This is a genomic window from Pseudonocardia cypriaca (genome assembly GCF_006717045.1).
Lineage (GTDB): Bacteria > Actinomycetota > Actinomycetes > Mycobacteriales > Pseudonocardiaceae > Pseudonocardia > Pseudonocardia cypriaca.
Genome location: NZ_VFPH01000001.1, coordinates 338560 through 569245, shown reverse-complemented (window position 1 = coordinate 569245; position 230686 = coordinate 338560). Strand labels below are relative to the sequence as shown.

Below are 230686 nucleotides of genomic sequence, written 5' to 3'. Positions count from 1 at the left end.
GCCCGCGGCGAGTCGGTGCTGCAGCCGTCGGTGGCCGCCAAGGTCGTGGCCCGGTTCGCGCAGCTGCCCGACACCGCACAGCCGGAGCGCCCGCAACCGCTGGTGGTACCCCTGTCGGACCGCGAGCTGAGCGTGCTCCGCCTGCTGGCCGACGGCCGCAGCAACCGGGAGATCGCCGCGGAGCTGTTCCTCGCCGAGGGCACGGTGAAGAACCACGTGACGAACGTGCTGGCGAAGCTCGGCGCCCGCGACCGCACCCAGGCGGCGCTGCGCGCCCGCGCCCTCGGGCTGCTCTGACGGTCCTGCCGCCGGGTCATGGTCAGGGTCATGACCCGGGTCATGACCTCCGGCACATGGCTCGGACGCCTTCCGGCGGGAGCCTTTCGGTCATGACAACCACGCACCCCCGCTCCAACACCCGCAAGCTGATCCGCTTCGCCGCCCACTACGTCGAGATGGTCGTCGCCATGATCGTCGGGATGGTGGCGCTCGCCCCGCTCTGGCCCGCCGAGTGGGTCGCGCGGCCGGACGTGCACGCGATGACGATGGCCCTCGACATGACGATCGCGATGGCGCTGTGGATGCGCATCCGGCGCCACTCGTGGCCGCGGACCGCCGAGATGAGCGCGACGATGTTCCTGCCGTTCGCCGTGCTGCTGGTGCCGTACTGGCTGGGCGCGATCTCCGCGATGACCGTGATGGTCGCCGCCCACGTGATCATGTTCCCGCTGATGCTGGCCCTCATGCTGTGGCGCCGCACCGACTACTGGCACTGATCATGAACATCGTCCTTCGCCGCGCTGCCCGTGCCCTCGTCGTCCTGGTCGCGGCCCTGCTCCTGCCCGCGGGGTTCGCGGCGGTCTCCGCGACCGCGGCCTTCGGCGCCCACTACGCGCCCGGACCGGAGTGGGTCCTCCCCGCGGCCGCCCCGGTCCGGCACGATCCCGCCAAGCCGACCGCCGTGGTGGTCGTCGGCTCGCTGGGCGCCGAGGTGTCCGACACCCTGGCCCCGTACGAGATCCTCTCCTCGACCGGCCGCTTCAACGTCTACACGGTCGCGCCGCAGCGCACGCCCGTCCCGCTGACCGGTGGGCTCGACCTGGTCCCCGACCTCACCTTCGACCAGCTGGCCGACCTGGCCGCTCCGTCCCTCGTGGTCGTGCCGGCCCTGCCCCGTCTCGACGCCCCCACCACCGACACCGTCACCGGCTGGCTGCGGGCGCAGGCCGACCGCGGTGCGCAGCTGATGTCGATCTGCAACGGCGCCGGGGTGCTCGCGTCCGCGGGCCTGCTCGACGACCGACCCGCGGCCGCGCACTGGATGCGGCTGCGCGGGCTCGCGGCGGACCACCCGCAGGTGCGGTGGGTGCCCGGGCAGCGCTTCGTCGACGACGGGAACGTCGTCACCACCGCCGGGATCCTGTCCGGCGTCGACGGCACGCTGCACGTCGTCGAGCGGCTGCTGGGTCCCGCGGCCGCCCGCGACGCCGCCGCGGCCATCGGCTGGCGGCACCACGGAGCGGGTACCCCGGCGGTCACGGGCATCCCGGTGCCCGACCCCGCCGCGATCCTGAACGCCGGCTTCCACCCCGACCCGCCGACCGTCGGTGTGGCGCTCATCGACGGTGTCGGCGAGATCGAGCTCGCCTCGGTGTTCGACACGCAGGCGTGGTCGCTGGCCACGCGCCTGCACGCCGTGTCCCTGGACGGGGGTCCGGTGCGCTCCCGGCACGGGCTGACGTTCCTGCCCCGCGCCGACCTGGCGAGCGCCGCGCCGGAGCTCGACCGCCTGCTCGTGCCCGGCGACGGTGCCGTGGGAGCGGTGGAAGGCGGCCCGGAGCCCGAGTACGTGCACGACGGGTCCGAGTTCGCGTTCGACGCCACCGTCACCGACCTGGCCCGCAGCACCGACACCGCCACCGCGCGCTGGGTGGCGACGGTGCTCGAGCTGCCCACCGACGAGCTCGCCCTCGACGGGCCCGCGTGGCCATGGCTCCCAACGCTCGTCCTCGTCGGCCTCACCCTGCCGGGCGCCGGGCTGGCGGTGGCGTTCCTGCGGCGCCGGGCCACCCCGGTCCCGGCCGACGCGCGATGATCGTGGTTTCCGTTGCATCAAATCATCACCAAGATCCTCGACGGGCGGCGTGGCAGCCGTCACACTCACTCGCCATGGTGGACTCAGCCCCGGCGCAGGCCCAGCCCGAACTCAAACGAGCCATCGGACCCCGCCTCCTGCTCTTCTTCGTGGTCGGCGACATCCTCGGCACCGGCATCTACGCCCTGACCGGTTCCGTGGCCGCCGAGATCGGCGGCGCCCTCTGGGTGCCGTTCCTGGGTGCGTTCGTGGTCGCGTTCCTGACCGCGTTCAGCTACCTGGAGCTCGTCGGTAAGTACCCGGGCGCGGGTGGCGCGGCGCTCTACACGCACCGCGCGTTCAAGGTCCACATCCTGACGTTCATGGTGACGTTCACGGTGATGTGTTCGGGCGTCACGTCCGCCGCGTCGGCGGCCAAGGCGTTCGGCGACACCTACCTCAAAGAGTTCGCGGTACTGCCGCTCTGGATCGTCGCGCTGGCCTTCATCGCGGGCCTCGCGGTCATCAACTACCGGGGCGTCGGCGAGTCGGTCAAGGCGAACGTGCTGCTCACCTGCATCGAGGTGACCGGGCTCGCGATCATCATCATCGCCGGCCTGTGGGCGATCGGCGCCGGGCAGGGCGACGCCGGCCGGCTCGTCGAGATCAACACCGGTGGCGAGACCGGACTGTGGGCACCGTGGTTCGCGATCACCACCGCCGTCTCGCTCGCGTTCTTCGCCATGGTCGGGTTCGAGGACTCGGTGAACATGGCCGAGGAGACGAAGGACCCGGTGAAGATCTTCCCCAAGGCGATGCTGCTCGGCATGGCCGTGGCGGGCACGATCTACGTGATCGTCGCGATCGTGTCCTCGATGCTCGTCCCGGCGGAGGAGCTCGCCGCGGCCAAGAGCGGAGCCCTCCTGAAGGTGCTGCAGGTCAGCGCACCCGGCTTCCCGCTGCAGCTGTTCGCGGCGATCGGCCTGCTCGCGGTGATCAACTCGGCGCTGATCAACATGCTGATGGCGAGCCGGCTGCTCTACGGCATGGCCAACGAGCGAGTGCTGCCCACCGTGTTCGCCACCGTGCACCCCACCCGCCGCACGCCGTGGGTGTCGATCCTGTTCAGCAGCGCGATCGCCTACATCCTGGTGATGAGCGTCGACATCAGCGTGCTGGGTGGCACCACCGCGCTCCTGCTGCTCGTCGTGTTCACCATCGTCAACATCGCCGTGCTGGTGCTGCGCAAGCACAAGGTCGAGCACGAACATTTCCGCGCCCCCACCTGGGCGCCGTTCCTCGGCATCGTCCTGTGCTTCTTCCTGGCCACCCCGCTGTCCGGCCGCCCGTTGATCCAGTTCGCCATCGCCGGCGTGCTGCTGGTGATCGGCCTGGTGCTCTGGCTGATCAACCACCTGGTGGTGGGGAGGGTGGAGTTCGACCCGAGCCACCTCGACGACAGCCGGGAGCACCCGCACCCGCGCGACCCGCAGAGGTAGCACTCCACAAACCCCGTACGGACTTCACACAAGGCGGGCCTTGTGTGAAGTCCGTACTCGTTCTGTGAAGTTGCCTCAGACCCCCGGGGCGGTCGTGCCCCGCCGGCCACGGCGGCGCAGGGGGGCCGGCCGGACCGTCTGGATCGACGCGTTGAGGTAGGCGCCGAGGATCACCGCCAGCGCGATGAAGTACATGCCGAGCAGGAAGGCGATCGGCGCCGCGAGCGCGCCGTACGTGTAGCCGGTGCCGGTGATCCAGTCGAGGTACAGCCGCAGGCCGGTGGCGCCCACCAGGAAGACGACGGCTGCCAGCACCGCCCCGGGCAGGCCGCGGCTCCACGGCGGCTTGAACGGCAGCGCGATCTTGTACAGCGTGGTGAGCGCCAGCACCAGCACCACGACGACCACGGGGAGGTAGAGGACGTTCACCACGTCCCGCGCCGCCGGCTCGACGGCGTCGGGCACCAGCGGTAGCAGCCGGTCGGGCCCCAGTGCCGCGACCGGCAGCAGCACGATGCCGACGGCGAGGCCCGCCAGGTAGAGCAGGATCCCGAGGGTGCGCTGCCAGACCCAGCTGCGCACCGGGTACTGGTCGTGGGCGCGGGTGATCGCGTCGACGAACGTGGCCATCGCCGAGGAGCCCGACCAGAAGCTCAGCACGAACCCGATCGAGACGACCTCACCCCGCGCGGTCGTGAGGATCTCGGCCACGGTGGGGATGATGATCTGGTCCATCGCGTTGCGGCTGAACACCCCGCCGCTGATCCGGATGATCCACTCCTGCACGGCCACGACCGTGTCCGGACCGAACCAGCGCTCCGCGTACCCGAGCAACCCGAACAGCCCGAGCAGGAGCGGGGGCAGCGACAGCGTCTGCCAGAACGCCGCCGAGGCGGACTGGCCGAGCACGTCGTCGTCCCACGCCCGTCTCAGCAGTCGGGTGATCACACGCCGGGCGGGTCTCGGCTCCCGCGCGGCGCCGGGCACGGCCAGGGCTGCTCTAGTCGCCGGCCGGCGCAGGCCGCGGCTGCCCGCCGTTGGTGTGCGGGATGCCGTCGGGAACGGCGGCATCGGCGACCGCTTCGGCCGCGGCTTCCTCGGCCTTCGCCGCGTCCTCTGCCGCCCTGGCTGCCAGGTCGTCGCTCGGGCGCTGGTCCAGGGTGGCCGGCGAGCGCGGGACGGCCTCGGTGAAGGCGCGCGACACCCCCTGCAACGCGGAGGTGACCTCGCTGGGGATCACCCAGAACGTGTTGCCCTCCCCCTGCGCGAGCTGCGGCAGGACCTGCAGGTACTGGTAGGCGAGCAGCTTCGGGTCGGGGTCGTTGCGGTGCACCGCCTGGAACACCTCGTCGATCGCCCTCGACTGGCCCTCCGCCTTGAGGATCGCGGCGGTGCGGTCGCCCTCCGCGCGCAGGATCGCCCCCTGCTTGTCACCCTGCGCGGTCAGGATCTGCGACTGGCGCTGGCCCTCGGCGGACAGGATGGCTGCGCGCTTGTCCCGCTCGGCGCGCATCTGCTTCTCCATCGCGTCCTTGATCGTCTTCGGCGGGTCGATGGCCTTGATCTCCACCCGGTTGACCCGCAGCCCCCACTTGCCGGTGGCCTCGTCGAGCACGCCGCGGAGCTGGCTGTTGATCCGGTCCCGCGAGGTGAGCGTGCACTCCAGGTCCATCGACCCGACCACGTTGCGCAGCGTGGTGACCGTGAGCTGCTCGACGGCCTGCAGGTAGCTGGCGATCTCGTACGCGGCGGCGCGCGGGTCGGTGACCTGGAAGTAGAGGACGGTGTCGATCTCGACGACCAGGTTGTCCTCGGTGATCACCGGCTGCGGGCGGAACGACACGACCTGCTCGCGCAGGTCGATCATCGGGTAGACGCGGTCGATGTAGGGGATCACGAAGTTCAGCCCTGGCTGCAGCGTGCGCTGGTACCTGCCGAGCCGCTCGACGTTGCGGGCCCGGGCCTGCGGCACGATCCGGACGGTCCGCATCACGGTGACCACCGCGATCAGGGCGATGAGCAGACCCGTGATGATCAGGGCCAGGTCCATGGTCACTCCCTGGGGTAGACGACGGCGGTGGCCCCGTCGATGTGCAGGACGCCGACCGTGGCGCCGGCCGGGATGACGACGGAGTCGTCCATCGCCCGCGCGGTCCACTCCTCGCCGCCGATCCGGATGCGCCCGTCCCGGCCGGTGACCTCCTGCACGACGTACCCGGGCTTGCCGACCAGCGCCTCCACCCCGAACGGGGCGCCACCGCGCGGACCCGTCAGGTGGCGCCGCGCGACCGGGCCGAGCAGCCCGACGCCCGCCACGGCCGCGCCGGAGAACACGATGAGCTGCATCGGCACCGGCAGCCCCGCGGCCGCGCCGAGCGCCGTGATCAGGGCTGCGCCGCCGAGGATGCCCAGAGCCGCGGTGAGCGTGAAGATCTCCAGCACGACGAGACCCACCGCAGCGATCAACCAGATGACCCACATGTCCATGGCCATCGGACCCTCCCGCCCACGACAAACGGGGGCTGACCACCTCAGTATGCGCCGCCGGACCTGGGAGAAGAAGGCCGATCGCCCGGCGGCAACGCGCCCGGAGGTGGACCCTCAGCTCCCGCTCCGGTAGCGCAACCACACGATCCCGTCCGCGAGCGGCTCGGCCGAGATCAAACCGAACCCGCCGGTGCCCGACGCGTGGCCGTGCCAGAGGCGATGGCCGGGGCCGGCCAGGCGGGGGTGGACGAGCAGGCTGATCTCGTCGACGAGGCCGCGGTCGAGCAACGCGCCGGTGAGCCCGCCACCGCTGTCGACCCGGACGACCCGGGCGGCATGCCGCTCGCCGAGCACGGCCAGCGCCGCCGCGAGGTCGACCCGCTCGGCGCCCACGACCAGCTCGGGGACCCCACCGGGCGGCCGCGGCGGGGTGGTCTCGGCGTGGAGCGCGAGCACCCCGGACCAGTGGCCCACCGCCCCCAGCGCCGCCCACTCCCGCACGCGCCCCCTGCCGTCCACGACCGCGAGCAACGGGGCACCGGCGGGCGCGGGCACGCGCGGAGCCTCCCGCAGGGCTGGCTCCTGCGCGAGGATCGTGTCGGCGCCGGCGAGCGTGACGTCCTCCGCCCAGGTGCCGGCCAGCTCGTAGAAGAGCCCGATCGCCGGGGTGAAGCCGGTGGTCGCCCCGTCGAGCGTGACCGCGACGTGGACGACCACGTGCGGTCGTGCCATCGCTCCAGCGTAGGTCGTGCACCCGACGAAACGGCCGTGGCAGGCTCTGCCGGTGCGGGTGCTGGTGGTCGAGGACGACGACGGGGTGGCCGGCGCGGTGGTGGAGGCGCTCGCGACGCACGGTCACCGCGTCGAGCGGGTGGGGCGGGCGGCGGACGTGTGGCCGCACCTGCGCGACGCCGACCTCGTGCTGCTGGACCTCGGCCTGCCCGACGGCGACGGCATGGACGTGCTGCGCAGGATCCGCCGCATCACCCCCACTCCGGTGCTGGTGCTAACGGCCCGGGACGCCGAGCGGGACGTCGTGCGCGGCCTGCGCCTCGGCGCCGACGACTACCTCGTGAAGCCGGTGCGGCTGCGGGAGCTGCTGGCGCGCGTGGAGGCGGTCGTACGCCGCACGCGGGCCGCGAACGTCATCGCCGACGACGTGGTGGAGATCGAGGATCTGCGGGTCGACCTGGCCGCCCGCCGCGCCACGGTCGCTGGCCAGGAGGTCGCGCTCACCGCCAAGGAGTTCGACATACTCGCCGCGCTCGCGCGTCGACCGGGCGCGGCGGTGAGCCGCCAGCAGCTGCTCGACGAGGTGTGGGGCGACGCGTACCTCGCCGTGTCCCGCTCGCTGGACGTGCACCTCGCGACGCTGCGGGGCAAGCTCGGCCGGCCGGGCCTGCTGGCCACCATCCGCGGGTTCGGCTACCGGCTGGGTGGCTGATGCGCCGGCGGCTGTTGGTCGTGCTGTCGGCGTTCGCGCTGGCGGCCGTCGCGGGGTTCGCGGTCCCCCTGCTGCAGAGCACCGCGGCCGGGCGCACCCAGGAGTTCGTGCTCACGCGGGCGGGCGATCTCGACCGGTTCGCCGCGCTCGCCCAGCAGGCCACCGGCCCGGCCGGGGCGGCAGCGCTGGACCGGGAGGTGCAGGCCCACCACGCCGTCTACGGCGAGGGCGTCGCGGTCGTCGACCGCGCGGGCCGCGCGATCGTCGAGGCCGGGCTGCGCGCCGACGACCCGGCCGTCGCCGCGGCCGTGAACGCGGCGCTGCGCAACCAGCCCGCTGTCCGCCCGGTCGCGCTGCGGCCGTGGTCGACCGACCCGATCCTGCTCGCCCGCCCGATCGGCACCGGCACCCAGGTGGGAGGTGCGGTCGTGCTCAGGGCGGAGCCCGCCGCAGCGGCCGCCGACATCACCGTCGCGTGGGTCGCCGTGCTGCTCGGGGCGCTGCTGGCCGCCCTCGCGTGCGCGGCGCTCGCACTGCTGCTCGCCCGCTGGGTGCTGCGCCCGATCCGCGAGCTCGCGGCGGGCGTCGGGGAGGTCGCGGCGGGCCACCCGGGCGCCCACGTGTCCCCGCGGGCGGGCCCCGCCGAGCTGCGCGATCTCGCCACAGCCTTCAACCGCATGTCGGACGCCGTCGCCACGAGCGCCGAGGAGCAGCGCCGGCTCGTCGCCGACACCTCGCACCAGCTGCGCAACCCGCTGGCCGCGCTGCGGCTGCGCGTCGACACCCTCGACCCGCACGTCGCCCCGGCCGGCCGCAGGACCTACCGCTCCACAGTGGTGGAGCTCGACCGGCTCGAGGCGCTGCTCGACGGGCTGCTCGACCTCGCGTCGGCCGAGAGCCGGGCCACCGCCCTCGCCGCAGCGGCCCGGCCCGGCGACCGCGTCGAGCTCACGACCGTCGTCGCGGAGCGCCTCGACGCCTGGCGGCCGGTCGCGCGCGAGGCCGACGTCCGGTTGGTCACCGGGTCGGCTCCGGGGCCCGTAGAGGCGGCCTGCACGGCCTCTGAGGTGGAACAGCTGCTCGACGTGCTGCTGGACAACGCCGTCAAGTACGCCGGTCGCGGCGCCACCGTCGAGGTCGCCCTCAGCCGCGATGACGGGCGCGCGCTGCTCGAGGTGCGCGACGACGGGCCCGGCCTGCCGGCCGAACAGCTGCAACAGGCCACTCAGCGGTACTGGCGCGCACCCGGCAGCGCGGCCCGCGGCTCCGGCCTCGGCCTGCCGATCGCGGAACGCCTGGTCACCGCGCGCGGCGGCACTCTGCGCGTGTCGTCGCCGCCGGCTGCTGGGCTCGTCGTGACGATCGAGCTGCCGGCATGAGCAAGGTCTCGCGCCGGGCGCTGCTGCGCGGGTTGCTCGCCGCGCCGCTCGTTGGCGGCTGCACGAGCGGGACGGCGCACCCCCTCGCGCTCGCCGCGGGCGAGCCGGGCGGGTTCTACGTCGAGTTCGGCGAGCTGCTCGCCGCGGCGCTCGGGGCGGCCGGCCTGCCCGCCACGGTCGAGAACACCGGGGGCAGCGTGGAGAACATCGAGCAGCTCCGCGACGGTGCGGCCGCGCTCGGGCTCGCGCTCACCGACATCGCGCTCGCCGCCAGGAGCGGGGAGGAGCCGTTCGGCGCGCCGGTGCCGCTGCAGGCGATCGGCCGCGTCTACGAGAACTACATGCAGCTGATGGTGCGGGCCGAGGACCCGGCAGCGGGCACCGCCGACCTGGCAGGCCGCCCGGTGTCGCTCGGCGCCGTCGGCTCCGGGGCGGCCGTGTTCGGGGACCGGCTGCTCGCAGCGGCCGGCATCGCCGCGGACGTGACCCGGCGGCCGCTGCGCGACGCCGTCAGCGCCCTCGAGGCGGGGACCACCGACGCGCTGCTGTGGTCGGGCGGCGTGCCGACGCCCGCACTCGCCGAGCTCGCGGCCCGGCGCCCCGTCCGGCTGCTGCCGCTCGCCGAGCACCTGCCGCAGCTGCGGTCCCGCCACGGCGACGTATACGGGCCCGTCACCGTGCCGGCCGACGCGTACGGACCAGCAGCGCCGGTGCCGACCGTCGGCGTCGCGAACCTGCTGGTCTGCACCCCGGCGCTGCCGCCGGAGACGGCGGGGGCGGTGGCGCGCACGCTCGTGGCCGCGGCCCCCGACCTGGTGCCGGAGTCGGCGCTGGGCACCCAGTACCTCGACCAGCGCTCGCTGATCGGCACCGGTGAGATCCCGCTGCACCCGGGCGCGGCGGCTGCGTACCGGGAGCTGCACGGATAGCCGAGCAGGACCCCGCGTCGGCGCCTCGGAGGTTCAGGAAAGCCACGTTCCTGAACCTGCAGGACAGGAACGTGGCGTTCCTGAACCTTGCGCGGCGTCGCCTAAGAGCCCGTAAAGATCGTGCGCGGTCGCCGTCCGGCCGATCTACGGTCGGCGGGCGACAGTCCCCCGGCATCGACGAGGAGCGGGAGCGATGACTACTTCGGACGCCAGGACGGCGAGCCCACCCATCGGGTTCGGGGCGAAGGTCAAGCAGGTCGGGCCGGGGTTGCTCGCCGCGGCCGCGGGCGTCGGCGCCGGCGACCTGGTCGCCACGATGGTGGCAGGCGCCCGGTTCGGCACCGTGCTGCTGTGGGCGGCGGTCCTTGGCGCGGTCCTCAAGCTGGCGCTCGCCGAGGGGGTCGGCCGCTGGCACCTCGCGTCGGGTTCGACGCTCCTGGACGGCTGGCGGCGGCTGGGTCGCTGGGCCACCGTCTTCTTCGGCGTCTACATCGTGATCTGGGGCTTCGTGTACGGCGCCACCGCGATGTCGGCGGTGGGGCTCCCGCTGAACGCCCTGTTCGGCGGCCTCGACGTCCGGTACTGGGCCATGATCGCCGGGGTCGTGGGGCTCGTGCTGGTGTGGCTGCAGCGCTACGAGATCTTCGAGAAGTTCATCACCGTCCTGGTGCTGATCAAGTTCGTGTCGGTGGTCTCCGTGGCCTTCCTCGTGGCGCCCGACCTCCTGGACCTGGCCGGTGGCCTCGTCCCCCGGCTGCCGGACGGCTCGGTGGTCTACGTGCTCGGCCTCATCGGCGGCGTCGGCGGCACGATCACGATGGCCGCGTACGGCTACTGGATGATCGCGAAGGGCTGGAAGGGCACCGGCTGGCTGTCGATGATGCGGCTCGACAACGCCGTCGGCTACACCATGACCGCGATCTTCGTGATCGCGATGCTCATCGTCGGCGCCAACCTGCTGCTCGGCCAGGACCTCACCGAGAACGACCGGGGCCTGCTCGTCCTCGGCGCCGAGCTCGGAACCCGCTACGGCGACTGGGCGCGGATCCTGTTCCTCGTCGGGTTCCTCGCGGTGACCACCACGTCGCTGCTGGGCGTGTGGAACGGTGTCAGCCTGCTGTTCGCGGACTGGACGCGCACGATCCGCCTGCCACACGGCGCGGCGGCCGAGGTGGGGGCCGAGTCGCTGCGGACCGAGCACTCCACCGCGACCGAGACGGGCTACGAGGCGAGGGCGGCCGAACGCAGCCTGCCGTTCCGCGCCTACCTGGTCTGGCTGACGGTCCCGCCGATGGGGCTGCTGTTCTTCGACCGCCCGTTCGCGCTCACCCTGGTCTACGGCGTGCTCGGGGCCGCCTTCATGCCGTTCCTCGGGATCACGCTCATGATGCTGCTGAACTCCAAGCGGATCGCGGCCGACGGCCGGTCGAGCTGGCTGTCGAACGTGCTGCTCGGGGCGGCGTCGGCGCTGTTCGTCGTGCTGCTGGTGGCGGACCTCTGGAACCGGTTCGGCTAGTGCTGCAGCCGTGGATCGTGTCGAGCTTGGACCAGCCAGCGCATGACTATGACCTCTTGCGCCGCAAGAAACCTGTAGCTACCATTGCAGATATCCGAGCGACACCCAGCGCTCGGGAAGCATCGCGCGATCATGAAAGGAGCGACCTGCGATGCTGATGCGCACCGACCCGTTCCGCGAACTCGACCGGCTCACCCAGCAGGTCTTCGGCAACACTCCCGGCACGTGGTCCCGGCCGAGCGCCATGCCGATGGACGCCTTCCGCGAGGGTGACCACTTCGTCGTCTGCTTCGACCTGCCCGGGGTGCCCGCCGAGGCGATCGAGCTGGACGTCGAGCGCAACGTGCTCACCGTGAAGGCGGAGCGGCGCCCGTTCTCCGGCGAGAACGTGGAGATGCAGGTGGCCGAGCGGCCCCTCGGGGTGTTCTCGCGCCAGCTGTTCCTCGGCGACACCCTCGACACCGACCACATCGACGCCTCGTACGACGCGGGCGTGCTCACGCTGCGCATCCCGATCGCGGAGCGGGCCAAGCCGCGCCGCATCTCCATCGGCGCCAGCGGCAGCGAGCCCAAGCAGATCGACGCCTGACAGCGCACGCAGTTCGCAGTTCGAGTTGGCGGCCCCGACCGGTCAGCGGTCGGGGCCGTCGCCGTTCCGCGCCCCGAGCCGGGACTCCAGCTCCGCGATCCGGGCGCGAGCCGCACTCAGGTCGTCCTGCAGCGCCACGATCCGGGCCGCCGCGTCGAGGTTCAACCCTTCGTCGAACAGGGCGCGCATCCGGGTGGCGAGCACCAGTTGCCGCCGGGAGTAGCGCCGGTGACCGCCACCGGAGCGCATGGGAGTGAGGACGCCCGCGGCGTCCAGGCTGCGCAGGAACGCCGGCTGCACGTCGAGCAGCTCCGCGGCCTGCCCCATGGTCACCGCGGGGTAGTCCTCGTCGTCGAGCCGGTCGACTCCCACCGAGGAACCCTCCCCCACACATGACCGGGCCCGGTCGTCACGACCGGGCCCTTGGATCAACATGACAACGGTATAGATGATCTTGATGCTCGACTGCCGTCCAGGCGACCACCTCCCGAGTCACTCGTGCTTCCGCGGAAGCTCGTGCAACGTGCCAGAAACTGTAGTCCCGACTGGAGATCGGGTCAAGCACCCGACGGAAGAAGACTGACGGATCAACGCAAGCTGCGGAGATCGACCTCGACGGGGAACGGCTCGGTGGCCGTGAACGTCCCGGTCACCACGCCGTCGTCGGCGTAGCCGAACTCGCCGGCCTGGTGGCAGGCCAGCAGCGACACCGGCTCGGCGGGGTCCACCATCCAGTAGTGCGGGATGCCGGCGTCGGCGTACTCGCTGCGCTTGAGGACGTGGTCGGTACGAGCCGATCCGGGCGAGACGATCTCGACAACGAGGATGACCTCGGACGCCCGGAGCACGCCCCCCTCGTGACGCACCCGCAGGCGAGCCTCCTCGGTGGCGACGAGCAGGTCCGGCCTGCGCACGGTGCCGGGCCCGTCCGGCGGCACCAACTGCAGGTCGACATCGAGATCCGTGACGACCCGCAGACCCTCGGGCAGCCGGGCCCGGAGGGCCACAGCCAGCTCCAGGGCGGCGTTGTTGTGGTCGAACGCTGGGCTCGGCGACATCAGCAACCGCCCTTCCACCAGCTCGCTGTAGCCGAGCTCGATCTCTCCGATCTCGAGGTACTCGGCCACTGTCAGCAGGTGTCGCGGGGCGACCGGCTGGATCGTCACGGGCCCTCCTCCCTGGAAGCTCCGATTCTTGCAGAGCGAGGGAGGCGTTCCCGTCATTTCGAGGCAAGCGTCGGACCGCGAGGGCGGCGTCAGTCCTCCGCGCTCTCCCGGTCCTCCAGACCCACTGCCTTGCGCAGCTCCACGCAGTCGTCGCGCAGCTCCGGGTGGTCACCGGCGAGCTCGTCCATCAGGTCCGACAGCCCGTCGGCGATTGCGTTCAGCTTCTTCTGCACGGCGTCGTCGGCGCGCTTCTGGGTGTTCTGCAACAGTGCCACCAGCAGGAACGTCACGATCGTCGTGGCCGTGTTGATGATCAGCTGCCAGGTGTCGATGCTCGGCAGCACCACGAACGACGGTGCCCAGAGCACGACGAGCAGCACGCAGAACACGAAGAACCAGGGCCGGGACACGAACTCGTTCACCGCCGACGCGAACCGGTCGAAGATCGACAGCTTCCCGGTCACGCTCGACGGCATCTCACCGTCGTGCTTGCGCACCTCAGTGGCCGTCATCGCCGCCTCCGATCTGCCGCGCCGATGATCGGGACTACCCGGAGCGGTTGACAAGTAACTCTTTTACGTCAAAACTTTCCTCATCATGAAGGAGTTGTTGTTGGTCGACCGGTTCGACCAGGCGGAGGCGCTGTTCAAGCCCCAGCGGGTCGAGGTGCTGCGTCAGCTGGCCGAACCGCGGTCGTGCACGGAGGTCGGCGCTGCGCTCGGGCAGTCGGCGCAGCGCGTCTACTACCACGTCCAACGGCTGCGTGACGCCGGCCTGATCGACCGGGTGGACGAGCGCCGCGTCCACGGCATCTCCGAGGGCATCTACCAGGCGGTCGCGCGCTCGTACTGGCTCTCCCCGCGCCTCGTCGGCCCGATCGGCGGACGTGGCGCGCAGGACCAGCTCAGCCTCGGCTACCTGCTGAACCTCGTCGAGGACGTGCAGACGGACCTCGTGCGGCTGGAGGGCAGGCCCGTCGGCGATCTCTCCACGCTCGGCGTCTCCGGCGAGATCCGCCTGCCTCCGGGCAGCCGGAAGGCGTTCCTCGACGACCTGCGCTCGACGCTCCAGGACCTGTTCGCTCGCCACGGCGGGAGCGAAGGCGAGGTGTTCCGGCTCGCCGTGGCCTGTTATCTCAAGGAGAGCCCCGATGAGTGACACCACCACCACCGCGGAAGGCCACGCACTCGGCCTCCAGGCCCGGCTCCCGGCGCCCCCGGCCACCGTGTTCCACGCGCTCACCACCCCGCCGTCCCTGCGGGCGTGGCTCGCGGACGACGCAGATGTCGATCTCGATGCGGGGTGCTTCGCGTTCTGGGGCCGCGGCGTGCCCCAGGGCGAGCGGGGGCGGCACCGCCTCGTCACGGCGGAACCGGACCGGCTGCTCGCGTTCACGTGGACGCTCGACGGGATCGAGACCGAGGTCCGGATCGAGCTGGCGATGTCCGGTGGCCACACCGAGCTGACGCTGCACCAGGACCGGATGCCGACGCTCGACGAGCTGATGGCCCCGCAGGGCCGCCGGGACGGCCGCCACTCCATGCACACGTTCTGGGGCCTCGCCCTCGTCGAGCTCGCCGAGCACCTCGCCGGGCGCGCGTCCACCCTGCGGGCCGACTTCGGCCCCGACCGCTCGCGCGAGATCCGCGCGGAGCTCGACATCGCCGCCCCGCCGGACCGCGTCTTCGCGTCGCTGGTCGACCCGGAGCAGGTCGAGCGCTGGTTCGGCTGGGCACCCGAGATCGACCCGCGGGTCGGCGGGCGGATCTCGTTCGGGCTCGACGGCGAGATCAGCGAGTTCGAACCGGGCGAGGTGCTCGTCTACGCCGACGGGGCGGGCGCCGTCGTGCGGTGGGAGCTCACCGGCTCGGCGGGCGGAACGCACCTGACGTTCGTGCAGAGCGGGTTCGGCGACGACGAGCTGGACAGCGCGGCCCAGCACGAGGCGGGCTGGCTCGCGGGGCTCGCCGAGCTGCGCCGCATGCACGAGCTCGGCGCCGGCTGGGCTCCGGTGAGCACCGACCTACCCGCCGACGAGGAGTGATCAGCGGCGGCGGGCCGGTGCCGCCGCTGCGAGCCCGGTGACCGTGCCTCGGAGGACCCGCGTCAGGGCGAGCCGGTAGATCCAGCCCGTTCCGGGACGCTCCGGGACGAACGTCGAGCTCCACCGGATGCGGGTTCCCGCGCCGGATGGCGTGAGCTCCACGACGGCCCGGTAGTCGCGCAGCGGCAGCCCGGAGAGCAGCGCGTAGCTCAGCCGGTGGAGGGGTTCCCGCTCCACGATCTCCTCCCGCACCCGGTGGCGGCCGGTCACGAACTCGGCGATGCCGCCGACCCCGTCCGGGTCGCCGTCCGCGCCCGGCGAGACGCCGGCGTGCGACCCGAGCGGCGACCAGCTCGGCCACGTGGACCGGTCGGACAGCAAGTGCCAGACCTCCTCGGGAGTTGCCTCCGTGGTCGCCTCGGCGGCGATCCGCTGGGTCCTCATGTCAGCCTCCTGATGAACAGCTCGACGGCATCGTCCGCGCCCGCGCGGTCGCCGGTGGCCAGCAGGTCGAGCAGCAGCCCGCGTACGGTCGCGAGGCCGAGGCGCGCGGTGGCCCGGGCCTGGTCGACGGGCATCCCGCGGTCGGTGAGCAACGCGGTGAGCTGGTCGAGCCACGCCGGTACGACCCACGTCAGCATCGGCGCCGCGCCCGGGTCACCCTGCAGCGCGCGGCCGTACAGCTCGAAGAACAGCCGCTCGTGCGGGTGCAACCGGGCGTCGGCGACGCGCTCCCACATTCGCCGGGACAGGTCGGGCGCCGACGCGCCCGGGTCGGCGGCGAGCTCGGCCATCGCGGCTCGCTGCTGCTCCTCGACGGCGCGCACGATCGCGAGCAGCAGCCCGTCCCGGGAACCGAAGTGGTAGATCAGCATCCGGTGGCTGGTGCCGATCGCGGAGGCGATGCTGCGGAGCGTGGCGCCACCGAGGCCGTGCTCGGCGAGGTGGGCGATCGCGGACGCCAGCAGCGCCGCCTTCGCGTCCCCTTCCACGCGCGAGACTGTACCACTTGGTACAGGGCCTAGCGTGGACGTCGTGCTGACCGAGATCTTCACCTGGCGCGGCAACGAGGTCCGCTGGTCGCGCCGCGGTTCCGGCCCGGCCGTCGTCTTCTGCCACGGCACGCCGTGGTCGTCGGCGCTGTGGGAGCCGATCGCCGACGCGCTGTCCGCGGAGTTCACCGTGCACCTGTGGGACATGCCCGGGTACGGGACGTCGACGATGGCCGACGGCCAGGACGTGTCGCTGGGGACGCAGGGGGAGCTCCTCGCAGCGCTGCTGGCGGAGTGGGACCTCGAGGCACCGCACGTCGTCGCCCACGACTACGGCGGCGTGGTCGCGCTGCGCGCCCACCTGCTGCACGGCGCGAGGTACCGGTCGCTCGCGCTCGTCGACGCCGTGGCGCTCGCGCCGTGGGGCACGGAGTTCCTCCGGCTGGTCCGCGACAACGTCGACGTGTTCACGCGGATCCCGGCGGCCATCCACGAAGGGCTGGTCCGGCAGTACGTGCGCGGCGCCGGTGCCCGCCCCCTCGCCCCCGCGGAGGAGGAGATGCTGGTCCGCCCCTGGCTGAGCGATGCGGGGCAGGCGGCCCTCTACCGCCAGATGGCGCAGGCCGACGAACGGTTCACCGACGAGGTGGAGCCGCGGTACCCGGAGATCGACCTGCCGGTCACGGTCGTGTGGGGTGGTGCCGACCCCTGGCTCCCCGTGGAGCAGGGCCGCCGCCTCGCCGCGCTCATCCCCGGCGCGCAGCTGCACGTCGTCGAGGGTGTCGGGCACCTGATCCAGCTCGAGGCGCCCGCCACCCTCACGGCGATCCTGCAGCGGTGGCTGCTCGCCGGCCGCTGATCCGCTACGGGGCGGGTACGCGCACCGCCGCGAGCAGGTCGGTCACCCGGACCGGGCCGCCCGTTCGGGCCGACTCGTACACCGCCCGCACGGTGGCCAGCGCGAGCAGCGCGTCGTCGAGCGTGACGCCGGGACGGCGGCCGGTGCGGATCGCGTCGACGATGTCGCGGTACTGCCGGGCGTGCCCGGTGAACATCGGGCCGTGGGCCGGGTCGTGCTCCTCGTCGGCCGGGAGGACGAGCGCGGTCTGGTCGGAGCGGTCGCCCTGGTTGTCGCTCACCCCGGCGTCGCCCGCTGCCTCGGCGGCCGCGAGCTCCTTGCTGTGGAAATAGCGGAGCCGGTCGTCGTCGATCACGGCCGAGCCGGCGTCGCCGAGCACCTGCAGCCGGACGGAGAGGCCGGGGTAGGCGGCCGTGGTGGCGTGCAGGGTGGCGAGCGCGCCGGACTCGAACCGCACGACGGCGGCGACCGTGTCCTCCACCTCGACCCGCTCGTGCGCGAGCAGCCCGGTGTGCGCCGTCACCTCGACGGGCGTGCCGAGGAACCAGAGCAGCAGGTCGACGGTGTGCACGCCCTGGTTCATCAGAGCGCCGCCACCGTCGAGCTCCCACGTGCCGCGCCACGCCCCGGAGTCGTAGTAGCTCTGGCTGCGCCACCACGACACCGTCGCGACGGCGGACGTGACCCGGCCGAACCGGCCCGCGGTGATCGCGTCGCGCACCACGACGCTGGCCGGGTCGAAGCGGTGCTGGCTGATCACCGTGGCCACGGTGCCCGCCGGCGCAGCCGCCGCGGCCGCCACGATCGGCGCGGCCGCCTCGATCGTGACGTCGACCGGCTTCTCCACCACCACGTGCCGGCCCGCTTCCAGGGCCGCCACCGCGATCTGCGCGTGGGCCCCGCTGGGCACGCAGATCGCCACCGCGTCGACGTCGTCGCGAGCCAGTGCCGCGTCGAGGGAAGTCGTGATCGGCGTCGCGCCGCCGAGCCGGACCGCCACCGACTCGGCCGCTGCCGGATCGGTGTCGACCAGCACGCTGACGGCGGTGTCCTCGCCCGCGGCGAGCACCTCGGCGTGCAGCGCGCCGATCACCCCGCAGCCGACCACCGCGAACCGGACGGTCACCGGTACTCCACCCCCACCTTGTCCAGGATCTGCGTGAACGCGGTGGTCGCCCGGCGGAAGTGGTCCTCGCCGGAGAACCCGCCGAGCGAACCGGCGAGAGCGAGGTGCGGCTCCATCGAGCAGAACCCGTCGTAGCCGTCGGCGACGAGCGCGCGCACCGTGGCCTCGACCTCGCCGTCGCCCTCCCCCGCCGGCACGACGGTGCCGTCGGCCAGCAGCGCGTCCTTCACCTGGAGGTACTCCAGGTACGGGCGCAGGTTCGCGTAGCCGTCGGTGAACGGCGTGACGCCGACCTGCACGAAGTTGGCCGGGTCCCAGGCCAGCCGCAGCTTCGGCGAACCGACCGACTCCAGGAGGTCGAGGCAGCGCTGCGGGGTGTCGCCGTAGATCTCCTTCTCGTTCTCGTGCAGCAGCACGACGTCGTGGCCCTCGGCCTCGGCGGCGAGCGCGCTCATCCGGCGCAGCACCTCGTCACGGTGCGTGTGCGGGTCGTCGCCCTTGGGGATGAAGAAGGAGAAGAGCCGGATGTAGGGCGCCTGCAGCACCCGGGCCACGTGGAGGGCGCGGCGCATGCGCACCAGGTGGGCGTCGAAGTCGTCGAGCACCCCGATCTTGCCGATCGGGGAGCCGACCGAGGAGGTGCCGATGCCGGCGCGCTCGAGCGTCGCCCGCACCGTCTCCAGCTGGTCGTCGTCGAGGTCGAGGACGTTCCTGTCCCATGCGCTGCGGAACTCGATGTGGCGGATCCCGAGGTCGGCGAGGACCCGGCACTGCTCATCGAGGTCGGGGGAGATCTCGTCGGCGAAGCCGGAGAGGGTCCACATGCTGCTGCACTCCCGTCTGACGCCGTCCGATCAGGGCGCCAGCGACAGAGGGTAGTCGGCGCTGGAGGCGGTGCTTGCCGGTCGGGCGCCGCGGGTAGGCGATGGCCATGGCGTCGACGAATCCGGGACCGGCACAGCCGGGCTCCCGTCCACGGGTCGTGATCGTCGGAGGCGGGTTCGCCGGGCACAGCGCCGCGCGCTCGCTCGCGAAGCGGGTCGGCGACACGGCCGAGATCGTGCTGATCAACCCGACCGACTACTTCCTCTACCTGCCCCTGCTGCCGGAGGTCGCGGCCGGGGTGATCGAGCCGCGCCGCATCACGGTGCCGCTCGCGGCCACCCTGCCCGGGGTGCGGGTGGTGCTCGGGGAGGTCGACGCCGTCGACCTGGCCGAGCGGCGGGTCGGCTGGAGCGACCCGGAAGGCGGCCGCCACGAGCTGGGTTACGACCGGCTCGTGCTGGCCGCGGGCAGCGTCAACAAGCTGCTCCCCATCCCCGGGGTCGCCGAGCACGCGCACGGCTTCCGCGGCATCCGGGAGGCGCTCTACCTGCGCGACCACATCACCCGCCAGATCGAGCTGGCCGCCACCGCCGATGATCCGCGGGAGCGGGAGGCGCGCTGCACGTTCGTCGTGGTCGGCGCGGGTTACACCGGCACCGAGGTCGCGGCGCAGGGCCCGCTCCTCACCGACGCGCTGGTGCGCCAGCACGCCGCACTGCGCGACCAGCCGGTGCGCTGGCTGCTGGTCGACCTTGCCGAGCGCGTGCTGCCCGAGCTCGACCACCGCCTGTCCCGCACCGCCGACCGGGTGCTGCGCGAGCGCGGGGTCGAGGTGCGCACGGGTCAGTCGGTGCAGGAGGCCACCCACGAGCACGTGTGCCTCACGACCGGCGAGGAGGTGCCCACCCGCACGCTGGTGTGGTGCGTCGGGGTGCGGCCCGACCCGCTCGTCGACGGCATCGGCCTCCGGACGCAGAAGGGGCGGCTCGTCGTCGACCCGCAGCTCACCGTCCCCGACCACCCCGACGTGTTCGCATGCGGCGACGCGGCCGCCGTGCCCGACCTGACCCGTCCGGGCGAGGTCACGGCGATGACCGCGCAGCACGCGACGCGGCAGGGCAAGCTCGCCGCACGCAACGTCGCCGCGTCCCTCGGGCACGGGACGCCGCGCCGCTACCGCCACCACGACCTCGGGTTCGTCGTCGAGCTGGGCGGGCGCGAGGCGGCGGCCAACCCGCTGCACGTGCCGCTGGCGGGGCTGCCGGCGAAGGCCGTGACCCGCGGCTACCACCTGCTGTCGATGCCGACCAACCGCGCCCGTACCGCCGCCGACTGGCTCCTCGACGCGGTGCTGCCCCGCCAGACCGTGCAGCTGGGGCTGGTGCGGGGCCCGAACGTCCCCCTCGAGACGGCGACGCCCGAGCTGGAGCGGGCCCCTCGGTGATCCGGGAGTAGCTTCCGGCCCATGGAGCGGGAGAAGATCGCGCTGACCGGGGCGCCGGAGACGATGCTCGCCACGCTCTACGGCCGCGCCCTCGACAGCCGAGCACCGCGCTCGGTCCTGCACGACGAGGCGGCCGCCCGGGCCGTCGAGCGGATCGAGTACGACTTCCGCCGCACCGGCATCACCGCGACCACCGCGGCCGGTGTCGCGTTGCGCGGCCGGCAGCTCGACACCTGGACGCGTGAGTTCCTCGCCGCCCACCCCGAGGCGACCGTGCTGCACCTGGCGTGCGGGCTCGACACCCGCGCCCAGCGGCTGGGCGTCCCGCCCGGCGTCCGGTGGGTCGACCTCGACCACCCCGACGTCGTGGCGCTGCGCGAGCGGCTGCTGCCGCCCCCGGCCGGCGACTACCGCCTGGTCAGGGGTTCGGTCACCGACGAGGACTGGCTGGAGTCGGTGCCGGCCGACCGCCCGACCGTCGCCGTGTTCGAGGGCCTGTCGATGTACCTGCGGAAGGAGGACGGCCGACGGCTGATCGAGCGCATCACCCGCCGGTTCCCGAGCGGGCAGCTGCTGTTCGACTGCTACGGCACCATCGGCATCCGGTTGCAGAAGCTCGTGCCGGCCGTCCGCAACGCGGGCGCCACGCTGCACTGGGGCATCGACGACCCGCACGAGCTCGAGGCGTGGCACGACGGGCTGGTGCTCCTCGACGCGCTGCGCAGCGTCGACATGCCGGGTCTCGACCTGCTCCCCCTGGCCGGGCGCATCCAGCTGCGGGTGGTCGCGCTGCTGCCGAAGCTCCGCGACGTCGGACGGATCCTGCGCTACCGGTTCTGACGCCCGCGCACACCGGCCGGATGTCGAGAACGGCCTCGCGGCTCCGTCTCAGGTCGGATGCGGCCACCGGGGCCGCGCAACACCAGGGAGATCGACATGGCGATCCAGCGGATGGACAACGTCCTCATCGTGGTCGAAGACCTCGACGCCACCATCTCGTTCTTCGTCGAACTCGGCATGGAGCTGGAGGGCAAGGGGCCGGTCGAGGGACGTTGGGTGGAGCGCATCATCGGGATCGACGACGTCCGGGAGGAGGTCGCGATGCTGCGGACCCCGGACGGCCACGGCCGCATCGAGCTGGCGATGTTCCACACGCCGAAGGCGATCCGCTCCGAGTCGGCTGACGCCCCCGTGAACACGCTGGGCATCCGTCGCATCATGTTCGCCGTCGACGACATCGAGGACGTCGTCGCCCGCCTGCGCACCCACGGCGCCGAGCTCGTCGGTGAGGTGACGCAGTACGAGGACAGCTATCGGCTCTGCTACGTCCGCGGGCCCGAGGGCATCATCGTCGGGCTGGCCGAACAGCTCGGCTGAGCGACCCGGTCAGGCCGAGATCGCACCGGCAGCCGGCTCGGACACGGCTCGCACCGCGTCGTCGCTCTGCGCGCCGTGGAGGATCGCGCCGAGCAGGCCGGGGTAGCGCGCGTCGAGGTCCTCGCGGCGCAGGGACAGCAGGTTCTCCCGGCCGGACGGGCGTTGCCAGATCACCCCGCTGTCCCGCAGCACCCGCCAGTGGTGGGTCATCGTCGACTTCGCCGTCACGCCCAGCACAGCCAGCACGCTCGTGCAGTTGTGCTCCCCGCCGCCGTCGAGCACTCGAACGGCCGCGAGCCGGACCGGGCTGCCCAGTGCCGCGAGGACGTCCTCGATCCGGATCTGATCACGTTCCGGGTGACGGTAGGCCATATCTGAACTGTACCGCGACATTCGAACCATTCGGTCTTCGATCTTGACCGACAGTACGAAAGTACGTAAGTATTCGTACCATCGTGCTGTGCGGCACGGACCCACCAACTCCGTTCGAGATCGAGAAGGGGCGCCGCATGTCCGCTACACCCGCGCCGACGGGAGAGACCACCGGCAGTGCCACCCAGCGGCTGGGCTGGACACTGGCAGTACTGGCCCTCGCGCAGCTGATCTTCGCGCTCGACCTCAACATCGTGTTCGTCGCGCTCCCCGAGATCGGCTCCGACCTCGGGTTCCCCGGCCAGACCCAGCAGCTGGTCGTCAGCGCGTACGTCGTGTTCGCCGGAGGGTTCCTGCTGTTCGGTGGGCGTGCCGCCGACCTGATGGGCCGTCGCCGGATCTTCGTGCTCGCCCTCGCGCTCTACGCCGTCTCCTCACTGGCCGGCGGGCTGGCGAGCAGCCCCGCCGTCATCATCGCCGCCCGCGCCGTCCAGGGCATCGGCGGCGCCCTGCTGCTCCCGTCCACGCTCTCGCTGATCAACACCCTGTTCCCGGAGGGCCCCAGGCGGGACCGCGCGCTCGCGGTGTGGGGCGGTGCCGGGGCCAGTGGCCTGACGATCGGCGCGCTGCTCGGCGGCCTGCTCACCGAGAACCTGGGCTGGCCGGCCGTGTTCTTCGTGAACGTTCCCATCGCAGGGCTCGTCGCGCTGGCGGCTCTGTTCGTCATCCCGCGCGACCCGGCCAGGACCGGGCGTCGCCGGTTCGACCTCCCGGGCGCGCTCAGCGTCACCGCAGGCGCGACGCTGCTGGTCTTCGGGCTGGTGGAAGGTCCCGAGCTGGGCTGGGGCGACCCGCTCGTCATCGGTGCACTCGTGACGGCCGGGGCGCTGCTGGTGGTCTTCGCGGTCGTCGAGACCCGCAGCGCGGACCCGCTCCTGCCGTTCCGGCTGTTCGGGAACCGCTCCCTCACCGTCGGCATGACGGTCACGTTCGTCTACATGGCGACGTTCGGTGTGCTGCCGTACTTCCTCACCGTCCTGATGCAGAGCGTCCACGGGTACACCGCCCTGCAGACCGGGCTCGCCTTCCTGGTGCCATCGCTCGCGATCGCCACCGGGACCCAGCTGGGCGAGCGACTCACCACCCGCATCGGCACCCGAAGGACGCTGCTGATCGGTTTCGTCATCGGCACCGTCGGCACCGTCACGCTCGCGTTCGGCTTCGACGCCGACGCCGGATACGGGACCCTGCTCCCCGGACTCGTGGTCTCCGGCGTCGGGCAGGGCATCGTCTGGACCGCGATGTGGATCGCCGCCGCCACCGGCACCGCGCCCCACGAGCAGGGCGTCGCCAACGGGATCGCCTCCACCAGCCTCAACCTCGGCAACGCGATCGGCCTGGCGGTGTTCACGGCCGTCGCCGAGGTCGGCACCGAGCACACGGCCGGGGTCGCGCTGCACGCCGCCATCGCCGACAGCCAGTTCGTCGTGGTGCTGCTGACCGCCGCTGGGATGATCATCGGCCTGCTCGTCGCACTCGGCCTGCCCCGCCGAACCGCCGGCACGAAGCCCGGTCCGAGCGACGACCGAGCCCTCGCCCGAGACGCCGGTTGAGTCCCGCGCTACCGGTTCTGACCCGCGCGCTCGCGCGCCGGGGTGGGACCGACGCCGGGGACCGCGCGCCACCACCACTGCGCACCGACGGCGACCAGGGACGCGGCGCCAACGGCGAGGGACGCCGTACCGAACGCCGCCGCCGATCCGGCGCGGTCGACGACCACTCCGGCGATGGCCATGCCGGCGGCCGCACCGGAGGTCAACGCGGTGTGCAGCCAGCCCTGTGCCTCGCTCAGCCGGTCCGGGTCGGCGTTCGCATCCACCAGCGCCTGCTGCGGGATGAGGCTCGGTGAGATGAACAGGCCCGTGACGGCGAGCGCGGCGACGATCAACGCGAGTGGCGGTGCGCCCGTCCCGCCCGCCACCACCGCGACCGCGGCGAGGCCGGCGGCGAAGCCGGCGAGCGTGACCGGGAGGTGCCGCCGCTCCGGGCCCCGCCACGACCGGCTTCCGTACCAGAGCCCGCCGATCGTGCTGCCGATCGCGGCGGAGGCGAAGAACAGCCCGAGCACGCCGCCGCTCGAGTAGGCGTGTTCCGCCGTGGCGGTCATCGCGACGTCCATCTGACCGAACCCGACGGACATGCCGAGACCGACGAGCAGTGTCAGCAGCACACCCCGCGACCCGAGCGGTGAGCGGCCTCGGACGCCGCCCGCGCCCGCCGCGGGACGCCACGAACGGGCGGCCGGGCTGCAGCTGTAGCCGACTCCCCCGGCCGCCATCAGGAGCGCGGTGACCGCGAGGGGCACCGCGGCCGGCGCCGACAGCAGGACCGTGAGCAGCAGCGGTCCGGTGACGAAGATGGTCTCCACCGCGACGGCGTCCATGGCGTAGGCCGTCCGGCGCTCGTCCGGATCGGGCACGACCGTCGACCACGCCACCCGGATGGCCGGCGAGATGGGCGGGAAGGTCAGGCCCGCCGCGGCCGCCACGGCGATCAGGACGGGATCTGCTGCGCCGTTCACGGCGAGCACGGCCATCCCGGCCAGGAAGGCGGCGGAGACGCAGGACGTGGCCGCCACCACGCGCGGCTGCCCCACCCTGTCCATCACGCCGCCCCACAGGGGCAGGCTGATCGCGGTGCACCAGGCGAAGGCGGCGGTCACGATGCCCGCGGTGGCGTACGACCCGCGCAGCTCCTCGACGAGCACGATCATGCCCAGCGGCGCCATCGCGAGGGGAAGCCGGCCCACGACGGCGGATCCGAACGGCCAGAGCACGTCCGGCCGTCGGAGCAGGCTCAGGTAGCCGTTCATCACCGCACCAGGCGGAAGAACGCGCGCAGCTCGGCCGCGAACAGCTCCGGCTGCTCGAACGCCGCGAAGTGGCCGCCGCGGTCGGGCTCGTTCCAGTAGCGGATGTCGGTGAAGCGCCGGGCCGCCCACCGGCGGGACGGGCGGGGGTTCTCGTGGGGGAACACCGAGCAGCCGGCGGGCACGTGCACCTCGTCGGTGGTCTCCCCCGCGAACGTGCGCTGGACCTCGCGGAAGCTCTCCCAGTACAGCCGGGCCGCAGACGCACCGGTGCCGGGCAGCCAGTAGAGCATCAGGTTGTCCAGCAGCTGGTCACGGGTGAGCGGGCTCGCCGGGTCGGTCCACGCGTGGAACTTCTCGACGATCCACGCGGCGAGCAGGGCGGGCGAGTCGACGAGGCCGTAGCCGATCGTCTGCGGGCGGGTGAACTGCTGCATCGAGTAGCCGTCCCCGTCGGCCTGGCCGCCGGCGAGGGCGTCGAGGGCCGCGCGCTCGCCGGGTGTGAGGTCGTCGAACGTGCCCGGGTCCGGCGCGGCCAGCGGCGGGACGAGGTGGATGCCGGCGACGTGCTCCGGGTCGAGCTTGCCGATCCACGTGCTGACCGACGTGCCCCAGTCGCTGCCGGCGGCGCCGTAGCGGTCGTAGCCGAGCCGGGCCATCAGCTGCGCCCACGCGGCCGCGATGCGCTGCACGGTCCAGCCGTGGCGGGCGGGCCTGTCGCTGAACCCGTACCCCGGCAGCGAAGGGCACACGACGTGGAACGGGTCCGGTGGCTCGGTGAGCAACGTGATCACGTCGAGGAACTCGACGACGGAGCCGGGCCAGCCGTGCGTGAGCACCAGCGGCACGGCGTCCGGGTGCGGCGAGCGGACGTGCAGGAAGTGCACCCCGAGGCCGTCGATCTCGGTGCGGAACTGCGGCACGCCGTTCAGGCGGGCCTCGGTGGCTCGCCAGTCGTAGCCGTCGGCCCAGTAGGCGCACAGCTCCTGCAGGTACTCCAGGGGCACGCCCTGCGCCCAGCCGTCGACGGTCGCTGCCTCGGGCCAGCGGGTGCGCCGCAGCCGGTCACGCAGGTCCGCGAGATCGGCGTCGGGCACGTCGATGCGGAACGGGGTCACGGACACGATGGCTCCCTCCGTGCGGCCGTCGCGAGGGCGGCGGCCAGCGGCAGCACGGCGAGCAGGTACGCCGCGCGCAGGTCGAGCGCCGTGCCGAGAGCGGCGAGGACCACCGGCGCGACGAGGATGGCGGTGCCGGACGCGAGCGCCCCGAAGGCCGGGCCGCGCACGTCCGACATGCCCGGCACCTGGACGAGCCGGGCGAGGGTGACGGGGTAGAACGCCGCGGTGCCGAGCCCGGCGACGGCGAGCCCGACGACGACCGGAACCGGCGCGTTCGGCACGGCGACGGCGAGCGTGCCCGCGACGACCACCGCGCAGCCCACGGGTACGACCGGGAACCCGCGGCCCATCAGCCACGGCGCCCCGTACCGCCCGGCCGCCATCCCGAGCAGGAAGGCGACAGCAGCGGCTCCGGCGGGGCCCGCCGCGAGCCCGGCGTCCTGGAGCCGGGCGGCGGCCCAGATCGTGAAGCAGAACTCGATCGACACGCTCAGCACGACGGCGGTCCAGGCGGTGGCGACGCGCCGGGAGAGCGGTCCGGACACCGCCGGGGCGACCGGGGCGGGCGCGGGCCCGGCGGCCCTCCTCGCCCAGATCGCCAGCGCCAGGAGCGGCGGCACCGCGAGCAGCAGCGCGAGCCGGCCGTGGCCCAGCTGGACGTCCAGCGTGCCGACGGCGAGCGGGCCGAGGATGCCGCACACGCTCGAGATCGCGTTGACCTTCGACAGCCGGGCTCCGACCGCCGGACCGCGCAGCAGGGCGGGCGTGATCATGACCAGCCCGGCGGCCCCGGTCCCGAGCAGCAGCGCGCCCGCCGCGGCGAGGATGGCCGTCGGCGCGGTGCCGAGCAGCGTCGCCCCGGCCGCGGCGACGAGCGCGGAGCCGCGCAGCACCGGCCGCGGGCCGCGCCGCAGGAGCACCGGCCCCGCCGCCCCGATGAGCAGCAGCCCGACGCCGAACGACGACGAGAGCCACACCAGCTCGGCGGGCGGGCGGTCCAGGTCGCGGGCGAGCAGCACCAGGCAGGCGCCGAGGCTGTTGATCGTGAACCCCACGGCGGCCGGTCCCGGGGCCACCCGCAGGACGACGTTGTCGCTCACGGGTGCACCAGCAGGAGGGCCTGCTGCGGACGCAGGCGGACGGAGCCGGTCCGCGGGTGCTCCGGCGAGACGGCCGGGTCGTCGGTGTCGAACACGGCGGGCGCAGGCAGCGCGACCTCCGGCGCCGGCTCGTCGCCGAGTGTGACCAGCACCTCGAGCCCGTCGCGGCGGTACGCCGTGATCCCGGCGCCGCGCTCGGCCCGCGTGACCCGCTGGTCGGCGAGCCGGTGCGCGAGGGCGCGCCGGATCCGCAGCAGCCGGCTGAGGGTGGCGAGCGGCGATGCGGGGTCGACGGCCTGGCGGGCCACCGTGTCGGCCTCGGTGCGGTCGCCGTCGGGCAGCCACGGCCGTCCCGCGGTGAAGCCCAGCCCCGGCCCGGGCCGCCACGGCATCGGGGTGCGCGCCCCGTCGCGGCTCTGCCCCGGCTCCGCGCTACCGAGGGGGTCGGCGCCGGACCCGGCGGGCACGTGCCCGTTGTCCAGGCCGAGCTCCTCGCCCTGGTAGAGCCACATCGTGCCGGGCAGGAGCGACGTCACGACGTGCAGCGCCATGGCCCGCCGCCTGCCGAGCGCGCCGCCGCCGTAGCGGGTGACCGCCCGGACGCGGTCGTGGTTGCTCTGCACCCAGGCCAGCTCGGGGGATGCCGCCGCGGCGGCGTCGAGCATCGTCGTGATCCGCTCCGGGTCCCACCCGGACTCCACGAGCCCGAACCAGAACGACGAGTGCAGCCGCTCCGCGCCCACGTAGCGGGCCAGTGCCACCGGGTCGAGCTCGTAGACCTCGCCGACGAGCAGCGCGTCGTGCCGGTCGGCCACCCGGCGCCAGCGCTCGTGGATCGCGTGCACGTCCGGCTGGTGGATGTCGTAGCGGTGCTCCTGGCGCCGCCACTCCTCGGTCACCCCCGCGACGGCGAGCGGCCGCTCCGCCTCCGGGTTGTCCGGCAGGTCCGGGTGTTTGACGAGGTAGGCGGCGGTGTCGATCCGGAACCCGTCGAGGCCGCGGGCGAACCAGTGCTCCAGCACCGCGTCCACCTCGGCGGCGACGGCCGGGTTGCGCCAGTTGAGGTCGGGCTGCTCGGGGCGGAACAGGTGCAGGTAGTACTGCGCCGTCGGGTCTTGGCCGGTGGCCGGGCTGAGCGTCCAGGCGGGGCCGCCGAAGTGCGACAGCCAGTTGTTCGGCGGGCCGCCGTCCGGGGCCGGGTCGCGCCAGATGTAGAAGTCGCGGTGCGGGTCGTCGCGCGAGGACGCGGCCGCGACGAACCAGGGGTGCGCGTCGCTGGTGTGGTTGACGACCAGGTCGCCGAGCACCCGCAGCCCGCGCCGGTGCGCCTGGTCGAGCAGCTCGTCGAGGGCCTCCTCTCCCCCGAAGCGGGGGTCGACGGCACGCAGGTCGGCGATGTCGTAGCCGTGGTCGCGCATCGGCGAGACGAAGAACGGGGTCAGCCAGACGACGTCGACGCCGAGGCGGACGAGGTGGTCGAGGTGCGCGGTGACGCCGCCGAGGTCGCCCCAGCCGTTGCCGGTGCTGTCGCCGAAGGAGGGCAGGTAGACCTGGTAGCCGACGGCGTCGCGCCACCAGGGCTGCACGCGGGCCCGCTCCAGCAGGCGGGCGAGCTGCGCGAGGTCGACGAGCCGCAGGTCGCCGTCCAGCCCGCGGAGCGCGGCGGTGCGCATGCCGGCTGCGCGGCCGGAGGCGAGGCCCGGCTCGCTGTCCTCCACCACCAGGCACGCCGCGGGGTCGACGCCGAGGCGGGCGGCCGCGATCCGGAACCCCTCGGGGTCGGGTTTGCCGCGCCGCACGTCCTCGACCGTCACGAGCAGCGGCGGCTCGATCCCGCCGGCGCCCAGCCTGGCCTTGGCCAGCCGGACGTCCGCGCTGGTCACGACGGCCCAGGGCAGCCCGATGCGGTCGAGTGCGGCGAGCAGCTCCGGCGCGCCCGGTGCGGCGACGACGTCCGCGATGTCTTCGTACTGCAGGTCCATCTGGCGCTGCGCGGAGGCTGCGACGGCCGCGTCGTCCAGCGCGGGGAGCATCCGGCGCACGGTGGGTCCGGGCGGGCTGCCGTGGGCGATCGCCAGCACGGAAGCCGGGTCGAGGCCGTGCTCGGCCGACCAGGTGGTCCACGCCCGCTCGACGGACGCGTCGGAGTCGACCAAGGTGCCGTCCATGTCCAGCAGGACTGCACGCACCGATGTCATGTCCACGGCAACCTCCGATTAAACTCGGAGTCCGAGCATAATCATGGGAGGCGAGATGGCAACCCCGCGCTGGCACGGGGCGCTCGGCGTTCTCGCCGAGATGCGCCGCACGCCCGGTGTCACCAGGGCAGCGGTGGCGCAGCGGCTCGGGCTCTCCAGCGGTTCGGCCACCGACATCACCGCCAGGCTGCGCGAGCTCGCGCTGCTCACCGAGACCCCGGCGGCCGCGACCGGCCGGGGCCGGCCCACCACCGTGCTCGGGCCGCACCCCGACGGCCCGGTCGTCGTCGCCGTCGACCTGCGCTACGAGGACTGGCGCTGCGCGCTCGCAGGCCTCGACGGCCGCCCCGCCGTGCTGGAGGCCGCCCCGCACACCAGCCGCGAGCCCGAGCAGGCCGTTGCCACCATCGCGGCGGCGGTCCGCCGCGCGCACGCGCGGCTGGGCGATCGGGTGCGCGCGGTCGCCGTCGCGGTCGCGGCCACCGTGCAGGACGGGCGGGTGGTGCAGGCCTCCACCCTTGGCTGGGGCCGCGTCGACCTCACGCCACTCGGCCTGCCCGGCGTGCCGCTGCGCATCGACAACGACGCCACCCTCGCAGGCGTCGCCGAGGCGCGCTACGGCGCGGGTGCGGGCGCGGGCACCGCGCTGCACGTCACGGTGGAGGTCGGGGTCGGCGGAACGCTGGTGGTCGGCGGGCAGCCGGTGCGCGGGGCCACCGGCGCAGGCGGCGAGTTCGGTCACCTGCCCTTCGGCGACCACGCGCTGCGCTGCCCGTGCGGCGCAAAGGGCTGCTGGGACCTCACCGTCGACGGCCGCGCGCTCGCCCGCCACCTCGGCGAGCCGCCGCCGTCCGATCCCCGGACGTACGCCCTCGCCGTCCTTGGTCGGACCGGGCACGCCGCCCGCGCCGCCGTCGACCGCGCCGCGGGAAGCCTCGGCACGGGGATCGCCGGCCTCGTCAACGCCCTCGACCCCGAGGTCGTGACGCTCGGCGGCCTCGCGGCACCGCTGCGGACGGCTGCGAACGAGGCGTTCACCGAGGCGTTCACCGACGGGCTGATGACCTTCCGCCGTGCGGCCCCTCCCCCGCTGCGCACCGCCGCGCTGGGTGACGACGCCGCACTGCACGGGGCGGCCGCCACGGCACTGGACGCGGTGCTGACGGAGGAGTCGCTGACGGCGTGGGCCCGTCTGCGGGGCGCCTAGGGCCTAGCCGCGCACCGCGTCCAGGTACCCGGAGATCGCGTCGCGGTTGCGGACGAGGCACTCGATGCGCGCGGACATGCTGGCGCGCTCGCGTTCCAGGATCGCGATGGTCTCGGGCGTCGCGTCGGCGACGTGGATCGCCCCCGTGGTGAGGCACGGCAGGATCTGCTTGATCACGCGGGTGGGCAGCCCGGAGTCGAGGAGTCCACGGATCTGCAGGACCCGGTCCACGCAGGCCTCGTCGTACTCGCGGTACCCGTTGGCGCTGCGGCCGGACGTGATCAGCTCCTGCTCCTCGTAGTAGCGCAGCAGCCGGCGGGAGGTGCCGGTGCGCTCCGCCAGCTGCCCGATCCGCATGTGCTCCACCTCATATCGACCTTCACACACGTGTGATGGTTTCACCGTAGATGCATGCGAGCTCTCCAGCAGACGGCCCTGACCGGTCCGCAGGCCATGCGCCTGATCACCGACGTCCCCGTCCCGGCCCCGGGCACGGGCGAGGTCCTGATCCGGGTCGGCGCAGCGGGCGTCAACTTCGCCGACGTCATGCAGACCCGGGGCACCTACGTCGGCGGGCCGCGGGCGCCCTACATCGCCGGTTTCGAGGCGGCCGGCGAGGTGATCGCGATCGGGCCGGGTGTGACCGGCTTCGAGCGGGGCGACCACGTCATCGGGACGGGCCCCGGCGCCTTCGCCGAGTACGTGGTGCTGCCGGCCGCCGGGCTCGCCCCGGTTCCCGCAGGCTGGACCGACGAGCAGAGCCTCGGTCTCGTCCTGAACTGGGCCACCGCGCTCGCCGCGCTCCGGCTCGGCCGGGTCGCGGAAGGCGAGACCGTGCTCGTCCAGGCGGCGGCCGGCGGCGTCGGGCAGGCGGCGGTGCGCATGGCGAGGCACCACGGCGCAACCGTGATCGGGACGGCGTCGGCGGGCAAGCACGAGGTGGTGCGGGCGCTGGGCGCCGACCACGTCGTCGACCAGCGCACCGGGGACATGGCGGCCGAGGTGCTGCGGCGCACCGCAGGTCGCGGGGCCGACCTCGTGCTGGAGTCCGTCGGCGGGGACACGTTCGGGGCCGCGCTGGCGGCCACCAGGCGGATCACCGGGCGGATGGTCGTGTACGGCGTGGCCGGTGGCGAGGCCACGATCAGCAACCGGGACCTGAACTTCACGCACCCCGTCCACCTGATCGGCCTGCACATCGGCATCCTGAGCCAGGCGGCGCCCGACCTCTTCGCCGAGCTCATGGCCGAGCTGGCCGCGCTCGTCGCCACCAGCGTCTACCCGCCGGGGCAGCCCACCGTCCACGACCTGGCCGACGGGCCGAAGGTCCTCGCCGAGCTCGAGGCACGGGCCACCGTCGGCAAGCTGGCCCTCCGCCCGTGACCTCAGCCCCGGTACGCGGGCGCGCGGCTGGGCCCGCTGCGCGGCCGGGCCGCCAGCAGCGGCAGTACGCGGGGCGCCACCACGACCGACAGCACCACCACGCTCGTCGAGCGGGCGATGGTGGGGCTGCGGCCGAGCGCGAGCAGGGTGTCCTGCAGGTCCTGGTGCGACGACGCGCCGAGGCGGCAGAGCACGTCGGACGAGCCGGTGGTGGCGTACGCCTCCAGCACGGCGGGCAGGGCGGCGAGCTCAGCGGCGACGTCCGCCAGCTGGCCCTGCGCGATCTCCAGCGTGGCGAAGGCCTGCACCGGGTAGCCGGCAGCGGCCAGGTCGACGTCGGGCCCGTAGCCGGTGATGACGCCCTCGCGCTCCAGCCGGTCCAGCCGCGCCTGCGCGGTGCCGCGCGCCACGCCCAGCGTGCGCGAGAGCTCCAGCACCCCGGCTCGCGGGCTCGCGCGCAACGCCCTGATCAGGTCGACGTCCAGCGCGTCCAGCTCCATGTGGGCGGACTGTACAGCTGACTCGGCCGATCAAGGCACAATCCGTTCAGGACTGCCAGCTGTGGAACGGACAGTTGCGCAGCACTTCTCGGATGAGCTGTCCTTCACGCATGGCCATCGAGCAGACCCTCACCAGTCAGGAACGCCTGGCCGAGCTCGACCTCGACCAGCTGCGCCAGCTCGTCGGGCTCGTCGAGTACGACGCGGACGGCGACCCGTTCCCGGTCACCGGCTGGGACGCCGTCGTGTGGGCCGTCGGCAACGCCACCCAGGCGGCCGCGTTCTACCAGCTCGCGTTCGGCATGGAGCTGGTGGCGTACTCGGGCCCGGAGACCGGTAACCGCGACCACCACGCCTACGTGCTGCGCTCCGGCGCGGTGCGGTTCGTGCTGAAGGGCGGGGTCGACCCGGCCAGCCCGATCATCGACCACCACCGCCGCCACGGCGACGGGATCGTCGACATCGCGCTCGAGGTGCCCGACGTCGACCGCTGCATCCGTCATGCCAAGGCCCAGGGCGCGACGGTGCTCGAGGAGCCGCACGACGTCTCCGACGAGCACGGCACCGTCCGGCTCGCCGCGATCGCCACGTACGGCGAGACCCGGCACACGCTCGTGGACCGCTCCCGCTACACCGGCCCCTACCTGCCCGGCTACGTGGCCCGCACCTCCACCCGCCGCAAGCCCGACGGCGCACCCAAGCGGCTCTTCCAGGCGCTCGACCACGTCGTCGGGAACGTGGAGCTGGGTCACATGGACGAGTGGGTGGGCTTCTACCACCGGGTCATGGGCTTCACGAACATGGCGGAGTTCATCGGCGACGACATCGCCACCGAGTACTCGGCCCTGATGAGCAAGGTGGTGGCCAGCGGCAACCACCGCGTCAAGTTCCCGCTGAACGAGCCCGCGATCAGCAAGAAGCGCTCGCAGATCGACGAGTACCTGGAGTTCTACGGCGGCCCCGGCGCGCAGCACCTCGCACTGGCCACGAACGACATCGTCCGCACCGTCGACGCGCTGCGCGACGCGGGCGTCGAGTTCCTGGACACGCCCGACTCGTACTACACCGACCCCGCCCTGCGCGCGCGGATCGGGGAGGTCCGGGTGCCGATCGAGGAGCTGCAGAAGCGCGGGATCCTCGTCGACCGCGACGAGGACGGCTACCTGCTGCAGATCTTCACCAAGCCGATCGGCGACCGCCCCACGGTGTTCTTCGAGCTGATCGAGCGGCACGGCTCGCTCGGCTTCGGCAAGGGCAACTTCCAGGCCCTGTTCGAGGCGATCGAGCGGGAGCAGGCGAAGCGGGGCAACTTCTAGGAGGAGTGCCGGCAGGGTGGCGCTACTGCCGCGCTGCGCCGGTGAAGCCACCTTGCTGGACTTCGCGACCGGTCCACGGGTCGGTCGGCAGCTTGGGCAGGGGGGCCGTCTTCGGCGCCGTCGCCTTCTCCGAGCCCGCACCGGTCAGTGCGCGGACCTCCATCTCCGCCTGCCGCGCGTCGGCTCCCTCGTCCTTGCGCCCGAAGAGGGTGCCGATCGCCCCGAGCAGGAACGACGCCGGGATGGACACCAGGCCCGGGTTGGCCAGCGGGAAGACGGCGAAGTCGAGGTTCGGCACCATCGACGTGGGTCGTCCGGACACCGCGGGCGACAGCAGGATCAGCGCCACGCTGATGCCCAGGCCGCCGTAGATGCTGAACAGCGCGCCCATGGTGTTGAACCGCTTCCAGAACAGCGAGTAGAGCAGCGTCGGCAGGTTCGCCGACGCCGCCACCGCGAACGCGAGCGCCACCAGGAACGCCACGTTCTGGTTGCGGGCGAGGATCCCCGCGCCGACCGCCACCACGCCGACGAGCACTGCGGTGCGACGCGCGACCCGGACCTCGGCATCCGGGGCCGCGGTGCCCCGCTTGATGACGTTGGCGTACACGTCGTGGGCGAAGGACGCCGAGGCGGTGATCGTCAGCCCGGCCACCACCGCGAGGATCGTGGCGAACGCGATCGCCGAGATGATCCCGAGCATGAACTCCCCGCCGAGCTGGTACGCCAGCAGCGGCGCCGCGGAGTTGGTGCCGCCGGGAGCGTTCGCGATCCGCTCCGCCCCGCCGGGCACGAGCGCGGCCGCGCCGTAGCCCAGCACCAGCGAGAACAGGTAGAAGACGCCGATCAGCCAGATCGCCCACACCACCGAGCGCCGCGCCTCCTTGGCGTTCGGCACCGTGTAGAAGCGCATCAGGATGTGCGGCAGGCCCGCGGTGCCGAGCACCAGCGCGAGGCCGAGCGACAGGAAGTCGATCTTGGCGAGGTCGGACGCGCCGTACTGCAGGCCCGGGATGAGCAGCCGGTCCCCCAGCTCCTTCACCGCGCCCGTGGGCGTCTGCATCGAGGGGTTCTTCTCCACCGCCTCACCGAGCAGCGCGGAGAGGTCGAACGCGTGCCGGCCGAGCACCCAGGTCACCAGCGTCGCGGCGCCCACGAGCAGCAGACCCGCCTTGATGATCTGCACCCACGTGGTGCCCTTCATGCCGCCCACCAGCACGTAGACGATCATCAGGAGGCCGACGACCGCGATCACGATGCCCTGCCCGAGCGTGTTGCTGTTCGGGATCTGCAGCAGCAGCGCGATCAGCGCGCCCGCGCCCGCCATCTGCGCCAGCAGGTAGAACAGCGACACGACGAGGGTGGAGGTGGCCGCGGCCGCCCGCACCGGACGCTGCCGCATCCGGAAGCTCAGCACGTCACCCATCGTGAACTTGCCGGTGTTGCGCAGCAGCTCGGCCACCAGCAGCAACGCCACCAGCCACGCGACGAGGAAGCCGATCGAGTACAGGAACCCGTCGTAGCCGTTCACCGCGATCGCGCCGGCGATGCCGAGGAACGACGCCGCGGACAGGTAGTCACCGGCGATCGCCACGCCGTTCTGGGGGCCGGTGAACGACCGCCCGGCCGCGTAGTAGTCGGAGGCGGTCTTGTTGCTCCGGCTCACCCGGAAGACCACGACGAGCGTCACGAGCACGAACGCCGCGAAGACGGAGATGTTGATGACCGGACTGCCGAGCTTCTCGGACATCAGTTGCCCTCCATGCGGATGCGGATGGACTCCGCGACGGGATCGAGCCGGGTGTCGGCGTAGCGCACGTAGAGCCCGGTGATCACGAACGTCGAGACGAACTGCAGCAGGCCGACGATGATGCCCACGTTGATGTAGCCGAACAGCCGGATGCCCATGACCTCCGGCGCGTAGGAGGCCATCAGGACGTAGCCCAGGTACCAGAGCATGAACGCCGCGCTCATCGGGAACACGAACCGCCGCAGCCGGGACCGCAGCTCGGCGAACTCGGGGCTGGCCTGCACCCGCTCGTGGAGCGTCTGCACTTCTCTCACCCGGCACCGTCCCAAATCATTCGAGGTGTCTGCAGCCGGGTGCAACGACCGCACCATCGACCGGTTCCGCGATCGATGACGTGCAAGATCGATTTCGGGCACGATGGGGAGCGCCATTCCGACCAGGGCAGACCCGACCGGGTGAAGGTACGTGGGACACCAACGGGTGTCACCATGCAGTACCCCGAAAACGGCCACCAGGAGTAATCGGGATGGGCGGACGCGCACGATCTTGGTACTTTCGGGCCGACTTTCGCCACGCGCCCGAGCGACCGCCGGTGCCGGGCCGTGACGGACCCCGCCGCTACGCTCCCCGCGATGGGGGGACGAACCACCGAACTGGTCCGGGCCGCGGCGCGCCCGGTCGCGGTCACCGCGGCCACAGCGGCCTGGGTGCTCGGCGCGGTCGCCAACGACCTCTCCGGCTGGTCGTTCACGCTCACGGCAGCCGCGGGCGCCGTGCTCACCGCGCTCGCGGTCGGCATCCCGCTGCGCGCCGAGCACAACGCGCGCGTGCGGGCCGGCAGCGCGGAGCAGATCGCCGAGGAGGAGGCCGCGCGCATCCAGCTCGTGCTCAACGACGCGCTCGAACCGCTCACCTACCTCATCGGCCGGATCACCGACCAGCGCCGCTGGGCCCGCGGGCGCGAGGCGGGCGAGCTGCAGGGCCAGGCCAAGGCCGTCGTGTTGTCGGCCGCCGCGGAGGTGCTCGGGGCCGACCGACTGCGCTCCTGCTACTTCGCGCTCGGCGAGGAGCGGCCGCGCCGGCTGGTGCCGGCCGGCTTCCACGGGCGCGCCGAGGAGCCGCGTACCACGTTCGTGGCCGGCACCGACCTGGGCGACTTCGCACTCGGCCTGCTCGCCCGCCGCGAGGACCTGTTCTGCGCCGACACACGGGCCGAGTCCCCGCCCGGCTGGGAGCCCGGCGGGCATGCCTACCGCACGTTCATCGCGGTTCCGGTGGCCACCGAGGCCCGGCAGTTCGGCATCCTCACCGTCGACGGCCTCGAGGTCGGCGACCTCACCGAGGCGGACGTCGCCGCCGTGCGGGTACTCGCCCGCCTGCTGGCCGTCGCCCTCGGGGCCTGAGCGCGGCTATCCTTGCCGGGTGGCGAAATCCCGCAAGAACGGTGACGACGTGCAGCGCGCCCGCCTCGCACGCCTCCTGAGCGACCCCGCCACCTACTTCGCCGACGCCCGTCGCCAGGCGCACGAACAGGCCAAGCGCCTGCTCGCCGCTCGCCTCGACGAGCAGGGCGAACCCTCACCCGGCCGCCCGTAGGAGCGCGGGGGGCGCACCGGTCGGGCCGACAGCCGGTCTCCACAGGATCTCCACATCGCGCCCCGATCGCCTCCACGCCATGGGCTTAGGTTCGGCGCCATGAGCAGCGGGGGCCGGCGGGTGCTGGTGGTCGACGACGAGCCGACGATCGCCGGGTCGATCGCGGCCCGCCTGCGGGCCGAGGGCTACACGGTCGACGTGGCGCACGACGGCCCGTCCGCGATCGCGCGGTTCGAGGCGGACGAGCCCGACCTCGTCGTGCTGGACGTCATGCTGCCCGGCTTCGACGGTCTCGAGGTGTGCCGGCGCATCCAGGCGCGCCGCCCCATCCCGGTGCTCATGCTGACCGCCCGCGACACCGAGACCGACCTGCTGGTCGGCCTCGCCGTCGGCGCCGACGACTACCTCACCAAGCCGTTCTCGATCCGCGAGCTGGCCGCGCGGGTCGGGGTGCTGTTCCGGCGCGTGGACCGCGCGGCCGAGCAGCACGCGGCGGTCGCCCGGATCGTGCTCGGCGACCTGGAGATCGACCCCGCCGAACGGCGCGTGCTGCGCGGCGGCGAACCGGCTCACCTGACGCCGATCGAGTTCGACCTGCTCGTGCACATGGCCCGGCAGCCGCGCACCGTGCACCCGCGCGAGGCGCTGCTCGCGAACGTGTGGGGCTGGGCCGACGCCACCGCCACCCGGGCCGTCGACAGCCACGTGAAGGCGCTGCGCCGCAAGCTGGGCGCCGACCTCATTCGCACCGTGCACGGTGTGGGCTACGCGCTGGACGTGCCCCGATGAGACAGGTGATCGACCTGCTCCCCCGGCCGCTCGACCCGGTGCGGTCGATCAAGCTGAAGATCAGCATCCTGCTGCTGGGGTCCGGCGCCGCGGGCATCGTCTACCTGTGGCAGCAGTACCGGTGGCTGCCGCCGGTCACCACCACGCTCGTGGCGATCGCGATCGTGCTGCTCACCGCGCAGGTGCTCGCGCACGGCATGACCCGGCCGCTGCGCGAGATGACCGCCGCGGCGATCGCGATGGCGCAGGGCGACTACACCCGCCGGGTCCGTGCCACCTCCCAGGACGAGGTCGGCCGGCTCGCCACCGCCTTCAACCGGATGGCCGCCGACCTCGCCGCAGCCGACCAGCAGCGCCGGGAGCTCATCGCCAACGTCTCGCACGAGCTGCGGACGCCGATCGCCGCGCTGCAGGCCGTGCTGGAGAACGTCGCCGACGGCGTGGCCGAGCCCGATCCGGCCACTCTGCGCACCGCGCTCGCCCAGACCGAACGGCTCGGCACGCTCGTGAGCGAGCTGCTGGACCTGTCCCGCATCGACGCGGGCGCGCTCACGCTGCAGCCGCAGCTCGTGCAGCTCGCGCCGATGCTGGACCGGGCGGTGGCCGAGGCGCGGGTGGCGGCCGAGGTGGCCGGGCGCGACGTCGGCTTCCGGCTCGACGTCGCGCCGCCGGAGCTCTCGGTGCGCGCCGACCCCAACCGGCTGCACCAAGTGGTGATCAACCTGCTCGACAACGCGGCGCGGCACGCGCCGCCGGGAACGGACGTCCAGCTCGTGGGGCGTCGAGAGGGAGGGGATCTCGTGCTCGAGGTACGGGACGATGGGCCGGGGATCGCCCCCGAGGAGCGGGACCGGGTGTTCCACCGCTTCACGCGCGGGGAACGGGCCGTGGGCGGGGGCACCGGGCTCGGTCTCGCGATCGCGCGGTGGGCGGTGGACCTGCACGGCGGGCGCATCGCCGTCGTCGACGCACCCGGGGCGAACGGGAACCCGGGCTGCCGCATCCGCGTGACCCTGCCGGGGCGGTCATGAGCGCGCCGACGGACGAGCCCGAGCGGGCACCGGAAGAGCCGAGCGCAGCTCCGGAGGAGGGTGGGACGGCCGTTGCGGTCGCCGTCGCGCCTGCCGGGGCGGGCACCGCACCGACCGTGGGCGGACCGCTGTTCTTCCCGAACTGGCGCGGCCCGTCCGCACCGCCCACCCGGCTGCTGCTCGGGGCGGCCGCTGCGACGGGGCTGACCACGGCGCTCGTGCTGCCCCTGGAACGGCCGGGGATCGGCTGGTTCGTCGCGGCCGTGGTGACCGCGGTCATGGTGGCAGCAGTGGCGCGGCAGGCGCACCGCCTCGACGCCTCGCCGCCCGCACGGCGCGCGTACGCCGTCGACGCGGCCTGGGCGCTCGCCGCCGTCGGGCTGGTCGGGGTCGCCGCCGTGCGCGACGCGGAATGGCTGATCTCGCTCTGCCTGCTCGCCGCTCCCTGCGCTGCGTCGATCGCGGTGGCCGGCCGGCACTTCCGCAGCCTCGTCTTCAGCGCGCTCGCCGTGCCGTTGGCCGCGGTGCGCGCGCTGCCGTGGGCTTCGCGGGCGCTGTGGGCCGCGCGGCAGGGCGCTGGCGGGCAGGCCGCGCGCACCGTGGTGGCGGCCGTGGTCGGGCTCTGCCTGTTGGCCGTGTTCGCACCGCTGCTGGCCTCGGCCGACCGGGCGTTCGCCCGGCTGCTCGACGACCTGATGCCCACCGTCGACGACACCGGCGTCGCGCGGGCCGTGCTGTTCACGCTCGGCGCGGGCGCCGCGCTCGGCTGCGGGTTCGTGCTGCTGGCACCACCGCCACCACCCGGGCCCATCGCGAGCGAGCCGGCCCGGCTGCGCCGCGTCGAGTGGACTCTGCCGATCGGGCTGCTGGTTGCACTCTTCGGGCTGTTCGTCGGCGTGCAGTTCGCCACCCTCTTCGGCTCCGACGACTACGTGCAGCGCACGACCGGCGTCACCTACGCCGAGTACGCCAGAGGCGGGTTCTGGCAGCTGCTCGCGGTCACCGTGCTGGCGCTGGGCGTCGTGCTGCTCGCGTCCCGGTACGCACCGGCTCCCACCAGCGCCGACCGCGCCTGGAAGCGCACCCTGCTCGCCGCGCTCGCGGCGCTCACCCTGGTGATCGTCGCCTCGGCGCTGAGCCGCATGTGGCTCTACCAGGAGGCGTACGGCTTCACGACGCTGCGGCTCGTGGTGCTGACCTGCGAGCTGTGGCTCGGTGCGTGCTTCCTGCTCGTGCTCGGGGCGGTGCTGCGCCTGCGGGCGCGTCCGGTGGTGCGCGAGATGGCGGCCGCCGGGGTGGTGGCCCTGCTCGCGCTCGCGGCCCTCGACCCCGACGGGTTCGTCGCGGCCTCCAACGTCGACCGGTACGCGAGCACCGGGCAGCTCGACACCTGGTACCTGGGCTCGCTCTCGGCCGACGCCGTGCCGGCCCTCGCGCGGCTGCCGGAGGAGCAGCGCTGCGAGGTGCTGCCGCGCATCGCGGAGCGGATGGGCCCGCCGGAGGAGAGCTGGACGGCGTGGAACGCCTCCCGCACGGCGGCGCGCGAGGTGCTCGCCAGGACGCACTGCTGACTGCGGTCCGGGCCCCGGCGCGACTCACCGGAACAGGCCCTTCGGGTCCAGCTCCGCCTCCAGGTCCGCGCGGCCCGGCACCTCGATCGGCCACGCGGTCGCCGCCTGCTTCCCGAACCGGAAGTTCGGGGTGCGGCCCGCCGTCCACGGCGCCACCGCGTCCATCAGCTCCCCGTGCAGGCGGCCCGGCACGTCCGTGCCGTCGACCAGGGAGAGCACCTGCAGCAGGTAGGGCGCGTCGCGGTGGGCCACGGCATCCGGGACGGCGGGCGGGCGCGCCAGTGCGCCGCCGAGGTGCCGCAGCCCGAGCACGCACATGACCGGCGCGTCGGGACCGGTGATGTCGAGCATGGCCTCCGCCACGGCGGGGTCGAGCTCGCGCAGCATCGCGTTCGTGCCGGTGTAGGGGTGCGGGTCCGCCGGCTCGTTGAAGATCGTCGTGGCCTGCGCGTACGGCAGCTCGCCCAGCGTGCCGGTCGTCGGCACCGCCGCGCGCAGCGGCGCGACCAGCCGATCGGTCTCCTCCGCTGAGCCGCTGGAGGCGATCCGGACCTGCGCGACGTACCGGCCGCGCAGGTGCTCGGGCACCATCGGCAGGTCGGGGTAGGGCAGCGCACCGATCGACGAGGTGAGGCCGTCGGGCAGGCCGGCCGTCCACTCCCGGTAGGCGTCGAGCAGGGCCCGCACGTGCTCGCCCGCGACGGCGAGCGAGCCGCCGTGGATGCGCCCGCCCGGCACGAGCTCGATCTCCATCGCCGTCACGACACCGAGGCCGTGCCCGGCTCCGCGCAGCACCCGGAACAGCTCCGGTTCCGACTCGGCGGTGACGTGCCGCAGCCGGCCGTCGGCGGTGACGAGGTCGACGCTGCGGACCCGGTCGCTCGCCCATCCCAGCTCCCTGGCCAGCACGCCGATGCCGCCGCCGAGCGTGTAGCCGACCACGCCCGACTCCGGTGAGGTGCCGCTCGGCGGCACGAGCCCGTGCTCCGCGGCCGCCGCGACCACCTGTTCCCAGCGCGTGCCGGCCTCGACCCGCGCGAGGTGGGTGGCCGGGTCGATGCGAACAGCGTCCATCCGCCGCGTGCTGATCAGCACGCCGCCCGAGAGCGGCGCCGCCCGCCCGTGGCCGCTGGTCTCCACCGCCACCGGGAGCCCGTGGTCTGCGGCGTGGCGCACCGCGGCCCGGACGTCGTCCGAGCTCTCCGCCCCGACGACGAGGTCCGGGCGGTGCGGGTGCGCGGCCTGGTATCCGGCGAGTTGCTCGTCGAACCCGGCGTCCCCGGGCCGGAACACCGGCCCTGTCACGTTCTCGATCCCGTTCATGCCCGCGACGCTAGGGATCCTTCCGGACAGGATCGGTCCTGATGGCGGGCAGGAAACCTGTCACCCGCGCGTACGGGTGAGCTCGCCTTCGCTCACGAGCATCCGCTCGCACACCTGGAGGAGGACGTCCGCCGTCCTCCGCAGATCGACTCCGGAGAGCGGGTTCGCCGCGCGGCGCTGCCAGCCGGCCAGCTGCTCCGCGGCCGCCGCCACGATCTCCGCCCGTCCGGCGTCGCGATCCAGCCCGAGCCGGGTGCGGGGATCGGAGCCTGCTGCGCCCAGCAACCGCTCGGCGGCGTGCCGCTCGCCGTCGGGGAGATCGGCCTTCCCTTCCCGCAGCGCGTCCACGACGTCGAACTCCACCAGCGCGTGCGCCTCGGCCCTGATCCGGTCCAGCTGGTAGCGCAGCGAGTGGCCGCCCTCCGGCGGCGGCGCGACTCGGACGAGGTCTTCGAGGGCCAGCAGCACCGAACGCGCCTTCAGAGCGTCCGCCCGCCGGACCAGCCGCTCGCTCACCAGCTCGCGCAACAGGGGCAGGCCGCTCCCCTGCACCAGCGCGGCGGCGAGCGCCTCCCGCGTCGGCGCCCGCCCGGACCGGATCGCCGCCACGGCGAACGCCACGGCCGCGGGCCCGAAGGGCAGTGGCCTCGCCTGCACGGGCACGCGCGCCGGGGCGCGCAGGGCGGACGGCGCACCGGTGGTGGCGCCCGCCGCCACGGCGACGCCCTCGACCGCGTGTCCCGGCTGCGCGGTTGCCCGGGCCTGCAGCGCGCAGTGCTGCTCGTCGGAGAGCTCGGCAGCGGCCCGCGCGAGGGCCGGGGCAACGGGCACCACCACGTGGCACAGCCGGCGGACGTCGGGCCGGGCCGCGCACTCGGCCGCCGCGCCGCGCGCCGACGCGTCGATCGGTCCCTCGACGGCGAGGGCGCCGACGGCGTGGGCGGGACGGTGCAGCGGGGACCCACCGGGCAGGTCGGGCAGCTGCACGTCACCGTCGGCGCCGCGCCGGAGCAGCAGTACGAGCGCGTCGGCCGGTGGCGCGGCATCGACCAGCGCCGCGCCGGCGAGCATCGGGGCGCCGTCCGGCGGATCGAGCGCGGCGAGCGCCTCCAGGAGGGCGGGCGGCCCGCCGTCGGCACCCGGCACCGAGATCCGCAGCGGTGCGTCGAGCCGCTCGGCGAACGCCCGGACGACGTCGACGTGCTCGGTGTCCCGGTAGCGCTCCAGCGCCTCCCGCACCGCCTCGCGCACCTGGTCGAGGAGGGGCAGCGCCGACGCGGGGTGGGAGCGCGCCGGGACGGGGCGCTCCGCCGGGAGCGGAACCTGCGGCGCGACGGGTTCGGGCAGGGGCACGAAGCCCTCCACCGTGGTGCCCTCTCCGGAAGCGGACCGCACCTCGATCCGCCCGCCCACCGCGCTGATCCGGGTGGCGACGTTGCGCAGGCCGCGCCCGGGCGACTCCGTCACGCGGCTCTGGTCCCAGCCCGGGCCGTCGTCCTGCACGCGGAAGCGCAGCCGGCTGCCCTCGGTGGACAGGCGCACCGCGATCGTGGCGCCCTCCGCGTGCTTGCGCGCGTTGTTCACCGCCTCCAGGCAGCAGAAGTACACCGCCGACTCGACGTCGTGGGGGAACCGGCCGTTGCCGTTCACGGCGTTCGCGTTCACCTCGACCGGTGGCTGCCCGCCCGCCAGCTCCTTCTCCAGCGCCCTGAGGAGCCCCACCTCGGCGAGCAGCGGCGACGACACCCCCGTGGCGGTCTCCGCGAGGACCGACTCGGCCATGTCGATCTGGTCGGCGACCTGCTCGAGCCGCTCCCGTGCCTTGTCGAACTGCGCCGTGGCCAACTGGTGCTCGACCAGGCCGAGGGTGAGCCGCAGCGACACCAGGTGGTGCTGCGCGCCGTCGTGCAGGTCCCGCTCGATCCGTCGCCGCTCCCCGTCCATCTCGGCGACGACGGCGCGGCGCGAAGCGGCGATCTCACTCGCGTGCGCGAGGGCGGCCCGCAGCTGGCGCTCCAGCTCGATGCCGTACCGGCTCGCCTGCAGCACGGCGCCGAGGCTGTCGGCGACGTCCTCCAGCAGGTGTCGCCGCTGCTCCTGCAGGCCGGCGACGGCCGCGTAGTCCACCGCGAGCGTGCCGATGACTTCCGTCCCGTGGCGGACCGCCACCTCGACGAGCTCGCCCGGACCGTGCTCCTTCCCCTCGGACCAGGTGTAGCTGCGGTCGCGCAGCCCGGGCCGGGTGACCGTCAGCCGGCAGGTGGCGGCCCCGAGCCCGCGCCCGACGGCCTCCGCCACCCGCGCCAGGTCGGGAGCGTCGGTCGCGGTGACGCGGGAGAGCGCCGTGACGCCGGCGAGCACGCTGTACGGGGTGGGCCGGGTGCCGAAGAGGAGCTGGTCGGTCCACCGTTCGGCCCGCACGTAGGCGGGCCGCAGCGTCACCGCCGCCAGAACGGTCGCGAGCACGACCGGGGCGAGCGCACCGTCCTCGACCAGCAGACTCGTCGTGCTGCGCACGACGCAGTAGCCGCCACCGACCAGTGCTGTCGTGAGCCCAACCGCGAGCCCGCGGCTGAACAGGCGCTCCACGTTCCACAGACCGCCCGGCCGGGTCGCGACGAACACCGCACCGGCGATCGAGACGGCGGCGAGCCGGGAGAACCAGAACAGCAGGGCGGTCGGCTCGCCGCCGTCGGACCCACCCACGCCTGTGGCCGGGGCGGCCAGGTGGAGCAGGCTGCCCAACCCGGTCGCCCACATCAGCAATGTGATCACCGCGAGCACGATCGCGATGGCGGAGACGACCGCGACCACGCTGAACAGCAACCGCGCCTGGGTGCGCGCCGTCGCCGTCGGTGCACCCCTGATGTGACCCGGCAGGGCCATGACGCCGACGACCGGCCCGATGAACCCGAGGAACAGCACGCAGCTCACGATGGGCGGCAGCAGCGCTGTGCCGAGTCCGGTCAGCAGTAGCACGCCGGCCCCGACGGCCACCGGTGTGGTGAGGGCCCGCCCGGCGGCGCGCGGCTCTCGCTCCGGCGGGAAGACCAGCAGCGCGAGGATGTACGCCGCGATCGCCACGCCCGGCAGCAACTCCTGGTGGAGCAGGCCGATCTGCAGGCCCGTCGCCAGGTCGGCCACCATGACCGTGGCGATCGCCTGCACGTTGAAGGCCCCCGCCGAGGCGACCATCGCCAGCAGCAGCAGCCGGGTCGACCAGTTCTTGTCCCTCCCGGCGACCAACGCGCCCGCGACCACGATCGAGAGCGTGCTGAGGCCGTAGTCGAGGACGCCCTGCACCCCGAGCCAGTCGATCAACGGGTCCTGGCTCGCCAGCCATCCGATCGCACCGGCGGCGAGCGACAGCAGCGACAGCACGGCGCAGCCGGCCAGTAGCACCCAGTAAGCCGCGAGGGCGAGCATGCGTCTCGGAGCGCTCGCGGCCACGGTGGTCACGGGACCCTCAGCTCAGCACCGACGCTGCTCTCGACGACCGGCTCCAGCCGGTCGGGAAGCCGGACGCGCAGTTCGACCGCGCCGGGAGCGGTGGACGTGATCGTGAGATCACCGCCGAGCGCGACGAGCCGCTCGCTCTCGTCGGCGAGCTCCGCGCGGAGGTCCTCGGGGCCCTTGGCGGCGGCCGGGTCCTCGATGCGCACCGTCACATGGGCGTCGGCGTGGTCGAGGTGCACGAGCAGCTCGCCCGCGTCCGGACCGGACGCCAGTGCGCCGAGCGCCGCCGCGACCACGTAGTAGACGCCCGACTCGATCTCGTAGTCCAGGCGGCCGCCGAGCCCGCCGGTCAGCCGCACCGGCCTGGGCAGGTCCGCTGCCACCTCGTCGAGGGCAGCGGTGGGTCCCTGGTCGCGCAGCACGGCGGGATAGACACCGCGAGCGATGAGACGGAACCGGTCGAGCAGCTCGTCGAGCGCGATCCGGGCCCGCGCGAGCGCCTGCTGCGCCGACGCGCTGTCGAACTCGGCAGGGTCCCCGGGCACGCGGCCGAGGTCCCCGCCGGCGGCCCTGACGTCGTCCCGCAGGGCGGCCAGCCGGACGCTCGTCGCGTTGCCCAGCTCCATGACGAGCCGCCTGCGCTCCACCTCCCGCGCACGGGCGAGGCGCTGTCGGGACGCGCGCAGCTCGCGGGCGAGGTCGTCGGCGCGGCGCACCCGCTCCGCGAGCTCGGCGTTGAGCGCCACGCCACGCAGCAGCAGCGCGGCGCCGTTGGCGACGTCCCGGACGAGCTCCTGGTCGCCGGGGGTGATGGCCGCTCCGGGCTTGGTGATCGAGAGCGCCGCCCGCAGGACGGTGCCCTCCAGCACCGGGACGACGTGGTCGACATCCGGCCGGGCGAGCAGCACCCCCAGGTTCTCCGCGGTGGCGGCGCCGGTGTCGGGTGGCTGCGGTGGGTGCTCCGCCGCACCCACCAGCCGGTCGCCGACGGCGAGCCACACGACCGCGTGGACGGCGCCGGTGCCGTCGGCGAGTACCTGCGCGAGGCCCGGCAGCGCCTGCTCCAGCGCTCCCGCCCGGATGCGCGCCGCGGCCGCCGCCAGCGACGAGTACGGCGTGACCTCGCGGTGGTGGGTGAGCCGCTCGACGAGCCGGTCGATCCGCGGCTGGGCGGCTCCGAGCCCGACCGCGGCGAGCCCCGCGGCCACGAAGGGCACGAGGATCTCGAGCGGGCCGTGCCCCACCACGCGGCCCGACCAGTCGACCACGACGACGAGCACCGCGGCGGCACCGCAGGCGACGAGCGACGCCCGCAGCAGCCGTGCCGCGATCATCCGATTCATCGCGCTTCCGATCGACGCCCGATCGGGCCATGGCCCGGTCCGGTCACGCTATGCGCCGCGGCGATCGGCGCCAATCGGGCGGACGAGCGAGATGGGGACATCGATGCAGGTCACTCGCCGTCGCGCTGCGAGCGCAGGTAAGTGAGCACGGCCAGCACCCTCCGGTGGTGTTCCGTGGTGTCGGGGTGCAGGTTCAGCTTGCCGAAGATGCTGGCGATGTGCTTCTCGACCGCCTTCGCCGTGACGAACAGCTGGCCCGCGATGCCGTTGTTGGACCGGCCTTCCGCCATGAGGCGCAGCACGTCGAGCTCCCGCTCGGACAGCGTGGAGACGGTCCCCTTCCGCTCCCCGCGCGGTCGCTCCACCAGCCGCCTGGCGAGCACCGGCTCGATGACGATCTCACCGCTGCTGATCCGCGTGAGCGTGTCGCTGAGGACATCGACACTGCCCACCTTCTCCTTGAGGCGGTAGCCGACGGCCTCCGTACCGATCTGCAGGATGCGCATCAGGTAGTGCGACTCGGCGTAGTGGGACAGGAACAGCAGCCCCATGTCCGGGTGCGCGGCGCGCAGGCGTTCCGCCGTGACCAGGCCGCCGTCGGGTTCGGGCGGCATCCGGATGTCGAGGATGGCGATGTCCGCAGGTTCCTCGGCCAGCAGCTTGACGAGGGAGTCGCCGTCGGCGGTGCTGCCCACGACCTCGTGCCCCGCCGCCTCCAGCAGCATGAGCAGGCCCTCGCGGAAGAGGGCACCGTCCTCGGCAAGTGCTACTCGCATGGGATCCTCACAGTGATCGTGCCGACGAGCGGTCCACCCGCCACGTCGATCACGCCGTCCAGGTGCCGGACGGCGCCCAGCATCGCGTCGGCGTGGCGCAGCTCGACCCCGGCGACGTCCACGGCGAGGGTGTCGTCCTCCCGCCGTACGACGACGTCGAGGCCGGCCGTGCCGGACGGCCCATCTCCGGCCACGGCCTCCAGGCACCCGACCACGGCGAAGTAGGCGGCGCCCTCAGCCGCGGGCCCGAAGCGGTCGTCGGAGGCGCTCACCCGCACGGATGAGTCCACCTGGTCGGCCACCTCGCGCAGCGCCGGTCCGAGGCCGGCCTCGTCGAGCAGCGGCGGGTAGATCTTGCCCGCGACGTCGCGCAGCTCCTGCAGCACCGCGTGCAGCTCGTCCTGGACGCCGTCGATGGCGGTGTCCAGGTCGCCGTCGGCCGGGCGGTGTCGCAAGAGGCCGAGCTGCAGCGTGAGCGCGGAGATCCGCAGTGCGGCGCCGTCGTGCAGCTGGCGTTCGACGCCGCGGCGAAGCCGCCACTGTTCGCGTTCGGCGTGCAGGCGCGCCTCCGGCGTGGGGGCCGGGAGCCGGGTGCCGGGAAGCGTCGGTCCGGAAGGCGCGTGCTGCTCGGAGTCGCTACGGGGAGCGTCGCCGGCGCGCTGCGCTGGCTCGAGCATCATGCGCCCATCGTCCGACCCCCACACCCGCCCGTGAATGGGGTGCGCCCCACCCCAGGTAGGGCTGTCCCCCTTGTTTCCCACGAATCCGGCAAGAACGGTAATGACATCCCATCGAGCGCCGACGAGGAACTCGAGACCCGGCCCTGGGAGGGGACAGTGGGCTATCACCTCGGTGTGGACCTCGGAACGACTTTCGTCGCAGCCGCGCTTGCCACCAACACCCGTGTCGAGATGTTCACCCTCGGCGACCGCTCGGTGGTGACACCGGCCGTCGTGTACCTGCACGAGGACGGTGCCCTCGTCTCCGGCGACGCGGCCACCAGGAGAGCGGTCAGCAGCCCTGACCGGATCGGACGTGAGTTCAAGCGCCGCCTCGGCGACCCGACGCCGGTGATGCTCGGGGGCACGCCCTACGCGGTCACCGCCCTGCTCGGCGCCCTGTTGCACGACGTACTGGCCAAGGTCACCGAGACCGAGGGCGCGAAGCCGGAGAGCGTGGTGCTCACCCATCCGGCCAACTGGGGGCCGTTCCGCAGGGAGCTGTTCGACGAGGTCCCGCACGTCGCGGGGCTCACGGCACCGCGGATGGTCACGGAGCCCGAGGCCGCGGCGGCGCACTACGCCGCATCCCGCCACCTGTCCGACGGCGAGACCATCGCCGTGTACGACCTGGGCGGCGGCACGTTCGACGCCACCGTGCTGCGCAAGCACCCGAACGGCATCGAGATCCTCGGCATCCCGGAGGGGATCGAGCGCCTCGGCGGAGTCGACTTCGACGAGTCGATCCTCTCCCACGTCAACTACGTGGCGGGCGGCGCGCTCACCGAACTCGACATGAGCGACCCGCAGACCAGCATCGCGCTCGCCCGGCTGAACCAGGACTGCGTGCTGGCCAAGGAGGCGCTCTCGGTCGACACCGAGACGACGATCCCCGTGTTCCTGCCCAACCGGCACTTCGACGTGCGGCTGACGCGGGCCGAGTTCGAGGACATGATCCGGGCGCCGATCGAGTCCACGATCGGCACCCTCGTGCGCACGTTGCGCTCGGCGAACGTCGACCCGAGCCAACTCTCCGCCGTGCTGCTGGTCGGTGGGTCGTCGCGGATCCCGCTGGTGTCGCGGATGATCTCCGAGGAGCTGGGCCGTCCGACCGTCGTCGACGCGCACCCGAAGTACGCGGTGGCGCTGGGGGCGGCCGCACTGGCGCGCGCCGGTGGGGCCGACGTGCGCAGCGGCGCGGCAGGCGCCGCCCCGCCCGTCGGCGGGTTCCCGACGGCCGTTCCGACCGATGCCCGGCCCGACGGGGGACGTCCGGGAGAGGTCCCCACCGCGCCCGCCGGGCCCGAGTTCCCGCAGCCGCGTGACGCGGGCGAGGGGTCGACACCCCCGTTCGTGACACCGATCCCCGTAACCGAACCACCCCCCGCGTACCCGAGCTACGGACATCCACCGCCCCCTCCCGGACAGGTGCATGGTCGACCGGGGACCCGACCCCCCTTCGGACCACCGCCGCCTCCCGCCACCGGCGGCGGCCGGGGCCGCGAGCGGCGCGTGCTGCTCGTCGTGGCCGCGGTGGTCGCGGTGCTCGCCGTGCTCGGCGGGCTCGCCTACGTCGCCGTCGACCGGTTCTGGCCCGGCCAGCAGTCGCCCACCGCGCAGCCGGCGCCCTCGGAACCGGCGCCCGCTCCCGCGCCGGAGCCGGAACCGGCCACACCCGGGGCGCCGCCCCCCGCGTCGAGCGTTGCGGTGCCCTCGATCGGCGCGACGATCCCGGCCGGACCCACCTCCGGATTCGTCGTCATCTCACCGAACGGGCGCCAGGCCTACGTCGCGAACCGGACCGAAGGCGTCGTCACCGTCATCGACACCGCCGTTGACCGCGTGACCGCCACGATCCCGGTGGAGGCGGGCCCGCCGCAGTTCCTCGCGTTCTCCCCGGACGGCCGGACGATCTACGTCAGCATCTGGAACGAGGCGCGCACGATCGTCGCCGTCGGGGTGCTCGACACCACCAGCAACTCGATCGTCGCGACGATCCCCGTGCGCACCAGGCCGTACCTCGCCGCCGTTACCCGCGACGGGAAGCTGCTGTACGTGCCCAACCACGACTCCGGCACGATCTCCGTGATCGACACCGCGACCAACGAGGTGACGACCGAGATCAAGGTGGCGCCGAACCCGCACTGGATCGAGTTCTCGAACGACGGCACCCGCGCCTACGTCGCGAACCACGAGTCCAACGTGGTGTCCGTGCTCGACATGTCGAACAACGCCGTGCTCGCCGAGGTACCCGTCGACAAGAGCCCGCACAGCGTTGCGGTGCACCCGACACGGCCGCTGGTGGCCAACGTCAACTACGACTCCGGCACCGTCACGATGATCGACACGAACACCGAGCAGGTCGTCGCGCGGATCCCGGTCGGGGGCAACCCGCAGGACATCACGTGGCATCCGGACGGCCGGTTCGCCTACACCGCCAACGTCGCGGACCACACGGTTTCGGTGATCAACGCCGACACGATGACGGTGACGGCCACCCTCCCGACCGGCAACTCGCCCACGTCCGTCGCGGTGCACCCGGACGGGACCACGGGCTACGTCAGCAACCTCCGCGACGGCACGATCACGCTGCTGAACCTCGCGGGCTGACCGGGTGGGGTCCACCCCACCTTCCAAAGGCGGGTCCTCCCCTGGGTCCGTAGGGCCAGCGCCATGTATCGCCTGAGCGGCCAGGAGCATCCTTCAACGGTCACCGGAAATGCCGGACCGGAAGGAGAACGACGATGAGCACCATGACCGCCGCCGCCCTTACGAATCGAGACCGTGCTGTTCTCCGGGCTGTCGCCGCCGGCCGGTGCAATATCTCCGCATCGGACAATGCGCTCGTTGTCGACGGCAAGTTCTTCGCCGACCAGTTCGCCGGATCCCGCCTCGCATCGGCCGGCCTGATCGCCGCCGCCACGGAGTCGGGACGGGCCCTGCTCACCGCGTCCGGCCGGGCGCTGCTCGGGACGGGAGTGCCGGCGTGAGCGCCACAGCCAGCACCGTGCACGCCGCGCCGACCCGGCACGACCGCTGCGACCGCTGCAACGCCGCGGCGCGGGTCAGGGCGCTGCTGCCGACCGGAGGCGAGCTCCTGTTCTGCGCCCACCACGCCCGCGCACACGCAGCGCGGCTGCGCGACATCGGTGCCGCCCTCGATCCCGGCCCCTGAACCCCGCCATCCCCCCGAGCCCGGTCGCCTCCCACGCGGCCGGGCTCGCTGCGTATTCGACAGTAACGGGACGAATGCACCCGCGTCATGGAGCCATAGTGCTCTTTTGAGGGCCTTCAGACAGCAGTATGGCTCCATAATTCTCAGCTGGGGATTGCTGCTCGCACCGTCTGGAGCATCTTTGGGGCGTTGCGCAGGAGGGGGGCGGTTACGAATACCACTCTCCAGTTCAGTGACTGGACGCGGTTCAGTCTGTCGCGGTCGCGGTTCAGCGCCGACGACTCGCCGTCGCGCCAGTCGCCGTCGTACTCGATCGCGAGCTTGTGCTCCGGGAGTGTGAGATCGACTCGGGCGATGCGACCGGCCCGGTCTTCGAGCCAGTACTGGGGCACCGGGTCGAGGCCGTCCAGCACGAGGTGCACCCGCAGCTTCGACTCCGGCAGCGACTCGGCGCGCGGATCGGTGAGCTCGACGGCGCGCCGCGCGACGACGATCCCGTTGTCGGATCGCTCCGCCAGCATCCGCGCGACCGTGTCGCGGTCGACCTTCCCGGCGCGCAGTACGGCATCCAGGTCCGCGACCGCATCGGGCAGAGGGCGAGCGAGCAGCAGGTCGAGGGCCATGCGCAACGGAGTGGCAATCCGGCCACCCGACCATGGCTCCCACTCGTCCGGCGCGACGTCGGTCCGCCGAACGTCCAACCCGCTACGGCGACCGAGCCGCGCCTCCAACGGGGCGAGGACCTGCACATCGTCCTCTGGCCAGCACAGTCGTACTCCGCGCACCGTGGCCGCCGACCGCCCGGTGATCACCGTGCCCTGCGGGAGCGCCATCGCGAGGGCACGGCAGCGCAGTTCGTGGGTGACCTGCGTACTCGACAACGTGTAGATGTCGCGGCAAAGCCTGTGTACCGCGGTCCCGCGCAGCTGGGCCCGCGTGAGCACCCCGCACGCCACGGCCTCGGACCCACGAAACAGGAGGGGCAGAGGAGGAAGAGCCATACGATCAAGCTGCAGGAGACGGCCGACGATGTCGAACCCGCATCCACAAGCTATCCACAAGGGGCGTTATGGAGCCATACTGCTGCCTGAAGCCCAGAAAAAATCACCATGGCTCCATGATGCTCAGCCGTCGCGGCCCAGCTTCTCGAAGCGTCTTCTCTGGCGGCGGGAGAGCATTACCACCAGCGTTGTCAGGGCGGCCGCTGTGGCCAGCAGCCCGGCCGCGGCCGTGGCGATGCCGGCCGGGCCGGCCGCCCCGGCCGGCAGGGCCGTCGCCGAAACCCCGTGGTGATGGCTGGGCGCGCCCGCCGGCTCGGGTGGGCGGGGCGCCGCGCCCAGCGGCAGCTTCAGCGCATCGTGCGCCGGCTTCGGGCCACCCTCGGCCCAGCTGTCCGCCCATTCGACCGTGTTCCCGGCCGCGTCCGTGCCGGCCGCCCGGAAGCGGACCGGGCCTGCGCCCTCCGGCATCAGGTCGACGTGCAGGGTGAAGTCCACCGGCGCGGCGGTCCGCGGCTCGGTGGCCGTCCACGAGACGGCCGAAACGACCTCGCTCACCGGGCCGTCCGTGCTCGGGGCGGGCGTCGGGAGCACGGTCGTGGTGAGGTCCGCCGTCCACCCGGGCGGGGCCGACGCGGTGACCCCGACGAGCGGCCGTCCGGTGGGCAGGAACAGCTGGAAGCCGGTGGTGGGCGCCGCCGGGTCGCTGTCGGTGGTGCGGAAGACCAGCGTGACGTCCCGGGCGCCGGGCTCGACGTGGTCGGGCTCGATCACGATCCCGGCGGCGTCGGCGGCCCCGGCGCTCCCGGCTCCCAGCAGCAGCGACAGCAGGCCCACCGCGACGAGGCGGCGCCCCGCTGTCAGCTGGGCGCTCATCCGTGGCGGCTCAGCTCGTGGAAGAAGCCGTCGATGACGTGCAGCTCGCCCGAGCGGGCCATCTCGTCGTAGACGTACTTGCCCACCGCCAGGTCCAGGACGCCGAGGCCGAACGGGGAGAACACCACCGGCCGGTCCGGTGGCACGCTCACCCGGCCGGCCATCACGTCGTCCAGCGTGCCGAGCAGGAAGTCCCGGTTGCCGGTTCGCTGCTCGACCAGGTGTGGCGAGGTGTCGGCCTTGAGGCAGTGCTCGACATCGTCGACGACGTTGGTGGAGGCGAGCAGGATCTCCGGCGCGAGGTCGCGCAGGGACACGTGCAGCACCACCGGGTTGTGCGCGAACCACGAGACGTCGTGGACGTGCGGCGCGCCTGCCACGGTGGCGAACACGACCAGGTCGGACGAGCGGATCAGCTGCTCGGCGCTGTCGTGCACCGTGATGCGCCCCGCCACCCCGGACCGCTCCAGGTGACCGCGGAAGCCTGCCGCGCTGTCGGCGGACAGGTCGTGCACGCCGATCTCGTCGAACGACCAGCCGGTGCCGGCCAGGAACGTGTGGATGTACCGGGCGATCAGCCCGGTCCCGACGAACCCGACACGGGCCGGTCGGGCCCTCCCCCGGGTGAGCCGGTCCGCCCCCAGTGCCGCCGACGCCGCCGTCCGGCAGGCGCTGATGATGGAGCTCTCCATGCAGGCGAACGGGTAGCCGGTGTCGTGGTCGTTGAGGATCAGCACGGCCGACGCCCGCGGGATGCCGGCGGCCACGTTCTCCGGGAAGCTGGAGATCCACTTCAGGCCGTCGACCCGGATCGACCCGCCGATCGAGGCGGGCAGCGCGATGATCCGGGCGGTCGGGCGGTCCGGGAACCGCAGGAAGTAGGACGGCGGGTTCACCGAGTCGCCCGCGCCGTGCAGCCGGTAGACGGCGTCGACCAGCTCGACGATCTGCTTCTCCCGCCCCTGCAGCGCGCGCTGGACCTGCGCACCGGAGATCACCACGAACGGCGGCACGCCACTCACCGGGCACCTCCGGGCACGGGCATCCGCAGTGGCTCGGACATGCCGACCAGCACATCGCGCTCGCCCTGGTACGGCTCCCGGCTGTGCGCCATCCGCACGTTGTCGACGAGCATCAGGTCGCCCGCCTGCCACGGCTCCCGGAGGGTGTTGGCCTCGTAGACCCGGTTGAGCAGCTCGACGATGTCCTCTCCGACCGGCTCGCCCCCGCCGAAGCAGGTCGTGAACGGCAGGCCGTCGGCGCCGTACGCCTCCACGAGGTACTCGTGCACGTCGGGGTCCATCGTCCACTCGTTGAGGAAGGCGATCTGGTTGAACCAGCACGCCTGCCCGGTGACCGGGTGCCCGACCAGCGCGTGGCGCCGCTGACGCGTGCGCAGGCCGCCGTCGGGCCGCCACTCGAACTCGATTGCGTTCGCCCGGCAGTAGGCCTCGACGGCGCCGCGGTCGGCCGTGCCGAACGCGTCGGCGTAGGACGCCCCGATCTCGTCGTTGTAGTTGCGAACGAGCATCCAGCCCTCGCGTGCGAACCGCTGCACCAGATCCGGGGGCAGCCCGTTCATCACGGCCGTCGAGTCCGCCACCCCGGTGACGCCACCCGACACCGGTGGGGTCAGGCACGCGAACAGCATCAGGGAGGGGGTCTCGAGGCTGTAGCTCAGCTCGTGGTGCATGCACATCGGCTGGTTCGCGGGCCACTTCGTCGAGGAGTAGACGCCCTCGTAGTACGTCTGCCGCGGAGCGAACGCCTCCCGCTCGGCCATCAGGCCGGTGCCGAGCCGCTGGAACACGGCCGCGACCTGCGCCGCGTCACGCAGCCCGAGGCCGCGGACGAGGACGGCGCCGTGCCGCGCCACGCCTGCCCGCAGCCCGTCCCGGTGCTGGGCCGCCCAGCCCAGGGCATCGGCGGTGGGTTCGACCTGCAGGAGCGGGGTCCGGCCGGGACGCAGCTCGACGTCGAGCGGTGGCGCCAGGTGGGGGGACGACATCGGTATCTCCTCTTGTCGGGTTCGTTCGAGTGATGGACTCGGTTCGGATCTCTCAGGCGTGTCGGCAGGTGAGGGCGAAGGCCCCTTCGCCGTCCGCGGGCTCCTCGATCGACGCCTGCCTGCTGTCGAGCAGCTCGGCGAGCTCGGCGAGCACCGGGTGGCGGATGACGTCCTTGAGCGACACGACGCGGTCGAGGGCGACGGCGAGCTTGACCGCGGACAGCGACGAGCCGCCCAGGTCGAAGAAGTGGCCCTGCCGGCCGATCTGGTCAGCCGAGACGCCGAGGACCTTCTCCCACACGGAAGCGAGCCGCACCTCGGTGGGCGTGATCGGCGTGGCGTACTCGTCCTCGTCGGTGACGGCGAGCTCGGCGGCCATGGTGGTGAGCGCCTTGGTGTCGATCTTGCCGTTGGCCGTGAGCGGCAGGCTCTCCCGCCAGTGGAACGCCACCGGGACCATGTAGTGCGGCAGCGAGGCGCCCAGCCGCTCCCGCAGCGGCTCGACGCCGAGGCGCTCGCCGGCGTAGAAGGCGACCAGGTGCTTGCCCCGGTCGGGCCGCTCGGCCACGACCACGGCGCCGTCGCGGACGCCGGGCACCCGCAGCAGGGTGTTGTCGATCTCGCCGATCTCGATGCGGAAGCCGGAGATCTTCACCTGGCTGTCGCGGCGGCCGAGGAACTCCAGCTTGCCGTCGGGCCGCCAGCGCCCGAAGTCGCCGCCCTTGTAGAGCCGCTGGCCGGGGCGGTGCGGGTCGGTCAGGTAGGTGGTCCGGGTGCGCTCGGGGTCGTTGACGTACCCGCGGCCCACGCACACCCCCGAGAACGCGATCAGGCCGGGGGCGCCCAGCGGCACCGGGTTCAGGTTCTCGTCGACGACGTAGACGTTGACGTTCTGCACCGCGGGGCCCAGCGGCATCCGGTCCCCCTCCGGAGCGGCGCGCATGACCTCGTGGTTGGTGTCGTCCGAGGTCTCGGTCAGCCCGTAGGCGTTGACCAGGGTGGACCCGGGGCGGGCGGCGAAGAAGCGCTGGGCGAGCTCGGTCTTGAGCGCCTCCCCGGTGGCCGAGACGCAGCGCAGGTCCGGCAGCTCACGGGGGTGCTGCTCCAGGTAGGCCAGTACGACCTCGAGGTACGAGGGCACCACCTGCACGACCCCGACCCGCCCGCGTTCGATCGTGTCGACGAACCGCGCGACGTCCAGGATCACGTCCTGCTCGACCAGGACGGTCCGGCCGCCGACGAGCAACGCGGACACCAGCTGCCACAGCGAGATGTCGAAGCACTGCGGCGCGACCTGGGCGACCACCTCACGCTCGCGGATGCCGAGGTCGGCGATCTTCGCGTGGAGGTGGTTGAGCATGCCGGCGTGCTCGCACATCGCGCCCTTCGGCTCGCCGGTGGAGCCCGAGGTGAAGTAGATGTACGCGAGCTGGTCGGCCGTCACGGCGACCCCGAGGTCGTCCGCGGCGTGCCCTTCGGCGTAGGCGGTGTCGACGAACACCTGCTGCACGGCCGGGAGCGTGTCGAGGGCCTTGTCCAGCGTGGTCGTGCTGCCCGGTTCGGTGAGCACCAGCGTGCAGCCCGCCCGGGACAGGGTCCTCGCGATGCGGTCCGCCGGGAAGTGCGGCTCGATGGGCAGGTACACCCCGCCTGCCTTGAAGATCGCGATGACCGAGGCCATCCAGTCCAGGTTCCGCTCGGTCACCACCGCGACCACACCCTCGCGGCGCACCCCGCGCGCCTGCAGCGCCCGACCCAGCCGATTGGCCTTCGCGTTGAGCTCGCGGTAGGTCCACTCCCGGTTGCCGTGCACGGCGGCGACGGCGTCCGGGTGCATCCGCACCCGCTCCTCGAACAGCTCGTGGAACCGGCGGTCCGGCAGCTCCCGGCGCGGCCCGGCCAGCCCGTCGAGCTGGAAGTGCAGCTCGTCGTCCGCCAGCAGGCTCGCGCGCCCGTGTTCGGCGTCCGGATCGGCGACCATCAGCGCGATGGCGGTGAGGTGGTAGCCGGCGATCCGCTCGGCGGCGGCCGCGTCGAGCGCGTCGGTGCGGTACGTGAGCCGCAGCGCGCGGCCGCCGTTCACCAGCCCCACCCGCAGCACGACGTCCTCGGCGGGATCGCGCCCGGTGTCGTGCGTGCCGATCGGGTCGAACTCGGTCTCGTACGCCGGCCCGGCGACGCCCAGCTCGCGCTGCAGCGCGTCCACGTCGATGCCGCGGTGCAGCACGAGGTTCATCTCGACCCGAGCGGTGTCGCTCAGCAAGGACCGCCACGAGCGGGCCCCGGTCGGGAGCGGGCACGGAAGCGCCCGGCCACCGGGGCCCGCCGCGTACCCGGTCACCACGTCCTGCTCGCCGGACAGCGCGGCCAGCACCTTCGCGTGCGCGGCCAGCGCCACCGAGTGCAGCGGCAGCTCCATCGAGTCGGCGAGCCCGCGCATCGCCGCCGCGAGGTCGTCGTCCAGGGTCGCGACGTGCACGGCGACACCGGCGGCCGGGTCGAGCGTCCACCGGCCGATTGCGGTGGCGCCGCCCGCGAGCAGGGCACCCCGCCAGAACTCCCGGCCGGTCTCGATCAGCGTGTTCATCGGATCGTCCCTTCGTCTTTGTGTGCGGGGTGTCAGACGCGGACGAGCTCGGCCGCGTAGTTGTCGTCGATGTTCATCTTTCGGACCTGCAGATCACCCGAGTGCCCGCGCATCTTCTTGGCGGGGTTTCCACCCCACTGCGCGCCCGGGGGCATTTCCTCGCCCTTCATGAGGAAGGAGTCGGCGGCGAGCACCGCCCCGTCGCCCATCGTCACGCCGTAGTGGACGAATGCGCCGACACCGAGCGTGCAGCCGGCACCGATAACCGTGCGGTCGGACTTGAACCCGCCGTCCTCCTGCGAATGGCACTGGATGACGCTGCCCGCGTTGAGCGTGGCCCCGTCCCCGATCGTGCTGAACGTCCGCTCGGTCAGGAAGCAGCCGTCGTCGAAGACCCGCCGGCCGATCCGCACACCCAGCAGGCGCCAGATCACGCTCTTGAGGGGAGTGCCGTTGAAAACATTGAGGTAGGTGTCGGCGGAGATCTTCCAGAACCGCTCGTGCCGCCAGAAGGCACGGTCGTAGATCGAGCAGCCCTGCGGCCGCAATGCCTGCAGCGACCGGAACATGCGGTCGACCAGCACCCAGTAGGTCGCGGTGAAGAAGAAGACGCCGACCCCTGCCAGCACGACCGCGGGCACGCCCAGCACGGTCCGCACGTCGAGGGCCACCTGGTAGAGCACGGTGACGGCGAAGAAGAAGATCCAGCGCACCAGCAGGAACAGCGCCATCGTGATCGTGTTGTGGACGTTCTTGGCCCACAGGCCGCGGCGCAGCTCGTCCGCGCTGCCCACGTCGAGCTGCCTGTCCCGCTCGACCGTCCGGGGGATCTCGAAGCTCGGCGCGCCCAGCAGGCCCACGCCTTCCCGCGCCTGCCCGTCCACGGGAACCATGAGCTTCGTCGCGAGGAGGCAGTTGTCCCCCGTCCTGCCCTGCGCGGGGTAGGCGATCCTGTTGCCGAGGAAGTTGTGGGCCCCGATCGACACGCGGGACAGGCGGAACGACGTGTTCGAGAAATCGGCGTTGATGATGGACAGCCCGTCCGCGACGACCGTTCCGCTGCCGACCGCGCTGAGGAACGGGGTGTCGTGCTTGACGTCCTCACCGAAGTTCGAGCCGGTCTGCTGCACTCCGCGGAGGTCGTAACCCAGCCAACGCAGGTAATGGACGATGTAGGAGCTGTCCCCGAAGAGGCGGGTGTAGAACTTCCGGTTGGTCGTGCGCGCTATCGCTCGCTGGACCCAGTAGTGGAACCCGTACAGCGGGTAGACCTTGCCCGGCTTGATGGCGCGGTTCAGCAGCCGGGGGACGGTGCCCATGAACACGAGGCCGCCGAGAACGGCTCCGAAGAAGAGCACCCCGGACATGACCAGTGCGTCGCGGTAGAAGGTCCAGCTCGTGAACTGCGCCGGACCCGGAGCCAAGAGGGCCGCGAGCTGCGGGACCGCGGTGAGGGCCAGGACCATGCCGCCGAACGCCACCGGCGAACCCACCAGGAGCAGGTTCACCAGCTGCACGGTCGCGAAGCCGACCCGGCGCGCGGTGCTGATGTGCCCCGCGGGGATCCGCTGGTAGTCCACGTCGGTCCGCTGTGCGGGAGAGCCGTGCCAGCGCTCACCATCGGGCACGGACTGTCCGGCGTGCAGGGAGGAGGAGTGCCCCAGCTGGGCGCCGTCACCGAGTGACGTCCAGATGTCGAGCACCGTGACCTCGCCGACCAGCGCGTTCTTGCCGATGCTCACCGCGCCCGTCTGGATGACGCCGTCGTGGGCCCGGTAGCCGGTGAGGAACGAGTCCTTCCGGATCACCGCGCCGTCGCCGATGGTGAGCAGGTCGGTGCACACGGGCACGTTCTTGGAGAAGATCGCGGCGCCGCGCCCGATCCTCGCGCCCAGCGCCCTCAGGTAGAGCGCGTAGAGGGGCGAGCCGGCGAACAGCGCCATCGGGTTGCGCTGGATCAGCGTCTTGACCACCCAGAAGCGGAAGTACGCCATGCTCCAGACGCTGATCTCCTGGGGCTTCCACCGGCCGACGAGCACCCACTTGAGCAGGATCGGAAGGGTGCTCAGGCCGACGAACATCGCGCCGCCGAACGCGACCGACCGGAGGTAGACGTCGATCAGGCCGGTGCCTGCGAGGACCCACTCGAAGCCCTGCACGCCGACTGCAGCGGTGAGAGCGGGGTAGCCGAGCATGAACAGCAGCTGCAGCGCCCCGCAGAGGAGGTAGCGCGGCTTGCTGGTCGGCATCGCCCGGTGCCGGGCGGCGCGGACCGTGCGGACGGCCTTGACCGCCCGCATGATCGACGTGTTCAGCATCGGCGGCTCGGGCGGCTCGGCCGGACCGACCGAGGTGGTCGCGGGCGCGAAGGCGGCGGCGAGGGCGTTGACGGTGGAGTGGCGGTAGATGTCCTTCATCGCAACGGCGGGCAGGTCGTCGCGCTTGCGCAACCTGGCGCAGAAGCGGGCCATGACCATCGAGTCCGCGCCGAGATCCTCGAAGAAGTGGGCGTCGACCGGCACCTGCGGGGCGCCGAGGACCTCGGCCAACACCGCGGCGAGCGCGGTCGCGAGGCCCGCGTCGGGGGTGCTGGGCGCGGGCGCGAACGCGGTCGCCAGTGCCGTGATGGTCGAGTGCCGGTAGATGTCCTTCATCGCGACGGCGGGCAGATCGTCGCGCTTGCGCAACCTGGCGCAGAAGCGGGCCATGACCATCGAGTCGGCGCCGAGATCCTCGAAGAAGTGGGCGTCGACCGGCACCTGCGAGGTGCCGAGGACCTCGGCCAACACCGCCGCGAGGGCCTGCTCGACGCCGGCGGCCGGCTCGGCGGTGGGCACGGGAGCCTGCGGCTCCACCAGGCCCACGGCCGGGACGGGCTCGACGGCGGGCGTACCGGAGGGCGCGACGGCCTGCGGCACGGGGAGGGGGACAGCCTGGGGCACCGGCACGGCCTGCGGCACCGGGAGCTGGACCGCCTGCGGAACCGGCACGGCCTGCGGCACCGGGAGCCCGATCGGTTGCGGCACGGGAAGCTCGACCGCCTGGGGCACGGGCAGCGGGACCGCCGACAACGCGGGCAGCGGGACCGCCGACAACGCGGGCACGGCCTGCGGCACCGGAAGGTCGACAGCAGGAACCACCGGCAGCTCGACGGTCAGCGGCTCCGTGACCCGGGTAGCCGGCAGTACGGGCTCGATCTCGTCGGCCGGCTCCGTAGAGTGGCCGCGCATCGCGTCCCGCCCGTTCACCCGGCCCAGGTACTCGATCTCGCCATCCGGGTTGACCCGGCCCAGGTCGCCGGTGCGGAAGATCCGGCCGGACGGGTTCGCGGGGATGCCGAGGAAGTCGGGGATGAACGCCTTCTCGGTGAGGTCGTCGCGGTTCAGATAGCCGCAGCTCAGCCCGATGCCGACGATGCCGATCTCCCCGATCTGCCCGTGCGGCAGCGCGTGGAACGGGTCCTCGACGTCGAGGACGACCGTGCTGTAGGTGGGCAGGGGGATCCCGATGGTCACCGGCTTGTCCGGGTGCAGCTCGGTCCAGGTGGCCGAGACCGTCGCCTCGGCCGGCCCGTAGACGCCCAGGAACCGCCGGGCGGGCTTGTGCCAGCGCCGGACCAGGTCCCGCGGGCAGTTCGGCCCGGCAACCAGCAGGAACCGCAGGTCGGGCAGCTCCTGCTCGAGGGTGGCGAGCAGGCCCGGGGCGCAGCTCATCGCCGTGACCCGCCGCGCGCTCAGGAAGGCGTGCAGGTCCTTGCCCAGCAGGCCGCGGCCGGTCGGGCGGGGCACCAGGGTGGCGCCAACGGCCCACGGCACCCAGATCTCCTCGACCGACGAGTCGGAAGCGACGGACGTGCCCTGGTACACGCGGTCCCACGGCCGGATGCCGTACACCTCGGCGGCGACCTTCACGAAGTTGCAGATGCTGCGGTGGTCGACGGCCACTCCGGTGGGCCGGCCGTCGGTGCCGGGGCGGTAGGTGATGTAGGCGAGCGAGCCGTCGCGGATCCCCCGCTCGGCGTCCAGGAGCCGATGCGGGCTCTGCTCGCCGATCAAGGGTGCCGCGAGGTCGAGCGGAACGATCTCGGCGCCGATCTGCGTCATCCGGTCGGCGATGCCCGACGTCGAGAGCACGGTGCGCACCCGGGCGTCCGCGACGATGGCGGCCGTGCGCGGGGCCGGGCTGTGGACGTCCATCGGGACGTACGCGGCCCCGATCTTCAGGACCGCGAGGATCGCGACGTAGGCATCGGTCGGACGGTCGAACAGCAGGCCGATCCGGTCGCCGGGGTTCGCGCCGCGCAGGCGGAGGTACCGGGCGAGCTGGTTGGACCGCCCGTCGAGTTCGTCGTAGGTGAGCGACAGCTCGGCGGAGTCGACCGCCGGCTGGCCGGGCCGGCCGTAGGCGCGGACCCAGTCGCAGCGCGCCTCGAACAGGCGGTCGAGGCGCTCGTCCGTACGGACCCGCCACCCCTGAGCCTCGTACCGGTCGACCAGCACCAGCTCGGACATCGGGATCGACCGGCGGATGTCCTCGCGCTCGGCGAGCGAGACGGGCTGCAGCTGCGCCGGCGGGTCGGGCATCAGGGTGCTCATGGCGTGCCCCTTCAGGCTGCGCGGGCAGCAGTGGACCGGGTGTCGAGCACGTCGTCGCCGAGCACGTCGTCGCCGTACAGGTCCTGCACCCAGTTGCTCTGGTAGATCGTGTCGAGGTAGCGCTCGCCGAGATCCGGGGCGATGGCCACCGCGGTGAGGTCGCGTGCGTCGTGGCGGGCCAGCCAGCGCATCGCGCCGCTGACGACCGTGCCGGTCGAGCCGCCGAACAGGAACCCGCGCCGGGCCAGCCGGTGGCAGGTGCGGATCGCGTCGGCCTCCTGGACGTGGAGCACCTCGTCCACGTAGCCCTCGTCGAGCAGTGGCGGGCGGACGTTCATCCCGAGGCCGGGGAGCATCCGGCGGGCCGCGGGCGTGCCGAAGCTGACCGATCCGACGGGGTCGATGGCGACGATCCGCACCGACGGGTGCCGCTCCTTGAAGTAGCGGGCGCAGCCCATCAGCGTGCCGGTCGTGCCGGCGCCGACGAAAAGCACGTCCAGCTCGGGGAATCGGCGTGCGATGGCGGGACCGGTCGTGCGGTAGTGCGCCTTCCACGCGTTGTCGTTGGTGTACTGGTTGAGCCACACGTAGCGCTTGTCGGAGGCACACAGGCTGCGGACGTAGTTCAGCCGCGCGCCGAGGTATCCGGTCTCCGGGTCGGGCTCGGTGACGACGTGCACCTCACTTCCCAATGCCTCCATCAGCAGCCTGGTCGCCAGGTTGCAGCGTGAATCGGTGACGCACCGGAACCCGTAGCCCTTGCTCGCCGCGATGATGCTCAGCGCCACGCCCAGGTTCCCGGACGAGGACTCGACCAGCACGGATCCCGGGCGAAGCACGCCACTGCGCTCCGCGGCTTCCACCATCTCGTTCGCGGCCTTCAACTTGACGGAGCCGGCGAAATTGAATCCTTCACACTTCAGGAACAACTGGCGACCGAAGATCGACTGCAGGTCGACGTAGAGATCGTCCTGGTTGAACTCCTGGGGAACGGAGATGATCGACATGATGGCCCCTCATTCGCTGGAATGCTGCGGCGACTTCCCGGTTCCGGTCGGTCGGTGCGCGACTGGCACAAGAATGCGTCCGCAGGCGGCGCGGAACGATGGGGGTGACACGTCGTCCGGCGAGGGAGACCCCCGGATCTCGGTGGGGTTGTCCCGACCAACCCGGCGGGGCCACGCACGTCGTACCGTTCCCAGAACCTGGTGGCCGCGCTCGGCCTCCGGGCGATCAGCGGTACGTGAGCCGGCGCAGGAGCACTTCCGCGGGCCCGCGGGCGCCGCGACGCCGCAGCAGCTCGGCCATCCAGACGGTGGCGAGCCAGGTCCCGACCGCGAGCACGGCCGTGCCCGCCACGCCGAGGTCGTCGCTCAGGTCGAGCGCGTAGGGCGCGAACACGAGCGTCCAGACCACGGACTGGGAGAGGTAGCAGGTCAGCGAGCGCTGACCCACCGCCGTGACGGCGCGGGTCACCGGACCCCGCCGCTGCCCGATCCGCCCCGCCAGCAGGGCGAGCGCCGCGGCGTAGCCGGGCCCGCCCAGGTAGCCGGTGGCGTCGTGCAGGGTGACGAGCAGGCCGAGGTCCGGGCCGGCCGGGAGCACCCCGGCCACCGTGAGGCCGAGCGGCAGCCCGCCCGCGACGGCAGCGCCGATCCCGACCGCCGCCGCGACGGTCAACAGCACGTGGTGGCGAGCCGGCTCCTCCAGCAACCGCCTGCGCGCCGCAACGATGCCGAGCAGGAACGGCGCGAGGAGCCCAATGGCCTCCATCGGCACGAGCAGCGGCCACACAGCCGCCCGCTCGACGAACGCGGTAACCGGGTCCGGCGACAGCAGCGCGGGGTCCGGCCCCGCCACCAGCGCCGCATCGTCGGCGCTCGGCAGCGACAGCACCACGAGCATCAGCCCGGCGAGCGTCAGCAGCACCCACTCCTTCCAGCGCACGGCGCCGACCAGGAGGAGCGCGAGGAACCCGTACGCCGCGACGATGTCGCCGACGTAGAGCAGCACGCAGTGCAGGAACCCGATCAGCATCATCCACAGGCTCCGGCGCCGGACCAGCCTGCTGACCGCCTTCCACGGCGTGCCCGCCTCCTGCTGGCGGCGCGCCAGCTGCACCACGCCGTACCCGAAGAGCACGCTGAACAGCGGGAACGCGCGCCCGTCCACGAGCGTCGCGATCGCGGTCGCGACGGCGGCGTCCAGCGCCGAACCGCCGAGCGGGAAGCCGACGAGGTACCGCGGGCCCTGCAGGAAGTAGTGCGAGTTGGCGAGGGCGATGAACAGCAGCATCACGCCGCGGGCGAGGTCGGGCGCGAGAACGCGCTCGGCCAGTCCGGTCGGGCGTATGCGGATCTCGGGCACGCGTCCAGGAAACCCGGGATGATCGCCTCCGGTCACCAGCCGGAGGTCTCGAACCGGCCGACCTTCGTACTCATTCGTCGCTCAGCTCGTCCTCCAACGGTCGCAGTTCGGCGACGAACTGGTCCAGGAACCCGGGCCACGCCGGGACGGGCACGGCCGGGCGCACCACGAACTTGGTGAGGCCCGCGTCGACGTACCGCCGGACGAGCTTCCGCGCCTCGCCCCAGCCGCACGGGACGAGGGCGGCCGGGTCGACGTCCGGGCGGCGGCCGGCGACCCGCTGCCGCGCCGCGACGACGTCGGACTCGGAAGCGCCGGGCGTGACCACGGCGATGTTGGTCCCGTAGTGGTCGTCCTCGATCTCCCGCCCCGCCTCCGCGGCGGCGCGTTCGATCTGCGCGCGGGCGCCCACGGCCTCGTCCGGGGTGACGAGGCTGCCCAGCCAGCCGTCGGCGAGCCGGCCGACCCGCCGCAGCCCGGCCGGCGCGCGGCCGCCCAGCCAGATGTCCGGCGGCCGGGGCGGCAACGGCGCCACCGACACGTCGTCGAGGTGAAAGAACCGACCGTGGTGCGTGACCCGCGGCTCGGCGAGCAGCCGGCGCACCACCGTGAGCGACTCGTCGAACAGCGCGGCACGGTCCCCGTCCGGGGCGGGGAAGAGCGGCCGTTCCGCCGCGATCGCCGGCCGCACACCGAACGCGGGCAGGATCCGTTTCGGCGCGAGCGCGACCAGCGACGCGAGCTGAGCCGCCACCAGCGCCGGGTTCCGCCCGGGCAGCACGACGACGCCGCTGCCGACCTTCAGGTCCCGGGTGCGGGACACCGCGTACCCCATCCCGACGAGCGGGTCGATCAGCGGCGCGGACGCCTGGTCGGCGAGCCACAGCGAGTCGATCCGCCTCGCCTCCAGCTCGTCGACGAGGTCCGCCAGCTCGGGGCCGGGACCCGGCCCTGCGGCGAGTGGAACCGACCCGATCCCCATGCGGACCTTCACGGTCGTCACGCTACTGGGTACGGGCGGCTACCGTGAGTGGACGAGGACCACAGTAGGTTCGGCGGACGTGCATCCCTTCTCCGTGCGCTCCGAACACCGCCAGCTCGACTACGGGGTCCGCCTCGAATGGGGCCGGGAGGGCGCCACGCTGCTGGCGGCCGAGTGCGCCGTCGTGATCGTGGTCGACGTGCTGTCGTTCTCCACCGCCGTCGACGTCGCCGTGGGCCGCGGGGTGGCGGTACTCCCGCTGCGTTCCGCGGAACGCGACGGGCCCGTACCGCCGGACGTCGTCCGCGCCGGTCCTCGGGGCGGGCCGGGGCCGTCGCTCTCCCCCGCCTCGCTCACCGGGCTGCCCGCCGGCACCCGCCTCGCGCTGCCCTCCCCCAACGGCGCCACCCTCTGCGCCGCCGTCGCCGCCACCGGGGCCGTGCTGCTCGCTGGCTGCATTCGCAACGCATCCGCCGTGGCGGCATCGGCCAGTGCCGTCGGCGGGTCGGTGGGAATCGTCCCGGCCGGGGAGCGGTGGCCGGACGGCACCATGCGCGTCGCCGTCGAGGACGCGCTCGGGGCGGGCGCGATCGCGGCCGCGCTGCCCGGCCGCTCCCCGGAGGCCGAGCTGGCGGCCGCGCAGTTCGCCGCCGCCCGCGACCGGGGGCTCGTGGACGTGCTCGCGGCCACCTCGTCCGGACGCGAGCTGCGCGCCGACGGCTTCCCCGACGACGTGGAGCTCGCCGCCGCCCTCGACGCGAGCACGGCCGTGCCGGGCCTGCGCGACGGCTTCCTGCGCGCCGCGTGATGGACGGGCGCTGGCTGGAGGTCGGGGACGGCGTCCTCGCGCGCCGGTACGCCGAGCTGGACCTCACCGTCGGGCTGGTGCTCGGCGCCGAGCGCGCCCTGGTCGTCGACACCCGCGGCGACGCGCGGCAGGGCGCGGAGCTCGCCGCCGCGGTCCGGGCCGTCACCACGCTCCCGCTGACCGTTGCGATCACGCACGCCCACTTCGACCACTGCTTCGGTACCGCGGCCTTCGCGCCTGCCCCCGTGCACGCGCTGCCGCGGTGCCGCGAGGTGCTCGCCGCCACCGCGGCGGCCCAGCGGAGGCAGTGGGCGGCCTACTACCGCGACCGCGGCGACGCAGGCACCGCCGACGCTCTCGCGGCCACCGAACCCGCACTGCCCGGCACCGACGCGCCCGCCACGCTCGACCTCGGCGGCCGCTCGGCCGACCTGCTGCACCTCGGCCGCGGCCACACCGACCACGACCTGGTCGTCGCGGTGCCCGACGCGGGCGTCGTGTTCGCAGGTGACCTGGTCGAACAGGGCGCACCACCCGACATGGGGGACGCCATCGTCCCGGAGTGGCCCGCCACCCTCGACGCGCTCCTCGCCCTGGACCCACACACGGTCGTACCCGGCCACGGCGACCCGGTCGACCCCGGGTTCGTGGCGGCGCAGCGGGCGGAGCTGGCCGAGGTGGCGGCGCTGCACGCCGCGGTTGCGAACGGCTCGCTGTCCGCCACCGAGGCCGCTGGCCGCTCCCCCTACCCCGGCGTGCCGTGGCCCGAGCACCCGTGATCATCACCAGTGCCGACGGCGCCGCCCGGCAGGCCTCCTCATCTAGGGTTGCCCGGGTGACGTTCTCAGCCCAGCTCCGGGAGCTGACCGCATCCACGTGGGACGCCGCCGTCGGGCACCGGTTCGTCGACGAGGTCTGGCGCGGGCGGGTCGACCCCGACGTGCTGACGACCTACCTCGTGCAGGACCACCAGTTCGTCGACGCGTTCCTGGCGTTGATGGGTGCTGCCGTGGCGTCGGCCGACCGGGCGGACGCGCGCGTGGTGCACGCCCGGCAGCTCGGGATCGTCGCCGGCCCGGAGAACGACTTCTTCGCCCGCGCGCTGGACACCCTCGACGTCCCGCTGACCGAGCGCACCGAGCCCCAGCTGCTGGAGCCGACCCGCGGCTTCATCGAGCTGATGGACGACGCCCGCCGCAGCGCCGACTACCCGTCGTGCCTCGCCGTGCTGCTGGTCGCCGAGTGGCTGTACCTGGAGTGGGCCATGCGTCCCGAGGAACCGCTCCCGGAGGAACCGCTGGAAGCGGAGTGGATCGCGCTGCACAGCGGGCGGGCGTTCGCGACGTGGGTGGAGTTCCTGCGCGCGGAGTTCGACCGCGTGTGCGCGGGCCTCCCGCCGGCCCATCGCGACCGGGTGCAGGAGCAGTTCGTCCGCGCCGTCGACCTCGAGCTGGCCTTCTTCGACGCGGCCTACACCTGAACCTGCGTAGCACCCCCGTCATATCGATGTGGGAGCGTCACCGCATGAGTGACGTGCCGCTGCTCGGCGCCGAGGAGGAGTTCCACGTCGTCGACCTGGAGACCCGCCGGGCCGCGCCGGAGGTCGACGCGCTGCTCACGCAGCTCGACGGCACGGAGTTCGCGCCCGAGCTTCAGCGGTCGCTCGTGGAGACGAACACGCCGGTCTGCAGCACGCTCGACGAGCTGCGCGGCCACATCAGACGGCTGCGCAGCCGCCTCGAGGCCGTCGCCGAACCGCTCGGGCTGGGAGTCGTCGCCGCCGGCACCGTGCCGCTCGCCGAGATGGACGGCGACGCCATCTCGGCCGGTGCCCGCTACGAGAAGATGCAGCACGAGTACCAGATGCTCGTGCGCGAGCAGCACATCTGCGGCGCGCAGGTGCACGTGGACGTGCCCGATCGGGACCTCGCGGTGCAGGTCGTGCGCCGGGTGGCGCCGTACCTGCCGATCCTGCTGGCAATCTCGGCCAGCTCGCCGTACTGGAACGGCCGCGACTCGGGCTACGCGAGCTTCCGGTCGATGGTGTGGTCGCGCTGGCCCACCGCGGGCCCGCCCGCCCACGTCGAGACGGCGGCCGACTACGACGCGCTGGTCTCCGACCTCATCGCGTCCGGCACGATCAGCGACCCCGGGATGGTCTACTTCGACATCCGGCCGAGCGCCCACCTGCCCACGGTCGAGCTGCGGGTGTGCGACGCCTGCCCGGACGTCGAGGACGTCGTCCTGATCGCCGGGCTCTTCCGCGCGCTGGTCGGCAAGGCGCGCGCGGATGCGGAGGAGGGCCTGCCGCTACCGGAGGTGCGCCACGAGCTGCTGCGCGCGGCGTCGTGGCGCGCGGCCCGATCCGGGCTGGAGGGCGACCTCGTCGACCTCGTCGGGCCGGCCCTCGTCGCGCCGCCGCTGGTCGTCGGCCAGCTCGTCGACCAACTGCGCCCGCAGCTGGAGGAGCTCGGCGACTGGGAACAGGTGCTCGAGCTCTCGCAGGCCACGCTCTCCCGCGGCAGCGCGGCGGCCCGCCAGCGCCGGGTGTTCGGTCGCCGCGGCGAGCTCACCGACGTCGTGGACGTGCTGATCGCCAACACCCAGGGTCGCACGCTGCGCACCGAGCCGCCCGCCACCGTGCCGAGCACGCCCCAGCTGCTTCTCGGCTACCACAAGACCGACGACGAGCGCGCCGCGTACGACGAGGCCGTGAGCGCGGGGGGCACCGTGCTGCCGCACTACGGCTGGATGTTCCGCACGCTCGACCGGCTGGGTCCGCGCGGCATGCGGGCGGCCCAGGCGGCGCTGCGCACCGAGCAGCATGCGCGCGGCGTCACGTTCCGGGTGGGCGACAGCGACACCGACCGGCTCTTCCCCCTCGACCTGGTCCCGCGGATCGTCACCTCAGAGGACTGGGAGATCCTCACGGCCGGGCTCGCGCAACGCGTGCGGGCGCTCGAGGCGTTCCTGCGCGACCTGTACGGCGAGCGGCGGATCGTCGCCGACGGCATCGTGCCGGCCCAGGTCGTGGACGACGCGCCGGGCTGGAGCCGCCTCGGCAAGCTCGTGCCGGCCGACGCCGTGCGCATCGCCGTGGCCGGTATCGACCTCGTCCGCGACCGGGCCGACCACTGGTTCGTGCTGGAGGACAACCTGCGCGTGCCATCCGGCGTCGGTTACGCGCTGATCAGCAGGCGGCTGATCCGCAGCGCGATGCCCGACCTGGAGCCGCCTGCGGGCGTCGTCGGGCTGGAGGCGGTGCCCGGCATGCTGCGCTCGGCCCTGCTCTCGGCCACCGAACCGGACGCGCCGGGCCACGACGAGGTCGCCCTGCTGTCCGCGGGACCGTCCGACTCCGCCTATTTCGAGCACAATCTCCTCGCCGACCGAATGGGCGTGCCGCTGGTGACCCCGCGCGACCTGCAGGTCACCGAGGACGGCGTGTACCTCGTGAGCACCGGCGCCCGGCGCAGACTGTCGGCGCTCTACCGTCGGATCGACGAGAAGGAGCTGCTCACGGCGACCGGCGCCGACATGCGCCCGATCGGCCGGGCCCTGTCGAACGCGGTGGCCCGGGGCAACGTCGCGCTGCTCAACGCGCTGGGCAACGGCGTGGCCGACGACAAGCTGGTCTACGCCTACGTGCCGGAGATGATCCGGTACTACCTGGGCGAGGACGTGCTGCTCGACAACGTCCCGACCTACCCGTGCGTCGACCCCGACCGGCGCGAGGAGGTGCTCGACCGGCTCGCCGAGCTCGTGATCAAGCCCGTGGACGGCTACGGCGGGCAGGGCATCGTGATCGGCCCGCTCGCCGACCGCGCCGAGCTGGCCGAGGTGGCGGAGAAGGTTCGCGCCGACCCGGCGAGCTGGGTGGCGCAGGACCTCGTGCACCTGTCCACCCATCCCACGTTCGCCGGCGACCACCTCGAACCGCGGGCCGTGGACCTGCGCGCCTTCGTGCTCCAGTCGCAGGTGGGCGACCGCACCGCCGTGGACGTCGCCCCGGCCGCCCTGAGCCGGGTGGCGCCGGCCGGGAGCATGATCGTCAACTCGTCGCGCGGGGGCGGGGCGAAGGACACCTGGGTGCTGCGCTGAGAGAGAGGGACACCGCTCACCCGCCGACCGCACAACAGCGACGTGATGCCGAGACCCTCTGGCGCTACCACCAGCTCGACCACCCGATACGTGCATGCGACGCCGCCATCGCGCTCGGCAGCCATGACCTGGGGGTTGCGACGTGCGCCGCCCAGCTCTACCTCCGCGAGCTGTTCCCCGTCATCGTCTTCACCGGCGGCAGCTCCGCCACCACCCGGGACCGGTTCCCGCGGGGGGAGGCGGTGCACTACCGAGAGCACGCTCTCGCGTTCGGCGTGCCGGAATCGGCTGTGCTGGTCGAGCCGACGGCCACGAACACGGGCGCGAACATCACGAAGTCCCGGGCGGTGCTCGAAGCGGCTGGTCACCACCCGGCGAGCATTCTGCTGATCTGCAAGCCGTACGCGCAGCGCCGCAGCTACGCGACCGTGCGCAAGCTGTGGCCCGAGGTGAACGTCGTGTGTGCCTCGGCGACGGCCAGCTACCGGAACTACGTGGCGAGCATCGGCGACGAGCACCTCGTCATCAGCATGATGGTGGGGGACGTGCAGCGGATCGTCGAGTATCCGGCGCGTGGGTCATCGTTCCGCAAGTGGTACCGCGACCGGTCGAGGACGCCTACCGCCGGCTACGCGACGCCGGATTCGACAGCCGTCGAATCCCCGACAGGTAGTGTCAGCCGATGCCACGAGAACCTCGGCTCGCGGAGGACGCCGCCGACATCCAGGCGGCGGAGGAGGCCAGGGCCGAGATGCGGGAGACCGGCGCGACGCCGATCCCATGGGAGCAGATCAAGGCCGACCTGCTCCCATGAATGCCCCTCCCAGGGCCGCTACCCCCGCTTCGCGCACGCCGCGATCAGCGGCAGCGGGTCGGGTGCCTCGCCGGTGGGTTGGAACACCACCGTGCTCGCGCCGATCTCGGCGAACGTGCTGATCGCCTCGTCGATCCGGTCCACCAGGTCGGAGGCTCCCGCGTCGACCTCGACGAACACGATGTTGTCGAACGGTTCGTCGGTGCGACCCGCCGTACGCCTGCCTGCGGCCGCGTGCCCCATCCCTTCCCGGACCTGGTCGGGGGTGAGCACCGAGTCGAGGATGACGCCGTCGCCCAGCTCACCGGCCAGGCCGACGGTCTTGGGTCCGCGCCCGCCGACGATCACCGGCGGCGGGGAGGCGGGCGGCCAGTCGAGCGTGACGTCACGCAGGCGCACGTAGCGGCCCTCGACGTCGACGGTGCGACCGTGCAGGAGCTCCCGCACGGCGGTGGTGTACTCCCGCAGCAGCGTCATCGGCGACTCCGCGCGCACCCCGATCTGGTCCATCCACTCGAGCACGCCGTGCCCGAGCGCGGGCCGGAACCGGTCCGGGAACATCCGGGCGACAGTGGCGATCTCCATCGCGGCCAGCGCCGGGTTGCGCAGCGGCACCGGCATCAGCCCGACCCCGACCTGGATCCGCTCGGTCCACGCGAGCGCCGCGGTGGCCGAGGTGAGCCCGCCCTCGCAGAAGCAGTCCTCCCACAGCCACAGCTGGGCGATGTCCGCGGCCTCGGCCGCGAGGACCACGTCGCGCAGCACCTCGGGCGGGGACTGCGGGCGGAAGATCACACCGATCGTCGGGTCCGTCATGACGTGATGAGATCACAGGGGTCCGACACCTGTTGGAAACACGTCGCGGGGTTGCGCGGGTGCCCCGCGGCGTCGTCCACTCGACCGACGACGAGCGGAGGACAGCAATGTGCGGAATCGCCGGCGAGATCCGGTTCGACGGCAGAGAGCCGGACGTCCCGGCCGTCGCGCGGATCACGGCCGAGATGCACCGCCGCGGCCCGGACGGGTCGGGTGTGTACGCCACGGGCGCGGTCGCGCTCGGGCACCGCCGCCTGAAGATCGTCGACCTCTCGGAGCGCGGGGCGCAGCCGATGGTCGATCCGGAGCTGGGGCTGGCCGCCGTGTTCAACGGGCTGATCTACAACTACCGGGAGCTGCGGGCCGAGCTGGAGACCGCCGGGTACCGGTTCTTCTCCACGTCCGACACGGAGGTGCTGCTCAAGGCGTTCCACCGGTGGGGCCCGGCGTGCGTGGAGCGGTTCCTCGGGATGTTCGCGTTCGGGATCGTCGAGCGCGACACCGGCGTGCTGACGCTCGGCCGCGACCGGCTGGGCATCAAGCCGCTCTACGTCACCGAGGGCTCGGGGCGGCTGAGGTTCGCCTCCTCGCTGCCGGCGCTGCTCGCGGGCGGTGGCGTCGACACCTCGATCGACCCGGTGGCGCTGCACCACTACATGACGTTCCACTCGGTCGTTCCCGCGCCGCACACGATCCTCACCGGGGTGCGCAAGCTGCCGCCGGCCACCGTCCGCACGGTCCGGCCGGACGGCAGCTCCGACGACCGCGTGTACTGGCGGCCCGAGCACGTCCGACGCCCCGAGCACGCCGGCATGAGCGCGCGCGACTGGAGCGACGCCGTGCTGGAGGCGCTGCGGGTCGCGGTGCGGCGGCGGATGGTCGCGGACGTCCCGGTCGGCGTGCTGCTGTCCGGCGGGCTGGACTCCTCGCTGGTGGTAGCGCTGCTGGCGAGGGAGGGCCAGACCGGCCTGAAGACGTTCAGCGTCGGCTTCCACGCCACCGCGGGCGAGGCCGGCGACGAGTTCGAGTACTCCGACCTCGTCGCCAAGGAGTTCGGCACCGACCACCAGCAGATCCTCGTGGACCCGGCGCGCATGCTGCCCGCTGTCGATGCCGCGATCACGGCGATGGCCGAGCCGATGGTGAGCCACGACTGCGTGGCGTTCCACCTGCTCGCCGAGGACGTGTCGAAGTCGGTCACCGTGGTGCAGTCCGGTCAGGGCGCTGACGAGGTGCTGGCCGGCTACGACTGGTACCCGCCGCTCGCGGGCGTGGCGCGGGAGCGGGGGCCCGAGGCGTACGCGGAGGTGTTCACCGACCGCCCGCACTCCGAGCTGGCCGAGATCCTCGAACCGGAGTGGATGCTCGACCACGACCCGAGCCGCGCGTTCGTCGCCGAGCAGTTCGCCGCGCCGGGCGCCGACGAGACGATCGACGCCGCACTGCGGCTCGACTCGACCGTCATGCTGGTGGACGACCCGGTGAAGCGGGTCGACAACATGACCATGGCGTGGGGGCTCGAGGCGCGGGTCCCCTTCCTCGACCACGAGCTGGTGGAGCTGGTGGCGGCCTGTCCCCCGGAGTTCAAGCTCGCCCACGGCGGGAAGGGCGTCCTGAAGGACGCAGCGCGCGGGGTGGTCCCGGACGCCGTCATCGACCGGCCCAAGGGGTACTTTCCGGTCCCGGCGATCCGGCACCTCGAAGGGCCGTTCCTGGACAGGGTGCGCGACGCGGTCACGGATCCGGTCGCGAAGGCCAGGGGGCTGGTGCGCCGGGACTGGCTGGACGTCATGCTGGCGGACCCGAACACGAAGAGAACGAACCTGGGGTCCAACGCGTTGTGGCAGGTGGCGCTGTTGGAGATGTGGCTGCAGGAGAGGGGGCTGTAGAGGATGGAGCACGGGGGGTTCACGGAGCGACGCCTCGCGCGTATCGGCGGCACCGCGGATGCGCACGGGCTCTTCACACCGCGCTACGGCCATCCGGCCCCGTCGCCGGACGGTTCCCTGCTCGCCTGGATCTCCGACCGCGACGGCCGGCCGCGCGCCTGGGTCGCGCCGCTTCCGCCGGAAGGCGCCCAGGTGTCGGAGCCGGAGCGGCCGCTGCCCGCCGACGGCGACGTCGAGACGATGTCCTGGTCGCCGGATGGCTACTGGATCGCCTGCCAGGTCGCCCCGTACGGCGGCGAGCGCACCCAGGTCCAGGTGATCTCACCGGACGGCGGCGAGGTGCGCGATCTCGCCCCCGGCGCGGCGGCCGCCGTCCTCGGGGTCTGGTCCCCCACCGGCCGGCAGCTCGGCGTCACGATCTTCGCCGAGGGATCCGGGGAGGGGCAGGCCTGCCTCGTCGACCTGCGTGACGGCACCTCCACCGTGCTCGCGTCCGGCCCGGCCGCCCGCGTGTGCGCGGTGAGCGGCGACGGAAGGCGGGCCGTCGTGAGAGTCGGCCCGCGCGGGGCCCGCCGGCTCGAGCTGGTGGACCTGCGCAGCGGCGTGCGCACCGAGCTGCTGCCCGGCGGGGCCAACGTGGCGGACGCCCGGTTCGGCGTCACCGGCCGCCAGCTCTTCGTGCACACGGACGCGGGGCGGGAGCGCCCCGCGCTGCTCGCCGTCACACTCGGCGGCACCAGCGGCGTCTCCACCGTCTACCCCATCGCGGAGCGCCCCGACGACGACCTCGACCTCGTGGCACTCGACCCGGCAGGCGTGCGCGCCGCGCTCTCGTGGAACGTCGACGGGCGGAGCGAGGTGGAGCTGCTCGACCTGCGTTCCGGCCTGCTCGAACCGGTCGTCCCGGTGCCCGGCGACGTCGTCACGAACTTCGCGTTCACCCGCGACGGCGCGGCCCTGCTCGTGGCGAACGAGGGTCCAGCGGTGTCGCCGCGGCTCTCGCGGATCGGCCTCGACGTGCACGGGGTCGCCACCCCGCTGCTGCGCCCCGCCAAGCAGTTCGGCGCCTCGTTCGTGGAGCCAACGCTGCACGAGTTCCGCGCGGAGGACGGGCTGCGCCTGTCGGGCTGGCTGTTGCGGCCCACCGGAGCGCTCGGCCCGCTGCCCACGCTGATCTGGCTGCACGGCGGGCCGGAGGCGCAGGAGCGGCCCACGTTCCAGCCGCTGTTCCAGGCGCTGGTCGCCGAGGGCATCGCCGTCTTCGCGCCGAACGTGCGCGGCTCGGGCGGCTACGGGCGCTCCTTCACCACGGCCGACGACGTCGAGCGCCGCTTCGTCGCGATCACGGACGTGCGGGCGGCCGTCGACTTCCTGGTCTCCGCCGGGCTCGCCGATCCCGCCCGCGTCGGGGTCTCCGGCCGCTCGTACGGCGGCTACCTCGCCCTCGTGGCGCTGGTCTGGTTCCCCGACCTCTTCGCCGTGGGCGTCGACGTCTGCGGCATCTCCGACTTCGCCACGTTCTACGAGCACACCGAGCCGTGGATCGCCTCTGCCGCCACCACCAAGTACGGCGACCCGCACACCGACGCCGCCCTGCTGCGGGAGCTGTCCCCGATGCACCGGATCGACCGGATCACCGCACCCCTGCTCGTGGTGCACGGTGCCCACGACACGAACGTGCCGCTCGAGGAGGCCCGGCAGGTGGTCGACGCGCTGCGCGAGCGCGGCGCGAGCCCGGGGTTCCTGCTCTTCGAGGACGAGGGCCACGAGGTGCACGGCACCGACAACCGGGCGGTGTTCGTCCGCGAGGTGGTGGGCTGGGTGACCGGCCACCTGCTGGGACTGTCCGAGCAGACGGCATGACCGCGTCCGCGGCCCTGCGTGCGTGGTGGCACCACCGGCAGGGCCTCGACGGACACCTGACCGGCCTGTCCGCCGCCGACGTGCTCGCCCGCACGGGGTGGGCGCGATCCGTTGGCGGCTCCACGCCGTACCTCACGCTGTTCGCCCGCGCGGGGATCGGCCGCGACGAGGTCGACAAGGCCGTCGCAGCCGAGGAGATCTGCGAGCTGCCGTCGGCGCGCGGGTGCACGTACGTCCTCCCCGCAGCCGACTTCGCGGTCGGGCTGACCTGCGGTGCGGCCGCTCCCGAGGCCGAGCTCACCAGCGCCGTGAAGCACCTCGACGTGACCCGATCCGAGGTCGAGGAGCTGTGCGACGCGGTGCTGCGCGTGCTGGACGCCGCCGGCGGGCCACTCGACCCGGCGGCGCTGCGGCGTGAGCTCGGCCCGGCCGTCCGCAGCCTCGGCGAGGCGGGCAAGAAGCGCGGCACCACCTCCACGCTCCCGCTCGCGCTCGGCCTGCTGCAGGCCCGCGGGCGGGTCCGGCGGGTCCCGGTGAACGGGCGGCTCGACGAGCAGCGGTACGGGTACGTGCCATGGGTGCCGTCGCCGCTCGCCGACGCACCGGACGCCGAGGCCGCCCGCACCGAGCTGGCCCTCCGCTTCTTCCGCTGGGCCGGCCCGGCGTCGCTGAAGCACTTCCGCTGGTTCTCCGGGCTCGGAGCGGCGGCCGCGAAGGCGTCGGTCGCGCGGCTGGGTCTGGTCCCGGTCGATGACCTGCTCGCGTTGCCCGACACGGTCGACGAGCTGGCGGCCTTCGAGCCGCCGGACGAGCCGTCGTACGCGCTCGTCGGGTGGATCGACGGCATCCACCTCCTGCACCGCGACCTGCAGCGGCTGCTCGACCCGGTCGACGCGGCGCGGCCCGAGCCGGCGTCCACCAGCGGGCGCACGCTCGGCGACCTCACCGACCCGCCGTGCCAGCTGATCGTGGACCGCGGGCGGATCGTCGGGCTGTGGGAGTACGACCCGGACGCGCGCGAGATCGTCCGGCAGCTGTTCGTGCCGGAGGACGACGCACTGCGCGCCGCGATCGCCCGGACCGAGGAGTTCGCCCGCGAGCAGCTCGGCGACGTTCGCGGGGGGAGCCTCGACTCGCCCGCCTCCCGCGCGCCGCGGCTGGCCGCCTTGCGGGCTACAGCTGGCTGAACGACTCCATGATCGTCTGCCCGTCGGACCCGGTGCCCACCACGAACCGGTACGGCTCGCTGGACGTGGAGCCGTCGCGGCGGGTGAACACCACCGTGCCCTCGACGGTGTTGTCGCCGGTCTGGCGGGCGTTCTGCACGGTCACGCTCGCCACCCCCGCCCAGAAGCGGTCGTAGCCGCTCCGCCCGTTGGACTGGCGCTGTGCCTCGGAGCCGAGCAGCTGCCACGCGGAGTTGGTGTCGCCCGGCAGCAGCCCGTAGTAGCTCTGGACGAACGCGACGGCATCGGTCGGGACGGCGGCCGCCGAAGTCGGCGCGCTCGCCGGGGGGGTCGGCGGCGCGGTCGTGGGTGCGGAGGTGGCCGGGGGCGGGGTGGTCTCCTGCGGGCCCGCGGTCGGGGCGGCGGGAGCGCTGGTGGGTGCCTGCTGGGCGGCCGGGGTGCCGCCGCTGCTGGTGAGGATCGCGACGGTGACACCGGCGCCGAGGGCCAGCACGGCGAGCACCCCGAGGAGCAGCGGCATCCGCCGGTTGCGCCGGGGCGCGGGCCGCGCGGGCGGCGGGCTCGGCACGTCCGAGAGCGTGGGTGGCCCGGACCGGGCGGGGGGCGGCACGACGGCGGTGCTCGCCGGTGCGGACACCAGCGGCGCCAGTCCGGCGTCGCCACCGGAGCTCAGCGCCGCGAACGCGTCGCGGGCCTGGGCGGCCGACGGCCGGTCCTCCGGCTCCCGGCTCAGCAGCCGCATGATCACGTCGACGACGGGGCCGTCCTGCTTCGGCGGCCGCACCTGCTCCGTGGCGACCTTGTGGAGCAGGGCGTAGGCGTTGTCGTCGAGCCCGAAAGGCGGGATGCCCTCGATGGACGCGTAGAGGGTGGCGCCGAGCGCGAACACGTCGGACGCCGCCGTGGGGGTGAGCCCGCGCGCCGCCTCGGGGGACAGGAACGCGGGCGTCCCGGCGATCATGCCCGTGCGCGTGAGCTGCACGTCGTCCACGGCGCGGGAGACCCCGAAGTCGGTGAGCTTCACCCGACCGTCGTCGGCGATCAGCACGTTGCCCGGCTTGACGTCGCGGTGCGTGACGCCCGCGACGTGCGCGGCGGCCAGCCCGTCGGCCACCTGGCGCCCGATCTCGGCGACCTCCTCCGGCGGCAGCGGGCCCTTCTCCCCCAGCACGGCCGCGAGCGACCGCGAGGGCAGGTACTCCATCACCAGCCACGGCCGGTCCTCGTGCACCACGACGTCGAACATGCTGATCACGTGCGGGTGCTGCAGCCGCGCGCCGATCCGGCCCTCGCGCAGGATGCGCTGGCGCGACTCCTCCAGCGCGTCGATGCCGGCCGCGGTGGGCGGTGCGGTGGCCGCGAGCAGCTCCTTGACGGCGACGGTGCGGTTGAGCAGCTCGTCGGTCGCTCGCCACACCGCTCCCATGGCACCTGCGCCGATGCGCTCGTCGAGTCGGTAACGACCGCCGACGCGGACGGGGGTGTCATCGGATGCGGGGCTCATCGCCCGCAAGGGTATCCAGGTGCGCTGAGAGCATGCTAAGCGCGGGGCATTCCCCCGAAAGAGTGGGCGGGAGCAGCCCTCGGGTCATCCGCGACGCCGGGAGATTACCCAGAGGAGGGTGGCGACGCCAGCGGCGAGAACCGCGCAGAGGAACGCGGAACCGCCGGTGAGCGCGCCCATCACCGCCACCCCGACGGTCGCGCCGGTATGGCGGACGGCGTTCAGCAGTCCGCTCGCCGTTCCGGCGGTGCCCGGCGGGGCGGCCGCGACCACGACCGTCACCAGTGCGGGCAAGGTCAGCGACACCCCGGTACCGATCAGGAACAGCGCCGCCGCGAGCACGGGGTACGACGCCGTGGGCCAGGCGGCCGGCAGCGCGGGGCCCACGGTGAGCAGAACGAGCCCGATGAGGACGGGGAGCCAGGGGCCGCGGGCGGCGACGATGCGCGCCGTGAACACGGGCCCGGCCGCGGTCGGGAGCGTGAGCCGCAGGAACGCGAGGCCGGCCTGCAGCGGCGTGAGGTGGTGGGCGGCGCCCTGCAGGAGCGACGTGGTGGTGAACAGCACACCGGCGAGTACGAGGTTGACCGCCGCACCCACAGCCAGGCCGGCGACCACCCCCGGCGCTCGCAGGAGCGCCTGCGGCACCGCCGGCGTCTCGGCACGCCGTTCCCAGTGGACGAACAGCAGCGCGCCGATCACCGCCGGCACCGCGGCGAGCGGCTGCGCGGCCCGCCCGTGGAGCTCGCCCTGCGGGTCGTCTGGCGTGGCGACGACGACGGCCGAGAACTGCGTGAGGCGCTCTATGCAATTGCTTCCTGAGCAGCTGGTTCGCGCCGGCACCTACCGTTCGGCGCACGAGATCAGGCATCCGTGACAGACGGTGCGTCTTTCCGGTGACGACCCTCTCGGGTGGAAGCGGGAGACGCTCGACGGGGGCACCATGGTCACACCGCGCAGGCGCAGGCGGGCGCCGCGCGAACTCACCGCAGCCGGCAGCGAAGGGGAGAAGATGAAGATCGCCGACATCCTCGACACCAAGGGATCGACCGTCCACTCCGTGCTGCCATGGCTCACCGTGTCAGAAGTCGTGGAGCGTCTCGGCAAGCTGGGCATCGGGGCCGTGCTGGTGTGCGAGGAGCACAGCACCATCCAGGGGATCGTGTCCGAGCGGGACATCGTCCGCGCCCTGCGCAAGCACGGCGCCGCGCTGCTCGCGATGCCCGTGAGCGAGGTCATGACCCGCTACGTCCAGACCGCAGGCCCGGACGAGACGGTCGCCCACGCCATGGCCCGGATGACCGCGGGCCGCTACCGGCACCTCCCCGTCGTCGACCACGGCCGCCTGGTGGGCATGGTCAGCATCGGCGACCTGGTGAAGCACCGGGTGCGCGAGATGGAGCTGGAGACGGGCGTCCTGCGCGACGCCCTGATCTCCCGCTACTGAATCACCGGATGCCGGCGAAGCCACTTTCCTGACGCGGGGACGCCGAAAGGTGGCTTGCCGGCATCGGGGAGTGCGTGGCCGGACGACCGGAGCATCGAGGCCGGGCTCAGCGCGCCACGAACGCGCTCAGCAGCGCCTGCACCTCGTAGACGTCGACTCCCTTGCCGAACTGCTTCGCGATGGGCGTCGGGCTACCGGAGAGCCAGATCTTCAGCTCGGCGTCGAGATCGAACGTGCCCGCGGTCTCGACGCTGAAATGCGTGATGCTCCAGTATGGAATGGTGTGGTACTCGACCTTGCGTCCGGTCATGCCCTGCTTGTCGACGAGGATGAGTCGGCTGTCGGTGAACAGGAACGCGTCCCGCACCAGCTGGTACGCGGCGTGCACCTGCTCCCCGCGAGCCAGGAGCCGGCCGTACTCCCGCGCAGCTGCGGCGGGATCCATCCGGGACGCGTTGCCGATGATGCCGTTGAGGATTCCCACGCCGGCGCCACTCCGATCCGTGGTTGGGGAGCCGATGACCGGTGTGGATCTCGCGCTCCCCGACTACGACGTTAACCGGCCTGTACCGGCGGGCGACGCCCTCGAGCCGGTCGTGGTCAGGACTCCGGCTCAGTCGAACTCCGGGCCCTCCGTGCGGGTGCGCTTCAGCTCGAAGAAGTGGGGGTAGGACGCCAGCAGGCGGGCGCCGTCGAAGATGCGGCCTGCGTCCTCGCCGCGGGGGATGCGGGAGAGCACCGGGCCGAAGAAGGCCACGCCGTCGACGTGGATGGTCGGGGTGCCGACGTCCAGACCCACCGGGTCCATGCCGCGGTGGTGGCTCGCCCTGAGCGCCTCGTCGTACTCGGTGCTGGTGGCGGCGTCGGCGAGGGAGGCGGACAGGCCCAGCTCGGCGAGCGCCTCCTTGATCACGACGTCGAAGTCCTTGTTGCCCTGGTTGTGGATGCGGGTGCCGAGGGCGGTGTAGAGCGGCTCGAGGATCTCGTCGCCGTGCTCCTGGGCGGCCGCGATCGCGACGCGGACGGGGCCCCAGCCGCGGTCCATCAGCTCGCGGTAGTTCTCCGACAGGTCCCGGCCCTCGTTGAGCACCGAGAGGCTCATCACGTGCCAGTTGACCTCGATGTCGCGCACCTCGCGCACCTCGATCATCCAGCGCGACGTGATCCACGCCCACGGGCAGAGGGGGTCGAACCAGAAGTCGACACGTGCTGTACCGGCCGGTGCGGCGCTCGTCACGGCTGCTCCTCGGGTCAGGTGCTCGCTCTTCATCGGGACCAACCCGCTGGGGGTACCCCGCATTCCGTGACCCGGCCGGATCTCGACGGCGCGCGGCGGGCCCACGTGGTTGGATCGGCAGCCAGTCCGAGCGTCCCCCCGACCCCAGGAGTGCCGAGTCCGCATGGCCCCTCCCAACCTGACCCGCACCGATGCCGAGCGCCGGGCCGCGCTGCTGGAGGTCGTCGACTACGCCGTCGAGCTCGACCTCACCGACGGCGGCGGAAAGCCCGGTGACGCGACGTTCGCGACCACCACGACCGTCCGGTTCCGCTGCGCCGAGCCCGGCGCCGGGAGCTGGATCGACTTCGTGGGGCCGGAGGTCGCCGAGGCCACGCTGAACGGCGAGCCGCTCGACGTGTCGGGCTACCGCGAGGAGGACGGGATCGCGCTGCCCGGCCTCGCCGCCGACAACGAGCTGCGGGTCGTGGCCACCGGCCGCTACATGAACACCGGCGAGGGCCTGCACCGGTTCGTCGACCCGGTCGACGGCGCCGTCTACCTGTACTCCCAGTTCGAGACGGCCGACGCGAAGCGCATGTTCGCCTGCTTCGACCAGCCCGACCTCAAGGCTCGCTACACCCTCACGGTCACCGCGCCGGAGGACTGGAAGGTCATCTCCAACTCCCCCGCTGAGAGCGTCGACGGCGGGGTGCACCGCTTCGCCACCACCGAGCTCATGTCCACCTACCTGGTGGCGCTGATCGCCGGCCCGTACGCCGAGTGGCGCGACGAGCACAGGGACGATCAGGGCGTCATCCCGCTCGGCATCTACTGCCGCGCGTCGCTCGCCGAGCACATGGACGCCGAGCGGCTGTTCACCGAGACCAAGCAGGGCTTCGACTTCTACCACCGCCACTTCGGCGTGCGGTACCCGTTCGGCAAGTACGACCAGCTTTTCGTGCCCGAGTTCAACGCGGGCGCCATGGAGAACGCCGGCGCGGTGACGTTCCTGGAGGACTACGTCTTCCGCTCCCGCGTCACCCGGTTCAACTACGAACGCCGCGCCGAGACCGTGCTGCACGAGATGGCGCACATGTGGTTCGGCGACCTCGTCACCATGCGCTGGTGGGACGACCTGTGGCTGAACGAGTCGTTCGCGACCTGGGCGTCGGTGCTCTGCCAGGCGGAGGCAACGGAGTACACGCAGGCCTGGACGACGTTCGCGAACGTCGAGAAGTCGTGGGCCTACCGGCAGGACCAGCTGCCGTCCACGCACCCCGTGGCCGCCGACATCCCGGACGTGCAGGCCGTCGAGGTGAACTTCGACGGCATCACCTACGCCAAGGGCGCGTCGGTGCTCAAGCAGCTCGTCGCCTACGTCGGGCTGGAGCCGTTCCTGGCCGGGCTGCGCACCTACTTCCAGCGGCACGCCTGGGGCAACGCCACCTTCGACGATCTGATCACGGCCCTCGAGGAGTCCTCCGGCCGCGACCTGTCCGACTGGGGCGCGCAGTGGCTGAAGACCACGGGGCTCAACCTGCTGCGCCCGTCGTTCGAGCTGGACGACGAGGGCCGGTTCACCCGCTTCGCCGTTGTGCAGGGCGGGGCCCGGCCCGGCGCGGGCGAGCTGCGCACCCACCGGCTCGCTGTCGGCGTCTACGACGACCGGGACGGCAAGCTCGTGCGCACCCACCGCGTCGAGGTCGACGTCGAGGGCGAGCGCACCGAGGTGCCGGAGCTCGTCGGGGTGCCGGGCGGCAAGCTCGTGCTGGTCAACGACGACGACCTCACCTACTGCGCGCTGCGCCTCGACCCGGGCTCGCTGGCCACCCTCGTGGACCGCATCGGCGACATCGCCGAGCCGCTGCCCCGCACCCTGTGCTGGTCGGCGGCCTGGGAGATGACCCGGGAGGCCGAGCTCAAGGCCCGCGACTTCGTCGCCCTCGTGGCAGGCGGTTTCGGCGCCGAGTCCGAGGTGGGCGTCGTGCAGCGGCTGCTGATGCAGGCGCAGACCGCCGTGGCGTCCTACGCCGACGAGCAGTGGGCCGCCGAGCGCGGCTGGCCGATGCTGGTCGACGCGCTGCTGTTCCGCCTGGACACCGCGCCCGCAGGCTCCGACGCGCAGCTGGCGGTGGTCAACGCGCTCACCGGCAGCGTCCTCTACACGACGGTGCTCGACGGGATGCGCGGCTGGCTGGACGGCGTCGACGTGCCGGACGGGCTGACCGTCGACACCGACCTGCGGTGGCGGCTCCTGCACGCGCTGGTGGCGCACGGCTACGCCCGTGAGCCGGAGATCGACGCCGAGCTCGAACGCGACCCCACCTCCACCGGGCAGCGGCAGGCCGAGCGGGCTCGCGCGCTGATCCCGACGGCCGAGGCCAAGGAGCGGGCCTGGACCCGGGCCGTGCACGACGACGACATCCCGAACGCCGTGCAGGAGGCGATCATCAGCGGCTTCTCACACCCGGTGCAGCGCGGGCTGCTCGGCGGGTACGTGGAGCGCTATTTCGCCGAGGTGGCCGAGGTGTGGTCGCGGCGCACCAGTGAGCGCGCGCAGCAGGTGGTGGTGGGGCTGTTCCCGTCGTGGGCGGTGGACAAGTCAACCGTCGATGCCGCCGACGCATGGCTGGCCGACGAGTCGCACCCGCCCGCACTCCGCCGCCTGGTGTCCGAGGGCCGCGCCGGCATCGTCCGGGCGCTGGGGGCACGCGAGTTCGACAGGTCCTAGCCCCACGCCCCGCCCGTTCCGACGAACGGCGCGTTGGTCGGAACCTATCCGACCAACGCGCCGCTCGTCGCAAACCGGGAGTGCTCAGCTCGCGCCCAACGCCTTTGCGAGGGCGTCGCGGACCTCCGCCTCCGGCGGGGCCTTGTCCCCCCGCTCCTCCGCCAGCACCTGGAGCGACGTGATCGGGTCGGACAGGCCGCAGGAGACGAACTGGTCGAAGGCCGTCATGTCCGGGTCGACGTTCAGCGAGAAGCCGTGGCTGCTGACGCCACCGCGGATCCGCATGCCGATCGAGGCGATCTTGCGGTCGTCCGGCGTCCACACGCCGACGAGGCTGGGGCCGCCGGGCGCGGTCTGCCGTCGGACGGCGGGGAAGCCGAGGGACTGTAGGGCGGCGATGATGCCCTGCTCCATCCAGCGGACGACGTCGGCGGGGCCGCGCTCCCGCACGTTGGCCACCAGGTAGCCGACGATCTGGCCGGGGCCGTGGTAGGTGGCCTGCCCTCCGCGGTCGACCTCGACCACGGGCAGCCCGGACGTGGCCGCCGGGAGGTCGGCGGGCGAGGTCCGCGAGCCGTAGGTGACGACCGGCGGGTGGGAGAGCAGGAAGAGGCGGTCGCCTGCCGTGCCCGACCGGCATTCCGCCACCCAGCCCTGCATGGCCGTGACGGCGGTGTCGTACTCGATCTCCCCCAGGTCCACGCGGGAGAGGTCGGGGAAGACCTGGCTCAGTGGGTGAGCCCCACGCTGCGCAGGAAGCGGCGCCATGCGCTGTTGGCCGGGCGGTACTCGCCGCAACTGCTGCGACCACAGGCGCCGCAGTCGCTGCCGGGCCGGTAGTGCTCGTGCGCCTCGGGCCCGTGGCCGCAGGTGCACGGGTCGACGACCGTCTGCTGCGCGGGCGGCTGGGGCGGCTCGACGGGAGTGGGCGGGGTCTCCCGCCGCTGCACCGGGAAGGAACTCTCGAGGTCCGGGATGACCGGCATACCCGTGGGTGGCGTCAGGACGGACGAGCCAGTGCCCCGCCGGCCGCGACGCTGTCGATCACCGGCCGAATGTCCCGTAGCCGCGTCACCCATGTAGGTCCCTGCCCTTCATCAGTCCGTGGTCCCGGAGGAGGCCGTGGACGAACAGTATGCGACGTGGACCACTGCGTCGACCATCACCAACTACGGTTAAAGCTCGGAGGTTACGGCCGATCGGTTACCGGTCGGGTTCCGCGTGCGAGCGCGACGAACCGTGATGAGCGGTCGGGCGACGGCGCCCCGCGCGCGGCGGGCGACCCGGTGGGGGCGTCAGCGCGTGCGGCGACGGCCGCCGGCCTGGTCGGCCAGCATGCGAAGACCGCTGAGCAGGCCTCCGAGCAGGTCGCCCTCCTTGAACGAGGCGACCATGCTCATGACGGCCAGCTTGGCGCCGCGGTCGGGCAGCCGGGTGCGCGCCTCGGCTCCGCTGAGCACCTCGACGAACCGCTGCCCGGGGCTCACCGCGACGAGCACGGCCTCGCTGGACCCCTCGATCTGGTCGTGCAGCTCGGCCACGCGGGCCGACGGCTCGGGGCCGAGGTCTCCGAGGTACACGCTGAACCGCAGGCCGGTCTCCCGGCTGGCGAGCGTGAGCGCCTCGTCGAGCCGGGTCATCTGGACCGGGGTGAACGGCTGGTCGGCGCGCGACGGCTCCTTGTACTCCTCCGCGCGCGAGATCCGGCCGGACGCGGTGACGACCGAGCCGACCGGCAGGTCCTCGCTGTCCGAGCGGACGACGGCCGTGCCGGTGCCACCGTGGTCGGTGGTGCTGCCCGGGTGTCCCTCACCAGCTGCCACGGGCACCTCCTCGCTCTGCGCCGGCGCGGGCACCCACGAGGGCGTGGGCACGGTCGGCGGTGTGGTCGCCCGAGTGGTCGCCTGACTGGTCGACCGCGGGCAGGTGCGCGCCCTGCGGGTTGGCCGTCCACCACATCGGGTCGTGCGGCCACGGCTGTCCCACGCGGTACCGGGGCCTGCGCGCCATCCGCGGTGCGACCACCAGCAACGCGATACCCAGGTACAACGCCACCGAGGGCACCGCGAAGTAGAGGATCGTCTCCCACACGCTCACGTGCGCAGACGATAGTCGACGCCCCGCCGACCGTTCGCCGCAGGGCGCTCCCCGGGAGGGGCAACCCGGGCCCGGTCTAGGCCGTCCGGGGTAACACCCTCCGCCGAGCGTGGCCTATAGGGTCACCCGAACGCCGACCTGAGAAAACCCTGTAACACCCCCACCTATTCTCCTGATAGCCAGAACAGGCGGCGGGTACGGGATCCATGATCTCGTCGGCGAGGTTCGTGAGCAGTCTGGAACACGGGGCGCGAACATCGTCCGGGATCCGCGGATGCGGACCTGTCGCCGGACGGCGGCGCCTCATTCCGCGCCGGCGTCGGTCAGGGGGAAAGCATCGCAGGGTCTGGGGGACCGGTGGCGAAGCGAGTTGAAACAAGGGTTGCCGTCGTCGGATACGGCTACTGGGGGAGCAAGCACGTCCGCGTGCTGAGCACGATGCCTGACGTGGACGTCGTGGTCGTGGACGAGCACGCCGAGCGGCTCGAGGAGGCGGTCGCCTACTACCCGTCTGTCGAGAGGACGGCCACGTCGCTGGCGGACGTGCTCGACGACGTCGACGCCGTGCTGGTGGCCACGCCGCCCGCGGGGCACGCCGACATCGCGCTGCAGGCGATCAACGCGGGCAAGCACGTGCTCGTCGAGAAGCCGATGGCCACGTCCGTGGCGGACGCCGAGGCCATGGTGCTCGCCGCGGCCGTGCAGGGCGTGCAGCTGATGGTCGGGCACACGTTCGAGTACAACGCCGCGGTCCGCCAGCTGCGGGACATCATCCGTTCCGGCACGCTCGGGCGCGTTCTCTACATCGACTCGGCCAGGCTGAGCCTCGGCCGTTACCAGCGCGACGTGAACGTGATCTGGGACCTCGCGCCGCACGACATCTCGATCGCATCGTTCCTGCTGGACGAGCTGCCGGTCGCGGCGTCGGTGTGGGGCGACCGCAACGTCACGCCGTGGCGGGAGGACGTCGCGTACCTGCGGCTCGACTTCCCGCAGACGCGCGCGTTCGTGCACGTCAGCTGGCTGAACCCGAACAAGGTGCGCCGCACGACCGTCGTCGGCGAGCGGAAGATGGCCGTCTACGACGACATGTCCGACAACGAGCGGATCCGCATCTACGACATCGGGGTCGACCCGTCGAGCATCGACGACCCGCACAGTGCCCACGAGCGGCCGGTCAGCTACCGCACCGGCGACATCGTCTCGCCGTTCGTTCCGTTCCACGAGCCGCTGATGGCCCAGGACCGGGCGTTCGTCGACTCGGTCCGCACCGGCGTCGCGTCGGAGACCCCTGGCGAGCGCGGCCTCGACATCGTGCGCGTGCTGGCGGCCACCGACGCCGCGCTGGTCACCGGGCGCACCGCCCCGGTGCTGAAGCCGTCGCAGATCGTGCCCGGCGTGCGAGCCGTGTCGTGAGCGGCGCCACGCCCGTTCCGTTCCTGGACCTGGCCGCGGTGCACCTCGACCTCCGCGACGACCTCGACGTCGCGTGGAAAGAGGTGCTCGCGCACGGCCGGTTCATCAACGGCCCCGAGGTCGCGGCCTTCGAGGCGGAGTTCGCGGCCCACTGCGAGGCGGCACACTGCGTCGGGGTGGCCAACGGCACCGACGCGCTCGAGCTGATCCTCGCCGCGCTGGAGATCGGTCCCGGCGACGAGGTGATCGTGCCCGCGAACACGTTCGTCGCCACCGTCGAGGCGGTGTGCACGGTGGGCGCGCGCCCCCGGTTCGTCGACGTGCGTCCCGACACCCTGCTCGTCGACCCGGACGCCGTGGCCGCCGCAATCACCTCGCACACGGCGGCGATCATGGCCGTCCACCTGTACGGGCAGATGGCCGACGTCGACGCGCTGGGCAAGCTCGCCGCCCAGCACGGGGTCGCGGTCATCGAGGACGCCGCGCAGGCCCACGGCGCCCGGTACCAGGACCGCCGTCCCGGCGGCTGGGGCACGGCAGCGGCGTTCAGCTTCTACCCGGGCAAGAACCTCGGTGCACTCGGCGACGGCGGCGCGGTGGTCTCCGACGACGCGCAGCTGATCGACCGGATCCGGCAGCTCGCCGACCACGGCCGCTCCGCCACCGACCGGTTCGTCCACGAGATCTCCGGGCGCAACAGCCGCCTGGACACGCTCCAGGCGGCGGCGCTGCGGGTCAAGCTCGCCCGGCTGGACCGGATGAACGAGAACCGCGCCGCGCTGGTCGAGCGTTACCGGCGCGGCCTGCCATCGTGGTGCGTCCCGGTGGCGGTGGACCCGGCTGCCCAGCCGGTCTACCACCTCGCGGTGGTCCAGGTGCCGGACCGGCCCACCGTCACGTCGGCGCTCGACGCCGCAGGCATCGGGTGGGGTTTGCACTACCCGGTGCCCTGCCACCGCCAGCCCCCGTTCGCGGAGTACGCCGACGGGCCGCTGCCGGTGGTGGATGCGGCGGCCGAGCGGATCCTTTCGCTCCCGCTGTTCCCCGGGATGGCGCCGGAGCAGATCGACCTGGTCTGCGAGGTCCTGCACGATGTCCCGATCTGATGGGTCCCGAACCGAGGGCGCACGCCGCGTGCCCTCGCTGCGGTCCCCCCGTGTGCTGATGTACCACTACTTCGGGGACGCGTCCCACGCCGACCCGGAGCAGCTGTTCGTCAGCGAGGAGGCGTTCGCCGCCCAGCTGCGCTACCTGCAGCGCAGCGGGTGGCGGGCGCTCACGCTCGACGAGTACCTGGCGGCGCTGGACGGAGCCCCGACCCCGCGCCGCTCCTACCTGGTGACGATCGACGACGGGCACGAGTCCGCGGTGCACGTCGCGGCGCCTGCGCTGCAGGCGGCCGGCGTCCCGTCGGTGCTGTTCGTCTGCCCCGACCGCATGGGCGGCCGGGCGGAGTGGACCGCCGCCTACTCGGGCGAGCGGCTCGCCCCTGCCGAGGAGCTGAAGGGGCTGCCCGATCTCGGCATGGAGCTGGGCGTCCACAGCGCCGACCACACCCGCATGGTCGGCATGGACGACGCCACGCTGCGCGTGCACGTCACCGACGCGCGCGACCAGCTCGAGGCCACCACCGGCGTGCGGGCCCGCGCGTTCGCTTACCCGTACGGCACGCACGACCCCGCCGCCCGGGCCGCCGTCGCCGGCGCGGGCTACGACGTGGCCTTCGCGGTGGCGCGTGAGCAGGGCCGGTTCGCGGTCGACCGGGTGTTCGTGCGTAGCGGCGACTCGATGCTGCGGTTCCGGTTCAAGCTGTCCACGGCCTACCGGGTGATCTCCCGGGTCGGCGGGCGGGCCTGGCGGCTGCGGCACGCGGTCCGCGGGCTGGGGGCGCGGCTGCGGAAGGCGACTTCCGGGCGGTTCGCCGCGGCCGTGCGCCGGCTCACCGACATCGTGGTCTCCGGCGCGGCGCTCGTGGCGCTGGCGATCCCGATGCTGCTCATAGCCGCCGCCATCCGGCTCGAGGACGGCGGGCCCGCCCTGTTCCGGCAGCAGCGCGTGGGGATGCGCCGCCGCCCGTTCGAGATGCTGAAGTTCCGCACGATGGCCCCGGGCGGCGACGACCGCGCTCTGCGCGAGCTCATCGCGCGTGAGCTGCGGGGCGAGGACACGGTCGTCGACGGCAGCTCGAAGCTCCACCGCGACCCGCGCGTCACCCGCGTAGGCCGGTTGCTGCGCCGCACGAGCCTCGACGAGCTACCGCAGCTGATCAACGTGCTGCGGGGCGACATGACGCTCGTGGGGCCGCGGCCCTGCCTCGAGTGGGAGGCCGAGATGTTCCCGGCCGAGTACCAGGCGCGGTTCGACGTGCCGCCGGGTCTCACCGGGCTGTGGCAGGTCAGCGGGCGGAGCGCCCTCGGCACGCTCGACATGCTGCGCCTCGACGTCCGGTACGTGGAGCAGCGCACCCTCGCGCGCGACCTGGAGATCCTCGTTCGCACGGTGCCGAGCCTGCTGGGCGGGGGCGGGGCGCGGTGACCACGGTCCTCGTCGCGACGACGGGCGGTCACCTCACACAGCTGCACGGCCTGGCCGAGCGCATCCCGCCCGACCCGGACGCGGTCTGGGTCACGCACGCCAACGAGCAGAGCACCTCGCTCCTGCAGGGCCGCGACGTGGAGTACGTCCCCTACGTCGGGCAGAAGGACGTGCCGGGCGTGCTGCGGTGCATGCGGCACGCCCACCGGCTGTACCGGGAGCGGCGCCCCACCCGCGCCGTCTCCACCGGGTCGGGCATCGCGCTGGGCTACCTGCCCTACCTCGCCGCGCGCGGCGTGGAGTGCCACTACATCGAGAGCGCGGCGCGGGTCGGCGGGCCCTCGCTCACCGGGCGCATCCTGCGCTGGGTGCCCCGGGTGCGCACCTACACCCAGTCCCGCAGGTGGAGCGGCGGGCCCTGGCGCTACGGCGGCAACGGGTTCGACGCGTACGAGGCGGTGCCGGCCGAGCGCGAGCTGGGCGAGCGCGTGAAGGTGGTCGTCACGGTCGGCACGGCGGCCGAGTTCCCGTTCCGCAGGCTCGTGCTGCCGCTGGCCAAGCTGCTGGCCGCCGACGGCCCCCTCGCACAGGCACTGGGCCGGCCGATCGACGTCCTGTGGCAGACGGGCTGCACGCCGGTCGACGACCTCCCGATCACGGCCACCCCGTTCCTGCCCGCCGCCGACCTCATGGGCGCGCTCGCGGAAGCGGACATCGTGGTCAGCCACGCCGGCACCGGTTCGGCGCTCGCCAACCTCGGCGCAGGCCGGTTCGCGGTGATGGCGAGCCGGGAGGCCGAGTTCGGCGAGGCGGCCGACGACCACCAGCGGGAGCTCGCCGACGAGCTGGCCGCGCGCGGGCTCGCCGTGCACCGCGCACCCGCCGACATCACGGTGGACGACCTGGTGGCCACCCTGTCCACGGCGGTGCGGAGGGCGTCCGAGGTGCCGCCGTTCGAGCTGAGACCATGACCGTTCTGACCGTGGTCGCGGCCGATCCCGTCACCGATCCGCGGTGGCGCCGGCTCGCCGCGGGTCCGGGCGCGAGCCTGTTCACCTCGCCGCCGTGGATCAACGCGGTGTGCCGCTCCTACGGCTTCACCCCGGAGGCGCGGATCGCGCTCGACCCCGCGGGTGAGCCGGTCGGGGGGTTCGCCTGGGTCACCGTGCAGGACGTGCGGGGCAGGCGGCTGTCGAGCCTGCCCTTCTCCGACCGGGCCGACCCGCTCGTGGCGGATCCCCCGGTCTGGACCGCGCTGCTGGACGCGGCGAAGACCGGCGACGACCAGCTCACGCTGCGCTGCCTCGACGACTCGGCGGCGCTCGCCGACCCGCGGCTGCGCGCCGTCGGTGCGGCGGCGTGGCACGGCACCCCGCTCGACGGCGGGGTCGACGAGCTGCACCGGCGGATCTCCGGCACGTCGCGCCGCAACATCGCGGCGGCCGGGCGGGCCGGGGTACGCGTGGACGTCCGCGAGGACCTCGACGCGGTGCGCACCTTCCACGGCCTGCACGTCGGGCTGCGCAAGCACAAGTACCGCCTGCTCGCGCAGCCGCGCGAGTTCTTCGAGAACATCTGGCACGAGTTCCACGCCGGTGGACGCTGCCTCACCCTGCTCGCCTCGCTCGACGGCGAGGTGATCGCCGGCGCGATGTTCCTCGAGTGGGACGACGTCATCTACTACAAGTTCGGTGCCTCGGTACCGGAGCACCTGCGGGCACGCCCGAACGACGCCGTCTACTGGACGGGGATCCAGCGCGGCGTCGAACGCGGCATGCGGCTCGTCGACTGGGGCTTGTCCGACCTCGACCAACCCGGCCTCGTCGGGTTCAAGAGGAAGTGGGCGAGCGACGAGCGCCGCATCGTCACATTGCGCTCGGGCACCTGGCTGCAGGCGCCCGAGCAGGAGGAGTTCGGGCGGGAGCTGGGTGAGCTCACCCGCCTGCTCACCGACCCGTCGGTGCCCGACGAGGTCACCGCGCGGGCGGGCGCGCTCCTCTACCGCTATTTCTGCTGAGGGGGAACATCATGACGGTCGTCGTCGTCGGCCAGGGGTACGTGGGGCTGCCGCTCGCCGTGCGCGCGGTGCAGGTCGGCCACCACGTGGTCGGGTTCGACCTGGACAAGCACCGCATCGACCAGCTGCGGCGCGGTGAGAGCTTCATCGACGACATCGGCGACGAGGACATCGCGGCCTGCCTGCGCACCGGCCGGTTCACGCCCACCGAGGACGCGGCCGAGCTCGCGGGCTTCCGGGTCGCGGTGGTGTGCGTTCCGACGCCGCTGCGCGACGGCGCCCCGGACCTGTCCTACATCGAGGAGTCGGCCCGCCTGCTCGCGCCGCACCTGACGCCCGGCGCCTGCGTCGTGCTGGAGTCGACCACCTACCCCGGCACCACCGAGGAGGTCTTCGGCCCGATCCTCGAGGCCGGGTCGGGGCTCTCGGCCGGCACCGACTTCCACCTCGGGTACAGCCCGGAGCGGATCGACCCGAACAACCCCACCTGGCACCTGCAGAACACCCCGAAGATCGTCTCCGGTATCGACGAGGCCTCGGCGGCCGCGGTGCGGGAGTTCTACGACACGATCGTCGACAACACCGTGCCGGCCCCGGGCACCCGCGAGGCCGAGCTGGCGAAGCTGCTGGAGAACACGTTCCGGCACGTCAACATCGCGCTGGTCAACGAGCTGGCCATGTACTGCCACGAGCTCGGCATCGACGTGTGGTCGGTGGTCGACATGGCGGCGACCAAGCCGTTCGGGTTCATGAAGTTCACGCCCGGCCCGGGCGTCGGCGGCCACTGCCTGCCGATCGACCCCTCGTACCTGTCGTGGCAGGTGCGCCGCTCGCTCGGCCGCACGTTCCGGTTCGTCGAGATCGCCAACGACGTCAACGACAACATGCCCGCCTACGTCGTCTCCCGGGTCACGGAGCACCTCAACCGCAGGAAGCTCGCGGTCAACGGCAGCCGGGTCCTGCTCGTCGGGCTGACCTACAAGCGCAACTCCGGCGACGCCCGCCAGTCCCCCGCCCTGCCGGTGGCGAACCGGCTCGCCGAGCTCGGCGCCCAGCTGTCCGCGATCGACCCCAAGGTCACCGCGGCCGACGTGCCCGCAGGCGTGGAGCTGGTCGAGTGCACGCCCGAGGTCCTCGCCGCGTCCGACGTCGTGGTGATCCTCACCGACCACGACGACGTCGACTGGGAGCTCGTCGAGCGCCACGCCGACCGCGTGCTGGACACCCGCAACCGGATCAGAGCCGCCGGGGTGGACCTGCTGTGAGCCGGATCCGGGCGTTCGACGCATGGCCGTGGCTGCTGGCGGCGGTCGGTGTTGGCGCGCTCGCCGTCGTCCAGCCGTTCGCCGCCGTTGCGGCCGTGGTCGTCGTCGGGGCCGTGACCTTGGTGTTCGCGGCGCCCGCCGCGGCCGCCGGGGTCACCGTGGTGGCGGTGCTCTTCGTCCGCCCGCTCGAGCACCTGGTACCGATCACGCAGCTGGGCTACCTGGACGAAGGACTCGTCCTGCTCTGCGGCATCGTCCTGCCGCTGCGCCGGTTGCTCGCGCGCCGCGCGCTGCGCTCGTTCCCGGGGCAGTGGTGGTTCCTCGGCTTCGCCGTGGCCGGCCTGCTCAGCGGCCTGTTCCTGGGGGTTGAACCGGCCACGTTCCTCCTGGGCGGGGTGGTGGCGTGCAAGGGGCTCGTGTTCGCGTGGGCCGTGGCCCAGGTCGACTGGGAGGAGCGCCACCTGCGCGTCACGGCCGCCGTGGGCGCGCTGGTCATCGTCTTCTGCCTCCTCGCCACGGGGGCCAACTTCGCGTTCGAAGGCGCGTGGAACGCGGTCATGGCGAGCGACATCAACGCCATCGAGGGGCGTGGCTTCCTGCCGTCGCTCATCGGGCCGTTCAGCCACCCGATCGACCTCGGCCAGATCATGACGCTGTCGGCGATCGCGCTCACGGCGTGGCGGATGACCGTGCGCAAGGGGCCGTTCACGTTCACGCTGCTGATCGCCACTGCCGCGGCCGCGCTCCTGACCGCTCGCCGGACGGCCATCACCAGCCTCGTCGCGGCATGGCTGTGGGTGAAGGCGGCGGGGCGTTCCACGGGCGTGCTGCTCGCCGTCGCCGTGTGCGTGCCCGTAGCGGCCGTCGTGCTCGCCACCCCGCTCGCCACGGTCGTCACGGTCACCTACGACGAGTACCTCTCGCCAGAGGCCGACCCCGCGGCGCGCACGGTGCTGACGGTCGACTCGTTCGGCGTGGCAGCCGGGTACTTCCCGGCCGGGGCCGGGTTCGGCCGGTTCGGCTCCGCGATCGCGGCATCGACCTACAGCCCGGAGTACCTCGAGCGCGGTTACCCCTCGATCTGGGGTCTCGGCCGCACCGCCGAGGACGGGCGCTTCCTCACCGACACCGAGTGGCCTGCGATCATCGGGGAGACCGGCTACCTCGGCGCGCTCGCGTTCGTCATCGGCATGATCCTGATCTACCGGGCGAGCTGGCGGCTGTACCGCTCGGGGGCCTCGCCGCTCGTCCGGTGGGCCGGCCTCGTGGCGGTCGGATGGACGGTCGCGACCGTCGTGCAGTCCATCGCCACGGTGACGTTCACCGGCCCGCCGATCTTCGGCCTGTACTTCGGCCTCGTCGGGATGGTCGCGGCCCTGTCCGCACGCCGGGAGGAACCGGATCCGGACCGACGGCCTCCTCACACCGAGGGTGCCATGCTGATCACTGCATCGGCGGGACGCGCTTCAACGTCGCTTGCGCGCCTACACTCCGACACTGCAACGGGTTTTGATTCCCGGGGGCGAACATGACCGTTGAACGAGCGATGCGCATGCTCCGCGAGCGCTGGGGAATCGCGGTGCTCTGCGTGCTGCTGGGCCTGCTGGGCGCCGGGGTGGCGACCTATCTCACCCCGCGCGCCTACAGCTCGGACGTCACGCTGTTCGTGTCCTTGCAGGGGCGGGCCGAGTCGTCGGACGACGCCTACCAGGCCGACCGGCTGGCCCAGGCGCGGGTGCAGTCCTACGTCCCGCTCCTCACCGACGAGCGGATCACGCAGCCGGTCATCGACAGGCTCGCGCTCGCCATGACCCCGGCCGAGCTCGCGTCGCGGATCACCGTCACCGTCGAGCCGGAGTCCACCGTGCTCACGGCAGCGGTCCGCGACGCCACACCCGACGGCGCGGCGGCGATCGCCAACGCCGTGGCGGCCGAGTTCGTGGGTCTCGTCGGGGAGCTGGAGCAGCCGATCGGGCCCGCCCCGCCCCCGCCGCCGCCCGGCCAGCCCGCGCAGGAATCCACCCGGATCGGCGTCCAGGTCGTCCGGCCGGCCGTTGCGCAGCCCGCGCCCGTGTCCCCCGACGTGCCGTTCAACCTGGCGCTCGGCGGGGCGCTCGGCCTGCTGATCGGGATCGCGGCCATGGTCGTGCGCGACATGCGCGACACCTCCGTCCGCTCGGCGGCCGACGTGGAGGAGCTGGCGGAGGTGCCCGTCCTCGCGGAGATCGCGCACGACCGCCGGGTGCCCACCCGCCCGTTGCTGGTGGACGACCCGTTCGGGTCCCCTCGAGCGGAGGCGTTCCGGAAGCTGCGCACCAACCTGCAGTTCCTGAACGGCGTGCGGGGCCGGGGCGTGATCGTGGTGACGAGCGCCCGGGTGGGCGAGGGCACGTCCACCACTGCGTGCAACCTCGCCATCACCCTCGCCGAGGCCGGCAACCGCGTCCTCCTGGTCGACGCCAACCTGCGCGACCCGGGGGTGGCCGACTACCTGGGCGTCGACTCGATCCCCGGTCTCGTGGACGTCCTCGCCGGCCGGATGGTGTGGCCGTACGCGCGCAAGCCGTGGAACCGGGGCGGGTTCGACGTGCTCCCGGCCGGCTCGGTGGCCCAGGACCACAGCCAGCTGCTGTCGTCGTTCGGGCTCGCCGACCTGCTCGCCGACATGCGCAACCACTACCACTTCATCGTGGTCGACACCCCGGCGCTCCTCCCGGTGTCCGACGCCGCGGCGGTGGCCGCACGGGCCGACGGCGTGGTCCTCGTGGTGCAGCACCGCCAGACCTCGAAGGAGCAGGTCGCCGCGGCCGTCGCCGCGCTGCGGTCGGTGTCCGCGCGGCTGCTGGGCACCGTGCTCACCATGCGCAGGGGCCGGCCCGGCCCGGACGCGCGGCTGCCCTCCTACCGCACTCCCCCGCCGCCGCCCCGGCGCGACCTGCCACCGGTGCCGATGCCCGTACGCCCCGAGATCACCAGCCCACCGCTGGGGATCCCGCAGGCGATCCCGGAGCAGGGCACCAACGGCAAGTCACACGGGGGCGACCCCGAGCCGGCGGCCGGGCACGCCGACGGCTCGACCAGGCGGCCCTCGCCGACACCACGGTCCTGACCTCGGACCGGCGCTGCGTCCCGCGGAACGCGCTCGCGCTCATGATCCGGTGTGTCGGTTGTCCATGGCTGCGGTGACAGCGATGGACAACCGATACACGCGATCTTGGTGCGCAAGATCTGCTGTATCGGGCGTTCATGGTTGTGGGGGCAGCCATGGGCAACCGCTAGTTCGGATCATGGCGGCGGCCATGTCCGATTCCGCTGATCTTGCCCGGATCGCTGGGGGCGTTGGGGTGGGAACGGGACCACAGCCACGAGAGCACCGACTGCGTTCCGCGGAACGCGCGCGAGAAGGCCCGTCTCGCGGATGACCTGAGCGATCGACCGGCCCAGGACTCGACGTCAGCGCAGCTCGTACCCGATCGTCTGCGGCACGGCCGTGCGCAGCAGCACGACGTAGACCCCGGCCATCGTCCAGCGCAGCAGCAGCGTGGCGATCACGATGCCGATCGGGCCGAGGAGGAGGAAGAGGACGGTGTCCAGCACGGCGTTGAGGACGGCGGTGGCGGCTGCGATCCCGAGCATCCAGCGCTGCCTGCGCGCCACGACGAGCAGGCGGGTGCCGACGACGTTGAACACGTGCGCGGGGAGCGACAGCATCACGATCGCGCCCCACAGGAAGCCCTGGCCCCACGACTCGGGCAGCAGGCCGGACGCGAGTCCGGCGAGGCACGCCAGCGCCCCGCCCGCGGTGAGCACCGCCGTGACGATCCCGAGCAGCCGCCCGTCGCGGCGCAGCAGCGCCGAGGCGTCGGCGGGCGCCATCGTCGGCAGGCGGGCCCACGCGCCGACCCGCCGCACGAGGAACGCCATGTTGACGAACTGCGCCGCCGCGTACATCAACCGGTCCGCGATCTCGTAGCTCGAGACGGAACCCGCGCCGGACGCGGAGAGGTACAACCGGTCGACCGCCGGGCCGAGCTGGGTGACCCCGGACGACGTGGCCTGGGCGACCAGCCCGAACGGGGTCAGCGCCCCGTCGGCGGCGCCCGCCTGCTGCGCGCGCAGCCGTCGCGCCGCCACCGCGAGTACGGCGGCCCTGGCCGCCTCCCCGGCCGGCAGCATCGCGGCCACGGCGACGAGCGGCGCGTCCCACCACACGGCGAGGAGCACGGCGGGCAGGAGCGTGCGCATCGCCTGCACCGCGATCGGCACGGTCGGGCCGCCCCTCGCGATGCACTCCCCGGACAGGATGCTCGCCACCGCCGCGAGGAGCGGGGCCGGTGCCACGGCGCACGCGAGCACGAGGAACTCGGCCCGCGCGGGCGATCCGGCGGCGTAGGCCAGCGCGAGCGCGGGCACCACGAGCACCGTCACAGCGCCGGCGAACAGCAGGACCTTCCGCCGGTAGTCGCGCAGCGCACCGGGCGCCGGGTTGCGGTCCCGGCCCAGCACCCGCCCGTACTCGGCGATCGTGGTCAGCTCCACCGAGGAGCTGACGATCACCGAGACCGTGATCGCCACCGACGTCGCGAGCAGCAGCACGTCCGAGGCGGCGGGGGTGAGCACGAGCGCGGCGACGAACGGGAACGTGAACCCCGGTAGCGAGCCGACGATCGCCGCTACCGCGGTGTTGAGGTCCTTCCTCACCTCACCTGCTCACGTCAGTACGGAAGCGGCCCACCGGTACTGCTCCGCGAGCCCCTCCCGCAGCGGGACGGTCGGCGCCCAGCCCGTGGCAGCCTCGATGGCGGCCGTGCTCCCGCCCGTGCGCTCGACGTCGCCCGGCACCGGGTCGCCCCTGCGGACGGCGGGTGTGCGGCCCGAGATCTCCCCCAGGAGCTCGATGACCTCGTTGACCGTGGTGGAGGTGCCGCCTGCCACGTTGAACACCGCACCCGCCGGGACGTCGGCCGTGGCCACCCGCAGGTTGGCCGCGACGACGTCGTCGACGTAGGTGAAGTCGCGCACCTGCTGACCGGTGCCGAAGACCGGGATCTCGTCACCGTCGCGGACGGACGTGCAGAAGCGGGTGAATGCCATGTCGGGCCGCTGCCGCGGGCCGTAGACGGTGAAGTAGCGCAGCGACACCGTGGGCAGGCCGTAGTTCTGGGCGTACAGGACGCAGAGGTGCTCCGCGGCGAGCTTGGTGACGCCGTACGGGGAGAGCGGCTGCGGCCGGTCGGTCTCCTCGGTGGGGTAGCGCAGCGCGTTGCCGTAGACCGAAGAGGAGGACGCGTAGACGAAGCGGGCGAGCTGCGGCGCGCGCAGCGCGGCCTCCAGGAGCTTCTGGGTGGCGCCGACGTTGCCGTGGAGGTAGTCGTCGAAGTCGGCGCCCCACGACTTGCGCACCCCCGGCTGGCCCGCCTGGTGGTAGACCACCTCGACGTCGGCCAGCAGGGCGGCGAGGTCGACCGCGTTCAGGTCGGCCTCCACGACCCGCAGTCGCGGGTGGTCGATGTCGCGCAGGTTCTCGCGCTTGAGCCGCGGGTCGTAGTAGTCGGTGAGCGCGTCGACGCCCACGACGTCGTGGCCGTCGGCGAGCAGGCGGCGCGCCAGCGTGCTGCCGACGAACCCGGCCACGCCCGTCACGAGTGCACGCACTAGTGCCCCCCACCGGAAGTCCGTTGCGTATATCGGCGGATCCAGCTTTCCGCTGGGTGTGCCGACGGGCCGGCCTCGTACCGGGCGTACTCGGCCGGTACGACGGTGCGCCCAGCGGGAAGCTGGGCCGTCGAGATATGTGTCGGGCTTCCGGTGGGGGGCACTTTAGGCCGCCGCGAAGAAGACGTCCCGCACGACGCGGGGGGCGGACAGGTCGGCCACCGCGGCGGCGACGTCGGCGCGGTCGAGGCCCTGCGCGGCGCGGATCGCGGCGGCGAGCGCGGCCGCGTCGCGCCCGCGCACGAAGCCCGAGACGCCCTCGCGAACCAGCCCTCCGGTGTCGCTGCCCTCCGTGACCACCGCGGGCAGGCCGGTGGCCATCGCCTCCACGAGCACGCGGGGGAAGCCCTCGTAGCCGGCGTGCGAGGTCATCAGGAAGACGCCCGACCGGTTGCGCGCCTCGGCGACCTCGGCCGGGCCGAGCCGCCCGCGCAGCGTGACGCGGCGGGCGACGTCCGCGGGCAGGGCCGCGATCTGCCGCTCCAGCTCCGGCCGCAGGGTGCCGGACCCGATCACCTCGAGCGTCCACGGCTCGTCCGGCCGTTCCTGCGCCAGGCGCGCGAAGGCGCGGATCGCGAGCCCCGGGTCCTTCGGGGTCTCCAGCCTGCCGACCCAGACCACCGCGTACCGGTGGTCGCCGCCCGCCGGCCGGGTGATCGCCGGGTCGAACCAGGTGGGCGCGGAGACCGTGTGCGGGTTCCAGCCCCGCACCTTCTCCGCGTACGCCGGGTTGAACACGAGCACCCGTTCCGCGCGGCGGGCGATCGCCCGGTCCAGCCGCTCGTGCAGGCCGCCGGTGAACCGCCAGTAGGAGTCGGACGTGGGGCCGAGCAGTCCGCGTTCCTGCGTGTGGATGCAGTACACGAGCGGGCTGCGGAACAGCAGCCGCGTGAACAGGCCGACGTCGACGCGGTGGGCCTGCACCGCCTTCGCCTTCGGGATCGCCCGCCGGTAGCGGAGCAGCCCCAGCACGAGCCGCAACGAGTGCGGGATCAGCCCCTTCGGCTTCGTGGTGTCGACCCGGGCGACCGGCAGGAACCAGACCTCCCGGTCACCGCGGCGGTGGCGCTCCCAGACGCCCAGCTTGCGGCCGGGCGTGCCCAGCTCGTCGATCCCGACCACGCCGAGCTTGACGCCGTCGGGCGCGTACTCGAGCACCCCGCGGATGCAGGTGTCGATCCCGCCGATGGTGACCGCGCGGCCGACGTCGTACTGCTGGACGACGAGCCGGTCGATCTCCCCGTCCTTCGGTGCCTCATACATCGGCCGTGCTCCCGGTGGTCTCCGCCATGCGCGGGGGGCGCCCCACCGCGGACCAGGAGAAGCCGGCGCGGCGCAGGACGTCCGGGTCGACGATGTTCCTGGTGTCGAGCACGAGCGGCCGCTTCACGACGGTGGCGAGCCGCCGCCAGTCGAGGCCCCGGAACTCGGGCCATTCGGTGAGGATGACGATCGCGTCGGCGTCCTTCGCGGCCACGTACGGGTCGTCGACCACCGTGAGCAGGTCGCCGTCGAACGAGGAGTCCTCGGCCGTGATGGCCGGGTCGAACGCCAGCAGCTCGGCACCCGCCTGCCGCAGCTGGGCCGCCACGGCGAGCGCGGGCGAGTCGCGCAGGTCGCTCGTGCCCGCCTTGAACGCGAGCCCGAGCAGGGCGATCCGGGCGCGCGAAAGCGACCCGTTGCGCTTGCCGGTGACGGCGGCCTGGATCTTCTCGACGATCCGCCTGCTCTGCCGCGTGTTGGTCTCGATGGCCGCGCGCAGCAGCCGGAACTCGAAGTCGACCGAGTCGGACAGCTGCAGCAGCGCGGCGGTGTCCTTGGGCAGGCACGACCCGCCCCAGCCCGGACCGGGCGAGAGGTAGGACTGCCCGATCCGCTTGTCGTAGCCGAGGCCCTCGGTGACGTCCGCGACGTCGGCGCCCAGCCGCTCGCACAGCTCGGCGATCGCGTTGACGTACGACAGCTTCGTGGCGAGGAAGCAGTTGGCCGCGTACTTGATCATCTCGGCGCTCGCCAGGTCGGTGAGCACCGTCGGGGCGCCCAGTCGGGCGTACAGGGCCGCGACGCGCTCCGCGGCGTCCTGCGCGTTCGAGCCGACGATGATGCGGTCGGGGTGCAGGAAGTCGTACACGCCGGAGCCCTCCCGGAGGAACTCCGGGTTGCTCACCACGGCGATGTCGGGCCGGTCGATGAGCTCCGCGGTGCGCTCGCCCGTGCCGACCGGCACCGTGGACTTGTTGACCACGATCGCTCCGGCGGGCAGCACCTCCCGGACCTCGTCGATCACCGCCTCGACGGCGGAGAGGTCGGCGATGCCCCCGATGCCCATCGGGGTGGGCACGCACACGAAGAGCACCTCGCACTGCGCGCCGTCGCGGCGCAGCTCCTCCAACGCGGTCCGCGCGCCGGTGACGAACGACAGGCGGCCGGCGGCGAGCATCTCGCCGACCATCTCGCCGAGCCCCGGCTCGCGGATGTCGATCTGCCCGGCCTGCAGCCGCTCGACCTTCGCGCGATCGACATCGGCGCAGATCACCCGATGGCCGAGCGAAGCCAGGCACGCACCCGTGGTGAGACCGACGTACCCGGTCCCCACCACCACGATGCGGCGTGCGAATTCCGACACCAGCGTCTCCTCCCCCGTCAACGCAGGTCATTGCTGTTTTCGCGCCCGCGCAGAGTCACGTTACTGCTGGGACGCGTCACTACAGCGCGTTACCGCGGCTACTCCTCGGCGGGCGGGCCCTGGTAGCCCTCTTCCACCGTGTCGTCGTCGAAGCCGACCTCACGCCCGTAGCCCTGGCCGATCCGGTTGTCCTTCACGACGACACCGGTCGACCCCTGCCCGAGGGCGAACGCCTTGTTGCCCTCGCCGACCATGTCGTTGTTGCTGATCGTGACGTTCTGGACGTCCTGCACCGAGACCGACTGCGCCTCGGCGTGCGAGTCGCAGTAGTTCCCGTCGAACACCCAGTTCTCGCTGACGCCCTCTCCGGAGCCGTCTTCGACGTCCGGGCCCTCCGCCATCAGGCACTGCGCCCGGATCCCCTCGCAGCGGTTGCCCTGGATCAGGACGTCGGAGCTGCCCGGCCCCGACGTGGCGAACGTCTGGATGCAGTCGATGTGCGAGTCGCCGATGTCGGTGGTGCCCTCGAGGTCGTACACCCGGTTGTTGAGGATCTTCGTGCCGTCGCCGAAGAAGCGCATGGCGTCGAGGTCCTCGCCCACGAACCTGACCTGGGTGATCTCGTTGTTCTGCACGGTGATGTTCTCGCCCTGCACCCAGATCCCCGTGCTGGAGGCGCCCCGGGACACGAAGCCGTCGACGATCACGTTGTCGGCCCGCACCTGGATACCCGGCACCACCGTGCCGTTGCCCCGGTAGGTGACCGGTGCGTCCGGCGTGCCACCGGTGTCGATCTCCAGCGGCTCGTTCAGCTCGCCGGAGAAGCACACGACATCGCCCGGCGCGGGCTGCCGATCGGGGTCGAGGCACGGGCGTTCAGATCCGGGCGCTCCCCCTGGAGGTGCGCTCGTGCACGCCGCGAGCGCGCCCACAGCGATCACCAATGCAACCAGAAATCTCGGGACCTGTCCCACTCCCGCCCCTCCCCCTGCCCGAGAGCACTGATTCCAGCGTCCTCGGCCCACCCTACGGGTGACGTGAAGGCGATTGGTCCGAACCGGTGACCCGAACCTGAACCCCAACTGAGAAGTCATCCCGCGCCGAACATAGCCACCATCTTGTCGAGGCATTGCTCCAGGCCTGCCCGGGACACGTCCCGCGCCTCGGCGGTGCGGTACCCGAACTCCCGCACGGTCAGCTCGGTGCGGCCGTCCGCGACCGGCCGGAGCGTGACCTCGTGCCGCACCGCGCGCGGCACGCCCGGCGGGATCGACTCGGCGGGCAGCAGGGCGCGGTCGGCGTCGGTGAAGTCGAGCTCGAACTCGAGCCGCTCCGGCGGCACGACGGCCCGGTAGGTCCACGTGTTGTAGAGGTCCTGACCGCCGTGCTCCGCGGGAGCGCGCATGCAGACCAGCGAGGTGCCGCCCACCCGCACGTCCAGCTCCGCGCGCGGCGAGCTGAAGCCGGTCGGCCCCCACCAGCGCCTGACCAGCTCGGGCTCGGTCCAGGCCGTCCAGGCCTCCTCGACCGGGGCGTCGAGCACCCGGGTGACGACGACGTCGTAGGTCACGGGCCCGCGACTGCTGATCTGCTGCACCGACCACTGGTTGCCGTCCGGGTCGCTGAAGTGCACGAACCCGACGTTGTCGAGCGCGTCGCCGTCCCGGACCGGGCGGAACGAGCCGCCGTCGAACACCACCACGCCGCTGTTGTCCACCCCGCCCTCGACGAGCCGGTCGTGCGCGGCGTGCACGTCGGGGACGACGAGCTGCAGGCCCCGCAACGATCCCGGCGGCACGTCGAACATCCCGCTGGAGATCTGGATCGAACACTCGGATCCGGGGGGCGTGAGCTGGACGAAACGGGTCTTCTCGTCGACCGTCGTGTCGAAGTCGACGACGAACCCCACCTGCTCCGCGTAGAACCCCTTCGCGCGCTCGACGTCCGCCACCGGCACCTGCACCACTTCGAGCGTCCACTGCATGGTCTGCCTCCTCGTTCTCCCTCCCCGGAAGGGTGCCGAAGAGGGACGGCAGGCGGACCCGTGGCGACCACGGGTCCGTCACGCGGATGCCACGTGCTCCAGGAGCGCCACGGTGGCGGCACGCTCGAACCCGGCCCCGATGCGTTCGAACCCGGCGGCCGCGGCGGCGAGCGCGTCCCGGTCGCCGTGCAGCCGGCCGGTGGCGCGCGCGAGGCACGCCGTGGCCCAGGCGTGCCCGGCCGTGGCGGACTCCGCGGCCGCGAGCCGGTCGGCGGCGTCGGGCCGGCCTGCGACGACGGCCAGCTCGGCCTGGGCGGCCACCGCGTACGGCAGGTACCGGCCGGTCGTCGGCTCGGGGACGGTCGCCGCGCGGCCGAGCTGAACGGCGGTCCGCGCAGCCGTGAAGACGCCGAGCGGCGCGTGCTGCAGGTGGAAGACGTTCGTGCCGCTCGCCTCGGCCGCGCGCACGTTCCACACGGCGGCTCGCTCCTCGTCGCCGGACAGGCCCCACGCGAGCGCCACGAACTGCGCGGCCACCGGTAGCCACACCGCGGGCGGGCGGCCCGCCCGCTCCCAGCCCGCCCACATCGCGGGCGCCTCGCGGCGGGCCCACTCGAGGTCGCCTGCCAGCACGAGCGCGGGCAGCACCGTGCTGAGCGACAGGTGCGGCGCGTCGCCGTGCACGTCGGCGTCGAGGATCCGGCGGGCCACCTCCAGCGCGGCCGCGATCTCCCCGACCGCGACCGCGTCGGCACAGGCGACGGCGAGCACGTCCTCGATCTCGGCCGCTCCCCCGGGTTCGGCGGGGTCGAAGGCCGCGAGGAGCGCCAGCCGCTCGGTGGAGAGCCGGTGCGCCTCCCGCAGGTCGGCGCCGACGACCGCGGCGCCGCGGAGTGCCCCGAGTGCCGCCGAGAGCAGCATCGCGTCACCGGTCCGGCTGGCCGCCGTGACGGCCTCCTCGGCGAGCGGCCGGTCGGGCGCGAGCTTCTGCGGTCCGGCGTTCCAGGCTCGCGCGACGGCGAGCCGGGTGGTGGCGACCTGGTCCGTGCCGTCGCAGGCCTCAGCCGCGTCCGCGAGCAGCGCGCACAGCCGCTCGTAGGGCACCTCGACGGCGAACGTGGCCGGGCAGCGGCAGGCCAGGTCCACCGCGAGCGCGAGCGCCGTCGCCCTGCCGTTCCCGGCAGCGGCCTCCCCGGCCGCCACCAGCAGCTCGAACGCGGTGCCCGTGTCGTGGCCCACCTCGGCGCACTCGGCTGCGGAGCGCAGGTCGCGGGCCCGCTCCTCCGGGGTGGCGGCGTGCGTGGCCGCCTGCTCGTAGCGCAGGCGCGCCTCCCGGAGGAAGCCCCAGGTGTGGGTGATCCGCCCGAGCGAGCGCGCGAGCCGGTGAGCCGCCGGATCCGGACCCGGCGGGAAGGACGCCAGCGCGTCGCGCAGGTCGTCGAGCACGAGGTCCACCTCCGCGCGGCTCGCCCCCGCCAGCGCCGTGGCGCGCTCGACCGCCCACAGCCGGTAGCGGTGCCGCACGTCCGCGGTCTCGCCCGACTCCCTCAGCCTGTCCGCGGCCACGGCGCGGATCGTCGCGAGCAGGCGCCAGCGGCCCTTCTCGTGCACCACCAGGCTCTTGTCCACGAGCCGGCCGAGGAGGTCGGCGGCCGCCGGGAGCGCGACCCCGCCCACGGCTGCCGCGGCCGGCAGGTCGAACGCCCCCGCGAAGACGGCCAGCCTGCGGAACAGGTCCCGCTCCTCGGCGTCGAGCAGGTCGTGGCTCCAGCCGATCACCGCCCCCAGCGACCGGTGCCGCACCTCGCGACCGCGGCCCCCGGTGAGGAGGCGCAGGTAGTCGCCGAGGCCGGTGAGCAGGCCGGGGGCGCCCAGCGCCGCGCTGCGGGCCGCCGCGAGCTCGATGGCGAGCGGGAGCCCGTCGAGGCGGGCGCACAGGTCCGCGACGGCGGCCGGGTCGACGGGATCGGGCGCGCGGTCGGCGAAGAGCCGCTCGGCGTCCGACCCCAGCGGAAGCGGCCCGACGGCGACCACCCGCTCCCCCGGAACCGCGAGGCGCTCCCGGCTGGTGGCGAGCACCGTGACGGTGGGGCACGCGGCGAGCAGCCGCTCGACGAAACCGGCGACGGCGTCGACGACGTGCTCGCAGTTGTCCAGGACGAGCAGCGAGCGGCCGCGGGCGAGGCGCCCGGCGATCGCGGCCTCGAGGGGCTGCTGGGGCCCCTCGGCCACTCCGAGCGTTGCCGCTACGGCCTGCGGCACCGAGTCGGCGCGGGCGGGCACGAGGTCGACGAACGCGCCGCCGAACGGGAAGGCCGCCGCGCCGGCCACGACCACCGCGAGCCGCGTCTTGCCCACGCCGCCCGGGCCGGACAGCGTCACCAGGCGGTGCTCGGCCAGCGCGGCGAGCACCGCGGCCTGCTCCGCGGCCCGCCCGACGAACGACGTGCGCGCGGCCGGCAGGCCAGCCACCCCGCCGGGCGGCGGCGCGGGGCCGGCCTCCGGGCCGACGAGCGCGGCCAGCTCCCGCCGGTCGGCCACGCCGTACTTGCGCAGCAACGACGAGACGTGCCCCTCGACGGTGCGCACCGACAGGTGCAGCCGCCCGGCGATCTGCGCGTTGGAGAGGTGCGCACCCACGGCCGCGAGGACCTCGGCCTCGCGGCCGGACACCTCCACCGGCTGAGACATCCGTCCATCATCGCCGACCGGCGCGGTAGCTTGGACGGGGTGACGGCCATCTCCCCGCGCCCGGAGAGCGCGATCCTCCCGCCCGCGCTGCGCGCACCGGCCGCTGCCGTCTCGGTGCTGGCGCTCCTCGTGTTCGGCGTGTTCGCCGCGCGGTACGCCGACGACTCCTCCGCAGGCCGCCTCGACCGGCGCGTCCAGCGGATCGTCGACGCGTCCGCTGACGGACCGTCGCTGCCCGACGTCGTGATCCGCCTCGGCAACCCGCTCAGCGTCGTCGTGCTCGCCGTGCTGCTCGCCGCACTGGCGCTCGCGCTCGGCCACCGCAGGCTGGCCGTGCTGGCGATCGTGGGGCCCGGGCTCACCGGGGTCGCCACCACCACCCTCAAGCCGGTGATCGGACGCACTATCGAGGGCGGCTTCGCCTTCCCCAGTGGCCACACCGGCGGGGCCACCGCGCTCGGCGTGGTCGCCGCTCTGCTGCTCATCGCGGTGCTGCGCACGGCCACGGGCATCAGCGCGCTCCTGCTGTCGGCGGGGGCACTGGTGTCCGGGGGCGCGATGGCGCTCGTGCTGGTCGGTAACCGTATCCACTACCCGACCGACACAGTGGGCGGGTTCTGCGTGGCCGTGGCAGTGGTGCTCACCAGCGCGCTGGTGATCGAACGGTGGCCCTCGATGGGGAGGGCGATCGGCCGCGGTCCATCATGAGCCGGGAGGACTCACGACGACGAAGGTGGACGCATGACGGACCCGTCCCTGCCGAAGTCGGCGGCGCTGAACGCCCGCCTGCACGCAGCGGTGCCAGGCGGCGCCCACACCTACGCCAAGGGTGACGACCAGTACCCCGAGAACCTGGCGCCCGTGATCTCCCACGGCCGCGGCGCCCACGTCTGGGACGCCGACGGCAACGAGTACATCGAGTACGGATCCGGCCTGCGCGCCGTGTCCCTCGGCCACGCTCACCCCCGCGTCGTCGAAGCCGTCCGCAACGAGCTCGACAAGGGCACCAACTTCGTCCGCCCCGCCGTCATCGAGGTCGAGGCCGCCGAACGCTTCCTCCAGAACGTGCCCACCGCGGACATGGTCAAGTTCACCAAGAACGGCTCCGACGCCACCACCGCCGCCGTCCGCCTCGCCCGCGCCGCCACTGGCCGCACCCTCGTGGCCTTCTGCCGCGACCAGCCCTTCTTCTCCACCGACGACTGGTTCATCGGGTCGACGCCCATGAAGGCGGGCATCCCCGGCCAGGACATCGTCACCTTCCCCTACGGCGACCTGCCGGCCCTCGAAGCGCTGCTCACCGAGCACGAGATCGCGGCTGTGATCCTCGAGGCCGCCACCCAGACCGAACCGCCCGCCGGCTACCTCGAAGGGGTCCGCGAGCTCGCCACCCGCCACGACACCGTCCTCGTCTTCGACGAGATGATCACCGGCTTCCGCTGGTCCGAGCACGGCGCCCAGGGCGTCTACGGCGTCACCCCCGACCTGTCCACCTTCGGCAAGGCACTCGGCAACGGCTTCGCCGTCTCCGCCCTCGCCGGCAAGCGCGAGCTCATGGAACGCGGCGGCCTCCACACCGACCACGAGCGCGTCTTCCTGCTCTCCACCACCCACGGCGCCGAGACCCACTCACTCGCCGCCGCCATCGCCGTCATGGACACCTACGCCGAGGAAGGCATCGCCGACCGCCTGCACAAGCTCGGCGACCGCCTCGCGGCAGGCGTACGCGACGTCGCCGCCGACGCGGGCGTCGCCGACCACGTCCAGGTCAGGGGGCGCGCCTGCAACCTCGTCTTCGCCACCCTCGACGCCGACGGCAAGCCCTCCCAGCCCTACCGCACCCTCTTCCTCCGCCAGCTCCTCGGCGGAGGCGTCATCGGCCCGTCGTTCGTTGTCAGCGCCGCACTCACCGACGACGACATCGACCGCACCGTCGAGGTCGTCTCCCAGGCCTGCACCGTCTACCGCAAGGCGCTCGACGCGGGCGACCCGACGCCGTGGATGGGTGGGCGGCCGGTCAAGCCGGTGTTCCGCCCCTTCGCCTGAACAATCGGGTGCTCAGGCACTGCGTCCGTTGACATCGTACTGGTGGCGGAACATCGCGACCGCCTCCAGCTGCGACCCGACCTCCAGCTTGGTCAGGATCGACCGGATGTGGGTGCGCACCGTCGGCATGCTCACCACGAAGTGTTGGGCGATCGAGGCAGCGCGTTTTCCCTCCGCGAGCAGCTCGAGCACCTCGAGCTCGCGCGGGCTCAGGCGCGTCAGCCGCCGGGCGTGCTCGCGCTCCTTCGCGACGTGGCGCCGATGGCACTCCACCCAGTCCTCGTACTCGTCCCTGGTCATCACCGACTCACCGCGCGCCGCGGCGCCCACATTTCGGAGCAGCTCGGCGAAGGACCGCGACTTGGGGACCGAGCCGATGGCTCCGGCGACGATCGCCGCTGCGATCGCCGGGCGTTCGATGCTGCCGCTCACCACCAGCACCTTCCACCCTCCGGAGCGCAGGCCCTCAACGAGGTCGGTGCCGTTGATCAGGCGGCCGCCGGCGTCATGGCCGAGGTCGAGGTCGAGTACGACCAGGCCGGGCGGCCCTTCCACGTGGCCGAGGAAGTGACGCACGAAGGCAACAGGGAGGGTCCGAGCGTCGAATCCCTCGTTGCGAAGCGCCATCGTCAGCGAGGTGCTGAACAGCTCATGGTCGTCGATGACCAGGACGGGGTAGCCGTTGCCAGACCCGTTCCCGACTTGCTGCACTACGCACCTGCCGCGAGAAACGGGCGCGGAGCGCAAGCCGGCTCTGCCGGCAGCCTGACGACTATCGTGCAGCCGGGGCCGCGCGGCGTCGGCGAATGAACGGCGATCGAGCCACCGGCATCCTCGAGGATCCTTCGACAGATGTGCAGGCCAAGGCCCGTCCCGCCGGCTCGCTCGTCACGCACCCATGGCTCGAACACGGCTTGCTCGCGACCGGGCGGCACGCCCGGCCCTTGGTCCCGCATCCGGATCACGATCTCGTCGCCGTCGCGAAAGGCGCTCAGCTGCACCGGACTGCCCGGGGCGTGCCGGGCGGCGTTCTCGATCAGGTTGGTCACGACCTGAGCGAGCTCCGCTGACGATCCGACAGCGCGCAGCTCGCGGTCCGCGTCGAGACGGATGTCCATTCCCGTCACCAGACGCAGAGCGACGAGCCCCTCGAGCACCGGGCCGACGGCATAGGTCGATCTCCGTGGCGGTCGCCGATGGTCGCCCGGTGCTTGCAGCAGCTCCTCGAGCCGGCACAGCTCGGCGGCTACAGCGCTCGTCAGCCGCGGATCCACGCTGTCGGAGCTCATCAGGCTCGTCGCACCGGCGAGGCCGGCTAGCCCGTTGCGCAGCTCGTGGTCGCGTACGGCGCTACGAGCGAGGCAGATCTCCGCCTGCTGAAGCTCCGCCTCGTGCGCGGCCTGCTCGTCGCTCAGCCGGTTGAGGGCGTCGCCCGCCAGGCGCAGTGTCCCCCACAGCACCAGGCCCACTGCGAGGAAGTGAACGGTCGACCAGGCGAGGCCCAGCTCGACCTCCGGTGAGAAGCCGGCGAGGACCCGTCCGGCGTCCGCGATCCCGAGCAGCGCGAGCCCGCCTGCGACGTGCCACACGGGCCACGCCCGCTGCTCCGCCGCGAGCTCCGCGATTGCGGTGGCCACACCGGTCCATGCCAGCGCGACCACGAGGCCCACCGGCTGAGACGCCGCGATCGCCAGCGCCGCCGCCGGGAAGACGGCAGCCAACACGCCGGCTGCGCCAACCATGCCGGCGCCACCGAGCGCCACGACGGCGGCTCGCCGGCCGGACGGCGGCGCCGGTGCGACCAGCGCAGCCAGGAGCAACACCACGACCGCGCAGCAAACGAGGATGTGCACGACCTCGACGACCGACCCGGGGGCGATATCGAGAGTGTCGATCATGGTCGTCGGGATCACGACGAGGCTGTAGCAGCCGAGCACCGTGCTCAACCAGCCGGTCCGACTGTCAGCGGTCAACCGTGCGGCCAGCAGCGCCAGCAGAGCGGCCGCGGCGCCTCCGACGGCCGTGAACAGAGCCAGGACCAGCGCCACGCGAGCAGGCGGCAGCTGACTCTGCAGCGGTGAGAACGCCACTGCCACGATCGCGCCTGCCGCGAGAACGAACAGGACGCGACGGACGACGCGTCGTACGGCCGGGCTCGAGGCGAGCAGCCGGACCGGCCTCACGATACGGGACAACCACATCGACGATCCCCCTGACCGAGGTAAGCGTCTCGTCCAGCATCACTCGTGGGGATCGACCTGGGCGTTAACCAGCGGTGCACGCCGCCGCCACCGCCACCACCTGCACCACGGAGGCGCAGCCGGAGCGCCCGTAGATGCGACGGCGCACCCCGCGTGGACGGGCGAGGCCGTGCAGCATTCCGTGACCGCGGCGATACGTGCTGCATCGGCCTTCACCAAAATTGACGACGTGCGACCACCTGCCCCGATGCCGTCAATTGTGACGATTCATCGGCGTGGACCACACTGCCAACATCGGGTCGTCCGTCGGGGGCAGTACCAGTGTTCCGGCATCCACTGATCGGGGCCGCCTGGAAAGGTAGCGGTTGTGACGTACGTGCAATCTTCGCCGAACAGCCCCACGCGAACGCCGCGGGCCTTCGGAGCGACACCTGCCGCCGACCGGCCGTCCGACCTGCTCGAACGTGACACACCAGCAGCTCCCGAGAGCAGCGTTCGGCGCATCTCGCATCGCATTCGGGCGTGGATGGTCGTCCTTCCGGTCGATGCGGCGATGCTCCTCGTTCCACTGCTGTGGGCCCCACAACAGCCGAAGGCATTCATTTCGACCGCAGTTCTTGCAGTACTGATGTGCAACGTCGGCGGGCACTTCCGGGCTCGCCTACATCTGAGCGTTCTCGATGACTTGCCGCAGCTCCTTTCCAAGATCCTCGTGTCTGCCGGTGTCGTCGCGACAGCCATCGCCCTGCGGCACGATCAGCAGGCCGTGACCACGTTCCTACAGAACGTCGCAATCGGGATGGGACTCGTCGTGGCCGGCCGGATCGCGACCACCGGGCTCGCGCGCTGGGCCAGAAGGCGACGGATCGCCCGCCACCCGACCGTGCTGGTCGGCGGAGGGCCGCTCGCGGCCGAGATCGCCCAGATCCTCACTCGGCAACCGCAGTACGGGCTGCACCTCGTTGGGTGCATCGACAACGAACCGGCATGCGCCGCCAGCGCCGTCACCCGCTGGCTCGGCAAGCTCGCCGACCTCGATGAGGCGGTCCGATCAGGGCATGCCGACGTCCTGATGGTCGCGGACGGCGACGTGCCCGAGCCGGAGCTGCTCACCGCCGTCCGCACGCCGACCTGCGAACCCTGCGACCTGCTTATCGTCCCTCGGCTGCACTACTTCCGGACCCAGGCCGGAACCGCCGATCACATCGGCTCGATCCCCATCATGCGAATCCACACCCCGAAGCTGCGCGGGCTGGCGCGGGTGATCAAACGCACGATCGACCTGGTGCTCGCCGGCTTGACCCTGGTGATCTCAGCACCGGTCCTCGGGGCGGCCGCGCTCGCCGTCCGCATCGAGGGCGGCCCTGGCGTCATCTTCAGCCAGCCACGGGTCGGCCAGAACGGCCGGCTGTTCAACTGCCTGAAGCTGCGCACGATGCGACCCGCCGACGAGGAGGATGCGGCGACGACCTGGTCGATCGCGGCCGACGACCGCGTCGGACCGGTCGGCCGCCTGCTCCGCCGGACGTCCATCGACGAGCTGCCACAGCTGTGGAACGTCCTGAGGGGCGACATGACCCTCGTCGGGCCACGCCCCGAGCGGCCCCACTTCGTCGACAAGTTCTCCTCGGAGTTCGAGCGTTACGCCTATCGGCACCGCGCCCAGGTCGGATTGACCGGATTGGCTCAGGTGAGCGGCCTGCGCGGGGACACGCCCATCGCCGACCGGGCTCGATTCGACAACTACTACATCGAGAACTGGTCGATATGGCTCGACGTCAAGATCCTTTTCCGGACGATCGGGGAGGTCTTCCTCGCCCGTGGCCGATGAATTCCGGGGTGTCATGATTCCGCCGCTGTCAGTGTGCGTGCCCGCCTACAACTCCGCCCGCACGATCGACGAGACGCTGCGCTCCATCCTCGACCAGGACGTCGACTGCGAGGTGGTGGTGTTGGACAACGGCAGCGACGACGGGACGGGCGACATCGCCCGCTCCTTCGCCGACAGCCGCATCCGAGTCCACCGCAACGAGGTCACGCTCCACATCGGGGCCAACTGGAACCGGGTCGTGGAGCTGTCCGGCGGGCGGCTCACGAAGATCGTCTGTGCCGACGACGTGCTGTGGCCGGGATCGCTGGCCGCCCAGCTCGACCTGCTGCGCGACCCGGCCATCGCCATCGTCTCGTCGAGGTTCGACGTCATCGACGAGGAGAGCGCGGTGAAGGAGTCCGGGCTCGGGATACCGGGACTGGAGGGCCTGCAGTCACCGCGTGCACTGATGAGCACCATCGTGCGCCAGGGCCCGGCGGAATTCGGACCGACTGCCGCGGCGATGTTCCGTCGTGAACATTTCGACCGGGTGGACGGGCTCCGGCCCGACCTCGTGTTCCCCATGGACGTGGACCTGTTTGCTCGGGTCACAGCGTTCGGCGCGTTCTTCGGGATGCCGGAGAGCACAGCTGCGTGGCGGAGCTCGACCTTCAACCTGTGCAGCCGCAGCTCGAGCTGGAGCAAACTGTCGGAGATGCTGTACTTCCACCACCGCCTCCGCCGGGATCACCCCGAGTACGTGCACGCGTCCGATGTGCTCGCCGGTGATGTCCGGTTGGTACGAGCGGGCCTCGAACGCCTGAGGGTGCGGTCGCAGGTCGCGGTGACGACACACCTCGTGAAGGCGTGATGGACAGGACTGGTATCGCTCCCGCATCGAACGAGACCCGCGTCCTCGTCGAGAACGGGGAGTACTGGCTCAACAACAAGGGTGATCTCGCCATCCTCGACGTATCCGTTCGCCGGCTCACCCGACAGTGGCCGAGCGCCCGCGTCGGCGTGCTCACGTTCGCACCCGGGCTGCTGCGGGCGTACGAGCCTGCGGTGGAACCCATCTGCTACCAGCGCGGCGGGGACTGGCCCCGGCGGTCTCCCCGGCGGCTGACCGGCCGACGGGTCCCCGAACTGACCGGGCCTCTGTTCAACGCGTGGGACGCCGCCACGGCCCTTCCCGGTCGGGTCGCCCGACGGCTGCAACCCGCTCACCGTTCGGTGGACCGGACGGGGTCCGGGCGGGCGGACAGGGAGCGACCCGCGCTCCGACGCGAGGGCGGCCGGCTGCCGAACGCGCTGGCCGACGCCACGGCAGTGATCGCCATCGGCGGCGGCTACCTGACCGACGTGGATCGTTTCCAGACCGAGCGCACCCTCGACCTCCTGGGGTACGCCACCACCCACGGCATCCCTGCCTTCCTCATCGGGCAGGGCATCGGGCCGCTCGGCGACGAGGCCCTGCTGCGACACGCCGCGGACGTCCTGCCACTGGTCGACCTCATCGCGCTCCGCGAGGGCCTGCGCGGTCCGGACCTGCTGCGCCGGCTCGGCGTGCCGGCCGACCGGGTGATCGTCACCGGGGACGACGCGGTCGAACTCGGCTACACCGTGCGGCCCCGCGAGCTCGGCAACGACATCGGGGTGTGTTTGCGGGTCGCCGACTACTCGCCGGTCGACACCCGCATGCGCACGGCTCTCGCCGCGGCGGTCCAGTCCCTGGCGGCCGAACGGTCGGCAGCACTGGTCCCGCTCATCATCTCTGAGCACGCCGCGGAGGACCGACGCGCGACACTGCCCCTGCTCGCAGGCTCAGCCGCGACCGCCGCACCGTTGGGCCGGTTCGCGAGTGCGCGATCCCTGTGCCGCCAGGTCGGACGGTGCCGCGTCGTCGTCACGGGCGCGTACCACAACGCGGTCTTCGCTCTCTCCCAAGGGATCCCCGTCGTCGGGATGTCGACGTCGCAGTACTACGACGACAAGTTCAACGGGCTGGCGGCGATGTTCGGGGACGGCCTCGATCTCGTCCGGCTCGACGGCGAGGACGTCGAGGACCGGCTGCGGCGGTCCGTCGAGCGGATGTGGCACGAGGCACCGCGGCTGCGGGCCTCGCTGCTGGACGCCGCCGCACACCAGGTTCTCGCAAGCCGGGCGGTGTTCGACCGGATCGTCGGGATCGTCGACGGAAAGGTCAGCCGGCAGCCGACGAACGACCCGCCGTCGCCACCCACGTGTCGGCTGTGATTGCCCACAGGTCGTGCGGCATGCGCCGCCCTCCTACATCGAGGTAGCTCGCCATCGTGCCCTCCCGGCACATCCCGAAATGCCGCACGGCCAGCGCGGCGGCGACGTTGTCCACGCAGACCGGCGCGGTGATCCGACGCAGCCCCATCGAACCGAAGGCATGGTCGGCAAGGAGCTGGCCGGCGGCGCGCATGATCCACCGCCCGGCCAGGGTCGAATCCAGCCAGGCGCCGATCTCGGCGCTCCGGGCACCGGTATCGATGCGCTCGAGGTTGAACTGGCCGGCGAATGCGCCGTCCACCTCGATGACCAGCGACAGGCTCCGGCCGACGCGCGCGTTCGCGCGTCCGCTGAGCACCTCTTCCATCCACGCCCGATCGGAATGGCGCTCCTCCCACGACAGCGTGGACGACAACCAGAACGGCTCGATCAGACACCGGTCGCGCAGCCGGATCGAGCGCCAGGCCTCCACGTCGGAGAAGCGCGGCGGACGGAGGACCACGACGTGTCCGCCCGCCGTCACGGGGCCGAGCCGGAGGCAGGAGCCCCTCGAGCGGTGGACACGCAGGCTGTGCCGGATCGGCCGCGAGTAAAGCCTGCCGGCGGCGAGCACGACCGCCAATGAGCGCATCATCGCGGCGGCCGCCCATCACCCAGCGCAATCGTCTCGACGGTACCGTCGGTCGCCACCGCCAACCGCCAGTACCGACCGGCGGGGTCCCGCAGGACGAGGCTGTCCGTCGCCCTTCGCCCGGTGACCTGCCAAGTGCCGGGGAAGGTGCTGGGATCGAGCTCATCGGACGCACTCGAGATGAGGTTCGCGGCCGTTCCCTCCGGGCAGCCGACCGGGTCGATCTTCAGCTCCACCGGATGCGTGACGAGGTCGTGCCCGAACTGGACGTTCGCGAGGTAGGGCTGGCGGCAGTAGATCAGGTCGAGGCAGACGCTGCGCGCCGCAACCTTGCAATTGACCATGCCGAACTGGGCGGGACCACCGCGGTCGCGATCACCGATCGACAGCGCGACATCGGCACCTTCGAACCAAACATTGATCAGCCACCAGGCGTTGGCCGCACCGTCGACGCGGATGTGGTGGTTCGTCGTCCGCGGGTCCGTGTCCGACACGAACTCGACGTTGCTGAGCGACAGACCGGCGTTGTGATCGTTGCCGGTGCCCAGGACACTGACGTGGTTGCTCGTGAACTTCGACGAGGTGACGTAGTTCTGGATGCAGGACGTCACGAGTCCGACGCCGAAGTTGTTGATGTCGCTGTTCACGAACGCGGTGCCACCCGTGTTCTGGTCGAGCACGACGCCGCGCTGTCCCAAGAACTGCGGGTGGTTGTCGCTGAGATGGTTGCCACGCAGCACGACCGAGTCGAACGAGCAGCGGAACGAGTTCGACAGCGAGATCGCGGTGGCGTCCGGCGTGGTGACGAAGATCCCGATGCTCCGGAAGCTCACGCGCTGCCGGTCCCGGAGCGCGATCAGCGTTCCCTCACCGTTGTGCACGATCAGGCTCACGTCGCCACCGTCGCCGGTGACCACGGAGTAGTCGGGAAGGTCGGGCCACTCGGATACGAGGTAGTGCCCGGCCGGGAAGTGCAGGAGCACGGGCGCGCTGTCCGCGCACGCCCGCGCGATGGCCTGGGTGTCGTCGGCGACGCCGTCACCGATCGCACCGAAATCCCGGACGTTGCGGGGCGACGCGGCGAACTGCGGCTGCGCCGGCCCGACGGGTTCTCCCCCAGCCTGCCCCGAACAGGCCGCCAGGCCCGGTGCCGCAGCGGCACCGAGCGAGGCGGCCAGCAGCCGACGCCGGCTCAGGGCGTCGTCTGCCATGGACTCAGGAGTGCCGTCGGAGGTGTCATGGACGACTACGCGCTGGGAACGAGGCTGGGTCGCGTGACCGATGCCGAGCGGCCGCGATGCTCCTGTCGTCGCTGCCGGCGTGGTGGCCGGGCGGCCACGATCGCTCCGAGCAGCGGGACCCCTGCCTCTCGGAGGCTCCCCACCGCAGCTCGCACCTCGGGCAATGACGAGGTCTCCAGCTCGGCGACCACGACCGTGGCTGCGCAGCGCGGACCGAGTGTGATCGCGGCGGTGTCGGCTCGCACAGGCGCCGTGTCCAGCACGACGTGGTCGAACCGGGCCTGCAGCTGGGACAGCAGATCCGGCATCCGCGCCGAGTCGATGAGGTCGGGGGTGCGCTCGTCGGCGGCGCCGAGGGGCAGCACGACGTACCCCTCGGGAGCCATCCGCAAGAGGTCGTCAACCGGCGATCCGGGCGTGCGGAGCCAGTCCGCGAGTCCGGGCACGGACAGCATGTCCAGGCGCGCCGTAGCGCCCGTGCTCGACACGTCGGCGTCCACCAGGACGACGTCCCGACCGGTACCGGCGAGCGCCCCCGCCAGCCCTGTGGCGACCATCGGGACCGAATGCCGGGAGGCGCTGGTGAACAGCAGGGTGGCCAGTTCGGGGGCGTCGTTCCCGGACATCAGCCGTGCCCGCAGCCGCCTGAACGCCCATCGGGCGTCGGCGTCGTTCCCCGGTACGGAGGCGAGGACCGGCATGCTCAGCGCACCGGTCAGCTGCTCCGGTCGACGCACGCGGGGATCGAGCCGGTCCAGGAGGAACGCAGCAAGGCCGCCCAACCCGATTCCGGCGAGCAGGCCGATCGCGAGCAACCGGAGGACGGGGGGCCCGTTGGGAGCCGTCGGGAGCTGGGCGGGATCGATGACCGTTGCTTCGGCGGCCGGAGCCGCGCCGACCGTGGTCGTCTCGATCTCCCCGACGAGCTTGCGGAAGTGCGCCGCCACGTTGTCGGCCAGCAGGCGTGCACCATCGGGCGACGAGTCGGTGACGGCGACGTCGAGCAGCGCACTGGCCGGAGGGAAGGTCACCGAGATCTTGCTCTGCAACTCTTGCGGCGAGGTGGGCAGACCGAGGTCGGCGATGACCCGCTCGGCCACCGCGACACCTCCCGCAACGTGCGAGTAGGAGGTGATCCGCTGCTGGGAGGCCAGTCCGCCCTGGTACGAGTCGTTCACCGACGTCCCGGTCGCCATCGACACGTACAGCCGGGTCGTCGCGGTGTAGGTGGTGGGGATGCTCCACACGTAGGCGGCCGCCAGCCCCGTGCACGCGAGGATCGTCGCCAGGACGATCAGCCAGCGCCGGAGCACGATCCGGCCGATATCACTCAGACTCATCTCAGTCCCCCTGTTCCGGTTCCAGTGGGCGCGTCGAACCTCGGACGGATCGCGAGGGCGGATCGCCCCACCGATCGTTGCCGGAACTCACGCACCGTCATGTCGACGATCCAGATCGCGACCGCGATCTGCAGGCTCTTTCCGAGGACCTCGGCACTGCCGAGGACGCCGCGTTCGAACAGCACGGGCGCCCCGATCACCGTCAGCCCGAGAGCGACGAACACCACCTGCCTGGCGCGCAACGCCCAGCACGCGAAGAGCAGCAGCCCGAACGTGGACGTAACGGCCATGACCACTCCCGCGTAGCCGCCGAGCACATAGCCCTCGTTGATGTTCCCTTCCGCGAGCGAAACGGAAACCCGCGTCATGTCCACCGACGAGCCCCGGACCTCATCGGCCCACGCCGTGCCCGAGTGGAACTTCTCGACGCCCAGAAGTTGGGCGGGGACGAGGCTCTGCAGGGTGTACTGGAGCACCTCTCCGGTCGACAGCCACGGGCGACCGCCCATGTAGTAGGCGTCCGTCGCGGCCGCGAGGAGATCGAAACGCCGCAGGATGCTCATGAAGGGTTGGATGACCGCCGGGTACTGGGCGTCCGCCGCGACCGTCGCCGCGACAGCACCCTCGCTCAGCTTGATCGACTGGAGCCAGCCGAAGCCACCGACGGCGACGATCGAGAGACCGACGACGCCGAGAACCCGTCGTCGGGTCCAGCCGTCCAGCGCGAACCGGACGGCGAGCGCCAGCGCCGCCCCCATGATCGGGCTCTTCGACTCGACCGCGACGGTCCATTGCAGCTGGACGAGCAGCAGCCCGCCGATGACGGCGATCGTCCGCATCCGGTCCGCCGACCGGTAGTAGACGATCAGGCCGATCGCACCGACGGCGGCGAGCGTGGCGACACCGCTGAGAACGGGGTTCGAGCTGTCGACGTCGCCCGCTGAGCCGGCGCTGCCGGTCGCGAGCGCGGCGAACCGGCCGATCATGCCCAGTACGAACACCGCTGCCAGGGTCGGCACGAGTGCGGCTGCGGGAGCGAGATCCGGCGAGCGGGACTTCCCCCGGTGGCGGACCCACAGCGCGTATGCGACGGCGAGGGCCGCGTACACCCACAGCCCAACGACGACGGGTGCCATGACCGTCTCGATCCCGTGGTCGTAGCCGATGCCGGCGAGACGGGGGTCGGCTACGTTGTCCCCGAACCCGGGTTCGGGCTGCACCCAGACCAGAACGATGGGGCGTGCGAGGTACGAGAGGCTCCAGTACACGACCTGGGTGAGGAGGAACACCCGGGCGACACCGGGGGTCCGGACCGCCGCGACCGCGATCGTGAGCAATGCGGCAGCGGTGGCGGTGAGCATCGTGAAAGCGCCGGACATGTCCCTCCTCCCGCTCAGTGGAACGTTGCGACGATCTCGGCGGCACGGTCCACGTACCGGTGCCGACCGCGCACGATCCGTCGGTAGCCCGACTCCGCCACCTTGCGTGCGAGATCGGGCCGTTCGTCGCACCAGCGGAGGCGGTCGTGCAGTTCCTCCGCGGTGGAGAACAGCAGGCACTCCGTGCCGTCGTCGAACAGCGCCTCGTGCTCCGCGGTGCGCTCCCCGACGAAGAGCCCCCCGGCGGCCGGCACCTCGAAGGTCCGGCAGGTGTGGGTGTCACGGTTGGCGGAGTTGAGCAGCACGAGGTTCGCGGTCACCGAAGCCACGGCGACCGACAGCTGCTCCCCGTACACCGCGGCGGCCACGGTCGCGCGCGTCCTCCGGAGTTGTGGGACGCGTCGCCATCCGGGGCCCCGCAGGAGCATGCGATCGCCGTACCTGCGGGCGAGGTCGACCAGGGGGCCCCGCCGATCGGGGCGGCAGGCGCCGATGAAACCCACCAGGTACTGGCGGCCTGCCCGGCGGGCGCACGGTCGGTGCCACGCCGGGTCGTAGGCGCTCGGCACGAACTTGACCGCACGTGCACCGCGGGCCAGCAGTTCCGGCACGTTGTGCCGCTTCGTCGTGACGACGAGATCCCACGCTCGCTCCCACTCCAGGTAGCCGGGCGTGGTGTTGTAGGGGTTCGACACGTCGTCCGGGCTGTAGTGGACGTGCAAGTATGCCGGCACGTCGAGCAGCCGCCGCTGGTCGAGGTGCACCGTCTTGAAAGCGAAAACGAGATCGGGGTGGAGCTCGGCGGCGATCTGCTCGATCCGCCGATGTACCGCCTCGACGCTCCACGGCGCCCGCCTGCCGGCGAGCTTGGCGTGGATCCACGGAGCGGAGAGCCGCCGCGGCAGCGTGACCGGTGTGGTGTCGACGGCAACGACCTCGTGGCCCGCCTGGCGGAATCCCTCGGCGAGCGAGCGCGCGTTGCTCCCGATCCAGTCGTCGCCGATGTAGAGGATCTTCACCGCAAGCCCTCCGCATGCGCCGGCACACCGTCCGCAGGCACGGTCTCGTTCCGTTCCCGCCTGTAGAGATGCCACATCCGGGCGACGTACCAGAGCGCGACGGCCGTTTCGCAGCACAACGTCCCGTAGACCAGCGACCACACCGAACCGGTTCGGACGGCGATGTACAGCCAGATCCCCGCCAGGCAGACACCTATGAGGGCTCCGATCAGCACCCCAGCGGCGTCCTTGCGGACCGGCAGGATGGCGGTGGTCGCGAACGACGTCAGTGCCGTGGCCGGGAGGATGAGCACCTCGAGGCGCAGGAACGGAACCGCTTCGGCGAACGCGCGGCCGAAGATCAGTTCGACGAGGAATGGCGCCGCCACCCAGAGGGCCGCGGTGGCGATGCAAGCCATCCCGACGCAGACCAGCAACGCGAGTACGCCACGCCGCCAGAACCGGTCCTCGTGACTGATGCGGGCCATCCGCGGCAGCAGCGCGAAGCCGATGGGGTCCAGAACCGACTGCACGGCGCGGACGAGCCGGTCTCCGGCCGAGAACAGGCCCAGCGAGGCCGGCGTCAGGACCGAGGAGTAGATGGCTGTGGCGCCCTGGCCGTATCCGAGGACCAGCAACCGTGAGGTGAGCACGGTGATCCCCATCCGCACCGTGTCGATGATCCGGTGCGGGCGCGCGGGTCGGCCGAACCGGCGGAGTGAGTCACGCCAGGTCAAGGCGATCGTCACGACGGCCCCGAGCATCAGGCACAGCAGTGCGACCTCGGCGCGAGGAATGCGGGGCAGGATGGTGACCAGCAGCCCCAGGTAGATGATCCGGCCGACGGCCTGGTAGCCCGTCGACGCGGCGAACCGCGCCTGTCCGATGAGCACCCAGTCCTCGGAGATCGACGACAGCCCGCCCGCGAACAGGCCGAGCAGGATCAACCGGCCGGTCACACCGACGTCGAGAGCGACGCCGATCAGCAGGGCCGAACCGATCGTCGACAGGGTGACTGCGCGGATGACGAGGTAGTTCCCGCGCAGCTGCCGCACGTCCTCTCGGCTCATCATCGCCGACAGGAACTGGGCGATGCCGAGGTCGACGAGGACGGATCCGAAGAAGTACGACGACATCGCGATCGCGACCAGCCCCAGGCCCTCGGTCCCGAGCAGCCGTGCGATCAGCGGCACCGTCACGACGGTGACGACGTACTGGCCGTACTTGCCGAAGGTGACCAGACCGACGTCGCGCGCCGCGGTCAGCAACCGGAACCTGCCCTGGTCCTCACACATGAGCAGGCCTTCCACCAGCCGTCGCCACCACGGTGGCGAGGAAGTCGGCGACGTCTCGAGCGGTGCGCGCGTCGTCGAAGCGCGTGGCCTGTACCCGAGCGGCACTCGCGAGCCGCTGCCGCAGCTCGCCATCGAGGATGAGGCGATCGAGTGCCGCGGTGAGCTGGCCACGGTCACCTCCGTCTACGAGCAGCCCGCTGACCTCCGGCTCGATCACCTCCGTCGGCCCGCCGGGCCGCGACGCGATCACCGCGCAGCCCGCGCTCATTCCCTGCACCACCACCTGACCGAACGGCTCGGCGATGACCGAGCAGTGCACGAGGATGTCGGCGCGTCGCATGTAGGACAGCGGGTCGTCGACGTGCCCGGTGAACGTCACCGCCAGGTCGAGCTCCGAGGCGAGAGCGTGCAACTCGTCCCGGTAGGCGTCCTCCCCGAAGAGCGCACCGCCAACGAGGTACACGTGTTCCGGCCGCAGCGCGACGTCGGCCAGAGCGCGGAGGAACACGTCCTGCCCCTTCCACCGTGTCAACCGGCCCACGACGGCGACGACCGTGTCCGCGGGGCTCCGTTCGGTGCGCTCGGGGGGCTCGCGGTCCAGTTCGGCACACGGATAGGCGACGAGTGCTCTCCTGCGCCACCGGTTCAACGTTCCGAGCGTCGACCTGCTGTTGGCGATGTAGGCATCGCTGACGATCCATCCCAACAGCCGGATGAGGGTGGCGAGGACGCGGCCGAAGTACTCGGCCGAGATGCGGTCGTGCGTGTGCCAGACGAGCGGCACCCGAGCCCGCCGAGTGGCGACGGCGGACATGACTAGCGCCTTTGTGGTGTGGGCGACGACGACGGACGCCCCGGAGCGGTGCACGAGCGCCCCGAGCGACCAGCCCAGCCGAACGAGTCCGACCAGACCGATCAACAGCTTGCGGATCGTACGGCCCTCGATGGTGATGGCCCTGCTGTCGAACGTACTCCTCAGCACGACCACCTCTGCGCCGCTCGCGCAAAGGCGCTCGACCATCGGCCCGTCCTCGAGGAAGACGGTGGTGACATCGACGGTGCCACGCAGCGCTACCACCAGTCGCTCGACCGATAGCTCTGCGCCCGACGGCGCGGCCGAGTGCAGCACGAACAGGGCCTTCATCATGCGAGCAGCTCCCGATACATCGCGACGTGCTGCTCGGCCGCGGCCTGCCACGAGAACGACTCGGCATGGGTCCGGCACCGATGAGGCGCGGGGAGGTTGCCGTCCAGGGCGCGCACGATCCGGTCCGCGAGGGCGCTCGCCTCGCCCGCGGGCACGATCAGCGAGGGGTCCAGCCCACGCACGGAGTCGGGCAGCCCGCCGCAGTCGGTCACGATCGGCGCGCGACCGGCGGCGAGCGACTCGAGCGCGATCAGGCCGAACCCCTCGAGCTCCACGGACGGGACGACCGTGAATGCGGCATTCCCGTAGAGCCGAACCAGCCGCTCATCCGTTGTGCAGCCCTCGAACGCGACGGATCCACTCAGATCGGGCGATGCGCCGACCCGGGCGCGGAGGGCCTGCTCCTCGCGGCCGGTGCCCACGATCACCAGCCGCGCGTCCGGACGCACCGCGAGGACCTCGGACCACGCCCGGAGCAACACGTCGATCCCCATCCGACGTTCCAGCCTGCGGACGCAGAGCACCGTGCGCGACGGCCGAGACTGCGGCAGGACGTGGAACCGGTCGAGGTCGACGCCGGGCGGGATGACGCAGATCTTGTGCTGGGGAACGCGGTAGGACTCCGCCAGCAGATCCCGGAAGTGCCGGGACAACACGACGTACCGATCGGCACCGAGGTACCGCATCCGCTCGATCCAGTACTTCACCCGTGCGGCCGCCTCCCGGGATCCGGACATCCGGCTCTCCGCTGCCCACGGGCCGTGGAAGTGCACCACGAGCGGATGGCGGCCGTGCCGGTCGATCGCCGGGCGACCGTAGAGGCAGAAGTGGCGATCGAGGACAGCGCGGTGCGGGAGCGGCGACCGCTCGACGAAGCTGGCGCGGGCACGTTGCCACGTCGATCCTGCGGGCGGTCCCCACGACCGCCCGCCCTGGGCGGGGTCGCCGAACGCCGCGGCGGACACCTCCAGCTTCGGATGCGACTCGAGGGCGCGGAAGAGGTCCGTGAAGTACCGGTTCAGGCCGCCGGGAACCGTCGGAAACCATGCCGACCCGGTCATGTGGACCCGAACGCGGGCGGTCATGTCGATTCCCGGCGCATCGTGGCGGCCAGCTGCCGAGCCGATGGCGACGTCGAGGTCCGCCAAGCGGGTCCCAGCGCGACGTCGAGGACCGATGCCAGCTCGGCGCGGAACCGGCCCACGGAAAAGGCGTCGGCACTTCTTCGAATGGCCCGCTCGTCCCATGAGTGCGACCACGCCGAGCGGATCGCGGCGGCGAACTCGTCCGGATCCTCGCGTCCCACCAGCAATCCGTTCAGCCCCTGCCGCACGTAGTCGAGTGCGCCGCCGGAGGCGAGGGCGATCACCGGGACGCCTGCCGCGAGCGCCTCCACCGGTGCGATACCGAAATCCTCCTCACCGGGGAACAGCAGCATCCGCGCGCCTGCGACGGCCTCGCGCACGATGTGGTCGGGGCAATGGCCGAGGAAGCGGACGTGCGATGGTGCATCCCGTTCCAGCCGGGCCCGCTCAGGGCCGTCCCCGATGACCACCAGCCGGATGCCTGTCCGGCGCGCGACCTCCACCGCGAGGTCAGGTCGCTTGTAGGGGACCAGGCGTCCCAGCCAGAGCAGGTGCGAACGGTCACCCGACGGAACGGACGCCCAGCGGGCGACGTCGACGGGTGGGTGTACCACCTGGGCACGGCGGCCGTAGGCCGCGTTGATCCGCTCTGCGACCGCGCAAGAGTTGCCGAGTACGACGGTGGCGTGCTGGGCGGCGATCCGATCCCTCTCACGCAACGCGGGGAGGACGGCAGTGCTGACCACCCGGCGTGCAGCCCGAGGCAGCCGGGCCAGCTCGGTCTCGGTCCGCCACAACATCCTGGCGGGTGTGTGGTAGTAGACGATCGACGGCCCCTCGAAACGACGCGTCGCGAGATGCGCGGCGAAATGCGAGCTGACGAGCAGTGCGTCGGCCTCGATACGCGCCGTGGACCAGGCCCGCATCATCGGAATCGCGTACCGTGGCCACTTCGTGCGGGCAGCCGGAAGCCGGGACGGCCACAGCGGTCGCACCCGCACATCTGGAAAGCGTTGTTCGGCCAACGCGGGGTCCGCCACCGAGACGACCAGCTGCTCCGCCGCGGCCACGTCCACCAGCTGCTCGGCTACGCGCTCTGAACCGGCCCAGTTGGTCAGCCACTCGTGGGCGACAGCAATGCGCATGGGTGTCCGTTCGAGGACTCGAATTTCGACTGGTCGGATACGGAGTCTTGCAGGGCGCCGCTGCCACGACCTCGACACAATTGACGATCCCGCGCAGGGCCACCCGCACGTGGGCAGGTCGAGGACCGACTATTCAAGAACCCGAAAATGCCGCGGATGCGCCATTGCACATCCGCATCTCGCAATCGCAGTACCGCGTTGTCCGCTCCGCTGCGCCCGGTTCTGGCGCTCCCCTAGTCCCCCGCGCTCAGCACCGTCGGAGTGGATCTCTGCACATCGGTGCGCCATGGCATCCAAGGGGTGCGATCGGCCTGGTACATGGCCTCCAGCGCGATCCGCTCCTTCAGCGTGTCGGCAGGCTGCCAGAACCCGCTGTACGGATACGCAGCGAGGCGGCCCTCCTTGGCCAGCACCGCACAGGCATCGGCCACCAGATCGCCGTTCTCCGGCAGGTAGTCGAACACCTCCTGACGCAGCACGAGGTACCCGCCGTTCTCCTGTAACCGCATGTCCTTCAGCGCCGTGATCGCCTCGATCCGGTTCCCGTCGTTCACCTCCACCACGTGGAACGCCGCCTGCGGCGGCACCGCGAGCAGCTGTCCGACCGCGTCCGGGGTGGCGGCGAACTGATCGACCATCGCGTCGATGGGGGCGTCGGTGAGCACGTCGGCGTAGTTCGCGAGGAACATCTCCTCGCCCTCCAGCAGGCGGCGCACCCGGCGCAGGCGCTCCCCGATCGGCGACTCCAGGCCGGTGTCGACGAAGGTGATCGTCCAGTCTGCGATGTCGCTGGTGAGCAGCCGCACCTCCCCGCTGTGGAGGACGAAGTCGTTGGAACCGGTCTCCTGGTAGTCCAGGAAGTACTGCTTGATGTGGTGCCCGCCGTAGCCGAGGCACAGGATGAAGTCCTTGTGCCCGTAGTGCGCGTAGTAGCGCATGACGTGCCAGAGCAGAGGGCGCGGCCCAACCGGCACCATCGGCTTCGGCGTGTCCGAACTCCCGTCCCGCATGCGCATCCCGTAGCCGCCGCAGAAGAGCACGACCTTCACCGCTGCACCTCCTCCACACCGCGACCGGACGGTCCGAGCCTCTACTCGGGCCACCGACGAGGGCTGTTACACAGGCGGCCCGTCTGCCGCCGCTACGCATGACCCTGGTGTCAGCAAGTCCGATGACCTGCGGCGACAGCAACAGGACGTAACGGTTCGCGCCCGTATGGCGAGCGATCAGCAGTCGGGAGTGAGCAGTCGATCGGGCGCTCCGGCGGCGCCATGGGGGAACGCGTCAATGGCACCACCTGCTGGCTTTCAAAGCGTCCTGCACCGGATCCGGCGGGTGCACCCGTTGGGACCGGCGATGCGCCGGTCGCTCGCGGCGATGGACCACGCGTCCGCCGACCGGATTCGCCGGTACCAGGAGCGCAGGCTGCGCCTGCTCGTGCGCCTCGTAGCGTCTCGTTCGCCGTTCTACCGACGCTGGTTCGCGGAGTCGGGCGTGGACCCGGCGTCGATCCGGACGCTCGAGGACCTACCGCGCCTTCCCCTGCTCGACCGGCGGGCCGTGATGGACGCGCCCGCCGACTTCGCCGTGCAGCCGCTGCGGCTCATGTGGCCCTCGAGCTCCAGTGGGACGTCCGGCCGGCCCGTCACGGTGTACCGCACCGCCGGTTCCTCGGCCTTCGAGCAGGCCGCGCTGCAGCGCCAGTGGGGCTGGTTCGGCCTCCCCCGCGACGCGCGTCGCGTCGTGCTGCGCGGCAGCTCGATCGCGGTGGACCGTGGCGTGCTGACCCACGAGATCCCCGGGGACCACCAACTGCTCGTGTCCAGCTTCCACCTGACGCCGGACGCGCTCCCGGAGATCCTCCGGACCATCCGCGCTTTCCGGCCGCACGCCGTCGAGGGCTGGACCTCCAGCCTCACGCTGCTCGCCGCCCGGATGCGGGACGCGGGCGAGCGACTGCCCGTTCAGGCGGTGATCACCTCGTCGGAGACGATCAGCACGCTGCAGCGGCAGCTCATGGGCTCGGTGTTCGAGGCGCCGATCGTCGACCACTACGGCCAGACCGAGCGCGTGGCGATGGCCGGCACCTGCGAGGCGGACGGCTACCACGTCTTCCCCGACTACGGGATCGTCGAGCTGCTCCCGGCCGACGACGGGCGCGCCGAGATCGTCGGCACACCACTGCACAACTGGGGTTTCCCGCTGCTGCGCTACCGCACGGGCGACCTGGTCGACCCGGCCTCGGCAGGGCAGTGCCCGTGCGGGCGGTCGTTCCCGCGGCTGGGGGCGATCGCCGGCCGCTCCGAGGACGCGTTCGTCGCCGCGGACGGGCGGCTGATCCCATTGCCGTCCACGGTCATCGACGATCTCGCGGGCATCGACGAGGCGCAGATCGCTCAGCTCGCGCCGGGGCGGTTCGAGGTCCGCGTCGTGCCGGGCCGAGGGTTCGACGCGGACGTGAACCGCGCCCAAGTCCTCCGCAACATCGAACGGCTGATCGGCCCTGGTCAGGACGTCGCGATCCGCGTGATGGACGGGATCCCGCGCTCTGCCTCCGGCAAGCTGCGCACGGCAGTCGTCCTCCCCGGTGGGCTCCCGGACGGTGCGGGCACACTGATCACGTGAAGGTGGGTGGCGCGAGGGCGCCGATCGCGTTCCTGGCCGTCCTCGCCGCACTCCTGGTCTCGTGTGCGGGCACCCCGGCGGCCACACCCTCCACCTCCACCGCCACCGCCACGTCGCTCCCCTTCCCGCGCACCGCCACCTACTGGCTGGAGCAGAACGAGATCCCGTCCGTCGAGGAGCTGGCGAGGTACGACCTCGTGGTGATCGACAGCGAGTGGGGCCACCGGCTCCAGCGGGCGGACTTCGAGCGGCTGCGCGCGCTCAACCCGGACATCGTTCTGCTCGCCTACGTGAACCTCATCGACTACCGGCCCGAGCTCGGCTCGGCCGGCTACTACGCCGACCGGTACGCGCTCTGGCAGTTCCGGGACTCGACGACCAGCACCTTCCCGCAGCAGTGGTTGGCCAGGACGGCCCGCGGGGCTCGGGTGAGCGAGTGGCCGGAGACCGTCATGGCCAACCTCGCGGACACCGCGCCCCGGATCGACGGGCGGACCTACGCGGAGTACGCGGCCCGGTGGGTGGTGGACCAGGTGTGGTTGACCGGGCTGTGGGACGGGGTCTTCCTCGACGTGTGGGGGGATCGGATCTACGGGGCGAGCCACAGCCGCTGGGACGTCGACGGCGACGGCAGCGACGACCCGGAGGACCGGATCTACGGGCCCGGTGGGCCGTGGGAGCGCGGGATCACGAGCGCGGAGCGGATCATGCGGCAGGCCATGCCCGACGCGCTCCTGATCGGCAACGGCGAGCGCACGCTGCGCGAGGGGCTGCTCGACGGGCGGGTCTTCGAGAGCTTCGCGGATCTCGGCGGTGGCCGGAACCCGGCCTCGGACATCGACGGCTACCTCGGGGCGGCCTCGAGCGACGGCCACCGCAAGCCCGGCCTCGCCTTGAACATCAACGTTCGGCGCGCACAGGCCGGCTCGCCGGAGGAGTACCGCAACGCACGGTTCTTCCTCACCGCGACCCTGCTGCAGGACGGCTTCTGGGCGCCGATGGGCCAGCACTACGGCGAGCTCGCCTACTACGACGAGTTGGACGGGGGCGGGCTCGGCCCGGGGTACCTCGGCGCGCCGCTCGTCGCGAACCCGGCGCCCGAGCAGCTCGACGCCCCGTTCGCGGACGGTCTGGGCGTCGTGGCGCAGGACGTGGTGCGACGCGACTTCGAACACGGGATCGTGCTCAACAACGCGGGGACGACGGCGCGGGCGGTCGACCTCGGAGGCACGTTCCGGCACCTCGCCGGCCGCCAGGACCCGGCGACGAACGACGGCTCCGTCGTCACGACGGTCACCGTGCCACCCGGCGACGGACTGATCCTCCTGCGCTAGCTAGCGCCGACCTTTGACGAGGGGCAGCACGACCGTGCGCAGCGTCGCGCGCGCCACGACCGCCAGCGCCGCCGCGTACACGGCAAGGAACGCGAGCAGGTCGACGACGAGCAGCAGGAACCCGATCAGCAGGCCGTGGGTGTCGGAGTGCAGGACGTGGTGCTCGAGCGCGAAGACGGCCGCGACCGCGACGGCACCGGCCGCGAGCGGCGGCACGATCACCGAAACCATGTCCCGGCCGCTGACACCCGCCGCGGATCGGGACAGGTTCAGGCCGACCACACCGGCGGTGAGCGCGGTGGTGGATATCGCCAGGCCGACGCCGAGCAGGCCGAACGGGATGATCAGCACCAGGCTCGCGACGCCGACGACGAACTCGGTGCCGGTCAGCCAGTTGAGCATCCGGGTCCTGCCGGATCCCTTGATGGCCTCCTCGCTCACGCACACGAACGCCTTGCCGATGCCCAGTCCGGCCATCGCGACGACTGCTGCCCCGGCGGCGCGCCACGGCTCGCCGAGCAGGACGACGACGGCGGCCTCGCCGGCGGCGATGATCAACCCGGAGACGACGACGGCGAAGACCGTGACCGCGCCGAGCGCCCGCAGGTAGCTCGCGCGCATTCGCTCCCGGTCCTCCGCCATCCGAGAAAAGGCGGGGAACAGGGCGTTCGCGACGATGTCCACGATCGCGTTGACAGGCAGCCGCGAGATCCGCGTGGCGTAGCGGTAGAAGCCGAGGTCCGTGGTGGATAGCCCACGCCCGACCGCCACGGCCTCGATCGCCTGCTGCGCACGGGCCCCGACGAAGTTCACGGTCACCGGGAAGCCGTAGCGGACCAGCTCCCGCCACATCCGCCAGGTCGCCCGGCCGCGGCCCGGCCGCCAGTCGGTGATCGCCCACAGGCCCGCGAGCCACACGACGTAGGAGACGTAGGAGCCGGCCACCAGGCTCCACACGCCGTACCCCAGGAGCGCGAGCGTGATCGCGGTGACGGCGAAGCTGATCGACACCAGGGGCCCGACCACGAGCCTGCGCTTGACGCTGAACTGGCGTTGCAGCATCGCCTCGGGCACGTTCGTGAGCGCGTGCAGGAAGAGCGCGCCCGAGCAGACCGCCGCGACGGCTCCGGCCGCGGCGTCGTCGAAGGCGATGCCGACGAGCGGCGCGGCGGCGAATGCCCCCAGCGACATCAGCAGGCCCGTGACGATCGTGCCGCGGAAGACGGTCTCCGCCGCGTCGGCCACGTCCCGCTCCCGCTGCACGAGTCCGGCTCGCAGGCCGCTCTCGGACATGTCGGAGAGGAACATCGTGAGGACCGTGCCCGCGGCGAACAGGCCTACCTCGGCCGGCGTGAGCAACCGCGCCAGCACGATCGTCTGCACCAGCGAGACCGCCTCGCCGACGAACATCGCCGCCGCCGACGCGGCGGCCACCCGCTTGATCTTGCCGCCGAGCGCGGGCGCACCCGGAGTCGTCCCCGCGGTCACCAGGGCCTGCGGCCGCAGCCGCCGCGGACGTGCACGACCTTCACCGGCTGAGCCCCCCTCGACACGGAACCGGACGATCCACGTTCCACGCTCTATTCGGCCGGCCAGGTGAGCCCGTTACGCCCGGCCGTTCCGCCGCTACGCCGGCAGCCGGAGCACGAGCAGCCAGTCCTGGCCGCCCGCGGAGTTCCGGCCCGGGGTGGTGAGCTCGCCGGAGGGATCTACGGCGACCTCCACCGCCGGGGCGGTTGCGTCCGCCGGATCGACCCAGCGGGCCGTGGGCTGCGCGAGCTTCGCGGGGTCGACGGCCAGCGTGCGCGTGGTCGGCACATAGGCCACCAGCGAGCCGCCGCCCCGGGCCGCGGTGACGTGGTCGCTGCCCATGATCCCGACCTCGGCGCCTGCGCCGACCGGCTCGCCGCGCCCACCGATGATGACCTCGGCCGACTCGTCCGGCACGAGCGCCGGCCAGTCGAGCAACTCGAAGAACTGCCGCAACCGCCCCAGCTGTGCCACCGCCGGCGTGTCGAGCCGCCCTTCCCAGCCCGGGTGGAACTCCCAGTCGTCGGAGCCGTAGAAGTAGCCGGGCGAGCCCGACGTCACCGCCCACGCCATCTGCCTGCGCAGCACCTCGTCATCGGTCACCGGTGTGCCGGGCAGGTTGTTCTCGCCCTCGTAGTTCGCCTCGGACAGCAGCGCGGGCATCCGGTCGCGCTGGTACGCATCGAGCACGGCCCGGTACGTGGGCAGGTAGGTGTAGACGAAGTTGAAGTCGGCGTGCGGCGCCCACATCGGGCTGTCCGTCGACTGCGACGTGGGGTAGCCGAGCTGGATGGAGAACGGCCGGGCGTCCCCCGTCGACCGGATGCCTTGGCGCACCTGCTCGAACTTCGCGTCGTGCTCCGGCGGCGAGTCGTGGCGGCCCGGAAGGTCGCTCGGGAAGTGGTCGCCGCCGGTCATCCAGACGATGTTCGGGAAGTGGCCGTACCGCTGGGCGACCATCGCGCCGTAGCGGCGGGTGTCGTCCAGCGTCGCGTGCTTGAAGACGTTGCTGACGTTCCAGCCGTCGATCGGGTAGAGGAACAGCGTGTTCCCGTGCGCGCACGCCGCCCGCACGTACTCGTCGACGCGCTGCCAGTACGACTCGTTCCACCGGGTCACGTCTCCGCCGTCGAACGGGAGGATCCCGTCGAACGTCCGGCCCTCCCCGTCGATCCCGCCGTTGTCCGGAGCGCCGACCAACGACACGATCGAGGCGTTGAAACCCCTGGCCTCGCGGTCGGCGAAGTAGAGCTTCGCCTGCTCGGGGGACCAGCGGCTCATCCCCGCCCACGGCGAGTCCCCGAACACGAAGATCGGGGCACCGTGCTGGTCGGTGAAGTACCGGCCGCTCGCGCCGATCGCGCTGACGTACCTGTGCTCGTCCATCCTCACCTCGTCGCATGCCTGCGGTTCCGCTGTGGTGACGGCAGGAGCGGGTGCAGCCGCGCCGCACCCTGCTGCGCTGACGCCGAACAGCAGCACCACGCCCGCGAGAGCGAGGTTTCGGCGCGTCGCCACTACGCCAGCTGCTTGAGGATCTTCGCCGCGAACCGGGCGGCGCCGGTCGAGGTCGAGACCATGGTCCTGGTGATCTCGTACGGCGACGCGCCCGCCGGCACCGCGCCGCCCCATGCCGTCAGCGCGTGCGAGTAGCCGGCCTCCCGCGCCGCCGCGAACGTCGCGTCGTCGTAGTCGGCCCGCGTGCCGTTGGGGTAGGCGAGGGTGGCGACCTCCGCCCCCAGCTCCCGCTGCAGCAGCCGGCGGGACTCGCGCAGGTCCACGCGCTGGTCGGCGGCGGTCTCGCGGCCCAGGATCGCGTGCGCGAGCGTGTGGGAGCCGACCGTCATCCCCGCCGGGGCGAGCCCGCGTGCGTCGTCCCAGTCCAGGAAGAGCTCGTCGGCGCGGTACTCGCCGCGTGGTCGTAGGTCCTCGACGAGCTGCTCGACCGCTTTCATGCGCTCATCGTGCGTCATCCGCTTCACGAGCGCCTCGACGGCACGCAGGGCGGCGACGTTCCCGTCGTCGCCCAGTAGGAGCTCGTGCCCGGCCAGCCGCAGCCTGCGCCCGCGGGCCCGGCGGACCGCCCAGCCCAGTCGTTCCCACCAGGCGTGCTGCTCCCCCGCCAGGAAGCCCGGCACGAGGTAGATCGTGGCGGGCATTCCGTATCCGCGCAGCACGGGCGCGGCGAGCTCGAGGTTGTCGCGGTATCCGTCGTCGAAGGTGAGGGCGACCGCGCGCGGCGGGAGCGGGTGGCCCGCCGCGAGCGCGTCCAGCGCGTCCTCGAGCGGCACGACGTTCGCGATGCGATGGAGGACGCGCATCTGCCGGGCGAACGTCGCGATGCCGGCGCCCGGCCGGTTCGGCCAGAACCAGGTCGACTCCACGTTGTGGTAGCCGAGCACCAGCAGCCGGTCAGCTCTGTTTCGCATGCTTCCCCCACGCCCGTGCCGCCTCCCGCACCGCGCGGGCGAGGCCCGGCGCGACCACGTGGAGCGCGGCGAGATAGATCGCGCCGAGGAGCAACGCCTCCCCGGCGACCAGGACGAGCCCCGCGGGCACCGGCCACGTGCCTGCGTGCACCACCGTCCGCTCCAGGTACCCGACCGACCCCATCGCCACCAGAGCCGCGGCCGCGGGAGGCAGCATCCGGCCGACGAGCGCGCGCCCGGGCACACCGACGACGGAGCGGACCAGCGCGAGCCCGGCGAGCGCCACCACGAGGGCGCTTCCCGAGACCGCGAGACCGACGCCCGGCAGGCCCAACGGCACCAGCAAGATGAGCAGGCCGACCCCGCTGACGAGGCCGGCTCCGGTCATCCAGTTGATCCGGGCGGACCTCCCGACGCCCTTCAGCACCTCGGTGGTGACCGCGTTCACGGCCTGCCCCAGCCCGAAACCGGCCATCGCGGTGAGCACCACCCCCGCGCCCCGCCACGGTTCGCCGAGCAGCAGCACGGCGAGCGCCTCGCCGAAGACGGCGAGCGCGGCGGCCACGGGGAGCGCACAGAACCAGATCCAGGTCAGAGCCCTGAGGAACGCCTCGCGGACCCGTTCCGGGTCACCGGCGAGCCGCGCGAAGGCCGGGAACAGCACGAAGCCCCCGGCTTCCACGACAACCGTGGCCGGCAGGACCGCGATCCTGCGTCCGTAGCGGTAGTTCCCGACAGCGCTCGCGTCCAGGGCACGACCGACGATGGCGATCTCCACCGCGTCCCGCCCACGCTCGACGAGCGAGCCGAGGACGAGCGGGAAGGCGTAGGTCACCATGGCCCACCAGAGCCGCAGCGAGAGCCTGCCGCCCCCCGGTCGCCAGCCGGAGAGCAGGAAGCCGGCGAGCACGCACGCGCCGACCATGGCGTACTGGGCGACCACCAGCGCCCACACGCCCCAGCCCGCCGCCGCCATGGCCACGGCGACGCCGGCGAACACCACGGCGCCGATGGGGTCCACGACGATCCGCCTGCGGAAGTCGAGGCGCCGCTGCATCAGCGCCTCCGGCACGTGCGTGAGCGAGTGCAGCACGAGGGCCCCGGCCGTCGCGGCCGCGACGGTGCCCGCCACCGGATCGCCGAACAGGTCCGCGATCAGCGGGCTGGCAGTGACCACCGCGAGTGCGGCCAGCACGGCGCCACCGAGCGTCGCCCAGAAGACGGTGTCGGCGGCGTCGCGCACGTCGCCGTCCCGCTGGATCAGAGCCTGGGTGAGCGCTCCCTCGGCGAACACCATCAGGACGAGGCCGAGGGCCGTACCCGCGGCGAACGCGCCGACCTCGGCGGGGGTGAGCAGGCGCGCGAGGACGAGCGTCTGCCCGAACGTGATCACCTGGACCGCGCCGAGGGCCAGCACGGAGAGGGCGGCGCCCCGCCGCAGGACGGACCCGAGCGCCGGGACGCGGGCGGTCACGTGGACGGGCGCAGCAGCGCTCTCCCGCGCCGCGTGAGCGTGGCCGCGGTGCCGCTCAGCCACTGCTTCGCCGGGTGCACATTGCGCAGGATTCCCGGCGCCAGCAGGAGACCCGCGTAGACCGCCGCGGGACGCACCGAGCGGCGCTGCTCGAACGCCCGACGCGCCTGCCGCCGTGCGGTCGGGATGTCGGAGTCGATCAGCGCCTTCCGTGCGCGCCGCATCGCCTGGTCGAAACGCAGCTTGCGGAGGCTGCGGTCCAGCGCCTGCTGCACGTCGGGCGCGTCGGTGAGCGACTGGGCGTTGAGGAACGCCCGCTCGAGGCTGGCCTCGAACGCGTCGACCTGAGCGGGGTCACGGGAGAAGGAGTCGGCACGTAGCCGGTAGCGGGCGAGCCGCTCGGGCAGACACCGGATGTCGCAGTCGGCGGCGAGCATCCGCAGGAACATCGCGAGGTCCTCGACCTTGGGGGTGTCGCAGCTGTACCCGCCGCCCCTCGCCCACGCCTCGGCCCGGATCGCCGCCGTGTAGTAGAGGACGTTCCCGCCGATCATCTCGACGAGCCCGATGGGGTGTTCGAGTTCGGCAGGCGTGCGGATCCCGACGGACTGCCGGTAGCTGCGGATCTGGTCCTGCCCGTCCTCGTCCTCGAAGAGGTACGCGTCGATCCCGACGACGTCGATCTCGGGGCGCGCGTCGAGGATCGCGGCGGTGCGCTCGCAGAACGTCGGCATGAGCAGGTCGTCGCTGTCGAGTACCGCGTAGTAGCGCCCGCGCGCCACCGCGGCCGCCGCGTCGATTCCGCCGCCGAGACCGTTGTTCTCCTGGCGCACCAGCCGGATGCGGGGGTCGTCGGAGTACTTCTCGACGATGCGCACGACCTCGTCCGACATCCCGTTGTCGACGACGACGAGCTCCCAGTCCTGCAATGTCTGGGCGCGGACCGACTCGATTGTCTCCGGGAAGTAGGCCTCGGTCCGGTACACGGAGGTCAGGATGCTGAACACCGGCTGGGTCGAGCCGGACACGGGAGCGCCCACGTCGGGGAGCGGTGAAGTCACGACCTGGTGGTCGGGTCGCCGCGGCCGGGCGTTAGCAGGGAGATCGACCCGTAACGAAGCGCTCTCCGGGTCCGAAACCAGGCTCGACCCCGACTCGAGGAGGAGCTGATTCGTGTCCCGGCCGGGCTCCTCGATATCGCAGATGCACAACTTGCTCAGGGTGGCGACGCGGTTCTACCTCCGGCCGGTACGGCGGGTGTTCGACGACACGCGCCACCACGCCGTGCGGCGAACCTGGGGCGTACGGCTCGGCCCGCAGCCGGTGATGGGGCACGAGATCGTGCTGCGGAGCCCACGCTTCGGGGACGCGGAGCAGTGGCGCCGGGTCCGCACGCGGGAGCGGGAGCGCATCGAACCGTGGTGGGCCTCCTCGCCGCTCACCTGGGAGGAGCGGCACGCCGACGCGCAGTGGGCCAGCGACCTGCTGCAGGCCAGGCGGGAGGCCCGGGCCGGGCGCGCACTCCCGCTCGTCGTCGAGATCGACGGGCAGCTGGCGGGCCAGTGCAGCCTCGAGTGGATCGCCCCGCACACGAGCACCGCCGAAATGGGCATCTGGATGGACTCCCGGTGGGCGCGCCGAGGGCTGTCCCCCGTGGCGGCGGCGATGATGGTGGATTACGCGGTCTTCGACCTCGGCCTGCACCGGCTGATCGCGCCGATCGGCGCGGGCAACGCCGCCGCGATCGCGGGCGCCCGCAAGCTCGGGATGCGGTTCGAGGGCACGATGTCCGGGTTCCTCGACGTCGGCGGCGTCCGGCGCGACCACCAGCTGTGGGCACTCACCCGCGAGGGCATCCCTGCGGGCGGCCTCGCTGCGGCGATGCTGCAGTCCGCTATGGACCGGGGTCCGGCATGTGATGCCGATCTCAGCGGTCGGCCCCCGGTCGTGCGCCGTCACGTTTCCCGCCGGACCGGCGACTAGTACGCCGTGACGAGATCGGGGGCCGAGTTGCGGATCGTGGTCCAGAACGGCGAGTACTGGCTGTCCAACAAGGGCGATCTGGCGATGCTCGACGTCACCCTGCGCCGCCTGCACCAGCGGTGGCCGACGGCGCACCTCGGGGTGCTCACGAGCGCCCCGCTGTTGCTGCGCGCGTTCGCGCCGGCTGCCGAGCCGCTCACCGTGACAGGCCGAGGGGCGTGGCCGAGATCCGGCATCGCGGCACGGCTCGCGTCCCGCCTCGGTCCGGGCGTGGCCGGTCCCCCGTCGATCGCCTGGCTGTCCGCCCGGGACCGGGTGGACGCCTATCGGCAGCGCTTCCTGACCCGGATGGGCGCGCGCCGGTCGTCCGCTCCGGGCTGGGTCCCCGCCGCGGCTTCCGACGCCACTCTGGTGCTGGCGATCGGTGGCGGCTACCTGACCGACGTCGACGCCGAGCAGGTGCACCGCACGCTCGACCTGCTCGAACACGCCGCCGACCGCGGCATCCCCACGGCGATGGTCGGGCAGGGACTCGGCCCGCTCGACGACCCCGTGCTGCGGGACCGGGCCCGCGCCGTGCTCCCGCGCGTCGACCTGATCGCGCTGCGCGAGGGGAGGAGGGGCCCCGGATTGCTCGCCGAGCTCGGCGTCCCGGCCGAGCGGGTCGTGATCACGGGCGACGACGCGATCGAGCTGGGCCACGCCGCGCGCCGCGACGAGCCGGGTTCGGACATCGGCCTCTGTCTGAGGGCCGCCGGGTACTCGCCGGTGGCGCGGGCCGCCCGGGCTTCGGTGGCCCGCGCAGTCACGGCGCTCGCGACCGAGAACGGCAGCACGATCCGCCCGCTGATCATCTCCGAGTACCACTCCGAGGACCGCCGATCCACCCTCCCCCTCGTCTCCGGGGTCCCCCGGGTCGCCCCCGTACTGGGCCGCTACGCCACCCCGCACGAGCTCGCCGGCCGGGTGGCGCACTGCCGCGTGCTCGTCACCGGCGCCTACCACCTCGCGGTGTTCGCACTGTCGCAGGGCATCCCGGTCGTCGGCCTCAGCTCGTCCCGCTACTACGACGACAAGCTCCACGGCCTGCGCGACATGTTCGAGGGCGGGCTCGAGCCGATCCGGCTGGACGACCCGGACCTCGACCGCCGCCTCGGACGGGCCGTCCGCTCCGCATGGGACCGAGCAGGCGAGGTCCGTGAGCCCTTGCGCGCGCGGGCCCGGGAGCAGATCGACGCGAGCCGGCAAGCGTTCGAGCGCGTCTACGCCCTGGTCGAGCGCGCCGACCGGGTGGCCAACCCCGCCTGACCGAGGGCACCTCCGACTCGCGCACACGGAGAGCGCGACTCGCGTGCACTCAGAGCGCGACTCGCGGGTATGGGCCGGCGCTCCTCCCGCGAGTCGCGACGTCAGTGCGCGCGAGTCGCGGTGTCGTGGGGCGTCCCGACGGTCACGGCGCCCGGCACCGCCGGATCGAGGGCGACCGACCGCGCCACCCGCGCATCCCCCTCGCGCTCGGTCCAGCACACCTCGATCACGTCCGTCCCGCCGACCGTGAGCCCTTCGACGACGGGGTCGGCGAGCTGGGAGACCGTCAGCACGGTCACCACCACGGCCGGCAGCCGCGCGGCCTCCAGCACCGTACCCACCAGCCAGGCCGGCTCCCACGCCTCGAACCGGGGCGACCACCACCCGAGCCGGGTCTCCTCGTCCCCCCGCACTGCCCACGGCGTGCCGACCGCGGACGCGATCTGCAGCACCGGCCGGCCGTCACGGGTGACGAGGTGGGTGTCGTCGGCAGTCCGCACGTCGAGCTCGGGGTGTAGCGGCCACGCGGTGCGGACGCGGTGTTCGCCCTCGCCGGTGAGCAGGTCGACGACCAGGACGGAGTTCTGCCCCCGCGGCGCGACGACGTAGCGGCGGTGGGTCACGGGTTCGGCGAGCCGCGTGTAGCCGTCGTGTTCGGCCTCGACGATCCCGCGCTCCAGGTCGACCGACCGGACGGTCGTGTTCGCGTGGCGTACCCAGAGGAACGGCCCGCCGGGAACCGACTGGTCCTCGTCGTCGACGGCGACGGTGGCGTGCGCCCGCGTGCCGCGGAAGGCCCGCCGCCAAGCCGGCTCGGCGTAGTAGCTGCCGGTGCCGGGATCGCCGACGAGGTCGCGGCCGCCTGCGGTCACGGTGACGGACAGGGCGTCGGCATGGCCGTGCGCCGCGATCGACAGGTAACCGAGGGGGCCGGTGTCCACCGTGATCCTGCGGTCCTCCCGGCGCATCACGACCAGCCCGCCGTCGGCCGCGTACAGCTCCCTCTCGCCCGGAGCAGGCACAGCGGCGCCGCCGGACCCGCCGAGCCAGGCCGCGGCCAGGTCGGCCGCTGCCTCGCCGAGCAACGCGGAGACCGCCGCGAGGTGCCGGTGCACGTCGGGGACCTGGTCCGGGAGCAGCCGCAGGGCGATTCCGCCGTCGTCGTCGCCGTAGCGGGGCAGCGGGTCGCCGTCGCCGAGGAGGGCGCGCAGGTAGCGCGCGCCCCGTTGCAGGCCGTCGAGGACGGGCTGGGGCGGCTGGTCCCCACGCAGCCGCACCAGGGCGGCCGGCACCAGGAACAGGTCCGAACAGAACTGCTGGTACACGGTGGACTGCTCGGCCCCTGCGCCGTCGGGCAGGATCTGCCGGCCTGCCTCCCTGGCCAGCACGCCGAGCGCCCTCGCCTCCCAGCGCCGCGCCCCCGGGATCTCCGGGTGCAGGATCGCGATGGCGGCGAGCCCGGCCATCTCGCCCACGAGATGGTTGTTGGCGGAGCTGAACCGCGAGCGCTGCCGCCAGAGCAGCGGCGCACAACGGCTGAGCATGCTGACGGCCCGGGCATACCGCTCCCGAGTCAGCGAGGGCGCGTCGCGGAGGCCTTGGAGCGCGATCGTGACCGACAGCGCGCGCACCCCGACCTCGAACGCTCCCCGCCACGCGATGCCGTGGCCCACGGGGTTCTGCTCCAGCCACCCGTCGAGCTGGTCGAGTGCTGCGTCGGCGTAGGCGCGGTCGCCGGTGAAGAGCCATGCCTGAGCGAGCCACGGCAGGTGCTGGAGCCGGTTGAGCTCCCAGATCCACTTCGGGTCGGCGGCCGCGGTGCGGTGGTCGAGCCGGTTGGCCGCTACCGCGGGCCAGCGGAAGCCGGAGCGCGGGTCGACCTGCCAGTCGATCGGCCCCGGACCGAGATCTACCGGCTCCTGTCCGAAGAAGGCGAACCGGCCGGCGCGGCACTCGTCAGCTGCGGCGACGACAGCGGCTGCCTCGGCGGGGAACCGGTTGGCCAGGTCGGCGGCCCGCGCGCGATCGAGCAGTACGGGCCGGCCGACGGCATCGCGGAACCCCGCGAAGGTGCCCTCCCAGTACGAGCTGTCGACGTCACGGGTTCGCTGCGCGTGCCGCAGCGCGGGCGCGGCCGTCTCGGAGATGACGCGCTGCACCCGCCACGCCAGCTCCGGCGCGCTCATGGCCCGGACCCGCGACCAGTACCAACCGAGGCGGTTCATCGCACCGCCACCCCCGTCCTCCCGCGGTCGAGCAGCCGCTCGTAGAAGCCGAGCAGGTTGCGCTCGGACACCTCCCAGGACAGCCGGTCCGCCACCCGGGCCCGTCCGATCTCACCCATCCGCTCGCGGCGGTCGGGGTCGTCGAGCAGTTCGTCGATCAGTGCCGCGAAAGCCGGCTCGTCGCCGGCCGGGGCGTACGCGGCCGCCTCACCCGCCGAGACCCGGGCCTCCCGCAGCTCGAACGACACCAGCGGCCGCCCCATCGCCATGTACTCGACGACCTTGTTCATCGTGGAGAGGTCGTTGAGCGGGTTCTTCGGATCCGGCGACAGGCAGACGTCCGCGGTGGACAGGCAGCGCTGCACGAACTCGTCGGGCACCCTCCCGGTGAACTCCACGCAGTCGGACAGTCCCAGGTCCCGGGCGAGTGCGATCAGGTCGTCGAGGTCGTCCCCGCCGCCCATGAGCACCGTGTGCAGGTCGTCGCGACCCCGGTCATGTCGCAGGTGGGCGAGCGCGCGCAGCGCGCCGTCGACCCCGTCCTGCGGACCCATCACCCCGAGGTAGGCCGCGAGGTACCGCTTTCCCCGCCGCAACGTCGGATCGGGCTCGCGAGGGCGGAACCGGCTCAGATCGGGCGCGCTGCGCACCACCTGCACGGCGCTGGGCGCCTTGCGACCACGGGTGAGCGCGAGCTGCCGGTAGCTCTCGTTCGTGCTGATCACCCCGTCGGCCAGGGCGAACGTGACGCGTTCGAGCAGCTTCGCCACCCCCAGGAGCGCCCGTCCACGTCCGAAGCGGGAGTGGAAGAGCTCCGGGACGAGGTCGTGGTGGTCGAAGACGAACCGCGCGCCCGCGGCCACGAGCGGCAGCGCCGCGAGGAACAGCAGGTCGGGCGGGTTGCAGGCCTGCACGACGTCGACGGGGCCCTCCCGGCGAACGCGCAGGGCGAGCCGGAGCGTGTGCCACAGGGCGACCCCGTACTCCCGGACGTACCCGGAAGGCCCTCCCGTTGCCGCTCGCAGCGGGTAGCGCAGGATGCGCACGCCCTCGAGCACGACCTCCGGTTCGGTGTCCATCGAGCCGCCCATCGGGCAGACGACGACCACCTCGTACCCGGCCCGGACGAGCGCGCGGCTCTCCTGCCACACCCGCCGGTCCATCGGGACCGAGAGGTTTTCGACGAGGATCAGCACGCGGGGTGACCTCATCGGACCGCCAACCGCGTGATCAGTTCCTGGAAGCGTGCCGCAGTGTGCTCGATGGAGTACTCGGCCTCGGCGCGCTGCCGCGCTCGCTCGCCCATCTCGGCGCGCATCCGCGGGTCGTCGAGCAATATGCCGAGGCGGTCAGCGAGGGCGGACGCGTCCCCGACCGGCACGACGTACCCCTCCCTGCCGTCGGCAACCAGGTCACGCACCGCCCCGCAGTCCGTCGCGACGACCGGCACGCAGGCGGCCATCGACTCCAGCACCACGAGCGGTGCGCCTTCGTGCACCGAGGACAGGCAGGTGACGTCGCAGCCCGGCAGGAGCTCCCGGACGTCATCGCGGACGCCGGTGAACAGCACGTGATCCGCGATTCCCAGCTCGGCCACCAGTGCCCGCAGGGCGGGCTCCTCCACCCCGCCGCCGATCACGACGAGGCGCAGCCGCGCCCGGTCGACGGCCAGCCGTGCCGTGGCCCGCAGCAGGATGTGGTGCGCCTTCTGCTTGCTCAACCGCGCGGCGATGCCGATCACCAGGTCGGCGTCGTCCAGCCCGAGTCTGCGGCGCGCCTCGGCCCGGTCGGCCGGGCCGGGCCGTGGACCGACGACGATCCCGTTCGGGATCACCACCTCCGGGGCCCGGCGCCACGGGAACCGGCCGACCCCCTCCTCCTCGTGCAGGTAGCGGCCCTGGCTGGGGGCCAGCAGCACGAGAGCCTCGGACAGGAACAGTGTCTCGACGACGTGGCGCGGGAGCACCCGGCCGCCCACCCGGGTGAGGTCCATGTCGTGCGCGGCGACCACGTGCGCCGCACCTGCCAGGCGCGCCGCGACCCGCCCGAGCGCCAGTGCCGCCCGGTTGTGGTGGGCGACGAGCACGACGTCGGTGTGCGCGGCCCGGAGCGAGCGGACCAGGCGCGGGAGCGTCCGCATGTCGAACCGTCCCGTGCGGTCGAGCACCTCGACGGGCACCACCTCGCGGAACGCGTCGCCGAGGGGCCCCTCGGCGCGCAGGCACACCAGCCTCGGCTCGACGACCGACCGGTCGAACCGCCGGCACAGGTCGAGCAGCAACCGCTCGGCCCCGCCCACCGCAGTCTGGTCGAGGACGACGGCGAGCCGCGCGGGCTTGCGCCCGGCCGTCCGCGCGAGCGTCGCACCCGCGCGGCGGACCGACCGATCGAGCGTGAACTCCGCGAGCACCCGGTCGCGGGCCGCGCGGCCCATCTCCGCGGCCCGCGCCGGATCGCGGAGGATCTTCACGAGTGCGTCCGCCGTCGCGCGCGGGTGCCGCGACGGCACGAGATACCCGGTGACGCCGTCCTCGATCATCTCCGGCACCCCGCCCACCTCGGTGCCGACGACCGGCACACCGCACGCCATCGCCTCGAGCACCGCCATCGGGAAGCACTCGGTGGTGGAGCTCAGGACGGCGACGTCCAGCGCGGGCAGCAGCGCGGCGACGTCCGGCCGGGACCCGGCGAACGTGACGTTCCCCGACATGCCGAGCTGTCGCGCCAGCTCCTCGAGCTCTGGGCGCAGCGGCCCGTCGCCGATCACGAGCAGGTGCGCCTCGGGGACCTCGTCCACCACCATCCGCATGGCGCGCAGGAGGGTCGGGTGGTCCTTCTCCTCCCGCAACACCGCGACGATCCCGATCGCCCTGGCCCCCGCCGGCAGTCCCAGATCGACCGGGGCACCCGGGGCGAAACGTGCGGGGTCGACGCCGTTGTGGATGATCTCGACCTTCTCCGCGGGGTGCCCGAGCTCGTCGACCAGGTAGGTGCGCTGAGCGTGCGCGACGCCGTAGTAGGCGCTCGTCAACGGCTCGAGCAGGCGGTCGACCACGGGCCGGATCCGCCCACGAGGGCCGATATCGGTGGCGTTGTGCACCCAGACGACCGAGCGCGGCACCCGCGTGAGCGCGGCGGCGATCCGGCCGAGCGCCTCGGCGTTGTAGCCGCGGGTGACCACGATGTCCGGCCGCTCCTCCCGCATCGCGCGCACGAGCGCGACGAGTGCTCGGACCGGCCGGGTCCGGCTGTGCAGGGCATGCGCCGGCACGCCGGTGTCGCGCAGCTCGTCGAACAGCTCGCCCTCGTCGCCGACGCAGACGATGCTCACACGGAACGCGTCCGGGTCGAGTGCGGGCGCGAGCGTCACCACATGCCGCTCGGCCCCGCCCAGCCCGAGGTCGGGCACGACGAACATCACCCGCATCGGGCCCGCCCGTCGCGGCGTCCTCCGCCACCACGTCGCACTCATCGCCCCGCCACCCCCTGGTAGATCGCGTCGATCCGGCGCCACACGACGTCCACGTCGAACTCCCGCAGGGCCCGCTCCCGCGCCGCGGCCCCGAGCGCGGCGCGCAGACCGGCGTCGGCGAGCACCTTCCGCAGCGCCGCGGCCAGCGCCTCGACGTCGTCGGGCGGGACCAGTAGCCCCGTGCGGCCGTCGTCGACCAGCTCGGGGATGCCTCCCACCTCGCTGGCAACGACGCACAGGCCGTGCGCCATCGCCTCCAGCACGGCCATCGGCTGGCCCTCGTTGCGGGACGGGAGCACGAGGACGTCAGCTCCGGCGAGCAGCTCGCCGACCTGATCCGGCGGCAACCAGCTCCGAACCTGCACCGAACCCTCGAGCCCGTGCTCCGCGACCACGCGCCGGGCCCGCTCGACGGCGCCGTCCCCGGCAAGAGTCAGGCGGGTGCCCGGCGCGAGCCGAGCCCACGCCTCGATCAGGACGAAGGCGCCTTTGCGCTCGCCGATCTCACCGAGGAAGACGGCGTGCGGCGGGGCGTCCGGAGGGCGGGCGGCCGCGACGGGCACCGGCACGGCGTTCGGCACCGGCACCACCCGGGCGGCCGGGGCGATCAAGGCCAGCTCGCGCGCCCAGCGGTCGCCGAGTGCCACCACCACGGCGGCCCGCGTCAACGTCGCGCGCACGACCGCCCGCAGCGGCCGGGGCAGACCGGCGTGGAAGAGGTGGAACTCGGCCCCGTGCAGGTGCACCACGGCTGGGACCCGCAGCGCCCACGCCAGCCAGAACAGACCGGCCTTACGCGCGAAGCTGCCGTACGAAGCCATGTGCAGGTGCACGAGGTCGGGCCGGCGCAGCAGCAGCGCGACGACGTACTGCCCCAGGGCGCGGGCGAACACGGCCACCTTCACGGTCCGGCTCCCGTCGCGGTGGGACGCGATGTGCTCCACGAGCCAGCGCTCCCACAGCGGGGTGCCCCGCAGCATGCGCACGTAGCTGGCGACGCCCCCGCGCGTCCGCATGCTCGTGGAGACCATGAGCACCTTCGTCATCGGACGGCCACCGGGGCCCGGTCGGGTTCGGCGCGCACCGACTCCGCGGCCCCGATGGCAGCGCCGACCAGCAGGAACACCAGGAGGTTCGCGAAGTCGAAGTAGCGCAGGTCGACGGTGAGACCGCACACGACCCACGTGCCGACCACGGTCAGCGCGAGCAGACCGAGCCGGCGACCGGCGAGACCCTCCACCGGCATCCGCCGCAGCACCGACAGCAGCTTCCAGATCACCCCGATCAGCACGGCGAGCCACAGCACCAGCCCCACGACGCCGAGTTCGGCGGCGATCCCCAGCTCGTTCTCGTGCGAGGCGATCGCGTAGCCGCGCCGGAAGTCCACGTTGGGCGCCCAGACCTGGTGGTGGTAGGTGTTCAGCGCGGCGAACCGGGCAATACCCCAGCCCAGGATCGGCTTCTGCTCGATCGCCCACAGCGCGGTGGCGATGGCGTTCAACCGGTCGTCGACCTCGCTGGTGGAGCCGATGCCGCCCGCCGCCCGGTCGCTGCTCGTGAAGGTCGTCCAGGTGAGCGCGATGAACGCGACCGCGCCGCCGAGGGTCACGACGAACCCGGCGCGCGCGCCTGCGGCGAACACCGCGCACAGCACGACGGCCAGGCCGAACACGAGCCACACCGCGCGGGTGTGCGTCAGGTAGATCCCCGGCACGCACATCGCGGCGACGACGAGCCCGGCGATCCGCGCCGCCGGGCGCAGTGACCGCTCGCGCGCGAGGAACATCCCGGTTACGAAGCCCGCGATCATCGTCAGGCCGTTGACGACCGGCTGGTTGAAGATGCCGACCGCCCGGCCCTCCCAGGTTCTCGACTCCAGGATGTAGTGCGGCCAGACCAGCGCCGTCGGGCCCGTGAACTGGACGATGCTGACCGCCGCCGAGTACGCGGCGAGCACCGTGATCAGGAACAGCACCGGCCGGATCGTGCGCTCCGTCCGGAACGCGACGCGCGCCACGACGAAGGCCAGGAACGGCATGAGCGTGCCGGTCATGATGAAGCGCAGGACCGGCACGACGGCCCCGGTTCCGGGCTCGACGGGCGGCAGATCGTGCGGCCACACCGTCGAGACGAGGTTCCAGAGCAGGTAGAGCGCCATCGCCGCCTCGATGGCCCCGATCCGGAACCGCATCGTGCCCCGAAACACCGCCACCCCCGCCACGATCATCAGGGCCAGCAGCGCGAAGACCATCGGCTCCGAGGGGAGTGCGGGAACCTCGACCGCCAGCCGCGTGAAGCTCGCGACCAGCAGCACGAGCATGGCTGCGGTCGGCGAGCCCAGCACGAGAGCGGCCATGGCGAGCGCGGCGGCCACGAACAGCAGACCGGAGGGGCCGCTGACCGGCCCGGCGAACACCACGGCGACGATGACCAGCACCCCGGCCCCGACCCCGGCGTGCAGCGGGAAGGCCGGCGCCGCCACGATCGCGGCGGCGTGCGCGCGCACGGTCGCCACGCCGCGCCGGGCCGTGCCGGTCAGCGTCGTCGCATCAGCCATGGTCCGGGACGTCCGCCGCCGGCCGCTCGTGGTCCTCCGAGTTCGCGCCGACGGAGACCGGCCTCGGTCGCGGGCGCGGAGAGGGGACGGGGCTCTGCGCGGGCCCGACGAGCTCGGTCGACACCACCGGGAGCACGTTGGTCATGGTCTCCGCGGAGCCCTCGTCGGCGCCGCTCCGCGGTACCAACACCTCGCGCGGGCTGTCGAAGTGCGGCTCGTCGAGAACGATCCCGGTGACCGTGGCATCCACCTGCCCGAGCAGCCGGAGCGCCTCGCCGGCATCGCTCCAGGTCGTCGTGTCCCGCTCGAGCACGAGCAGCACCCGGTCGGCGGCGGCACAGACGATCTGGCTCTCCGGCGCCTCCAGCAGAGGCGGCGCGTCGAGGACGGCGAGCGGGGAACCTTCGGCGACCTCGTCGACGATCTCGCTCACCTGCTCCGGCGCCACCAGCGACCACGCTCCGTCGCCGGTCCTGCGACCGACCGGCAGCACCAGCACGCCGTCCGGGCCGGACAGGAGGGCGTCCCGCGCCGCCGCGCGCTCCGCGAGGGCATCCAGGAAGCCGGGTCGGATGTCGGGCGTCGTCAGGTCGGCCCGCACGAGCACGGCCTGCCTGCGGGGGGCCGATCCGGCGGCGGCGAGCTCGCGCGCCAACCGCCGGGCCGCCACGCTGCCGCGGGGAGCAACGACCGCCAACACCGTGCGCTCGGAGTGGCCGGCGAGACGCAACGAGTTGACGAGGGTGCGCACCAGCCGGGCCCGCTCAGCGGGAGCGACGCCGGCAACGTCCTCGAGGACCTCGACACCGAGGCGGTGCCGGACGTCGACCTCGTTGCGGACCCGCGAGTCGGTCACGACGAGCAGCAGCGCGACGAGTACGCCGAGCAGCGCTCCCCCGACCGCACCCGTCGCGGTCGCCACGAGCGGGTTCTCCCTCGAGCTCGCCACGCCGGGTTCCGACTGCAGCGGCTTCAGGTGGTTCGTGTTGTCGGACACCACATCGGTGAGCCGGCCCTGGAGCGACCGGATCTGGTCGAGCACGATGTTGACCTGGACGTCCTGGCGAACACCGGGACCGGTGAGCTCGGCCGTGTTGCGGTCGATCTCGGCCTGGATGTCCTCGGCTGCCCGGCGGCGCTCCTCGATCAGGCTCTCGCGCACGTCGTTCCGGAACGTGTCCGTCGCGACGGTCGCCGCGCTCCGGGCCGCCTGCTCGTCGGAGCCGGTCGCCGAGATGTAGAGGATCGGGCTGGTCGCCCCGGTCATCGCCGTGAGGGCGACGTCCGCCGGGATCCCCGACTCGCGCCGCAGCAGTTCCTGGTAGCTGGCCTGGTTGAAGTAGTTGACGTAGCCGAGCGCGAGTACCGCGTCCTGCTCGGGCCCGCGCTCGGCGGACTGCGTCGAGAGCGCCGCCGTCGCGGTGTAGGTGGTGGTCGCCGTGGTGAAGAACCACGCCGCCGACGTCGCCGCTCCGACCAGTGCCAGCACTACGATCACCGGCCACCGCCGGAGGACGCGCACGGTGTATTGCTGCAGCGGGCTCATTCGCCGCCCTTCTCGACCGATGGGTGTGGAAAGTGCTTCCCGACGCACCGGGTGCGCCGAGTTCCGGATGAACTACTCGTGCGGTGATCGCCGGGCATTACTCCACCCGGCTCTGGGCGTCAGTAGGCGCCCCGGGTGCCCGCGACTGCTCCGAACGTCCGCCAGAGGATCAGCGCGTCGAGCGCGAGGTTCCAGTTCTCGACGTACCGCAGGTCGAGCCGCACGGACTCCTCCCACGACAGGTCGCTGCGCCCGCTGATCTGCCACAGCCCGGTGAGTCCGGGCCTGACCAGCAGGCGCCGCTGGGCGTCGCGCCCGTAGGTGGCGACCTCCCTCGGGAGCGGCGGCCGCGGCCCGACGAGCGACATCGAGCCCATCAGCACGTTGACCAGCTGCGGCAGCTCGTCGAGCGAGTAGCGGCGCAGGAGCGCCCCGACCCGGGTGACCCGGGGGTCGTGCTTGAGCTTGAACAGCGGTCCGGCGCCCTCGTTACCCGCGCGCAGGTCACCGAGGCGCTGCTCGGCGTCGACCACCATCGTCCGGAACTTGAGCATCGAGAACTCGCGGCCGTGGCGACCGACCCGCGTCTGCCGGAACAGAACGGGCCCGCCGTCTAGCTTGACTGCGATCGCGATGCCGATCAGGAGCGGTGCGACGACGACCAGCAGCAGCGCGGAGCCGAGCCGGTCGACGACGTGCTTCGTCACCCACGAGACGCCGGTGAAGGTCGGCCGCGTCAGCCGGAGCAGCGGCAACCCGTCCACCGGGTCGAGGTGCAGCCGAGGACCCGCTACCTCCATCAGGCCGGGATCGACGACGAGCTCGGCCTCCGCCAGGTCCTCGAGGTTCCAGGCCAGCTGGTGGAGCCGGCGCGGCGTCCAGCCCGGGGTCGGGCACACGGCCACCACCCGGTGACCGCCCTCGCGCGCGGCATCCGCCACGCCGTCGAGGTCGCCCACGACCGGGACGCCGAGGATGCCGTCGGCGCCCAGGTTCGCCGCGCCCGTGGGCGTGCACACCCCGGTGACCGTCCATCCGCGGTTGGTGTCCCTACGGGTCCTGATGATCAGGTCGGTGACGGCTTCGATCGTGCCGACAGCGAGCATCGGCACCGTGCAGCGGCCCTGCTTGCGGAGGCGGTAGAGCCACAACCGGAGCGCCAGACGGCCGGCCGCGGCAAGCGCGCCGGCCATCGGCATCAGCCCGAAGACCCACGGGCGCGGTGCCGTGGCCTCGAGAGCGAGGCCGAGCAGACCGAGGGTGACGGCGCTGGTGACCACCGCACGGATCAGGCGGCTGAACTCCTCCGAGCCGTGGCCGAGGATGCGCGGATCCCAGGCGCGCGATACGACCAACCCGCAGACCATCAGCACGCCCGAGAGGAGCCCGACGCTCGGGGAGACGTCGCCGAACTCCGGGATGTCCGTCCCGAGTCCGAGCGACAGCCCGACGAGCACGGCCAGCGTGATGGCGATGAGGTCGGAGACGACGGCTGCCGCCCGGAACCGCGCCGCCCACCGCCCTGCCGCGGCTGCCATGGCACGGGACCCGGGCGACTGTGCCCGGATCGCCGTTGCTAACCCGGACTGATCAGTACCGAGATCAGCACTCACCTACGTCCCCCTCGTCCCAATATCGCGAGCCCGGTGCATCTCGATCACACCTGCTCGCGAACCTCCCGGCGCCGCTCGTGTTGTCACGTCCACGGCACCGCGGGGTGCGCCCGTCGATCTCAGTCGTGCGGGTGGCGGTCCTCGTTAACGACTGATCGCGCGCACCGCCCGCGGAGACCGGCGGGATGCGCTCCGGTAACGGGACCCGGTCGTCGGTCGAAACCCCAGGTGGAGCTCCCCAGCCCCCGGCCGGCCCGATCCGGCCGCCCCTGTCGTCGAGGGGTCACCACCTTGCGCAGCACCATCCTCAGGCACCGCGGCCTGATCCCCGTCAGCCGCGCGCTCACCATCGACCTGCTCGTGCTCGCCGCCCTGTTCGGCGCCGCCGTGCTGCTCGGTCTCCTGATCCACGGCCGGCACGCTGTGGCCCACGAGGCGGTCGGGGTGCTCGCGCTCGCCACCGGGCTCGCCGCCGCCATCCTGCTGGCCGCCGTCGCCGGGCTCACCGGCAGCGCCCGCACCGGGCGGATCGCGGGCGCCGTCGCCCTGTACGCGGGCGTGGCACTGCTCGTGCGGGCGGCCGGGCTCGAGGAGCCGATGAACATCTGGGTGTTGGCCGGCTCCGTCGCGATGCTCGGCGCGCTCGGGCTGCTCGTGCTGGCCGTCAGAGGGCCCGTCACCGGGTGGGCCGGGAAGTACGCGGCGAGCGTCGTCGGCGGGCTGACCGTCGTGATCGTCGCGGTCGTCGCCGCCGCCGCCGTCGTGCTGCCGGGGCGGATGCCGCCCGGGTGGCTGGTGGCCACGCTCGACGTCGTGGCCTGGTCCGGGACCGGCGCCGCGGGGATCATCGCGCTCGGCTCGGGCGCCCGGTCCGGGCGGGCGCTGATCCGCCGCACCGGGATCGGCTTCGCCACGCTGTCGGCCGCCCACGCCGTGCGGATCGTCGCAGGTCAGCCGCCCGGATCCGACCAGGGTGCCGTCGACGCCGCACTGGAGCTCACCGCCGTCGCGATGCTGCTCGTCGCCGCGGTCGCGTTCTTCGTCGCCGTCCTGCGCGGCCTGCGCACACCGGCCGTGGCACCCGTCCCGGCCCCGGCCGCCGTGCTCAGACGCTCCGCCGACCACCGGAACGCCGCCGCCGCGAGCCTCGTCGGCTCCATCACCGTCGGGCCGGTCACGGACGCGATCCGGATCCTCAGCCCGGCGATGGTGGCCGGCACCGCCGCCGACGGCCACGACCGGGCGGGCGGACCACCGCGCCGCTGGAGCCGCACGAGCCCCCACCGCCGCGGCCGCCCCGACCGCGGCCGCCCACCGGGCCGCACCCGCGACTGAACCGCGAGTCGCGGTCTGGGTGCGGGTGAGTCGGGCGGGCAGCCGTCAGGCCGCGCGCTCCCCCAGCCACGGCTCCCAGGACGGCAGCGGCTCGACCGCCAGCACCAGGATCCCGCCTGCCGCGCGGTCGGGGGCGCGCGGAGTGACGTCGAGCTTCCAGCCGAGCTCCTCGATCAGCCGATCGGCCTTCTTCGAGTTGCAGGTGCGGCAGGCCGCGACGCAGTTGTCCCACGTGTGGGCGCCGCCCCGGCTGCGCGGGACGACGTGGTCGATCGTGTCGGCGCGCTTGCCGCAGTAGGCGCAGCGCCGTCCGTCCCGCCTGAGCACTCCGGCGCGGGTCATCGGGACCGCGTGGCGGTAGGGCACGCGGACGTAGCGGGAGAGGCGCATCACCGACGGCGCGGGGATGGTGAGGCTCTCGGAGTGGAAGGCGACGCCGCCGAGGGTTTCCTCGACGCACTCGGCCTTACCGGTGAGCATCAGGACGATGGCGCGCTTCGCGGTGACGACGGCGAGCGGCTCGAAGGTGGCGTTGAGAAGCAGGACCCGGGACCCCGTCGGGATCGCGCTCGGGTGCCGCGCGATCCCCGGTACCTCCCCTGGATCGGGGTCGGCACCGATGGGGTCCGGTTGTCGGTGCTTCACGCGACCACCTCCCTGCCGCAGATAAGACCACAGCTGAGCGGCTTACGCACCTGTGATATACGACCGACGCGCCGATCATTCGCCGGGCGGCCGGACCGCTCGATCAAGCGGTGATCGCGTCCAGGGCCGCGCACACATCGGGGACCAGGTCGGACTCGTCCTCGCATCCCGCGGAGAAGCGCAGCAGCCCTTCCGCCACGTCGTCGCCCCACCGCCGGCGGCGGTCGACGGTGCTGCGCAGGCCGCCGAAGCTCGTGGCCGATCCGATCAGCCGGGAGGCGGCGAGGAACTCGCCGACGGCCGCCTCCGATGCGAGCGTGAACCGCAACACGCCGTTCCAGCGGCGCATCTGGCGCGCCGCCACGGCGTGGGCGGGGTCGGCCGGGTCGCCCGGCCACCGCACGTCGCTGACCGCCGGGTGTGCGCGCAGCACGGGGACGAGCGCGGCCGCGTTCTGCGCCTGCCGGGCCAGGCGCAGGTCGAGGGTGGCGAGGCCGCGGTGGGCGAGCCACGCCTCCATCGGTCCGAGCACCGCCCCGCCCCGCGAGCGGGCCTCGCGCAGCCGCGCGACCAGCTCGGGATCGCGCGCGCTGACGTGCCCGAGCACCACGTCCCCGTGCCCGGCGAGCGCTTTCGTGTCGGAGGCGATCACCAGGTCGGCGCCGAGCTCCAGCGGCCGCTGCCCGAGCGGCGTCGCCGTGGTGTTGTCGACGGCGAGCAGGGCGCCCACCGCGTGGGCGGCCGCTGCGGCCGCGGCGATGTCGGCGACGTCGAGGCCCGGGTTGGACGGGGTCTCCAGTAGCACGAGCGCGGCCCCGTCCAGCGAGGGCAGCGGAGCGGCCGTGGGCGTCTCCCGGACCTCGACACCCAGTGGCACCAGCTCGGAGTGGGCGAGGGAACGGGCCAGGTAGTAGCCGTCGGAGGGCAGCACGAGCGCGCCGTCGCGGCCGGCCAGCCGCAGGACTGCGGCGATGGCGGCCATCCCGGAGGCGAAGACCACGCACTCGCCGCCGTCGAGCTTCCCGATCGCCGTCTCCAGCGCTCGCCAGGTGGGGTTGTCCGACCGGCCGTAGAAGTCGGCCGGGGTGGGGTCGGACGGGAGGCCGAGCTCGAAGGTCGAGGAGAGCACGGGCCCCGGATGCATCGGCGTTCCCGGCACGCCCGGTTCGTGCCCGCCGTGCACGCACCGCGTGCCGTCCCCGATCACCGGGGCACCATAGCTCCGCGCGTTACTCCGACTCCGGCCGCGGCGCCCGGCTGATCAGCTCCTTGCCCATCTCCGCCGCCGAGAGGCCCTCGTGGCACACCCGGCGCACGGCGTCGGCGATCGGCAGCTCGACGCCGAGGCGGTCGCCGAGCGCGCAGATCGACTTGCACGACTTCACGCCCTCCGCCACCTGCCCGTGGTTGGCGGCCTCTGCCTGGGCGAGGGACTCGCCGCGGCCGAGGTGCTCGCCGAAGGTCCGGTTGCGCGACAGCGGGGAGGAGCAGGTGGCCACGAGGTCGCCGAGCCCGGCGAGGCCGGCGAAGGTCAGCGGGTCGGCGCCGAGCGCCGTGCCGAGGCGGGCGGTCTCGGCGAGGCCGCGGGTGATCAGCGACGCCCTGGTGTTGTCGCCGAAGCCCATCCCAGCGGCGATGCCGCACGCCAGCGCGATGACGTTCTTGCCGGCGCCGCCGAGCTCGCAGCCGACGACGTCGGTGTTGGTGTAGGAGCGGAAGTAGCCGGTGGTGCACGCGTGCTGCAGCGCGACCGCCCGGTCGTGGTCGGCGCAGGCGATCACGGTGGCGGTCGGTTCCTCGGCCGCGATCTCCCTGGCGAGGTTCGGCCCGGACACCACCGCCACCTGCTCGGCAGGCACGCCTGCGACCTCGCAGATCACCTCGCTCATCCGCAGCAACGTGCCCAGCTCGACGCCCTTTGCGAGGCTCACCAGGGTGCATCCCGGCGGCAGCAGGTCGCGCCAGCTCGCGAGGTTGGCCCGCAGCGTCTGCGACGGCACGGCCAGTACGACCGCGTCGGCCCCTTCGAGGGCCTCCGCCGGGTCGGAGGTGGCCGTCAGCAGCGCCGGCAGGGCGATCCCGGGCAGGTAGTCGGGGTTGGCGTGCCGCTCGTTCACCGCGGCGGCCACCTCGGGACGGCGCGCCCACAGCCGGACGTCACGCCCGGCATCGGCCATCACCTTCGCGAACGTGGTGCCCCACGAGCCGGCACCGAGCACGGCGACGCGCCGCACCGGAGCCGTCACGAGGCCGTCCTCCGGTAGAACTCCTCGGGGGCCGGCTCGCCGCGCACCTCGGCGAGCAGGTCGCGCACCCTCGTCATGATCAGGTCGGTGACCTCGCGCAGGAGCACGGCGTCGACCGGGCGGTCGCGGTAGGCGGAGAGGTCGACCGGCTCCCCGCACCGCACGATGATGGGCTTGCGCGGCAGCGGCCGGAACTTCTTGTTGTACCCGTCCAGCACCTCGCGCGTGCCCCAGTGGACGAAGGGCACCACCGGCACGTCCGCCGACAGCGCCAGCCGGGCGACGCCGGTGCGCGACTGCATCGGCCAGCCGTCGGGATCGCGGGTGATCGTGCCCTCGGGGTAGATCACCACGACCTTGCCCTCCTGGAGCGCGCGCGTGCCGTCCCGCAGGCTCTGCTGCGCGTCGGCCGACTCCCGGTAGACCGGGATCTGCCCGCTCCCGGCGAGCGCCCAACCGAGGACCGGCGCGCGCCAGAGGCTGTGCTTGGCGAGGAACCGCGGCACCCGGCGGGCCTTGTGCACCACGAGCCCGCTGAAGATCGGGTCGAGGTGGGAGACGTGGTTCGCGACCATCAACGCGCCGCCGCTCGGTGGTACGTGTTCCCCGCCCTCGAACCGGGAGCGGGCCACCAGCCAGCTGATCGGGTAGAAGAAGACCGCGCAGAACGCGATCCAGAACCCGCCTCTCTCTCGCCTGACCACGCCCCAGAGTGTTCCTGGCCGGGCCTCCAAGGTCCACCACCGGGTCAGGCACGATGGATGTGTGACCTCGATCGACCGGGCGACCGTGGACCTCATCGTCCCCGTCAAGCCGCTCACCAAGGCGAAGTCCCGGCTCCGCGGTGCCGCCGACGGTGGCGTCGGCGAGCCGCGCGCCCACGCCCGGCTGGCGATGGCGCTCCTGCGCGACACGGTCGACGCGGTACGCGCCGCCCACGCCGTCCGCCGGCTGCTGGTGGTCAGCTCGGACCCGGTGGTGGCCGCTGAGCTGGGCGTGTTCGGCATCGAGGTGACGCCGGACGGCCCCGTGCCCGGTCTCAACCAGGCGTACGAGCGCGGCGCCGCGGTGCTGCGCGAGCAGGACCCCGCCGCTGCCGTCGGTGCGCTGCAGGCCGACCTGCCGGCCCTGCGACCCGAGGAGCTCGACGAGGCTGTCGGAGCCGCACTGGCGCTCTTCGCGGCCGGTGCGCGACGCGCTTTCGTGCCCGACGCCGAGGGCACCGGCACCACGTTCCTGCTCGCCGCTCCCGGCACCGCCCTCGACCCGAGGTTCGGGCCGGGTTCCGCCCGTGAGCACGAGAGGTCCGGCGCCCACCCGCTCGGCGGATCGTGGCCCGGCCTGCGCCGCGACGTCGACACCGCGGCCGACCTGCGAGAGGCCACCGCCATGGGAGTGGGGAAGCACACAAGCTGCGCGCTCGCCCTGATCCCGGGCTGCTGACGTCCCCGCGGGCGGTTCGCCACCAACCGTTCACCCCGTTGTCCGTCACTGTCACGAACACATCACGGGTGGGTTGGGGAACAATCGCGTCGTGGCTGACGACACGCGCAAGACGCAGACGAACGGCTCGGACGAGGTGAGCAGCGCCCGGCGGAGCCGCACGGGGCGCAGCGCCCCCCGGCCGTCCACGCGGCGGGTCAGCCCAGCGGGCAGTTCCACCGCCAACGGGGTGGCCGCCACGGCGACGCGCGAGCAGCCCGGCCCGGCGGCGCCGCCCACCGGCGCCCGCACGGCGAACTCGCCTGCGGCCGCCGCGGTGCCGGTCAGCCCGCCCGCCCGCACGCGCGCGCCGGTCTCCGAGCTCCCCGACGACCGCTACTTCAACCGCGAGCTGTCCTGGCTGGACTTCAACGCGAGGGTGCTCGCCCTCGCCGAGGACCCGAGCCAGCCGCTGCTGGAACGGGCGAAGTTCCTGGCGATCTTCGCGTCGAACCTCGACGAGTTCTACATGGTCCGGGTGGCGGGGCTGAAGCGCCGCGACGAGACCGGCCTCGCCGTCCGCAGCGCCGACGGCCTCTCCCCCCGCGAGCAGCTGGCCCGGATCTCGACGCGCACGCAGGCGATCCAGGAGGCGCACGCCCGCGTGTTCCTCGACCACGTCCGGCCCGAGCTGGAGGCGGAGGGCATCCACATCCTGCGCTGGACGGACCTGACCGACGACCAGCACGCCCGCCTGTCGGCGTACTTCTCCGCGCAGGTGTTCCCCGTGCTCACGCCGCTGGCGGTCGACCCGGCCCACCCGTTCCCGTACATCTCAGGGCTCTCGCTGAACCTCGCCGTCACCGTCCGCGACCCGGACGGGCGCACCGAGCGGTTCGCGCGCGTCAAGGTGCCCAACAACGTGCCGCGGCTCGTCCGCGTCGACACCGAAGACGACACCATCACGTTCCTGCCGATCGAGGACCTGATCTCCGCCCACCTCGGCGAGCTGTTCACCGGCGTCGAGGTGGCCGAGGTGCACGCGTTCCGGGTCACCCGCAACGCCGACCTCGAGGTGGAGGAGGACCGCGACGAGGACCTCCTCCAGTCGCTCGAGCGCGAGCTCGCCCGGCGCCGGTTCGGCCCGCCGGTGCGGCTCGAGGTCACCGACACGATGAGCGACCACGTGCTGGAGCTGCTCCTGCGCGAGCTCGACGTCGACCCGCACGACGTCGTCACGGTGCCGGGGCTGCTCGACCTCACCGCGCTGTGGGCCGTGCACGCCGTCGACCGCCCGGACATCAAGGACGACCCGTTCGTGCCGGCCACGCACCCCGCGTTCGCCGACCGGGAGACCCCGCGCAGCGTCTTCGCCACCCTGCGCGAGGGCGACGTGCTCGTGCACCACCCGTACGACTCCTTCTCGACCAGCGTGCAGCGGTTCATCGAGCAGGCGGCGTCCGACCCGAACGTCCTGGCGATCAAGCAGACGCTCTACCGCACGTCCGGCGACTCGCCGATCGTCGACGCGCTCATCGACGCCGCCGCGGCCGGCAAGCAGGTCGTCGCCCTGGTGGAGATCAAGGCGCGGTTCGACGAGCAGGCCAACATCCGCTGGGCCCGCGAGCTGGAGAAGGCGGGCGTGCACGTCGTCTACGGGCTGGTGGGTCTGAAGACCCACTGCAAGACCTCGCTCGTGGTGCGCCAGGAGGGCTCCACGATCCGTCGCTACTGCCACGTCGGCACCGGCAACTACAACCCGAAGACCGCCCGGCTCTACGAGGACCTGGGCGTGCTCACCGCAGACCCGACGATCGGCGCCGACCTCGCCGACCTGTTCAACTCGCTCACCGGCTACTCGCGCCAGACCTCCTACCGCAGCCTGCTCGTCGCGCCGTACGGGGTGCGCCGCGGCATCGTGCGCCGCATCGAGGACGAGATCGAGGCCAAGCGGGAGGGCCGCGAGGCCGGCATCCGCATCAAGGTCAACTCGCTCGTCGACGAGCAGGTGATCGACGCGCTGTACCGGGCCTCGCAGGCGGGGGTGCCGGTCGACATCGTCGTGCGGGGCATCTGCGCGCTGCGGCCCGGCCGGCCGGGGCTCTCGGAGAACATCCACGTCCGCTCGATCCTCGGCCGCTTCCTCGAGCACTCCCGCGTCTTCCACTTCGCCGCGGCCGGCGAGTACTGGATCGGCAGCGCGGACATGATGCACCGCAACCTCGACCGCCGGGTCGAGGTGCTGCTGCGGGTGGCCGACCCGCGCCTGGCCGAGAAGCTCGGCGAGATGTTCGACTCCTGCCTCGACCCGGCCACCCGCTGCTGGACCCTGCACGCCGACGGCCCGTGGGAGCCGTCGCCGCCGCCCGGCGCAGGTGTCTCCCACGTGCGCGACCACCAGGCCGAGATGATGCTCCGCCACGCCGTCGTCTCGGCGACGGAGGCGGAGTGACCGCGCCGCGGGTGATGGAGCCGACCGCCGCTGACGTACTGGCGGCCGGGGCCGTCCTGTGGCGTCCCGGCCGACACGGGGTCGAGCTCGCGCTCGTGCACCGCCCGAAGTACGACGACTGGTCGTTCCCCAAGGGCAAGCTCGACGCGGGCGAGACGATGCCCTTCGCCGCCGTACGGGAGATCGCCGAGGAGACCGGCCAGGAGTCGCGGCTCGGCCCGCTGCTCGGCGACGTCCGCTACGCCGTGCCCGAAGGCGGCAAGCTGGTGCGGTACTGGGCCGCCGAGGCGCGGGGCGGGGAGTTCACGCCGGGCGAGGAGACGGACGAGCTGCGCTGGCTGGACCCCGCGTCCGCGGCCGAGCTGCTGTCCTACCCCCACGACCTCGACATCCTGCAGCGGTTCACGCACGTCGGCCCGCCGGTCTCGGTGATCGCGCTCGTCCGGCACGGGAAGGCCGGCAGCCGCAGCCAGTGGGACGGCGAGGACGCGGCGCGCCCGCTCTCCGGCTCCGGCCAGGAGCAGGCGTGGCAGCTCGACGGGCTGCTCGGGCTGTTCGGCCCCGACCGCGTCGTCACGGCGCCTCCGGTGCGCTGCCGCGACACGGTGGTGCCGCTCGCCCACCGGCTCGGCCTGGCGATCGACGAGGATCCGTCGCTCGGCGAGGACGGCTACTGGGCGGATCCCGCCGCCGCCCTCGCCCGCTTCCGCGCGCTGACCGACGTCCCCGGCGTCGTCGTGGCGTGCAGCCAGGGCGGCGTGATCCCGCACCTGGTCGGCACCCTCGCGGCAGCCGCCGGCCTGCGTGAGTTGGACCCCGACGACGTCCCGGCGAAGAAGGGCAGCACCTGGCTGCTCACGTTCGGCCCCGACGCCACGCTCCGCACCGCCGACTACTACGAGCACCCCACGGGCGACTAGGACAGCAGCAGCGGCGCATCCCAGACGTCCGGACCGATGGTTCCGGGGTGGTGGGCGAACGTCGCCAGCACGAGCGCGACCCCCGCCGCGCCCTGGAGCAGCCCCGGCTCGTCGACGCCGACCACGCGTCCGGAGCGGGTGCGGTGCCCGTGCCGGAAGCCGAACGGCGCGGTCCGGTCGAAGTCGTAGAGCACGCGCTGCGCGAGCAGGCCGGCCGCGCCCTGCAGCACCGGGTCGGGATCGCGTTCGGTGACCCGCAGCACGACCTGCAGGAGTCCGGCGGCCCCGTGGCAGACGGTCGGCCCGACGAGGTGCGCATCCGACCACGGGCGCAGCACCGCTCCCCGAAGCGCCTGCACCGCCGTCGCGCACAGCTGCGGGTCGCCGAGCGCGATGCCGGCCAGGTGCAGGGCGCGCGCGACGCCCGCGACGCCGTAGCACCAGGCCGCCTTCACCGCGTCCGGGGCGACCGGCTCGGCCCCCGTCTCCTGCGCGAACGAGACGCGGGACGGCCACAGCAGGCCGTGCTCGTCGGCCACGGCCCGGCGCAGCAGCCAGTCGGCGACGGTGCGCATCGCCTCGGGCATCCCCTCCACCCGGTGCCCCCGGTCGTGGGCCAGCGCCATCAGCGCAAGCGGCCCTGCGACGCCGTGGGCGAGGCCGGCGTCCAGGTACCCGTGCGGGAGCTCGGCGGGGTCGTCGCCGCGGCACCACCAGCCCGGCACGGACGCTCCGTGTGCGGTCACCGGGAGGGTGCACGCGACGAGGTGGCGCAGCGTGCTGTGGAGCGCATCCGAGCTGCGGTCGTCGCCGAGTGCCAGCAGCAGCCTGCCCTTGCCGGTGAGCCCGCTCACCACGTCGTAGTCGGAGACGGCGAGCCATGGGCCGTCCTGCGCGGCCCGCCGGACCTGCGCCTCGACCTGCTGCTCGCTGGCCTCGGCCAGCGCGTGGGCGAGGGTGCGCAGGAGCTTGGGGTAGCCACCGTGGACGCTTCCGTGCAGCACGGCCGCGGGCACCAGGTCGGCGCCCGCCCCGCTCGCGGCGGCGGCCAGGTGCGCGTGGGTGGCCATCGCCCACGACGGGTCGGCGACCGACATCGTCGCGTGCAGGACGGCGACGCCGGGGTGCCCGAGCAGCAGCGAGGACGGGTCCCAGCCGGGGTGCCCCGCCGGGCGCCTGGCGCGGAGGGCGGTGGTGGCGACCGGCTCTGGGGAGCGGAGCCGGTCGGCCACCTCCGTGGCCACGGCGATGGCGCGGCGGCGCAGGTCCGGCGATACGGCGAGCGGGAGCGCCGTCATCGGCCGTGCCTCGCCCTGTCGGCCCGCACGGCCAGCGCGCGGTGCAGGAGTGCGTACACGCCCCGCTCCCGGGCGCGGTCGACGCCGAAGAGGCGGTTGCAGTGCATGTGGGCGAGGCTCACCCCGATGTACGCCCGCCGTTCCGGTGGGCATCCGATGCGTTCGAGCGTGGCGGCGTAGGCCGCCAGTGCCCCGCGCCGGAAGCCGCCCGGTGCGACGAGCCGGCCGCCGGGCACGGGGAGGAGGTCGGCGAGCCGCCCACGCCGGGCGGCAGGCACGGCCCGTCGGTCCGCCACCGGCACCGCCGCGACGAACCGCTCGAGGACCCCGCCGGACGGGTCGAACCCGGCCAGCAGGTCGTGCACGCTCGCCGCGGCGCGCACGTCGGCGTCCTCCCCGTCCAGGTGCGGGGCGAGGGCGAGCGCCAGCGCGCTGTCGGCGTGGAAGACCCGCTCGGCGTCGGCCATCGCCTCCGGCCCTCCGTAGCGTTCGACCTCCGGGTCGTAGCTGTCGAGCGCCGCCGTGATCAGCAGGCCGTCGTTCCGCAGGCGTCCGGCCCAGGCGTGCAGGCGCGGCACGAGCTCGCCCCACAGCCCGTCCGGCTTGCCGTGGAACCGCAGCCGCAGGTGCGGGTCGGGATCGCGGTAGCGGACGAAGAACCACCCGTCGACGCCGGCCGCGGACAGCTCGGCCTCGTCCACCAGCTCCGGCAGCCGGGTGCGCAGCAGGGCGCGTTGCGCGGGCTCTGTGGCGTAGAGCTTCGCGTAGAGCCACTCTCCCCCGGGCAGCTGGAGCAGGTCCGCCTCGCGCAATGCCACCGGCCGGGCGACGGGCGGTGCGGTGTCCGCACGCCTGCCGAGCAGCTGGAACACCACCTCGCAGGTGTGCGCGCCGCGGGGGCCGCGCAGCCAGCCCGCGTCGGCGGGCGCCTCCAGCACCACGAGCTGCGGGTGCCTGCGCAGCTCGTCGCGGAACACCAGCTGGTGCACCGGGTCGTCGAGGTCGACCGGGATGTGGTTGTCGGCCACGGTCAGGCGCACGTGCCGCGGCACGTCCCACCGCTCCCGCCACTCCGCGAGGCACCGCAGCCACTGATCGGCCGGCAGGGCCGGGTCGCCCAGCTCGCCGGGCGGCACCCAGCGCGCGGGAGCGAGCACGGTGCGTCCGTGCCGGACGCGGGGCAGGTACGGCGCCGCGGCGAGCACGCCCCAGCTCCACGGCATGCACTGCGGCGTGTCCTGCCCGCCCAGCTCCAGCAGGAACCGCGCAACCGGCGGGACGTGGCCGCTGCGGGGGTTGAGCATCGAGCCGGACACCGGGGCGATCCGCGTGCCGCTGGACGCGTCCACGAGGTGGAGCCGGTCGGTGGTGGCCGTGACCGCGAGCCGGTGCAGCGGCAGGTCGGTCACCGAAGAGTCGGGCGTGCCGGGGGCGAGCGGGATGCGCAGCGGCAGCCGCTGCGGGACCGCCGCGACGTTCGTCGAGCGCGGCACGAGCGGGCGGAAGGCCACCTGTGCTGCCCGCACCCCGTCCGCGGGCGCGCCGGCCCGCACCAGGTCCGTCAGCTCGGCGTCCAGCTCGGGGAGCAGGTGGGCGAACCGGGCCGCTGTCGTGCCGGCGAGCGCCGAGCCGAGGCTCTGCCCCACGACGAGGCGGAAGTCGCCGGCGCACAGCCGCTCCCAGCCGTCGGCGAGCACCTCGACGCACAGTTCCATCGACGGCGGGGCGGGCTCGTCCGCGGCGAGCCGGTCGACGAGGGCGTCGTCCAGCACGATCTCGGGGCGCCGCTCCCGAACGGCGGCCAGCAGCTCGGCGGCCAGCACCGGGGCACGCTGCTCGTCGGGACCGGGGCCGGACGGCGACCCGTCCCACTCGGGCAGCCCGAGGCCGGTGTCCGCCAGCAGCTCGGTGACGGGCACGGCCCGCTCGGTGCCGTACCGCTCGAGGAACCGCTCGTGGTAGCCCGCCAGCCACGAGGCGGCGACCGGGGTGGAGAGGCGCCACAGCACGGTGGCGGCCCGTTCGGCCTCCCGGGCCACCTCCTCCGGGAGCGTGAGATCCACGTCGAGGCGCAGGTCGGTCTGCACGGGCGACGCGTCGTCACCTTCGTGCAGCTCGCGCATGCGCCCGGCGACCGGCCGGCCGGCGCGCAGGTCGGTGTCGATCCCGCGCAGCGTCCCGAACAGCTCGTGCGCGTCCCCGCCGACGGCGAGGACGTGGCGGAGGGGGTCGGTGCAGTCCGCCGGTGGATCCAGGTCGGTGAGCAGAGCCCCGAGCTCGACGAGCCTGCGCAGCACCGGCTCGAGGCTGCCCTGGTCGGCGCCGAAGCGGCGGGCGAGACCGGTGAGGAGCTCGGGCCAGCGGATGGGCGTGGTGGCCGCCTCCAGCGCCGCGCCGACGATCGGCGTGTACCGGATCGACAGCTCCCGGCGCCTGCCGCCCGGCTCCACGGTCCGGGCCGGCAGCAACAGCCGTCCGTCGCGCACCGACCGGACCGGCGCGGCGACGACGGACGTGCGGGCCAGCACTTCGGGTGCCGTGCGCACCAGCCCGAGCAGTCCGTCGAGCCAGGCCGCGTCCGGACGGCTGACCGGCCGGTGCCGGTCACCCGCCCGCAGCGCCGGAGGTTCGCCGAACCGCACGGGTGCCACGCCTGCGAGGAGCCCGAACGGCGTCGCCCGGCCGGTGAGCCGCAGTTGGTACTTGGTGAGAGCGATGAGGGCGCGGCGCACGTCCTTCGCCTTCGCGGGGGCGCCTGCGGCGATCGCCCGCACGTCCCGCGCCAGGCTCGGGCTGGCGGCCTCGACCGCTTCGAGGAGCTGCCCGTCCGCCACGAGGGCGGCCAGGCGCTCCCGCTCGCCTGCCGGCGGGACGGCCGCCCGGCCGGCCCGGCGCGGCGCCGCCGCGGCCCGCAACAGACCTACGGATGCGCTCGTGAAGACCGAGTACCGGGTCATGCCCGTTCCTCGTCGCATCGGACCGGCCGGACGGACACGATCACTTCCGGCAGGGCCAGAAGATGGTGGTGCAGATGTCGGTCACGCCGGTCTTCTGCGCGGACATCTCGGACTCCACGACCTCGGCGACCTCGAGATCCAGGTCGAAGTCCGCGGGTGCGAGCGTCTCGGTCGGCATCAGGCTGCTCCGATCGTCGGTGATGGGTTGAGCGGTACCGCGTCCATCACACTAAGGATCGTTCAACGATCCGACAAGATGTTGATCCTTCGATCTCCTCGGGTTAGGGTGCCGCTCCAGCAGGGCGACGATCAACAAAAAGGTGCGCCGGCGGCCGCTGAGGCCGCCGGCGCACCCGAACCGACGTTCACGAAGGGGCGGAGCCCCTCACTTCTTCGACTTGGCCTTCTTCGCCTTCGCGCCCTTGCCGCCGCCGGCCTTGTCCTCCTTGGCCTTGCCGCCCTTGGCGGCCTTGCCGTTCTTCCCGTTCTTGACCGGCGCCTCGGTGGCGGGCTCGGCAACGACCGACGCGGGCGCGGAGCCGTTCGACTGCGCGGCCGACCCGACCGCTGCGCGGAACCCGGCCCCGGGCCGGAAGGCCGGCACGGTGGTGGCCGGCACCGCAACCGCGACGCCCGTGCGCGGGTTGCGGGCGGTGCGGGCAGCACGCGCACGACCCTCGAAGACCCCGAACCCGGTGAGCGCAACCTGCTCACCGGAGCGGACCCGGTCGACGATCGTCTCGAGCAGACCGTCGACGGCCGCCGCCGCGGTGCGCCGGTCTCCGAGGCGCTCGGCGAGCGCGTCCACGAGCTGCGTCTTGTTCATGGCTGCACGTTAGAACGCGGTCCGCGCGCGACTCACACCTGGGCGGTGGTGGGCAGCCGCGCCGGACGCCTGGCCTCGTACTCGCTGATCGCGTCGACGTGGCGCAGGGTGAGCCCGATGTCGTCCAGGCCCTCCAGCAGCCGCCAGCGGGTGTAGTCGTCGATCTGGAACGGGACCGTGAGGTCGCGCGCCTGCACGACCTTCTCCTCGAGGTCGACCGTGACCTCGACGCCCGGCTCGTTCTCCAGCAGCTTCCACAGCAGCTCGACGTCGGGCTGCGCGACCTGCGCCGCGAGCAGGCCCTGCTTGGCCGAGTTGCCGCGGAAGATGTCGGCGAACCGGGAGGAGATGACCACGCGGAACCCGTAGTCCATGAGCGCCCAGACGGCGTGCTCACGGGAGGAGCCCGTGCCGAAGTCCGGCCCTGCGACCAGCACGGACCCGCGGGAGAACGGCTCCTGGTTCAGGATGAACGACTCGTCGTTCCGCCAGGCCGAGAACAGCCCGTCCTGGAAGCCGGTGCGCGTGACCCGCTTGAGGTAGACGGCCGGGATGATCTGGTCGGTGTCGACGTTGGAGCGGCGCAGCGGCACGCCGATGCCGGTGTGGGTGCGGAAGGCTTCCATCAGGCCAGGTCCTCCGGGCTGCTCAGGGTGCCGCGCACCGCCGTGGCCGCGGCCACCAGCGGGGACACCAGGTGCGTGCGGCCGCCCTTGCCCTGGCGGCCCTCGAAGTTGCGGTTGGACGTGGACGCGCTGCGCTCACCGGGCGCGAGCTGGTCGGGGTTCATGCCGAGGCACATCGAGCAGCCCGCCGAGCGCCACTCGGCGCCCGCGGCCCTGAACACCTCGTCGAGGCCCTCGGACTCGGCCTGGAACCGCACCCGCATCGACCCGGGGACGACCAGCATCCGGACCCCGTCGGCGACCTTGCGGCCCTTGATGATGTCGGCGGCCGCGCGGAGGTCCTCCATCCGGCCGTTGGTGCAGGAGCCGACGAACACGGTGTCCACGCGGATGTCCCGCAACGGGGTGCCCGGCTCCAGGCCCATGTAGGTCAGCGCCTTCTCGGCGGCCACGCGCTCGTTCTCGTCGACGATCTGCGCCGGGTCCGGCACCCGCTCGCCGAGCGGGAGGCCCTGCCCTGGGTTGGTGCCCCAGGTGACGAACGGGGTGAGGGCGTCGGCGTCGATGTCCACCTCGGCGTCGAACACCGCGTCGTCGTCGGTGCGCAGCTCGCGCCACGCGGCGACGGCCTCGTCCCACTGGTCGCCCTTCGGCGCGCGGTCGCGGCCCTTCAGGTACTCGAAGGTCGTCTCGTCCGGCGCGATCATGCCGGCGCGGGCGCCCGCCTCGATCGACATGTTGCAGATCGTCATCCGGGCCTCCATCGAGAGGTTCTCGATGACGTTGCCGCGGTACTCCAGCACGTAGCCCTGGCCGCCGCCGGTGCCGATCTGGGCGATGATCGCCAGGACCACGTCCTTGCTCGTGACGCCAGGACGGAGCGTCCCGTCCTCCGAGTTGACGTTGATCGCCATGGTCTTGAACCGCTTGAGCGGCAGCGTCTGGGTGGCGAGCACGTGCTCCACCTCGGACGTCCCGATGCCGAACGCCATCGCGCCGAACGCGCCGTGCGTGGAGGTGTGGCTGTCGCCGCAGACGACCGTGAGACCCGGCTGGGTGAGCCCCAGCTGCGGCCCGACGACGTGCACGATGCCCTGCTCCGCGTGGTTCATCGGGTAGAGCGGTACGCCGAACTCGGCGCAGTTCTTGCGCAGCGTCTCCACCTGGGTGCGCGACACCGGGTCGGCGATGGGCAGCTCGACGTCGGTGGTGGGGACGTTGTGGTCCTCGGTGGCGACCGTGAGGTCCGGCCTGCGCACGGGACGGCCGGCGAGCCGCAGCCCGTCGAACGCCTGCGGGCTGGTGACCTCGTGCACCAGGTGCAGGTCGATGTAGAGGAGATCGGGCTCCTGCCCCTCTCCCTTGCGGACCAGGTGCTGGTCCCAGACCTTCTCGGCCAGCGTGCGTCCCACGGCGGCAGCCTCCTCGCTGGACGTCTCACATTTCGGGAAGTTAGTATCGGCTCGTGAGACAGCATAGCGGCATCGGCGTGCTCGACAAGGCCGTGGGGGTGCTGCGGGCCACCGCGGCCGAGCCCTGCGGCCTCGCTGAACTGTGTGAGCGCACCGGGCTGCCCCGGGCCACGGCCCACCGGCTCGCCGTCGGTCTGGAGGTGCACGGTCTCCTGCACCGCGGCGCCGACGGCCGCTGGCGGCCGGGCCCCGCCCTCGCCGAGCTCGCCGCGGGGGGCGTGGACCCGCTGCTCGAGGCGGCGGGCGCCGTGCTGCCCCGGCTGCGCGACATCACCGGCGAGAGCGTGCAGCTCTACCGCCGCGACGGGATCCACCGCGTCTGCATCGCCGCCGCCGAGCCCGCCAGCGGCCTGCGCGACACCGTTCCGGTCGGCACGCGCCTGCCGATGACCGCCGGCTCCGGCGCGAAGGTCCTCGCCGCGTGGGCCGAGCCCCCCGTCCAGCGCGCCGTGCTCGCGGAGTCGACGTTCAGCGACCGCGTGCTGGTCGACGTGCGCAGGCGCGGGTGGGCGCAGAGCGTGGCCGAGCGCGAGTCCGGCGTCGCGAGCGTGTCGGCACCGGTCCGCGACGGCACCGGACAGGTCGTCGCCGCCGTCTCGGTGTCCGGTCCGGTCGACCGCATCGGCAGGCGCCCCGGCGTCCGGTGGGCCGCCGACCTGCTCGCCGCGGCGGAGGCGCTGCAGCACCGCCTCTAGTGCCCGCGGCTCCTGCACGGCAGAGTCGTCCTGTCGGGGAGGTCCGACGTCGTGGAGGGTCGCGTGCAGGCAGGGGCGGGACCGCCGGACGGAGACCCGTCTGCACCGGCCGTGACCGTGCACGAGAGCGAGCGCACCCGCATCACCAGGCTCGGCGCCCCGGGGCGGACCGTCATCCGCAAGGAGCCACTGGGACCGGACGCCGAGCGCCGGCTGCGCCACGAGTCGGCGATGCTCGAGCGGTTACGGGGCGTGCCGGGCGTGGCACAGCTCGTGAGCTGTCCGAAGGGCGAGGGTGCATTTCTGCTCGCCGACGTCGGCGGCACGAGCCTCGCGGAACGGCCGATGCCCATGGCCCCGGACGAGCTGGTCGCGCTGGCGTCCGGGCTGGCGCGTGCCGTGGCCGGCATGCACCGCCGGGGCGTGATGCACCGGGACATCACCCCGGCGAACATCGTCGTCGCGCCCGACGGCACCCCGCACCTGGTGGACTTCGCCCTGGCCACGTCGCTCGCCGAGCTCCGGCCCGAGTTCACCCACCACAGCCGGATCGTGGGAACGCTGGCGTACCTGGCGCCCGAGCAGACCGGGCGCACCGGCCGTGCGGTCGACCAGCGCGCCGACCTGTACGCGCTGGGCGCCACCCTCTACGAGCTGGCGACCGGCGAGCCGCCGTTCGGCACCGGTGACCCGCTGCGGCTCACCCACGACCACCTGGCACGCGTGCCGGTGCCGCCGGCCGAGGTGAGGCCGGCCCTACCGGGCGCGTTCTCCGAGGTCGTCCTGCACCTGCTCGAGAAGGAGCCCGACGACCGCTACCAGTCGGCCGAGGGCCTGGTCCACGACCTGGAACGGTTGCAGGCGGGAGCGGCTCGGCTGCGGGCCGGCGAGCGCGACGTCCCGCTCCGGCTGCCACCACCGTCACGGCTGGTGGGCCGCGACCACGAGGTGGCGGAGCTGCAGGCGGCGTTCGGCGACGCGCTGGAAGGCCGCTGCCGGGGCGTGCTGGTCAGCGGCCCCGCAGGTGCGGGGAAGACGGCGCTGGTCGACCAGCTGCGGTCCGCCGTGACCGGGCGCGACGGGTGGTTCGTCGCCGGCAAGTTCGACCAGTACCGGCGGGACCTCGAGTTCAACGCCGGCTACCTGGCGCTCCGGGCGCTGGGCCGGCTGCTGCTGCCCGAGCCGGAGAGCGTGCTGACCGACGTCCGCGCCCGGCTGACCGAGGAGCTCGGTCCGAACGCAGGCCTGGTCACCGCGATGCTGCCGGAGTTCGCCGCGCTGATGGCGACCCCTCCCGATCCGGGCGACCCGCTGTCCTCGCAGGCCCGGTCGCAACGTGCGGCTGTCGCCGTGCTGCGGGCGGTGGCGTCGCGGGGCCGCCCCCTCGTGGTGTTCCTCGACGACATGCAATGGGGCGAGCGCAGCACTCTCGGCTTCGCCGACCTCGTGCTGACCGAGGAGCGGATCGAGGGTCTGCTGCTGGTCGGCGCGTACCGCGAGGAGGCGGTCGACGCGGCGCATCCGCTGGCACCGCTGCTGTCCCGGTGGCAGGAGCAGGACGACGTGCGGCGGCTGCGGCTGGACGCCCTCGGCGTGCCGGAGTCGGTCGCGCTGGTCGCCGAGATGCTGCACGTGGACCGGGACGCGGCGGCCGACCTCGTCGAGCTGATCGGCCCGCAGACGCGGGGCAACCCCTACGAGATCGTGGAGCTGCTCAACGCGCTGCACCGCGCCGGGGTGCTCGCGGCGACGGCATCGGGGTGGCGGTGGGACGAGCGCGCCGTACGCGCACGCCTGGACCGGGTCGAGCTCGGCGGGCTGCTGGCCGCCCGTGCCCAGGCGCTCCCCCGGCCGTCCCGGGAACTGGTCGAGGCGATGGCCTGCCTCGGCGGGCGAGCGGAGCTGACCGTCCTGCAGGCCGCGACGGGCGCTCCCGCGGCCGTGGTGGAGGAACGCATGGCGCCCGCCCTCGAGGAGGGCGTCCTGGTGGCGGAGACCGGCGTGCGCGATGCGGTGCGGTTCCGCCACGACCGCATGCGCGAGGCGGTGCTGGCCGGGTTGGGGACCGGGAGAGGCGTCCTCCACCTGGCGATGGCACGCCGGCTCGCCCGGGAACGGGAGCTGTACGCGGCGGCCGCGGAACAGTACCTCCCGGTGATCGACGCCGTCACCGACCCGACGGAGCGGCGCGACGTGGTTCGGCTGCTGAGACGGGCGGCCGAGCCGGCAGCGCTGATCGGGGACCACGAGCTGGTGCACCAGCTCCTGACGGCCGCGCTGGCCCTGGTCGATCCCGGCGATGCCGCCACGCTCGTCGAGCTGCACACCGGCCGCCACCGCGCGTTGTTCGGCATGGGCCGCCTCGACGAGGCGGACGAGGCGTTCCGCTCGATCGACGGGTTGGAACCCACCGCGGCCGATCGCGGGCTCGCGACGGCGGTGCAGGTGAGGAGCCTGACCCATCGGAAGCGCTTCGCGGAGGCCGCGTCACTCGGCGTCGGGTCGCTGCGCGAGCTGGGGGTCACCGTGCCGCCGGCCACCCAGCTCGCAGCCGAGCTCGACCGCCAGTTCGACGACTTCTACCGGTGGCTGGACGCCGAGGCCGACGACGTGGCCCGTCCGGCCATCACCGACGTGAGGCTGCTCGCCGCCACCCACGTGCTCAACGCGCTGCTGCCCACCACCTACTACAGCGACCACGCGATGTTCGGATGGCTGAGCCTCGAGGCGGTGCGGATCTGGCAGCGGCACGGCCCCGATCCCGGGCTGGTCGGTCCGGCGAGCATCGCTGCCTTCAACGCCATCGCGCTGCGCGGGGACACCGCTGCCGGCCACCGGGCCGTCCTGCGGGTCCTGGCACTGGGGGAAGCGCGTGGCTACGAGCCCGGCACCTCGCAGGCGCGCTACGTGTACGCGTGCCTCGCCTGGTGGTGCGAGCCGATCGAGAACGGCGTCCGCGCCGGTCAGCGCGCCACGGAAGGGCTGGTCGCCGGCGACGACCTCGCCAACGCCGGCTACTCCCTCTACGCGACCGTGCCGAACCTGCTGGACTGCGCGCCGTCGGTGGACGCGTTCGTCGCGGAGGTGGAGGTCGGGCTGGCGTTCGTGCGCCGGACCGGCAGCGAGGAGATCGGCCCGTGGCTCGGCAGCTATGCGTGGCTGGCCCGCGTGCTGCGGGGGGAAACCGCCGACCCGGTTCCCGTCGAGGGGTTCGCCGACAACCCGGTCGCGCTTCTCGTCGCGCACCTGACCAGGGCGATCGCCGCGGCCGTCCTCGGCGAGCCGGCGTGGTTGGGCGAGCACGCCGCGGCTGCGATGCCGCTGCTGCCGGCCGCGCTCGGTCTCTACCCGACCGCCGTGGCCCACCTGCTGCGCGGGCTCGGCCTGGCCGCTCAGGTCCGCGCCGCAGGCGAGGACGAGCGCACCAGCCTGCTGTCCGAGCTCGACGACGTGACGCAGTGGCTCGGCGCCCGCGCCGCTGACGCCCCCGACAACTTCCTGCACATGCTGCGGCTGGTCGAGGCGGAGCGGGCGTGGGTGGTGGGCGACTTCCGGACCGCAGCCGTCGCCTTCGACGCCGCGCGCCGCGAGGCCGCACTGCGGCAACGGCCGTGGCACCGCGCCCTCATCGCCGAACGAACCGCCCGGTTCTTCCTCGAGCACGGGCTCGAGCACACCGCCTACGACCTGCTCGCCCAGGCCAGGGCGCAGTACGCCGCGTGGGGTGCCACCGCCAAGGCCGAACAGCTGGACTGGGCCTACCCCGCCCTTCGTCCGCCCGCCGACCTGCCGCACCGCCGGGCCACGATGACGGCCGGCACGCTCGACCTGCTCGGCATCCTGTCCGCGTCACGGGCCTTGAGCTCCGAGACCAGCGTCGAACGCCTGCACGCGCGCGTGGTCGAGGTGCTCAGCGCGATGACCGGCGCCACGGAGGTCCACCTGCTGCTGTGGAGCGGTGACCGTGACGACTGGGTCCTGCCCGCCGACGGCGACCGCCGGTCGCTCCCGATGTCCGTCCTCCGGTACGCCCGGCGGCTGCGCGAGCCGCTCGTCGTCACCGACGCCACCCGCGACGACCGGTTCGCCCGCGACCCCTACTTCGCCGGGCTCGACCGCTGCTCGTTGCTCGCGCTGCCCGTCCTCGGCCGGGGAGCCCTCCGGGCGGTGCTGCTGCTGGAGAACCGCCTCATCCGCGGCGCATTCACCACCGACCGGCTCGATGCCGTCACGCTCGTCGCGGGCCAGCTCGCCGTCTCCCTCGACAACGCCCAGCTGTACACCGAGCTCAGCGCGTCACGGGCGCGGATCGTCGCCGCGTCCGACGAGGAACGCCGTCGGATCGAACGGGACCTGCACGACGGCGCGCAGCAGCGGCTGGTCTCGCTCGTACTCCACCTGGACGCGGCGCGGGCCGCGGTGCCACCCGAGCTCGACGCGCTCGACGGGCAGCTGCGCCAAGCCCTCGATGAGGCGAGGGGGGCAGCGGACGAGCTGCGTGAGATCGCCCGCGGCATCCACCCGGCGATCCTGGCGGACGGCGGTCTCGGCCCCGCGCTCAAGGCGCTCGCGCGCCGATCGCCGCTCCCCGTCGACGTCACCGTCCGCGCGACGGGGCGGCTGTCCGGACAGGTCGAGCTCAGCGCCTACTACGTCGTCGCCGAGGCCCTCACCAACGCGGTCAAGCACGCACGCGCCACGTCGGTCACGATCGAGGTGGAGGTGGACCCCGACGGTGCGGTCCTGCGCATCGCGGTGAACGACGACGGCGTCGGCGGCGCCGAACCCGACCGGGGCACCGGTCTGGTCGGCATCAAGGACCGCGTGGAGGCGCTCGGCGGCCGGGTCATCCTGGACAGCCCCCGCGGGGCCGGCACCGGTTTGCGGGCCGAGATACCGCTCACCGCGGTGGGCGGCTCCGTCACCTCCAGCTAGTACCGATCGCGCGACCTACCCCGTCATCATCCAGCCGGGCCGCTAACGTGATCTCACATCGGCTCGATGGCAACAGAGAGTCGCGAAAGCAAAGACGGGGGACGATGAGCTACCTGCTCGGCATCGATCTGGGTACCACGCGGACGGCCGCCGCGATCGGCAGGCTCGACGCGCGCCCCGGCGAGGCCGAGATCGTCAACCTCGGCGACCGGGCCAGCGCCGTGCCCTCGGTCCTCTACCTCGGCGACGACGGCAGCGTGGTCGTCGGTGAGGCCGCGGAGCGCCGGGCGCTGAGCTCCCCCGACCACGTGGTCCGCGAGTTCAAGCGGCGCATCGGCGACCCGACACCGATCATCGTCGGTGGCCGGCCGTGGGCCCCCGAGGACCTCTCGGCCCGGCTGGTGCGCTGGGTGGTCGACCGCGTCGCACAGCGCGAGGCCGCTCCCGCCGCGCGGATCGCCGTCACGCTCCCCGCCTCGTGGGGCCCGCACAAGACCGAACGGCTCGGTGGCGCGCTCGCCGGGCAGGGCCTGCAGGTGTCCTACCTCGCGGAGCCGCAGGCCGCTGCGCTGCACTACGCATCGGCCGAACGGGTGGAACCGGGCTCGACCATCGCCGTCTACGACTTCGGCGGCGGCACCTTCGACGCGGCCATCGTCCACAAGGACGGGCACACCTTCAAGCTGCTCGGCCGGCCGGAGGGCGTCGACCGCCTCGGCGGCATCGACTTCGACGAGATCGTCTTCCAGCACGTCGTCGCCGGGATGCCCGAGGCGTTCGAGGGGCTCGACGAGGACGACCCCGCCGTGCTGTCGGCGATCGCGGCGCTCCGGCGCGAGTGCGTCGAGGCGAAGGAGGCGCTGAGCAGCGACACCGAGGTGTCGATCCCGGTGCTGACGCCCAAGGGGCAGGGCTCGGTGCGGATGCACCGCAGCGAGTTCGAGGCGGCCATCCGCCCGCAGGTCGAGGACACCATCGACGCGTTGCAGCGCGCGGTGGCGTCGGCGGGGCTGGCGCCGCAGCAGCTGTCGGCGGTGCTGCTGGTCGGTGGCTCGTCCCGCATCCCGCTCGTCGGGCAGCTCGTCTCGGAGCTGCTGGGCCGCCCCGTCAGCGTCGACGCCGACCCGAAGAACGCCATCGCGATGGGTGCCGTCCTGTCGCTGCAGCCGGCGCCGCCGACCAGCACCGGGCCCCGGCCACGGGTGCCGGCGCCGCGCTCGGGCGGCTCGGCCAGGCGCCCCATCGCCGCGGCCGCTGCGGGTGCGCCGCCGCTCGGCGTGGGTGGCGGTCCGCAGGGCCCGTACGGGCCGCCGGTCGGGTACGGTCCCGGCCCGATGGGCGGCGCAGCCAGCTCGAGCCTTCCGCCGCACCGGCCGGCACCGCCGCCGCGACCGCCGGTGGCGCCGCCGCCCCGCCCGGCCACCCCGTCCTACGCTCCCGACTTCGACGACGAGCCGCCGTTCGAACCGCGGTACGAGTACGCGCCCGAGCCTCGCGGCAAGTCCCCGTCGTTCCTGGTGACGGCCGGGGCGGTCGCGGCGTCCGCCGCCGTTGTGGCCGCGGTGTTCCTGTGGCCACACCCCGACGTGCGGCCGGCCAACGCAGAGACCCCGCGCACCCCCGCAACCACGCAGCAGGTCAGCGAGCCGACCCCCACCCCGACTCCGCGGCCCGCCCCGGTCGAGGAGCCCCCGGCCACGCGCCCGGCTCAGCCCGCGCCCCAGCCGCCGAGGGTCACGGTGCAGCCGACCACCCCCGCTCCCACGCAACCTCCGGCGACGACCACGGAAGCGCCGGAGCCGACGACCGAGCCGACCGAGGAACCCCCGACGGGCGAACCGTCGGTGGAGCCCACCGAGCCCCAGGGCGACGGCGGCAGCCAGACCGCCGAGGCCACCCCGCTCTGACGATCGCCTGATCAATTCGACCTGACCGGGCCGTGGCGTCGACCGGATCAGGTCAGGCGCCACCGGCGATCACAGGTCGGCGCCTTCCCGGGAAGGCGCCGAAGAGCTGATCATGACGACATCGCCTATCGGAAGAACTCGACTCGCAGTGAGGCATCGTCCGCGAGCACGACAGCACGAGCACCAGGCCTCCAACGAAGGGGCAGCAGGAAGTACTTCTCGTTGGAACGGAGCAGGAGTCGGTATCCATCGTATCGGAAGCGGTACGTCGCCTCGGCGTCGGAGTGCAGCGGAGACTCGAGGATCCCGGGTCCGCTGAGATGCAGGCGATTCGATGCGTAGATCACGACGCCGGGAAGCGACCTGGGCTGGCGCGCGATCTGCTCAGCGGCAGAGATGCCGTTGAGCTGGGCGAAGACCGCGAGTGCCCAGAATGCGCTCAGCAGGACGACGGCGGCCAACGCCACCCGCTGCAGGAGATCGTGACCATTCGGCACGGGTGTGCGGGAACCACCGGCAGAACCCACCTCTGCGTCGGCCGCGCCGCTGCGGCTCGCCGGTTCGGCCGCCACCTCTGATCGAGTCGTTCCCCGCAGCGCGGCCCCATAGCTCAGCAGGAGCAGCCCCAGGCCGAGCCCGATCGGCACCAATGGCCACTCGACGGAGTACTGGACGACCCGCGTGAAGCCGAGCAGTCCGATAGCGGTGGCCAGTGCTCCACCGATCGAGACCAACAGTGGAACGAGCCGCTCCGTGAAGCTGTTCGTACGCAGCAGCCGCACCGTCAGAATGTGCGCCGGGCGCACGACGACCATCAGGAGCAGGACCAGGGCGACGGGTGTGAAAGTCGTGCTGACACTGCGGAACAGCAGGTCGTCGACGGTGAGCCCGAGAGTGCTGTAACTGATCCCGAAGACCTCGTAGATCACCGAGGTTCGGACCCAGCCGAAGTAGATCAGCAGCACGGTTACGAGCGTTGTGGGCGCGACCAACTGTCCGACGATCTTCCAGAGTCGGGAGAAGCCCTCGGCCGAGGCGGGGACCGGCTCCTCACCCACCACCGTCTCCCTGGTCAGGCGGCGGCTCAACTGGTGGCGGCTCAACTGGTGGCGGCTCGACCGGTGGCGGCTCCACCGGTGGCGGCTCCACCGGTGGCGGCTCCACCGGTGGCGGCTCCACCGGCGGCGGCTCCACCGGCGGCGGCTCCACCGGCGGCGGCTCAACCGGCGGCGGCTCAACCGGTGGCGGCTCAACCGGCGGTGGGGGCGGGGGCGGCGGGGGCGGCGGGTCGCGCCGGCACTCGTCGATCCCCTGCGGGTCCGCCGCTGCGCGACACAGCTCCGTGCGGACCAGCTCAGAGCGCTCGGGTGAGACGGCGTCGACCCGGCGGGCCGCGCCTGCGGCCGCCTCTTCGTCGCCGGTTGCGGCGGCCGACACCGCCTGAGCTCGGAAGTAGATCTCCGCGAAGTTGTTCTGGACGTTGTCGGGCAGCTGATCGAGGGCGACCTCGACGTCGTTGGGGTCGGCCAGGCTGGCCTCGTGATCGCCCAGGTTCGTGTCGGCGACCCGCTCGAGGACAAGGGCGGCGGCGCGGACCTGCGGGTCGGCTGACTCCTGGGCACGCTCCGCCTCGTCGCGGCACTCCGCATGCCGGCCCTGCCGGAGATCCTGCTCGCAGCTCACCACGAGCGTTGTGAACTCGCTCGGCAGGTTCGCTCCGCCGTTGCTCACCAGGATGACGTCGATCGGCACGACCGTGACGTTCGTCGTGTTGCACCCCGGCACAGCGAACACCAGCAGGAGGCAGGCGGCAGAGCGCACAGCTACGGCGTGCCCGGCGGCGCCACGAGCTGACCGAACCACGCCGGGCACTGTGATTCGCGCATGTGATTCCGTGCTCGTCCGTGTGGATCGTCGAGGCATGGCCGCCTCCCTTCACCAGGGACACGCGGAGGGAGGAGCCCGAGCGCTCAGCCTTGATACGGCGCATCGCCGGGCGGCACCGCCGGACGTGCATGCGCTGATCATCCACAGGACAACGTGATCGGCGAGCGGCACTGCTCGTCCGAGCTGCAGGCCTGACCTCACCGAGACCTCGGCCTCGAGCCGGCGGTCGAATCGATCAGCCTGCCGACCGATGACTTTCGGCAGGCGCACAAGTCAGCACTGTCGAAGCCTGTCCGAGCGAGGGAGCAGCGCATGACCAGCACCCACGAGAACCGCCCGATCCAGCACGAGGCGTCGGCCGCGTCCGCCGTCCCCCCGATCGTTGACAGGGGGGCCTGGCAGGCCGCCCGCGACGAGCTACTGGTGCGCGAGAAGGCGCACACCCGCGAGGGCGACGCGATCGCCGCGGCCCGCCGTCTGCTCCCGATGATGGAGGTCGACGCAACCATCACCGTCGTCGGGCCGGACGGGCCGGCGACCCTCCTCGACCTGTTCGATGGCCGCGAGGAGCTCATCGTCTACAAGCACATGTGGCACCTGGGCGAGCCGTTCGAGAACCAGTGCGAGGGCTGCACCCTGACCTACTTCGCCGTGCAGAACCCGGCTTACCTCCACGCGCGGGGCGTCTCGTTCGCCGTCTTCGCCAAGGCGCCTTACCCGGACCTCGCGGCGTTCGTCGACTTCATGGGCTACCCCCACCACTGGTACTCCGTGGCCGACGTCGAGGACGACATCGTGAGCGGCGACGACTTCGGGACCTGGGTGTGCTTGCTGCGCCATGGCGAGCGGGTGTTCCTCACCAACACCGTCACCGGCAGGGGCTGCGAGGCGACGATGCCCGCGCTCGCCCTCCTCGACATGACCGCCCGCGGCCGCGTGGAAGCCTGGCAGGACTACCCCGAGGGCTGGCCCGAAGGCAAGAACCCGGGCTGGTTCTGGCGCAGCCACGAGGACGGCATCGGGAACAACTGGACCGGGGGGCGGCCCACCGTTCAGTGGACCCGTCCCGGCGTCGGAGCGGTGACGTCCGAGCCCCCCCGTCACCACTGACGCCACCGGGACAGCACGACCTCGAGGCCGATCTTCGGCACCACAGCAGCCTCCGCCTGCGCTTTCCGCAGGCATGCCTCGCCGGGATCGCTGCGGTCACCACGGCCTGAACCACCGGAGCCCTCGAACGTCAGTGGAACCACGAACTGTGAGACGGGGGGTCCCGGGGGGCGAAGCCCCTCCGGGGCGGGGTCTGGGGGCTGCGCCCCCAGAAGAAAAAGCGAAGCGAGGCACGTCTGCGCCCTCCGCAGGCATGCCTCGCCGGGGCTCTCCGCAGGCATGCCTCGCCGGGGCTTTCCGCAGGCATGCCTCGCCGGGATCGCCGGGATCGCTGCGGTCACCACGGCCCGAACCACCGGAGCCCTCGAACGTCAGTGGAACCACGAACTGTGAGACGGGGGGTCCCGGGGGGCGAAGCCCCTCCGGGGCGGGGTCTGGGGGCTGCGCCCCCAGAAGAAAAAGCGAAGCGAGGCATGTCTGCGCTTTCCGCAGACATGCCTCGCTCACTCGCGTAGCCCCGACGGGATTTGAACCCGCGCTACCGCCTTGAGAGGGCGGCGTCCTAGGCCGCTAGACGACGGGGCCGTGGGAATTGCTCCTATGAAGTTTATCAGACCGCTTCTGGAGCGTTTCCGCTGGGGTACCAGGACTCGAACCTAGACTAACTGAACCAGAATCAGTCGTGCTGCCAATTACACCATACCCCAAGGGTTCGCGTTCACCCCGGGGGTGTCCGCGCCCTGTGTGCTCCACTCTAGCCGAGGCTCGCAGCGCGCTCCAAACCGGCCCTCAGTCGGGCGAGGGAGCGCTCGCGGCCCAGGAGTTCCATGGACTCGTAGAGCGGCGGCGACACGGTGCGCCCGCTCACGGCGACCCGCACGGGTGCGAACGCCTTGCGCGGCTTGAGGCCGAGCCCGTCCACGAGCGCCGCCTTGAGGGCGCCCTCGATCTGCTCGGTGGACCACTCGGGAACGGCATCGAGGCCGGTCAGGGCCGCTTCGAGCACGGGGGCGGCGTCGGCGCCGAGGTTCTTCTCGGCCGCGTCGGCGTCGGGGGCGAAGCCCTCCTCTGGCACGAACAGGAAGCGCAGCATGCGCGCGGCGTCGGACAGCACGACGCTGCGCTCCTGCACCAGCGGCGCGGCCGCGGCGAGAAGCGCGCGCTGCTCCTCCGTCGGCGTGCCGGTGATCACACCTTCGGCCTCGAGGTACGGCTCGACCCGCCGCGCGAACTCCTCCACGGGCAGCGCCCGCAGGTGCGCCGCATTGATAGCCTCGGCCTTCTTGAGATCGAAGCGTGCTGCATTGCTCGATACGCGTGTGATGTCGAACGCCTCGACCATCTCGGCCATCGTGAACACATCGCGGTCCTCGGCTATCGACCAGCCGAGCAACGCGAGGTAGTTCAGCAGCCCCTCGGGCACGAATCCGCGTTCGCGGTAGAGGAACAGGTTCGACTGCGGGTCGCGCTTGGACAGCTTGCGGTTGCCCTCGCCCGTGACCAGCGGGAGGTGCCCGTAGCGGAAAGGCCCGTTCCCGATGCCCACCCGCTGCAGCGCTTCGAGCAGCGCGATCTGGCGAGGGGTCGACGGGAGGAGGTCCTCGCCGCGCAGGACGTCGGTGATGCCCATGAGCGCGTCGTCGAGCGGGTTCGTGAACGGGTAGAGCGGGGTGCCGTCGCCCCGGGCGAGCACGAAGTCGGGCACCGTGCCCGCCTTGAACGTGACGGGGCCGCGGACGAGGTCGTCGAACGAGATGTCGCGGTCGGGCATCCGCAGCCGGAACACCGGCGAGCGCCCTTCGGCCCGGAACGCGGCCTTCTGCTCCTCGGTGTGGTCGCGGTCGGCGTTGTCGTAGCCGAGCTTGGGGTCGCGACCGGCGGCCCGGTGCCGCGCCTCGATCTCCTCCGGCGTCGAGTACGACTCGTAGACCTCGCCCGCCTGCACGAGGAGCCCGAGGGCGTTGCGGTAGGAGTCGCGGCGCTCGCTCTGCCGGTAGGGCCCGTGCGGGCCCCCGACCTCGGGACCCTCGTCCCAGTCGAGGCCGAGCCAGCGCAGGGCGTCGAGCAGCGCCTCGTACGACTCGACGGAGTCGCGGCGGGCGTCGGTGTCCTCGATGCGGAACACGAAGGTGCCGCCGTTGTGGCGGGCGTGGGCCCAGTTGAACAGGGCGGTGCGGATCAGTCCGACGTGCGGGGTGCCCGTCGGCGACGGGCAGAAGCGCACCCGGACGTCGTTGCCTGCAGTCATGATGCGGACAAGCCTATCGAGGGCTGGTCAGCCGCTTCTGAGGGGCGTAGAATTCAACAGATGTTGAGCACCGGGCGCACGACCTGCCTCGTCGTCGGCGGAGGGCCTGCGGGCCTGATCCTCGGCCTGCTCATGGCGCGGGCCGGCATCGAGACCACCGTTCTCGAGAAGCACGCCGACTTCCTGCGCGACTTCCGCGGCGACACCGTGCACGCCTCCACGCTCACCCTGCTCGACGAGCTCGGCCTCGGCGAGCGGTTCGCCGCCCTCCCCCAGCGGCGGGTGGACCGGGCGCAGGTGCAGCTCGACGTGGGCATCGCGCAGATCGCGGACCTCACCCGGCTCCCCGGCGCCCACCAGCACATCGCACTGGTGCCGCAGTGGGACTTCCTCGACCTCGTGGCCGACGCCGCCGAGGAGGAACCCACCTTCACCCTGCGGCGCAACGCCGAGGCGGTCGGGCTGCTGCACGACGGTGGCCGTGTCAGCGGGGTGCGCTACCGGGACCGGACCGACGGCTCGGAGCACGAGATCCGGGCGAGCCTGACGGTCGCCTGCGACGGACGGGGGTCGGCGGTGCGCGCGGCCGCCGGGTTGACCCCGCGTTCGTTCGGGGTGCCGATCGACGTGTGGTGGTTCCGGCTGCCGCGGCGCGAGTCGGACCCGGCCGGCGGGGTCGGCCGGGTCAGCGCGGGCGAGTTCGCGGTCATGATCGACCGCGGTGACTACTGGCAATGCGCGTTCCTCATCGCCAAGGGCGCCGACGCCGCGATGCGCGCGGCCGGTCTCGGCCGGTTCCGCGAGCGCATCGCGGCCCTGCTGCCGTGGATGGCCGACCGGCTCGACGCGCTGGAGTCCCTCGACGACGTGAAACTGCTGGACGTGAAGCTGGAGCGGCTGCGCACCTGGCACCGCGACGGCCTGCTGCTGATCGGCGACGCCGCGCACGCGATGTCCCCGGTCGGCGGCGTGGGCATCAACCTCGCCGTCGCCGACGCGGTGGCGGCCGCCCGGCTGCTCGCGCCGGCACTGCGCTCCGGCGGCATCGTGCCGCGCTCGGTGCTGCGCAAGGTCCAGCGCCGCCGGTGGTGGCCGACAGCGCTGATCCAGGGCGGCCAGCGCCTCGCCCACCGGGCCGTGCTCGGCGAGCGCGCGGCCACCGCGAGCACGCCGGTGACCGGCACCGGACCGGTCGGGCTGGCAGACGGCACCGTGCCGCTGGCCCCGGCATCGGCGCTCCCGCCACTCCTGGGCCTGCTCCGCCGGTTCCCGGTGCTGCAGGGCGTGCCCGCGCGGCTCATCGCGATCGGCCCGCTGCCCGAGCACGCCCCCGAGTGGGCCCGCCGCGTCCCGGAACCCGCCCCGCAGCCAGGTTCAGCTGGGAGTGCGGCGGGCGGCCGTCACGGGCACGGCCAGCGCCAGTAGCACTGCGGCGGTGACGGCCAGCCAGCCGAAGCCGACGCCCTCGTAGACCGGCCCGGCGAGTGCGCCCGCCACGGCGGCGCCGCCGTACGTCGCGGCGGTGTTGAGCGCGAGCACCGCACCCCGACGCCCCGGGGCGACCTCGGCCAACCGGCTGAGCAGCAGCGTCAGCCCGACGTGGTTGACCAGGCCCCAGACGACGGCGATCGCGAGGAACAGGGCGTACGCCCTGGTCGTCGCTGCGAGCGCCAGGTAGACCGCGGCCAGCAGGGCGAGTGCCGGGGCCACCAGGCGGGCGGTGCCGAAACGGTCCAGGAGCCGGTCGGCGCCCGCCGCGACGCCGAACCCGATGCCGTACGCGAGTGCGACGAGCCCGGCCGTCGTCGCACCACCCCCGTGCAATGTCCGCACCTCCACGCCGACGAACGCGAACACCCCGTAGAACGCGGCCATGAAGGCGAGCACCCCGGTGAGCAGCGTGGCGACGCCGGGCGCGCGCAGTGCGGCGATGAGAGCACCGCGGCTGGGACCACCGGGCGAGGCCGACGGCAGCAGCGCGTACAGGGACGCCTGTGCGGCGCACAGCGCGGCGAGCGCCCCGAACGCCGCCCGCCAGCCGATGGCGTCGCCGAGCACCGTGGCGAGCGGCACCCCCGCCACCAAGGCGATCGACCAGCCGGTGAGCACCCGTCCGGTCGCGCGGGCCGCCGCGCCTGGCGGGGCGAGCTCGGCGGCGAGCGCGTACGTGGCGGGCAGGAGGACGCCCACCCCGACTCCCCCGAGGAGCTGGGCGAGTGCGAGCAACGACCAGTGCGGGGCGACGGCCGACCCGGCAGCGGCCACGGCGAGCGCGCCCATCCCGGCCATCAGGACTGCGCGGCGCGGCAGGGTGTCGAGCCTGCGGCCGAGCACCAGGGCCGAAGCGACGATCCCCGCGCCGTACGCGGAGAGCGCGCGTCCGGCCTCGGCAGTGGTCGACCCGAGGCCGGCCGCGACGTCGGGGAGCAGCGGGGCGAGCACGAAGGCCTGGGCTCCGACCACGACGACGCCCGCCGTGAGAACCACGGTCGCGAGCGCCGGAGGACGTTGGCGGACGACGCTCATATACCGAAGATGGATCGGTCGATGTTGCGAGTCCAGCCACATTCATCAACTCCGAACCACGTTCGGCCGGAGGAATGTCAGCATGGGGTGGTGGACGCCATCGACCGGAAGATCCTCGGCCTGCTGATCGAGGACGCGGGGCGCACCTACGCCCAGCTCGGCCGCGAGGTCTCGCTCTCCCCTGCCGCGGTGCACGAGCGCGTGCGGCGCCTGCGCGCCTCTGGGATCGTCCGGCGGACCACCGTGGACGTCGACCCGGACGCGCTCGGCCGCCACGTGCTCGCGTTCGTGCTCGTCGACAGCGACGGCTGGGTGAAGGACGAGCTGTTCGCCGCCACCCGGGCCGACCCGCGCATCGAGGAGGCGCACTCGGTGGCGGGAAGCAGCAACTTCCTCCTCAAGGTCCGGGTGGCCGACCCGGACGAGCTGGAGGACGTCCTGCACGACCTCTACCGGGTCGAGGGCGTCGTCCGCAGCCGGACGATCATGGTGCTGCGGCGCGGGTTCGAGCGCGGGGTAGGAATCCCCGGCGTCCGCCTTACCTCCGACGTCATCGACCCACCTACCTCAGCGACGCGAGAGTGATCTCGTCACCGCCACCGAGGAGGACCCGATGCCGAACTTCACGACCGCCGACGGAACCCGGCTCGCCTACGAGGACTACGACACGACCGGGGGCACCGGCGAGGCGATCGTGTTCGTCGCCAGCTGGGTGCTGGACGCGGACATGTGGGAGTACCAGATCCCGTACTTCACCGAACGCGGCTACCGCTGCATCGCCCTCGACCGGCGCGGGCACGGCCGCTCGGACCGCCCGTCGACCGGCTACGACATCGACACCACCGCCGACGACATCGCGGCGCTGCTGGAGCACCTCGACCTGACGGGCGTCACGCTGGTGGGCCACTCGTTCGGCGGCGCCGAGGTGGCCCGCTACCTCGCCCGGCACGGCGAGGAGCGGGTCGCCCGGGTCGCGCTCGTCTCGGCGGTCGTCCCGTTCCTCAAGCAGACCGACGACAACCCGGACGGGCTCCCGGAGGCCGCGCTCGAGGCGACGATCGCCCAGTTCCGGACCGATCGGCCGAAGTGGTTCGCTCAGCAGGCGCAGGTCTGGTACGCCACCCACCTGGGCAACGACGTGTCGCCCGCCCTGATCGACTGGACGCTACGCAAGTGCCTCTCGGCCTCGCCGTGGGCGACCACGCAGCTCTTCCGGTCGATGTTCCACGCCGACCACCGGGCCGGTCTCCGGGACATCACCGTGCCCACGCTGGTCGTGCACGGCGCGGCCGACACGTCCGCTCCCGTCGCGATCACGGGACGGCGCACCGCGCAGCTCTTGCCCGGGTGCCGCTACGTCGAGTACCCCACGGCAGGGCACGGGCTGTTTGTCACGCACGCCCAGCAGCTCAACGCCGAGCTGCTCGACCTGCTCAAGAGTTGAGCGTGACCGGTCCGCGCTCGCGCAGCGCCGCGTAGGCCAACGCGTCCACGAGCGCCAGCCAAGAGGCCTCGACCACGTTGCTGTGCACGCCGACCGTCGTCCACGAACCCGCGGTGCCGGTGGACTCCAGGAGCACGCGCGTGACGGCGTCGGTGCCGAAGCTCTCCGAGCGGCCGGTCGTCAGGATCCGGACCTTGTAGTCGGACAGCTCGACCTCCGACAGCCACGGGCAGGTCGGGGTCAGCGCCGCCCGCAACGCGGCGTCCAGGGCGTTGACCGGGCCGTTGCCCTCGGCCGTCGCGATCTGGCGCCGCCCGTCGGCGAGCACAACGCGGACCGTCGCCTCGGAGACGACCACACCGTCGGTCCCGTGCTCCAGGATCACGCGGTAGGACTCCAGCGCGAACGGGACCTGCTCAACCTCACCCATCGCGGAGCGCATGAGCAGCTCCAGGGAGGCGTCGGCCGCCTCGAACGACCAGCCCGCCGCCTCCCTCTCCTTGACCGTGCGCGTCACCGCCGAGACGGCGTCGGGATGGCCGGCCAGGTCCAGGCCGAGCTCGGTCGCCTTGAGCTCGACGCTGGCCCGGCCGGCCATCTCGGTGACCAGCACCCGCTGCCCGTTGCCCACGTCCACGGGGTCCATGTGGTTGTAGAGCTCGGGGTCCACCTTGATCGCACTCGCGTGCAGGCCCGCCTTGTGGGCGAACGCAGACGTCCCGACATAGGCCTGGTGGGTGTCGGGAGCGATGTTGGCGATCTCCGCCAACGCGTGCGAGGTGCGGGTCAGCTCGCCGAGCGCGCCGTCCGGTAGGACGGGCATGCCCAGCTTGGTCACCAGGTTCCCGACGACGGCGAACAGGTCGGCGTTGCCGGTCCGCTCGCCGTAGCCGTTGGCGGTGCACTGCACGTGCGTCGCACCCGCCTGTACCGCGGTGACCGAGTTGGCCACCGCGGAGCCCGTGTCGTCCTGGCAGTGGATGCCGAGGCGGAAGCCAGTGCGCGCGGCCACCTCGGTCACCACCTCGGCGATGCCCAGCGGGAGCATGCCGCCGTTCGTGTCGCACAGCACCGCGACGTCGGCGCCTGCAGTCATCGCCGCCTCGAGCACGCGCAGCGCGGTGTCGGGGTCGAACTTGTAGCCGTCGAAGAAGTGCTCGGCGTCCAGGAACACCCGCCTGCCCTCCGTCCGCAGGAGCGAGACGGTGTCGGCGACCATCGCGCAGTTCTCGGCGACGTCGGTGCGCAGGGCCCGCTCGATGTGGCGGCGGTCGGACTTCGCCACCAGCGTCACGACCGGGGCCTGGCTGTCGAGCAGCGCCCGTACCTGCGGGTCCTCCGCCGCGGTGCGGCCCGCCCGTCGTGTGGAGCCGAACGCGACGAGCACGGCGTGCCGCAGCTCGAGCTCTCCGGCGGCGGCCCGGGCGAAGAACTCCGTGTCCTTCGGCATCGCCCCCGGCCAGCCGCCCTCGATGAACCCGACGCCGAGCGCATCGAGGTGGCGGGCCACGGCCAGCTTGTCCGCCACCGAGTAGCTGATGCCCTCCCGCTGGGCCCCGTCCCGCAGCGTCGTGTCGAAGACGTGGAAGGTGTCGCCGAGGGGGGTTCCGGCCGGTTCGGTTCGGGACATTCGAGGGGCTCCAGGCTGTCAGGGGCGTGATCGGGCAACAAAAAAGACCCCCCGCGGGTGCGAGAGGTCTGCGCGTCGGCTGTGGTGCTCGTTAGCCGACGCGCTCGTCAATAATGATCACGCAGAGGTGCTGCACGCCGTGAGTGTGGCACGGGGTGTCCCACGCTGTCACACGAGGTGCCCAGATCGTGGGATTCAGGCGTCCGCCTCCAGCCGGAGGTCCCGGCCGCGCGTCTCCGGCATCCGGATCGCCGTGACCAGGCTGACCAGCATGATCGCGCTCATGTAGATCGCCACGCCGACCCAGCCCGCCGTGAGCTGCACCAGCACCCCCGACAGCAGCGGCGCGATGCCCCCGCCGAGCACCGCGGAGAACTCCCGCCCGAGCGCCACCCCGGCGTAGCGGTACCGCGAACCCGCCAGCTCCGCGAACGCGGCGCCCTGCGAGCCGACCGTGCCGTACGCGGCGAAGACGAAGCCGATCACGATCACGAGCACGACGAGCGCCGGATTCCCCGTGTCCAACATCAGAAAGGCGGGCGCCGGGAACAGCACCAGGAACGCGGCGACGGCGATGATCACCGGGCGGCGGCCGAACCGGTCCGTCAGCGAGCCCGTGACGAACGCGGAAACGCACCCGAACAGCGCCCCGACCAGCAGCGCCTGCGGCACCAGCCGAGGGTCGACACCGACCGTCTGGATCAGGTAGCTGCCCATGAACACCTGGAACACGTACGACTGCGTGTTGCCACCGATGTTCAGCGCGAAAGTCCGGAAGAACGGCCTGCGCCCCACCGTGAACACGCTCCTGATCGGCGAGACCTCGACCTTCTGCTCCCGCTTCGCCTCCTCGAAGACGGGCGCGTCGCGCAAGCGCCTGCGCAGCACGTACGCGGCGACCGTCACGAACGCGCTGGAGAAGAACACCAGCCGCCAACCCCACGCGAGGAGCTGATCCGGGGGGAGTAGCTGGGCGAGGATCCAGACCACCGCCCCCAGCGCCGTGCCCGCCGACGCACCGACGAACACCAGCGCCGCGTACCGGCCGCGCTTCTCCCGAGGAGCGACCTCGGTGAGCAGCACCACCCCGCCCGCCTGCTCCGCACCGGCCCCCGCTCCCTGCAACAGCCGCAGCACCACGAGCAACGCGGGAGCGAGCAACCCCGCCTGCTCGTACGTCGGCAACGCCCCGATGAGGAACGTCGAGATCCCCATCAGGAACAGCGTGGCGACCAGCACGAACTTGCGCCCCAGCCGGTCGCCGTAGCGGGAGAAGAAGAGCCCGCCGATCGGCCGGGCGAGGAACCCCACCGCGTACGTGGCGAAGCCCGCCAACACCCCGATCGCCGGATCCGCCTGCGTGAAGAAGATCTTGTTGAAGATGATCGCGGTGGCGGTGCCGTAGATGACGAAGTCGTACTGCTCCAGCGCAGTGCCGATCAGCCCACCCCACGCCGCCGTGCGGAGGTTGCGCTGGTCGACGAGGTTGCCGGAGCCGTCGTCGACACCCCGCACACCAACTCCAGGCCCCACATCTTCAGCCATCCGGCCGATGCTAAGCCCACAAAGGGAGCGCCGCTGGCCGCCTGGGTATGTCAGCAAGGCCACCTTCACGACCTCCAGCGTCATGAAGGTGGCCTTGCTGACACGAGTCTTCTGGAATCGCCCCGCGGGGACCACAGCGACCGCCAACATCAGCTCGTGGATCGCTCAACGTTCCGTGCCACGTTCCCCAGCGGCGTCGCGACGGCGAAGCAACTCGTTGCGGCCGGAATGCGCGAGCGGACTGTTTACCGGCGCTGCCTCGACGGCGGGCCATGGCAGAACCCGCTGCCCGGCGTCATCTTGTTGTTCTCAGGCAAACCGACGCGGCGGCAGGCGGTACTCGCAGCAGTGCTTCTCGGCGGTCCGGAAGCCATGGTGACCGGCCTGGAAGCCTGTCGGCGGTATGGACTGCGGCGCGGACCAGCCCGACCTCAGGACGAGCGAGACCCCGTGGAGGAGGTGCACCTGCTCGTGCCGCACAGGCGCCAAGTGCGATCCGTTGGATACGTACACGTCGAACGCACGACCTCGCTGCCGGACCCGATACTCCGCTCGGGAGTCCCGCTCGCGCCGCTGCCACGTGCCTGCATCGATGCCGCCCGGCAATTGAGGACCGAAGGGGCGATCGCGGAGCTGCTGTCCGACGCGGTGCAGCGACGCCTCTGCACGGTCGCCGAGCTCTACCGGGAGCTCGAGGCGAGCTCTCGACGACACACAGCCATGCCGCGACGAGTCTTGCGTGCCGTCGCCGACGGAGTGAGGTCGGCGGCCGAGCTCGCTGCCAAGCGGATGTGGAGCAGCACCGGACTCCCATCGCCGATGTGGAACGTCGAGATCTACACCGAGGATGGGGTGTTCCTCGGCAAGGCGGACTGCTGGCTCGACGACGTCGCAATGGTGTGGGAGATCGAGTCGTCCGAGTGGCACATGAGCCCGGAGGACCACGACCGCACAGTCGAGCGCGCGGCCCGGTTCACCGCAGCGGGCGCGGTCTATACGGCGTCGAAGCCGAAGAAGATCCGAACGGACCCGATCGGCGTGGCGCGGGTCCTGCGGGCCACCTACCAACAGGCAGCAGCTCGCCCGCGCCCACCCCTGCGCGCGGTTACCGAGACAGCAAGGCCACCTTCATGGCACGAGATGGCATGAAGGTGGCCATGCTGACATTCAAAGAAGCCCTACGACGTCGGCGAAGGGGTCGCTCGCGCGCTCACCAGCGCCGCCAGGCGGTCGCCGATGGACTGGGTGTGGCCCGTGGCGCTGTGGTCGCGGGTGGCGAGGTCGAAGGCCACGGCGGCCTCGATGCGGCGGGCGGCGTCACGGTTGCCGAGGTGGTCGAGCAGGAGGGCGACCGAGAGGACGGCGGCGGTGGGGTCGGCGATGCCCTGGCCCGCGATGTCGGGGGCGCTGCCGTGGACGGGCTCGAACATGCTCGGGTTGCGCCGGCTCACGTCGAGGTTGCCGCTGGCGGCGAGGCCGATGCCGCCGGTGATGGCGGCTGCGAGGTCGGTGAGGATGTCGCCGAACAGGTTGTCGGTGACGATCACGTCGAACCGGCCCGGGTCGGTCACCATGTGGATCGTGGTGGCGTCGATGTGCTGGTAGGCCACCGACACCTCGGGGTGCTCCAGCGACACCTCCTCGACGATGCGGGACCACAGCCGGCCCGAGTAGCTCAGCACGTTCGTCTTGTGCACGAGCGTGAGGTGCTTGCGCGGCCGCCGCGAGGCGCGCGCGAACGCGTCGCGCACCACCCGCTCCACGCCGAACGCGGTGTTGGTGCTCACCTCGGTGGCGATCTCGTGCGGCGTGTCCTTGCGGAGGATCCCACCGGTGCCGACGTACGGGCCCTCGGTGCCCTCGCGGACGACGAGGAGGTCGATCTCGCCGGACGACGCGAGCGGCCCGCGAACACCCGGGTAGAGCCGCGCGGGGCGCAGGTTGACGTGGTGGTCGAGCTCGAACCGCAGGCGCAGCAGTAGGCCGCGCTCCAGGATGCCGCTGGGCACCGACGGGTCACCGACGGCGCCGAGCAGGATCGCGTCGTGCTGCTGGAGCTCGGTGAGCACCGACTCGGGCAGCAGCTCACCGGTGGAGTGCCAGCGCGCGGCGCCGAGGTCGTAGGTGGTGGTCTCGGCGCCAGGAGATACCTCGTTGAGGACCTTGAGCGCCTCGTCGATGACCTCCGGCCCGATGCCGTCCCCCGGAATGACCGCAAGGCGCATTGCCGATGTCCTCTCTCCGTCTGGCCCCGAAGCAGCCGGGCGCACGTTACCGGCCGCAACGGCGCGGGTCCGCCGTCCGCCACCCGATCGCGGTCACCCGGTCGTGTGAAACTGGTGCGGAAGCGGATCACCGCGCCGAATTCCCGCACGGGACACACCCCCGAGCGGGCCATTCTGCCCCTCCGCCCCACTGCCATGGACGGCGGCCCCGCCGTCGGCGGCACCCGGACGGCGGATGGCCGCCCTCCGAACGCGCGCGCAACGTGCCCGCCGGAACGGTTAGTGATCAACTTCCCGTGAGCGGCCACGACGCCAGCGCTTCGTAGCGGGAAGTGCGCCCGGGTCCGGCCCCGAGGTGGCTGCACACGAGGTGCAGGTCGTGCGCGGTCCACGTGCTCCCGACGAAGCCGGTCAGCTCGTCGACGCGCGGACGCAGGCTGGCGCCCTCGCGGCCACGGGCCAGTGTGAGGTGCGGCCGGTAGGGGCGGCCCTCGACGTCGATCCCCGCGCGGCGGGCCGCCGCCTGCACGGACGCGGCGAGCCTGCCGAGCGCCGCGACGTCACCGGCGATCCGGGTCCAGAGCACGCGGTCGCCGAACCGGCCCGCCCCGTGCATCGCGAGCCGCATCGGCGGGTGCTTCGCCGCGGCGCGGCCCAGCCTGGCGGCGAGGTCGGCCCGGGTCTCGTCGCCGACGTCACCGAGGAACCCGAGCGTGAGGTGCCACTGGTCGGGCCGGGTCCACCGCAGGTCCGGATGGGCGGAGCGCATCGCCGCCGTGGCCGACCGCAGCTCGTCGAGCGCGTCGGGCGGCGGCTGCACCGCCACGAACAGCCGCATCATCCGCGCCTGGGCGGCAGCGGCACGCGGGCGAGGTCCTCCGCCACCACGACCTCGCCGTCGAACACCTCCGCCGCCTCCTCGGCGAACCGGGCGGGGTCGGCGTAGCGCTGCGAGAAGTGCGTGAGCACCAGCTTCCGGACCCCGCAGTCGGCGGCCACGGACGCGGCCTGCCGGGCCGTCAGGTGCCCGTACGTCCGTGCGAGCGGCTCGTCCGCTGTGAGGAACGTCGACTCGATCACCAGCATGTCGGCGCCGTCGGCAAGCGCGTAGACGGCGTCGCAGAGCCGGGTGTCCATGACGAAGGCGAACCGCTGGCCGCGCCGCGGCACGCTCACGTCCTCCAACCGCACCTGGCCGAGCACGCCTTCGCGCTGCAGCCTGCCGACGTCGGGACCGGAGATCCCGCGCTCGGCGAGCCGTCCGGGCAGCATGCGCCGCCCGTCCGGCTCGGTGAAGCGGTAGCCGAAGGCCTCCACCGGATGGTCCAGGCGGCGCGCCTCGAGCACGCCGGCCGGACCGGACGCGAGCACACCGTCCCGTTCGACGGGCTCCTCCCACAGGTCCGCGACCTCGTGGAACGAGCTGGCGTGCCGCAGCCGCGCGAAGTACTCCCGCCCCGACGCCGGGTAGTGCGCGACGACGGGGTGTGCGACGCCGTCCAGCGAGAGCCGCTGGACGATGCCGGGCACGCCCAGGCAGTGGTCACCGTGGAAGTGCGTGAGGCAGATCCGGGTGATCGCGCTGCTCGGCACGCCGGCCAGCAGCATCTGCCGCTGCGTGCCCTCCCCCGGGTCGAAGAGGAAGCCCTCGCCGTCCCAGCGGAGCAGGTAGCCGTTGTGGTTGCGGGTGCGGGTCGGGGCCTGGCTGGCGGTGCCCAGCACGACGAGCTCCCGACCCGCCATCGCTCAGTCGAAGGAGATCAGCCGCGTGGTCCTGGCCCCCACGGACGCGCCGATCGGCTCCAGCACGCCCGGGTCGACCGGCCGGTCGACGCGGAGCAGCATGATCGCGTCGGTGCCGTCGGTGGTCTGGCTGATCTGCGCGGCCTCGATGTTGACGGCGGCCTCGCCGAGCAGCGAGCCGACGCGGCCCATCACGCCGGGGCGGTCGGCGTACTCGAGCAGCAGCACCTCGCCCTCCGCGCGCAGGTCGAAGTGGCGGCCGTTGACCTCGACCAGCTTCTCGACCTGGGCGCGGCCGGTGAGCGTGCCGGAGACGGTGATCGACTCGCCGTCCGGCATCGCCGCCCGCAGCTGCACGACGCTGCGGTGGTTCTCGCTCTCCGGAGCGGTGGTCAGCTCGACGTCGACGCCGCGCTCGGCGGCCAGCGCCGGCGTGTTGACGAACGTGACCTGGTCCTCGACGACCTTCGTGAACACCCCGCGCAGGGCCGCGAGCTGCAGCACCGAGACGTCCTCGGCGGCGAGCTCACCGGCGACGTCGACGGTGACGGAGGTGGGCACCCGTCCGGCCAGCGCGTAGAGCACGGTGCCGAGCTTCTGCACCAGCGGCAGCCACGGCCGCACCTCCTCGCCGACGACCCCGCCGACCTGCACGTTCACCGCGTCCGGCACGAACTCGCCGGCCAGGGCCAGCTGCACCGACCTCGCGACGTCGGTGCCGGCGCGGTCCTGAGCCTCGTCCGTGGACGCTCCGAGGTGCGGGGTGACGACCACCTGCGGCAGCTCGAAGAGCGGGCTGGAGGTGGTGGGCTCGGAGATGTAGACGTCGATGCCCGCTCCGCCGACGTGCCCGCTGCGGACGGCCTCGGCGAGCGCGTCCTCGTCGACGAGGCCGCCGCGGGCCGCGTTGACGATGATCACACCCTTCTTGGTGAGCGCGAGCTGGTCCTTGCCGATGAGACCGAGCGTCTCGGGGGTCTTCGGCAGGTGGATCGAGATGGCGTCGGCGCGGCGCAGCAGACCCTCGAGGTCGATGAGCTCGATGCCCAGCTGGGCGGCGCGGGCTGGCGCGACGTACGGGTCGTAGGCGATCAGGTCGACGCCGAACGCGGCGAGTCGCTGGGCGACGAGCTGCCCGATCTTGCCGAGACCGACGATGCCGACGGTCTTGCCGTTCAGCTCGACCCCGGTGAAGGAGCTGCGCTTCCACTGGCCCTGCCGCAGGCTCGCGTCGGCCGCCGGGATGCGCCGGGCGGCAGCGAGCAGCAGCGCGATCGCGTGCTCGGCGGCGGACACGATGTTCGAGGTCGGCGCGTTGACGACCATGACGCCGCGGGCCGTTGCTGCGGGCACGTCGACGTTGTCCAGCCCGACACCGGCGCGGGCCACGACCTTCAGCCGCGTGGAGGCGGCGAACACCTCGGCGTCGACCTTCGTGGCCGAGCGGACGAGCAGGGCGTCGGCGTCGCCGATGGCGGCCAGCAGCGCGGGGCGGTCGGTGCCGTCCACGTGGCGGATCTCGACGTCGTCACCGAGGAGTGCGACCGCGGAGGGCGCGAGCTTCTCGGCGAGGAGGACGACAGGGCGGGCGGCTGCGGTGCTCACGACGGATGCAGGGCTCCTGGATCGGGGTCACGGTGCGACCCCCGATCGTAGATGCGCTGATCGATGGGGGACCGGCGGCGTGGGCGGAGCGACACGCGAACGGGACGAACCGCCCGCCGGGGCACGGTTTCAGACCGTCGCCGGGCGCACCTGCTCGGCGAGCAGCTCGGCCGAGCGGAACCAGGCCGCGCGGTCGACCACCGGGAACGTCACGATCAGCTCGTCGGCGTCGGCGCGGCGGGCGAAGTCGTCCAGGTACTTCACGACGACGTCGGGGGTGCCGGCCGCCGTGTAGCGGGTCATCGCCCGGACCTGCTGGCCGGCAGGCGCATCGAGCAGGACCTCCGCCTCCTCGTCGGTGAGCTCGTTGCCGCCGCGGGAGAGGAACCGCTTGACGCGGTCGTGGTGCACGGCGTGCAGGGCGGCGGCGGCCTCGTCGGCGGAGTCGGCGGCGACGACGTTCACCGCTGCCATCGCGCGGGGCGCGGCGAGCTGCTCCGAAGGGCGGAACTCCTGGCGGTAGAGCGCGATCGCCTGTTCCAGCGCGTCAGGTGCGAAGTGCGAGGCGAACGCGTACGGCAGCCCGAGCGCGGCGGCCACCTGCGCCCCGTACAGCGACGAGCCGAGGATCGTGAGGGGCACCTTCGTGCCGCGCCCGGGGAACGCCTGCACCCCCGGGATCAGGCTGTCGTCGGAGAGGAAGGCCTGCAGCTCCTGGACGTCCTGGGGGAACCGGTCGGCCGCCCCGTGGTCCCGGCGCAGCGCGGAGAACGTGGCCTGGTCGGTGCCGGGCGCGCGGCCCAGCCCGAGCTCGATCCGCCCCGGGTGCAGGGTGGCGAGCGTGCCGAACTGCTCGGCGATCACCAGGGGCGAGTGGTTGGGCAGCATGACGCCGCCGGAACCGAGCGTGATCCGCTCGGTCTGCGTCGCGACGTGCGCGATCAGGACGCTCGTGGCCGAGGACGCCACCGCGCGCATGTTGTGGTGCTCGGCGTACCAGATCCGCCGGAACCCCCACTCCTCGGCGCGCTGCGCGAGCGCGACGCTCGCCTCGAGGCCCTCGCGGATCGTCTCGCCGTCCCGGACGGTGGCGAGGTCGAGGATCGACAGCGGAAGGGGAACGGACACGGCGGCGACCTTTCGTTGCGGGACGCCATGGTCAACCCCCGGGGCCCGCCAGGTCTTCCCGCACGGGGGCGTGGGCTACTCGCCCTCCTCGGCCTGCCGGAGGATGCGCTGGACGTACTCGCCGATCGGCTCGGCGGGACCGGCATCGGGCAGCGAGATGCACGCCGGCTCACCGAAGTCGGAGAGGACGAGGGTGACACGGGAGCCGACGTCGACCGATCCGAAGAGCCCGTTCACGCTGCCCGGGAGCTCGAGGCGGCACTCGGTGATGCGGTTCGCGGCGTCGGTGCCGACCCAGCCGGTGGCGACCGCGTCGAGATGACCTGCCTGGTCGAAGGCCGTGCGGAGCTCGTCGCGCAACGGAGCGGGGCAGGCCTCGAGCACACGCCGGGCGCTCATCGTGACGACGTGCTCCCCCGCGTCGCCCGCCCGCGCGTCCTCCACTCCGTAGAGCCAGCCGAGCACCGACAGCAGGCTCGCACCGCCCCAGCCGCCCACGTCCAGCACGTGCCACTGGTCGCCATCCTCCTGGCTGTAGACGACCCCACCATCAGCGATCTGGAAGACGTCGGGGACGTCCGCCGGGACGTCCGTCACGGTGCGGGACGTCGCGCGCCGTCGGGTGAAATCGCACACCCCCTGGCTGTGGAACCGCGCCACCCCGGCAGGCTCGGACTCGATCCGCATCTCGAAGTACACCGTGCCGGCGTCGACCGTGGCGTCGACCGCGGCCCGGATCCCGGCGTCGTTCGCACCCACCGGACCCCCTCCCCCGCCTACAGCCTGGCCCGTCAACGACGGAGGCCCGCGATCACCTCGACGGCACGGTCCAGCTCGGCCTCGGTGTTGTAGTAGTGCGGGGACAGGCGCACCAGCGGGTGCACGCCACGCACCTCCGTGTCGAACTGGGTGTCCTCGGGCACGGTTGCGGTCGCGTTGACCCCGGCCCGGGCGAGCGCGGCGACGACGTCCTCGGTCGGCACGCCGTCGACCTTCGCCGTGACGATCGCGCACCGGTCGCGGCCCAGGTCGTGCGTGGCCACGCCGGGCAGCGCGTCGAGCCGCTCGCGCAGCTGCGCGCCCAGCGCCAGGGTGCGCTCGGCGATCGCGTCCAGGCTCAGGTCGAGCGCCTGCCGAACGGCGGCGCCGAGCCCGAGGATGTTGACGTAGCTGTTCTCCCACGTCTCGAAGCGGCGGGCCCCGTCGGCCCAGGTGAAGCCCCGGCCGCCGTCCCAGGTGGCGGCCCGGATCTCGGCGACGTACGGGTCGAGCCGTTCCAGCGCGGTCGAGCGCACCCAGAGGAAGCCGGTGCCGCGCGGTCCGCGCAGGAACTTGCGCCCGGTGGCGGACAGCATGTCGCAGCCGATCTCCTCCACGTCGACCGGGAACTGCCCGACCGACTGCGTGGCGTCGAGGAGGAACAGCACCCCGGCCTCGCGCGCGATGCGCCCGATCTCGGCGGCCGGGTTGACCAGGCCGCCGCTCGTGGGGACGTGGCTCACCCCGATCAGCCGGGTGCGCTCGTCTACGAGCTCGGCGAGCGCGGCGGTGTCGAGCTGCCCGCTCTCGTCGTTCGGGACCACGACGACCTCGGCGCCGGTCCGCTTCGCGACCTGGAGGTAGGCCAGCACGTTGCTGCCGTACTCGGCACGGCCGGTGAGGATCCGGTCGCCGGGCCCGAGCGGCAGCGAGTAGAACGCGGCGTTCCAGGCGCGGGTGGCGTTGTCGAAGAGCGCGACCTCGTCGGCGGCGCCGCCCACCAGCTCGGCCACAGCGACGGACACCGCCGCGATGTCGTCCCGGGCGGCGTCGGCGGCCTCGTACCCGCCGATCTCGGCCTCCCGGCGCAGGTGCCCGAGCATGACGTCCAGCGTCGGCTGCGACAGCAGGCCCGCGCCCGCGTTGTTGAGGTGGGTCCGGTGCGCGCAGCCCGGTGTCAGGGCACGGAGGGCGTCGACGTCCATGGACCGATCATGCCGGAGCCGGAAACGTACGAACGGCACTTCCGTCCGACGGTTCGGACGGAAGTGCCGTTCGTACGATCAGCGGGTGGCTCAGGTGGCCTTGGTGCCCACCCAGCTCATCAGGCCGCGCAGCTTCTCCCCGACCTGCTCGATCGGGTGCTCCTGGCCCTCCTTCTGGAGGCGGGTGAAGTTGGGGCGGCCCGCGTCGTCCTCGGCCACCCACTCGCGGGCGAACGTGCCGTCCTGGATCTCGCCGAGGATCTTCTTCATCTCCACCTTGACGGCGGGCGTGATCACCCGCGGGCCGCGGGTGAGGTCGCCGTACTCCGCGGTGTCGGAGATGGAGAAGCGCTCGTTGGCGATGCCGCCCTCGTACATGAGGTCGACGATCAGCTTGAGCTCGTGCAGGCACTCGAAGTAGGCCACCTCGGGGGCGTAGCCCGCCTCGGTGAGCACCTCGAAACCGGTCTGGACGAGCGCGGCCGCGCCGCCGCAGAGCACGGCCTGCTCACCGAACAGGTCGGTCTCGGTCTCCTCCTTGAACGTGGTCTCGATGACGCCCGCGCGGGCGCCGCCGATGGCCGCGGCGTAGGAGAGGGCGAGCGCCTTCGCGTTCCCGCTCGCGTCCTGCTCGACGGCGATCAGCGCGGGCACGCCCTTGCCGTCGACGAACTGGCGGCGCACGAGGTGGCCGGGGCCCTTCGGCGCGACCATCGCGACGTCGACGTTCGCCGGGGGCTTGATCAGCTCGTAGCGGATGTTGAAGCCGTGGCCGAAGAAGATCGCGTCGCCGTCCTGCAGGTTCGGCGCGATGTCGTCGGCGTAGATGAAGCGCTGCTTCGTGTCCGGCGCCAGGATCATGATCACGTCGGCCCACGCGGAGACCTCGGCGGGCGTGCCCACCTGCAGACCCTCGTCCTGCGCCTTCTGCCGCGACTTCGAGCCCTCTGGCAGGCCGATCCGGACGTCGACGCCGGAGTCGCGCAGCGACAGCGAGTGGGCGTGGCCCTGGCTGCCGTAGCCGATCACCGCGACCTTGCGGCCCTGGATGATCGACAGATCGGCGTCGTCGTCGTAGTAGATGTTCACGCTCATGTCGGGTGGGGTCGTCCTTCCGGAGGTTGACTAGCGAACAGCTGCGGCGGTGATGGAGCGGGGACCGCGGCCGACGGCCACCATCCCGGACTGCACCATCTCCCGGATCCCGAACGGCTCGAGGTTCTTGAGCAGCGCCCCGAGCTTCTCGGCGGTGCCGGTGGCCTCGATCGTCAGGGCCTCCGGCGTCACGTCCACGGCCTTGGCGCGGAACAGGTTCACGATCTCGAGCACCTGGCTGCGCACGCCGGGGTCGGCGCGCACCTTGACCAGCAGCAGCTCCCGCTGGACCGACGCCGCCGGCTCGAGCTCCACGATCTTGATGACGTGCACGAGCTTGTTGAGCTGCTTGGTGACCTGCTCGAGCGGGAAGTCGTCGACGGCGACCACGATCGTCATCCGCGAGACGTCGGGGTGCTCGGTGGGGCCGACCGCGAGCGACTCGATGTTGAACCCGCGGCGCGAGAACAGGCCCGAGACGCGGGCGAGCACGCCCGGCTTGTCCTCGACCAGCACCGACAGGGTGTGCCTCTGGGTCATGCTTCCCTCGTCATCTGCGTGCTGGCCGTCGCGTCGTCGGCCACGATCTCGTCCGCGTCGAACAGCGGCCGGATGTTCCGGGCCGCCATGATCTGGTCGTTGCCGGTGCCTGCGGCGACCATCGGCCACACCTGGGCGTCGGCGCCGACCACGAAGTCGATCACGACCGGGCGGTCGTTGATCTCCATGGCCTGCTGGATCACCTTGTCGACCTCGTCCTTGGACTCCGCACGCAGTCCCACGCAGCCCATGGCCTCGGCGAGGAGCTTGAAGTCCGGGATCCGGTGCTTGTGGGTGCCGAGGTCGGTGTTGGAGTACCGCTCTTCGTAGAAGAGGTTCTGCCACTGCCGGACCATGCCCAGGTTGCCGTTGTTGATGATGGCGACCTTGATCGGGATGTCCTCGATCGCGCAGGTGGCGAGCTCCTGGTTGGTCATCTGGAAGCAGCCGTCACCGTCGATCGCCCACACCAGCGCGTCCGGCCGCGCCATCTTGGCACCCATCGCGGCGGGCACCGCGAAGCCCATCGTGCCGAGGCCCCCGGAGTTCAGCCACGAGCGCGGCTTCTCGTACTTGATGAACTGGGCCGCCCACATCTGGTGCTGGCCGACGCCCGCGGCGTAGACCGCGTCCGGCCCTGCGATCTGCCCGATCCGCTCGATGACGTACTCCGGGGACAGCGAGCCGTCGGCGGGCCAGTCGTAGCCCAGCGGGTAGGTCCTGCGGAGCTCGTCCAGCTGCGCCCACCACGCGTCGAGGTCGGCCGCGCCGGAGGCCTGCTCCGCGCGGACGGCGTCGATCAGCTCGGTGATGACCTCCTTGCAGTCGCCCACGATCGGGACGTCCGCGCGGCGGTTCTTCGAGATCTCGGCCGGGTCGATGTCGGCGTGCACGACGGTGGCGTGCTGGGCGAACGTCGACAGCTGCCCGGTGACCCGGTCGTCGAACCGGGAGCCGAGCGCGACCAGCAGGTCCGCCTTCTGCATGGCGGCCACCGCCGCGACCGTGCCGTGCATGCCGGGCATGCCGACGTGCTGCGGATGGCTGTCCGGGAACGCGCCGCGCGCCATCAGCGTGGTGACCACCGGGATCCCGGTCAGCTCGGCCAGCTCGAGCAGCTCGGCCGTGGCCTCGGCCTTGAGCACGCCGCCGCCGACGTAGAGCACGGGCTGCTTGGCCGCGCACATCAGCTTGGCGGCCTCGCGGATCTGCTTGCCGTGCGGCCGGGTCGTCGGCCGGTAGCCGGGCAGCTTCATCTCCGGCGGCCAGGAGAACGTGGTCTTCTCCTGCAGCACGTCCTTCGGGATGTCCACCAGCACCGGGCCCGGTCGGCCCGTGGACGCGAGGTGGAACGCCTCCATGATCGCGCGCGGGATCTCCGCAGCGTCGGTCACGAGCATGTTGTGCTTGGTCACCGGCATGGTGATGCCGGTGATGTCGGCTTCCTGGAACGCGTCGGTGCCGATCAGCGGGCGGCTCTGCTGGCCCGTGATCGCGACCACCGGGATCGAGTCCATGTGCGCGTCGGCGATCGGGGTGACCAGGTTGGTGGCGCCGGGACCCGACGTCGCCATGCAGACCCCCACCTTGCCGGTGGCCTGCGCGTACCCGGTGGCGGCGTGGCCGGCGCCCTGCTCGTGGCGCACCAGGACGTGCCGCACCTTGGTGGAGTCGAGCAGCGGGTCGTACGCCGGGAGGATCGTGCCGCCGGGGATGCCGAAGACGACCTCGCAGCCCACCTCCTCGAGGGAGCGCACGAGCGACTGGGCGCCGGTCATCGGCACCTCCTCGACGCGCCGTACGGGCGCGGCCTGACCCGTGGTCACGGGCTGGCCCTGGCGGCCCGGAGGCGGCCCCGGCTTCGGGGCCGACGGCCCGGGAACCGGGCCGGATCGGGGCGTTGCGGTGGTCATCTGCTGATCGCTCCGCATTGGTTTCGGGATCCGGACAGAAAAAAACCCTCGACCGTCGGGCTGACGGAACGAGGGTGGCGCGTCGACGACCGAGGACTCGCTCAGGCGTGGACGCGCCTGAGAAGTACGAGCACCCGGATGGCGGACATGGCAGCGACGCTAGCGGCCGGGCGCACCGAGAGTCAATTCCTTGAGAAGGCGGTACCAGATGGTGGGACGCACGCCGGCTCCCGCCGGGCCGGACCGGCGGTGCGACGATGGTGGCGTGAGCGCCCCGCCCGAGCCCCCGCCGCGCGCCGTATTCCGCGTCTCCCCGCTCGTCGTGCTGGTGGCGCTGACGCTGGCCGTCTGCGTCACCCCCGTCGCGTGGGCCGCGCCGTACCTGTGGCTGATCTACCTGGTCCCGATCGGGATCGTCGTGTGGACGCTGCGGGTGCGAACCGTCGCCGACCCCGAGACGGTCGTCGTGCGCCGGGTCATCGGCGGCCGCGAGGTGCCGTGGAGCGAGATCGCGAAGGTGCACCTCGGCCGCGCCCGCAACCCGGCGTCGGCCCGCGTCAGCGCCGTGCTGAACGACGGCTCCGAGCTCGCGCTGCCGGCCGTGCACGTGCGCGACCTGCCTCGCCTCGCGGCCGTGAGCGGCGGCCGCCTCCCCGACCCGGCAGCCGGCGAATAGGCCCGTCCCCTTCCGACGAGCGGCGCGCTCGTCGGTACCTATCCGACGAACGGGCCGTTCGTCGGACGGGAGTCGGCTCAGAAGGGCACCATCACGCCCAGCAGGCCTTCGCCCTCACCCCGACCGGACAGCACGCGGCAGAACTCGACCGCGTCCAGCTCCAGCTCCTGGCCGCTGGTTCCCCACCGCCCGCCGGCCGGGCCGGTGAGGGTGAGGGTGTGGGGCTGCCCGTGCCGACCCGCCCACTCGGTGACGACGTCGGCGACGAGCGCGCCGTCGTGCTCGGGCGTGAGCACCAGCTCGCGGCCGGTGGCGCGGGCGGTGTCGACGCGGTGCATCCAGGTGTCGCGGGTGAGGATCGTGTCGAACAGGTAGCCGAACGTCCATCGCTCCGGAGTCGCGTTGATCGTCTGCGCCCCCGGCATCGGGAGCCGCCCCATGAGCACCGAACGCCTGCGCCTGCCCCGCACCGCCGGCGCCGCGACGTCGGCGTAGCGCGCGACCAGCTGGGCCGGGGTGAGGTCACGCCGTTCCTGCACCTGCAGGTCGGTGAGCTCGTCGATGAACTCACCACCGCGACGGGTCGCCACCACGTTCTGCCGCGCCATGGTCGGGAGCGAGGCGGCGAACTCGGCCATGCCGAGGCAGTGGCCTGCCATCGCCCGCACGTCCCACGCGGGGCAGTCGGTCGCACGTCCCCAGTCGGCCTCGTCGAGCGAGCGCAGCTGGTCGAGGTAGCGGCCGTACTCGGTGGCGGCGAGCCGCATCGCCGTGTCCCGGTCGAGGCCGGAGCGGCGCGGCGGGGCGGTCGGGCGGGTTCGGGTGGTGGTCATGTCTCCTCCTGGTCATCGTCGACCTGCGGAAGGTGGAGCGCGTCGGCGTACATGTCGACGGCGCGATCGAGGAGCCGGGCGTAGCGCGTGCCGCCCGGGTCGTTGGCCCATTGGGCGTCGGCGAGCCCGCCGACGAGCGCGATGAAGAGGTCGACGTCCCCGTCGTCGGCGATTCCCATCCGGGTCATGTCGGAGCGGAGGCGTTCGATGACACGTACGGCGGGGGCGTAGCTCTCCGGGCTCGGCGTGAAGCCGGGGATCGTGCGCTGGTTCATCAGCTGGTTGCGGGGGAGGTCGGCCACCGCGAACTCGAAGAACCGCTTGGCCATCGCCCGGAGCGCCGCGCGCGGCTGCGCCGGGAGGACGGCGCCGGCGGTCATCTCCTCGTAGGAGCGCCAGGCCTGCCCGAACATCGCGTCGTAGATCGCGTTCTTGGAGGAGAAGTGCGAGTACAGCGACGGCGCGCGCATGCCGACGCGCGCCGCGACCTCGCGCAGGGTCAGCGCGGCGAGCCCGTTCTCGCGTGCGACGTCCCACGCGGCGGAGAGGATCTCGCGGCGCGCCGACTCACGCCGTTTGCTCTGCCAATCAGCAGTAGCTCCGCCTAACACGATTAGGAATCGTCCTCCGGGCCCGACCACCCGTCAAGAGACGGCCCGCAGGGCGCGTACCGTGGAGTTGATCCCGCAGCGGCCCGGCCGAACCACACCTGGTGGCCCTGAGCCCGCGGGGCGCTGCGACGCCCGGAGGGCTACCGCTCCCGGCCGACCGCGCGCGTCGTCCCGGCCCAGCGAGAGGAAGAACCGTGCCGGCCCTCCGGTCCCGAGTCACCACCCATGGCCGCAACGCCGCCGGAGCACGCTCGCTCTGGCGCGCCACCGGCATGGGCGACGACGACTTCGGCAAGCCGATCGTCGCGATCGCCAACTCCTACACCCAGTTCGTGCCGGGCCACGTGCACCTCAAGGACCTCGGCGACCTCGTGGCGGGGGCGATCCGCGAGGCGGGCGGCGTGGCGCGGGAGTTCAACACGATCGCCGTCGACGACGGCATCGCGATGGGCCACGGCGGCATGCTCTACTCGCTGCCCTCGCGCGAGGTGATCGCCGACGCCGTCGAGTACATGGTCAACGGCCACGCCGCCGACGCGCTGGTCTGCATCTCCAACTGCGACAAGATCACGCCGGGCATGCTCAACGCCGCGATGCGGCTCAACATCCCCACCGTGTTCGTCTCCGGCGGGCCGATGGAGGCGGGCAAGGCGGTGGTGGTCGGCGGCGTCGCGCAGGCGCCCACCGACCTCATCACCGCGATCGCGGCCTCGGCTTCCTCGCAGGTGGACGAGGCCGGGCTCGCCGAGGTGGAGCGCTCCGCGTGCCCGACCTGCGGCTCGTGCTCTGGCATGTTCACCGCCAACTCGATGAACTGCCTCACCGAGGCGCTCGGCCTCGCCCTGCCCGGCAACGGTTCCACCCTGGCCACCCACGCCGCCCGCCGCGAGCTGTTCCTGGAGGCGGGCCGCACCGTGATGGCGCTCGCGAAGCGCTGGTACGGCGAGGACGACGCGTCCGTGCTGCCGCGCTCGATCGCCAACAGGCACGCGTTCGAGAACGCGATGGCGCTCGACGTCGCGATGGGCGGCTCAACGAACACGGTGCTGCACATCCTCGCCGCCGCGCAGGAAGGTGAGATCGACTTCGACCTCGCGGCCATCGACGAGGTCTCGCGCCGCGTGCCGTGCCTGGCCAAGGTCTCGCCGAACTCCAGCTATCACATGGAGGACGTGCACCGCGCGGGCGGCATCCCGGCCATCCTTGGCGAGCTGTGGCGGGCCGGCCTGCTGCACGAGGACGTGCACACCGTGCACACGCCGACGCTCGCGCAGTGGCTCTCGGAGTGGGACATCCGCAGCGGCTCGGCGTCGGAGAAGGCCGTGGAGCTGTTCCACGCCGCGCCCGGCGGCGTGCGCACCACCGAGGCGTTCTCCACCGGGAACCGCTGGTCGTCGCTCGACACCGACGCAGCGGGTGGCTGCATCCGCGACGTCGCCCACGCCTACACCGCCGACGGCGGGCTGGCCGTGCTGCGCGGCAACATCGCCCCGGACGGCGCCGTGATCAAGACGGCCGGCATCCCGGAGGACATCTGGCGCTTCGAGGGCCCGGCGCGGGTCGTCGAGAGCCAGGAGGAGGCCGTGTCGGTCATCCTCACCAAGCAGATCCAGCCCGGCGACGTGCTCGTCGTCCGCTACGAGGGGCCTGCGGGCGGGCCGGGGATGCAGGAGATGCTGCATCCCACCGCGTTCCTCAAGGGCGCAGGCCTCGGCGCGAAGTGCGCCCTGATCACCGACCGCCGGTTCTCCGGCGGCTCCAGCGGCATCTCGGTCGGCCACATCTCCCCCGAGGCCGCGAGCGGCGGTGTGATCGGCCTGATCGAGGACGGCGACACCGTTCTCATCGACGTCAGGGCCCGGCTGCTCGAGGTCCAGGTCCCCGACGAGGTCCTCGCCGAGCGCCGCGCCAAGATGGACGCGAGCGAGCGCCCGTGGCAGCCGAAGGAGCGCGACCGGCCGGTGAGCAAGGCCTTGCGCGCCTACGCGGCCCTGGCCACCAGCGCCGACAAGGGAGCCGTGCGGCAGGTCCCGTGAGCGAAACGAGCTGGATCACCACACCGGTCACCGCCGACATCCTGCGCGGTGCGCTCGAGCTGGAGCGCACCGAGCACGGCGTGCTCCCGCACCGGTTGCCGGCGTGGGCTCGCGCGCAGAGCCCGGACGGGCAGCTGGCCATGGCCGAGGCCCAGCCGTCCGGCGTCCGCCTGGTGTTCCGGACGCGAGCCACCGCCGTCGAGCTGGACACGCTGCGCACCAGGCCCGCATACCCGGGCATCCCACCCCGCGCGGACGGGGTGTACGACCTGCTCGTCGACGGCCGCCTGTTCGGCCGGGCCACCGGGACCGGCGGCAACGTCCTCGTGCTCGACACGGCCGCCGGCACCGCGGAGACCCGGCCCGGTCCGGTGGGGACCGTCCGGTTCGGCGGCCTCCCCGCGCGGGTGAAGGACGTCGAGATCTGGCTGCCGTACAACGAGATCACCGAGCTGGTGGCCCTGCGCAGCAACGCTCCCGTCGAGTCGGTGCCGCCGGGCGACCGCAGGGTGTGGGTGCACCACGGCAGCTCGATCAGCCACGGCTCGAACGCCGCGAGCGCCACCACGACCTGGCCCGCGTTGGCCGCGTCGCTCGGCGGTGCCGAACTGGTCAACCTCGGGCTGGGCGGCAGCGCCCTGCTCGACCAGTTCACGGCCCGCACCATCCGCGGCACCGCAGCGGACCTGATCAGCCTCGAGCTGGGCATCAACCTGGTCAACAGCGACGTGATGCGCCTGCGCGCCTTCACCCCGGCCGTGCACGGCTTCCTCGACACGATCCGAGAAGGCCACCCCACCACGCCGCTGCTGGTCGTCTCGCCCCTGCTCTGCCCCATCCACGAGGACACCCCCGGCCCCGGCGCCGCCGACCTCAGCACCGGGACCCTGCAGTTCCGGGCCACGGGCGACCCCGCGGAACGCGCCGCCGGGAAGCTGACGCTGCGGGTCATCCGTGCGGAGCTGGCCCGGATCGTGGAGCAGCGGGCGGCCGACGACCCGAACCTGCACCACCTCGACGGCCGCGTCCTCTACGGCGATGCCGACTTCGCCGAGCTGCCCCTGCCCGACGGGCTGCACCCCGACGCCGCCACCCACGAGCGCATCGGCGAGCGTTTCGCGAAGCTGGCCTTCGGCGCGGGCGGGCCGTTCGCCCCGCGCTAACGGCTCTCCAGCAGCGGACGGGCGGGGTCCCAGCCCGACCCGTTGCGCTTCCAGGCCAGGCCGCTGAGCGCCTCCAGCACCACGCGGTTCGCCAGTGCGGCCGTGATGTCGGCGTGGTCGTAGGGCGGGGAGACCTCGACGACGTCGATGCCGACCACCGGCAGCTCCATGCAGATCCGGCGGACGGAGTCGAGCAGCTGCCGGGCCGAGAACCCGCCGGGCTCGGGGGTGCCGGTGCCGGGCGCATGACCGGGGTCGCAGACGTCGATGTCGACGGAGAGGAACACCCCGTCGCACCCATCCGTCGCGATCGCGAACGCCTCGTCGAGGCAGGCGGTCAGGCCGCGGGCTCCGATCTCGGTCATCTCGTAGGACCGCATGCCCTGCTCGGCCATCCACGCGAGGGTCTCGGGGCCCGGCCAGTAACCGCGCAGCCCCAGCTGCAGGAAGCGGTCGCCGCGCAGCGCGCCCGACTCGATCAGCCGGCGCATCGGCGCGCCGTGGCCCCACAGCGAACCGAACTCGATGTCGCCCGTATCGGCGTGCGCGTCGAAGTGGATCATCGAGACGCGGCCGTGCCCGTGGTGGTTGGCCACACCCTTCGCGTCGGCGAAGGCGATTGCGTGGTCGCCGCCGAGGATCAGCGGCAGCGCGCCGTTGCCCGCGACGGTGGTGACGGCCTCCTCCAGCGCACGCAGGCTGCGCTCTGCGTCGCCCGAGAACATCTCGACGTCCCCCGCGTCCAGTACGCGCAGGTCCTGCAGCCCGTCGACGCGCAGCGCGAGGCTGTGACGGGACGCGTCGGGCGGGAGGTAGTCGGCCGTCCGGATCGCCTGTGGGCCGAACCGGGTGCCGGGCCGGTGCGACGTGCTGCCGTCGAACGGGGCGCCGATCACGACGACGTCGGCGTCCGCGTAGGTGCCGGGTTCGTCGATCGTGCAGCGGTCGACACCGAGGAACGTGACGTCAGGGCCGAACATCGGGCCGTAGCGCGGCATGATCACACCGTGCCAGTGCCGGGCCCAGCTCGTCGAGCGCACGGGCCGCGGTCTCGACCATCTCGACCACGCGCGCGGCGCCGAGGTGGTCGGCGGCGAAGCCGAGGTACTGGACGTGCACCTGCACCTGCGCCCAGAGCCGCTCCACCTCGCGCAACGCCTCGGGGGTCGTCTCGACGTACGCCTCAGGGGCGGGTACGCCCTGCGCGGCCAGCGTTCCGACGTCGAGCCCAGCGGGAGCGATGCGGGCGTTGCCCCAGTCGATCAGCACGGCGCCGTCGGGGTCGAGCAGCACGTTGCCGCGGTGCGCGTCGCCGTGCGTGAGCGTGCGGGGCAGCAGCGCGAGGGCAGCGCGCAGGCGAGCGTCGGTGGACCAGGCGTCGAGCAGCTCGGCGATCTCGGCCAGCCGAGCGTCGCCGGTTCGGTCGCGCGCACCGCGGACCGCGGGCAGCGTGTGACCGGTGACCATCCCCCACCACCAGTGCGCGTCGACGACGGGCAGGCCGCGCGGGCGCCGCCGGTGCCAGTGGGCGTGCACCCGGCCGAGCACGTCCCACACCTCGCTGGGCACCTCCCCAACGGCGAGCGCCGGCCCGGCGTAGAAGGGCATCACCAGCCACGCTCCGTGCCGGTCCTGGCCTGCGGCGAGCAGGCGGGGCCGATCCACGCCCGGCACCACCGCGATCGCGCGCATCGCCGCAACCTCGCTCGGCCCGGTCCGCTTGAGGACGACCGGCACGGGACGGCCACCGGCATCGAGGTCGACCCGCTCGACCGCGGCGGCGACGTACCCGCCCGCAAGTGGCGCCCGAGCGGTAACGGCCGCAGGCGCTCCCGCCCACCGGGCCACGGCGGGCAGCCACGCGGAGTCCGGTGGCGGCGGGGTCACCGAAGCAGCACGAGCACCAGCACGGCGGCGACCACACCGATGATCAAGGCGAGCACTCCCCACGGGGCAGGGCGGAGGTTCCAGGTACGGCCCCGGTCGATCGCGATCCGGCCCGCCCCGATCAGCGTGAGCGCGGCCGCGGCCAGCCCCAGCACGACGTCGAGCTCCACCGCGTTCGCGCCGGCGGGCGAGGTGATGAAGAAACCGTTGCCGAACTTCAACGCGACCGAGTTGATCATCAGGGCGAGCAGCCCAGCGGCCGCCAGCGGAGTCAGGAAACCGAGGACCACCAATGCACCGCCCGCCACCGCCGTGATCCCGGTGACCCAGGCCAGGACGACGGGCTGCTGGTACCCGAACCCCTGGAGCGTGGCGGCGAAACCGTCGATGCCGGGACCGCCCCACATGCCGGACACGATCTGCATGCCGTGGGCGAAGAACGTGCCGCCGACGGCGAACCGCAGCAGGAGCACCCCGAGATCGGTGCCCGGGTTCCACACCAACGGCCTGCGGGTCGGCCGCGTGGTGGCGGAATCCGAGGAACCCGATCCGCCGACGCCGGGCAGGATCGACGTGGGCTGGTCGCTCATGGCGCCGAAGCGTAGCCGTCCCGAACACCGGACAGGGCGGAATCACAGGCGCAACGCCAGGTGAGCTGCCGGCCGGGTGCGTTCACCGCGGAACGCGGGCATCGCGGAGGCCGGCCGCGCCGACCTGGCCTCCGGAGGCACCGAGCGCGGTCCAGGTGCCGTCCCCGCTCAGGCCCTGAGCGGTGCCACGCACCGTCCAGGCCCACCCCCACCAGGCCTTCGGTGGCGCCGCGCATCATCCAGGCCCAACCTCCACCAGGCCTTCGGTGGCGCCGCGCATCATCCAGGCCCAACCTCCACCAGGCCTTCGGTGGCGCCGCGCATCGTGCGGGGCCGCCCCTCACGCCTCAAGGGCGCCTGCGGCGTCGCTTCGCGAGCGCTTCGCGCCCCTTGATCCGTGAGCCTCTGCGGCCCCTGAGGGCCCGCTTCGCGGGCAGGCCACAGGCCAGCCCCTTCGGCGCGCGGCGCCACCGAAGGCCGGCCTCACCACCATGATCAAGGCTTCGGCGCGAAAACGGCGAAATCCAGCCGGGAACGCGCCGAACCGCCGATCATGGAGCGGGACCGAGGTCACGGCCGGGCTGATCGGCGCGAGGAGCACGCCAGGGTCGCGGGCGAGGCCGTCGTGTGCTGCTCGCGGTGATCCGCAAGGTTCACGCACCGGTTCTCGTCCCACGCTGCCCGTCGACCGATTGTGCGGACCGAGAAGGGGTGCGCGAGCACAAACCCAGCACCGTGGTCCCACCCATGGCCGGCGACGCTACTCACCGGACGCTCACCCGCCGCCGCCTAATCTTGACCTCGTGGGAGGACGGGTGCGGCGCGCGGCCGCTGCGGCGCTGCTGTTGCTTGCGCTCGGCGGGTGCGCCACGTTCCCCGAGCAGGGCCCACGCGAGTGGCACGAGCAGCTGGAGGGCGCAGGCGAGCTGGGCGGGCCGCCCGTCGTACCGGAGAACACGGCGCCGCCGGAGCCGCCGCAGCAGTCCGGCCCGGAGAGGCAGAGCGGCCCCCAGCAGACACCATCGGGCTGCCAGGACCCCGATCCCCAGGTCATCGCCACCTGCCTCAACCCGGTCGGGGCCATCGCGGTTCTCCCGGATGCGGCGTCTGCCCTGGTGGGCGAGCGGCAGACCGGCCGCGTGCTGCGGGTCAGGCAGGGCAGCGAACCGCAGCTGGTCACCACCGTGCCGGTGGACGGCACCGGTGGTGGCGGCCTCACCGGGCTGGTGCTGTCGCCGTCCTACATCGAGGACCAGCTCGTCTACGCCTACATCACGACGCCCCAGGACAACCGCGTGGTGCGCCTCGCGGCCGGCGAGCCGCCCAAGCCCGTGCTCGCGGGAATCCCCCGCGGCCCGGTGAACAACGGCGGCGCCCTCGCCGTCGACGAGGACGGCTCGCTGCTCGTGGCCACCGGCAACGCGGGCCAGACCCCTCCGCCGCCCGACTCCCTCGCCGGGAAGCTGCTGCGCATCGACCTGCAGGGCCACCCGGCCAAGGGCAACCCCGACCCGCTCTCACCGACGATGAGCTCGGGGCTGCAGTCGCCGGGCGGGATCTGTGTCGACCCGCAGCGCGGCGCGGCCTGGGTCACCGACCGGCGGGTGGGCGAGGACGCGCTGCACCTGATCAAGCCCGGTGTCCTGCCGGCGCCTGCGTGGCGCTGGCCCGACCGCCCCGGCGTCGGGGGATGCACCGCCCAGGACGGCGCCGTGGCGGTCGCCCAGGTGCGCCCCGAGTCGCTGTTCGTGATCCGGTCCGACGCGAAGAACCTGTTCGTCGGCGCCCCCGAGACGCTGCTACAGGAGACCTACGGCCGCCTCTCCGCCGCCACCCTCGCCCCGGACGGGCTGGTGTGGTTGGGCACCGTCAACAAGGCGGGCGGCCGGCCGGTGTCCTCCGACGACCGCGTGATCCGGATCCAGCCCCTCGCCGCCGGGGGCGACAACCGGCAGTAGACCACCCGTGAGTGGATACGAGTGCCGTAGCACTCGTATCCACTCACGGCTACTGGCTGCAGCGCTCGATCACCAGCTCGCGCACGCGCTTGGCGTCGGCCTGGCCCTTCGTCGCCTTCATGACCGCCCCGACGATCGCACCGGCGGCCTGGACCTTGCCGCCGCGGATCTTCTCGGCGATGTCCGGCTGGGCCGCGAGGGCCTCGTCGACGGCGGCGAGCAGCGCGGTGTCGTCGGAGACCACGGCCAGGCCGCGCGCGGCGACGACCTCGTCCGGCTCACCCTCGCCGGCCAGCACACCGTCGACCACCTGGCGGGCCAGCTTGTTGGAGAGGTCGCCCGACGCCACCAGCTCGATCACCCGCGCCACCTGGGCGGGCGTGATCGGCAGCCCGGCCAGCTCGACGCCGCGGGTGTTGGCCTGCTGGGTCAGGTACGAGACCCACCACGACCGGGCCTCGCCGGCGGGGGCGCCCGCCGCGACCGTGGACTCGATGAGGTCGAGCGCCCCGGCGTTGACCAGGTCACGCAGCTCCAGCTCGGTGAGCCCCCACTCGGCCGTGATCCGGCGTCGGCGCTCCCACGGCAGCTCGGGAAGCGTGACGCGCAGCTCCTCGACCCACTCGGCGGGCGGCGCGATCGGCACCAGGTCGGGCTCCGGGAAGTACCGGTAGTCCTCTGCGGTCTCCTTCGTCCGTCCCGCAGACGTCGTGCCGGTGGACTCGTCGAAGTGCCGCGTCTCCTGGATGATGCGGTCTCCGGCCAGCAGCACGCCCGCCTGGCGCGTCATCTCGTACCGGACGGCCCGCTCGACGGAGCGCAGCGAGTTGACGTTCTTGGTCTCGGTGCGGGTGCCGAACTCCGCTGCACCCTTCGGCATCAGGGAGACGTTGGCGTCGCAGCGCAGCGAGCCCTGGTCCATCCGCACGTCCGAGACGCCGAGCGCGCGCAGCAGGTCGCGCAGCGCCGTGACGTACGCGCGCGCGACCTCGGGTGCCCGCTCCCCCGTGCCGGTGATCGGCTTCGTGACGATCTCGATCAGCGGCACGCCCGCCCGGTTGTAGTCGAGCAGGGAGTACTCCGCGCCGTGGATGCGCCCCGTCGCGCCACCGACGTGCAGCGACTTGCCGGTGTCCTCCTCCATGTGCGCGCGCTCGATCTCGACGCGGAACACCGAGCCGTCGTCGAGCGGCACGTCCAGGTACCCGTTGACGGCGATCGGCTCGTCGTACTGGGACGTCTGGAAGTTCTTCGGCATGTCCGGGTAGAAGTAGTTCTTCCGCGCGAACCGGCCCCATGGCGCGATCGTGCAGTTCAGCGCCAGGCCGATCCGGATCGCCGACTCCACCGCGGAGCGGTTGACCACCGGCAGCGCCCCGGGAAGGCCGAGGCACACCGGGCACACCTGGGTGTTCGGCTCGGCCCCGAACGCAGTGGGGCAGCCGCAGAACATCTTGGTCTGCGTGTTGAGCTCGACGTGCACCTCGAGGCCGAGCACCGGGTCGAAGCGCTCGAGCACCTCGGCGTAGTCGACGAGCGTCGGCGCGGTCACGACGAAACCTCCAGCGAAGGGACTCGATCGATCACGGTGCCGGCCTCGGAGTCGCGCGCCGCCTCGAACGCCGCCGCCACCCGGTACATGACGGCCTCGCCGAGCGCGGGCGCCATCACCTGCAACCCGACCGGCAGCCCGTCGTCGGCGAGCCCGGACGGCACCGACATCGCCGCGGTACCGGCCAGGTTGGTCGGGATCGTGGCCAGGTCGTTGAGGTACATGGCCAGCGGGTCGTCGACCTTGGCGCCGATCGTGAACGCCGTGGTGGGCGCGGTGGGCGAGACCAGCACGTCGGCCTGTTCGAACGCCGCTGCGAAGTCGCGGCTGATCAGCGTGCGCACCTTCTGCGCCTGCCCGTAGTACGCGTCCCAGTAGCCGGACGACAGCGCGTACGTGCCGAGGATGATCCGCCGCTTCGTCTCGGGCCCGAACCCGGCCTCGCGGGTGGCTGCCATGACGTCCTCGGCCGAGGCGCCGTTCTCGACGCGCAGGCCGTAGCGCATGGCGTCGAACCGGGCGAGGTTGGACGACACCTCGCTGGGGAGGATCAGGTAGTACGCCGCCAGCCCGTACTCGAAGTGCGGGCAGGAGACCTCCACCAACTCCGCGCCGAGCTTCTCCAGGCGGCGTAGCGCGTCCTCGTAGGACGCGCGGACGCCGGCCTGGTAGCCCTCACCGGACAGCTCGCGGACCACGCCGACGCGCAACCCGGACAGGTCACCGTCGGCGCCGCGGCGCGCGGCCTCGACGACCGCGGGCACCGGCTGGTCGATCGAGGTGGAGTCCATCGGGTCGTACCCGGCGATCACCTCGTGCAGCAGCGCCGTGTCCAGCACGGTGCGCGCGCACGGCCCGCCCTGGTCGAGGGAGGAGGCGCAGGCGATCAGCCCGTACCGCGAGACCCCGCCGTACGTCGGCTTGGCGCCGACGGTGCCGGTGAACGCGGCCGGCTGGCGGATCGAGCCACCGGTGTCGGTGCCGATCGCGAGCGGCGCCTCGAACGCGGCCAGCGCGGCCGCCGACCCGCCGCCGGAGCCGCCCGGCACCCGGGTGGCGTCCCACGGGTTGTGGGTGGGGCCGAACGCCGAGTACTCGGTGGACGAGCCCATCGCGAACTCGTCCATGTTGGTCTTGCCGAGGATCGTGATCCCGGCGGCGCGCAGCCGGGTCGTGACGGTGGCGTCGTACGGGGGGCGCCAGCCGTCGAGGATCTTCGAGCCCGCCGTGGTGGGCATGTCGATCGTGGTGAACACGTCCTTGAGCGCCAGCGGCACACCGGCCAGCGGCGACGCGGGCGGGCTACCCGCGGCGAGGCTCTCGTCGACCATCGCAGCGGACTCGAGCGCGGCGTCGGCCGCGACGTGCAGGAACGCGTGCACCCGGTCGTCGACGGCCGCGATGCGGTCGAGGTGGGCCTGCGCGACCTCGACGGCCGACACCTCCCGGGAGTGGATCTTCGCGGCGAGCTCCGCCGCGGTCATCCGCGTGAGCTCGCCGGGGGACGGAGAGCCGGCGGAGCTTGCGGAGCCGGCGGGGTGGGTAGGAGGAGTCATGCTTCCTCTCCCAGGATCTGCGGCACGCGGAAGCGGCCGTCCTCGGCGGCGGGGGCGCAGGCGAGCGCCTGCTCCTGGGTGAGGCCGGGGCGCAGCTCGTCGGGGCGGAACACGTTCTGCAGCGGCACGGCGTGCGAGGTGGGCGGGATCTCGTCGGCTGCGACCTCGCCCACGCGGGCGACCGCACCGAGGATCACCTCGAGCTGGCCGGCGAAGACATCCAGCTCGTCGTCGGTGACGGCGAGCCGGGCGAGCCGGGCGAGGTGAGCAACCTCCTCCCGGCTGATGTGCGCTGCCGTGGATTCGGCGGACATGTCCCTCCAGGACGGTGTGCTCCGGGAGCCCGCGACGAACGCGCGGACGATGGATCCGATGCCGCGCCAGGCGCTGGCATCGACCGGTGTGAGTCTAGTCGCGGGGACGAAACGGTTTGGCGGCGCATCAGCTGGGTTCCGAGTAGCCCGCCGAAGCGAAGCGAGGACGTCCAACAGAGTGCCGAAACGGTCCGCTCCTGACACAATCCGGGGAGCAGTGCTGCCGCGTGAACCGCCCCGACTGCGGCGGGAGAACACCCGCGGTGGGGGGCGTGTACGCGAGAGGACGTGTGGTGTGTCGTTCCTGCTCCGGGTCGTGCTTCCGGACAAGCCGGGCAGTCTCGGGGCCGTGGCCACTGCGCTCGGCAACGCGGGCGCAGACATCCTCGGCGTCGATGTGGTGGAGCGCGGCCAGGGCCACGCCGTGGACGACCTGGCGGTCGAGCTGCCGGTAGGCCGGCCGCCGGACGTGCTCATCACGGCGGCCGAGTCGGTGCCGGGCGTCGAGGTCGAGTCGGTCCGGCCCCATTCGGGCCGCCTGGAGACCCATCGCGAGCTGGAGCTGATCGACCAGATCGCCGGCGACCCGGACAACGGGTTCCAGCTGCTCGCCGACGGCGTGCCGCGGATCTTCCGGGCCGGCTGGGCGCTCATCGCGGCGCGGGAGAACGGCTCGTCCCACCGGCTCGCCGAGAGCACGGCCGCCCCGGAGACCCGCGCGGGCGACCTGCCGTGGCTCCCGCTCGACAAGGCGACGGTGCTGGACCCGGCGGTGCACTGGGTGCCGGAGCCGTGGAGCGACCTCGACACGGAGCTCGCGGCGGCGCCGTTCGGGCCGAAGGCGCGTGCGCTCGTCGTCGGGCGGCCCGGCGGGCCTGCGTTCCGCCCGTCCGAGCTGGCCCGGCTCACCCACCTCGCCGGCATCGTCGTCACGGTGCTCGGCCCGTAGATGGACCGACCCTGGGCCCGCGTGCCGAGCTGGGTCGGCGCCGCTCTGCGACCCGAGCTGGCCGACACGACCGACGGCATCATCGAGGCCGTCCGCGCGGAGGTGCCCGAGTACGCCAGGCCGCTCACGGGCCGCTTCGGCGCCCGGATCACCGAGGGCGTCTCGGTGGCGCTCGGCCAGTTCCTCGACCTGCTGGGGCGCGACGACTCCCTCGACGACGCCACCGTGTACCGCGCGCTCGGCCAGCTCGAGCACCGGGAGGGCCGCACGCTCGCGGCCCTGCAGTCCGCGTACCAGGTGGGGACGCGGACGCTGTGGCAGCGCCTCGCCGCGAGCACCACGGCGCGTCAGCTGCCACCGGAGGTGATCTTCAGCCTGGCGGAGGCCCTGTTCGGCTACATCGAGCAGATCAGCGCAGCCTCCGTGGCCGGCTGGGCCGACGAGGAGGCGAGCCGGGCGGGGTCCTTGCAGGCACGCAGGCACGCGCTGGTGGAGCTGCTGGCGCGGCCGACCGCACCGGCCGAGCTGGAGCGGGTCGCCGCTGCGGCGGGCTGGACCGTGCCCGCGCGGCTCGCCGCGCTCGTCGTCGAGGACGCGATCGCGGTCGCCGCCAGGCTGCCCGGGGCGGTGGGCGCCGACCTCGACCCGGTCGGGCTGGTCGTCGTCACCGCGCGCGGTGAGCCGGACAGCGCGTGGCTGGAGCGGCTGCGCGAGGCCGCCGGTGAGCGGCGGGCCGTGCTCGGGCCGGTGGTCGAACCCGCGCAAGCGCACCGCTCCGTCGAGCTGGCCCAGGCCGCGTGGCCGCTGCACGCCGCCCACCGCCTCGACGGCGGTGCTCCCCTCGTCCGGGCCGACGAGCACCTGCTCCCGCTGCTGCTCGCGGCGGCGCCCGAGCTCGCGTCCGCCCTGGCCGAGCGCGCGCTCGCCCCGCTGCGCGCGCTGCCGGCAGGCGCCGCCGCCCGCGCCGAGGAGACCCTGCGCGCCTGGTTCGACGCCCACGGCGACGTCACGGCGACAGCCGCGGCACTGCACGTGCACCCGCAGACCGTGCGCTACCGCCTCGCAGGGCTGCGCGAGACGTTCGCGGGAGCGCTGGACGACCCGGCGGCCCGCCTCGAGCTGGCGGTGGCACTGCGGACGTGCCCGGTCGCCGACCGCGCCTGATTCCGACCTCGACGCGGTCCTGGCCGGTTCTGGACCGGCCCCACTGCCGTGAAATGCCTGCTGCCGCGGCACGCCGGCCTCGGATTCGGCGTGCCGCGGCAGGGGCTGCCCGACCGCCCGGCAGGCCATCGAGTGGCCGGCCGGGTGGGAGTCGATCGGGCAGTCCGTGGTGACCGCCGGCTCAGCCGGCGAGCGTGGGGACAGGGGCAGGTGCGGGTGTGATGAGCAGCACCGTACCAATCGTTCAACGATCCGGCAATGCCCTAATCCTTTGATCCGCTGCGAGACCACGCAGGACGATGTCGAGCCCACGCCGGAACTCCTCATCGGGCGACACCGACCGGGCGTCGGCCGCCGTGCGTGCGAGCAGCGGGTACTCGTCGGGCGACAGCTCCGACATCACGATCGTTCCCGCCCCGGACAGAGCTGCGTAGTGCTCGTTCTGCAGGAATCCGAGCAGGTGGGCCATCAGCGTGCGCTGCGCGACCACGCGGTCCGCACCGGAGAGTCCGCCGCCGGTGAGCAGCGACAGCATGGCCTCGATCAGGCGGAGCGAACCCGGCGCCGCCTGCCGGTGCCGCAGCACCAGCGGAGCGATCGCCGGGTGCCTCGCCACCGCCACCCGGACGCGGTCGAGCAGCACGCGGACCCCGTCCTGCCACTCGCCGTCGGGCGTCAACGTGTCGACGGAGCGGAACACGTGGTCGACGACGAGCACCTCCAACGCCTGCCGGTCGGCGACGTAGCGGTACAGGCCCATCGTCGCCACGCCGAGCTCCCGCGCGACGGTGCGCATCGTGAGCGCCGAGAGCCCTTCCCGGTCGACGACGGCGAGTGCGGCCACGACCAGCTGGTCGTCGGTGAGCGAACGAGGACGGGGCACGGCTTGACAGCGTACAAGGTACGCGCATACTGAACCGTAGGCGTACCTTGTACTCTCAAAGGAGCTCGACCATGACCGCTGCCCCCGTCAACGCGCGCACGCTCGTCACCGTCAGCGGGGCCGAGGTCCGCGTCCCGCACCCGCACCACCTCGTCCACCTGCAGTTCCGGCGGTTCGCCGGATGCCCGGTCTGCAACCTGCACCTGCGCTCGATCGTCAACCGGCTGGCCGACATCGAGGCCGCAGGCATCCGAGAGGTGGTCGTCTTCCACTCCAGCGCCGAGGCGCTGCGCCCCTACACCTCGGACCTGCCGCTCGATGTCGTCCCGGACCCGGGCCGGGCGCTGTACCGGGAGTTCGGCGTCGAGTCCGGCCCGCGCGCCCTGCTCGACCCACGTGCCTGGCCGACCATCGTCAGGGCCGTCGGGCACGAGCTGCGGGCCGTCCGGCGCGGCCGTCCCGCTCCCCCTGCTCACCCCGAGGGTGGACGGCTCGGCCTGCCGGCCGACTTCCTGATCGCACCCGACGGGCGGGTGCTGGCCGGCAAGCGCGGCGTACACGCCGACGACCAGTGGTCGGTCGACGAGCTGCTCGCACTCGTACCGACCCGGCACGCGGGGTGACGCCGCGCTCGGGCCTGCCGGCGTCGGCTACGCCTCCTGCTTGCCGGCCGAGGACAACGGCGTCGCCCGGGTCCCGCCGGGCGGGCACACCGTGGCGAGGAGCAGCAGCAGGGCCACCTGGGCGAGCACGCCGGGCGCCAGGGTCGGAGCGGGCCCGACCGTCTTCGTGACCGCGTACAGGACTTGCTCGACGAGGGGCAGCGACTCCCACGTGTCGGCGAAGCGCTGGTCGAACTCCCCGGCCTGCAGGTTGACGAGGACGTGGTCGACCACGCCGTACGCGGACGCCCCGAGCACGACGAGCGCGAGCACCCGGGCGGTCGTCGTGCCGCGATCACCCGGCAGCAGCACCAGCACGGTGGCCACGAGGAGCAGGATCAACGCCAGCCAGGGCACGTACTGCTCCAGGCCGTTCCAGTGCCGCTCGGAAGCCAGCTCGAACGCGGTGGCGGCGATCCCGATCATCGTCAGGGCGATCAGCCCGCCCCGGACGAGCCGCATCGCCACCGCCGGGGCCGGCCGCCACGCGCTCACGGCGTGAGGCCGGAGACGATCTCGTCGGTCGTCTCCGGCCCGGGGTTGCTCGTCGTCATGGCATCTCCAGATCGGGGCTCCGAGGCCGTCATCCAACCCCAGCGAGGCTGTGACCGCGCTCGAGGAGCCCCGACCGGTCAGCCGGCGAGCCGCACCGGGGTGCCGACCGGCTTCGGCCGCGCCGGCAGCGGAGTGACGTCGGCCTTCGGGCCACCACCAGGGAAGGCGAGCCGGGTGATCTTGCGCAGCACCTTGCCGTACTGCCTCGGCAGCGACCCGGTGGTGTACGGGAGGCCGTAGCGCTTGCAGATCTCCCGCACCTTCGGCGCGATCTCCGCGTACCGGTTGCTCGGGATGTCGGGGAACAGGTGGTGCTCGATCTGGTGGCTCAGGTTGCCCGTCATCAGGTGGAACAGCTTGCCCCCGGAGAGGTTGGCCGACCCGAGCATCTGACGGATGTACCACTGGCCCTTCGTCTCACCGTCGAGCCGGTCCTCCTCGAACGTCTCGGTGCCGTCCGGGAAGTGCCCGCAGAAGATCACCGCGTGCGACCAGACGTTGCGCACGACGTTGGCGGTGAGGTTGGCCGCGGCAGTCTGCAGGAAGCCCGGGCCGGACAGCAGCGGGAACAGCACGAAGTCCTTCGCGAACTGCTTGCGGCTCTTGCGCCAGAACGTCTTGAGGTCGGCCATGGCCTCCTCCCGCGTCTTCGTGCCGTCCTTGACCTTGTCGAACTCGAGGTCGTAGAGGGCGATACCCCACTCGAAGATCAGCGACAGGCCGAAGTTGGTGAGCGGCTGGACCAGGTTGGAGGGCTTCCACTCCTGCTCCGGGGTGATGCGCATGATCGTGTAGCCGAGGTCGCGGTCCTTGCCCCGGATGTTCGTGAACGTGTGGTGCTCGTAGTTGTGGGTCTTCTTCCACGCCTCGGCGGGCGTGGCGTGGTCCCACTCCCACGTCGTCGAGTGGATCTTCGGGTCGCGCATCCAGTCCCACTGGCCGTGCAGGACGTTGTGCCCGATCTCCATGTTGTCGAGGATCTTGGCCACGGACAGCGCCGCGGTGCCGGCGATCCACGCGGGCGGGAACTTGGAGAACAGCAGCGCTGCACGGCCGCCGACCTCGAGGGCCCGCTGCGCCGCGATGACGCGGTGGATGTAGCGGGCGTCGGCCTCGCCGAGGCTGTCGACGACCTCGGCCCGGATCGCATCGAGTTCGGCGCCGATGGCCTCGACCTGCTCGTCGGTCAGGTGCGCCGCGGCGCTGGGGGTCTCAGGCATGTCTCTCCTACAGCTCGATCTCGACGTCGCCCGCGGCGCCGGAGACGCACGTGCGGACGCTCTGTCCTGGGGTGTCGTGCACATCGCCGTTGCGGAGGTCGCGCACTCCGCCGGAGCGCAGCTTCCCGACGCAGGTGTGGCAGATGCCCATGCGGCAGCCGTTGGGCAGCAGCGCGCCTGCGGACTCACCCGCGGCCATCAGCGCGACGCCTGGGCCGGCGTCGGCGGTGATCCCGCTGGTGGTGAACGTGACGCGGCCGCCGGTGCCGGGGTCGGCGACGGGGGCAGGGGCGACGAAGCGCTCCACGTGCAGCGCGTCCGGGTCGCCGAAGCGGTCCCAATGGCCTGCGAGCGCGTCGAGCAGGCCTGCGGGGCCGCAGGCCCACGTCTCACGGGCCGCCCAGTCGGGCACGGCGTCGGCGAGCGCGTCCGGGGTGAGCCTGCCCTCGGCCGCGGTGTGCCGCTCGACGAGGCGCAACCCGGTGGTCGCGGCGAGCCTGCGCAGCTCGGATCCGAACACCAGTTCGTCGGGCGTGCGGTCGCAGTGCACGAGCACCGCGCCGTCCAGGGCGTGGGGGCGGGTGTCGACGAGATCGCGCAGGATGCCCATGACAGGCGTGATCCCGCTGCCCGCCGTCACGAAGAGCAGCTTCTCCGGCACCGGATCCGGGAGCACGAACTCGCCGGCGGGCGGCCCGATCCGCACCAGTGCGCCGACCGGGGTCCGGTGTGCGAGTGCCCCCGACACGGTGCCCCCCGGCACCGCGGTGACGGTGACGGCGAGGCGCCGCGGGTCGCGGGGCCGGGAGCTGACCGAGTAGGTGCGCCACTGCCACACGCCGTCGAGCCGGGTCCCGATCCCGACGAACTGGCCGGCCCGGTGCGGGGTGCGCGCCCGGGGGGTGTGCAGCAGCAGCGTGGTCGTGTCGGCGGTCTCGCGCCGCAGTCCCACCACGCGCGCATGCGGCTCACTGGCGGACCACAGCGGATTCAACGTGCCGAGCAGGTCATCGGGAAGCAGCGGTTGCGTGAACAACGCGGCTGCCCCGCGCGCCCGCCTGCCGATATCGCCTAGCACTCCCATGTCCGCAACGCTATTGCGCGCATCCCACACGTTGCCACGGCTCCGGCCACGGCCCGGAGGGCAGTTCTGTGGCGAACGCAAAAATCGGATGCGGAAGACCGAAACTCGTGATCGCCATGGTCCCCGCAGACCCCGTAGACGCTGCCAGGAGCACGTCAGGGGCGGTCGCACCACCGGCCGCGCTCGAGCCTTACCTCCGACGTCATCGACCGGGGCACCTCGTCCGGGCGAGGCTTCTCGTCGTCAGCAGCCGACCGGAAGGAAGAACGATGACCACCACGACCCCCACCGCCACCCTCGTGCAGCGCTACCTGGCCGCGTGGAACGCCACCGACCCCGCCGAGCGGCGCGCGGCCGTCGAAGCCGTGTTCGCCCCGAACGCGCGATACGTCGACCCGCTCGCCGACGTCACCGGCACCGACGCGCTCGACGCCCTGATCGCAGGCGCACAGGAGCAGTTCCCGGGGATGCGGTTCACCCCCGTCGGCGAGGTCGACGCCCACCACGACGTCTGCCGCTTCCAGTGGGGCCTCGGCCCGGAGGGCGCCGAGCCGCTGGTGATCGGCTTCGACGTGGCGATGGTCGACGCGGACGGCCGCATCACGGGCGTCGTGGGCTTCCTGGACAAGGTCCCCACGGCCTGATGGGGCGAGGGCCACGGCACCGACGGCACCCGACCGCGTTCCGCGGAACGCACCCGGAGACCAGGCGGAACAGCTACAGCAGGACTAGACGCGGTAGCCGCTGCTGCGCAGCTTCCGGCGGATCGCCAGCGCCTCCGAGACGAGGTGGTCGTTGCCCGCGGCCAGATATCCGTTCGGGGTGACGAGAACGTCCTCGAACCCGATCCGGGTGTCGACGCCCAGCATCATCGCCTGCTCCAGCACGGGCCACGCGCCCGTGTCCTCGCCGTGCAGCAGGATCGGCACCGGCATCGAGCCGAGCGCTCGCAGGACGCGGAGGCCCTCCGCCACGGCGGTGCTCGGGTCGGTGACGGTGGACTCGGCGAGCACCCGCGTGGTGCCGGGCGGCACGCCGTTGGTGCGCAACGTGACGGCGTCGCCGCTGGTCCACACGCCGAGCTCGATGCCGATGCCCACCGAACGGGCGGCGGCGCAGACGTCGACCCAGCCCTTCTCGTGCACGTTGACCGAGCACACGTCCGGCTTGCCGACACCGAGGTGGCCCCACGCGAGCACGGCCTCGATCCGCTTGCGCGGGTCGCGCTCGATCCAACGGCCGGTGGTGACACCGATCTCCATCGACGGCACCTGGGCCCGGATGGCCGCCACCGTGTCGCCGACGAACACCGGGTCGAGCGTCTCGAGCCCCGAGGGGTCGCGGGGGTGCACGTGCACGGAGGTGATGTTCAGCTCGGCGACCGCGCGGGCGTCACGGGCGAGGTGGCGGGCGCTCACCGGGAGCAGGGGATGCGCGTCGGCCGGCCACGACCCGTTCAGCACCGCCTGCAGCACGCTGGCACCCCCATTCCCGGGAATCCTAGCCGTCGGACGCCCGGATCGTACGTGCTCCCGGTGGGGATGATCATGCCGGTCAGGACTCGAACGTGGCGACCTCCCGCGCGGCCTCCGGCCCCCGCTCCAGCAGCACGCGGAAGCCGGCCTCGTCGAGGATCGGAACGCCGATCTCGAGCGCCTTGTCGTACTTCGAGCCCGGCGCGTCGCCCGCGACGACGAACGCGGTCTTCTTCGACACCGACCCCGCGGCCCGGCCCCCGCGAGCGGTGATGGCCTCCTTGGCCTCGTCGCGGGAGAAGCCGTCCATCGAGCCGGTGATCACGATCGACATGCCCTCGAGGGTGCGCGGCACCGACGCGTCGACCTCGTCGACCATCCGCACGCCGGCTGCCCGCCACTTGCGGACGACCTCCCGGTGCCAGTCGACCGAGAACCAGTCGCGCAGGGCCGCCGCGATGGTGGGGCCGACGCCCTCCACACTCGCGATCGGGGCGAGCGCCGCGGCGAGCGCCTTGGCCTGGGCGCGTGCGGCGTCGCGGGCCGCGCGCTCCTCGGCCGCGGCGCGGTCCTCGGGGGACGCCTCGGTGGCAGCGGCGACCGCTTCGGCCCCGGTTGCCGCCGGCGCCGAAGCGTCGTCGTCCACGTCGTCGGCGGTGCCGTCGGAGGTGATCACGAGCCCGGCCTCCGCGGTGGCCCGTGCGGCCTCCTCCGCGGCGGTCTCGATCGCCTCCATCGACCGGAACTCGCGCGCCAGCGCCTGCGCGGCCGTGGGCCCGACGTGGCGGATGGACAGGCCCACGAGCACCCGCCACAACGGCCGGTCCTTCGCCGCGTCCAGGTTGGCGAGGAGCCGGTGGCCGTTGGCGGACAGCTCGCCGTCCTTCTTGCGGAAGAGCTCGACCCGCAGCAGGTCGGCCTCCGTGAGCCCGAAGACGTCGCCCTCGTCCTGCACCACCCCGGAGGTGAGCAGCGCGGTGGCCGCCTCGTAGCCGAGGCCCTCGATGTCGAAGGCACCGCGCCCCGCCACGTGGAACAGCCGCTCGCGCAGCTGCGCGGGGCAGGACCGGGCGTTGGGGCAGCGCAGGTCGACGTCGCCCGCCTTCTGCTGGGCCAGCTCGGTGCCGCACTCCGGGCAGTGGGTGGGCATCACGAACTCGCGCTCGGTGCCGTCGCGCATGTCGACGACCGGCCCGAGCACCTCGGGGATGACGTCGCCCGCCTTGCGGATGACCACGCGGTCGCCGATGAGCACGCCCTTGCGCTTGACCTCCTGCGCGTTGTGCAGAGTGGCCAGCGCGACCGTGGACCCGGCGACGACGACCGGCTCCATCTGCGCGAACGGTGTGACGCGCCCGGTGCGGCCGACGTTGACCTGGATGTCGAGGAGCTTGGTGGTGGCCTCCTCCGGCGGGTACTTGTACGCGATGGCCCAGCGGGGCGCCCGGGACGTGGACCCGAGCCGCCGCTGGAGCGCGACCTCGTCGACCTTGACGACGACGCCGTCGATCTCGTGCTCGATGTCGTGGCGGTGCTCGCCCCAGTACTCGACGTGGGCGAGCACCTCGTCGATCCCGGTGAGCACGGCGCTGCGCTCCGACACCGGCAGGCCCCACGCGCGCAGCGCGTCGTAGCCCTGGGACTGGCGTTCGAGGGTGAACCCCTCGCGCTTGCCGAACCCGTGGCAGATCAGCCGCAGGTTCCGGGAAGCGGTGACCTTCGGGTCCTTCTGCCGCAGCGAGCCGGCCGCGGTGTTGCGCGGGTTGGCGAACGGCGGTTTGCCCGCCTCCACGAGGGAGGCGTTGAGCGCCTGGAAGTCCTCCAGCCGGAAGTAGACCTCGCCGCGCACCTCGACCAGCGCGGGCACCGGGAACTCGTCGGTGCCGGTGAGGCGGTCGGGCACCTCGTCGAGGGTGCGCATGTTGAGCGTGATGTCCTCGCCGGTGCGGCCGTCGCCGCGGGTGAGCGCACGCGTGAGCTTGCCGTTCTCGTAGAGCAGGTTGACGGCCAGCCCGTCGATCTTGAGCTCGCACAGGTAATGGAGCTTGCCCTCGCCGACGTCGCGCGTGATCCGCTCGGCCCAGGCGCGCAGCTCGTCCTCGGTGAACGTGTTGTCGAGGCTGAGCATGCGCTCGAGGTGGTCGTGCGCCGTGAAGTCGGTGGCGAACTTCCCGACCACCCGCTGCGTGGGCGACTCCGGCGTGACCAGCTCGGGGTGCGCGCTCTCCAGCTCGACCAGCTCGCGCCACAGTGCGTCGAACTGCCCGTCGGAGATGGCGGGCGAGTCGAGCACGTAGTAGCGGAACTGGTGGTCGGCCACCTCTGCGGCCAGCCGCGCGTGGCGTTCGCGCACGTCCGAGTCACTGCTCACGAGCACAGAGGTTAGCGACGAGTACCGACATCCGGCGGAAACCGCTCACCGCGACTCGCCGAGAGCGGCTACCAGTCCTCCGGCGGGTCGACGAAAGCCTGCCCCAGGTCGCGGACCAGCGCCATCGCCCGCCCCGCCCACTCCGGTGTCGCCCCCGCCAGCCCGCAGGTGGGCGTCGGGACGGTGAGGGCACCGAGGCGGGACCGGTCGAACCCGAGCCGATCGGCGAGGTCGAACACCGGACGCGCGAGATCGCGCAGCTGCGGCGGCCTCGCCGGCTCGAGCCCCGGCACCAGGCCGAGCAGCAGTGGCGTGCCCGCGTCCCAGGTCTCGCCGAGCGCGTCGAGCGCCGCCGGCAGCGCCGTCTCCCCGCGGAACACCGGCAGCGTGGCGTCGATCCCGACCCCCGCCGCGCCGATGCCCGCGAGCAACCGGATGGGCGGCCGGTCGGCGCAGCAGTGCACCACCACCGGGACGTCGAGCGCCGAGACGATGTCCCGCAGGGCGTCCTGGGCCTCCGTCCGCCCGACCGCCCGCACGGTGCCGTAGCCGGACGCCGTGGGCAGCGCGCCCGCCAGCACCGCGGGCAGCGTCGGCTCGTCGAGCTGGACGAGGACGTGCGCGCCGGTGCGGGTGGCCACCTCCGCCACGTGTGCGCGCAACCCCTCCAGGAGGCTCGCGGTGAACTCCCGGACCGCACCCCGGTCGGTCAGCACGCGGTGGCCGGTGTGCAGCTCGACGGCGGCGGCCAGCGTCCACGGCCCCGCGGCCTGCACCTTCACCCACTCCGGCCGCGCCGGCTCGCAGGCCTCCTCGAAGGCGTCGATGTCGCTGCGGAGCAGGTCGACGGCCCGGCGGTGGTCCCGGCCGGGCCGCGCCGCCACCCGGTAGGCGGTGGGCACGACCTCGACCGCGATGTCGACGAGCATCCCGGCCGTCCGGCCGATCATGTCCGCCCCGACACCGCGGGCCGGCAGCTCCGGCAGGTGCGGCAGCAGCGGCAGCTCACCCACCACGGTGGCCGCGGCCTCCCGGGCTTCCGTGCCCGGGAGCGAGCCGACGCCGGTCGCCGCGCCGTCGGGCCAACGCGCCGGCGGAGCGGCCGGCTCCTCGTCGGCGGGCTCGGCCACGACGAAGCCACCGCCCCCCACCGTGTCCCCCGGCCTGGCGCCGGTCAGGCCGGCAGCGGCGAGGGCGGCCTCGAGCGGATCGGTACTCACGGCCGCTGTCTACCACCGCCGGCCCCGCCGCATGCCGGGGCCCCGCCATGGCGAGCCCGCGACACACGTGCACCCAGCCCGCGACTCGCGTGCACTCAGAGCGCGACTCGCGGAGGTCTGGACGCCCGTGCCCGCGAGTCGCGGTCTCCGTGCGCGCGAGTCGCGGCGTGAGTGCGCGCGAGTCGCGGTGTGAGTGCGTGCGAGTCGCGCTACGCGGTCGCGGTGATCGTGGCGCTGCCCAGGACGATGTCGCCTCCCGGGTCGGGGCGGTATAGCGCCACCGCCTGGCCGGGGGCCACGCCCCGCAGCGGCTCGGCGAGCTCGACGCGCAGGCCGTCGGCCGTGGGCTCGGCGACGGCCGCGGCCAGGCCGCCGTGGGCGCGGACCTGCGCAACGCAGTCGAACCGGGCTCCCGGCGCGACACCCGCGCTCCAGACCGGGCGCTCACCCTCGATCGTGCGGACGTCGAGGGCCGTGGCGGGCCCGACCGTCACGGTGCCGGTGGCCGGCTCGATGCCGAGCACGTACCGGGGGCGACCGTCGGGGGCGGGGGCGTCGATGCCGAGGCCCTTGCGCTGGCCCACCGTGAAGCCGTGCACGCCGTCGTGGCGCGCCAGCTCGGCCCCCGACTCGGCGTCGACCACGGCGCCCGACCGGACGCCGAGGCGGGAGCCGAGGAACGTCCGGGTGTCGCCGGAGGGGATGAAGCAGATGTCGTGGCTGTCGGGCTTGTCGGCGACGCGGAGCCCGCGCTCCGCGGCCTCAGCGCGCACGGCCGGCTTCTGCGTGTCTCCGATCGGGAACATCGCGTGCGCCAGCTGGTGTGCGGTGAGCACGGCGAGGACGTACGACTGGTCCTTGTCTGCGTCGACGGCCCGGCGCAGCTCTCCGGCCACCAGCCGCGCGTAGTGCCCGGTGCAGACCGCGTCGAAGCCCAGCGCGAGCGCCTTGTCCAGCAGCGCGGCGAACTTGATCTTCTCGTTGCACCGCAGGCACGGGTTCGGGGTCTGCCCGGCGGCGTACGCGGCGACGAAGTCGTCCACCACGTCCTCGCGGAAGCGCGCCGCGAAGTCCCACACGTAGAACGGGATGCCGAGCACGTCGGCGGCCCGGCGGGCGTCGGCGGCGTCCTCGCGTGAGCAGCAGCCGCGGGAGCCGCTGCGCAGGGCGTCCGGGGTCTCGGAGAGCGCGAGGTGCACGCCGACGACGTCGTGCCCGGCGTCGACGGCGCGCGCAGCGGCCACCGCCGAGTCGACGCCGCCGCTCATCGCGGCGAGGACCCTCATCGCGCCACGGCCTTCCCCGCGCGCCTGGCCCGCTCGACGACCGGGCCGATCGCGGCGACGACCGCGTCGACGTCGGCCGCGGTGGACGTGTGGCCGAGGGAGAACCGCAGCGAGCCGCGGGCGGTGGCCTCGTCGGCACCCATCGCGAGCAGCACGTGACTGGGCTGCGCCACCCCGGCCGTGCAGGCGGACCCGGTGGAGCACTCGATGCCCTGGGCGTCGAGCAGCATGAGCAGGCTGTCGCCCTCGCACCCGGGGAACGACAGGTGGGCGTTGCCGGGCAGCCGCGACGGTCCGCCCTCGACGACGCCGGTGCCCGGGTCGCCGTTCAGCGTGGCCTCCGGCACGACGGCCGTGATCCGGGCGACGAGGTCGTCGCGCAGGGCGGCGAGCGCCGGGCCCCGTCGAGGCGCGTCGGCGACGGCGATCTCCACGGCCGTGGCCAGCCCCACCACGGCCGGGGTGTCGAGGGTGCCGGACCGCACGTCGCGCTCCTGCCCGCCGCCGTGCAGCAGTGGGGTGAGCACGACCTCGCGCCCCAGCAGGAGGGCGCCCGCCCCGATCGGGCCGCCGAGCTTGTGGCCGGTGAGCGACAGCGCATCGACGCCGGACGCGGCGAAGTCGACCGGGAGCACCCCGACGGCCTGGACCGCGTCGGTGTGCATCGGCACGCCGAACTCGTGGGCGATCGCCGCGAGCTCGCGGACCGGGTTGACGGTGCCGACCTCGTTGTTGGCCCACATCACCGAGACCAGCGCGACCCGCTCCGGCTCCCGGGCGAGGGCGGCGCGCAGCGTCTCCGGGCGCACACGGCCTGCGTCGTCGACTTCGAGCAGCTCGACCTCGGCGTCCTCGTGCGTGCCGAGCCACTGCGCGGCGTCCAGCACGGCGTGGTGCTCGATGGCCGAGACCAGCACGCGGTTGCGGCGCTCGTCGGCGTCGTGGCGCGCCCAGTAGAGACCCTTGACGGCGAGGTTGTCGCTCTCCGTGCCGCCGGTGGTGAGCACCACCTCGGACGGCCGGGCGCCCACGGCGGCGGCGATGCGCTCGCGCGCCTCCTCCACGTCGCGCCGAGCGCGGCGGCCGGACGTGTGCAGCGACGACGCGTTGCCGGTGCGGCCGAGTGCCTCCGCCATCGCCGCCACGGCCTCGGGCAGCATCGGCGTGGTGGCGGCGTGGTCGAGGTAGGTCGCGCTCGTGGCGGCCACCTCCCCCGGTCGATCGATCCGCGGGCCAGGATAGTCGCCGCGGAATGCGTGCCGGTCGCGCCCGTTACGCGGCGAGGGGGGCGCGGTGCCGGCGGCGGGTGGCCGGGTGCGGCACGCCCGTCACCGCGGCGACCGCGTCGCCGGCCGACCTCGCCAGCTCGCGGCGGTCCGACGACGGCGGCAGCGCCGGTAGGACCGTGAGCTCGCAGTCGAGACCGGGCAGCCGCAGCACCCGCATCAGGGAGTCCCAGAGCGTCTGCTCGCCGATGAACGCCGCCGCCGTGGCCCGCTCCCCACTCGGCAGCCGCATCACGACGGCCACCGGCCGCACCGGCGCGCCCGCGTCGATCGCGGCCTGGAACACCGCCCGCCGGAACGGTCCCGCCGCGGCACCGCACCAGGTCGTGCCCTCCGGGAAGACGGCGACGTCGGCGCCTTCTCGCAGGGCGTCGGCGGTGGCCGCGACCGTCGCCCGCAGCCCGCGCAGCCCCGCCCGGTCGACGAACAGCGCCCCGCTGCGCCGCGCGACCCCGCCGATCGCCGGCCAGTCGCCCATCTCGCGCTTCGCCACCATCCGCAGCGGGCGCAGCGTCCCCACGGCGAGCACCTCGATCCACGAGAGGTGGTTCACCGCGAGCAGCTCGCCACCGTCACCGAGCTCGCCCGCCACCCGCAGCCGGACCCCGCAGCACAGCAGGACGGCCCGGTAGCAGGTGCGCAGCCAGTGGGCACGCGCCCGGCCCGGCAGCAACCCGACTCCGGCGAGCGCGGCCACCAGCACGGCAGCCAGGCCGCAGAGCCGGGCGAGCACCAGCGGCGCCCGCGCTCCGTCGGACGGCGGCTGGCAGCCGGGCCCGCACGGCGACACCGGCAGCCAGCCGGACGCAGGGGCCGTCGGGTGGCGGAGCATCAGGATTCGCCGAAGAAGAACCGGGCGTAGCGCTCGTCCAGGTGGTCGAGGCCGAGGAGCACGAAGAAGTCGGCGCAGTCGAAGTCGGGGTCGAGGGCGGGCGGCCCGCAGACCCACGCGCCCAGCCGCAGGTACCCCTGCAGCAGCGGCGGGACCGCGACGCGACGGGGCCTGCGCAGCACCGGCGGCTGCCACGGCTGCAGCGGCCGCACCCGGTACTGGTCGGGCGACAGGTGCCTGGCCAGCGCGCGGTCCCAGACGGTCGAGGCCGCCGCCCCGCCGTCGGCCAGCGGCACGCTCGCGCAGCCGGCGAGCCAGCGGTGCCCGGTGAGCAGCATGTACCGCGCGAGGCCTGCCCAGACCAGGCCGACGACGGCCCCGTTGCGGTGGTCGGGGTGCACGCACGAGCGGCCCGTCTCCACCAGCGACGAGCGCAGCGGCGCGAGCTCGTCGAGGACGAACTCGCCCTCCGAGTACAGGCCACCGGCCCGCGCGGCCGCGGCAGGCGGCAACATGCGGTAGTTGCCGACGATCTCGCCGCTGCCCTCGTCGCGCACCAGCAGGTGGTCGCAGAACTCGTCGAAGCGGTCGACGTCGAACCCGGGTTCCGGGGTGTGCAGCACGGCCCCGAGCTCTTCGGCGAAGACGAGGTACCGCAGCCGCTGGGCCGCGCGCACCTCCTCCGGCTCCGTGGAGAGCAGCAGGGAGTAGCGGGTGGAGGTATCCGACTGCGGCGTGCGGGCGAGTACCTGCGTCGAGGTCACGACGCACTTGGTACGGACCGGAAGCAACAGCAGCACCCGGTTGCATGGACGCGCGGATTGCAGGCGGATGAACAGCACCGCGCCCGGCCCCGGTACCGACGAACGGCGCGTTCGTCGGATAGGTACCGACAAACGCGCGCCGTTCGTCGGAACGGTCGCGGCGGGGCGCTCAGCCCTTGCGCTTGGCGATCTCCTCCTGCAGCTGGGGAGCCACCTTGAACAGGTCGCCCACCACACCGAAGTCGGCGATCTCGAAGATCGGGGCCTCCGCGTCCTTGTTGACCGCGATGATCGTCTTCGAGGTCTGCATGCCGGCCCGGTGCTGGATGGCACCGGAGATGCCGAGCGCGATGTACAGCTGCGGCGACACCGTCTTGCCGGTCTGCCCCACCTGGAACTGGTGCGGGTAGTAGCCCGAGTCCACCGCTGCACGGGACGCGCCGACCGCAGCGCCGAGGGAGTCGGCGAGCGACTCGACCACCGCGAAGTCCTCCGCCGACCCGACGCCGCGGCCACCGGAGACCACGACCGACGCCTCGGTGAGCTCCGGCCGGTCGCCACCGGTGATCGGCTCCCGGCTCACCACCGTGGCGGAACGGCCGGTCGCCGCCGGCACCTCCACCGCCTCCTCGGCACCTGCGCCGGGGGCGGGCTCGGCCTCCACCGAGCCGGGCCGCAGCGTGATCACCGGGTGGGCGGTGTTCGCCTTCGCCTCCGCGATGTAGGCGCCACCGAACACCGAGTGGGTCGCCCCCTCCGGGGAGACGGCCACGACGTCGCCGAGCAGCCCGGAGCTCGTGCGCACCGCCACCCGGCCTGCGATCTCCTTGCCGTCCGCGGACACCGCGATCAGCACCGCCGCCGGGTCCTTCGACTCGACCAGCGACGACAGCACCGCGACCTCGGGGGCCAGGAACTCGTCCGAGTCGGTCTCGGCGACGTAGATCTTCGCCGCGCCGTACTCCTTCAGACCGTCGGCCAGCTTGCCGGCCGTGCCGGCGGGACCGACGACGACTGCCGACGGCTCGCCGAGCGCCCGCGCCGCCGTCAGCAGCTCGAACGTGCTCTTCTTGATCTCACCCTCGAGGTGGTCGACGAGGACCAGTACCTCAGCCATGACTCTCCGTCTCCCTCTCTCAGATGAGCTTCTGGGACACCAGGTAGCCGGCGATCTTCTGGCCGCCGTCGCCCTCGTCGGTGACCTTCTCGCCTGCGCTCTTCGGCGGCTTCGGCTGCGACGAGGTCACGGCCGACAGCGCGTTGGCCAGCCCGACCTCCGACGGGTCGATCCCCGCGTCCGCGAGCCCAAGCGTGGTGACCGGCTTCTTCTTGGCCGCCATGATCCCCTTGAACGACGGGTACCGCGGCTCGTTGATCTTCTCCCCGACGCTCACCACGGCCGGCAGCTCCGCGGTCAGGGTGGTGATGCCGTCGTCGGTCTCCCGCTTCACGGTGACCGACGAGCCCTCCACCGTGACCTCACGGGCGTGCGTCAACGCGGGCAGGCCCAGCACGTCGGCCAGCATCGCCGGCACCGCGGCGGACCGGCCGTCGGATGCCTCGTTGCCCGCGATCACCAGATCGACGCCCTCGACGGTGCCGACCGCCTTCGCCAGCGCCCGTGCCGTCTGCACCGCGCACGAGCCCGCGAGGGCCTCGTCCGACAGGTGCACCGCCTTGTCGGCGCCCATCGAGAGGGCCTTGCGGATCGCGTCGGTCGCCCGGTCCGGACCCATGGTGAGCACCGTGACCTCGGAGCCGTCGTTGGCTTCCTTCAGCTGCAGGGCGGCCTCGACCGCCCGCTCGTTGATCTCGTCCAGCACCGCGTCGGTGGCGTCGCGGTCCAAGGTGCCATCGGACCGCAGCTTCCGCTCCGAGTACGTGTCGGGCACCTGCTTGACCAGCACGACGATGTTCATCGGACCTCTTCGACCTCCTGCCGGTGCGGACGTGCCGCGATGGGCCTGTCGGACGCTCGGCGTCCCCGCGCCGAAAGTGCTACCAAACATGCCATCATGCGGCGGGTTCGGCGCGGCGGGCGCCCGGTTCGGGCAATTGTTACCGGCGAGTAGCTGCGCGGCAAACGTCCCGCAGGTGAGACTCCTCACCCATGCCGTGTGAGCAGGGTGACGGTGGGTAACTCTCGCCAATGGCACTTCTGAACCGAATCCGCGCATTCCTCGTCAGCCCCCAGGGCAGGCGCCTCACCGATCAGGGCAGGCGCATGGCCGCCGACCCCCGCAACCGCCAGCGCGCACGCGGCTTCCTCTCCCGCCTCCGCAGGCACTGATCCGTCCGGGGGGCGGACGGGAACGCCGACGGGCGAACCTGACGCGCCGGGTACACGCACGGGCCGATCCGCGAGTACTGTCCGGCCACCCGACCCGCGGAGCCGCCCATGTCCGTTCCGGCACGACCCGGGCGCACCCGCCTCGCCACCTCCCGACAGGCGTTCGGTGGCACTGTGGTGGGTGTGGTCGATCCCGCCCCTCTCCGGCTGCCCCGGCCTCCGGGACGGTGCAGATGATCGTCACCGGCTACGACGACCGCCAGGGCTGCGGCTACGTCCTGCGCACCGGCCCCGACGCCGCTGACGGCTTCCCGATCGGCGAGGAGGTCAGCCACGACGGCATCGCCGTGCGCGCCACCCCGGAGCTCGCCGCGCTGCTGCGCGACGCACTGCGCAGCCGGCCCACCGCCCTGCTCAGCTGGCAGGGACCGCGGGTGCCGCTCACGCTCGAGGACGCCACGCTCCTCGCCTGGCTCATGCACGACGTCGGCGGCGTCCTGTCCGTCCGCGGCGCGCCGCGCCCCATACCTCCGGGCTGAGCCCGGTACGGCAGCCTCGGACCACCGGCACCGCCCTTATGGTGTGCCGCCGTGACCGTCGCGCGTTCCGTCGCCCTGTTCGTACTGGCCGCGCTGGCCGAGATCGGCGGCGCGTGGCTCGTCTGGCAGGGGGTGCGGGAACACCGCGGCCTGCTCTGGGTCGGGGCAGGCGTGCTCGCACTCGGCGCGTACGGGTTCGTCGCGACCCTGCAGCCGGACCCCAACTTCGGGCGGATCCTCGCCGCGTACGGGGGCGTGTTCGTGGCCGGCTCGCTGCTGTGGGGGGTGGTCCTCGACGGCTTCCGGCCCGACCGCTACGACGTCATCGGCGCCGTGGTCTGCCTCGTCGGGGTCGCCGTGATCATGTATGCCCCCCGCCCGGCCTGAGATGGTCTGCACGTGACCCCCGACGCGACCCTCCCCCTCACCGGCGAGCGCACGGTGCCGGGCATCCCGGAGGAGAACTACTGGTTCCGCCGGCACGAGGCGGTGTACGTCGCGCTGCGGGACCGGTGCGCGGGGGCGCTCGTGCTGGAGGCGGGCTGCGGCGAGGGGTACGGCGCCGGCATGCTCGCCGAGGTCGCGGCCCGCGTCCTCGCGCTGGACCTCGACCCGACGACGGCGGCGCACGTCGCCCGCCGCTACTCCGGCACCGCCGTCGCGCGGGCCAACCTCGTCGCTCTGCCCGTCCGCGACCGCAGCATCGACGCCGTGGTCTCGCTGCAGGTGATCGAGCACCTGTGGGAGCAGGAGCGGTTCCTGCGCGAGTGCTCCCGGGCGCTGCGCCCGGGCGGGACCCTGATGCTGTCGACGCCCAACCGGCTCACCTTCTCCCCCGGCCGGGACACCCCGCTCAACCCGTTCCACACCCGGGAGCTGTCCGCGGCGGAGCTCGCCGGGCTCGTCCGGGACGCGGGCTTCGCCGACGTCGAGGTCCACGGCCTGCACCACGGGCCACGGCTGCGCGCGCTCGACGCCCGCCACGGGGGCTCGATCGTCGACGCCCAGGTGGCAGTGGCGCTCGGCGGCGGGACGTGGCCCCCCGCGCTGCGTGCGGACGTCGAGTCGGTGACGGTCGAGGACTTCGTGCTCGGGTCCGCGGATGTCGACACGAGCCTCGACCTGCTCGTGCTGGCGACCCGGCCCGTAGCGTCCACCCGATGAGCGAGCCCGTCGGGACGTTCTGCCTCGTGCTGCACAGCCACCTGCCCTGGCTCGCGCACCACGGGCGGTGGCCCGTCGGGGAGGAGTGGCTCTACCAGTCCTGGTCGCACGCCTACCTGCCCGTCATCGACGTGGTGCGCCGGCTGGCCGCCGAGGGCAGGCGAGAGCTGCTGACGCTCGGCGTCACGCCGGTGCTCGCGGCCCAGCTCGACGACCCGCACTGCCTGCGCGGCGTGCACGACTGGCTCGGCGGCTGGCTGCTGCGCGCGCACGG

General features: G+C 72.9%; 199 protein-coding genes, 2 tRNA genes and 1 pseudogene (2 of these 202 running past the window's edge). 79 read left to right on the top strand and 123 right to left on the bottom strand.

The genetic code is table 11. From position 1 onward, the window contains the following. The 4 genes from FB388_RS02690 to FB388_RS02675 form a co-directional block, all read left to right on the top strand. Positions 1-297: the 3' portion of a response regulator gene (locus tag FB388_RS02690; protein ID WP_142096398.1), read on the top strand. The gene continues 357 nt to the left of window position 1, outside the view; the window shows 297 of its 654 coding nt (coding positions 358-654); its start codon lies off the left edge, out of view; its stop codon occupies positions 295-297. Positions 298-389: 92 nt separating this feature from the next. Further along, a complete protein-coding gene (locus FB388_RS02685) occupies positions 390-776 on the top strand; it encodes a hypothetical protein (RefSeq protein ID WP_142096395.1) in 387 nt (128 codons plus the stop codon). Positions 777-778: 2 nt separating this feature from the next. Next, positions 779-2095 (top strand): DJ-1/PfpI family protein, encoded by a 1317-nt coding sequence (locus FB388_RS02680; RefSeq protein ID WP_142096393.1) that lies wholly within the window; start codon positions 779-781, stop codon positions 2093-2095. Between the two features lie 74 nt (positions 2096-2169). Then, positions 2170-3573 carry an APC family permease gene (locus FB388_RS02675; RefSeq protein ID WP_142096390.1) on the top strand — a complete coding sequence of 468 codons (1404 nt, stop codon included), beginning with the start codon at positions 2170-2172 and terminating at the stop codon, positions 3571-3573. A gap of 75 nt (positions 3574-3648) precedes the next feature. Here FB388_RS02675 and FB388_RS02670 read toward each other — a convergent pair whose 3' ends face one another. The 4 genes from FB388_RS02670 to FB388_RS02655 all read right to left on the bottom strand — a co-directional run bounded on the left by FB388_RS02670 (position 3649) and on the right by FB388_RS02655 (position 6792). Beyond that, positions 3649-4521 (bottom strand): YihY/virulence factor BrkB family protein, encoded by an 873-nt coding sequence (locus tag FB388_RS02670; RefSeq protein ID WP_246121525.1) that lies wholly within the window; start codon positions 4519-4521, stop codon positions 3649-3651. A gap of 52 nt (positions 4522-4573) precedes the next feature. Further along, complete coding sequence (locus FB388_RS02665; protein WP_170225443.1) at positions 4574-5623, bottom strand: SPFH domain-containing protein; 1050 nt, start codon at positions 5621-5623, stop codon at positions 4574-4576. 2 nt (positions 5624-5625) lie between these two features. After that, positions 5626-6066 (bottom strand): NfeD family protein, encoded by a 441-nt coding sequence (locus tag FB388_RS02660; protein ID WP_246121523.1) that lies wholly within the window; start codon positions 6064-6066, stop codon positions 5626-5628. Between the two features lie 108 nt (positions 6067-6174). Beyond that, positions 6175-6792: a dihydrofolate reductase family protein gene (locus FB388_RS02655; protein ID WP_142096380.1), complete on the bottom strand. Its 618-nt coding sequence runs from the start codon at positions 6790-6792 to the stop codon at positions 6175-6177. A 52-nt stretch (positions 6793-6844) separates the two neighbouring features. On the opposite strand from FB388_RS02655, the gene FB388_RS02650 reads away from it, so the two are divergent. The 5 genes from FB388_RS02650 (at position 6845) to FB388_RS02630 (ending at position 11917) form a co-directional block, all read left to right on the top strand. Further along, positions 6845-7504 (top strand): response regulator transcription factor, encoded by a 660-nt coding sequence (locus FB388_RS02650; RefSeq protein WP_142096377.1) that lies wholly within the window; start codon positions 6845-6847, stop codon positions 7502-7504. Next, the gene (locus tag FB388_RS02645; protein ID WP_142096374.1) at positions 7504-8883 is read left to right on the top strand and encodes a sensor histidine kinase; all 1380 of its coding nucleotides are present in this window, start codon (positions 7504-7506) and stop codon (positions 8881-8883) included. The genes FB388_RS02650 and FB388_RS02645 overlap by 1 nt, the downstream gene beginning before the upstream one ends. Continuing rightward, on the top strand, positions 8880-9812 hold the full coding sequence (locus tag FB388_RS02640) for a TAXI family TRAP transporter solute-binding subunit (RefSeq protein WP_142096371.1): 933 nt from the start codon (positions 8880-8882) through the stop codon (positions 9810-9812). Before FB388_RS02645 ends, FB388_RS02640 begins: the two co-directional genes overlap by 4 nt. Positions 9813-10005: 193 nt before the next feature. Continuing rightward, complete coding sequence (locus tag FB388_RS02635; RefSeq protein ID WP_142096369.1) at positions 10006-11328, top strand: Nramp family divalent metal transporter; 1323 nt, start codon at positions 10006-10008, stop codon at positions 11326-11328. Positions 11329-11479: 151 nt separating this feature from the next. Next, entirely contained in the window at positions 11480-11917 is a 438-nt protein-coding gene (locus tag FB388_RS02630; RefSeq protein WP_142096366.1) for an Hsp20/alpha crystallin family protein, read from the top strand. Between the two features lie 42 nt (positions 11918-11959). Here the strand turns inward: FB388_RS02630 and FB388_RS02625 are convergent, their stop codons facing one another. The 3 genes from FB388_RS02625 to FB388_RS02615 all read right to left on the bottom strand — a co-directional run bounded on the left by FB388_RS02625 (position 11960) and on the right by FB388_RS02615 (position 13595). Beyond that, positions 11960-12289 (bottom strand): MerR family transcriptional regulator, encoded by a 330-nt coding sequence (locus FB388_RS02625; protein ID WP_246121521.1) that lies wholly within the window; start codon positions 12287-12289, stop codon positions 11960-11962. Positions 12290-12504: 215 nt separating this feature from the next. Further along, positions 12505-13083, bottom strand: a complete 579-nt coding sequence (locus FB388_RS02620; protein WP_246121519.1) for a Uma2 family endonuclease — start codon at positions 13081-13083, stop codon at positions 12505-12507. 89 nt (positions 13084-13172) lie between these two features. Then, on the bottom strand, positions 13173-13595 hold the full coding sequence (locus tag FB388_RS02615) for a low affinity iron permease family protein (RefSeq protein WP_211361732.1): 423 nt from the start codon (positions 13593-13595) through the stop codon (positions 13173-13175). Positions 13596-13680: 85 nt separating this feature from the next. Here FB388_RS02615 and FB388_RS02610 point away from each other — a divergent pair, with 85 nt between their 5' ends. Together FB388_RS02610 and FB388_RS02605 are read left to right on the top strand one after the other, a co-directional pair. Then, complete coding sequence (locus FB388_RS02610; protein WP_142096357.1) at positions 13681-14241, top strand: winged helix-turn-helix domain-containing protein; 561 nt, start codon at positions 13681-13683, stop codon at positions 14239-14241. Next, positions 14234-15127 carry an SRPBCC family protein gene (locus FB388_RS02605; protein WP_142096354.1) on the top strand — a complete coding sequence of 298 codons (894 nt, stop codon included), beginning with the start codon at positions 14234-14236 and terminating at the stop codon, positions 15125-15127. Before FB388_RS02610 ends, FB388_RS02605 begins: the two co-directional genes overlap by 8 nt. Here the strand turns inward: FB388_RS02605 and FB388_RS02600 are convergent, their stop codons facing one another. Both FB388_RS02600 and FB388_RS02595 read right to left on the bottom strand, forming a co-directional pair. Then, positions 15128-15571, bottom strand: a complete 444-nt coding sequence (locus FB388_RS02600) for an SRPBCC family protein (protein ID WP_142096352.1) — start codon at positions 15569-15571, stop codon at positions 15128-15130. Beyond that, positions 15568-16119 (bottom strand): TetR/AcrR family transcriptional regulator, encoded by a 552-nt coding sequence (locus FB388_RS02595; RefSeq protein WP_142096349.1) that lies wholly within the window; start codon positions 16117-16119, stop codon positions 15568-15570. Before FB388_RS02595 ends, FB388_RS02600 begins: the two co-directional genes overlap by 4 nt. A 43-nt stretch (positions 16120-16162) precedes the next feature. Here FB388_RS02595 and FB388_RS02590 point away from each other — a divergent pair, with 43 nt between their 5' ends. Continuing rightward, positions 16163-16978 carry an alpha/beta fold hydrolase gene (locus FB388_RS02590; RefSeq protein WP_246121517.1) on the top strand — a complete coding sequence of 272 codons (816 nt, stop codon included), beginning with the start codon at positions 16163-16165 and terminating at the stop codon, positions 16976-16978. 4 nt (positions 16979-16982) lie between these two features. Here FB388_RS02590 and FB388_RS02585 read toward each other — a convergent pair whose 3' ends face one another. Both FB388_RS02585 and FB388_RS02580 read right to left on the bottom strand, forming a co-directional pair. Beyond that, on the bottom strand, positions 16983-18104 hold the full coding sequence (locus tag FB388_RS02585; RefSeq protein WP_142096345.1) for a Gfo/Idh/MocA family protein: 1122 nt from the start codon (positions 18102-18104) through the stop codon (positions 16983-16985). Continuing rightward, positions 18101-18928 carry a sugar phosphate isomerase/epimerase family protein gene (locus FB388_RS02580; RefSeq protein ID WP_142096342.1) on the bottom strand — a complete coding sequence of 276 codons (828 nt, stop codon included), beginning with the start codon at positions 18926-18928 and terminating at the stop codon, positions 18101-18103. Before FB388_RS02580 ends, FB388_RS02585 begins: the two co-directional genes overlap by 4 nt. A gap of 107 nt (positions 18929-19035) precedes the next feature. On the opposite strand from FB388_RS02580, the gene FB388_RS02575 reads away from it, so the two are divergent. From FB388_RS02575 to FB388_RS02565, 3 genes are all read left to right on the top strand, one after another. Beyond that, a complete protein-coding gene (locus FB388_RS02575; RefSeq protein ID WP_142096339.1) occupies positions 19036-20373 on the top strand; it encodes an NAD(P)/FAD-dependent oxidoreductase in 1338 nt (445 codons plus the stop codon). Positions 20374-20394: 21 nt separating this feature from the next. After that, on the top strand, positions 20395-21213 hold the full coding sequence (locus tag FB388_RS02570) for a class I SAM-dependent methyltransferase (protein ID WP_142096336.1): 819 nt from the start codon (positions 20395-20397) through the stop codon (positions 21211-21213). A gap of 96 nt (positions 21214-21309) precedes the next feature. Next, positions 21310-21750, top strand: coding sequence for a VOC family protein (locus FB388_RS02565; protein ID WP_142096333.1), 441 nt, complete (start codon positions 21310-21312; stop codon positions 21748-21750). 9 nt (positions 21751-21759) lie between these two features. Here FB388_RS02565 and FB388_RS02560 read toward each other — a convergent pair whose 3' ends face one another. Next, complete coding sequence (locus FB388_RS02560) at positions 21760-22122, bottom strand: ArsR/SmtB family transcription factor (protein WP_142096330.1); 363 nt, start codon at positions 22120-22122, stop codon at positions 21760-21762. A 137-nt stretch (positions 22123-22259) separates the two neighbouring features. Here FB388_RS02560 and FB388_RS02555 point away from each other — a divergent pair, with 137 nt between their 5' ends. Continuing rightward, the gene (locus FB388_RS02555; protein WP_142096328.1) at positions 22260-23735 is read left to right on the top strand and encodes an MFS transporter; all 1476 of its coding nucleotides are present in this window, start codon (positions 22260-22262) and stop codon (positions 23733-23735) included. 8 nt (positions 23736-23743) lie between these two features. On the opposite strand, the gene FB388_RS02550 is transcribed toward FB388_RS02555, so the two are convergent. The 4 genes from FB388_RS02550 to FB388_RS02535 are packed head-to-tail and all read right to left on the bottom strand — an operon-like array spanning position 23744 to position 29410. Then, positions 23744-24994 (bottom strand): MFS transporter, encoded by a 1251-nt coding sequence (locus tag FB388_RS02550; protein ID WP_142096325.1) that lies wholly within the window; start codon positions 24992-24994, stop codon positions 23744-23746. After that, on the bottom strand, positions 24994-26115 hold the full coding sequence (locus FB388_RS02545) for an epoxide hydrolase family protein (RefSeq protein WP_142096322.1): 1122 nt from the start codon (positions 26113-26115) through the stop codon (positions 24994-24996). The genes FB388_RS02550 and FB388_RS02545 overlap by 1 nt, the downstream gene beginning before the upstream one ends. Continuing rightward, positions 26106-27212 carry an MFS transporter gene (locus tag FB388_RS02540; RefSeq protein ID WP_142096319.1) on the bottom strand — a complete coding sequence of 369 codons (1107 nt, stop codon included), beginning with the start codon at positions 27210-27212 and terminating at the stop codon, positions 26106-26108. The genes FB388_RS02545 and FB388_RS02540 overlap by 10 nt, the downstream gene beginning before the upstream one ends. Beyond that, positions 27209-29410, bottom strand: coding sequence for an HAD-IA family hydrolase (locus FB388_RS02535; RefSeq protein WP_142096316.1), 2202 nt, complete (start codon positions 29408-29410; stop codon positions 27209-27211). The genes FB388_RS02540 and FB388_RS02535 overlap by 4 nt, the downstream gene beginning before the upstream one ends. A gap of 55 nt (positions 29411-29465) precedes the next feature. Here FB388_RS02535 and FB388_RS02530 point away from each other — a divergent pair, with 55 nt between their 5' ends. Then, positions 29466-30617, top strand: coding sequence for an ROK family transcriptional regulator (locus FB388_RS02530; RefSeq protein WP_142096313.1), 1152 nt, complete (start codon positions 29466-29468; stop codon positions 30615-30617). A gap of 3 nt (positions 30618-30620) precedes the next feature. Here the strand turns inward: FB388_RS02530 and FB388_RS02525 are convergent, their stop codons facing one another. Continuing rightward, complete coding sequence (locus FB388_RS02525; protein ID WP_142096310.1) at positions 30621-30974, bottom strand: MerR family transcriptional regulator; 354 nt, start codon at positions 30972-30974, stop codon at positions 30621-30623. A 54-nt stretch (positions 30975-31028) separates the two neighbouring features. On the opposite strand from FB388_RS02525, the gene FB388_RS02520 reads away from it, so the two are divergent. Beyond that, a complete protein-coding gene (locus FB388_RS02520) occupies positions 31029-32000 on the top strand; it encodes an NADPH:quinone oxidoreductase family protein (RefSeq protein WP_142096309.1) in 972 nt (323 codons plus the stop codon). 2 nt (positions 32001-32002) lie between these two features. On the opposite strand, the gene FB388_RS02515 is transcribed toward FB388_RS02520, so the two are convergent. Then, a complete protein-coding gene (locus tag FB388_RS02515; RefSeq protein ID WP_142096306.1) occupies positions 32003-32500 on the bottom strand; it encodes an Lrp/AsnC family transcriptional regulator in 498 nt (165 codons plus the stop codon). A 110-nt stretch (positions 32501-32610) separates the two neighbouring features. On the opposite strand from FB388_RS02515, the gene hppD reads away from it, so the two are divergent. Beyond that, a complete protein-coding gene (gene hppD / locus FB388_RS02510) occupies positions 32611-33816 on the top strand; it encodes a 4-hydroxyphenylpyruvate dioxygenase (protein ID WP_142096303.1) in 1206 nt (401 codons plus the stop codon). Between the two features lie 22 nt (positions 33817-33838). Here the strand turns inward: hppD and FB388_RS02505 are convergent, their stop codons facing one another. After that, entirely contained in the window at positions 33839-35566 is a 1728-nt protein-coding gene (locus tag FB388_RS02505; protein WP_142096300.1) for a solute symporter family protein, read from the bottom strand. Continuing rightward, entirely contained in the window at positions 35566-35937 is a 372-nt protein-coding gene (locus tag FB388_RS02500; protein ID WP_142096297.1) for a DUF485 domain-containing protein, read from the bottom strand. Before FB388_RS02500 ends, FB388_RS02505 begins: the two co-directional genes overlap by 1 nt. 261 nt (positions 35938-36198) lie before the next feature. Between FB388_RS02500 and FB388_RS02495 the strand changes: the two genes are divergently transcribed. The 5 genes from FB388_RS02495 to FB388_RS02480 all read left to right on the top strand — a co-directional run bounded on the left by FB388_RS02495 (position 36199) and on the right by FB388_RS02480 (position 40553). Continuing rightward, a complete protein-coding gene (locus FB388_RS02495) occupies positions 36199-36969 on the top strand; it encodes a GAF domain-containing protein (protein WP_142096294.1) in 771 nt (256 codons plus the stop codon). Positions 36970-36988: 19 nt separating this feature from the next. Next, positions 36989-37162 carry a hypothetical protein gene (locus FB388_RS39185; RefSeq protein WP_170225441.1) on the top strand — a complete coding sequence of 58 codons (174 nt, stop codon included), beginning with the start codon at positions 36989-36991 and terminating at the stop codon, positions 37160-37162. A gap of 99 nt (positions 37163-37261) precedes the next feature. Beyond that, positions 37262-37951 (top strand): response regulator transcription factor, encoded by a 690-nt coding sequence (locus tag FB388_RS02490; protein WP_142096291.1) that lies wholly within the window; start codon positions 37262-37264, stop codon positions 37949-37951. After that, the gene (locus tag FB388_RS02485) at positions 37948-38982 is read left to right on the top strand and encodes a HAMP domain-containing sensor histidine kinase (protein ID WP_142096288.1); all 1035 of its coding nucleotides are present in this window, start codon (positions 37948-37950) and stop codon (positions 38980-38982) included. The genes FB388_RS02490 and FB388_RS02485 overlap by 4 nt, the downstream gene beginning before the upstream one ends. Further along, entirely contained in the window at positions 38979-40553 is a 1575-nt protein-coding gene (locus FB388_RS02480; protein WP_211361731.1) for a DUF4153 domain-containing protein, read from the top strand. The genes FB388_RS02485 and FB388_RS02480 overlap by 4 nt, the downstream gene beginning before the upstream one ends. A 24-nt stretch (positions 40554-40577) precedes the next feature. Here the strand turns inward: FB388_RS02480 and FB388_RS02475 are convergent, their stop codons facing one another. The 5 genes from FB388_RS02475 to FB388_RS02455 form a co-directional block, all read right to left on the bottom strand. After that, entirely contained in the window at positions 40578-41876 is a 1299-nt protein-coding gene (locus tag FB388_RS02475; protein WP_142096285.1) for an FAD-binding oxidoreductase, read from the bottom strand. 60 nt (positions 41877-41936) lie between these two features. After that, positions 41937-45335, bottom strand: coding sequence for an ATP-binding protein (locus FB388_RS02470; protein WP_142096283.1), 3399 nt, complete (start codon positions 45333-45335; stop codon positions 41937-41939). Next, positions 45332-46666: a hypothetical protein gene (locus tag FB388_RS02465; RefSeq protein WP_170225440.1), complete on the bottom strand. Its 1335-nt coding sequence runs from the start codon at positions 46664-46666 to the stop codon at positions 45332-45334. Before FB388_RS02465 ends, FB388_RS02470 begins: the two co-directional genes overlap by 4 nt. 119 nt (positions 46667-46785) lie before the next feature. Further along, the gene (locus tag FB388_RS02460; RefSeq protein WP_142096277.1) at positions 46786-47451 is read right to left on the bottom strand and encodes a LuxR C-terminal-related transcriptional regulator; all 666 of its coding nucleotides are present in this window, start codon (positions 47449-47451) and stop codon (positions 46786-46788) included. Continuing rightward, entirely contained in the window at positions 47442-48131 is a 690-nt protein-coding gene (locus FB388_RS02455) for a histidine kinase (protein ID WP_142096274.1), read from the bottom strand. Before FB388_RS02455 ends, FB388_RS02460 begins: the two co-directional genes overlap by 10 nt. A 174-nt stretch (positions 48132-48305) precedes the next feature. Between FB388_RS02455 and FB388_RS02450 the strand changes: the two genes are divergently transcribed. The 3 genes from FB388_RS02450 to FB388_RS02440 all read left to right on the top strand — a co-directional run bounded on the left by FB388_RS02450 (position 48306) and on the right by FB388_RS02440 (position 51345). Continuing rightward, positions 48306-50780 carry an Hsp70 family protein gene (locus tag FB388_RS02450; protein WP_246121512.1) on the top strand — a complete coding sequence of 825 codons (2475 nt, stop codon included), beginning with the start codon at positions 48306-48308 and terminating at the stop codon, positions 50778-50780. Positions 50781-50914: 134 nt separating this feature from the next. Next, positions 50915-51160, top strand: coding sequence for a hypothetical protein (locus FB388_RS02445; RefSeq protein ID WP_142096269.1), 246 nt, complete (start codon positions 50915-50917; stop codon positions 51158-51160). Further along, positions 51157-51345 (top strand): DUF7455 domain-containing protein, encoded by a 189-nt coding sequence (locus FB388_RS02440; protein ID WP_142096267.1) that lies wholly within the window; start codon positions 51157-51159, stop codon positions 51343-51345. The genes FB388_RS02445 and FB388_RS02440 overlap by 4 nt, the downstream gene beginning before the upstream one ends. Positions 51346-51488: 143 nt before the next feature. On the opposite strand, the gene FB388_RS02435 is transcribed toward FB388_RS02440, so the two are convergent. The 9 genes from FB388_RS02435 to FB388_RS02395 form a co-directional block, all read right to left on the bottom strand. Continuing rightward, positions 51489-52226 carry an endonuclease domain-containing protein gene (locus FB388_RS02435; protein ID WP_142096264.1) on the bottom strand — a complete coding sequence of 246 codons (738 nt, stop codon included), beginning with the start codon at positions 52224-52226 and terminating at the stop codon, positions 51489-51491. A gap of 243 nt (positions 52227-52469) precedes the next feature. Next, positions 52470-53219 (bottom strand): DUF1775 domain-containing protein, encoded by a 750-nt coding sequence (locus FB388_RS02430; RefSeq protein WP_142096261.1) that lies wholly within the window; start codon positions 53217-53219, stop codon positions 52470-52472. Continuing rightward, the gene (sbnB, locus tag FB388_RS02425; protein WP_142096258.1) at positions 53216-54241 is read right to left on the bottom strand and encodes a 2,3-diaminopropionate biosynthesis protein SbnB; all 1026 of its coding nucleotides are present in this window, start codon (positions 54239-54241) and stop codon (positions 53216-53218) included. Before sbnB ends, FB388_RS02430 begins: the two co-directional genes overlap by 4 nt. Then, entirely contained in the window at positions 54238-55227 is a 990-nt protein-coding gene (locus FB388_RS02420) for a TauD/TfdA family dioxygenase (protein WP_142096255.1), read from the bottom strand. Before FB388_RS02420 ends, sbnB begins: the two co-directional genes overlap by 4 nt. 52 nt (positions 55228-55279) lie before the next feature. Then, the gene (locus FB388_RS02415; protein ID WP_142096252.1) at positions 55280-57814 is read right to left on the bottom strand and encodes a non-ribosomal peptide synthetase; all 2535 of its coding nucleotides are present in this window, start codon (positions 57812-57814) and stop codon (positions 55280-55282) included. A gap of 32 nt (positions 57815-57846) precedes the next feature. Beyond that, positions 57847-62409 (bottom strand): Pls/PosA family non-ribosomal peptide synthetase, encoded by a 4563-nt coding sequence (locus FB388_RS02410; RefSeq protein ID WP_142096249.1) that lies wholly within the window; start codon positions 62407-62409, stop codon positions 57847-57849. Positions 62410-62420: 11 nt separating this feature from the next. Beyond that, positions 62421-63416 (bottom strand): 2,3-diaminopropionate biosynthesis protein SbnA, encoded by a 996-nt coding sequence (gene sbnA / locus FB388_RS02405; RefSeq protein ID WP_142096246.1) that lies wholly within the window; start codon positions 63414-63416, stop codon positions 62421-62423. A 226-nt stretch (positions 63417-63642) separates the two neighbouring features. Next, entirely contained in the window at positions 63643-64776 is a 1134-nt protein-coding gene (locus tag FB388_RS02400) for a DUF418 domain-containing protein (RefSeq protein ID WP_246121510.1), read from the bottom strand. 70 nt (positions 64777-64846) lie between these two features. Continuing rightward, positions 64847-65770, bottom strand: a complete 924-nt coding sequence (locus FB388_RS02395) for a TIGR03854 family LLM class F420-dependent oxidoreductase (RefSeq protein ID WP_142096243.1) — start codon at positions 65768-65770, stop codon at positions 64847-64849. Between the two features lie 67 nt (positions 65771-65837). Between FB388_RS02395 and FB388_RS02390 the strand changes: the two genes are divergently transcribed. The 6 genes and pseudogenes from FB388_RS02390 to FB388_RS40800 all read left to right on the top strand — a co-directional run bounded on the left by FB388_RS02390 (position 65838) and on the right by FB388_RS40800 (position 71481). Then, positions 65838-66566, top strand: coding sequence for a 2-phosphosulfolactate phosphatase (locus FB388_RS02390; RefSeq protein ID WP_246121508.1), 729 nt, complete (start codon positions 65838-65840; stop codon positions 66564-66566). Next, complete coding sequence (locus tag FB388_RS02385; protein ID WP_142096237.1) at positions 66566-67345, top strand: MBL fold metallo-hydrolase; 780 nt, start codon at positions 66566-66568, stop codon at positions 67343-67345. Before FB388_RS02390 ends, FB388_RS02385 begins: the two co-directional genes overlap by 1 nt. A gap of 56 nt (positions 67346-67401) precedes the next feature. Beyond that, positions 67402-68046, top strand: a complete 645-nt coding sequence (locus FB388_RS02380; protein WP_142096234.1) for a TenA family protein — start codon at positions 67402-67404, stop codon at positions 68044-68046. A gap of 44 nt (positions 68047-68090) precedes the next feature. Then, positions 68091-70667 (top strand): carboxylate--amine ligase/circularly permuted type 2 ATP-grasp protein, encoded by a 2577-nt coding sequence (locus FB388_RS02375; protein WP_142096231.1) that lies wholly within the window; start codon positions 68091-68093, stop codon positions 70665-70667. Beyond that, positions 70652-71071: pseudogene (locus tag FB388_RS41025) on the top strand (YdcF family protein); the annotation flags it as partial. The gene FB388_RS02375 and the pseudogene FB388_RS41025, both read left to right, overlap by 16 nt. A 278-nt stretch (positions 71072-71349) precedes the next feature. Then, positions 71350-71481, top strand: a complete 132-nt coding sequence (locus tag FB388_RS40800) for a hypothetical protein (RefSeq protein ID WP_281290374.1) — start codon at positions 71350-71352, stop codon at positions 71479-71481. Between the two features lie 18 nt (positions 71482-71499). Here FB388_RS40800 and FB388_RS02360 read toward each other — a convergent pair whose 3' ends face one another. Continuing rightward, positions 71500-72297: an LLM class flavin-dependent oxidoreductase gene (locus tag FB388_RS02360; protein ID WP_142096228.1), complete on the bottom strand. Its 798-nt coding sequence runs from the start codon at positions 72295-72297 to the stop codon at positions 71500-71502. A 107-nt stretch (positions 72298-72404) separates the two neighbouring features. Between FB388_RS02360 and FB388_RS02355 the strand changes: the two genes are divergently transcribed. From FB388_RS02355 to FB388_RS02345, 3 genes are read left to right on the top strand one after another with little or no spacing between them, the layout of a single operon-like run. After that, positions 72405-74186, top strand: coding sequence for an N-acetylglutaminylglutamine amidotransferase (locus tag FB388_RS02355; RefSeq protein ID WP_142096225.1), 1782 nt, complete (start codon positions 72405-72407; stop codon positions 74184-74186). A gap of 3 nt (positions 74187-74189) precedes the next feature. Next, positions 74190-76049: a S9 family peptidase gene (locus FB388_RS02350; RefSeq protein ID WP_142096223.1), complete on the top strand. Its 1860-nt coding sequence runs from the start codon at positions 74190-74192 to the stop codon at positions 76047-76049. Further along, the gene (locus FB388_RS02345) at positions 76046-77236 is read left to right on the top strand and encodes a DNA glycosylase AlkZ-like family protein (protein WP_142096220.1); all 1191 of its coding nucleotides are present in this window, start codon (positions 76046-76048) and stop codon (positions 77234-77236) included. Before FB388_RS02350 ends, FB388_RS02345 begins: the two co-directional genes overlap by 4 nt. Here FB388_RS02345 and FB388_RS02340 read toward each other — a convergent pair. Further along, the gene (locus FB388_RS02340; RefSeq protein WP_142096217.1) at positions 77223-78740 is read right to left on the bottom strand and encodes a serine/threonine-protein kinase; all 1518 of its coding nucleotides are present in this window, start codon (positions 78738-78740) and stop codon (positions 77223-77225) included. The genes FB388_RS02345 and FB388_RS02340 overlap by 14 nt on opposite strands. A gap of 84 nt (positions 78741-78824) precedes the next feature. Next, positions 78825-79583, bottom strand: coding sequence for an MFS transporter (locus FB388_RS02335; protein ID WP_142096214.1), 759 nt, complete (start codon positions 79581-79583; stop codon positions 78825-78827). Between the two features lie 40 nt (positions 79584-79623). Between FB388_RS02335 and FB388_RS02330 the strand changes: the two genes are divergently transcribed. Further along, a complete protein-coding gene (locus FB388_RS02330; protein ID WP_246121506.1) occupies positions 79624-80187 on the top strand; it encodes a CBS domain-containing protein in 564 nt (187 codons plus the stop codon). A gap of 106 nt (positions 80188-80293) precedes the next feature. On the opposite strand, the gene FB388_RS02325 is transcribed toward FB388_RS02330, so the two are convergent. After that, the gene (locus FB388_RS02325; RefSeq protein WP_142096212.1) at positions 80294-80671 is read right to left on the bottom strand and encodes a PH domain-containing protein; all 378 of its coding nucleotides are present in this window, start codon (positions 80669-80671) and stop codon (positions 80294-80296) included. A 129-nt stretch (positions 80672-80800) separates the two neighbouring features. Continuing rightward, on the bottom strand, positions 80801-81424 hold the full coding sequence (locus FB388_RS02320; RefSeq protein WP_142096209.1) for a DsbA family oxidoreductase: 624 nt from the start codon (positions 81422-81424) through the stop codon (positions 80801-80803). A 163-nt stretch (positions 81425-81587) separates the two neighbouring features. Between FB388_RS02320 and pepN the strand changes: the two genes are divergently transcribed. Further along, positions 81588-84137 (top strand): aminopeptidase N, encoded by a 2550-nt coding sequence (pepN, locus tag FB388_RS02315; protein ID WP_142096206.1) that lies wholly within the window; start codon positions 81588-81590, stop codon positions 84135-84137. Between the two features lie 84 nt (positions 84138-84221). On the opposite strand, the gene lipB is transcribed toward pepN, so the two are convergent. The 4 genes from lipB to ctaJ form a co-directional block, all read right to left on the bottom strand. Beyond that, a complete protein-coding gene (lipB, locus tag FB388_RS02310) occupies positions 84222-84839 on the bottom strand; it encodes a lipoyl(octanoyl) transferase LipB (protein WP_246121504.1) in 618 nt (205 codons plus the stop codon). A gap of 26 nt (positions 84840-84865) precedes the next feature. Continuing rightward, a complete protein-coding gene (locus FB388_RS02305; protein WP_142096199.1) occupies positions 84866-85123 on the bottom strand; it encodes a hypothetical protein in 258 nt (85 codons plus the stop codon). Positions 85124-85432: 309 nt separating this feature from the next. Beyond that, complete coding sequence (locus FB388_RS02300) at positions 85433-85960, bottom strand: DUF5130 family protein (protein ID WP_142096196.1); 528 nt, start codon at positions 85958-85960, stop codon at positions 85433-85435. Next, the gene (ctaJ, locus tag FB388_RS02295) at positions 85947-86234 is read right to left on the bottom strand and encodes an aa3-type cytochrome oxidase subunit CtaJ (RefSeq protein WP_142096193.1); all 288 of its coding nucleotides are present in this window, start codon (positions 86232-86234) and stop codon (positions 85947-85949) included. The genes FB388_RS02300 and ctaJ overlap by 14 nt, the downstream gene beginning before the upstream one ends. A gap of 357 nt (positions 86235-86591) precedes the next feature. Between ctaJ and FB388_RS02290 the strand changes: the two genes are divergently transcribed. The 8 genes from FB388_RS02290 to FB388_RS02255 are packed head-to-tail and all read left to right on the top strand — an operon-like array spanning position 86592 to position 96576. Continuing rightward, positions 86592-87650: a Gfo/Idh/MocA family protein gene (locus FB388_RS02290; protein ID WP_142096183.1), complete on the top strand. Its 1059-nt coding sequence runs from the start codon at positions 86592-86594 to the stop codon at positions 87648-87650. Continuing rightward, a complete protein-coding gene (locus FB388_RS02285; RefSeq protein ID WP_142096181.1) occupies positions 87647-88756 on the top strand; it encodes a DegT/DnrJ/EryC1/StrS family aminotransferase in 1110 nt (369 codons plus the stop codon). The genes FB388_RS02290 and FB388_RS02285 overlap by 4 nt, the downstream gene beginning before the upstream one ends. A gap of 58 nt (positions 88757-88814) precedes the next feature. Then, positions 88815-90185 carry a sugar transferase gene (locus FB388_RS02280; RefSeq protein WP_170225439.1) on the top strand — a complete coding sequence of 457 codons (1371 nt, stop codon included), beginning with the start codon at positions 88815-88817 and terminating at the stop codon, positions 90183-90185. Next, positions 90182-91156 carry a glycosyltransferase gene (locus FB388_RS02275; RefSeq protein WP_142096175.1) on the top strand — a complete coding sequence of 325 codons (975 nt, stop codon included), beginning with the start codon at positions 90182-90184 and terminating at the stop codon, positions 91154-91156. Before FB388_RS02280 ends, FB388_RS02275 begins: the two co-directional genes overlap by 4 nt. Continuing rightward, complete coding sequence (locus FB388_RS02270; protein ID WP_142096172.1) at positions 91153-92202, top strand: lipid II:glycine glycyltransferase FemX; 1050 nt, start codon at positions 91153-91155, stop codon at positions 92200-92202. Before FB388_RS02275 ends, FB388_RS02270 begins: the two co-directional genes overlap by 4 nt. 11 nt (positions 92203-92213) lie before the next feature. Continuing rightward, positions 92214-93467, top strand: coding sequence for a nucleotide sugar dehydrogenase (locus FB388_RS02265; RefSeq protein WP_142096169.1), 1254 nt, complete (start codon positions 92214-92216; stop codon positions 93465-93467). Further along, the gene (locus FB388_RS02260; RefSeq protein ID WP_142096166.1) at positions 93464-94999 is read left to right on the top strand and encodes a hypothetical protein; all 1536 of its coding nucleotides are present in this window, start codon (positions 93464-93466) and stop codon (positions 94997-94999) included. Before FB388_RS02265 ends, FB388_RS02260 begins: the two co-directional genes overlap by 4 nt. After that, the gene (locus FB388_RS02255) at positions 94996-96576 is read left to right on the top strand and encodes a tyrosine-protein kinase domain-containing protein (RefSeq protein ID WP_142096163.1); all 1581 of its coding nucleotides are present in this window, start codon (positions 94996-94998) and stop codon (positions 96574-96576) included. The genes FB388_RS02260 and FB388_RS02255 overlap by 4 nt, the downstream gene beginning before the upstream one ends. 344 nt (positions 96577-96920) lie before the next feature. On the opposite strand, the gene FB388_RS02250 is transcribed toward FB388_RS02255, so the two are convergent. The 7 genes from FB388_RS02250 to FB388_RS02220 all read right to left on the bottom strand — a co-directional run bounded on the left by FB388_RS02250 (position 96921) and on the right by FB388_RS02220 (position 106483). Further along, complete coding sequence (locus FB388_RS02250; protein WP_142096161.1) at positions 96921-98168, bottom strand: polysaccharide biosynthesis protein; 1248 nt, start codon at positions 98166-98168, stop codon at positions 96921-96923. 9 nt (positions 98169-98177) lie between these two features. Continuing rightward, positions 98178-99122, bottom strand: a complete 945-nt coding sequence (locus FB388_RS02245) for an NAD-dependent epimerase/dehydratase family protein (protein WP_142096158.1) — start codon at positions 99120-99122, stop codon at positions 98178-98180. 165 nt (positions 99123-99287) lie between these two features. After that, positions 99288-100445, bottom strand: a complete 1158-nt coding sequence (locus FB388_RS02240) for a glycosyltransferase (protein WP_142096155.1) — start codon at positions 100443-100445, stop codon at positions 99288-99290. Next, complete coding sequence (locus FB388_RS02235; RefSeq protein ID WP_425468519.1) at positions 100438-101808, bottom strand: UDP-glucose dehydrogenase family protein; 1371 nt, start codon at positions 101806-101808, stop codon at positions 100438-100440. Before FB388_RS02235 ends, FB388_RS02240 begins: the two co-directional genes overlap by 8 nt. A 98-nt stretch (positions 101809-101906) precedes the next feature. Beyond that, the gene (locus FB388_RS02230) at positions 101907-102749 is read right to left on the bottom strand and encodes a right-handed parallel beta-helix repeat-containing protein (RefSeq protein WP_170225438.1); all 843 of its coding nucleotides are present in this window, start codon (positions 102747-102749) and stop codon (positions 101907-101909) included. Positions 102750-102898: 149 nt separating this feature from the next. Continuing rightward, complete coding sequence (locus FB388_RS39775) at positions 102899-103792, bottom strand: SRPBCC domain-containing protein (protein WP_211361730.1); 894 nt, start codon at positions 103790-103792, stop codon at positions 102899-102901. Positions 103793-103870: 78 nt separating this feature from the next. Continuing rightward, positions 103871-106483, bottom strand: coding sequence for an ATP-binding protein (locus FB388_RS02220; protein WP_142096149.1), 2613 nt, complete (start codon positions 106481-106483; stop codon positions 103871-103873). A 39-nt stretch (positions 106484-106522) separates the two neighbouring features. Here FB388_RS02220 and FB388_RS02215 point away from each other — a divergent pair, with 39 nt between their 5' ends. After that, positions 106523-107191: a phosphatase PAP2 family protein gene (locus FB388_RS02215; protein ID WP_170225437.1), complete on the top strand. Its 669-nt coding sequence runs from the start codon at positions 106523-106525 to the stop codon at positions 107189-107191. 33 nt (positions 107192-107224) lie between these two features. Next, positions 107225-108529 (top strand): glutamate-1-semialdehyde 2,1-aminomutase, encoded by a 1305-nt coding sequence (locus tag FB388_RS02210; RefSeq protein ID WP_142096143.1) that lies wholly within the window; start codon positions 107225-107227, stop codon positions 108527-108529. A 12-nt stretch (positions 108530-108541) separates the two neighbouring features. Here FB388_RS02210 and FB388_RS02205 read toward each other — a convergent pair whose 3' ends face one another. Both FB388_RS02205 and FB388_RS02200 read right to left on the bottom strand, forming a co-directional pair. Beyond that, positions 108542-109276: a DNA-binding response regulator gene (locus FB388_RS02205; RefSeq protein ID WP_142096140.1), complete on the bottom strand. Its 735-nt coding sequence runs from the start codon at positions 109274-109276 to the stop codon at positions 108542-108544. Next, entirely contained in the window at positions 109240-110577 is a 1338-nt protein-coding gene (locus FB388_RS02200; protein ID WP_142096138.1) for a sensor histidine kinase, read from the bottom strand. The genes FB388_RS02205 and FB388_RS02200 overlap by 37 nt, the downstream gene beginning before the upstream one ends. A gap of 520 nt (positions 110578-111097) precedes the next feature. Between FB388_RS02200 and FB388_RS02195 the strand changes: the two genes are divergently transcribed. The 3 genes from FB388_RS02195 to FB388_RS02185 are packed head-to-tail and all read left to right on the top strand — an operon-like array spanning position 111098 to position 114796. Further along, entirely contained in the window at positions 111098-112561 is a 1464-nt protein-coding gene (locus FB388_RS02195; RefSeq protein WP_211361729.1) for a sugar transferase, read from the top strand. 13 nt (positions 112562-112574) lie between these two features. Then, positions 112575-113411, top strand: a complete 837-nt coding sequence (locus FB388_RS02190; RefSeq protein WP_142096135.1) for a glycosyltransferase family 2 protein — start codon at positions 112575-112577, stop codon at positions 113409-113411. Further along, positions 113411-114796 (top strand): polysaccharide pyruvyl transferase family protein, encoded by a 1386-nt coding sequence (locus tag FB388_RS02185; protein ID WP_142096133.1) that lies wholly within the window; start codon positions 113411-113413, stop codon positions 114794-114796. The genes FB388_RS02190 and FB388_RS02185 overlap by 1 nt, the downstream gene beginning before the upstream one ends. Here FB388_RS02185 and FB388_RS02180 read toward each other — a convergent pair. From FB388_RS02180 to FB388_RS02135, 10 genes are all read right to left on the bottom strand, one after another. Beyond that, complete coding sequence (locus tag FB388_RS02180) at positions 114744-115409, bottom strand: GNAT family N-acetyltransferase (RefSeq protein ID WP_246122036.1); 666 nt, start codon at positions 115407-115409, stop codon at positions 114744-114746. The genes FB388_RS02185 and FB388_RS02180 overlap by 53 nt on opposite strands. A gap of 17 nt (positions 115410-115426) precedes the next feature. Continuing rightward, the gene (locus FB388_RS02175) at positions 115427-116638 is read right to left on the bottom strand and encodes a glycosyl hydrolase family 28-related protein (protein ID WP_142096130.1); all 1212 of its coding nucleotides are present in this window, start codon (positions 116636-116638) and stop codon (positions 115427-115429) included. Between the two features lie 35 nt (positions 116639-116673). Beyond that, complete coding sequence (locus FB388_RS02170; protein WP_142096127.1) at positions 116674-118008, bottom strand: tyrosine-protein kinase domain-containing protein; 1335 nt, start codon at positions 118006-118008, stop codon at positions 116674-116676. Next, on the bottom strand, positions 118005-119387 hold the full coding sequence (locus FB388_RS02165; protein WP_211361727.1) for a hypothetical protein: 1383 nt from the start codon (positions 119385-119387) through the stop codon (positions 118005-118007). The genes FB388_RS02170 and FB388_RS02165 overlap by 4 nt, the downstream gene beginning before the upstream one ends. 14 nt (positions 119388-119401) lie before the next feature. Further along, positions 119402-120406: a CgeB family protein gene (locus FB388_RS02160; protein ID WP_142096124.1), complete on the bottom strand. Its 1005-nt coding sequence runs from the start codon at positions 120404-120406 to the stop codon at positions 119402-119404. Next, positions 120403-121680 (bottom strand): lipopolysaccharide biosynthesis protein, encoded by a 1278-nt coding sequence (locus tag FB388_RS02155; RefSeq protein ID WP_142096122.1) that lies wholly within the window; start codon positions 121678-121680, stop codon positions 120403-120405. The genes FB388_RS02160 and FB388_RS02155 overlap by 4 nt, the downstream gene beginning before the upstream one ends. Further along, a complete protein-coding gene (locus FB388_RS02150; protein WP_142096119.1) occupies positions 121673-122827 on the bottom strand; it encodes a glycosyltransferase family 4 protein in 1155 nt (384 codons plus the stop codon). Before FB388_RS02150 ends, FB388_RS02155 begins: the two co-directional genes overlap by 8 nt. Further along, positions 122824-123912 carry a glycosyltransferase family 4 protein gene (locus FB388_RS02145; protein ID WP_211361726.1) on the bottom strand — a complete coding sequence of 363 codons (1089 nt, stop codon included), beginning with the start codon at positions 123910-123912 and terminating at the stop codon, positions 122824-122826. Before FB388_RS02145 ends, FB388_RS02150 begins: the two co-directional genes overlap by 4 nt. Next, a complete protein-coding gene (locus tag FB388_RS02140; RefSeq protein WP_211361725.1) occupies positions 123909-124952 on the bottom strand; it encodes a glycosyltransferase in 1044 nt (347 codons plus the stop codon). Before FB388_RS02140 ends, FB388_RS02145 begins: the two co-directional genes overlap by 4 nt. 338 nt (positions 124953-125290) lie before the next feature. Then, positions 125291-126106, bottom strand: a complete 816-nt coding sequence (locus FB388_RS02135; protein WP_142096113.1) for a sugar phosphate nucleotidyltransferase — start codon at positions 126104-126106, stop codon at positions 125291-125293. 307 nt (positions 126107-126413) lie between these two features. Here FB388_RS02135 and FB388_RS02130 point away from each other — a divergent pair, with 307 nt between their 5' ends. Next, the gene (locus FB388_RS02130) at positions 126414-127682 is read left to right on the top strand and encodes a phenylacetate--CoA ligase family protein (protein ID WP_211361724.1); all 1269 of its coding nucleotides are present in this window, start codon (positions 126414-126416) and stop codon (positions 127680-127682) included. Continuing rightward, a complete protein-coding gene (locus FB388_RS02125; RefSeq protein WP_142096107.1) occupies positions 127679-129016 on the top strand; it encodes a putative glycoside hydrolase in 1338 nt (445 codons plus the stop codon). The genes FB388_RS02130 and FB388_RS02125 overlap by 4 nt, the downstream gene beginning before the upstream one ends. On the opposite strand, the gene FB388_RS02120 is transcribed toward FB388_RS02125, so the two are convergent. From FB388_RS02120 to FB388_RS02100, 5 genes are all read right to left on the bottom strand, one after another. Next, positions 129017-130504, bottom strand: coding sequence for an oligosaccharide flippase family protein (locus FB388_RS02120; protein ID WP_142096104.1), 1488 nt, complete (start codon positions 130502-130504; stop codon positions 129017-129019). It abuts the gene before it with no gap. A gap of 138 nt (positions 130505-130642) precedes the next feature. After that, positions 130643-131932 carry an apiosidase-like domain-containing protein gene (locus FB388_RS02115; protein ID WP_170225436.1) on the bottom strand — a complete coding sequence of 430 codons (1290 nt, stop codon included), beginning with the start codon at positions 131930-131932 and terminating at the stop codon, positions 130643-130645. 131 nt (positions 131933-132063) lie between these two features. After that, positions 132064-132975: a polysaccharide deacetylase family protein gene (locus FB388_RS02110; RefSeq protein ID WP_142096098.1), complete on the bottom strand. Its 912-nt coding sequence runs from the start codon at positions 132973-132975 to the stop codon at positions 132064-132066. After that, positions 132959-134449, bottom strand: coding sequence for an oligosaccharide flippase family protein (locus tag FB388_RS02105; protein WP_170225435.1), 1491 nt, complete (start codon positions 134447-134449; stop codon positions 132959-132961). The genes FB388_RS02110 and FB388_RS02105 overlap by 17 nt, the downstream gene beginning before the upstream one ends. Beyond that, positions 134446-135510 (bottom strand): glycosyltransferase family 2 protein, encoded by a 1065-nt coding sequence (locus FB388_RS02100; protein ID WP_211361723.1) that lies wholly within the window; start codon positions 135508-135510, stop codon positions 134446-134448. Before FB388_RS02100 ends, FB388_RS02105 begins: the two co-directional genes overlap by 4 nt. 160 nt (positions 135511-135670) lie before the next feature. Here FB388_RS02100 and FB388_RS02095 point away from each other — a divergent pair, with 160 nt between their 5' ends. Then, positions 135671-136432 (top strand): GNAT family N-acetyltransferase, encoded by a 762-nt coding sequence (locus FB388_RS02095; RefSeq protein WP_211361722.1) that lies wholly within the window; start codon positions 135671-135673, stop codon positions 136430-136432. 6 nt (positions 136433-136438) lie between these two features. After that, positions 136439-137740, top strand: coding sequence for a polysaccharide pyruvyl transferase family protein (locus FB388_RS02090; RefSeq protein WP_211361721.1), 1302 nt, complete (start codon positions 136439-136441; stop codon positions 137738-137740). A gap of 101 nt (positions 137741-137841) precedes the next feature. Here the strand turns inward: FB388_RS02090 and FB388_RS02085 are convergent, their stop codons facing one another. From FB388_RS02085 to FB388_RS02055, 7 genes are all read right to left on the bottom strand, one after another. After that, positions 137842-139965 (bottom strand): heparinase II/III family protein, encoded by a 2124-nt coding sequence (locus FB388_RS02085; RefSeq protein WP_142096090.1) that lies wholly within the window; start codon positions 139963-139965, stop codon positions 137842-137844. Beyond that, positions 139962-141176 (bottom strand): glycosyltransferase family 4 protein, encoded by a 1215-nt coding sequence (locus tag FB388_RS02080; RefSeq protein ID WP_142096087.1) that lies wholly within the window; start codon positions 141174-141176, stop codon positions 139962-139964. The genes FB388_RS02085 and FB388_RS02080 overlap by 4 nt, the downstream gene beginning before the upstream one ends. Beyond that, complete coding sequence (locus FB388_RS02075) at positions 141173-143437, bottom strand: glycosyltransferase (RefSeq protein ID WP_211361720.1); 2265 nt, start codon at positions 143435-143437, stop codon at positions 141173-141175. The genes FB388_RS02080 and FB388_RS02075 overlap by 4 nt, the downstream gene beginning before the upstream one ends. Further along, the gene (locus tag FB388_RS02070; protein ID WP_211361719.1) at positions 143434-144483 is read right to left on the bottom strand and encodes a glycosyltransferase family 4 protein; all 1050 of its coding nucleotides are present in this window, start codon (positions 144481-144483) and stop codon (positions 143434-143436) included. The genes FB388_RS02075 and FB388_RS02070 overlap by 4 nt, the downstream gene beginning before the upstream one ends. Further along, entirely contained in the window at positions 144480-145994 is a 1515-nt protein-coding gene (locus FB388_RS02065) for an O-antigen ligase family protein (protein WP_142096084.1), read from the bottom strand. The genes FB388_RS02070 and FB388_RS02065 overlap by 4 nt, the downstream gene beginning before the upstream one ends. Beyond that, positions 145987-147492 carry a P-loop NTPase family protein gene (locus FB388_RS02060; protein WP_142096082.1) on the bottom strand — a complete coding sequence of 502 codons (1506 nt, stop codon included), beginning with the start codon at positions 147490-147492 and terminating at the stop codon, positions 145987-145989. The genes FB388_RS02065 and FB388_RS02060 overlap by 8 nt, the downstream gene beginning before the upstream one ends. A 167-nt stretch (positions 147493-147659) precedes the next feature. Then, entirely contained in the window at positions 147660-149078 is a 1419-nt protein-coding gene (locus FB388_RS02055; RefSeq protein ID WP_142096080.1) for a sugar transferase, read from the bottom strand. Between the two features lie 366 nt (positions 149079-149444). On the opposite strand from FB388_RS02055, the gene FB388_RS02050 reads away from it, so the two are divergent. Next, positions 149445-150488, top strand: a complete 1044-nt coding sequence (locus FB388_RS02050) for a hypothetical protein (protein ID WP_142096077.1) — start codon at positions 149445-149447, stop codon at positions 150486-150488. A gap of 45 nt (positions 150489-150533) precedes the next feature. On the opposite strand, the gene FB388_RS02045 is transcribed toward FB388_RS02050, so the two are convergent. The 4 genes from FB388_RS02045 to FB388_RS02030 all read right to left on the bottom strand — a co-directional run bounded on the left by FB388_RS02045 (position 150534) and on the right by FB388_RS02030 (position 154083). Beyond that, positions 150534-151133 carry an HNH endonuclease gene (locus FB388_RS02045; RefSeq protein WP_142096074.1) on the bottom strand — a complete coding sequence of 200 codons (600 nt, stop codon included), beginning with the start codon at positions 151131-151133 and terminating at the stop codon, positions 150534-150536. Between the two features lie 103 nt (positions 151134-151236). After that, positions 151237-152340 (bottom strand): cystathionine gamma-lyase, encoded by a 1104-nt coding sequence (locus tag FB388_RS02040; RefSeq protein ID WP_142096071.1) that lies wholly within the window; start codon positions 152338-152340, stop codon positions 151237-151239. Positions 152341-152362: 22 nt separating this feature from the next. Continuing rightward, the gene (locus FB388_RS02035; protein ID WP_211361718.1) at positions 152363-153379 is read right to left on the bottom strand and encodes an NAD(P)H-dependent glycerol-3-phosphate dehydrogenase; all 1017 of its coding nucleotides are present in this window, start codon (positions 153377-153379) and stop codon (positions 152363-152365) included. Next, entirely contained in the window at positions 153376-154083 is a 708-nt protein-coding gene (locus tag FB388_RS02030) for a lysophospholipid acyltransferase family protein (protein WP_246121500.1), read from the bottom strand. Before FB388_RS02030 ends, FB388_RS02035 begins: the two co-directional genes overlap by 4 nt. Before the next feature lie 61 nt (positions 154084-154144). Here FB388_RS02030 and cofC point away from each other — a divergent pair, with 61 nt between their 5' ends. The 3 genes from cofC (at position 154145) to FB388_RS02015 (ending at position 158173) form a co-directional block, all read left to right on the top strand. Continuing rightward, positions 154145-154822 (top strand): 2-phospho-L-lactate guanylyltransferase, encoded by a 678-nt coding sequence (gene cofC, locus FB388_RS02025; RefSeq protein WP_246121497.1) that lies wholly within the window; start codon positions 154145-154147, stop codon positions 154820-154822. A gap of 91 nt (positions 154823-154913) precedes the next feature. Next, positions 154914-157253, top strand: coding sequence for an RNA degradosome polyphosphate kinase (locus FB388_RS02020; protein WP_425468518.1), 2340 nt, complete (start codon positions 154914-154916; stop codon positions 157251-157253). Then, complete coding sequence (locus tag FB388_RS02015) at positions 157250-158173, top strand: NUDIX hydrolase (RefSeq protein ID WP_246121495.1); 924 nt, start codon at positions 157250-157252, stop codon at positions 158171-158173. Before FB388_RS02020 ends, FB388_RS02015 begins: the two co-directional genes overlap by 4 nt. On the opposite strand, the gene FB388_RS02010 is transcribed toward FB388_RS02015, so the two are convergent. The 6 genes from FB388_RS02010 to leuC all read right to left on the bottom strand — a co-directional run bounded on the left by FB388_RS02010 (position 158170) and on the right by leuC (position 165292). After that, positions 158170-159471 carry a lanthionine synthetase C family protein gene (locus FB388_RS02010; RefSeq protein WP_142096066.1) on the bottom strand — a complete coding sequence of 434 codons (1302 nt, stop codon included), beginning with the start codon at positions 159469-159471 and terminating at the stop codon, positions 158170-158172. The two genes, FB388_RS02015 and FB388_RS02010, sit on opposite strands and share 4 nt — an antisense overlap. Beyond that, complete coding sequence (locus FB388_RS02005; RefSeq protein ID WP_170225434.1) at positions 159468-162428, bottom strand: lantibiotic dehydratase; 2961 nt, start codon at positions 162426-162428, stop codon at positions 159468-159470. The genes FB388_RS02010 and FB388_RS02005 overlap by 4 nt, the downstream gene beginning before the upstream one ends. Before the next feature lie 40 nt (positions 162429-162468). Continuing rightward, on the bottom strand, positions 162469-162606 hold the full coding sequence (locus tag FB388_RS39180; protein ID WP_170225433.1) for an FDLD family class I lanthipeptide: 138 nt from the start codon (positions 162604-162606) through the stop codon (positions 162469-162471). Between the two features lie 207 nt (positions 162607-162813). Further along, positions 162814-163254, bottom strand: a complete 441-nt coding sequence (locus tag FB388_RS41120; RefSeq protein ID WP_142096060.1) for an HU family DNA-binding protein — start codon at positions 163252-163254, stop codon at positions 162814-162816. A gap of 32 nt (positions 163255-163286) precedes the next feature. Continuing rightward, positions 163287-163880, bottom strand: coding sequence for a 3-isopropylmalate dehydratase small subunit (gene leuD / locus FB388_RS01995; protein ID WP_142096057.1), 594 nt, complete (start codon positions 163878-163880; stop codon positions 163287-163289). After that, the gene (gene leuC / locus FB388_RS01990) at positions 163880-165292 is read right to left on the bottom strand and encodes a 3-isopropylmalate dehydratase large subunit (protein WP_142096054.1); all 1413 of its coding nucleotides are present in this window, start codon (positions 165290-165292) and stop codon (positions 163880-163882) included. Before leuC ends, leuD begins: the two co-directional genes overlap by 1 nt. 53 nt (positions 165293-165345) lie before the next feature. On the opposite strand from leuC, the gene FB388_RS01985 reads away from it, so the two are divergent. The 3 genes from FB388_RS01985 to FB388_RS01975 all read left to right on the top strand — a co-directional run bounded on the left by FB388_RS01985 (position 165346) and on the right by FB388_RS01975 (position 172889). Next, positions 165346-166047, top strand: coding sequence for an IclR family transcriptional regulator (locus FB388_RS01985; RefSeq protein ID WP_211361717.1), 702 nt, complete (start codon positions 165346-165348; stop codon positions 166045-166047). Between the two features lie 111 nt (positions 166048-166158). Next, a complete protein-coding gene (locus FB388_RS01980) occupies positions 166159-170982 on the top strand; it encodes an AAA family ATPase (protein ID WP_142096051.1) in 4824 nt (1607 codons plus the stop codon). A 104-nt stretch (positions 170983-171086) separates the two neighbouring features. Beyond that, complete coding sequence (locus tag FB388_RS01975) at positions 171087-172889, top strand: Hsp70 family protein (protein WP_142096048.1); 1803 nt, start codon at positions 171087-171089, stop codon at positions 172887-172889. Between the two features lie 125 nt (positions 172890-173014). Here FB388_RS01975 and FB388_RS01970 read toward each other — a convergent pair whose 3' ends face one another. After that, complete coding sequence (locus FB388_RS01970; protein WP_142096045.1) at positions 173015-173947, bottom strand: hypothetical protein; 933 nt, start codon at positions 173945-173947, stop codon at positions 173015-173017. Further along, positions 173940-174752 carry a hypothetical protein gene (locus FB388_RS01965; protein WP_142096042.1) on the bottom strand — a complete coding sequence of 271 codons (813 nt, stop codon included), beginning with the start codon at positions 174750-174752 and terminating at the stop codon, positions 173940-173942. Before FB388_RS01965 ends, FB388_RS01970 begins: the two co-directional genes overlap by 8 nt. A 336-nt stretch (positions 174753-175088) precedes the next feature. Here FB388_RS01965 and FB388_RS01960 point away from each other — a divergent pair, with 336 nt between their 5' ends. Further along, the gene (locus FB388_RS01960) at positions 175089-175886 is read left to right on the top strand and encodes a DUF899 family protein (RefSeq protein ID WP_142096039.1); all 798 of its coding nucleotides are present in this window, start codon (positions 175089-175091) and stop codon (positions 175884-175886) included. 512 nt (positions 175887-176398) lie between these two features. Here FB388_RS01960 and FB388_RS01955 read toward each other — a convergent pair. From FB388_RS01955 to gltX, 3 genes are all read right to left on the bottom strand, one after another. Further along, a tRNA-Glu gene (locus FB388_RS01955) sits at positions 176399-176471 on the bottom strand. A 50-nt stretch (positions 176472-176521) separates the two neighbouring features. Continuing rightward, positions 176522-176593: transfer RNA gene (locus FB388_RS01950), tRNA-Gln, on the bottom strand. 47 nt (positions 176594-176640) lie between these two features. Further along, positions 176641-178134, bottom strand: coding sequence for a glutamate--tRNA ligase (gltX, locus tag FB388_RS01945; protein ID WP_142096037.1), 1494 nt, complete (start codon positions 178132-178134; stop codon positions 176641-176643). Positions 178135-178194: 60 nt separating this feature from the next. Between gltX and FB388_RS01940 the strand changes: the two genes are divergently transcribed. Continuing rightward, entirely contained in the window at positions 178195-179559 is a 1365-nt protein-coding gene (locus FB388_RS01940) for an FAD-dependent oxidoreductase (RefSeq protein ID WP_142096034.1), read from the top strand. Here the strand turns inward: FB388_RS01940 and FB388_RS01935 are convergent. Next, the gene (locus tag FB388_RS01935; protein ID WP_170225432.1) at positions 179509-180660 is read right to left on the bottom strand and encodes an MFS transporter; all 1152 of its coding nucleotides are present in this window, start codon (positions 180658-180660) and stop codon (positions 179509-179511) included. The two genes, FB388_RS01940 and FB388_RS01935, sit on opposite strands and share 51 nt — an antisense overlap. 90 nt (positions 180661-180750) lie before the next feature. On the opposite strand from FB388_RS01935, the gene FB388_RS01930 reads away from it, so the two are divergent. Together FB388_RS01930 and FB388_RS01925 are read left to right on the top strand one after the other, a co-directional pair. Continuing rightward, positions 180751-181245, top strand: a complete 495-nt coding sequence (locus tag FB388_RS01930; RefSeq protein ID WP_142096028.1) for an Lrp/AsnC family transcriptional regulator — start codon at positions 180751-180753, stop codon at positions 181243-181245. 28 nt (positions 181246-181273) lie between these two features. Next, entirely contained in the window at positions 181274-182104 is an 831-nt protein-coding gene (locus FB388_RS01925; RefSeq protein ID WP_142096025.1) for an alpha/beta fold hydrolase, read from the top strand. Here FB388_RS01925 and cimA read toward each other — a convergent pair. Then, positions 182094-183734: a citramalate synthase gene (gene cimA, locus FB388_RS01920; RefSeq protein ID WP_142096023.1), complete on the bottom strand. Its 1641-nt coding sequence runs from the start codon at positions 183732-183734 to the stop codon at positions 182094-182096. The genes FB388_RS01925 and cimA overlap by 11 nt on opposite strands. Before the next feature lie 195 nt (positions 183735-183929). Further along, complete coding sequence (locus tag FB388_RS01915; protein WP_142096020.1) at positions 183930-185279, bottom strand: MFS transporter; 1350 nt, start codon at positions 185277-185279, stop codon at positions 183930-183932. Between the two features lie 156 nt (positions 185280-185435). On the opposite strand from FB388_RS01915, the gene FB388_RS01910 reads away from it, so the two are divergent. Beyond that, positions 185436-186428 (top strand): hypothetical protein, encoded by a 993-nt coding sequence (locus tag FB388_RS01910; protein WP_142096017.1) that lies wholly within the window; start codon positions 185436-185438, stop codon positions 186426-186428. 29 nt (positions 186429-186457) lie between these two features. Here the strand turns inward: FB388_RS01910 and FB388_RS01905 are convergent, their stop codons facing one another. From FB388_RS01905 to FB388_RS01860, 10 genes are all read right to left on the bottom strand, one after another. Further along, positions 186458-187504 carry a 3-isopropylmalate dehydrogenase gene (locus tag FB388_RS01905; RefSeq protein ID WP_142096015.1) on the bottom strand — a complete coding sequence of 349 codons (1047 nt, stop codon included), beginning with the start codon at positions 187502-187504 and terminating at the stop codon, positions 186458-186460. A gap of 286 nt (positions 187505-187790) precedes the next feature. Continuing rightward, a complete protein-coding gene (thpR, locus tag FB388_RS01900; RefSeq protein WP_142096012.1) occupies positions 187791-188342 on the bottom strand; it encodes an RNA 2',3'-cyclic phosphodiesterase in 552 nt (183 codons plus the stop codon). Further along, positions 188342-189247, bottom strand: coding sequence for a ribonuclease Z (locus FB388_RS01895; protein ID WP_142096010.1), 906 nt, complete (start codon positions 189245-189247; stop codon positions 188342-188344). Before FB388_RS01895 ends, thpR begins: the two co-directional genes overlap by 1 nt. A 3-nt stretch (positions 189248-189250) precedes the next feature. Then, positions 189251-190852, bottom strand: coding sequence for a phosphoglycerate dehydrogenase (gene serA / locus FB388_RS01890; protein WP_142096007.1), 1602 nt, complete (start codon positions 190850-190852; stop codon positions 189251-189253). Positions 190853-190981: 129 nt separating this feature from the next. Continuing rightward, a complete protein-coding gene (locus FB388_RS01885; RefSeq protein WP_142096004.1) occupies positions 190982-191980 on the bottom strand; it encodes an LLM class flavin-dependent oxidoreductase in 999 nt (332 codons plus the stop codon). A gap of 75 nt (positions 191981-192055) precedes the next feature. Beyond that, the gene (locus FB388_RS01880) at positions 192056-192739 is read right to left on the bottom strand and encodes a hypothetical protein (RefSeq protein ID WP_142096001.1); all 684 of its coding nucleotides are present in this window, start codon (positions 192737-192739) and stop codon (positions 192056-192058) included. A 32-nt stretch (positions 192740-192771) separates the two neighbouring features. Next, on the bottom strand, positions 192772-193944 hold the full coding sequence (locus FB388_RS01875) for an aminotransferase class V-fold PLP-dependent enzyme (RefSeq protein WP_142095998.1): 1173 nt from the start codon (positions 193942-193944) through the stop codon (positions 192772-192774). Between the two features lie 90 nt (positions 193945-194034). After that, positions 194035-195039, bottom strand: coding sequence for a ketol-acid reductoisomerase (gene ilvC / locus FB388_RS01870; protein ID WP_142095996.1), 1005 nt, complete (start codon positions 195037-195039; stop codon positions 194035-194037). Between the two features lie 30 nt (positions 195040-195069). Beyond that, entirely contained in the window at positions 195070-195579 is a 510-nt protein-coding gene (ilvN, locus tag FB388_RS01865) for an acetolactate synthase small subunit (RefSeq protein WP_142095994.1), read from the bottom strand. After that, the gene (locus FB388_RS01860) at positions 195576-197492 is read right to left on the bottom strand and encodes an acetolactate synthase large subunit (RefSeq protein WP_142095992.1); all 1917 of its coding nucleotides are present in this window, start codon (positions 197490-197492) and stop codon (positions 195576-195578) included. The genes ilvN and FB388_RS01860 overlap by 4 nt, the downstream gene beginning before the upstream one ends. A 265-nt stretch (positions 197493-197757) precedes the next feature. On the opposite strand from FB388_RS01860, the gene FB388_RS01855 reads away from it, so the two are divergent. Continuing rightward, positions 197758-198168 carry a PH domain-containing protein gene (locus FB388_RS01855; RefSeq protein WP_246121490.1) on the top strand — a complete coding sequence of 137 codons (411 nt, stop codon included), beginning with the start codon at positions 197758-197760 and terminating at the stop codon, positions 198166-198168. Positions 198169-198245: 77 nt separating this feature from the next. Here the strand turns inward: FB388_RS01855 and FB388_RS01850 are convergent, their stop codons facing one another. Both FB388_RS01850 and FB388_RS01845 read right to left on the bottom strand, forming a co-directional pair. Next, positions 198246-199001 (bottom strand): maleylpyruvate isomerase family mycothiol-dependent enzyme, encoded by a 756-nt coding sequence (locus FB388_RS01850; RefSeq protein ID WP_211361716.1) that lies wholly within the window; start codon positions 198999-199001, stop codon positions 198246-198248. Further along, on the bottom strand, positions 198998-199612 hold the full coding sequence (locus FB388_RS01845; RefSeq protein ID WP_170225431.1) for a TetR/AcrR family transcriptional regulator: 615 nt from the start codon (positions 199610-199612) through the stop codon (positions 198998-199000). Before FB388_RS01845 ends, FB388_RS01850 begins: the two co-directional genes overlap by 4 nt. Before the next feature lie 194 nt (positions 199613-199806). Between FB388_RS01845 and ilvD the strand changes: the two genes are divergently transcribed. Next, positions 199807-201648 carry a dihydroxy-acid dehydratase gene (ilvD, locus tag FB388_RS01840; protein ID WP_142095987.1) on the top strand — a complete coding sequence of 614 codons (1842 nt, stop codon included), beginning with the start codon at positions 199807-199809 and terminating at the stop codon, positions 201646-201648. Then, the gene (locus tag FB388_RS01835; RefSeq protein WP_142095985.1) at positions 201645-202811 is read left to right on the top strand and encodes a GDSL-type esterase/lipase family protein; all 1167 of its coding nucleotides are present in this window, start codon (positions 201645-201647) and stop codon (positions 202809-202811) included. Before ilvD ends, FB388_RS01835 begins: the two co-directional genes overlap by 4 nt. Here FB388_RS01835 and speB read toward each other — a convergent pair. From speB to FB388_RS01820, 3 genes are read right to left on the bottom strand one after another with little or no spacing between them, the layout of a single operon-like run. Then, on the bottom strand, positions 202808-203809 hold the full coding sequence (gene speB, locus FB388_RS01830; RefSeq protein ID WP_142095983.1) for an agmatinase: 1002 nt from the start codon (positions 203807-203809) through the stop codon (positions 202808-202810). The two genes, FB388_RS01835 and speB, sit on opposite strands and share 4 nt — an antisense overlap. Beyond that, a complete protein-coding gene (locus tag FB388_RS01825; protein ID WP_170225430.1) occupies positions 203778-204698 on the bottom strand; it encodes an aminoglycoside phosphotransferase family protein in 921 nt (306 codons plus the stop codon). Before FB388_RS01825 ends, speB begins: the two co-directional genes overlap by 32 nt. Continuing rightward, the gene (locus tag FB388_RS01820) at positions 204695-205288 is read right to left on the bottom strand and encodes a DoxX family protein (RefSeq protein WP_142095979.1); all 594 of its coding nucleotides are present in this window, start codon (positions 205286-205288) and stop codon (positions 204695-204697) included. The genes FB388_RS01825 and FB388_RS01820 overlap by 4 nt, the downstream gene beginning before the upstream one ends. Before the next feature lie 803 nt (positions 205289-206091). On the opposite strand from FB388_RS01820, the gene FB388_RS01815 reads away from it, so the two are divergent. Further along, positions 206092-207246, top strand: a complete 1155-nt coding sequence (locus FB388_RS01815; protein ID WP_246121488.1) for a PQQ-dependent sugar dehydrogenase — start codon at positions 206092-206094, stop codon at positions 207244-207246. 49 nt (positions 207247-207295) lie between these two features. On the opposite strand, the gene gatB is transcribed toward FB388_RS01815, so the two are convergent. The 3 genes from gatB to gatC form a co-directional block, all read right to left on the bottom strand. Continuing rightward, positions 207296-208798, bottom strand: a complete 1503-nt coding sequence (gene gatB, locus FB388_RS01810) for an Asp-tRNA(Asn)/Glu-tRNA(Gln) amidotransferase subunit GatB (RefSeq protein ID WP_142095975.1) — start codon at positions 208796-208798, stop codon at positions 207296-207298. Further along, a complete protein-coding gene (gene gatA, locus FB388_RS01805; protein WP_246121486.1) occupies positions 208795-210282 on the bottom strand; it encodes an Asp-tRNA(Asn)/Glu-tRNA(Gln) amidotransferase subunit GatA in 1488 nt (495 codons plus the stop codon). Before gatA ends, gatB begins: the two co-directional genes overlap by 4 nt. 68 nt (positions 210283-210350) lie before the next feature. Further along, on the bottom strand, positions 210351-210668 hold the full coding sequence (gene gatC / locus FB388_RS01800; RefSeq protein ID WP_142095969.1) for an Asp-tRNA(Asn)/Glu-tRNA(Gln) amidotransferase subunit GatC: 318 nt from the start codon (positions 210666-210668) through the stop codon (positions 210351-210353). 295 nt (positions 210669-210963) lie between these two features. Between gatC and FB388_RS01795 the strand changes: the two genes are divergently transcribed. Both FB388_RS01795 and FB388_RS01790 read left to right on the top strand, forming a co-directional pair. Continuing rightward, complete coding sequence (locus FB388_RS01795) at positions 210964-211617, top strand: ACT domain-containing protein (protein WP_142095966.1); 654 nt, start codon at positions 210964-210966, stop codon at positions 211615-211617. A 21-nt stretch (positions 211618-211638) separates the two neighbouring features. Further along, positions 211639-212781 (top strand): PucR family transcriptional regulator, encoded by a 1143-nt coding sequence (locus tag FB388_RS01790; RefSeq protein ID WP_142095963.1) that lies wholly within the window; start codon positions 211639-211641, stop codon positions 212779-212781. Positions 212782-213025: 244 nt separating this feature from the next. On the opposite strand, the gene FB388_RS01785 is transcribed toward FB388_RS01790, so the two are convergent. Beyond that, positions 213026-213664 carry a TetR/AcrR family transcriptional regulator gene (locus tag FB388_RS01785; RefSeq protein ID WP_142095960.1) on the bottom strand — a complete coding sequence of 213 codons (639 nt, stop codon included), beginning with the start codon at positions 213662-213664 and terminating at the stop codon, positions 213026-213028. 71 nt (positions 213665-213735) lie between these two features. Here FB388_RS01785 and FB388_RS01780 point away from each other — a divergent pair, with 71 nt between their 5' ends. Continuing rightward, complete coding sequence (locus FB388_RS01780) at positions 213736-214287, top strand: peroxiredoxin-like family protein (RefSeq protein WP_142095958.1); 552 nt, start codon at positions 213736-213738, stop codon at positions 214285-214287. 27 nt (positions 214288-214314) lie between these two features. Here the strand turns inward: FB388_RS01780 and FB388_RS01775 are convergent, their stop codons facing one another. The 3 genes from FB388_RS01775 to FB388_RS01765 all read right to left on the bottom strand — a co-directional run bounded on the left by FB388_RS01775 (position 214315) and on the right by FB388_RS01765 (position 217185). Further along, on the bottom strand, positions 214315-214821 hold the full coding sequence (locus FB388_RS01775; protein WP_211361715.1) for a hypothetical protein: 507 nt from the start codon (positions 214819-214821) through the stop codon (positions 214315-214317). Positions 214822-214958: 137 nt separating this feature from the next. After that, complete coding sequence (locus FB388_RS01770) at positions 214959-216101, bottom strand: fatty acid desaturase family protein (protein ID WP_142095955.1); 1143 nt, start codon at positions 216099-216101, stop codon at positions 214959-214961. Positions 216102-216108: 7 nt separating this feature from the next. Continuing rightward, positions 216109-217185: a ferredoxin reductase gene (locus tag FB388_RS01765; RefSeq protein WP_142095950.1), complete on the bottom strand. Its 1077-nt coding sequence runs from the start codon at positions 217183-217185 to the stop codon at positions 216109-216111. Between the two features lie 269 nt (positions 217186-217454). Here FB388_RS01765 and FB388_RS01760 point away from each other — a divergent pair, with 269 nt between their 5' ends. After that, complete coding sequence (locus FB388_RS01760) at positions 217455-217829, top strand: nuclear transport factor 2 family protein (RefSeq protein WP_142095947.1); 375 nt, start codon at positions 217455-217457, stop codon at positions 217827-217829. An 84-nt stretch (positions 217830-217913) separates the two neighbouring features. Here the strand turns inward: FB388_RS01760 and FB388_RS01755 are convergent, their stop codons facing one another. From FB388_RS01755 to FB388_RS01715, 9 genes are all read right to left on the bottom strand, one after another. Next, positions 217914-218660 carry a 3-keto-5-aminohexanoate cleavage protein gene (locus tag FB388_RS01755; RefSeq protein WP_142095945.1) on the bottom strand — a complete coding sequence of 249 codons (747 nt, stop codon included), beginning with the start codon at positions 218658-218660 and terminating at the stop codon, positions 217914-217916. A gap of 79 nt (positions 218661-218739) precedes the next feature. Continuing rightward, positions 218740-221031 (bottom strand): NAD-dependent DNA ligase LigA, encoded by a 2292-nt coding sequence (gene ligA / locus FB388_RS01750; protein WP_246121484.1) that lies wholly within the window; start codon positions 221029-221031, stop codon positions 218740-218742. A gap of 68 nt (positions 221032-221099) precedes the next feature. Beyond that, the gene (locus tag FB388_RS01745; RefSeq protein ID WP_246122034.1) at positions 221100-222161 is read right to left on the bottom strand and encodes a uroporphyrinogen decarboxylase/cobalamine-independent methonine synthase family protein; all 1062 of its coding nucleotides are present in this window, start codon (positions 222159-222161) and stop codon (positions 221100-221102) included. 299 nt (positions 222162-222460) lie between these two features. Further along, complete coding sequence (gene mnmA, locus FB388_RS01740; protein ID WP_142095936.1) at positions 222461-223537, bottom strand: tRNA 2-thiouridine(34) synthase MnmA; 1077 nt, start codon at positions 223535-223537, stop codon at positions 222461-222463. Further along, positions 223534-224745, bottom strand: a complete 1212-nt coding sequence (locus FB388_RS01735; protein ID WP_142095933.1) for a cysteine desulfurase family protein — start codon at positions 224743-224745, stop codon at positions 223534-223536. The genes mnmA and FB388_RS01735 overlap by 4 nt, the downstream gene beginning before the upstream one ends. Before the next feature lie 64 nt (positions 224746-224809). Beyond that, positions 224810-225655: a lysophospholipid acyltransferase family protein gene (locus FB388_RS01730; protein ID WP_246121482.1), complete on the bottom strand. Its 846-nt coding sequence runs from the start codon at positions 225653-225655 to the stop codon at positions 224810-224812. Continuing rightward, complete coding sequence (locus FB388_RS01725; protein WP_142095930.1) at positions 225655-226419, bottom strand: GNAT family N-acetyltransferase; 765 nt, start codon at positions 226417-226419, stop codon at positions 225655-225657. The genes FB388_RS01730 and FB388_RS01725 overlap by 1 nt, the downstream gene beginning before the upstream one ends. Before the next feature lie 169 nt (positions 226420-226588). Continuing rightward, on the bottom strand, positions 226589-227536 hold the full coding sequence (locus FB388_RS01720) for an electron transfer flavoprotein subunit alpha/FixB family protein (RefSeq protein WP_142095927.1): 948 nt from the start codon (positions 227534-227536) through the stop codon (positions 226589-226591). A gap of 19 nt (positions 227537-227555) precedes the next feature. Then, positions 227556-228338: an electron transfer flavoprotein subunit beta/FixA family protein gene (locus tag FB388_RS01715; protein ID WP_142095924.1), complete on the bottom strand. Its 783-nt coding sequence runs from the start codon at positions 228336-228338 to the stop codon at positions 227556-227558. 604 nt (positions 228339-228942) lie between these two features. Between FB388_RS01715 and FB388_RS01710 the strand changes: the two genes are divergently transcribed. The 4 genes in view from FB388_RS01710 to FB388_RS01695 are tightly spaced (at most 51 nt apart) and all read left to right on the top strand, a layout consistent with a single transcriptional unit that may run on beyond the window. Further along, the gene (locus FB388_RS01710) at positions 228943-229248 is read left to right on the top strand and encodes a hypothetical protein (RefSeq protein ID WP_142095921.1); all 306 of its coding nucleotides are present in this window, start codon (positions 228943-228945) and stop codon (positions 229246-229248) included. A 51-nt stretch (positions 229249-229299) separates the two neighbouring features. Continuing rightward, positions 229300-229635, top strand: coding sequence for a YnfA family protein (locus FB388_RS01705; protein WP_142095919.1), 336 nt, complete (start codon positions 229300-229302; stop codon positions 229633-229635). 12 nt (positions 229636-229647) lie between these two features. Beyond that, positions 229648-230412 (top strand): class I SAM-dependent methyltransferase, encoded by a 765-nt coding sequence (locus FB388_RS01700; protein WP_246121480.1) that lies wholly within the window; start codon positions 229648-229650, stop codon positions 230410-230412. Beyond that, on the top strand, positions 230409-230686 hold the 5' end (the start) of the coding sequence (locus FB388_RS01695) for a 1,4-alpha-glucan branching protein domain-containing protein (RefSeq protein WP_142095913.1). The gene runs 1219 nt beyond the window's last position; the window shows 278 of its 1497 coding nt (coding positions 1-278); the start codon lies at positions 230409-230411; its stop codon lies off the right edge, out of view. The genes FB388_RS01700 and FB388_RS01695 overlap by 4 nt, the downstream gene beginning before the upstream one ends.

Coding starts and splice junctions, on each gene's coding strand:
- pepN (WP_142096206.1), top strand. CDS start 81,588: ATGGCCCCTCCCAACCTGACCCGCACCGATGCCGAGCGCCGGGCCGCG.
- FB388_RS02375 (WP_142096231.1), top strand. CDS start 68,091: ATGAGTGACGTGCCGCTGCTCGGCGCCGAGGAGGAGTTCCACGTCGTC.
- FB388_RS02680 (WP_142096393.1), top strand. CDS start 779: ATGAACATCGTCCTTCGCCGCGCTGCCCGTGCCCTCGTCGTCCTGGTC.
- FB388_RS01820 (WP_142095979.1), bottom strand. CDS start 205,288: ATGAGCGACCAGCCCACGTCGATCCTGCCCGGCGTCGGCGGATCGGGT.
- FB388_RS02630 (WP_142096366.1), top strand. CDS start 11,480: ATGCTGATGCGCACCGACCCGTTCCGCGAACTCGACCGGCTCACCCAG.
- FB388_RS02355 (WP_142096225.1), top strand. CDS start 72,405: ATGTGCGGAATCGCCGGCGAGATCCGGTTCGACGGCAGAGAGCCGGAC.
- FB388_RS01720 (WP_142095927.1), bottom strand. CDS start 227,536: ATGGCTGAGGTACTGGTCCTCGTCGACCACCTCGAGGGTGAGATCAAG.
- FB388_RS02525 (WP_142096310.1), bottom strand. CDS start 30,974: ATGCGGATCGGGCAGCTGGCGGAGCGCACCGGCACCTCCCGCCGGCTG.
- FB388_RS02615 (WP_211361732.1), bottom strand. CDS start 13,595: ATGACGGCCACTGAGGTGCGCAAGCACGACGGTGAGATGCCGTCGAGC.
- hppD (WP_142096303.1), top strand. CDS start 32,611: ATGGCCATCGAGCAGACCCTCACCAGTCAGGAACGCCTGGCCGAGCTC.
- FB388_RS02660 (WP_246121523.1), bottom strand. CDS start 6,066: ATGGCCATGGACATGTGGGTCATCTGGTTGATCGCTGCGGTGGGTCTC.
- FB388_RS39180 (WP_170225433.1), bottom strand. CDS start 162,606: ATGCCGACCGAGACGCTCGCACCCGCGGACTTCGACCTGGATCTCGAG.
- FB388_RS02010 (WP_142096066.1), bottom strand. CDS start 159,471: ATGACGGCGCTCCCGCTCGCCGTATCGCCGGACCTGCGCCGCCGCGCC.
- mnmA (WP_142095936.1), bottom strand. CDS start 223,537: ATGAGGGTCCTCGCCGCGATGAGCGGCGGCGTCGACTCGGCGGTGGCC.
- FB388_RS02085 (WP_142096090.1), bottom strand. CDS start 139,965: ATGAACCGCCTCGGTTGGTACTGGTCGCGGGTCCGGGCCATGAGCGCG.
- FB388_RS01905 (WP_142096015.1), bottom strand. CDS start 187,504: ATGCGCCTTGCGGTCATTCCGGGGGACGGCATCGGGCCGGAGGTCATC.
- FB388_RS02685 (WP_142096395.1), top strand. CDS start 390: ATGACAACCACGCACCCCCGCTCCAACACCCGCAAGCTGATCCGCTTC.
- FB388_RS01770 (WP_142095955.1), bottom strand. CDS start 216,101: ATGCCTGAGACCCCCAGCGCCGCGGCGCACCTGACCGACGAGCAGGTC.
- gltX (WP_142096037.1), bottom strand. CDS start 178,134: ATGACTGCAGGCAACGACGTCCGGGTGCGCTTCTGCCCGTCGCCGACG.
- FB388_RS02535 (WP_142096316.1), bottom strand. CDS start 29,410: ATGACATCGGTGCGTGCAGTCCTGCTGGACATGGACGGCACCTTGGTC.
- FB388_RS02110 (WP_142096098.1), bottom strand. CDS start 132,975: ATGCGAAACAGAGCTGACCGGCTGCTGGTGCTCGGCTACCACAACGTG.
- FB388_RS02645 (WP_142096374.1), top strand. CDS start 7,504: ATGCGCCGGCGGCTGTTGGTCGTGCTGTCGGCGTTCGCGCTGGCGGCC.
- FB388_RS01730 (WP_246121482.1), bottom strand. CDS start 225,655: ATGCTCCGCCACCCGACGGCCCCTGCGTCCGGCTGGCTGCCGGTGTCG.
- FB388_RS02005 (WP_170225434.1), bottom strand. CDS start 162,428: ATGACCCGGTACTCGGTCTTCACGAGCGCATCCGTAGGTCTGTTGCGG.
- FB388_RS02305 (WP_142096199.1), bottom strand. CDS start 85,123: ATGCCGGTCATCCCGGACCTCGAGAGTTCCTTCCCGGTGCAGCGGCGG.
- FB388_RS02150 (WP_142096119.1), bottom strand. CDS start 122,827: ATGATGAAGGCCCTGTTCGTGCTGCACTCGGCCGCGCCGTCGGGCGCA.
- FB388_RS02480 (WP_211361731.1), top strand. CDS start 38,979: ATGAGCGCGCCGACGGACGAGCCCGAGCGGGCACCGGAAGAGCCGAGC.
- FB388_RS02665 (WP_170225443.1), bottom strand. CDS start 5,623: ATGGACCTGGCCCTGATCATCACGGGTCTGCTCATCGCCCTGATCGCG.
- FB388_RS01960 (WP_142096039.1), top strand. CDS start 175,089: ATGACCAGCACCCACGAGAACCGCCCGATCCAGCACGAGGCGTCGGCC.
- FB388_RS02505 (WP_142096300.1), bottom strand. CDS start 35,566: ATGTCCGAGAAGCTCGGCAGTCCGGTCATCAACATCTCCGTCTTCGCG.
- FB388_RS02055 (WP_142096080.1), bottom strand. CDS start 149,078: ATGGCAGCCGCGGCAGGGCGGTGGGCGGCGCGGTTCCGGGCGGCAGCC.
- FB388_RS02550 (WP_142096325.1), bottom strand. CDS start 24,994: ATGAACGGCTACCTGAGCCTGCTCCGACGGCCGGACGTGCTCTGGCCG.
- FB388_RS01895 (WP_142096010.1), bottom strand. CDS start 189,247: ATGGCGGGTCGGGAGCTCGTCGTGCTGGGCACCGCCAGCCAGGCCCCG.
- FB388_RS01710 (WP_142095921.1), top strand. CDS start 228,943: ATGATCGTCACCGGCTACGACGACCGCCAGGGCTGCGGCTACGTCCTG.
- FB388_RS02475 (WP_142096285.1), bottom strand. CDS start 41,876: ATGAACGGGATCGAGAACGTGACAGGGCCGGTGTTCCGGCCCGGGGAC.
- FB388_RS02080 (WP_142096087.1), bottom strand. CDS start 141,176: ATGAGGTCACCCCGCGTGCTGATCCTCGTCGAAAACCTCTCGGTCCCG.
- speB (WP_142095983.1), bottom strand. CDS start 203,809: ATGCCGCGCTACGGCCCGATGTTCGGCCCTGACGTCACGTTCCTCGGT.
- FB388_RS02640 (WP_142096371.1), top strand. CDS start 8,880: ATGAGCAAGGTCTCGCGCCGGGCGCTGCTGCGCGGGTTGCTCGCCGCG.
- FB388_RS02265 (WP_142096169.1), top strand. CDS start 92,214: ATGACGGTCGTCGTCGTCGGCCAGGGGTACGTGGGGCTGCCGCTCGCC.
- FB388_RS02485 (WP_142096288.1), top strand. CDS start 37,948: ATGAGACAGGTGATCGACCTGCTCCCCCGGCCGCTCGACCCGGTGCGG.
- FB388_RS02495 (WP_142096294.1), top strand. CDS start 36,199: ATGGGGGGACGAACCACCGAACTGGTCCGGGCCGCGGCGCGCCCGGTC.
- FB388_RS02560 (WP_142096330.1), bottom strand. CDS start 22,122: ATGGCCTACCGTCACCCGGAACGTGATCAGATCCGGATCGAGGACGTC.
- FB388_RS02220 (WP_142096149.1), bottom strand. CDS start 106,483: ATGTCTCAGCCGGTGGAGGTGTCCGGCCGCGAGGCCGAGGTCCTCGCG.
- FB388_RS02175 (WP_142096130.1), bottom strand. CDS start 116,638: ATGGCAGACGACGCCCTGAGCCGGCGTCGGCTGCTGGCCGCCTCGCTC.
- FB388_RS02075 (WP_211361720.1), bottom strand. CDS start 143,437: ATGAGTGCGACGTGGTGGCGGAGGACGCCGCGACGGGCGGGCCCGATG.
- FB388_RS02580 (WP_142096342.1), bottom strand. CDS start 18,928: ATGTGGACCCTCTCCGGCTTCGCCGACGAGATCTCCCCCGACCTCGAT.
- FB388_RS01780 (WP_142095958.1), top strand. CDS start 213,736: ATGACCGCTGCCCCCGTCAACGCGCGCACGCTCGTCACCGTCAGCGGG.
- FB388_RS01975 (WP_142096048.1), top strand. CDS start 171,087: ATGAGCTACCTGCTCGGCATCGATCTGGGTACCACGCGGACGGCCGCC.
- FB388_RS02675 (WP_142096390.1), top strand. CDS start 2,170: ATGGTGGACTCAGCCCCGGCGCAGGCCCAGCCCGAACTCAAACGAGCC.
- FB388_RS01875 (WP_142095998.1), bottom strand. CDS start 193,944: ATGGACGTCGACGCCCTCCGTGCCCTGACACCGGGCTGCGCGCACCGG.
- FB388_RS39775 (WP_211361730.1), bottom strand. CDS start 103,792: ATGCAGTGGACGCTCGAAGTGGTGCAGGTGCCGGTGGCGGACGTCGAG.
- FB388_RS02520 (WP_142096309.1), top strand. CDS start 31,029: ATGCGAGCTCTCCAGCAGACGGCCCTGACCGGTCCGCAGGCCATGCGC.
- FB388_RS02500 (WP_142096297.1), bottom strand. CDS start 35,937: ATGGTGCGGTCGTTGCACCCGGCTGCAGACACCTCGAATGATTTGGGA.
- FB388_RS02555 (WP_142096328.1), top strand. CDS start 22,260: ATGTCCGCTACACCCGCGCCGACGGGAGAGACCACCGGCAGTGCCACC.
- FB388_RS02170 (WP_142096127.1), bottom strand. CDS start 118,008: ATGAGTCTGAGTGATATCGGCCGGATCGTGCTCCGGCGCTGGCTGATC.
- FB388_RS02130 (WP_211361724.1), top strand. CDS start 126,414: ATGCGCCGGTCGCTCGCGGCGATGGACCACGCGTCCGCCGACCGGATT.
- FB388_RS02530 (WP_142096313.1), top strand. CDS start 29,466: ATGGCAACCCCGCGCTGGCACGGGGCGCTCGGCGTTCTCGCCGAGATG.
- FB388_RS02655 (WP_142096380.1), bottom strand. CDS start 6,792: ATGGCACGACCGCACGTGGTCGTCCACGTCGCGGTCACGCTCGACGGG.
- FB388_RS02070 (WP_211361719.1), bottom strand. CDS start 144,483: ATGACGAAGGTGCTCATGGTCTCCACGAGCATGCGGACGCGCGGGGGC.
- FB388_RS02565 (WP_142096333.1), top strand. CDS start 21,310: ATGGCGATCCAGCGGATGGACAACGTCCTCATCGTGGTCGAAGACCTC.
- FB388_RS01715 (WP_142095924.1), bottom strand. CDS start 228,338: ATGAACATCGTCGTGCTGGTCAAGCAGGTGCCCGACACGTACTCGGAG.
- thpR (WP_142096012.1), bottom strand. CDS start 188,342: ATGCGGCTGTTCGTGGCGGTGCAGCCGCCGCCCGACGCGCTCGACGAG.
- FB388_RS02165 (WP_211361727.1), bottom strand. CDS start 119,387: ATGTCCGGCGCTTTCACGATGCTCACCGCCACCGCTGCCGCATTGCTC.
- cimA (WP_142096023.1), bottom strand. CDS start 183,734: ATGTCCCGAACCGAACCGGCCGGAACCCCCCTCGGCGACACCTTCCAC.
- FB388_RS02570 (WP_142096336.1), top strand. CDS start 20,395: ATGGAGCGGGAGAAGATCGCGCTGACCGGGGCGCCGGAGACGATGCTC.
- ilvN (WP_142095994.1), bottom strand. CDS start 195,579: ATGACCCAGAGGCACACCCTGTCGGTGCTGGTCGAGGACAAGCCGGGC.
- FB388_RS01925 (WP_142096025.1), top strand. CDS start 181,274: ATGCCGAACTTCACGACCGCCGACGGAACCCGGCTCGCCTACGAGGAC.
- FB388_RS02155 (WP_142096122.1), bottom strand. CDS start 121,680: ATGTGTGAGGACCAGGGCAGGTTCCGGTTGCTGACCGCGGCGCGCGAC.
- FB388_RS02345 (WP_142096220.1), top strand. CDS start 76,046: ATGACCGCGTCCGCGGCCCTGCGTGCGTGGTGGCACCACCGGCAGGGC.
- FB388_RS01765 (WP_142095950.1), bottom strand. CDS start 217,185: ATGGGAGTGCTAGGCGATATCGGCAGGCGGGCGCGCGGGGCAGCCGCG.
- FB388_RS02430 (WP_142096261.1), bottom strand. CDS start 53,219: ATGAGCGCCCAGCTGACAGCGGGGCGCCGCCTCGTCGCGGTGGGCCTG.
- FB388_RS01940 (WP_142096034.1), top strand. CDS start 178,195: ATGTTGAGCACCGGGCGCACGACCTGCCTCGTCGTCGGCGGAGGGCCT.
- FB388_RS02460 (WP_142096277.1), bottom strand. CDS start 47,451: ATGCGAGTAGCACTTGCCGAGGACGGTGCCCTCTTCCGCGAGGGCCTG.
- FB388_RS02280 (WP_170225439.1), top strand. CDS start 88,815: ATGTACCACTACTTCGGGGACGCGTCCCACGCCGACCCGGAGCAGCTG.
- FB388_RS02420 (WP_142096255.1), bottom strand. CDS start 55,227: ATGTCGTCCCCCCACCTGGCGCCACCGCTCGACGTCGAGCTGCGTCCC.
- FB388_RS02410 (WP_142096249.1), bottom strand. CDS start 62,409: ATGAGCACCCTGATGCCCGACCCGCCGGCGCAGCTGCAGCCCGTCTCG.
- FB388_RS02605 (WP_142096354.1), top strand. CDS start 14,234: ATGAGTGACACCACCACCACCGCGGAAGGCCACGCACTCGGCCTCCAG.
- FB388_RS01760 (WP_142095947.1), top strand. CDS start 217,455: ATGACCACCACGACCCCCACCGCCACCCTCGTGCAGCGCTACCTGGCC.
- FB388_RS02065 (WP_142096084.1), bottom strand. CDS start 145,994: ATGGCTGATGCGACGACGCTGACCGGCACGGCCCGGCGCGGCGTGGCG.
- FB388_RS02190 (WP_142096135.1), top strand. CDS start 112,575: ATGATTCCGCCGCTGTCAGTGTGCGTGCCCGCCTACAACTCCGCCCGC.
- sbnA (WP_142096246.1), bottom strand. CDS start 63,416: ATGTCGATCATCTCCGTTCCCCAGGAGTTCAACCAGGACGATCTCTAC.
- FB388_RS02455 (WP_142096274.1), bottom strand. CDS start 48,131: ATGATGCTCGAGCCAGCGCAGCGCGCCGGCGACGCTCCCCGTAGCGAC.
- FB388_RS02350 (WP_142096223.1), top strand. CDS start 74,190: ATGGAGCACGGGGGGTTCACGGAGCGACGCCTCGCGCGTATCGGCGGC.
- FB388_RS02385 (WP_142096237.1), top strand. CDS start 66,566: ATGGACGGGCGCTGGCTGGAGGTCGGGGACGGCGTCCTCGCGCGCCGG.
- FB388_RS02600 (WP_142096352.1), bottom strand. CDS start 15,571: ATGAGGACCCAGCGGATCGCCGCCGAGGCGACCACGGAGGCAACTCCC.
- FB388_RS02360 (WP_142096228.1), bottom strand. CDS start 72,297: ATGACGGACCCGACGATCGGTGTGATCTTCCGCCCGCAGTCCCCGCCC.
- FB388_RS02515 (WP_142096306.1), bottom strand. CDS start 32,500: ATGGAGCTGGACGCGCTGGACGTCGACCTGATCAGGGCGTTGCGCGCG.
- FB388_RS02575 (WP_142096339.1), top strand. CDS start 19,036: ATGGCGTCGACGAATCCGGGACCGGCACAGCCGGGCTCCCGTCCACGG.
- gatA (WP_246121486.1), bottom strand. CDS start 210,282: ATGACCGCGGCGGAGCTCGCCGCGAAGATCCACTCCCGGGAGGTGTCG.
- FB388_RS02610 (WP_142096357.1), top strand. CDS start 13,681: ATGAAGGAGTTGTTGTTGGTCGACCGGTTCGACCAGGCGGAGGCGCTG.
- FB388_RS02445 (WP_142096269.1), top strand. CDS start 50,915: ATGAGCACCATGACCGCCGCCGCCCTTACGAATCGAGACCGTGCTGTT.
- FB388_RS02185 (WP_142096133.1), top strand. CDS start 113,411: ATGGACAGGACTGGTATCGCTCCCGCATCGAACGAGACCCGCGTCCTC.
- ilvC (WP_142095996.1), bottom strand. CDS start 195,039: ATGAGCGTGAACATCTACTACGACGACGACGCCGATCTGTCGATCATC.
- FB388_RS01850 (WP_211361716.1), bottom strand. CDS start 199,001: ATGACCACCACCCGAACCCGCCCGACCGCCCCGCCGCGCCGCTCCGGC.
- gatC (WP_142095969.1), bottom strand. CDS start 210,668: ATGTCCGCCGAATCCACGGCAGCGCACATCAGCCGGGAGGAGGTTGCT.
- FB388_RS02255 (WP_142096163.1), top strand. CDS start 94,996: ATGACCGTTGAACGAGCGATGCGCATGCTCCGCGAGCGCTGGGGAATC.
- FB388_RS02115 (WP_170225436.1), bottom strand. CDS start 131,932: ATGGACGAGCACAGGTACGTCAGCGCGATCGGCGCGAGCGGCCGGTAC.
- FB388_RS02145 (WP_211361726.1), bottom strand. CDS start 123,912: ATGACCGCCCGCGTTCGGGTCCACATGACCGGGTCGGCATGGTTTCCG.
- FB388_RS02465 (WP_170225440.1), bottom strand. CDS start 46,666: ATGATCGCGGCACGGCTGCTGCGGGCGTCGCTCGTCGCCTGCGGTGCC.
- FB388_RS02210 (WP_142096143.1), top strand. CDS start 107,225: ATGACGGACCCGTCCCTGCCGAAGTCGGCGGCGCTGAACGCCCGCCTG.
- FB388_RS02490 (WP_142096291.1), top strand. CDS start 37,262: ATGAGCAGCGGGGGCCGGCGGGTGCTGGTGGTCGACGACGAGCCGACG.
- FB388_RS40800 (WP_281290374.1), top strand. CDS start 71,350: ATGCCACGAGAACCTCGGCTCGCGGAGGACGCCGCCGACATCCAGGCG.
- FB388_RS02270 (WP_142096172.1), top strand. CDS start 91,153: ATGACCGTTCTGACCGTGGTCGCGGCCGATCCCGTCACCGATCCGCGG.
- FB388_RS02340 (WP_142096217.1), bottom strand. CDS start 78,740: ATGAGCCCCGCATCCGATGACACCCCCGTCCGCGTCGGCGGTCGTTAC.
- FB388_RS01860 (WP_142095992.1), bottom strand. CDS start 197,492: ATGACCACCGCAACGCCCCGATCCGGCCCGGTTCCCGGGCCGTCGGCC.
- leuD (WP_142096057.1), bottom strand. CDS start 163,880: ATGGAAGCCTTCCGCACCCACACCGGCATCGGCGTGCCGCTGCGCCGC.
- FB388_RS41120 (WP_142096060.1), bottom strand. CDS start 163,254: ATGAACAAGACGCAGCTCGTGGACGCGCTCGCCGAGCGCCTCGGAGAC.
- FB388_RS01935 (WP_170225432.1), bottom strand. CDS start 180,660: ATGAGCGTCGTCCGCCAACGTCCTCCGGCGCTCGCGACCGTGGTTCTC.
- FB388_RS02635 (WP_142096369.1), top strand. CDS start 10,006: ATGACTACTTCGGACGCCAGGACGGCGAGCCCACCCATCGGGTTCGGG.
- FB388_RS02240 (WP_142096155.1), bottom strand. CDS start 100,445: ATGTATGAGGCACCGAAGGACGGGGAGATCGACCGGCTCGTCGTCCAG.
- FB388_RS01915 (WP_142096020.1), bottom strand. CDS start 185,279: ATGGCTGAAGATGTGGGGCCTGGAGTTGGTGTGCGGGGTGTCGACGAC.
- FB388_RS02415 (WP_142096252.1), bottom strand. CDS start 57,814: ATGAACACGCTGATCGAGACCGGCCGGGAGTTCTGGCGGGGTGCCCTG.